Genomic DNA, 230,686 nt, shown 5'->3' on the forward strand with positions numbered 1-230,686 from the left:
TACCTGTAGCAAAAAAGCACCCAAGATGCTCTCAGGTATTTTGATAGCTGGTTTGACTGAATAGTCATGGATATCAATGACGGTAATCTCTCGATCTTTTGGATCATAAGCCCCGATTGTATTTCTGGCTCCGATGACGCCATATACATAATTTCCCCCCGGGCGTACATCTAAGTGACCTAACCTTCGACCAACATTGATTCGTTGAACCTCGGTCATGGTTTCCACATCAACCACAGCCACAGAGTTCCCCGCATTCAGATAGGCGTAAGGCGCTGCATTGGCCGTATTGATTACCAGCAACAGTAGCAGGCTGCAGTATCCAAAGAAGATATTTTTCATGTTAAGTTCCATCTCGCGTAATGGCGGTACGATACCAAAAGCCGTAAAACCAAGCGTCCACTGAGCGCTACACATGTTCAAAAGTGCAGCGCTCTAGGAAGGGGGGCGCGCGCGGTGATGATCCTCAGGTGTTGTGCATCCACCGCACTTTGCTCAATGCCAGCAGGCCAATGATCCCTGCCAGCAGCAGCATGGCCCATTGGGACAGCGTGGGGATCGGGGCGAGATCCGTTGCCAACAAGGCCGGGCCGCCCGGATCGTCGATAATGCCGTTGACGCTCAGGTCGCTGTCGCCTGCGCCGCCATCGGTCAGGGTCAGGGTGATGGTGTTGCCACTGATCACGGCCCCATCGTAGGGGTACCAGTGGTCGGCGGGGTTATCCGCCGTTGGGCCGTATTTGTAGTAGCGCGTCCCGGCGGGCAGCTCTTCCGGGTAGGTCAGTACAACAGTGGCGGTGCTGCCCGGCGTGCCATCGGTCAGACGCAAACTTACGGCACCGTGCGGCAGGGTCACCCCCGGTGGCAAGGCGGCTCCCAGGCTGGCAGCGGTCAAGGTTTGCGCTGCATCCAGGTTCCATTCGCTGTCTGTGACAGACAAATTCATCGTTTCGCCGCTGTCAGGGCCTTCGGGCAGTTGCAGTGATAGATCGGTTACTCGGGAAAGCGCGGTAAAACTGGCGCTGGTTTCCTGCAGGGCGGTGGCTTCATTGCCGCCATTGCTTGCATTGTCTCTGGTGCCGGTGGTCTGGCCGCTACGCAGGGTGAAGGTAACGGTACGGCTACCGGAGTCCGGGGCGTTGAAACGCACGGTGATCTGGTCGCCGCTTTTGACAATGGCTTGTTGTACCCAGTCGCCGGTGCCGTTGAGCTGGAATTCGGGGTTGCCATCACCACTGATGCGCGCACCGCCCCAGGCCTGGCCAGCGGGCACGCTGGGCGCAAGGGTGAAAGCGGGGAAGGTGGCGGAGTCTCCGGCGCTGACGGTCTGCGCGCTGGGGGACGTCAGAGCGGCAAAAGACTGTCCGCCGCGCACGAGACGAACGCGCTGGTTGTTGCTTCGGTTGGAGGTGCCGATGCCAAAACCGCCGAAGGACACCCGAAACGCGCTGTTCGAATTGATGGCACTGGGAGACCCAGACCAGAAATACGAAGACGGGGTATCGGGAAATACCCTGCGGTTGACTCTGGGGTTGGTGCCGCAGTTTTCGGTAATCTTGTGCAACTCGTTCATGTACGCCATGCGCCAGCCGCCGCTCTCCAGCAGGTTCTGGCTGAGGCCGGCCCCGATGCCCCAGTTGGTTTGATTCGCGAAGGATTTGGGCAGCAGGCGGTCCGCTTCGGCCCAGTTGTTCCAGTCTTTCGTCTGTGCAGTGCCGGTACATTGGCCGCTCTCGAACGTCTGGCCCTCGCTGCAGCGCTTCCACACCAGCCCGGTGGGCCAGTGCATGGCGCTGGCGGTGCCATCGGCCTCGCCCAGAATGTATTGATCGTCCGTGTTATCGCCCGTGGGGCAGTTCTGCGCCTGTGCCAGCAGGGGTGCGGCGCAGGCGCCCAACAGGGTAAGCCAACGCGCCAGCGAGAGAGCTCTGTGGCTGAAAAGTCGGCTTTTGGTCGTCAGGGTTCTGTACTCGGGGGCTGGCATGTTGTTGTCTCCGCTTTGATCTGGCGAAGACTAACAAAAGCCGTCAATCCAGGCGTCCACTGAGCGCTACACATGTTCAAAAGTGCAGCGCTCAAGGAAGGGGGCGGTGCTGATGCTCAGGTGTTGGGCATCCACCGCATTCTTTGCATGGCCAGCAGGCCCATGATCCCCGCCAGCAGCAGCATGGCCCATTGGGACAGCGTGGGGATTGGAGCGAGATCCGCTGCCAGCAACACCGGGCCGCCCGGATCGTCGATGATGCCGTTGACGTTCAGGTCGCTGTCGCCGGCGCCGCCATCGGTCAGGGTCAGGGTGATGGTGTTGCCACTGATCACGGCGCCATCGTAGGGGTACCAGTGGTCGGCGGGGTTATCCGCTGTAGGGCCATATTTGTAGTAGCGCGTCCCGGCAGGTAGATCAAACGGGTAGGTCAGTACTATCGTGGAGCTACTGCCCGGCGTACCCTCGGTCAGGCGCAGGCTCAGGGCGCCGTGCGGCAGCATCACACCCTGTGGCAAGGCAGCTCCCAGGCTGGCAGCGGTCAAGGTCTGCGCTGCATCCAGGTTCCATTCGCTGTCTGTGACCGCCAGGTGCAGCATTTTGCCGCTGTGTGGCCCCTCGGACAGTGGCAGTTCCATCTCGGTGCGTCGCGGAGGCACTTCAACGCCCTGCCCCTGGAGAGTGAAGCTGAACAGGTCGCCACTTGCCCCGGAACAGCTGAGCGTATCGGTATATTCGCCTGGCGTGACCGGGTTGAAGGTTACGGTCAAAGAGGCACTGCTGTTGGCAGGGATCGTCATTGGCATGGCATTGATCGAAAAGACACTGCCATCATTCAAACTGCAGCTCAGTGACTCATCAGCCGGTGCGTGGTTCTGGAAGCTGATGGTGGCGTTTGTTGCCCGCGTCAACTCTTCACCGGCCGGGGCTGAAGTGGCCTCTGGGTCGATAGTGACATCCGGCAGGTTGATTGTGCTGCCGCTGCGGGGCGATGACGTTAGCGCGTAGAACGTGGAAGCGTTGAGGGTGTATTCGATTTGCTCAACCAGTCCTTCGCCAATGTCATTTTGCAGTACATAACAGGTCAGTGCGGTGCTGAAGTTACCCGCAGTGCTGCTGTTAAACTCGACACTGAAGCTTTTCTCTTCCCCGGTGGGAAGTGTGTGAAATCCGTCCAGGTTTTTAATGACAAAAGAGGGTGTTGATGGGCTCATTTGGCAGTAAAAGAACAATCCCTCGATCAGATTCTCAGGATTCCTGAATGTAAAGGTGGCTGCCGTTGGTGCAGTACCCACGCGCTGCGGCGGCAGTATGATGTCGCTGTTCTTGGCCGGTGTGGCGTTGATCGGCATCAGCGCACTGGCACGAAAGTTATGGGACCACTGCTGACCTGTCTCGTCCTCACAGTCCAGCCGAGCAAGGGTTTCGAGGGCCGGCGCATCGGATCGGTAGGTGACCGTGACATCGACCATGCCGCCGGCTGCAACCTGGCCTGGAACAGGCTCAAGCATAAAGCCACTGTCGTCCGATGTCAGTTGGCAACTGAATCCTAGCGGGCTGGCGTTTGCATTCTCGAATGACAGGGTTCTCTGCAGCTCGGATTGCAGCGGATAGATGTACCCCATTTCAAGCGCTCCCCTGGAAGGGAGGGGCCAAATGGGCTGAGCCACCAGGGGCGTGATGGTCTCGCCCGAGAGGTCATAGACATATGAGCCGCCAACATCGCTGGAGCAGCTCAGGGTGCCATTAAAGGTGCCGCTATTGGCTGAATCCAGGTTTACCCTCAGGTTGGCATTGCCGCTGGCGGGCACGGTCAGATTACTGGCGACGGAAAGCTCTCCGGTACTGCCGCTGATGCTGCAAGACACATTGGCCGGCGTCAGGTTCGGGTTCTGGAAGTTGATGGTCTGAGAAGTGGCACCGGTGGCAGGCCACTGGGTTGGCAGCACAATGGTCGATCCGCTGGCGGGTGTCGCGGTGACGGGGGCGACATAATTGCCCTCCAGGGAATAAATGAACTCACCGTTATTGCTGTCGCTGCAGCGCAATGTATCGGTGTATTGCCCAGCTACAGCGGAAGAGAAATTCACTGTGACTTCAATCGTTTCATCCGGTTGCAGGCTGACATTGACATCACCACCGCTGAGAGAAAACGCCTGCCCGTTATCCAGGCTGCACTGAAGTGCGACCGGTTTTTGATTCAAACGGTTATGGAAGCTGAATACCTTTTGACTGGATGGCGTGAGCGGCAAGTAAGGAAATCTTACTGCACCGGTTTGGATGGATGCGGTCAGCGGCATGGGCCCGCCGACAAATTGGCCTGTGGCAATGCCACCACCGCTGATATGAATAAAATCCCGCGTAGGCGTCAGTGGGTCAGAACGCTCATAAGTCAATCTGTACAGATCCGCTTTACCCGTGTAGAGAAACAGCTCATCCCTGCCAGGATGGGCATCAAGATTTATGGGTTGCGTATCGTTGATAGGAACAACATAACTTCCAACTGCCCCAGGGGCGTTCGCCGTCGCGACATGGATGCGAGCAAGCGTCGTAAAGTTATCCCCACCGGCAAACTCACTGATAAAGGCAAGCTCTCCATCGTACGAAAATGTGAGGCTGGTATAAAAACTGTTGCCCGGTGTTGTAAAAAAAGCATACGCCCTACTATCCAAGTATTCGTAATTCCCGGAATAGTATTCGTTCGTTTCTTCAGAGTAAGGGAGCGAGCTCAGGATGCAACTAGGGTATAGATAAGAGCCCGGAAAGAGATCTAATCTACCACAGGCCCGAAAGAGGTGGCCGTGCAGCCCATCGGCGGCAGTACGACGGGGATAAGGGTTTGCGCGAATATTTCTGAAAGATATGCTGCCATCTATAAGCGGTCGGACTTGACCTATAGAAGCGTAAGTTTGTGCATCATAAAACCGGTAGCCAGCCCGGGAGCCAGTGCGGCCCACGGAAAGCATGATGTGCTTGCTGTCATGCGAAACATCAATATCCTCAACATCGCTGCTAATCACTGGAGTGAAGGGATCATCATGCTCTATTATTTCAAGGGAATGTAAAAGCTCGTGCGTTTCGGCATCGATGAAGTACAGATAGTTATGGTGATCAACGGCATAAATTCGTTTGCCATCGGGGCTTGAGGTGACGAATTTCAGGCCTGCTCGTGTAGCCACCTCGAAATGTGTTGCCACAGTATGGCTGGTGGTATCGATAACGGTAATATAGTCCTGATATGGATGATAAAGCTGTGAGGACGAAACGCCGTAGAGATACTTTCCACCGGGGCGTACATGAAGATAGCCCAGGTTTCTGCCAACATCGATCCGTTGAATCTCGGTCATGGTTTCCACATCAACCACAGCCACGGAGTTTCCCGCATTCAGATAGGCGAAGGGCGCTGCATTGGCCGTATTGATTACCAGCAACAGTAGCAGGCTGCAGTATCCAAAGAAGATATTTTTCATGTTAAGTTCCATCTCGCGTAATGGCGGTACGATACCAAAAGCCTTCAATCCAGGCGTCCACTGAGCGCTACACATGTTCAAAAGTGCAGCGCTCGCGGAAGGGGGGGCGGTGCTGATGCTCAGGTGTTGGGCATCCACCGCACTCTGTTCAATGCCAGCAGGCCAATGATCCCTGCCAGCAACATCATGGCCCATTGAGACAGCGTGGGGATCGGGGCGAGATCCGCTGCTAATAACGCCGGGCCGCCCGGATCGTCGATGATGCCGTTGACACTCAGGTCGCTGTCGCCGGCGCCGCCATCGGTGAGGGTCAGGGTGATGGTATTGCCACTGATCACGGCGCCATCGTAGGGGTACCAGTGGTCAGCGGGGTTATCCGCCGTAGGGCCGTATTTGTAGTAGCGCGTCCCGGCAGGTAGATCAAACGGGTACGTCAGCTCAACAGTCGCATTGCTGCCCGGCGTGCCATCGGTCAGACGCAGGCTCAGGGCGCCATGTGGCAGGGTCACCCCCGGTGGCAAGGCGGTAGCCAGGCTGGCCGCTGTCAGGCTCTGCGCTGAATCCAGGTGCCACTCGCTGCCTGCAACGGCCAGATCCAGCGCTTCGCCACTATGCGGGCCTTCGGCCAGGGGTATGGCGATTGCCGTACGTGCGGCAAAGTTTGCTGTGACCGTGCAGGACGCCATGATTGCGCCTGTGGTGTAACTGCTACCACTCCAGCTTCCGGCCGGGCAGGTACCGCTGATGGCGGGGCTGTAGTTGGCTGGCGGCGTGACCATGAAGCTTGTCGTCTGACCTGCTGTGATCAGCTGCATGCTGGACGGTGCGATGCTGCCATTGGCCCCGGCTGACGGCGTCACCTCATATTGGCGAGGGGCACTGCATTGCCCCGAATCGGCACCACCATACTGACCCTGGCAAGCCCAGATGAAGGCGTCCACTGCGCTGCCATCCACCGCGCTGGCCGTACCGGTGCTACACAGGTTGGCACTGGGTGCGGCCAGCGTGGCCACCCCGTTTGCCGTGCCGCAAACACCCGCTACGGGGATAAAGGCGTTCACGGTAAAGCTGGCGCTGGTTTCCTGCAGGGCTGTGGCTTCATTGCCGCCATTGCTGGCATTGGCGCTGGTGAAGGTGGTCTGGCCGCTGCGCAGGGTGAAGGTGGCCGTATGACTGTCGCCCACCGTGCCTGGGGCCGTGAGTCGCACAGTGATTTGATCGCCACTTTTGACGATGGCTTCCTGCACCCAGTCGCCGGCACCGTTGAGCTGGAATTCGGGGTTGCCGTCGCCACTGATGCGCGCACCGCCCCAGGATTGACCATCAGGCAGGCTAGTCGAGATGGGAGATGTCGGAGTCGATAGGGTAAATGCCGGAAAGGATGCGGTGTTGCCTGGCGCGGCATCCTGCGCAGGGGGAGTGGTCAAAGGGTCAAAAGACTCTCCGCCGCGAACGAGCCGAACGTGATAGTTGTAGCTGCGGCCGAAGTAGCTGGCGTAGCCATGGTAGGGGTCCACGAAGAACGCGAAGTCATAATCGCTAAAATGCGGCGAACCCGACCAGATAGGCCAAGACGGTGTGTCAGGAAAAACGATGCGGTTGACCTTGGGGGCGATGGTGTCGCAGGGTTCGGTGATCTTCCGCAATTCGTATCGATACGCCATACGCCAGCCACCGCTCTCCAGCAGGTTCTGGCGGAAGCCGGCCCCGATGCCCCAGTTGGTTTGATTGTTGAAGGATCTGGGCAGCAGGCGGTCGGCTTCGGCCCAGGTGTTCCAGTCTTTCGTCTGTGCAGTGCCAGTACATTGGCCGTTCTCGAACGTTTGGCCTTCACTGCAGCGCTTCCACACTAAGCCGGTGGGCCAGTGCATGGCGCTGGCGGTGCCATCGGCCTCGCCCAGTATGTATTGATCGTCCGTGTTATCGCCCGAGGGGCAGCTCTGCGCCTGAGCCAGCAGGGGTGCGACGCAGGCGCCCAACAGGGTAAGCCAACGCGTCAGCGAGAGAGCTCTGTGGCTGAAAAGTCGGCTTTTTTTGATGGGGGTTCCGTACTCGGGGGCTGGCATGTTGTTGTCTCCGCTTTGATCTGGCGAAGACTAACAAAAAGTGGGAGACATCAGCGTCCACTGAGCGCTACAACACTCGGATATGGCTGCTACAACGGCAGCATTTACGGGTGCTTGGCTGCTCTGTATCAGATATTACTGGCTCTGATATCAGATGGATTGAGTTCATAAAATCGTTTGAATGCGCGGTAAAACCAAGACAGGTTGTTAAAGCCCGCATCGTAGGCAATGTTGGCGATGGTACAGCTGTAGTAGGCGGGGTTGTTCAATCGGGCAAATACGCGTTGCAGCCGTTGTTCAAGCAAAAAGTCCGAAAAGCTTTGTCCGTTGCGTTCAAACATGGCACGCACATAACTGGGCGATACGCCATGGCGCCTGGCTATCCAGCCAAGGTTGAGGTCACCACGCCATGCGTACGCCCGAATATCGGCTTTGATTGCTCTAAGGCGTGCAAGGGCAAGGCCTCTTTGGCTTGCCTGTATGGCGCAATCACCCCGTGCACCGGTTGCGAGGGTAGCGAGATCGAGCAGGTAATTGGTTTCATCAACGGGGTTGTTCGCCAGTGTAGCGTCAGTTCGAGTGAGTTCGAGCGCGCGTCTTACCAGATGCCTCAAGGGGTCATGGACCAGACGGGAAGGGGTTTTGGCGCTTTCCAGGTCGAATACCAGCTGGCCCAGCAATGCTCGGGAAAAGGTGAGATTGAGCATATGTGTGGTTGTGGAAGGGAAAATGATTTTCCCCGGTCGGTCATTGAATGCAAAGCAACCTGTACCGGGGTCACCCTTTAACTCGCCCACGCGGGGCAGGTCAGATATCCAGTGAGAATGGCTTGCCGGATTTATTAACAGAGAAAAGTCATCGTTTCCGTCCTGAATCTCTGGCTTGCGCCGGTGCACGATCAGGGAGGATGTTTTCACCAGTGCAATGGACACGCCCGGCAGTAGCCGAATACGTGTTTCAATTGAGGGTATTTGGTCCTTTGCTATATCAACGTCGATGTTGGCCATCGCGGCATACACATCTTTTGAGGCTTCAAGGCGCTCATGCTCGGCGTAATCGTTTGAGGAAAATGTGATTAATGCCATTGACTTATCCGTGTGCTCAAGCTTTAAACGAGCTATTTTAGCGTTTTTGCACTGGGGATGGTACAGCTCTATTCATGTGATCAAGTTTGAATTCAGTCGAGCACTCAGTTTGTGCACAATTCCCTTGGTTATTTGTTGCAACAGCCCTTTGGGTTGATTCAGTTCGGGGGGAGGATGGCGAGTTTGCCGGCAGTAAGCTCTGTGCGTACTGCGGAAAGGCCTGCGCCTTGGCGCTCACATTTCTCGCCCTGTAGTGCAGAACACGCTGGCCTCGGTCACGACAAGCTGAGCCAAGATAATCCGTTTGTCCGACGTATCCAAAGGCACCCAATTTTCCTCCGGCAGCGACAGCGATTCAGGATCGAGGGTTTCGGGATCGCCAGCTATCTCTGCGCGAAGCTCAGACTGTGTCTTGATGCAGTTTTCCACGTTTTCAGTGATGTTCGTCGCTTCTTTCATTCCCACCAGGAAATGGTCCAGCTCGGCGCGGGTAAGCTTGCCGTCTGCATCAAAGGGTGAGTCAGTGAACAGTTGATCACAGGCACTGATGAATAATGCAAAAGACGTTAGCAAGAGAGCACGCCTAAATCTCAAATCTTTTTTCATCTTTTTGGGTCCCATGTAGGTGATGACAACTTTCTCGGCCAGCGCCAAAGCTTCCTTACGGAACTCAGGCGAGTAATGCTTCCGGGTGGCTTTCCGGGGTAGGGGGTGTGCTTTTGCTGCGGGCTAAACATAATCAGGCCGGCTATTGAGCCGGCCTGATGGGTCGTGCATCTATGTGCTGGTTACTTGGGGTTGTAACCGAACATGGATTTGATTTCGAGGAAGTCTTCGAAGCCGTGGTGGCCCCATTCGCGGCCGTTGCCGGATTCCTTGTAACCACCAAAGGGTGCCTTGTTGTCGCCGGCAGCGCCGTTGATGTGAATCATGCCGGTGCGCATGCGGCGGGCAACTTTCCGCGCGCGATCAAGGTCACCGGATGAGACGTAACCGGAGAGGCCGTAGCGGGTATCGTTGGCAATGCGTACTGCATCGTCTTCATCGGCGTAACCGATGATCGACAGTACCGGCCCGAAGATTTCTTCGCGGGCGATGGTCATGTCATTGGTAACGTGAGTGAACACGGTCGGCTTGACGTAGAAACCGGTCTCCAGGCCTTCCGGCTTGCCCGGGCCGCCAGCCAACAGCTTCGCGCCTTCATCGATACCGGCCTGAATCAGGTCCTGAATCTTGCTCCACTGCGCTTTGGAGGCGACCGGGCCCATGACGGTGTCTTCCGCTTTTGGATGACCGGGTTTGACCTTGGCGCACACCTTGGCGGCCATGTCGGCAACCGCATCCATCTGGTCATTGGGGACCAGCAGGCGTGTTGGTGCGTTACAGGATTGCCCGGTGTTGTTCATGCAGCTGAACACGGCGTGTTTGACGGATTTTTCGAAATCGACGTCATCCAGCAGGATGTTGGCTGATTTGCCACCCAGCTCAAGCGCAACACGCTTGATGGTGTCGGCACCGGACTTCATGACCAGACGGCCGGCAGCGGTGGAACCGGTGAACGACATCATGTCGATATCCGGATGGGCCGACATGGCAGCGCCGACGGTGGGGCCGTCGCCATTGACCATGTTGAACACGCCTGCGGGAACGCCGGCTTCATCGAGAATTTCGGCCAGCACCAGGGCAGACAGCGGGGCCACTTCGGACGGTTTCAGTACCATGGTGCAGCCGGTGGCCAGGGCGGGGGCGACCTTGCAGGTCAACTGGTTCATCGGCCAGTTCCACGGGGTGATCAGGCCGCAGACGCCGATCGGCTCCTTGGTGACCAGCGTGGTGCCGATTTCTTCGTCGAATTCGTATTCCTTGAGGACTTCCAGAGCGGTGGCAAAATGCCCGAGGCCGGAGGCTGCCTGGGCTACTTTGGCCAGCTTGCTGGGCGCGCCCATTTCGGTGGAGATGGCTTCAGCAACGTCGTTCATGCGTTTCTTGAAGACTTCGATGATGCGTTCCAGCAGGGCGATGCGTTCCTCGCGGCTGGCTTGCGAGTAACTGTCGAAAGCCTCTCTGGCAGCAGCTACAGCCAGATCAACGTCTTCATGATTGCCCAGAGCGATAGTTGCGGCGACGCTTTCGTCAGCCGGGTTGATCACGTCCAGGGTCTTGTCGCCCTTGGGCGAAACCCACTGACCGTTGATATAGAACTGCTTCTCGTGACTCATCGCTTGGTGACTCCTTAATGGTCTATTTCTCAAAGTGGTTCACACAATAGCATTTGCCGGCTGTTTGCATCACCCCCCCCCGAAAGGGGCTTTGCAGCAACTGTGGCCTGCGGCAGAAAGGCTCTCATACGGCGCATACAGCCTTGTCAGCGGTGCCGATACACGCCGGGTGCCAGCTCAGTTCTCGTCGGTTGGGCGCGCCTTTTTACTGCTTCGCTCAAGTACCCCAAGCAGAAAATGCAGAATGAACAGCGCCAAAAGGGTTGCCAGTACCGCTGTTGCTTCATGGCCAAGCCCTACGGCTACGCCGATGGCGGCGGTCAACCAGATGCCGGCTGCTGTTGTCAGCCCTCTGACTTCGGTGAGGTTGTCGGCTTTCAGGATAGTGCCGGCACATAGAAAGCCTACGCCGGCAACAACCCCTTGAATAACCCGGCTCATGGCGTCATCCATGGCGCCTGCCTGATCAGGCGCAAGAACAAACAGGGCGGCACCCAGGCAGACCAGCATGTGCGTGCGCACCCCGGCAGCCTTGCCGAGGGATTCGCGTTCATAGCCCAGAACACCACCGAGAAATGCCGCCAGCACCAGGCGCAGCGTTACTCGCGTGGCTTGTTCGACATCGGATAAATCGGAAAATTCATTGGTCAGGGTGGCGAGAATCACTTCCCATGTGGACATGCTTTGGCTCCCATGAACAGCCGCTCTGAGTGGTCTGTCCGGAGCATAAAGGGTTTTTGCTGCAACCACCAAATACCCATAGAATACCCATGGCTTTGAGTGGGCAGGGTTAATAGTTGACTGTTTTGGTTGGATATTGCATCATAAACCCTGAAATCAATAGCTTGGATTATCCTATGCGCTTGACAACCAAAGGTCGTTACGCCGTCACCGCCATGCTGGATCTGGCGCTGCACGAGAGTCAGGGACCGATAACGCTGGCAGACATCTCCCAACGTCAGGGCGTGTCCATTTCCTATCTGGAACAACTGTTTGCCAAGCTGCGGCGTAACCAGCTGGTCGAGAGTGTTCGCGGGCCGGGCGGTGGTTACCGGCTGTCCGGCGGTGCCGCCAATATCAGCGTGGCGCAGATCGTGGAGGCGGTAAACGATTCCATGGATGCTACGCGCTGTCGCGGCAAGGGTGACTGTCAGAGCGGGGATGTCTGCCTGACGCACCACCTGTGGAGTGATCTGAGCGACCGTTTGCGCGAGTTTCTGGATGACATCAGCCTGGCCGAGCTGGTCGCCCGCAAGGAAATTCGTCGTGTCAGTGACCGTCAGGACCAACTTGGCTGCAGCCGTTCGGTTCCGATCGAGCCGCTGGAACGCATAATCTGAGATAATGCGTGACTGGTGCATGACGTCGCTGCGCGTAACCCTTTCCAAGTGGCCGACAGAGCCACGCCACGGCAGCCTGAGCTGCCAGCCTGATACGAAGTAGCGGTGCCCCCGGGGTGCCGCGCAATTGAGGTGATACCGTGACTGATCAAGTCGAAAGCCTTATCCGCAAGGACTACGCGGCCGGGTTCCATTCCGCTATTGAGTCGGACACCCTGCCACCTGGTCTGAACGAAGATGTGGTGCGTTTTATTTCTGCCAAGAAAGAAGAGCCGGAATGGATGCTCGAGTGGCGTCTGAAGGCGTTTCGTGCCTGGCAGGAAATGGACGAACCCACCTGGGCCCATGTGCATTACCCGGACATCGATTTTCAGGCGGCGTCCTACTATTCTGCGCCGAAAAGCATGGCGGACAAGCCGCAAAGCCTGGATGAAGTCGATCCGGAGCTGCTGGCAACCTATGAAAAGCTGGGTATTCCGCTGCATGAGCAGGAAATGCTCGCCGGGGTAGCGGTGGACGCGGTATTCGACTCGGTCTCGGTCGTGACCACCTTCCGCAAGAAGCTGCATGAGGCGGGCGTGATCTTCTGCCCGATCAGTGAGGCGATCAAGGATTACCCGGATCTGGTCCAGAAGTATCTGGGCAGTGTGGTGCCGCAAAAAGACAACTACTACGCCGCGCTCAACTCGGCGGTGTTTTCCGATGGTTCGTTCGTCTACATTCCCAAAGGCGTGCGCTGCCCGATGGAGCTGTCGACCTATTTCCGCATCAATGAAATGAACACCGGGCAGTTCGAACGCACGCTGATCATTGCCGAGGAAGGCAGCCACGTCAGTTATCTGGAAGGCTGCACGGCGCCGATGCGTGATGAAAACCAGCTGCACGCCGCAGTGGTTGAGCTGGTTGCGCTGGACAACGCCAATATCAAGTATTCCACGGTACAGAACTGGTATCCGGGTGACGCGGAAGGCAAGGGCGGTATCTACAACTTCGTGACCAAGCGCGGCATTTGCCATACCAACGCGAAGATTTCCTGGACCCAGGTCGAAACCGGTTCAGCGGTCACCTGGAAGTACCCCAGCTGCATCCTCAAAGGCGACAACAGTGTGGGTGAGTTCTATTCGGTGGCGCTGACCAACAATTATCAGCAGGCCGATACCGGCACCAAGATGATTCACCTGGGCAAGAACACCCGCTCAACCATTATCGCCAAGGGGATTTCCGCCGGGCACAGCAACAGCTCCTACCGGGGGCTGGTGCGCATCAACCCGGGTGCGGAAGGCGCGCGCAACTTTACCCAGTGCGACTCACTGTTGATTGGTGACCAGTGCGGGGCGCATACCTTCCCCTATATCGAAAGCAAGAACCCGAGCGCCGTCGTGGAGCACGAGGCGACGACGTCCAAGGTCAGCGATGATCAGTTGTTCCTGTGTCAGCAACGCGGGCTGGACGCCGAAAAGGCGATCTCGATGATCGTCAACGGCTTCTGCCGTGAGGTATTCAAAGAGCTGCCGATGGAGTTTGCAGTGGAAGCCGGCAAGTTGCTCGAAGTCAGTCTGGAAGGTTCGGTCGGTTGATCCGACGCTTTTCAGAGCTACGACCAATACAGAATTCAGGTAAAAAGATGCTTAATATCAAGGGTTTGTTCGCCAACGTTGAAGAGAAAGAGATCATCACCGGGCTGGATCTGGAGATCAAGCCGGGTGAGGTGCATGCCATCATGGGCCCCAATGGCGCCGGCAAGAGCACACTGGGTAACGTGCTGGCTGCACGCCCAGGCTATGAAGCCACTGCCGGGTCCATCCAGTTCAAGGGCAAAGACCTGTTGGAGATGGACACCGAAGAGCGTGCCCGCGAAGGCCTGTTCCTGGCGTTTCAGTACCCGGTGGAAATTCCCGGTGTCAGCAATATGGAGTTTCTCAAGGCGTCGGTGGATGCCAAGCGCAAACACCACGGCCAGCCCGAGTTGTCCGCTGTCGAGTTCATGAAGCTGGCACGGGAAACCAGCAAGAAGGTGGATCTGGATGCGGCTTTTCTCAAGCGCGGCGTTAACGAAGGTTTCTCCGGTGGTGAAAAGAAGCGCAACGAGCTGATGCAGATGATGCTGCTGGAGCCTGAACTGTGCATCCTTGATGAAACCGATTCCGGCCTGGATATTGATGCCTTGCAGGTGGTCGCCGATGGCGTCAACGCCATGCGTGATGGCAACCGCAGCTTTATTGTCGTTACCCATTATCAGCGCCTGCTGGACTATATCGTGCCGGATTACGTTCATGTGTTGGCCAACGGCCGTATCGTCAAGTCGGGCGACAAGAGCCTGGCACTTGAGCTGGAAGCCAAGGGCTACGGCTGGCTGGAAGAAGAGGTAGCCTGAGACCATGAGTGACTTTCAACAGATTGCCCTGAAACTGGCTGCCGATCAGCAGGGGCTCGCCTGGCTGGGCGCTTTGCGTCAGCAGGGTGAGCAAGCCTGGTCCGCTGCGGCCTGGCCGGGGCGCAAGACCGAGCTGTGGAAATATACCCCCTTGGCCCCCCTGCAGCAGGATGCCCCCAGCCAGTGGGCGACAAGCGAACTGAGCAATTGGCAGCAAGAGGTTGAGGCGATCGAATTCGATGCCACCCGCCTGGTGTTCATCAACGGCCGCTTTTCGGCGGCTGATTCGTCACCCTTGCCTGCCGGCGTGGTGCAGTTTGCCGATGCCGATGCACAAGAGCAGATTCTGATTCAGCAGCACCTGGGCAAGGTGGTCGATACGGATCGGCACCTGTTTGCTGCGCTGAGCAATGCCTGGCTGGCCGATGGCTTGCTGGTGCATGTGCCGCGCAACCAGACCCTGGAAAAGCCGGTTTACGTGTTGAATATTTCCACCCCCGAAGCCACCCCGAGCGTGGCCCAGCAACGGTTGCTGGTGGTGCTGGAAGATAACGCTGAAGCGGAAGTGATTGAGCACTACGTGTCGGATAGCGCTGAGCAGAATGGTTTCGTCAATAGCCTGACCGAGGTGGTGGTTGGTGCCAACGCCCAGTTGCAGCACTACCGCATCAACCTGGAGCAGGAAGGCCTGCTGCATGTGGGTGGTGTGCATGTAAACCTGCTGCGTGATGCGCGCTTCCTCGGTTTTACCCTGGCCCAGGGCAGCCGCCTCAAGCGCATTGACTACCAGTGCAATATGCGCGGTGAAGGGGCCCATATGGCGCTGAACGGCGTGTATTTGCCGCGCAACAAGCAGTTGATCGATTACCACACCAATGTCGAGCATTGCGTACCCCATTGCACCAGCAATGAGGTGTTTCGCGGCATCATTGGTGATTCCGCCAAGGCGGTATTCAACGGGCGTATCCATATTCACCCGCAGGCGCAGAAGACCCTGGCAGAGCTGAGCAACAAGAATCTGCTGACGTCACCCAGGGCGGAAGTGAATACCAAGCCGGAGCTGGAAATTTACGCCGACGACGTGAAATGTGCCCATGGTGCAACCATTGCGCAGCTGGACAAGACGTCCATGTTCTATCTGATGAGCCGGGGCGTCAGCGAATCCGATGCACGCACCATGTTGAGTTTCGGCTTTATCAACGAGCTGATCAATCAGGTGCCGGAGCCGGCTATCCGCGATTATTTGCGCCCGCGTCTGACTGCGCTCTTTGGTGAGGCCAGCGAGCAAGTGGGGCAATTGAGCTATGAATGACATGGCGACCGTAAGCCCGGTCGGCTTTGATGCCGAGCGCGTACGTGCCGATTTTCCGATTCTGCAGCAGCAGGTCAATGGTCATCCGCTGGTCTATCTGGACAACGCGGCGACCACGCAAAAGCCTGAGGTTGTGATTCAGGCAATTGTCGACTATTACCGTGAAGACAACAGCAATGTGCACCGTGGTGCGCATACGCTGGCTGACCGTGCGACGGCCAAGTTCGAAGCGGCGCGCGGCAAGGTGCGTGATCTGATTCATGCCGCTCACGCGCACGAAATCATCTGGACTCGCGGCACCACGGAAAGCATCAACCTGGTCGCCAACAGCTGGGGCCGCGGTAATCTGCAACCGGGGGATCGCGTCCTGGTGTCGGCGATGGAGCATCACGCCAATATCGTGCCCTGGCAGATGGTTGCGGCCGATTGCGGGGCCAGTGTCGAGCCCATCCCTGTTGATGAATCGGGCACGCTGGATATGCAGGCGCTGCGCTTCATGCTGGACGATGGCCGGGTGAAAATGGTTGCCTGCGGGCATGTGTCCAATGCCTTGGGCAGCATCAATCCAGTCGAAGAAATTGTGCAACTGGCGCATGCCGCCGGTGCTCTGTGTTTGCTGGATGGTGCCCAGGCCATTGGCCACTTCAATGTCGATATGCAGGCGTTGGATTGCGATTTTTACGTGTTTTCCGCACACAAGCTGTTTGGCCCTACCGGGGTTGGCGTGCTCTATGGCAAGTCGGCCCTGCTGGAAGCCATGCAGCCCTGGGTGGGTGGTGGCGAGATGATTGAAACCGTCAGCTTTGCCGGCAGCACCTGGAATCAGTTGCCGTGGAAATTTGAAGCCGGTACGCCGGATATTGCCGGGGTCATCGGTTTTGGTGCGGCGATCGATTATGTGCAGGGCCTTGATCGTGTTGCGGCCGAGGCGCATGAGCTGGAGTTGTTACACTATGCGGAAAGCCGTGCCCGTGAGGTGCCGGGTATGCGCTTGATCGGCACTGCAGCCAACAAGATTGCCGTCATGAGTTTTCTGCTCGAGGGCGCGCATCCGGCGGATGTCGGGACCTTGCTTGATCAGCAGGGTGTTGCCGTACGTACCGGGCACCACTGTGCCCAGCCGATCATGGATCAGTACGCAATACCCGGCACCGTGCGTGCCAGTTTCAGTATCTACAATACGCGGGCAGATGTTGATCGGCTGTTCGTCGCACTGGAAAAAGTGCGTCAGTTTCTCTAGGAGGCCAGCATGAACGTTGAATCTTTTGATCCGCAAGCTCAGGCCGTCTCGGTAACCCCGGCGGCGAAGGCGCACTTTCAGCGCCAGCTGGCCAGTCAGCCAGGCCGCGCCGTGCGCGTCAGCGTGAAGAAAAGCGGCTGCACGGGCTTTATGTACGTGATCGATATGGTCGAGCAGGGCGAAGCGGATGATCTGGAATACACGATCGACCCGGATATTCGCCTGCTGATCGCCCGGGACAGCCTGGGGGTACTCAACGGTGCCCAGATCGACCTGGTGCGCGAAGGCATCAACCAGCAGATAAAATTTATCAACCCCAACGTGACCGATGAGTGCGGTTGCGGTGAAAGCTTCAGCGTGAATTGAGCCGATAATGGAAAGACGTATGGTAGTAGCGCAGGCCGATTGCCCTGCGCGTCGGGTTCCGGACGGCACACCGCTGACCATCCCCAAGGATACTTTTGTCACCATCACCCAGGCCCTCGGGGGCAATTACACCCTGACTTATAACGGTCAGATGGTGCGAGTGGATGGTACTGATGCCGACAAGCTCGGTCTGGAAGCGGAAATTCTCGAATTTCCCGAACCCAGTGATGACCAGATCAGTGAAGAGCAGGTCTGGACGGCACTGAAGACTGTCTTTGATCCGGAAATTCCGGTGGATCTGGTCAATCTCGGCCTGATCTACGCGGTTGAGATTGATCAGGCGGCCAAGCGGGTGGATATCCAGATGACCCTGACGGCGCCCGCCTGCGGCATGGGGCCAGTATTGGTCGGTGATGTCGAGTACCGCGTGCGGCTGGTACCCAATGTCGAGACGGTGGTGGTGGATCTGGTGTTTGATCCTCCGTGGAACCGCGAGATGATGAGTGAAGAGGCGCAGCTTGAAACCGGTATGTTCTTTTAGAAGCCTCTGAAAAACGACCTGCGTTGCCTCGGCTGCGCTTTCAGAGGCTTCCTGGGCCTTTTTTGCATTAAGGATTTGTATGAGCCAGTTCGGTACCGAAATCACAACTGACGATATTGTCGATACCCTCAGCTTTTTCGACAGCTGGGAAGATCGCTACAAATACATCATTGATTTGGGGCGCGAGCTGCCCGAGCTGGATGCTGCCTCGCGCACCGAGCACAACCTGGTGCGTGGCTGCCAGAGTCAGGTGTGGCTGGTCAGCCGGGAAGAGGGCAACAAGCTGTTTTTTGATGCTGACAGCGATGCTTTTATCGTCAAGGGACTGTTGGCGGTGGTATTGGCGGCCTATAACGGCAAAACCCGGGAAGAGATCCTGGAGTTCCCGATTGAGGACTATTTCGAGCAGCTCAACCTGCTCAAGCACCTGAGCCCGACCCGGGGTAACGGCCTCAAGGCCATGGTGTCACGCATTCAGGCCACTGCTGCCTGAGGTTGCGGCTGCCTCGCCCGGGTCTTTCAGCGGCTATCGGGTGGATGTATTGTGGTTTGATCGGATGAGTGGTGGCCATTTGACACCTCTTGTCGCTTGTCAGTGACCAGAAGTAGGCGTACAGTTCCAGTATTGACTTGAAGCGCCAATGTGGTGCTCTGCAAGGACAAAAACAATACATTGAGACTGTGAATGGCTGAGTTCTGGAATCGCCTGAAACACGACTTTCAGCTATCGATCGTTATGCTGGTAGGCCTGTGCGCCTTCATCGGCATCACGCCCTATGCCATTTATCGTTTGCTCGAGGGCAATTACCTGGTCGGAATCGTGGATTCGGTTCTGGTCATCTGTACGCTGGGCGCCGTGCGTTGGGCCTGGGTAACCGGTGACACCATTCGCCCGGGGCAGTTTCTGGCGGTGATCTTTTCAGTCGGCACGGTCATGGTGGCCAACAATCTGGGCGTGAATGGACTGTTCTGGTTCTATACCCTGATTCTGTTCAACTTCTTTGTAGTACCTCCCCGGCAAAGCATAGTGGCGACCAGCCTCGCGCTGGTGGCGATCTGTGTGCTCGGTTTGCAGCCGGGGGCTCAGGTGTTCGAAAGTTACTACCAGATGATGTCCTTTATCGTCACCAGCAGCATTGCCAGCTTTTTCGCCTTTGTTTTCGCCTTTCGTGGCCGTCGGCAGCGTGAACAGCTGAATACGCTGGCCACTCTGGACCCGCTGACCTCTACCGGCAACCGCCGTACCATGGAGCGTGAGTTGACCATAGCCATGGCAGAGCATCGGCGCTACGGCAAAGAGTACGGTTTGTTGATGCTGGATCTGGATCATTTCAAGCGGGTCAATGATCTCTATGGGCACAAAGCCGGTGATCAGGTACTGGTGGCCGTTGCCGATTTGCTGGAAAGCGCCAGTCGCGAGTCAGACCGCCTGTTTCGGCTCGGTGGCGAAGAATTTGTGCTGCTGTTGCCGCTGGTGGATATGCTGGGACTGGAGCGAGCAGCGCAGCACTTGTGCACAGCGGTGGCTGAGCAGGTTCGCAGCCCGGGTGGGCCGGTGACCGTGTCCATTGGCGGGGCAGCCCTGGGGCGACAGGAAAACTGGCAGGCCTGGTTGCATGAAGCGGATGAGTGTTTGTACCGGGCCAAACATGCGGGGCGCAATGGCTACATGATAAGCGGGCTGGATTCTCCAGCCCGGGTGCTGACGGTGGTCAGTGGTACTGATTGACCACTCGGGTGCTGCCGTCGGCTTCGAGTCCGATGACCTCGTACGAGTCCTTGCGGTCTCCCATTTCCATCCCCGGAGAGCCAATCGGCATCCGCGGAACGGCCAGGCCGAGCAGGTCAGACTGGTCCTGCAAACCCAGGATATCCCTTGCCGGGACATGCCCTTCAATGAACTGGCCATTGATCACGCCGGTATGGCAGGACGACAACTCTGGAGGAACACCCTGTTCAATTTTTACCGCCGTCATGTCATCGACAACATGGTCATTCACTGTGAAGCCATTGTCCTTCAGGTGATCAACCCAGGCCACGCAGCAACCGCAATTGGCATCCCGGTAGACGTCAATCAGGCGTTCATCGGCAAGCAAGCCGGCGCTCTGGCCGAGAGCCAGAACCAGGGTGGGGGCAAGCACGAGGCGTTGGAATAATGTACGCATGAAAAATCTCCATCACGGGTATTTACCCCATTAGAACAGATTGCCCGGCAGCGAGGAAATAGTCTGCGGCGCTGGGTCACAGGGAGGCTTTGTAATCGGTATACTCCGTGGCAATTCATGGCTGTTGAGTCTTGCGAGGTCGCTTTTGTTGCATCGTTTGCTTGTATTGCTGGGTTGTTTGCTGGCGTTGCCGTTATCGGCCGCGCCGAGTGTCGTCTTCATCAATCCGGGAAAGGCGGATGAGCCCTTCTGGCGTGATGCCGCTGATGCCATGCAACTGGCCGCAGACAGTCTCGGCATGCAACTGGAAGTGCTGTATGCCGAGCGAGACTATCTGGCGCAAATCAGCCTGACCCGGGAGGTAGCTGAGCGTGCGGCCGAGCTGCAGCCGGACTATATGGTGATCGCCGCCGACAAGCGCACCTTGCCGCAACAGCTGAGCCTGATTCAGGCGGCGGGCATCAAGACGCTGTCTGCGTACAATGCGGTACAGGGCGATGAGCGACCACTGGTTGGCTATCCGCGTGAGCATTTCACCCACTGGCTTGGCAGCGTGGTGCCGCGGGCCGAGGATGCCGGCGTGCTGACCGCGCGGGCATTGATGGCTGAGGCGGAGCAGCGTGGCTGGTTATCGGCCGAGCAAACCCTGGACGTCATCGCGATTTCCGGTGACCGTTCCACCGACAGCTCGGTTCGACGCAATCAGGGAATGCTGGATGCCTTTGCAGCCCGGCCCCAGGTCAGGGTCCGCCAGGTGGTGCATGGTGACTGGCAACGCGACAAGGCGGCACAGCAGGCGTTGCATCTGTTCCGGCGCTATCCGGATGTTCGCGCGATCTGGACCGGCAGTGACCTGATGGCCTTTGGCGCCATGCAGGCGTTGCGCGAGCAGGGTGTCGAGCCGGGCAGGGATATGCTCTATTCGGCCGTCAATGCATCCGAGCAGGGCATGCAAAAGGTGATCGACGGGCAACTCACGGCCCTGGCGGGTGGTCACCATATGGCGGGCGCATGGGCGCTGGTCATGCTCTATGACTATCACCACGGCGTAGATTTTGCGGACAGTGAAGGCACCGAACTGGTGCAGCCGATGTTTACCCTGTTTACCCCGCAGTTGGCCCAGCGCTATATCGCGTTACTGCAACCGGGGGCGGCGCCGACTGATTTCTGTACTTTCAGCAAAGCCTGCAATCCTCAGCGTGATGACTACGACTTCACCATTGGTACCTGGCTGGAGTTGGGCTATGAATGATAACCACAAGGTATTTGCACCGCTGAGCAAGCGTTTGCTGCAGCGGCTGGCATTGCTCGCCGTGCTGAGCATTCTGTTCGGCTCGCTGGTACACAGTTTGTTGATCTATCGCGCAGAGCAGCAGCAATTCAGCCGTCTGGTTGACCAACTGACGGCGAACCATCTGCCCTTGCTGCAGGTGGCGTTGTGGGATATCGAGGTGGATGCGCTGCGGCAGCAGGTGACCATGATCGCCGATCGTGAAGAGGTGGCGACAGTCATTCTCAGCTCGCCCACCGGCTTGCACCTGCAGGCCGGTGCCGCGGTTGCGGATGACTATCAAGCGGATGCGCGAGTTGCCATTTCGCCCCCCAATGGCGGTGCCCATGCGCTGGGCGAGCTGCAGATTTATTACCAGCGGGAGCGACTGAACAAGGCCATTGTGGCGGCCGTAGCCATGCGATTTTTCGAGTTGTCACTGTTCACCTTGCTGGTTTGCCTGGTGATTTTCCGTTTCCTGCGGCGGGATCTGGTGCGGCCGTTGAACAGTATCAATCGGTACGTCGCCGAATTGTTGCCGCAACGCCACCCGCCACGCCTGAAGCTCGATCGTCCGCCACGGCCGTGGGAGGATGAAATCGACCGGGTTGCGGCGGGTTTCGATACCCTGCGCGAGGGTATCCGGCATTATGCCGAGCAGCATGAAAACGCGTTGCAGGCGCTGGAAACCGAACGCGACAGTCTGGATAGTCGCGTTGCTGCACGTACGCGGGAACTGGCCTTCGTCAATGGCTACCAGGAGCTGACGTCGCGCTCGATTCAGGGCTTTATGCAGGCTCGGCCTGCCGAGTATCCGGATTATTTGCGCCGGGTGTTGCAGGACCTGGCCGAATACCTGGGGCTTGATGCCTGTGCCTTGCTGGATCGTCGTCACAGCCGCCCCTGGGTAACGCGGGTGGCCTGGTTTGTTCACGATGATTGGCCGTGGCTTGAGCGCGTCCTGACCCATGGCTGTGAGGTCAGTGTGGAAGAGGGGTGGAGTCAGTATTTTCTGACGGGCGCGCCGAACACGCTGCTGGTGCGCTTTTCCGGTCGCGAGCAAAGTTTTGTGCTTGCCGTGCGAACCAGCGAGGAGGCTGCCGGCCCGTTGCAGCAGGATATGCTGGAAAGCAGCGGCAAGTGGCTGCTCAGTCTGTTGCAACGCTGGGATCACATGGCCGATCTCGACAGTGCGCGCCAGGAACTGCTGGAGATGTCACGCAGTGACCACCTGACAGGCCTGGCCAATCGCCGACACTTTGATGCCTACAAGATAGATGAGGCGAGGCGGGCGTTGCGAATGGGTGCGCCGGTGGCTTTGTTGATGATCGATGTTGACCATTTCAAGGACTTCAATGATCTGTATGGGCATAGCCGCGGGGACCAGTGCCTGGTGGCGCTTGCCGAACAGATGCAGTGGCGTTTCAAACGGGCAGCGGACTTGCCGGCCCGGCTGGGTGGCGAAGAGTTTGCGATTCTGCTGCCCGGCTACAACAGTTTGCAGGCGCAGGAAGCGGCAGAGGGTTTGCGACAATCGATTTTTGATCTGGCGATTACCCATCGCGGTTCGCCGTTCGGCTTTGTCAGCGTCAGCATCGGTTGTGTCTGGTGGCCAGGGCAACATGGCCAGGCCAACCCGGTCGAATTGATGAATGATCTGGTCAATCAAGCGGATGCGGCCCTCTATCAGGCTAAAGGAGAAGGCCGCAACCGGGTGGTGTATGCCGAGTTCAGTGATTTGAACTCGCCCGCTCAGAACTCATAGGTGGCTGACAACCACAGGCGGCGACCTTCTTCCAGGGTGCCGTCGGTGGAGCGGCCAGACTGAATGTAATCGGATGTCCAGCTGTCGTTGCCTGCAGCATCAAGGTAGTCAGTGCCCTTGGTGAAGTCCTTGTCCATCAGGTTATACACCACTGCACTCAGGCTCAGGTTGTCACTGGCGCGGTAGTTGGCGCCAAGATGAAAGACCTCATAGGCCTTGAGGTTGCCGGCAGCATCCAGTAGCGCCTGGTTGTTGCCGTTGAGGTTCTCGTAACGGTCAGTAAAGCGCTCGCGCTCGCTACGGTATTCGCCGCGCAGCCACAGGTTCAGTGTCGGCGTCGCCGCCCAGTTGAGCCGCGCAAACAGCAGGTGTTCAGGGGTGTTGGTCAAGGGGGCGCCCTTGTTGGAACCACTGCGCTGCTCACTGTCCGACCAGGTGTAGTGGGTATGCAGACTCCAGGCTGGGGCAACATCCCAGCGACTGCCCAGCTCGATGCCACGGGTCATGGCCCGGCCAATATTGGTGCTTTGGGCAAAACTGTCCTGCGTGAAGCCGCTGCCAAAGCTGATGCAACCGGGCTGGTTCGGGTTGCTTGCAGCAAAACAGTTGGGCAGCGCTGTGCCGCCGTCAATCTTGTCCTTGAACTGATTGTAGAACAGGGTGATGTTGGCGCTGAAGTCGCTGAGGTTGTCGAAGTACACGCCAAATTCAGTGTTGGTGGTGATTTCCGGATCCAGGCCTGGCGTACCAATGGTCAGGGTCGATCCTTGCCCGGTAATGCCGCTGATGCCGCCATGCAGGTCATTCAGGCTGGGGGTTTTGTAGCCACGGCTGACGCCGCCTTTCAGCGTCCACTGATCGGTGGTATTCCAGACCAGGTAGGCGCGCGGGCTGATATGTCCGCCAAAGGCATCATGCCGCTCATAGCGGCCGCCCAGGGTCAGGGCCAGGTCGGGGCGCATGCGCCATTCATTCTCGGCAAAGAGTGCCCAGCTGGTTTGTTCAAACTGTTCGCTGGCAATGCCATCGCTGACCTTGGCATCCCACCATTGGCCACCGACGGTGGTGATATGGTTGTCGCCCAGGGGCATGACCAGCTTGCTGTCGGCAATCAGGTCAGTGGATTTCAGCGTGCGGTCGGCGCCGATGACAATAGCCGGAAAACCGGTATAGGAGTCGCCAATCGGGTTGCCGGGAATGGTCCGGCCCATGGTTTCGGTAACGTTGCGGCTGATGCTGTTGGACCAGCGACCGATTGTCAGGGCGGCATCATGGGTCACCGCCACCTGCGTGCGCTCGAAGCGCAATTCATCCTGGTAGCCGTTGGCGCGCAAAGGGGCGTCAGTGCTGCAGCCACTGGCAGCGTTGCCGCCGGACTTGCCATCCAGATTGCCCAGTTGGCAATCATCGTTGTTGTAGTTCTGTACGCTGCGGTCCAGCTCTAGACCCAGATCGTGCTGGTCATTGATGCGTAGATTCAAGGCTGTACCAAGGCTGTAGACCCGGCCTTCAACGGGGGCGGCACCACGGCGACTGACGGTGCTGCCGTCACTGAAACTGAGGTCGGATGCGTCGCGGTCATACAGGCTGCCGCGCAGACTGAGCCCGAGGCGATCGGCAATCAGCGGGCCGCTGGCGTAAACATTCGTGCGGCTGGCGTTGCCGTAATCGGTATTCTCCTGGAGGGTGTGATCCAGCGTTACCGAGGCACCCCATTCGTTGCTGATCTTTTTGGTAATGATATTGACCACGCCGCCCATGGCGTCAGAGCCATAGAGGGTGGACATTGGGCCGCGAATGACTTCGATGCGTTCAATGGCCGACATGGGCGGGATGAAGCTGGTGCTGATTTCATTGAAGCCATTGGGTGTGACATTTCCCGCGCTGTTCTGGCGCCGACCATCAATCAGGATCAACGTGTATTGGCTGGGCAGGCCGCGAATGCTGATATTCAGTCCGCCGGTTTTGCCGGTGCCCTGACGGATATCCAGCCCTTCCACGCCATCCAGCGCCTGAGCCAGGTTTGCATAGCTGTTCTGGCGCAATTGCTCGTTGCCGATAACGGTAATACTGGCGGGGGCTTCAGTGATTTTTTGTTCAAAACCCGAGGCGGTGATCACAGTATCAGCCAGTCGAACCTGCTCCTGTGCGGTGGCAACCTGGACAGCCAGTAATGACAGGGAAAACAGACCAAGACCGGATAGCCGGCAAGACAGCGATGGACCCATGCAATACTCCACTTGATAATAAGAATAATTAACAGGTGCGAATAGTGGAGGTTTGCGTGGGTGTGCGAAAGACCAAAGTGTGGAACAATGCGTTCCCGTAAATGATAATTGTTTTTATTTGAGCCGGCGTTCGATACCCATTTCGACCAGAATCTTGGCGGAAATCTCTTCCACGGAGAAGTGCGTGGAGTTGATGTAGGGAATGTTGAGCTTGCGATACAGTTTTTCCACCTCGCGCACTTCGAAGTCGCACTGGGGGAAGCTGGCATAGCGGCTGTTCGGCCGACGCTCATGGCGAATGCTGGCCAGGCGGTCCGGCTCAATGGTCAGGCCGAACAGCTTGCCTTTGTGCGGCAGCAGGGCCTTGGGCAGACGCAGGCCTTCCATGTCTTCATCTGTCAGTGGGTAGTTGGCTGCGCGAATGCCGTATTGCAGGGCCATGTACAGGCAAGTCGGGGTTTTACCGCAGCGCGATACGCCAACCAGAATGATGTCGGCGGTTTCGTAGTGATGGGTACGTGCGCCATCATCGTTGTCCATGGCATAGTGCACGGCATCGATACGGTCCTTGTAATGACCGTTGTGGCTGATCGAGTGGGATTTGCCCACCGAGTAGGACGAACCATCGCCCAGTTCCTGCTCCAGTGGCGACAGGAAGGTGGAAAAGATATCCACCATGTAGCCATTGCAGGTTGCCAGCTCGGCGCGGATTTCAGCGTTCACGACCGTATCAAAAATAATCGGCCGCTGACCGTCTCGCTCGGCAGCTGCATTGATTTGTTGTACCATGTCTCGCGCTTTTTCAACTGTGTCTACATAGGGACGCAGCAGCTTGGTGAAGCGGATGTTCTCGAACTGCGAGAGCAGACTCTGCCCCAGCGTTTCTGCTGTGATACCAGTTCCATCAGAAATGAAAAAAGCAGTGCGGTTCATGCGCGTGGCCTTGCTTGAATGTGTAGGGCGATTTCGTCGGGGCACAACCTCGGGTTATGCTTGCGGCATTGTGGCGTATTTATAGCGGTCATGCCATACGGGTTGTGGCCGTAACCGATTCACAGATTGACGGAGAGATCACCTTGGTAGAGTACGTAGTGTCCTTCGAGCACCTGGGCGTGGATGATGTTGAGCGGGTAGGCGGCAAGAACGCTTCGCTTGGCGAGATGATCTCCAACCTGGCCCATGCTGGCGTGTCCGTGCCCGGTGGCTTTGCCACCACTGCGCAGGCCTATCGTGATTTTCTCGAGCAGAGCGGGCTGAATGAGCGCATTCACGCGGCGCTTGATGCACTGGATGTGGACGATGTGACCGCACTGGCGGAAACCGGTGCGCAGATTCGCCAGTGGGTCATGGATGCACCCTTTCCCGCCGAGCTGGATCAGGCCATCCGAGTCGCCTTTGCCGAGCTCTCTGCCGGTAATGACAATCTGGCGGTAGCCGTGCGCTCTTCGGCCACCGCGGAAGACCTCCCGGATGCCTCGTTTGCCGGTCAGCAGGAAACCTTCCTGAATATACGCGGTGTGGACAACGTCATTCTGGCGGCGAAAGAGGTGTTTGCCTCCCTGTTCAATGATCGCGCCATTGCCTACCGGGTACACCAGGGCTTCGATCACAAACTGGTCGCTCTGTCTGCCGGTGTGCAGCGTATGGTGCGCTCCGAAACCGGCACTGCCGGGGTCATGTTTACGCTGGATACCGAATCCGGTTTTCGCGACGTGGTTTTCATTACCGGCGCCTATGGTCTGGGCGAGACGGTGGTGCAGGGTGCGGTCAACCCGGATGAGTTTTACGTGCACAAGCCCACCCTGGAAGCCGGGCGTCCCGCGATTCTGCGTCGCAATCTGGGCAGCAAGGCCATCAAGATGGTTTATGGCGAGGAAGCTGCTGCCGGCCGTTCGGTGAAAACCGTTGACGTTGAAGCGGCTGAGCGCAGCCGTTTCTGTATTACTGATGACGAGGTCAGCAACCTGTCCCGTCAGGCATTGATCATTGAAAAACACTATGGCCGCCCGATGGATATCGAGTGGGCCAAAGACGGTGATGACGGGCAGCTGTATATCGTTCAGGCGCGTCCCGAAACCGTTAAAAGCCGCAGTAGCGCCAATGTCATGGAGCGTTACTTGCTCAAGGAAAAAGGGCAGGTTCTGGTGGAAGGCCGCGCTATCGGGCAGCGCATCGGTGCTGGCCCGGTCAAGGTGATTCACGATGTATCCGAAATGAGCAAGGTTCAGCCTGGCGACGTTCTGGTGTCTGACATGACTGATCCGGACTGGGAGCCGGTGATGAAGCGTGCCAGCGCCATCGTTACCAACCGTGGCGGACGTACCTGTCACGCGGCGATCATTGCGCGCGAGCTGGGTATCCCGGCGGTAGTCGGTTGTGGCAACGCGACCGACCTGCTGAGCGACGGACAGGAAGTCACGGTTTCCTGTGCCGAAGGTGACACCGGGATGATTTATGCCGGTCAGCTATCCTTCGATGTGCGCACCAATAGTGTCGATGCCATGCCGCCCTTGCCGTTCAAGATCATGATGAACGTGGGTAATCCGGACCGGGCGTTCGATTTTGCCAATCTGCCCAATGAAGGGGTAGGTCTGGCGCGACTGGAGTTCATCATCAACCGCATGATCGGTGTTCACCCCAAGGCGCTGCTGAACTTCGACAGCCTGCCTGCGGATGTGAAAGACAGTGTGGAAAAACGCATTGCCGGCTATACCGATCCGGTTGGTTTCTATGTCGACAAGCTGGTAGAAGGCGTGAGTACCCTGGCCGCGGCTTTCTGGCCGAAAAAGGTCATTGTGCGCCTCTCCGATTTCAAGTCGAACGAATACGCGAACCTGATCGGTGGCCGCCTGTACGAGCCGGAAGAAGAAAATCCGATGCTGGGTTTCCGCGGTGCATCGCGTTACATCAGCGATTCCTTCCGCGACTGCTTTGAGCTTGAATGCCGGGCCATGAAGCGCGTGCGTGACGAAATGGGCCTGACCAATGTGGAAATCATGGTGCCTTTCGTGCGTACCGTGGGCGAAGCTCAGCAGGTGGTCGAGCTGTTGGCGGAAAACGGCCTGAAACGTGGTGAGAATGACCTGCGCCTGATCATGATGTGCGAGCTGCCGGCCAACGCCTTGCTGGCCGAAGAGTTCCTCGAGCATTTTGACGGTTTCTCGATAGGCTCCAATGACCTGACTCAGCTCACCCTGGGCCTGGATCGTGATTCCGGCATCATCGCTCATCTGTTTGACGAGCGTAACGCCGCGGTCAAGAAGCTGCTGTCCTATGCCATTCAGGCCTGTCGCAAGGCTGACAAGTACATCGGTATTTGCGGTCAGGGGCCGTCTGATCATCCGGACCTGGCCAAGTGGCTGATGGAGCAGGGCATTGAAAGTGTATCCCTGAATCCGGATTCGGTGATGGATACCTGGTTCTTCCTGGCGGAAGTGCAGCCCGAGTAGCGCGTTTTACCAGCAAGTTTACGGATAACCCGAGGGAGAAGCCCATGCAGCATTATGTTACGCCGGATCTGTGTGACAAGTACCCGGACGTCGCCGTCGTTGAGCCGATGTTCAGCAACTTTGGCGGTCACGATTCCTTTGGCGGTCAGATCGTCACCATCAAATGCTTCGAGGACAACTCGATCGTCAAGGAGCAGGTGGATCAGGATGGCCGAGGCAAGGTCATGGTAGTCGATGGTGGTGGTTCGCTGCGTCGCGCGATGCTGGGCGACATGCTGGCGGAAAAGGCGGCGAAGAACGGCTGGGAAGGGATCATCATCTATGGCTGTGTTCGCGATGTCGATGTGTTGATACAGACGCCGCTGGGCATTCAGGCGCTGGCCAGTCACCCGATGAAGACCGACAAGCGTGGCGTCGGTGATCTGAACGTACCGGTCACCTTTGCTGGCGTTACATTTCGCCCCGGTGAATACGTGTATGCCGACAACAATGGCATTATCGTGTCGCCAACAGCGCTGAGCATGCCGGAGTAAGTGTTGCCATAACCGACAAGGCGGCTTCCCGCGGGGGCCGCCTTTTGTCTGTCTGAAGCCCGGGCGTGACACAGGCCCACTGGCTGTCGTCAATACGGATAAACTGGCAGATCAGGAGGCCCCATGAGTGATCCCCTTGAACAACGCTTGAAAGCCTTGATGCAACAGGCGGGTGAAGAGAATGACGCCCATGAGGATGAACGCCTCGACCGTGTGCTGCATCAGGCACACCTGCGCGGCGGCATATTTGATCTGTTGAACCTGTTTGCCCGTTGGGGCTGGGTGGTTTCCGAAGGGGGCGCGCGCGGATTGCGCCATGCCCGCCCGGTAAGCCGTGCCAACCCTGATTCCTCCGGGACTTCCGACCCCTCTGCAGAGTGAGCTTGAACATGGAACTTGAAACCTGGAGTCAGAGTTTTCTCACCGCCCTGACGGGTTTGTGGCAAACCGTGGCATCTTTTATTCCTGACCTGGTAGCGGCTCTGGTCATTGTGCTGCTGGGCTTTGTCGTCGCCAAAATTGTCGATGCCGTGCTGAGCAAGGGCCTGGCCAAGCTGGGCCTGGATCGCTTGATGCAGGGTGCCGGTGTGCCCAAGTTGCTCAACCGTATTGGTGTGCGCAAGCCGGTATCAACGCTGGTCGGCAAGATTATCTACTGGTTTGTGGTGCTGACTTTCATTGTGTCGGCAGCCGAGACCTTGGGCCTGGCGCGGGTGTCATCGACACTGGATGCCTTTGCCCTCTATTTGCCCAAGGTGTTTGGTGCCGCGTTGATCCTGCTTGCCGGCCTGCTGTTGTCGCACCTGGTCAATGGGGTGGTTCGCGGCGCAGCGGAAAGTGTCGGCATCGATTATGCCAGCGGCCTGGGGCGCTTTGTTCAGGGGCTGCTGGTGATCATCACGGTGTCCCTGGCAATCGGTCAGTTGCAGATCGAAACGGCGCTGCTGAACACGGTCATCGCTATTGTGCTGGTCAGTTTTGGCGCTGCAGCCGCCCTGGCGCTGGGGTTGGGCAGCCGGCAACTGGTCAGCGAGATCATCGCCGGTATCTATGTGCGTGAGCTTTATCATATCGGCGATGACATTGTTCTCGGCGATATCGCCGGCACGATCGAAGAAATCGGCACGGTCAAGACAGTGATTCTGGACGAAACACAAACGTTGATTTCCGTCGCCAACCGCCAACTGCTGGAGCAACGGGTGGATCGGCGTGTTTAAGTCGACTACCTGTTGACGGACGCGTGCCTTTGACCACCTCGGCTCCGCCATACTCGCGCTATGTTCCTGCTGACCTCAGTGATGAGGCGCTGGTCGACCGTGCACGGGTGGAACTTTTGCATTCCACGGTGGCGTATGAAGAGTTGATGCGTCGTTATCAGCGGACGGTATTCAATGTATGCGCCCGGTATCTCGGTAATGAACGTGACGCCGATGATGTGTGCCAGGAAGTTATGTTGAAAGTTTTACACGGTCTCAAGCAATTTGAGGGTAAAGCCAAGTTCAAGACCTGGCTGTACAGTATTACTTACAATGAATGCATTACCCAGTACCGCAAGGATAAACGTCGACGACGACTCTATGATGCGCTCAGCCTCGACCCGCAGGAAGAGGCGGTGCCTGACCCGGCGCCACTGGACCCCGGGCACGCCAGTCTTGATCGCGTCCTGATTCACGTTAACCCGGTTGACCGCGAAATACTTGTATTGCGTTTTGTTGCTGAACTGGAGTTTCAGGAAATTGCCCAGATTATGCACCTGGGTTTGAGTGCAACGAAAATGCGCTATAAACGCGCGCTGGAAAAGCTGCGCAATCAGTTGGACAACCCCTTCTAGTTAAATACTGGCACTTTGGCAGTTGCCGCATTACTGCGCAGGCATGCAACTTTGTTCTATATCCCTGTAGGTTTTATATAGGCATGCTATAATTCTTGCGACGTCTGCTATCAACCTAAACGTCCTAATGGAATACATGGGGATTCAAAGATGAAATTGAAAAATACTGTCGGTATCCTGGTAAGCGCTGCTCTGGCTGTGTCTGCTGCACCAGCCATGGCTCAATATGCAGGTTCTGTCGAAGCATCTGCTTTTGCCAAGCGTTACGACGGCTCCAGCTCGCGTGATCTGGATCACGGCGGTCTGATCGGCGGTTCGCTGGGTTACTACGTTAACGACAACGTTCTGCTGAACCTGGGTCTGGGTACTTACAACAACCTGACTCATTCACCCTCCGGTTTTACGCCTGATGACGCTGATGGCCGTCTGGCACAGATCGAAGCGGTTTATCACTTCGGTCAAAGCAACATTCGCCCCTACCTGTCTGGTGGCTTTGCTCATCAAGAGCTCGATCAGGCCAGCAGCAGCTCCCGTGATCGTACTACCTACGCCATGATTGGCGGTGGTGTGAAAAACTACCTGAACGAGAACTTCTTCGTCAGCGCTGGTGTTGATCTGATGCACGGTATCGACCATGGTCATACCGAGTGGATGGCAGGTGTTGGTCTTGGTTTGAACTTTGGTGCCAAGTCCGCTCCTGTTGCTGAAGCTGCTCCGGCTCCAGCTCCGGCGCCAGCTCCGGCTCCGGAACCCGCTCCGGACATGCAATCTGTCCGTGTCGAGCTGGACGTCAAGTTTGACTTTGACCGCGACAGCATCCGTCCTGAGTTCCGTGATGACATCCGTAGCCTGGCTGAGTTCATGAAAACCTATCCTTCGGTAACAACTACCGTCGAAGGTCATACTGACTCCATCGGCAGTGAGTCTTACAACAAGGGTCTGTCAGAGCGTCGTGCCAGCTCTGTGCGTCAGGCACTGGTTGATGAAGGCGTCGAAGGTTCACGCATCCGTTCTGCGGGATATGGCGAAGAGCGTCCGATTGCTGACAACAGCACCAACGAAGGTCGCGCCATGAACCGTCGTGTTGAAGCTGAAGTTGAAGCGCAGGTTGAAGCTCGCTAAACCGCGTTGCAGCATAAAAAAACCCGGCTTCGGCCGGGTTTTTTTGTGTCCGTCAGTTCATCAGCGAGACGGGCAGACCTGCGTCAATCGATGCTGTTGACGCCGGGGAAACGAATGCGAAAGTCATCCGGCATCGGCACGACAGTCTTGCTGCGGAAGTGATAAAAGACAAAACCGGATTTCGCCAGTGCCACCAGCTCACCGCCAACGGCCTTGGTGATGCGGAAGGTGATGTCGCCACCGTATTTGTTCAGATCCATCAGGCCCACTTCAAACACCAGGCGATCACGGGCAAAGGCTTCGCGCTTATAGGTGGTCGCCAGGTCGGTCACGATAATTCCCGTGTCATTTTCACTGACTTCCTCAATACCGAACTGGTACAGGAAGCGTGCTCTGGCTTCGGAAATCATCGAAATCATCGAATCATTGGCCAGGTGACGACCGGAGTTGATGTCAGTAATACGCACGGTCAGTTGGGTAGTGAAATAAAACTGGTTCTCGGGAAAATCGAGTTGCAGACGAGCCATGGTGAAAGAAAACCTGCTTGCTGGGCTGTGGGTAAAATAGCCCGGTGAGGGGGAGGGCGACGAAACTGCGGCGCATTTTACGCCAAATGGGGGATGGAAAAAAGCAAAAAGGCCACCCGTGGGTGGCCTTTTCGACACCAACCGGACCGAAGGTCCGGTGAGTCAGTCAGCTATTAACCGAACTGGTTCATGGTGTTGTCTTTGCCGCCAGCCTTCAGAGCAGCTTCGCCAGCGAAGTACTCTTTGTGGTTGTCGCCAATGTCGGAGCCAGCCATGTTCTGGTGCTTGACGCAGGCGATGCCCTGACGGATTTCTTCACGCTGAACACCTTTCACGTAAGCCAGCATGCCTTGCTCGGCAAAGTAGCCCTTGGCCAGGTTGTCGGTAGACAGGGCCGCAGTGTGGTAGGTGGGCAGAGTGATCAGGTGGTGGAAGATACCCGCTTCACGTGCAGCGTCTTTCTGGAAGGTACGGATCTTCTCGTCAGCGATCTGAGCCAGCTCGGTTTCGTCATACTCGACGCTCATCAGCTTGGCGCGGTCGTAGGCAGATACGTCTTTGCCTTCTTCCTGCATGGCATCAAACACTTGCTGACGGAAGTTCAGAGTCCAGTTGAAGGACGGGCTGTTGTTGTAGACCAGCTTGGCGTTCGGTACCACTTCACGGATACGGTTAACCATGGCAGCGATCTGACCAACGTGCGGCTTCTCGGTTTCAATCCACAGCAGGTCGGCACCGTTCTGCAGCGAGGTGATGCAGTCCAGAACAACGCGATCTTCGCCAGTGCCCTTGCGGAATTCAAACAGGCCGGAAGCCAGACGCTTGGGACGCAGCAGCTTGCCATTGGCCTTGACCACAACGTCACCGTTGTTGATGTCGGCAGCGCTGTCGATGTATTCGCCATCGAGGAAGCTGTTGTACTGGTCGCCCAGGTCGCCCGGCTCGTTGGTAACGGCGATCTGCTTGGTCAGGCCGGCGCCCAGGGAGTCGGTACGGGCAACGATAACACCGTTGTCTACGCCCAGCTCGAGGAAGGCGTAACGTACGGCGCGGATCTTGGCCAGGAACTCTTCATGGGGAACAGTTACCTTGCCGTCCTGGTGACCGCACTGCTTCTCGTCAGACACCTGGTTTTCGATCTGGATGCAGCAAGCACCGGCTTCGATCATCTGCTTGGCCAGCAGGTAGGTGGCTTCAGCATTACCGAAACCGGCGTCGATGTCGGCGATGATCGGCACAACGTGAGTTTCGTAGTTGTCGATCTGAGACTGGATGTCGGCAGCCTTGGCGTTGTCGCCAGCGTTGCGGGCGTCGTCCAGTGCTACAAACAGCAGGTCCAGTTCACGGGCATCAGCCTGGCGCAGGAAGGTGTACAGCTCTTCGATCAGGCCGGAAACCGAGGTCTTCTCGTGCATGGACTGGTCAGGCAGCGGACCGAAATCGGAGCGCAGGGCGGCAACCATCCAGCCGGACAGGTAGAGGTAACGCTTGTTGGTGGTTTTCAGGTGCTTCTTGATCGAAATCAGCTTCTGCTGACCGATGAAACCATGCCAGCAACCCAGAGACTGGGTGTATGCGGAGGTATCAGCATCGTACTCAGCCATATCTTTGCGCATGATGTCGGCGGTGTACTTGGCGATGTCCAGACCGGTTTTGAAACGGTTTTGCGCACGCATGCGAGCGGCGTATTCCGGGTTGATGGCGTTCCAGGGGCTGCCATTGGTCTCTTTCAGAGCGGCAACGGCCTTGATGTCGTTTTCGTAAGCTGACATGGTCAATCCTTCAAAGTTTGCGTTTGGTTGAGCGCGATAGTTCGACCCTGCTCACGCAGTAGCCGGCTCATGCCCGGGGCGGAAACGTCAAAGGGGGAGACAGGAAAGAAAAGGATGGTCCAAAAAACGGAGAGGTGAACGAACAGGATGTATGACTGTGCCGTTGGCGTTGTGTGCCGCAAGCTGGACCCGTCATGCAGGCTGATACGTTTGAATCGCTTCCCCGTCCCTCAGGACAACTTTCGTTCCAGTCGCCACCTTGTCGAACGGCCTGTTGGGCTGTTGAGACACGCCCCGGTCCTTTGGTGTCGGAACCGGGCCGGGTACCATGTTTCAGGCACCTGGCTAGCGGGAGCGGGGCAATGATGCGCCCTTCATGGGCTTAAGTCAATTAAAATGTAGTGAAGATCTCGACCGACTACACAGCAGCAACGCCTCAGGGTAGCCGCTCTACCATCAGGCGGATCTGATTGTTGCTGCTGTCGCGGGTACTCAGCCGGCTGGCGGTACCTCGATCCTGGCGCGAGTCGCTGTCACTCAAGTCGCCAATGGTGACCCATTCTCCAAGGGGCACGCTGACCTGGGTATCCGTCTGCTGGACATCAATCAGGCCGCTATCCGGGCGGTACTCATCCTGATGGTTGCTGATGCTGATCAGTGCGTTATCCCCACTCAACCGAACGGTGGCATAGAACCCCTGGGTGGCTGAGTGGTATCGGGTGCTCTGCTGGATTTGTCCATAGGGGCCGATGGTCGTGTCGGTGATCGGCACGTTCTGGCCACGTTCAATGAGCACCGGATAACCTTCTATGGCGCTGATCTGGCGCAGGCTGTCGCGCTCGGAGCGGGTCTGGCGATCAATGATTCTGGCTTGTGCGCCACCGCCGGGCGGTGGTTGACCAATAACCACTTCACCGTACTGCTGGCGAATGCGAGCACCAGCCTGTATGCCGCGCTGACTGTCGTTGTCAGCCCCGTCATTGGCGACCGTGATACGCAAGCGATTGGGTTGGCGATCCAGTTGCCGAATCAGGTCGCGCAGTTCCTCGACCCGGGCCGGGCTGGCGCGCAATATCAGTTGGTTGCCATAGGCTGCTACGCGCTCGTCTTCCTGCAGCATGGGTTGCAGCGCGGGTAGCAGGGCGTCTGCGGTGCTGTGTTGCAGATCTACGACTTCACTGCTGGCCGCCTGGCTGACGGGCGCGAACAGCAAGAGCAGGCTGAACAGCACAGACAGCAGCCTGGCTGATGGTGAGACTTTCATAGCTGAAACCTCCGCAGTTCTGATGGCGTGTGTCCGGATTCCCAGAGCTCCTGGAAGCGTCCTTGCCAACGCTTGACCTGGTCTCGGCTGTAGTATCGTATGAACCCCTGTTTTTTCTGCGGCTGCGGCAACATCATCAATCCGGTGCTGTCGGCCAGGCAATAGGCTTGCGGGTCGGATGCCAGTTCCGGATGTTGTTGCCGGATACTGACGCGACTGGGGAAGCGATGCATTAACTGTGCAAGGCTGTGGCCCTGCAGGAAGTTGCCCGGTAGTTGATCCAGCAATACCTGCAGGGCGAAACGTGGTTCGCTGGCAATGCGTTGTTCCAGGCAGTCAATCACTCTCTGGCGGTGGCACAGCCAGAGCATCAGGTCGGCGTGATACACGCGCAGGCTGTGGCGGGTCTGCAAAATCAGGTGGCACAGGTGGTCGCCTGCATTGTCTTCATCCAGCTCGACCAGTTCACTGTCAGTACCCAGCTGCTGAGGCAATTCACTGGTATAGCGGGCGCGTGTCGCCACGGGCGGATTGTGGACTTCAAAGCGTCCGGGGGAGGTGAAGTCGATCGGGGGCAGCTCTTTTTCTGCTGCCGGCCAACGCATTTCCCGGTGCGGTATGCCGGCTTCCATGTATTCTTCCGAACTGATGGCGAAGCCGAGCTTTGCGTAGAAAGGCAGTGCGTGCACCTGGGCTGAAAGAACCAATGGCGAAAGGCCCTGTGCCTCGGCATGGGCCATGATGTGCAGCATCAGACGTTCGCCAAGCCCTTGCCCGCGCCAGGGGGGCAGTATGGCCACCCGGCCGATATGTCCATCAGCCAGTAAACGGGCGGTTCCCGCCGGTTCATCGTCGACGAACAGTAAAAAGTGCGTTGCCTCGGCATCGTCGGCATCCCATTCGAGTTCTGCCGGTACCTGTTGCTCATCAACAAAGACCTGGTGGCGAATGCTTTTCAGCGCTTCGTTGCCGTCCCAGGCCACCTGGTTGATGCGAATGTCAGTCATCGTCCTCCTCCAGCAGGAGATCTCCCTTGCTCACCAGTTGTACCAGTAGCTGCCAGCCTTCGGTATCCGTCAGCCAGGGCAGCAAGGCTTCAGCGCTCAGGTAGTCTTCATTGCAGACTAGTTGAACCAGGGGCAATAGAGAAGCCGGAAGCACACAGTGTTCACCACTGGCAAAGAGCTTGATCTCCGTATCGCTCAGGCGATAGGCCAGGCGCGCGCCGGCGTTGCGCTGCAGGCCATATCCGGTTTGCACGGCATCCTGCAACTCGTTGTCGGCGATCTCTTCAGCGTTCAGCATCTCCGGGTAGCGAGGTTCGGTCATGAAACGGCCGAACCAGGTTGCCAGAGCCTCCTTGTTTTGGACATGCGTCAGCAGGATTTGTTGCAAGCGTTCAATGCTGGCGTCATCAATGGCTGCCGGCTGCTCGCTGGGGGTGATGCCCGAATCGTGGTAGCGCTGGTCATCATGTAGCTGTTGAGCCAGGTAATCGGTGAAATGCAGCAGGATGTCCTGGTAGCTGGGGGCGCGAAAGCCGATGGACCAGGTAATGCAGTCATCCTCGGCGATGCCGTAGTGGGCGACGCCGGGTGGCAGGTAAAGCATGTCGCCGGGAGCCAGCAGGTGCTCTTCCTGCTGCTCAAAGTCACGCAGAATGCGCAGGTCGTCATGGGGCAGCAGGGGGCTGTCGGCGGAGCACTGCTGGCCGATTTTCCAGTGTCTGTGGCCCTGAACCTGAAGCAGGAATACGTCGTAGTTGTCGTAGTGTGGTCCAACACTGCCGCCGGGAGCGGCAAAGCTGATCATGATGTCATCCAGGCGCCAGCTGGGCAGAAAACGGAAAAGATGCAGCAACTCGCGCACTTCCGGGATGAACTGATCGACCGCCTGCACCAGCAGGGTCCAGTCCCGCGCCGGCAATTGCTGAAAATCGGATTCGCTGAAGGGGCCGCGTCGCAACTCCCAGGGAGTATGGCCGTGTTCGAGAATCAGCCGAGACTCGATGTCGTCTTCCAGCGCCAGGCCGGCCAACTCATCACCACTCAAGGGGTTGTCGAAATCGGGCAGCGCCTGGCGGATCAGGCGTGGTTTCTGTTGCCAGTAGTCGCGCAGAAAGTCAGCGGGATCGAGTCCGCCGAGCAGTTGATTGGGGGTGGTCATTAATTGCCTGCCTGATTGGGTGGTGTGCCGAGGCGGGCATGATAGCAGGCAAAAGCCGTTTGCTTTAACTGGCAAGCCCGGCCGCTGGACAATAAAAGCCAGCGGCCGGGTGGATGCCAGTGAGCCACTGAATAACGCCTTGCATGCTCAGGCTTTCAGGCTGGCTCGTAATCAAGGCGGTGTTCAGACGCTCCCTAGATGCGGCGTGCCTGTTCGGCTGCATTGCCGATGTAGTTGGCCGGTGTCAGGGCCTTGAGCTCGTCGCGTGCGGCCTGGGGAATCTCCAGGGTATCGACGAAGGCCTGCAGGGCATCCGGGGTGATGCCTTTGCCGCGGGTCAGTTCTTTCAGTTTCTCGTAGGCTTCCGGTACTGCGTAGCGGCGCATCACCGTCTGGATCGGCTCGGCGAGCACTTCCCAGGTCGCATTCAAGTCATCAGAAATTCGTTGAGCATTAAGCTCCAACTTGCTGATTCCCTTGAGGGTTGATTCGTAGGCAATCACGCTGTGGGCAAAACCTACGCCCAGATTGCGCAGTACCGTGGAGTCGGTCAGATCGCGCTGCCAGCGCGAGATCGGCAGCTTGCTGGCCAGGTGCTGCATGATCGCATTGGCGATACCCAGGTTGCCTTCAGAGTTCTCGAAGTCGATCGGGTTGACCTTGTGCGGCATGGTTGAGGAGCCGATTTCCCCGGCAATGGTTTTCTGCTTGAAATAGCCGAGGGAAATATAGCCCCAGATATCGCGATCAAAGTCGATCAGGATGGTATTGAAGCGGGCAACGGCATCGAAGAGTTCGGCGATGTAGTCATGGGGTTCAATCTGCGTGGTGTAGGGATTGAAGTCCAGCCCCAGGATCTCTTCGATAAAGTCCTTGGCGTTGGCTTCCCAGTCAATCGACGGGTAGGCCGACAGGTGGGCGTTGTAGTTGCCTACCGCGCCATTGATCTTGCCCAGCAGCGGGATGGCTTCGATTTGCTGGATCTGGCGTTCCAGGCGGTAGACCACGTTGGCCATTTCCTTGCCCAGGGTGCTCGGCGAAGCCGGCTGACCATGGGTGCGCGAGAGCAGGGGAACGGCGGCATGCTCATGCGCCAGGCTGCGGATGCCGTCGGCAATCTTGCGCATCAGCGGCAGTACCACCTGATCACGGCCCTCGCGCAGCATAAGTGCGTGAGACAAGTTATTAATGTCTTCAGAAGTGCAGGCGAAGTGAATGAATTCATTCACTTTTTTCAGCTCAGGCAGGCTGTCCACCTGCTTCTTCAGCAGGTACTCAACAGCTTTGACGTCGTGGTTGGTGGTGCGCTCGATCTCTTTGACCTGCTCGGCATACTCCGGCTTGAAGTCATCGACCAGCTGATCCAGCAGGGCATTGGCTTCAGCGGAGAAAGGGCCGATCTCCGGAATCTGCTTGTGAGCAGCGAGACATTGCAGCCAGCGAACTTCGACCTGGACGCGGAAACGGATCAGTCCGTATTCGCTGAAAATAGGGCGCAGACTGGCGGTCTTGCTGCCATAACGGCCATCAACGGGTGAAACGGCGGTCAGGGAAGATAGTTGCATAGTCATTCTCGTCAAAGGTCGGATGCCGCCCGTTGGACGTCAGCGGGTGGCCGGCGGAAAAGAGGCGCATGATACACCAGCCGGGCGAGGGCGTCATGAGTCAGCGTTTATGGTTTGACCGCTGGGGCTCTGCCCGGCATCAGCACGCTGAGCATGGTTGAACCAAAAATCAGTGCGGCACCGAAGAAGGAGGCAAGTCCGGGTATTTCACCCCAGAGGAACCAGGCAAAAACACCGGAAAACACGATAGCCAGATAGCTCAGCGGTCCGATCTTGCCAGGGGGCGCCAGGGTATAGGCCTTGGACATGACGAACTGGCTGGTGGTCGCCAGCAAGCCAATGCTGACCAGTAGAATGATTTGCTGCTGATCCAGCGGCTGCCAGGCCCAGAGCATGGGGATCGCTGAAATCAGCGTGGAAAACGTGGTGAAATAGAACACCATCCGAATCGCCGGTTCGGTATTGCTCATGGCGCGGATCGAGACAAAGGCGCAGGCCGCCAGCAGGCTGGCCGCCACACCGGCCAGCGCCTTGACCTCGAAAATCGCGCCACTCGGCTTGGCCACCAGCAAGACGCCGACAAAGCCGATCAATACGGTAAACATGATGCGCGGGGTCAGCGATTCGCGCAGCCACCACCAGGCCAGCAGCGGGGTGAAAACCGGGGCAGAGTAGGTGAACAGCATGGCATCGGCCAGCGGCAGGTGGGCGATGGCATAAAAGAAGCAATACATGGCCGCCAGGCCATAAAAGGTGCGCATGAAATGACTGCCGATGCGTCGGGTCTTGAAGGGTGTCAGGCCTTTGAGCAGAAACAGCGGAAGAAAGAAGAAAATACCCACAAAGTTGCGAAAGAACACCACGGTTTCGTTGTTCACGCCGACCGAGACCTCGCGGATCATCACCCCCATGATGGCGAACAACAGGGCGGACAGGCCCAGCAAGAGCGCGCCTTGGCGCGGCTGATCCAGCCGGGTGATTTCAACCATGCCGGTCAGACATGTTTGACCGACCTGACGGCTTCCAGCAAGCGCTTGCGATAGACCAGCAAGTGCCAGCGGTGGCCACCCAGTTGACGCCACAGGCGTGCAGCACGAATGCCTGCCAGCAACAGGCCGCGAATGCGATTGGCCGTATCGGCCTGTTGCAGGTAACGCATGTCGCCCTGCACCTGAATGCGCATGCGCAAGGTACTCAGGGTGTCCTGGTAAAGACTGCCAAGGCTGGCCCAGACATTGTCATGGTTGGCGCCGAAATGCTCGACCTGGTTGTCGATTTGTGCCATTCGCTGCCCGAGCACTTGCAGCATATCGTCACGCTTGGACATTTGCCGTTCCAGCGCAATCAGGTTCATTGTGTAGCGCAGAGCATCGCGTTGCAGGGCAGCGCCGTCACGCGCGAGCATGGCTTCCAGCGCGTCCAGCCCCTGGCGAATGTACTGGGTGTTGCCACCATAGGTGTCCAGCACGGTTTCCGGGTTGCGGTTGAGAATGCTGCGTACCATGCAACTGGCAGGGCCGTCGTTCAGCGTACCGTTGCGCGCAAGCTGGTCGACCAGCAGGCAAGCCTCGAAGATGGCGGCGAGGGCGACAGTTTGCTCTTCATAGCGAGTCATGCAGCATCCTCTGCAAAGGCGGGTTCTGCGGTTTCAATAACGCCGCCACCGAGGCAAACATCAGCGTCATAGAAGACTACTGACTGACCAGGCGTTACTGCACGCTGGGGCTCATCGAAGCTGACACGATAACCCGTGGCGGTCTTTTCCAACAGGCAATGCTGATCTGGTTGGCGATAACGTACCTTGGCCGTCAACCGTCTTGGCTGGCTCAGGTCAATCGGGTTGACCCAATAGATTTCACCGCAGGTCAGGGCGGATGAAAACAGCCAGGGATGATCGTTACCCTGACCGACAATGAGTACATTGCGGGTCAGATCCTTGCGCAGCACGTACCAGGGGTCGTCGCTGGCCCCGGCCAGACCGCCAATACCCAGGCCCTGGCGCTGGCCGATGGTGTGATACATCAGGCCGTGGTGACGGCCAATGACCTCGCCGGCAGTGGTTTCAATGTCGCCCGGCTGGGCCGGCAGGTATTGCTTGAGGAAGTCACTGAAGCGACGCTCGCCGATAAAACAGATGCCGGTGGAATCCTTTTTGCGAGCGGTGGCCAGGTCGTATTTCTCGGCGATACGCCGGACCTCCGGTTTCTCCAGTTCACCCACCGGAAACAGGGTGCGAGCAAGCTGCTCACCGCCGACTGCGTGGAGGAAGTAGCTTTGGTCCTTGTTGTTGTCGAGCCCACGCAGAAGCATGGTCTGCCCTTCACGATCGCCGCGTCGGCAATAATGCCCGGTCGCGATCAAGTCGGCGCCCAGCGCCAGGGCATAATCGAGAAAGGCCTTGAACTTGATTTCACGGTTACACAGGATGTCAGGGTTGGGTGTGCGTCCGGCTTTGTATTCATGCAAAAAGTGTTCGAACACATTGTCCCAGTACTCGGCGGCGAAATTGGCCGTGTGCAGGGTGATCCCGAGACGATCTGCCACCGCCTGGGCGTCGGCCAGGTCTTCCTTGGCTGTGCAGTACTCGGTGCCGTCGTCTTCATCCCAGTTCTTCATGAACAAGCCTTCCACCCGATACCCCTGTTCAAGCAACAGGGCAGCCGAGACGGAAGAATCGACACCACCGGACATGCCGACGATCACGCGAGTTTCAGCGGGGCTTGTGGGTAAGGTGTTCATATCAGCGAATCACTTCCAGTGGGTAATGCGGTTTGTGGCGATAGTCATGCAGGCAGTCGAGTACCAGGTAACTGCGCAGTTCATTGCGTCGACGTTCCAGCTCGTCCAGGGTCAGCCAACTGGCGCGAACGATACCCTCGTCCAGGCTGAGCTCCGGATGATGCTCAACGGTTTTTGCGGTAAAACAGACGCGCTGGTAGGTCTCGCCATTGGCCGCCTTGAACAGATAGATTCCGGTCAGGGCTGTGGGTTGAACGGTCCAGCCGGTTTCTTCCAGGGTTTCCCGGACGGCGGCTTCGATGAGACTTTCGTCGGCTTCCAGATGCCCCGCCGGTTGGTTTATAACCAGACGCTGGCCCTGCATTTCTTCGACCATGAGAAAACGGCCGTCATGCTCGACGATAGTCGCTACGGTAAGGTGTGGATTGAATCCCATGCCTGCCTCCTGAGGTGGCCTGACAGGGTAGCGTATTTACCCTGTTCGGGTGAACAGTGGATGGGCTTGTTGCTGCCTTTTGAGCGACTGGCAATGTGGGCAAAAGTGACTAGGCTGGAGCACAAAGTATTTGCAGAGGGCGGGAGGGCGATATGTAGTTGAACTACATATGCTTATGTTTCCCGGTTATGCCGGCCGGTAAACAGCAATAATGTTGCAGAAAATTACACCTTGCATGGCGTTTCACACGAAAATGCGTGACTTTTTGTAGGAAAACTACAACAATATGCGCCAGCAAAACACCAGCTTTTAACAGGACGCCTAATTATCCATTCGGCGTCCAGTGACAACGACACAACAACGGAGTCAAACATGGGATACCAAAAGATCCAGGTGCCGGCCAGCGGCGACAAAATTACCGTCAACGCCGATATGTCTCTCAACGTACCCGATAACCCGATTATTCCTTATATTGAAGGCGACGGTATCGGTGTCGATATTTCTCCGGTGATGATCGACGTTGTCGATGCCGCCGTCGAGAAAGCCTACAGTGGCAAGCGCAAGATCTCCTGGATGGAAGTCTATGCCGGTGAGAAAGCCACTCAGGTATACGACCAGGACACCTGGCTGCCGGAAGAAACGCTGGAAGCAGTCAAGGATTATGTCGTTTCCATCAAAGGGCCGCTGACCACGCCGGTAGGCGGTGGCATTCGCTCGCTGAACGTGGCTCTGCGTCAGCAGCTCGACCTGTATGTCTGCCAGCGTCCGGTACGCTGGTTCGAAGGCGTGCCCAGCCCGGTGAAGAAGCCCGGAGACGTCGACATGGTGATCTTCCGTGAAAACTCCGAAGACATCTATGCCGGTATCGAATTCAAGGCCGGCACGCCGGAAGCGGAAAAAGTCATCAAGTTCCTGATTGAAGAAATGGGCGCTACCAAGATCCGTTTCACCGATATGTGCGGTATCGGTATCAAGCCCGTGTCCGAAGCCGGTACCAAGCGACTGGTGCGTCAGGCGCTGCAGTACGCTGTCGACAATGACCGTGACTCGGTGACCATTGTGCACAAAGGCAACATCATGAAGTTCACTGAAGGTGCCTTCAAGGACTGGGGTTACCAGATCGCGGCTGACGAATTCGGTGCCGAGCTGCTCGACGGCGGCCCCTGGATGCAGTTCAAGAATCCGAAGACCGGCAAGACTATCGTGGTCAAGGATGTCATCGCGGATGCCATGCTGCAGCAAATCCTGTTGCGCCCGGCTGACTATGACGTGATCGCCACCCTGAACCTGAACGGTGATTACCTGTCCGACGCCCTGGCTGCAGAAGTCGGTGGTATCGGTATTGCTCCGGGCGCCAACCTGTCTGACAGCGTTGCCATGTTCGAAGCAACCCACGGTACTGCGCCCAAGTATGCAGGTCAGGACAAGGTCAATCCGGGTTCTCTGATCCTGTCAGCCGAGATGATGCTGCGTCACATGGGCTGGGTCGAAGCCGCTGACCTGATCATCAAGGGTGTCAACGGCTCTATCGCCAGCAAGACCGTGACCTATGATTTCGAGCGTCTGATGGAGGGAGCTACCCTGCGCAAGTGCTCGGAGTTCGGTCAGGACATCATCGCCAGCATGTAAGGTGGTTTGATGCACAAAAAAGCCGGCTCGATGCCGGCTTTTTTGTATCTGCTGTCAAGCCAAGGCCTGACGCTCAACCGTACTGGCTGGCCAGCTCCGGTGTTTCAGCCGCCTCGTCAGTGGCAGCGATTTCTTGCTGGTTCTGAATGTTGACTGCGTGCAGCCCCTTGGGGCCCTGAATGATCTCGAAAGCGACAGGTTGGCCTGCCTTGAGCGTTTTGTAACCGTCCATTTGAATGGCTGAGTAATGCGCAAAGAGATCTTCGTCATGTCCATCAGCTACGATAAAGCCGTAACCTTTGGCATTATTGAACCATTTGACCTTACCATTTTTCATACTGCTTCCCTCTGTTTGCCCTGTACTGCGCAGGTGACCGCTAAACAAATTGAGCGCAAAACTGCAAAATTTACGCACATCCTGTGAGATAATCGGTTCAGAGCTTGTGGCGAGAGTGGCCGAAAATGACACTCGTGGGCACAAGATGACCCTTGAGTCGTACTCATTTACACTTTTTAACACTGAACTTCGGTAAGTCAAGCAGGCCTCTGGCAAGCTGTGAACTAGTGCACACTTTTAGTCCAAAGCCTGGCGTTACTGACGACTTTCCGCTCAGAGACAACGGAATTCATGCCTTTATTCATCAACGACAACCCCGTACTGCACAATGGCCCTGACGAACCGGACTATGCTGATGATCACGGCATGGCGGTTGAGACCAGCAAGCCGGAACTGCAACCACCATCGCGATACCAGGTGGTCATGATGAACGATGACTACACACCAATGGATTTTGTCGTCGAGGTGCTGGAACATTTTTTCCATCACACGCGGGAATCGGCTACACAAATCATGCTCAAGGTCCATACTGAGGGTAAGGCAGTTTGCGGTACCTACAGTCGGGACATTGCAGAAAGCAAGGCGGCGCAAGTCAATGACTATGCCAGGGAGTGCCAGCATCCGCTGATTTGCGAAATTCAGCGGGAAGCGTAATAAAAGCGATTCGATCGCAAGAGAGTGAGGTGGCATCATGCTCAACAGAGATCTGGAGATCACCCTGAATCTGGCATTCAAGGATGCTCGAAACAAACGCCACGAATTCATGACCGTCGAGCACTTGCTGCTGGCCCTGCTCGACAACCATTCGGCGTTGGCCGTATTGCGCGCCTGCGCTGCCGACCTGGAACGCCTGCGCCGTGAACTGACGGAGTTCATTGATTCCACAACACCGCTGATCCCGCGCCACGACAGTGAGCGGGAAACTCAGCCGACCCTGGGCTTTCAGCGTGTATTGCAACGTGCCGTATTTCACGTGCAAAGCTCCGGCAAGGGTGAAGTCAGTGGCGCCAATGTACTGGTAGCCATTTTCAGCGAGCAGGAAAGCCAGGCGGTGTTCTTGCTCAAGCAGCAGCAGATTGCCCGCATTGATGTGGTCAACTTCATTTCCCATGGCATTTCCAAAGTGGCTGAAGACAGCGAGCAGGCTGCGCCGGGAGACGCCGAAGGTCTGGATGACGAAGCCGATAGTGGCGGCACGTCAACCAACCCGCTGGATGCCTACGCCAGCAATCTGAACGAGCAGGCCCGCCAGGGCCGGATTGATCCACTGGTTGGCCGCGCAAGTGAAGTGGAGCGGGTTGCGCAGATTCTGATGCGCCGTCGCAAGAACAATCCCTTGCTGGTGGGTGAGGCCGGGGTGGGTAAAACCGCGATTGCAGAAGGGCTGGCCAAACGTATTGTCGATGGCGAGGTGCCGGATATTCTGACCGAGGCGGTCGTTTACTCACTGGACCTCGGCGCCTTGCTGGCCGGCACCAAATACCGGGGCGACTTCGAGAAGCGCTTCAAGGCGCTGCTCAAGGCATTGCGTAAAAAGCCCCAGGCGATCCTGTTTATCGACGAGATTCACACCATTATCGGCGCCGGTGCGGCTTCGGGTGGCGTTATGGATGCCTCCAACCTGCTCAAGCCGTTGCTTTCCTCCGGGGAGATCCGTTGTGTCGGGTCGACGACGTTCCAGGAGTTCCGCGGCATCTTCGAGAAAGACCGCGCCCTGGCGCGCCGCTTCCAGAAGGTAGATATCGTTGAGCCGTCGGTGAGTGACACCGTGCAGATTCTCAAGGGGCTGAAGAGCCGTTTCGAGGAGCACCACGGTATCGGTTATACCGATGAAGCCCTGCGCGTCGCTGCCGAATTGGCGTCACGTTACATCAATGATCGGCATATGCCCGACAAAGCCATTGATGTGATTGACGAGGCGGGTGCCTATCAGCGCCTGAAGCCGGTGGAAGAGCGTGCCGAACGTATTGATGTGGCGGAAGTGGAAGCCATTGTCGCCAAGATTGCACGCATCCCGCCAAAACACGTCAGTTCCAGCGACAAGGAGCTGCTGCAGAATCTGGATCGCGACCTCAAGCTGGTGGTGTTCGGCCAGGACGAGGCCATTGGTGCACTGTCGACGGCGATCAAGTTGTCCCGTGCCGGTCTCAAGGCCAGTGACAAGCCGGTGGGTTCTTTCCTGTTTTCCGGTCCGACCGGGGTGGGCAAGACCGAGGTTACCCGTCAGTTGGCCAAGAGCCTGGGTATCGAACTGGTGCGCTTTGACATGTCCGAGTATATGGAGCGGCACACGGTATCGCGCCTGATCGGTGCTCCACCTGGTTATGTCGGTTTCGATCAGGGTGGTTTGCTGACCGAGGCGGTCACCAAAAGCCCGCATTGCGTGCTCTTGCTTGATGAAATCGAGAAGGCGCACCCGGAAGTCTTCAACCTGCTGCTGCAGGTGATGGACCATGGCACCCTGACCGACAACAACGGGCGCAAGGCGGATTTCCGCAATGTGGTACTGGTAATGACCACCAATGCCGGGGCGGAAACGATGAACCGGGCATCCATTGGCTTCACGCAACAGGACCACAGTACCGATGGTATGGAGGTGATCAAGAAAACCTTCACGCCGGAATTCCGCAACCGTCTGGATGCGATCATTCCCTTTGGCCGCCTGAACCACGACAGCATCAAGTTTGTGGTCGACAAGTTCCTGACCGAACTCCAGGCGCAACTGGAAGACAAGCATGTCCTGCTGGATGTTGACGAGCCAGCCCGCGACTGGCTGGCCGAACATGGCTATGACCCGCAGATGGGCGCGCGCCCGATGGCGCGTCTGATTCAGGACAAGATCAAGCGGCCGCTGGCTGAGCAGATCCTGTTCGGAGAGTTGGCAGAGCAGGGCGGTACTGTGCACGTCAGTCTGCGCGATGGAGAGCTGGTGCTGGATGTGCCGGAAGCAGAGCTGGCCTGAGCCGCTCTGCTGCCTGGTTCCGGTTTACGGGTCACTTCACAGCGTGAAGCTGGCCCAGACCGGTGCGTGGTCTGACGGCTTTTCCATGCCGCGAATCGCATAATCGATGCCTGCTTCCTTGCAGTGCTCGATCAGGCTGTTGCTGGCCAGCACCACATCTATTCGCAGGCCGCGTTTGGGTGTGTCGGCAAAGCCCTTGCTGCGGTAATCAAACCAGCTGAAACGATCATCCACCTCCGGGTACAGATGCCGAAAGGTGTCATGCAGCCCCCAGTCCTTCAACCGTTGCAACCACGCGCGCTCTTCCGGCAAAAAGCTGCACTTGCCGGTTCGCAACCAGCGCTTGGCATTCTCGGCACCAATGCCGATGTCGCAATCCTGCGGCGAAATATTGATGTCGCCCATGATCACCAGGCGTTGTTCCGGCTGGTGATGCTGCTCAAGGTGTGACTGCAGGTCGGCATAAAAGCGCTCCTTGGCCGGAAACTTGATCGGGTGATCGCGGCTTTCACCCTGAGGGAAATAGCCATTGAAAATGATCAGTGGTTCGCCATCGGCACAGGGAATGGCGGCGCTGATCAGGCGTTTCTGGGCATCTTCGGCATCCGTCGGCAGCCCTTTGTTGACCCATACCGGTGTGTGGCGGGTGAGCAGGGCAACCCCGTAATGACCTTTCTGACCGTGGTAGTAGACCTGATAGCCCAGCGCTTCAACCGCCGCCAGTGGAAAGGCTGGATCGTCAACTTTGGTTTCCTGCAGTCCGATCACATCCGGTTGATGGCTGTCGATAAGCTCAGAAAGTTGATGCAGTCGTGCTCTTATTCCATTGATATTGAAAGATATTATCTTCATTCTTTGCCCTGTTTATGGCGCTTCGTTCAGCCTTTGGTCGGTCTGATAGTAGTCTGTTGCAACGATTTTCACGGACATTTTTGCCGGTAACCGGCGACACGCATGGTAGCATTCTATGCTGTTATATCCCGTCCCAAAGCTGAGTCAATTCATGCTGCGTGTTGTCATTGCCACTTCCTTGTTATTCGTTGCTGGTGCGGCCTGGGCGCAACTCGATGTGCGGGTTGAACCATCCAACAGCGAAGTCAGGGCCAATATCGAAGCTTTTATTGGCGAGCTCAAGGCCGAATCGCGACGTGACATGTGGCGTCTTGCCCGCCACAGCCGTGAGCAGGCGGAAAACGCTGCCCAGGCGCTGGGCTATTACAATGCCCGCATTCGTCCGCAGGTCGAGGGGCCGGATGATGCTCCCGTGCTGATCCTGCATGTCCAGCTTGGCGAGCCGGTTCGCTATGATCGGGTCAATATTCGTGTCGTCGGTCCCGGTGAAGGTACCCGCGAGTTTGCTCTGCCGTCGAGCGATCGTCTGCGCTCGGGAGAAACGCTGCACCATGGTCATTACGAAAGCCTCAAGTCGCTGATCCGTAATCAGGCACTGCGTTACGGCTACTTTTCCGGAGGTTTCAGCCAGCAGCGAATACGGGTCAATCCTCTGGCCAATCAAGCCGACCTGGACCTGGTCTACCGCACCGGTGAGCGTTATCGACTCGGCGAGGTCACTTTTACTGAAACGCCTTTCAATGAAGACCTGTTGCAACGCATGGTCAGCTTCGAGCCGGGAACGCCCTATGATGCCGATCTGATTGCCAGCCTGAATCGTGATCTGTTGTCGGCGGGTTACTTCGAGAGTGTGCAAGTGTCCGCGCCGAATGCCCAGGCAGTGGATGGCGTGATTCCCGTCCAGGCCGATGTGCAGGCACGCAAGCCCCATTCGTTGGGCTTTGGTGGTGGTTTTTCTACCGACGTCGGCCCGCGCGCGCGGGCCAATTGGACCCAGCACTGGTTGAATGCCCGCGGGCATTCCCGGGGTGCCGAGATGGAGTTGGCCGGGCCTCGGCAAAACCTGAGTGGCTACTATCAGATCCCCCTGACGCCGCCGATGAGCAACACGCTGCGGTTTGTTACCGGTTACCAGCGTGAAGACATCGATGATGTGGAAAGCCAGAACCTGACGGTGGGTGCCCAATGGCAACGCCGGCTGGACAGTGGTTGGGAGCGGGTGGTCGGTCTGCGACTGGAACAGGAAAAATTCTCTGTGGGGAATGATCGCGGCAACAGTACCTTGTTGATTCCCAGCCTGTCTTTCCAGCGAGTGCGCTCATCCGGGGAGATCGATCCGACCCATGGATGGAGCGTGCAATTTGATCTGCAGGGTGCAAAAGAGGGGGTGGTGTCGGATATTGACTTTGTCCGCGTCAATTCCACGGTCAAAGGCCTGTATACGCTGGCGGACAAGCATCGTTTCCTTGGCCGCGTTCAGGGCGGCGCTATCGCCAGCAACAGTTTTTCTCGTGTGCCACCCTCATTGCGTTTCTTTGCTGGCGGCGATCAGAGCGTACGCGGTTATGCCTATCGCAACCTCTCGCCACGCGATGAAAGTGGAGACCGCATCGGGGCGCGTTATCTGGCCACCGGTACGCTGGAATACCAGTACGAATTCCGTTCCGGCTGGCGAGCGGCGACCTTTGTCGATCACGGTAACGCGGTTGACAGCTGGGATGACCCGCTGAAAACCAGCGTGGGTGTCGGTATTCGCTGGGTCTCGCCGGTCGGTCCGATCCGCTTTGATGTGGCGCGTTCAGTGAGCGACCCGGATGAAGGTTTCCGACTGCATTTTTCCATGGGGCCTGATCTGTGATTGTTTTTCTGTTCAAGACGCTGGTGCGCGGAATTTTTCTGCTGGCGATGTTGCCGCTGCTGGTGGCGTTGCTGCTGACCAGTGAAAGCGTCAATCGCTGGCTGTTTGAACAAGCCCAGCGGTTTGAACCGCGCTTGCAGATTGAAACCGTTTCCGGACAGTTCTGGAAGGGGTGGCAGTTATCAGGCGTCAGCTGGGAAGATGATAACCTCAGCGCCGAGGTTGATAGCCTGGAGCTGGGCTGGTCGGCCAATTGTCTGTTCGGCTTGCGCCTGTGTATTGATCAACTGGCGATCGGCAACGTGGTGCTTGATATCAGTCCGGGCGAGGAAGCGTCAGAACCACGCCCGGAACGAATCGATCTGCCCACCGTGGACTTGCCGCTCAGCATACAGATTGATCAGCTCTCGCTGGCCAGCTTGCGTCTGAACAGTGATGACGCCTTGTTGCAGAATGTGCAGTTGATGGTCTCGGCCAGGGGCGATGTGGTGCAGGTACACCATTTCAGTGGCTCGGCAATGGATATCGGCTGGCAGCTGAATGCCGAGCTGCAAACCAGTGGTGATTGGCCGGTAATGCTGCGCAGCGATGTTCGCTTGCCGGACATCGATAATCAGCCGATGACGGCGGCTATACGCCTGGACGGTAGTCTGGCCGAGCTGGATGTAGACGTGCGGACTCGCGGCTATGTGCCTGGCAGGCTTCAGGGGCAGGTGTCACCCTTGCAAGCCAGTCTGCCGCTCGACATGCGCTGGCAGGGCGATCGTTTTCTTGCGCTCAGTGAATTGCCCGCCTCGCTGACCATGGAACAGTGGGCGCTGAAGATTGCCGGCAATCTGGATGAGGGGTTTGCGGTTACGGGGGATGCCGATTTTCCGGGGCAGGGCGAGGGCGATGCGGTACGCGCCGAATGGCAGACCCGCGTCACTCTGGAGCGGGCAGAAGAGCTGCAATTGCGGCTGTATGCCGCTGAGGACCCGGAGCGGCAGCTGACCTTGACCGGCAATGCCGACTGGTCAGGCAGCGAGCCACGGGCTGATGTGCAACTGAAGTTGCGTGATTTTCCCTGGCAACGGCTGTACCCGCAGGATCTGGGCGATATCAGCCTGCATGCACTCGACATGAATGCCGAGGTCGTCGGTATGGCGGTGCAGGGCGACCTGGCTGCCGACCTCAGGGGCGTCGCCAACCAGGAAGTCAGCCTGAGCCTGCGCGCAGATGCCAGCCCGGAGCATGCGGCCATTCGTGACCTGTTGGTAACCACTCCCGCCGGCGTGGCTACCGGCAAGGTAGACCTTCAGTTGCAGCCGGCACTGAACTGGCAGGCCGAGCTGCTGCTGGATGGTATCGATCCTGGCGTTTTTGTGGCCCAGCTGCCCGGCCAGCTGAGTGGCCCACTGACCAGCCAGGGCAGCTTCGAGCAAACCCTGGCGTTGCAGGCCAACTGGGCCCTGGAAGGGCAGCTGCGTTCACAACCTTTGAGCCTGAGCGGTACCGTCGATCTGGATGACGGAGCCTGGGAGGTACCCGAGTTTGAATTGGTGCAGGGCCAGAATCGCATCAATGCCCAGGGCTATTGGCGTGATCAGGTGAGCGCTGCGATCAATCTCGAACTGCCCGATATGCATACGCTCTGGACCGGCCTCAGTGGAGAAATGGCGGGCGAGGTGACCTTGAGTGGTCCGGCTGATGCCGTAGAGGTCGTCAGTAACCTGAATGCGCGGCGCCTGGGGTACAACGATGTTCACCTCGTGGGTCTTGAACTTGAATCCGCGCTTACGTTGAGTGATGAACTGCCCATGCAGCTGGATCTCAGCGCCAGTCATTTACGCCAGGCGGATACCCGTATTGGCAACCTGGCGTTGTCTCTGCAAGGAAACAAGGCCAGTCACGAATTGAACCTGGGCGTGGACCGCGGACCGCTGGACGTTGATCTGCTGGTCAGCGGCGGGCTGGATGACAACGCCTGGCGTGGCCGGATTGCTCGGGGCGAACTGGCCAGTGAAGAAATGATCTGGACGCTGCAGGATTCCGCTGCACTGGATTATCAGTTGGCCAGCGGCAGTCTGACGCTGGGTCAGCACTGCTGGCAACAAGACCGTGCCGCACTGTGCTTTGACGGGGAGCAGGCCCTGTTGCCAGAGCAGCGTATCGATCTGACGCTGCGCGATTTCGCTTTGGCCTCGTTGCAACACCTGATGCCGGATGATATTGACTGGAATGCCACGCTGAACGCTGATATTGCCTTCACTCAGCGTAGCGGCCAGCAACCCGTCGCCGAGGTTGATGTGCGCAGTCAGGGCGGGGTAATAACCCTGCAGAACCCGGAGCAAAGCCTGGAGTTCGCCTATGACGAGATCAGCCTCCGGGGTGATCTGATGGCCGAGCAGGCGAACACCCGAATCCGTATTATCAGCGAAGGTATTGGCGAGCTGCTGGTGGATGCCGAGATTGCTGATCCGGTTGGTGCCCAGACGCTGTCGGGGCGTTATGAGGTGCGTGGGCTCAGACTGGACATCCTGCGACCATTCCTGCCGCAGGTCGAGAGCTTGCGCGGCCAGATCAATGGCAGTGGCGAACTGGCCGGCACGCTGACCGAAGCCGATATCAGCGGCAATCTGGTATTGGCAGATGGTCATGTCAGTGGTCGTGAACTGCCGATCAATATGGATGATCTGCATGTGGATATCCGGATTGATGGCCAGCGCGCCGATATTGATGGTCGTTGGCGCAGCGGTAGTGAAGGGCAGGCAACGCTGGATGGACATGTTGCCTGGGCGCCGGAACTTGATTTGTTGCTCACCCTCAAGGGCGCGGATTTGCCGGTGGTGATCGACCCCTATGCCGATTTGCGTGTGAGTCCGGATCTGCGCGTTGAACTGGCGGATAACCGCCTTGATGTCACCGGCCAGATAGCCGTGCCGGATGGCGATATCGTAGTGCGTGAACTGCCTGAACAGGCCGTTCGCCAATCATCGGATGTGGTTATCGTTGGCGTTGATGACGCCGAAGAGGAGGAGGGGCCATTACCCCTGGATATCAATGCCACGGTGCGCTTGTTGATTGGTGATCAGCTGCGCTTTGAAGGCTTCGGCCTCACCGGGCGTCTCAGCGGCCAGTTGCAAGTGCAGGAAAACCTCAATGCAACGGGCGATCTGAATATTCTTGATGGACGCTACCGGGGTTACGGCCAGCGGCTGAATCTGCGCCGCGCCCAGATCCTGTTTGCCGGACCCATTTCGCAACCCTTCCTGAATATCGAAGCGATCCGCAAAGTCGATGATGTCACGGCCGGGTTGCGTCTTACCGGCCGCGCTGATGCACCGCAATCAGAAGTGTTCTCGGAGCCTGCGATGGCTCAGGAACAGGCTCTGTCCTACCTGATCCTGGGCCGCCCGCTGGGCGGCGATGGCAACGGCGACAACAACATGCTCGGCCAGGCGGCCCTGGCACTGGGCATGGCCGGCAGTGCCCCCTTGGCACAAAACATTGCCGGCACCCTGGGCATTGACAACTTCCAGATCGAAACCGAAGGCAGTGGCCTGACCACGCAGGTTGTAGCAGCTGGCTACCTGACCGAACGCCTGAGTCTGCGGTACGGCGTGGGTGTGTTTGAACCCGCCAACCAGATTGCCTTGCGCTATGACCTGACCAAGCGGTTGTACCTTGAAGCCGTCGGTGGCCTGGCCAACTCGCTGGATTTCTTCTACCGGATTGATTTTGGCGATACCGAGTAGCTGTCTCGGGAGTTGTCAGCTGATTTCCAGTTGCCCTGATTCCGGCAGGCGGGTGACCAGATCGGCCCCAACCAGCTTCGAGGGTGTGTAGGCTCCGCCAGCAGGCTGGCTATGCATCAAATGGTCTACCACGGCCAGAGAACCGGTGACCGTCAGGCTGTAGCCATTGGCCGTGCGAATGCGGGCTGTTTTCTTTTCACCCCGATCATTGACCGCTTCGCCCCAGACAAAACTGGGCATTTGCGCCCGTTTTTGTTCGTCCGGGCCTTTCACCGTTTTGGCAATACGCGCCTTGATCAGCGTCTGTACCAGGGATAGCCCCAATAGCGGGCGAATGTAATTTGCCCGCTGCGCGCTCTTGATCAACTGCGGCGTGCCGGGAATATAGACCTCTATGTTGGGAATGCCGGTGGAATGATAGGCCGTGGAGACATCGCCCCAGGGAATGGTCATGGCGTCTTTTTCACCGTCACCAAAGTCTATCCGGCGGACCTGGTAGGCCAGCGGGACTGACACAATCTTGCCATCGCGGCGCACTTTGCCTCCTTCGGCCAATCCCTCAACCGACGTCTTGGCGGTGCCCGGGGAAAAACCGGAGCGTGAATCGAAGCCCAGCGCCAGATGGGTTGCATCGGGCAAAGCCGCTTTCAGTGCAGCAGCAACGCAATCGGTCGGGATGACATCAAAACCGACACCGGGGCACAGCACTATGCCGGCTGTATGTGCCTGATCGTGCAGCGACTGAGCCAGTTCAAAGACAGAAATTTCGCCGGTGATATCGAGATAATGCACGCCCGCAGACAGGCAGGCCTGCATCATGGGCCTGGCAGTGGATGAAAACGGTCCCGCACAGTTCAGCACCACAGCAACATCCTTGAGCGCTTGCGCAACGTGCTCAGGATCGTCGAGATCAAAGGCTGTTGCTGGCAGACCCAGTTCACTGGCCAGCGGCTGTATCTTCTGTTGGCTGCGACCGGCGAGAACGGGCGTGAGTCCACGTTTGACGGCCTCGCGCGCAATCAATTCACCGGTGTAGCCATTGGCGCCATAGATCATCCAGGGCTTGTGTGCTTGCTGATCGTTTTGATTGTTCATCGGGTGCTCCTGATCGATTGCCTGCCAAGAGGTCAGGCTTGATGTTGTGGAGATTAGCATGGCACCGGGCATACAGCTAACTTCGTATAATGTATATTATGTTAAATAGGATAACAGGTAGTAAAAGCTATCACGCTGGCACTGCCTCTATTCCTCTATTTGAATTCGAGTTCAGCCTACGGGTAAGCAATATACTCATCTTCATCAGCCGGCACTTTGGCGAACCGCCCTGACTGCCAATCGGCTTTCGCTTGCTCGATCAGTTCCTTGCGGCTGGCGACAAAGTTCCATTCGATAAAGCGTTTGCCCAGAGGCTGACCACCGATCAAGGCGATCTGCGTGTTCTCATTGGCCTGAATCTCAAGCTGCTGCATATTGCTCAGAATTGCCATGCTGCCTTGTTCCAGCACGCTGCCGGCCAGCTTTACGGCACCCTTGACCACATAGAGTCCACGCTCGTCGGCATCGGGTAATTCAAGACGTTGCCCGGTTTGCAGCGACGCTTCCAAATACAGGGTCGGAGAAAACACCGGCACCGGCGAGCTGACGCCATAGGCCGAGCCCATCAGTACGCGCACGGTGACGCCGTTGATCTCTAAAGTTGGAATGCTCTCAGCCCCGACATGATGAAATGTCGGCTCGATGGTTTCCTGTTCGGCCGGCAATGCCAGCCAGAGCTGCAAGCCGTGCTGATCGTGCTCGCGATTACGCACGGCATCCGTTTCACGCTCGGAATGCACGATGCCGCGCCCGGCGACCATCAGGTTGATGTCGCCGGGGCGGATAGCCTGCTGAGTGCCCAGCGAATCGCGGTGCAGCATTTCGCCAGCAAACAGATAGGTTACGGTAGCCAGGCCGATATGCGGATGTGGCCGCACATTGACGCCCTGCCCGGCTGGAAACCGTGCCGGTCCCATCTCATCAAAAAAGATCCAGGGCCCGACCATTTTCTTCTTCGCTGTCGGTAGCAAGCGGCGCACGCTGAAGCCACCCAGATCGGCTGTGCGCGGCTGCAAAACCAGTTCGATGGCGCTGCAGGCGCCCTCTTCAGCCAGGCAATGACCATCCATTCCGTTCAGTAAATTGCTCATGCTGGTAGCTCGTTTATGGGCACTGACAACCAGTATGGTTTGTCGCTGCCCAACCGGCAACTGCCCGCGTTGAATCCTATACCCCCGGGCACATACTTGCTCTTACCCGGTTGCCAACGGGTTGCTGATCAATAATTGCCGGGGTATATGGCAATAAGGGGTGTGATGCACTAGCATGAAGCACATCGTCAAGACTGCGCTACAGGAAGCACACCGTGTCTACAACTATCCCCCTGCGTCGTGTGGCTGAGCCACACTGCAACGAGTGCTCTTTGGTTTCGCTATGTCTACCCACCGAATTGACCGATAACGAACTGATCCAGGTTGACCAGATCATTACCCATGGTCGTACCCTGCAACCGGGCGATGTGCTTTTTCGCCAGGGTGAACCGGCCTTGTCGGTATTTGCTCTGCGCTCAGGCTCCTTGAAAAGCGTTGCGGTAACGGAAAAAGGCCAGGAACAAATCACAGCCTTTTATTTGCCGGGGGAAATGGTCGGTTTGTCTGCTTCCGAAGGTGAAGAATATCCGGTCACCACAACGGCCCTGGATACCAGTGCGGTATGTGAAGTCTCATTTGCTCGCCTGGATAACCTGAGTTCTCACCTGCCTACCCTGCGGCGGCATTTCCTGAAGTTGATGAGCCGTGAAATTCGTGACAGTCAGCAAATGATGTTGTTGTTGTCGAAAAAAACCGCCGAACAACGCCTGGCTACCTTTCTGCTCGATCTGTCAGCGCGCCATCGAACCCGTGGGTATTCCGCCACCAGTTTCCGTCTGGCCATGTCACGGCATGATATTGCTGACTATCTGGGGCTGGCGGTGGAAACGGTTTCGCGGGTGCTGACCCGTTTTTCCCAGGCTGACCTGCTGGTGGTGGACGGCAAACAGATCGATTTCAACATCGCCCCTGGCGATTTCTATGCACGGGTCGAAGAATTGTTCTGATGATCGCTCTGCCGATACGGCAGCACTTCGCGCGCTTCTTGATGATAACGTTGCACGCCTGCGCGCTCGCGTAGGAGAAAATCGGCTACTGCCTCATGCAGCCCCGATTGCAACTTGTGCCATGATTGCGTCAGCACGGGTTCAAAACCACGAATCAGTTTGTGCTCACCCTGAGCGCCGGCATCAAAACGTTGCAGGTTCAGTTCGATGCAGCGTTGCATGCCTTGGTAGAAACAGGTTTCGAAGTGCAGGCGGTCATACTCCTCCAGGCAGCCCCAGTAGCGGCCATAGAGTGTATCGCTGTCACTGAGAAATAGCGCACCTGCAACCTCCCTGCCCTGATGGCAGGCAAACAGCAGGTGAATCTGTTCCGGCATCGCGGCTGTCAGGGCAGTAAAAAAGGCGGGAGTCAGATAGGGTTGCTGACCGCGCTTGTAATAGGTGGCCGCATAAAATGGGTAGAACATTTCCCAGTGGCCGGCGTCCAGCTCGGCTCCGGAACGCCAATAGAACTCAATGCCCTGCTCTGCTACAGCCTGCCGTTCCTTGCGGAAGTTCTTGCGCTTGCGGGAATTGCACTGGGCCAGAAAATCGTCGAACTCGGCGTAACCGCGATTGAACCAGTGGAACTGACAGCCGAGTCGCTGCAACCAGCCCGCTGCTTCAAGCTGCGCGTTCTCGTTGCCGGTATTGAACAGCAAATGCAGGCTGGATACCTGATCGTTTTGCAGGCAGTTTTCCAGGGTAGCCAGCAACAGGTGCTGGGCTGCAGCATCGGTGCCTAGCAGTCGTGGGCCCTGTACCGGTGAAAAAGGTACAGCCGACAGCAGTTTCGGATAATACGGCCGCCCTGCCCGCTCCCAGGCTTCAGCCCATTGCCAGTCGAATACGTACTCACCGTAGGAATGCTGTTTGGCGTACAACGGCAATGCAGCCAGCAACTCACCGTCAGTCGACTCGACGACGCAATGCGCTGGCTGCCAGCCAGTGGCAGCCGCTACTGAGCCACTGCTCTCCAGGGCTTGCAAGAAGCCGTGTTGCAAAAAAGGATAATCGCTGTCCAGCAAGGCATTCCAGGCACCCGGGGTGATTTGCGAGAGGCTGTCTAACTGGCGTATTTTCATCGCTCAAGCATGCCAGCAGCGCCGCCCTGCCGGCAAGCGGCTCAAGCGGCAAGCTTATGACAAGGCGTTGCCGCGTCTGGGCTTTTTTTCAGTGGTTCCCTGGCCTTTTGGGCGCGAAAACAAAGCTGAGTGTCTGCATTACTATTGCAGTACAACCAACTGATTTTATTGATAATCAGTTGGTTATCCATGTCCTGGTCTCAAGCCTTCAGCTGTCCGCTATCTTACTGCGCCCAGTCGAGGAATTGCTGACGGCTTTCCGGTGTGAGGAGCAGCCAGAGCTGCTGCAGGGTGGTCAAGGTCGCATCGGTGGCTGGCAGTGTTGCTGCCGGCTGGGCCTGGGTCGAAGGCTGGCTGACCGCTGGACGTGCAACCGGGGTATTCGGTTGAGTGTTGGCTTGCAGTGGCATAACCACGTTGTCCGCATCATCGGATGAGCTTTCCATACCGATCAATTGTGCCAGAGCCGACGTTGGGCGGTCCCCTGATCGGCTGGCGACACGTTCGCCGTCACGCTGATTGATGGCAGTTACTTCAAAGCGGCTACGCAGCTCGCGCGCCTGTTCCAGTGATTCAGGTTGCGTGTACTGCAGCATCCAGGCATCACCGGCGCTTCCGCTGAGGTTGATGATCGCCTGCCGCGAACGGATAACTTCATGGCTGATGCCACCGCCAATATCAAAGACACGCTTGTACATCAGTACGATCTCGTAGTCGCCGGGGAGCAGTTCGAGAGCTTGCTGGCCGCCAATCAGCCTGTTTGCGGCAGGGACACGCTGTCCATTGATGCTGGTCACTTCCAGGTCTTGCGGTATTTTGACTGTCAGCAGGTTACTACTGGCCTGTTCATTACCGGGGTACAGGCGCACGTTCGATTGTTGGGCGCAGGCAGTCAGAAATACAGCAAGAAAAATACAGAACAGGGCACGCATGAGAAGTCCTCAATCCGGGTGAGTACGATAAGCGACACCCTTTGGTGACCGCCTGGAGACGAGTTTAAGGCGATTTGATGACATTCAGATGACAAAAAACCGGGTTGATGCAGCGCTTGCGCACTGCCCCAACCCGGTTATCAATCCCTCGTCACGGAGCACACGCGAGGGTCAAACGGGGTGTTGCTCAGAAGTCGTAACGCAGACCGGCGGACAGACCTTTGGCGCTGTCGCCAGCAGAACCGTTCGGTGAAGCGCTACGAGCCTGGGACCAGGGAGTGACAGCAACGTTGTCGTCATTCTTGGTCCAGGCGTAGTTGGCGTAGACGCGCAGGGCGCTGTCCAGGCGATGTTCAACGCCGAAGGCATACAGGTCAGACTGGGTATCGTCAGCATCGGAGTCGCGCTGCATCCACATGCCGCGGATGTAGGTGCTCGGAGCGATCTTGAAGTCTGCACCCAGACCCCAGGTGTCAGAGGTCAGCGCATCGTTAACCGCCGGAGTGTCACCTTCATAGTCAACAGTCTGGAAGAAACCAACCACTTTGACTGCGTCGACGACCTTGTAGCCGATGGCGAAGCGAACCGCATCACGCTCGCCGCGTGAGGTGTCAGCTTCAAACTTTTCGTAGGCCAGTGCCGTGTCGACCGGGCCTTGCTTGTACGTCAGCGAGGTGCTCAGAGCATCGCCATCCGCACCGTCGATGGCTTCTTTGCCTTCATGTACCGAATAGGCGATGTTGACGCCAAAACCGCCCATGTCAGGTGTCGCGTAGTGGAAGGTGTTCGGCGTGCGCTCGTCGAAACGGGCATTGCCAAAACGGGTCAGGTTACGCATGTCACCGACCTGATCACCGAACAGGTTGGCCGGACCACGTGCCTTTTTGAAGGGGGTGTCGAACTGACCCAGGCGAACGCTGCCAAAACCACCGCGCAGACCGGCGAAAGTATCGCGACCGGCAAAGCTGGAGGTGCCTTCGTTGAAGTCAATTTGCTGTTCGATCTGGAAGAAAGCAGTGATATCGCCAACCTCACGGCTGCCACGGAAGCCCAGGCGCGATGAGTTGCTGGAAACGTTGACTTCCTTGTAGTCGTTACCATTGTCGAGATGATCCAACGACATGTGAACACGACCGTAAATGGATACATCAGCCGATGCCATCATTGGCATTGCAGCGGCAGCCCCAATAACAACCGCAAGCAGCTTCTTCTTCATCATAACTCTCCTTCAGTGTGAAATAGCGTCAGCCTTGGCCGGCGCCGTGTCGTTATTCGACTGAGGGTGAGTATGGAAACGCTGGATGACAGGGGGGTTACTGGATTATGAAGTTTTGATGTCAGCGGAACTTTTAGCGTTCAAGCAGGACCTGCACTATCAAGCGCAAGGCTAGGCCAATCAAGATCAACCCGGCAAAGCGGTTGAACCAGTGTCCGCGGCGCTCTAGCCAGGGCAGAAAGCGTGCATGGGAAAATACCACTGCGACCACCAGATACCAGCCGGCATCAATCAGCATGACAGTCAGAATGATCAGCAAGTGCCCGTGCCAATCCAGTTCCGGTGAAACAAACTGACTGAACAGGGCGAGAAAAAACAGAATCAGTTTGGGATTGCCAAGACCGACGAGGAAGCCGTCGCGCCATGCCTTGCGCTGCTGATCGGGGTTGAACTCGTCGGGTTTGATTGCCGTGGGCCGGGTTTGCAACGCCTGAAAACCGATCCAGAACAGGTAGGCACCACCGAGCAGGGTAACGGTCTTGAACAGCCAGGGCTGACCCAGCAACAAGGCCCCTAGCCCGAGTACTGTCAGCAGCGCATAGACACCCACGCTGAGGGCGTGGGCCAGGGCGGCGGCAATGCCGCTGGACCGCCCGCCCTGCAAGGTATGCCGCAACACCAGAGCCAGGCTTGGCCCCGGAGTTGCGGCGCCCAGGGCGCAGACGGCAACCAGTGTCAGCCAGAGGCTGAAGCTCATGACAGGATCACTCTGCTTTATTGGATCTCGGGCAAGATTTCGGTAATGCTGATCTCCGCCTGAGAGCGCTCGCCATCCAGATCGGTCAGCCAGATGAAGTAATCACCGCTATCCGGCGTCTCGAAGATAACGCGTGGATCCAGTTCATACATCGAGCGGTCGTCATTGCAATACACATTGCCATCCGGCGCCATGATGACCAGTGCTGTATCGGTCGGTGCGCTGGCTTCAATGATCAGTGGAAATGCGTCTGCCTGATAACTCAGCTCAACGTTCGCCGCAGACATATCGGTATAGCCGACACAGCCCTCGCCATAGGCTTCATCGACCATGTTATCACCACCCGATACGGCGCTGATCACGAAAGGATCAGGACTGAATCCTGCTGACAGCTCAATCGGGCCCTCTAGCGTGGCAGCCTGATTGCCTGCACTGCCTTGCGGCATAAAGGCCTGGCCCATAGCCATCAAGGTTGCCAGATCCATGATCGGCTCGTCGTGGGCAGTAAGCATGCGGTCACGCAGCGCAAAGGCGAACTCGTAACCATCGTCAGTCGGGCGTGCAAAGGGATTGTTCTGCATTTGCTGGGTAAACTGCGTTTTCAGCATTTCCTTCATCATGACCTGATCATCAGCACCGAGTTCAGCATTTTGTTGCTCAACCACCAGCTCGATCATGTTATTGATGGCGCTTTCAGTCAGACGCCCCTGCCCGGCTATGTTCAGATCATCCCAGACGGTCTCGGCAAAGCTGGCATCAAGTTTACCGTCCCCAAAGTAATCCATGTTGAGGCTGGCGGTGGCATTGAAGGGCTCGCCCAGGCTGATGCTGAATTCATCTATCGCCATTTTCGGCTGCGCAGCGAGAATACGCTCCAGTTGCGGGCGCAGGCCGGGCCAATACTGTTCAAGGTCTTCCGGGTCATTGATCTGATTCAGGCTGTGCATCAGGTCGGCATAGCCCTGTGTATCCAGACCAAGAACCGAATAACGCAGACGGGTCTCACCCAGGCGCATATCATCTACAGTGATCGGGCCCAGGCTCAGTTCAGCCGTGGAGTCCAGCTTGTCGCCGTTCTGCACGGTATCCGTTGCGAGTCGCAATGCTTCCATGCCCAGCTGATTTTCATCGGACGTGATACTGAAATTATCCAGCGTCAGGCTGGCATCGCCCAACCAGACATAAGGCTGCAGGCGAGAAGAATCACCGTCCAACCGCAGACCATCCAGTTCAAGGCTTACTGATTCCTCGGGGATATTCAGATGCAACGCATCCAGCTTTGCCATCAACGTCAGCTGCTGCTCGATGGGATGCATGCGAGCACTGAAGAAAGCGCCTGTGTGTTCCCAGAGGGCCTCTTTATCTCCCTCGGGATCTTTTATTGAGCCTTTATAATTAATTGCTTCCAGCGTAAAGCTCAAAGTATTGTCAATATGGCTTTCACCGCGATAACTGATCATCGGTGCTTGTTCCGGATACTCCGTCAACCAGGGGCGAAGCATCTGCGGCAGGGGTATTGTCCCCTGCAGTTGTGCCAGGCCAAAGCCATGGCCGGGCAGCCAGGGGCCATGATCAACGTCGGCGCTACCCTGCCAGTTCAGCTCTGCTACTGGTAGCAGCTCATCCAGCACCTGATGCCAGGGATTGCCCGGCGCCGGGCGATAGACCAGATCATAATGCAGCTCGCCACTACCCCAGCCTTTGGAATACTCGAGCTTATTGACGATTACTTCGTCGTGCGCCACCAACTGTTGATTGATCAGTTGCACCTGTTTTTCTACCTGGTAACCGACGTAAGCCTGTGTTCCCAGATAACCGACAGCTACGACGGCTGCCGCAGTTACCAATCCGATAACGGGTTTATTCATAGATGTATGGCGCAACCGATGTGCGCACGCTCCTTGTGATGGTTGTTGGGCAGCTCGCTAGAATACACGTAAATAACCTGACAGCCCAAGCTGGCGCGGACACATTTGTCATCAAGGCCGTCAGAGCATGAACATGGCTTTGGCACAAAAAACCAGTAGCATGGCGTGCAACAGCAGGCTGACATTCAGCCGGTACATGCCGCGCTCTGCGATAGATTGACGGCGGCGCAACAGGATCAAGGCCAGGTAGTGCACAATAATCAATACGGCCAGTAATAATTTGAGGCTGAGTAATAATGCAAAGGTGCTGGCCAGGGGTGATTCAAGCAGGTGCCGATAAGGCCAGGCCAAGGCGATACCTGTGCCATAGAGCACCAGGGCGACCCAGTGAATTACCTGCCGGGCTCGTTGACTCAAGCGTTGACTCAATTGCTGGCGTCCGTCTGTTTGCAAGCCTTGCAGCGCCGGCCAGAGGATCATTACCTGAAAGAACAGGGTTCCGATAAACGCCATTGCCATCAGCAAGTGTGCAGTCTTCAGCAGCAAGTAGGTCATTGCGACATCTCTGTATAACGTGTCCTTTCAGCTTACTGCATTCATGCTCCTGGCCCAGATGTCTCATGGAGTACCTCTTAATAAGTATTGCTCTCTGTCTGCGCCTTGCCGACTATGGCGGCATACCAGGGAGATACCTTATGGCTTTATTGCAGCTCGGCTTCAGGCTTTTTTTTCTTGCCGGCAGTGCCTACGCCGTTATAGCGGCCCCCTTGTGGGTTGCCGCCCTCTTCGGCCTGGTGGACCATCAGCCCTATGCCGACTGGCTCAGCTGGCATCGTCACGAAATGATGTTCGGTTTTGTCATGGCCATTGTGGCCGGTTTTTTGCTGACTGCTGTCCAGAACTGGACTGGCCGTCGCGGCCTCTCTGGCTGGCCCCTGGGTGGCCTGGTTTTGTTTTGGCTTGCCGCTCGCCTGGCCTGGTTGTTTAATGCGCCGGCCTGGTTGCTGCCAGCTGTTGATGTCTGCTTTGCCCTGGCGCTGGCCGGCATAATGCTGCGATTTTTGTTGCCCGTACGGCAGAGCCGCAACTATCCCATTGTGGTGGTACTGGTTCTGCTGGGGCTGGCCAATCTGGTCAGTCACCTCGGCCTTCTTCAGAACGATTACGCCCTGCACCGGCAGGGCGTGTTGGCGGCAATCTGGCTGGTTATTGCGCTTGTGACCTTGATAGCAGGACGGGTTATCCCCTTTTTTACCGCCAACGGCCTCGGCTCAAAACAGGCAGCAAAGCCCCTGCCCTGGCTGGACAATGGCCTGTTGCTGGGTACGGTGTTTCTCGCCGTGCTGCACCTGCCGGGCATTGGTCTGGTGGCCACTCCATGGCTGAGCGCGGTGTTTGTGCTGTTGGCAGCCGGACATCTCACGCGCTTGATCAACTGGTATCAGCCGGGCATCTGGCAGGTACCTTTGCTCTGGTCACTGCACCTGGCTTATGCCTGGCTGGTCCTGGGCATGCTGACACTGGCTGCCTGGCATCTGGGCTGGGCCAACAGCTTCAGCCAGGGGCTGCATCTGATGACGATTGGTACCATGGCCGGTCTGATTCTGGCCATGATTGCGCGGGTCAGTCTCGGTCATACCGGCCGGCCTTTGCAGCCGCCGGCAACCATGACCTGGGGCTTTGTTCTGCTGAATCTGGCCGTGCCTTTGCGTGTCGGTCTGGGCAGCTTTTACCCGCACTATGGTTTCTGGCTGGCCAGCCTGTGCTGGAGTGCTGCCTTTGTTCTGTTTCTTTACCACTACGGCCCCATGCTGTGTCGACCTCGCACGGACGGCAAGCCCGGTTAGCGGCAAGACCGGGCAAGCTGCTGAGTACCTCGACAGAGGCATGGTTAAATCTGCCCGGTAAAATTATCCTGCATTAAATGCTCACCGGAATACTCTGATGTCCCTGAGTCAAGAACAACGCCAGCGAGTGGTGCACCATCCTTTGCTGGCTCACTTCAGCCCGGACCACCAGCAAGCCTTGCTGGCCGACTCACAGTTTCGTGAGTATCCCGCCCACACAGTTGTTATCCGTCAGGGTGAACAGGCCGAGCGCTTTTTTATGCTGCTGGTTGGCAGTGTCAAACTATTCCGGACTTCCGCCGACGGTAAAGAAAAGGTGGTTGAGATCATTGCTGCCGGTCACACCTTTGCGGAAGCTGTCATGTTCATGAAAAACAGCGTTTACCCGGTCTGTGCCGAAACGCTGGAACCCGTTCATCTGGTCAGTTTTTCCAATCGCCTCATGCTGGAGTTGCTGGAAACTCACCCCAAAACGTGCCTGCATCTGCTGGGGCATCTGAGCATCCGCTTGCATCAGCGTCTCGATGAGCTGGAAAACCTCAGTTTGCAGAACGCAACCCAGCGACTGACGCTCTATCTGGTCAGTCAGGTAAGGCAGCAAAAAGATGACAGTGCCGACATTGATCTGGTGTTGCCCAAAGGCCTGATCGCTTCCCGTCTGTCCATCAAACCGGAAACCCTTTCCCGTGCCATGGCCACCTTGCGCGCCCGTGGACTCATTGCCGGCCGGGCTCGACATATTTCCATTCCCAGCCTCTCCCGGTTGCTTGCCGAGTTTGCCTGACCCTGTTCAGGCATGTTGTGCCATGCCGTCAATACATCGTGCCGGGCAAGGGGCATGGAAGCATGTGCTCAACCGCCGCTGGCATTCATGAAACGCAGAATCTGAACCTGATCAACGTCAAACTCATGGCGGGCCGGCTTGTGCTGCAGGGCGCGATCAAGGGCTTGATGCAGCGGGGTGTCGGTGGTGGGATGGCGGCGTGCCAGGCTACGCAGATCAACGTTGTTTTCATGGCCGAGACACAGCAGAAGGCGACCTTCCGCCGTCAGGCGCACGCGGTTGCAACTGTCGCAGAAGTTGTGCGAGTGCGGCGAGATAAAGCCGATGCGACTGTCCGGAAAACCCTCCACACGCACGTAGCGAGCCGGCCCGCCAGAGTTCTCGGTACTTTCGAACAGCCGATAACGTCGGGAAATGATTTCACGCACCGTATCGCTGGAGCAAAAAGATTCACCGCGTGAGCGACCAACATGACCCAGCGGCATTTCCTCGATAAAGGTCACATCCAGATCGTGTGCCAGGGCGTAATCAACCAGTGCCGGCACCTCTTCTTCATTGCGCCCTTTCATTACGACCACATTGAGCTTGGTACGCTGAAAACCAGCCTGCCGCGTGGCCTCTATGCCGTCCAGTACCTGCCGCAGGTCCCCGGTGCGGGTGATCGCCCTGAACTTGTCCGGGTCCAGACTATCCAGGCTGATATTCAATCGCTTGACCCCTGCGTCCGCCAATGGCTGAGCGAGTTTGACCAGTTGCGAGCCGTTGGTGGTCATCACCAGTTCACGCAGGCCCGGCAGCGCGGCGATCTTTGCGCACAGCTCGACGATGCCGCGGCGAACCAGTGGCTCGCCCCCGGTAAGACGAATTTTCTTTACCCCGCGCCGAACAAACAACGCCGCTAGGCGCTGCAATTCTTCGAGACTGAGAACCCGTTGCCGTGGCAGAAACGTCATGTCCTCGGACATGCAGTAGACGCAGCGAAAATCGCAACGGTCTGTGACTGACATGCGCACATAGTCGATACGCCTGCCCAGCCCGTCTATCAGGCCCTGCTGTTCATCTGCTTGCGACACAAGAGCCCCCTACTGCAGCAAAGGTGATGCTGCTGCACGTAATGCGATGCCTTCAATCCGGGACTGTCCGATCAACGTCTCCAGATACTGCACGACGGCTTTGCTCCAGACCCGCTCGTCGAGCTCTTCGCGAATCGATTCACGCACCGCCGCAAATGGCAGCTGCCGCCCTTCAATTCGCTGCTGCACCTCCACTACATGGAAACCGTATCGACTTTCCAGTGGCTGCCCTGCCAGCCCTGTGGGCAAGCGCAGCAACTGGCGTTCAAACTCCGGCACGGTTTGCCCGAGGCTGAGCTGCCCAAGATCGCCGCCCTGCTCTCGGGATGGACAGGCCGAAAGATCCCTTGCCCGTTCGGCAAAGCGGGTCGGATTGCTTTTGAGTTCGGCGATCAGCGCAATCGCCTCGTCACGCAGGCGGCTGCGCCCGACAGTGTCATCCGGCGCTACGGCCAGCAAGATATGCCGGGCCTGCACCAGAGGCGCACTGCAAAAGCGTGACAGATTGCTCTGATAGACCTGCTCCAGGCTTTGCGGGTCGCTGTCCGGCACCTGCACTTCGCGCTCCAGCAATACCCGGATCAGAGCTTCTTCCTCGCTTTCATCCGCAGCAGGTAATGCCTGCAGTTCCAGTTGCTCTGCCCGCTGGCGCAACAGCATGCGTATCACCAGTGCCTGCGCAGCGAGGAACATGGCTTCATCCTGTGACTCGGCCGGGTGGTACTGCATTTCCATGCCGAGCACATCCTGATCCAGCTCGACGCCGTTTACCTTGATCAATGGCCAGGCCGGTTTGGCGCTGGACGCTATGACGGTACTGTTGTTCATCGCATTGTCCTCATTGAATGTCTGGCTCGAGATGATTGGCGCAGGCAATCAAGCCTTGCGTCGCACGATTTGATAACGGCGCCCCAGATACCAGATCGGTGCACTGGCCACATGCACCAGGCGGGTAAAGGGAACCAGTACGAACAAGGTGATCCCGAGGAAGACATGCAGCTTGTAGGCAAGGCCAACGGGGGCGATGCTTGCCGCTGCCTGCAGCGGGCGGAAGGTCACGATCTGCTGCGCCCAGTTGGCCAGCAGTACCATCTGCGAACCGTCGAGGTGTGCGGTTGATACGTAGATAGTGAACAGCCCGAGCAACAACTGCACCAGCAGCACCCAGAGAATCATGATGTCGGAGATGCTGGACTGCGCCCGTACCCTGGGGTCGGTCATCCGCCGCCAGATCAGCATCACCAGGCCCACCAGACAGATCAGTCCGAAGAAGCCACCAATAACCATGGCCATCAGCTGCTTGTTCTCATTGCTCAACCAGCGTGCGTAGACCACTGAAGGCGTCAACAGCCCGACAAAGTGCCCCGCCAGCACGGCAATGATGCCGATATGGAACAGGTTGCTGGCCAGGCGCATGTGCTTATCGCGCATGAACTGGCTTGAGCCTGCTTTCCAGGTGTACTGCGACAGGTCGAAACGTGCCCAGCAGCCGATGATGAGTACCGCCAGCGCCACATAGGGATAAATTCCGAAAAACAGTAGGTTGATATTGTTCATGCTGATCTCCTAGGCTCTGCCAGCCGGCACGGCCTTGTCATTGAAATCCACCCAGTGCACCGGTACGGCAATCTCTTCCTTCGCCTGCACATTGGCCGGACGGGTGCCGCAGGCTGCGACACTGTCGCCATTGAGGAAGGTGACCTGCTCTTCCTCCCACTCCTTGTCGAGTGCTTCCAGGCTGTTGTCCGGCGCTTCTTCCAGCACCTGCTCGCGAATGGCCGCCATGGCCAGCTCGGGCACCGTGCCGGCAATCTGCAGCAGCGCACGGAAGCAGGCCGCGTAGTCCGAGCCACGCTCTTCCAGTCGGCTGGCCAGCAAGGCCAGCAGATGTTCTACTTCGCCCAGCCCGAACCGTGCTTCCTCATTGTCCTGAGTTGCCAGGAACTCAAGGTACAGCGGGATATAGTCAGGCAACTCCTTGACGCCGATAGCGAAGCCGGCATTTTCATATTCGGCCAGCAGGTCGACCATGGCCTGACCGCGGTCACGCGACTCCCCGTGCACGTGCTCGAACAGCAGCAGCGACAGGTAGCGGCCACGCTCGAACAACTCGGTATAGGCCTCCTGCACGTCCAGCAGTTCGCTATCTGCCAGACGTGTCAGCAGAGTCAACAGGTCCTCGCGCTGCTGCGGGCTGATCTCACGGGCGTCACTGATTGCCGTCTCGATCTCGGCCCTGGCCTCCATCAGCAGCTCGGTCGGATAATCCATCAGCAGGGATATCACCTTGAGAATTTTCACCGTCATTCCTCCCAGATCTGCACGGTTTTCAGAACATCCCGACGGGTCGCTTTCTTGCCGCCGAACATGTTCACCTCCGACTCGCCACTGCAGCCACTGCCAAAGCTGAACCCGCAACCATTGCGCTCGGCAAAGACTTCACTCATGGCCTCTTCACGGTGGGCACTGGGAATCACAAAGCGGTCCTCGTAATTGGCAATCGCCAGATAGCGGTACATATCTTCCGCCAGCGCTTTGGTCAGGCCGACGTCTTCCAGTACGGCCAGATTTTCTACCCCATCGACCTGCTGCGAGCGCTTGTACACGCGCATGGCCAGCAACCGCTTGAGCGCCAGCTTGACCGGCTGCTCGTCACCAGCGGTGAGCAGATTGGCCAGATAGCGCAAGGGGATGCGCAGGCTGTCCACGTCCGGCAGGATGCCGTTCATGCCAACCTTGCCCGCCTCCGCGGCATTCTGGATTGGTGATAGCGGTGGCACGTACCAGACCATGGGCAGGGTGCGGTATTCCGGGTGCAGCGGCAGCGCCAGACGCCAGTCGACTGCCATCTTGTACACCGGCGACTGCTGGGCAGCCTCGATCACCGACATGGATACGCCGTCGGCCAACGCCTGTTCGATCACGGCAGGATCATTGGGATCGAGGAACAGGCTGAGTTGCCCTTCATACAGATCCTGCTCGCTGGGCATGCTCGCCACTTCGTGAATACGGTCAGCGTCGTACAGCAGCACACCCAGGTAGCGAATGCGACCGACGCAGGTTTCCGAGCAAACGGTCGGCATGCCGGCTTCGATACGCGGATAGCAGAATATGCACTTCTCCGACTTGCCGCTCTTCCAGTTGAAGTAGATCTTCTTGTACGGGCAGCCGCTGATGCACATGCGCCAGCCGCGACACTTTTCCTGGTCGATCAGTACAATGCCGTCTTCTTCGCGCTTGTAGATCGCGCCGCTCGGGCAGGCGGCCGCGCAGGTCGGGTTCAGGCAGTGCTCGCACAGCCGTGGCAGATACATCATGAAGGTGTTTTCGTATTCGCCGTAAATGTCCGCCTGGATCTGGTCGAAGTTCTGATCCTTGCGTCGTTTGGCAAACTCGGTACCGAGAATTTCCTCCCAGTTGGGACCCCACTCGATCTTTTCCATCCGCTGGCCACTGATCGCCGAACGTGGCCGCGCAGTCGGCTGGTGCCTGGATGACGGCGCGGTGTGCAGGTGCTGATAGTCGAAATCGAAGGGCTCGTAATAGTCGTCGATGGTCGGCATGTCCGGGTTGGCGAAAATGTTCGCCAGCACTCGGAACTTGCCGCCAATACGCGGATTGATCGACCCATCGGCGTTGCGCTTCCAGCCGCCCTTCCACTTGCTCTGGTTTTCCCATTCCTTCGGGTAGCCGATGCCGGGCTTGGTCTCGACATTGTTGAACCAGGCATACTCCATGCCCTCGCGACTGGTCCAGACGTTTTTACAGGTGACCGAACAGGTGTGGCAGCCGATGCACTTGTCCAGATTCAGTACCATTCCTACTTGTGAACGTATTTTCATGGCCGGTTCCTCACTCGATATCCTGTGGCAGGGGTTGTGGCAGCGCGTCGCCGCCAAGACCACCCAGCTCGACGTCATCCAGCCAGTCGATCTTGTCCATCTTGCGCACCACAACGAATTCGTCGCGGTTGCAGCCGACAGTGCCGTAATAATTGAAGCCCCATGACTGCTGGGCGTAGCCGCCGATCATGTGGGTCGGTTTGAGCACCACCCGGGTGACCGAGTTGTGATGGCCACCGCGGGTACCGGTCATTTCACTGCCGGGCATGTTCACGATGCGTTCCTGGGCGTGATACATCATCACCATCCCTTCCATCACCCGCTGACTGACCACCGCCCGGGCGACCAGGGCGCCGTTGGCGTTGAAACACTCGACCCAGTCGTTGTCCTCGATGCCGGCCTTGGCCGCATCGACCTCGGACAGCCAGATGATCGGGCCACCACGGCTCAGAGTGAGCATGATCAGGTTGTCCGAGTAGGTGCTGTGGATGCCCCACTTCTGGTGCGGGGTGATCCAGTTAAGCACTATCTCGTTGTTGCCATTGGGCTTCTTGCCCATGACATAGCCGGTGGTACGGGTGTTGACCGGCGGCCGATAGCTCATCAGTTGCTCGCCGAAGGCTTGCATCCAGGGGTGATCCTGGAAGAACTGCTGGCGGCCGGTAATGGTGCGCCAGGGAATGTACTCGTGAACGTTGGTGTAGCAGGCGTTGTAGCTCACGTGTTCGTCTTCCAGGCCAGACCAGGTCGGGCTGGAGATGATCTTGCGCGGCTGCGCCTGGATATCGCGGAAGCGGATGGCCTCATGCTGCTTGCCGACCGCCAGGTGGCTATGGTCACGGCCAGTGAACGTCGACAGCGCCTCCCAGGCCTTGACCGCGACATGGCCATTGGTCTCGGGGGCCAGGGACAGAATCACTTCACAGGCGTCGATGGCCGTGTTGATCTGCGGACGCCCCTGGCTGATGCCCTCCTCCAGTACCTCATGATTCAACTGACCGAGAAACTCGACCTCGTGATCGGTATTCCAGCTGATACCCTTGCCGCCGTTGCCGAGCTTCTGCAGTAGCGGACCGAGGGAGCTGAATTTCTTGAAGGTGTTGGGGTAGTCGCGCTCCACCACCACCATGTTCGGGCAGTTCTTGCCTGGTACCGGCACTTCACCGGCGGTTTTCCAATCGGTCCCGCCAAAGGGCTGAGCCAATTCGCCGGGGCTGTCATGCAGCATGGGGATGGTGACCAGATCCTGCTCGACCCCCAGTTCTCCTGCGGAGATCTCCGAAAACTTCCTGGCGATGGACTTGTAGATATCCCAATCGGAGCGAGACTCCCAGGCTGGATCGATGGCCGCAGACAGCGGGTGAATGAAGGGGTGCATGTCCGAGGTGTTCATGTCGTCCTTCTCGTACCAGGTCGCGGTCGGCAGCACGATATCGGAGTACACGCAGGTCGAGGACATGCGGAAGTCCAGAGTGGTCACCAGATCGATCTTGCCGATGGCGCCCTCTTCTACCCAGTCGGCTTCGGTCGGCTTGACGCCGTCACGCTTGCCCAGATCCTCGTTCATGACCCCGTGCTTTGGTGTGCCCAGCAGGTACTTGAGCATGTACTCATGGCCCTTGCCCGAACTGCCCAGCAGGTTGGAGCGCCAGATAAACATATTGCGCGGGAAGTTATCGCTGTTGTCCGGCTGCTCACAGGCGAAGCGCAGGCTGCCATCCTGCAGGCTCTGTAGCGCATAGGCCTTGGGGTCCATCCCCAGGGCGGCCGCCTCACGGCAAATGGCCAGCGGGTTGCGGTTGAACTGCGGCGCACTCGGCAGCCAGCCACCCCGCTCGGCGCGGATGTTGTAGTCGAGCATGTGCTCGGGAAACTGCGACTTGTCGGCCAGCGGCGAGAGGATCTCGTGCACGCTCATCTTCTCGTGGCGCCACTGCGAGCTGTGGTTGTAGAAGAAGCTGGTGCCGTTCATCTGCCGTGGTGGACGGTTCCAGTCCAGACCGAAGGCCAGCGGCAGCCAGCCGGTCTGCGGGCGCAGTTTTTCCTGTCCTACATAGTGCGCCCAGCCACCACCGGACTGTCCCACACAGCCACACAACATCAGCATGTTGATCAGGCCACGGTAGTTCATGTCCATGTGGTACCAGTGGTTCATCGCCGCGCCGACGATGATCATCGAGCGGCCCTGGGTCTTGTCGGCGTTGTCGGCAAACTCGCGGGCCACGCGGATAACTTTCTCGCGGCTGACCCCGGTAATCTGCTCCTGCCACGCCGGTGTACCGGGTACGCTGGCGTCGTCATAGCTGCTGGCAACATTGGCACCACCCAGGCCACGGTCGATGCCCAGTCCGGCCGCCTGGATGTCGAACACGGTAGCGACGCGCAGTTGCTTGCCGTCCGCCAGGGTAAGCACGCGACTGGGCAGGTGGCGGTACTGGATCTCTTCGCCATCGGCCTGCTGGAAGTGATCGTGCAACTGGCCGCCGAAGTACGGAAAGGCGACATTGACCACTTCGCCGTTGTCGATCTGACTGAGCTGCAGCACTACCTCACGGCCCTCGCCACCCTCGCGGGCTTCGATGTTCCACTTGCCCGACTCGCCCCAGCGATAGCCGATCGAACCGAGGGGCGAGACCAACTGGTCGGTGGTGCTGTCGACCGCGATGGTTTTCCACTCGGGGTTGTTGTCCTGACCAAGCTGATCGTCCAGATCCGAGGCGCGCAGGAAGCGCGTTGGCTTGTAGCCCTTCTCGGCTTCCTCCAGCAGTACCAGCATCGGCAGGTCTGTATAACGCCGCACGTAATCGGTGAAATAGGCGCTGGGCTTTTCCAGGTGAAATTCCTTGAAGATCACATGATTGAACGCCTGGGAAAGTGCCGCATCCGTGCCCTGCTTGGGGTTCAGCCAGAGGTCGGTGAGCTTGGCGACCTCGGAATAGTCCGGGGTGATGGCAACCGTCTTGGTGCCCTTGTAACGCACCTCGGTAAAGAAGTGCGCATCTGGCGTACGGGTTTGTGGGACATTCGATCCCCAGGCAATGATGTAATTGGAGTTGTACCAGTCGGCCGATTCCGGCACGTCGGTCTGCTCGCCCCAGGTCATCGGCGAGGCCGGTGGCAGGTCGCAGTACCAGTCGTAGAAGCTCAGGCACACGCCACCGATCAGCGACAGGTAGCGGCTGCCTGCGGCGTAGCTGACCATCGACATGGCCGGAATCGGCGAGAAGCCGACCACGCGATCCGGGCCGTACTGCTTGACGGTATAGACGTTGGCCGCAGCAATGATCTCGGTGACCTCGTTCCAGCTGGAGCGGATAAAACCGCCCAGCCCGCGTTCAGCCTTGTAGGACGTCGCCTTGGCCGGATCTTCGACAATGCTGCGCCAGGCATCCACCGGCGCCATGGTGGTGCGGGCTTCGCGCCACAGCTTCAGTAGCGCCTTGCGCACCTTGGGGTATTTCAGGCGGTTGGCGCTGTAGATGTACCAGCTGTAGCTGGCACCGCGCGGGCAGCCCCGTGGCTCGTGGTTGGGCAGGTCCGGTCGGGTCCGCGGGTAGTCGGTCTGCTGGGTCTCCCAGGTGATCAGGCCATTCTTGACGTAAATCTTCCAGGAACAGGAACCGGTGCAGTTCACCCCGTGGGTCGAGCGCACGATCTTGTCGTACTGCCAGCGGGCCCGGTAGAAATTTTCCCAGTCGCGAGACTCGATACGGGTCTCGCCGTGGCCGTCAGCAAACTCATCCTGTTTGCGCTTGAAGAAGCGAAGCTGATCGAGTAAGTGGCTCATGCTGTTTCTCCTCGTTCCAGGCAAACTTCAGCCGGCTGGCCGGCATTGGAGTAATGGGTCATATTCATTTTGCGATCACCTCACGTGCACGCTGATCAGCCAGTTCACGGTCCACCGAAGAGACGTAATACTCTTCGGAAAACGCGCCTTCTGGCTCTTTCAACAAGAAGAAACAGATGATGAAACTGACGAATGCTCCGCCAGCAATAATGAAGAAGAACTGCGAAGGGGTTACAAAGGTGAACAGGGTCAGGTAACAGACAGCCCCGACATTGCCGTAGGCCCCCGCCATGCCGGAAATCTGGCCGGTGATTCGCCGCTTGATCGAAGGAATGATGCCGAATGTGGCGCCCTCCGCGCCCTGGACAAATACCGAACAGGCTACTGTCACGGCAATTGCAATCAGTAGCGGCCATTTCTCGTTGAGCAGTCCCATGAAGACAAAGCCCACACAGATACCGAGCATATAGGCCAGCATCACAAAGCGGCGGTTGCCCAAACGGTCGGAAACCAGCCCCCCCATGGGGCGAGCCACCAGGTTGACGAAGGCAAAGGACGCAGCGATCAGGCCGGCTGTGGTTGGCGTCAGTCCCCAGGTCAGTTCGAAGAACATCGGCAACATGGAAACCACCGCCAACTCAGCGCCGAAGTTGGCAAAGTAGGTCGAGTTCAGGGCAACGACGCTGTTGAAAGGATACTTGTCGTCCTCTGGAACCCCCTTCTTCAACAGCGGCACATTGACGCGCAGGATTTGCACAATCTGGTACAGCACTACCAGCACGATCGCCCCATAGCAGATGGCAGCACCGGTTGCAGAGAGATAGCCCAGATCCTCAATACGCCAGACCAGAATTCCGAGCACCCCGATCATGGGGATGGTCCAGATGATCAGCTTGATCATATCGGCCCAGGTGCTGACCTCCATGGCGCTGGCTTTTTTGGGCTTGTGTTGCACGGTGCCGACCGGGCCGTCCGTTATGGCGAACCAGTAATAGATACCGTAGGCAGCCATGATCATGGCCGAACTGGCAATTGCCCAGCGCCAGCCTTCCGGGCCACCGAAAATGTGAATGGCGATAGCCGGCAAGGTCATCGCTGCGGCAGCCGACCCAAAATTGCCCCAACCGGCATAGAAGCCTTCGGCAAAGCCGATGTCCCTGGGTTTGAACCACATGGCTGTCATGTGGATACCCACCACGAAGCTGGCGCCAATCGAGCTGAGAATCAGGCGGGCAACCAGCAATTGGGTGCGTGTATCGCCAAAGGCAAAGAACAGTGCCGGCAAGGCCATCACCACCAGCAATACCGAGAAAACCCGACGTGGCCCCCAACGGTCCAGCGCCATGCCGACAACCACGCGTGCCGGAATGGTCAATGCAACGTTGGCAATGGCAAACAGTTTCAGGTCATCGGGGGTCAGCCAGTTGACGCTTTTCAACATGCTGGATGCCAGTGGTGCCATCCCGAACCAGACAAAAAAACTGATGTAAAACGCTATCCAGGTGAGGTGCAGGGCCCGGATCTCGGGGTTTTTCCATTTGAAGACATCTGCGACTTTCATGGCGCAATACTCCTTGTCATTCAGGGGCAGGCCTGGATAAGGACCGGACAGGGTGCGCGACGCGCCAGAAATGCGCTGACACTGCCAAAGGTCATGTAATCGAGCTCATCGACCAACAAATTGAGCGAGCGAGAAATAAAGCCGCCATCAGGCTCATTGCTGTGGCGAGCAATGACCAAGAGGTCGGGCTTTTTGTGTTCGGCAGCCTTGAGGATCATTTTGCGGGCATCGCCTTCAGCCAGAATGACCTCGGCGTTCAGGCCGGCCTGGCTGACCCGGTCAGCCGCCAGGCGCAGGAATCCCTGAAACTCGGCCTTTTGCTGGTTGAACAGCTCGGAGCTGCCATCGCTGGTATCCAGCGCGCCCTCGACTACCCCGATCAGAATGATCACGGGCTTGAGTGGCGCGAACATATTCAGCGTTGCTTCGAGTGCCTTGTGAGCGTTACGCGAGTTGTCGTAAGCAATCATGATGCGCATGTTGTTTCTCCACTGATCAGGGGTTCTTGATGTAGGCATTTGGGCGCAGATAGAACCACCAGTTGAGTACCAGGCAGAGCGCGTAGAACACGGCAAAACCATACATGGCCACCTCCGGGCTACCGGCTCTGACCTGTTCACCGATCACGATCGGCGCGACGAAGGCACCATAGGCAGCAACCGCAGAGGTCCAGCCGAGTACCGGACCGGCCTTTTCACGGTCGTAGATCACGCCGATGGTGCGGAAGGTCGAACCGTTGCCGATGCCGGATGCCGCGAATATCACCAGGAACAGCACCAGGAACAGGAAGAAGAATTCTTCAGGCTGTTGCGCGCCATAGGCTTGTTGCATGACATAGCCGGCAGCGACAGAGGCCAGGACCATGACCACTGAAATAACCTGGGTAACGATCGAGCCACCGACCTTGTCCGAAATCCAGCCGCCAAGCGGGCGAATCAGGGCGCCGATAAAGGGGCCTATCCAGGCATAGGTCAAGGCACTGGGTGCATTCGGGTTGGCTATACGGCTTACCGTGCCATCGGCTCCCACCTCATTCATGAATCCGAAAATCACCGTAATGGACAATGGCAGGGCCATTGAGAAGCCAATGAAAGAGCCGAAGGTAAGGATGTACAGAATGCTCATCGACCAGGTGTGTTTGTCGCGGAAAATGGCAAACTGTCGCTTGATATTGGGCTTGATGCTGCCCGGCAACAGCCGCAGCATGCCCAGCGTGCCGCCCATGATCAGGACCATGGCTACCCACATATTGAGGACACCCAGCCCGACGGGCTCCGGCAGGTAGAGGTACAAGCCGACCCCGGCAGTCAGGAAGCCGACACCGTATAACCCCAATATCTTGCCGAAAGCACTGATCGGGTTGCCCGGGTTGGGAGTGATGGGCAGCAGGTTGTTCATGCCGAACCAGCCGGCAAAGGCCAGAGGCACCAGAAACAGTAGCCAGACGAAGCCGGCATTCTGTATCCAGGTTTCGGTACCGGCGGGAATTTTTCCGATCAATGTGCCGCTATCCTGCGTCAACACCATCGAGCCCCCGGCGAAGGCACCAAATACCCCCGCAGTCATCACCAGTGGTATCAGAATCTGCATGGTGGTGACCCCGAAGTTACCCAGCCCGGCATTCAGGCCCAGGGCCAGGCCCTGCTGGTTCTTCGGGAAAAAAGTGCTGATATTGCTCATGGAGCAGGCAAAGTTGCCGCCGCCAATGCCGGAGAGAAAGGCCAGTAACTGGAACACCCAGAGCGGTGTGTTCGGGTTCTGCAACGCCATGCCCGCCCCGGCTGCAGGTATCATCAACAAGGCCGTGGTGAGGAAAATGGTATTGCGACCGCCGGCGATCCGAATCATGAACGAAGCCGGTATCCTCAGGGTGGCGCCCGTCAGGCCGGCAATGGCGGTCAGAGTAAACAGCTCTCCCGGAGCAAAGGGAAAACCAAGGTTGATCATTTGTACCGTGACAATGCCCCACATCAACCAGACGGCAAAACCCATCAGCAGGCTGGGAATGGAGATCCACAAGTTGCGGTTGGCAATCCGCTTGCCGGTTGTCTCCCAGAAAACCGGGTCTTCAACATCCCACTTTTCGATATTGCTCATGGTGCTTCCTCGCACTTGAATCAGTCGGGACCGACCAAACAAATCGGCTTTACGGCTTGCACGCTAAGCTGATGCAAGCGGATAAAAATTGATCTGAATCAAGTCGGGAACCGGGCTGGCAGAGCAGCAAGGTGGCATGTACCTCTTTCTGGTTACCTCGAAATAAGCTGTCAATATCAATAAATTCAATGAGTTGAAATTGAGGTGGCTTGATCCTCTGGTGACGGGACAGCGATGCGAGTTATTGGAGATACCTACCCGTAGCCATTGCAAAAACCTCTGGCTGGCGCACAATCGAGACCAACCCATTGGATGTTCGCGAGCACTTATGCTGAATACACCGTCCGACTCTTTGACGCCTCGCCATTCGGTGGTTTTTCACACCCTGCTGGCCTTTGTGGTCATCATTGCCGTGTCGGTGCTGAGTCTCCTGGGTAACCTGTACATGGCGGAAGCTTTGGGTGGCGATGCCGCAGCCATCAACCAGGCCGGCAGCTTGCGCATGCAGTCCTATCGGCTGGCGTTGACTGCCAGTCAGAATGATCCGCAGCTGTTGCAGGCGCACTTGAATCAACTGGACGAAACACTGACCTCGTCGGCTTTACGCTCGACTGTTCGGCGACACCCTGACAGTTCTTTGCCCGCGCATTACGCGGAGATACTCGAGCATTGGTCTCAGGTCATGCGCCCCAGATTGGCGACTCAGCCCCCTCGACTGGAGCTCTACCGTAACGAGCTGGATAGCTTTACTTCAGAGCTGGATCGTTTTGTCAGCAATCTGCAGCTAGCCTCCGAACGCAAACTGGGAGTGATTCGTGTGCTGCAGGTAGGCACGCTGTTCATCATCGTGCTGATTGCGTTTCTGCTGATTTACCGTTTGCACAACAACCTGGCCAGCCCACTGCGGGCGTTGACCGCGATGGCCCGACAGATTGGCGGTGGCAATTTCAACAGCCGCGTCCAGGTTGCTGGCGACACCGAGCTCAGCCTGTTGGCTCGCACCCTGAATCAGATGAGCCAGGAACTGGCTGAACTCTATGCCGAAATGGAACAGAAGGTCAGTGACAAAACTGCCGAACTGCGGCGCAGCAATGCCAGCCTGCATCTGTTGTTCAACGGTGCGCGCATGTTGTACAGCAAGCCGGAGGACCCGGCGCAAATGATGGGGCAGCTACTTGAGAAAGTGCAGCAGACGCTCGGCAGTGGCCCTGTCAGCCTGTGCCTGAACCGGCCGGGCGAGGTCGGCAGCCATACCGCGATGAGTTCACTGGACCTTCTACCGCCCTACTACTGCAATCTTCCGCAATGCGACAACTGCCCCGCTCATTCCAATCAGGGGCTGCTGGCGAATGGCAATCGTCTGATCGGTTTCGAGTTGCGTTCAGGAAACAGTGAGCTGGGTGCCCTGCGGGTCGAGCATCCAGCCGAGCAGGCACTGGAGCCCTGGCAGGAGCAGCTGATGACTACCCTGGCCGACCTGTTTGCAGCTTCATTGAGTCTGGCCAGCCAGAGTGATCAGCAGGCTCGCCTGGCGCTGATGGAAGAACGCGCCGTTATTGCCCGCGAGCTGCATGATTCCCTTGCGCAGGCCCTTTCCGCGCAAAAGTTGCAGGTGGCCAGATTCAAGCGACTGGCGGCCAGAGGTGCTGATACGGATACCCTGAACGCCACTGCGGGGGAAATCGAGCAGGGTCTGAATGCGGCTTATCGACAACTGCGCGAGCTGCTGACCACCTTCCGCATCAAGGTCAACGCCCCGGGTTTGAAACCTGCGCTACTGGCTACCGTGGACGAATTCAGCAGCAATTCCGGGCTGCTGATTCACTTCCATTACCAGCTGGATCACTGCCCTCTCTCGCCCAACGAAGAAATCCATTGTTTGCAGGTGATACGTGAAGCTCTGAGCAACGTGCTCAAGCATGCCAAGGCCAGTCAGTGTTGGCTGAATCTGTACCAGGACCGCAGTGGCACAATTCAGATCCAGATCGAAGACAACGGTATCGGTATTGATACCGACGTCAGCCCCAGCGGTCACTACGGCTTGACCATTTTGCGTGAGCGCGCAGAGGGTTTGCACGGCAGTGTCAGCATCGACACCGGCGATAAGGGTGGCGCGCGTATCTGGCTGAGTTTTCCACCCGCTTATCGCCGTATCCCATTGAAACAGGAGTCAAACAATAATGAGTGATGAAGAAACCACCCGCATTCTCCTGGTTGATGATCACCCGATGATGCGCCGCGGGCTACGGGATTTGCTGGCGCTGGAAGATGATCTGCAACCGGTGGGCGAAGCCGGCAGTGGCCCGGAAGCCCTGCTGCTGGCAGCGCAGGAAGAACCGGACCTGATCCTGATGGACCTCAACATGCCGGGCATGGATGGTCTGGAAACCGTGCGGCAACTGCGTGATGCAGGCTGCGATGCGCGCATTGTCATGTTTACCGTGTCAGATGATCATGCCCACGTGCTTGAAGCTCTGCGCGAAGGCGCAGACGGTTACCTGCTCAAGGATATGGATGCCGACCAGTTGGTGGATGAAATCCGCAAGGCAGCACATGGGCAAATGGCTTTGAGTGCAGAGCTTACCCGGGTACTGGCGCAGGCTATTCGCGAGCGACCGGCCAAGGGGCAGCAAAACGCGGCTGCATCATTGACCAAACGGGAAAAGGATGTGCTCAAGTTGATTGCCAAAGGTCAAAGCAACAAGATGATTGGCCGGAAGCTGGATATCACCGAAGGGACGGTCAAGGTTCATGTGAAAAGAGTGTTGAATAAACTGGGCATGCGCTCCCGCACCGAAGCAGCGGTGTGGGTCGTTGAAAACCAGCTGAACTGACTGCCCGGGGAAGCTCCCTCAGTCACTTTTTTTCAGTGCCCAGGCACGTTCTACCAGCATGTCTTCCAGAAACAGTGTCTGCTCTTCCGAGCAATCTTCGCCATAACGCTTGCGCAAGCCAAGATCACTGAGCACCACATGCTCATCCGGAGTAACCTGGTAACGTGCCAGACAAGCCTTGACGCAGTGCAAGCGACAACCATCAATGGCGATGATCTTTCGCCCCGAACAGGCTTGCTTGACGAGTGCCGGCACCCCGCCGCCTACCCCGGCAATACAGGACATGTCAGCGATGCCCGCGCGATCAAGACGAACCGCCAGGCTGTTTGCCAACTGGGCGACATTCGAGCAACCAGAACAGGAATAAATCAAGGGTTGAGCCTGATTGGCCATTATCGTTTGCCTCCGTATCGGTGCTTCAGTTCAATAATTGGGTGAATGACCAGTACCGCACCAGTTCACCCTGCGCAAAGGTCCGGTGTGGCTCTATCTCCACCAGACCATCCGCCCAGCATGCTGTACTCAGCATGGCCGAGCCCTGGTTGGCCAGTAGCTTGATTTTCTCTCCAGCATCATCAACCACCTTTTTGGCCCGCAGGAACTGGCGTCGCGGGCGTGCAACCTGCCAGTGAAAATCGGCTGGTATCCGGTCCGCGCTGATACTGTCGTGCAGCAAGCCTTGCGCCTGCATAAGCCAGGGTCGAGCCACCATCAAGGCGGTTACCAGGACAGCCACCGGATTGCCTGGCAAGCCCATCCAGGGTTTGCCTGCGACACGGCCGAAGGCCAGCGGCTTGCCTGGCTGAATGGCCAGACGCCAGAGTTGCAGCGTGCCCAACTCGCGCACCGCCTGCTTCAGGTGATCTTCTTCACCTACCGACACGCCGCCTGAGCTGATCAGAACATCGGCCGTTTGAGCCAGCTCCGCCAGGCGCTCGCGCGTCGCAACAAGATCGTCGGCCATGCATCCGGCATCAATGGCTTCAATTCCCCATCCCTGCAGCAAGGCCTGCAAGGTATAGCGATTGGCATCGTATATCTGCCCACCTGTCAGCCGTTGCCCGGGCTCACGCAGTTCATCGCCGCTACTCAGTATTGCTACCCGCAGGCGCTTGTAGACCGGTATTTGCTGCATACCCTGGCTGGCGAGCAAGCCAATATCCTGAGCTCGCAGGCGATGTCCCTTGCCGAGCAACGGGTCACCCCGGCGCAGTTCTTCGCCCTTCAGACGAACATGCCGGCCACGAAGAGGAGCAGGCAAGAGGACTTGATTGCCCTCAAGATGACAGTCCTCCTGCGCCATGACCGTATCGGCCCCTATGGGCAAGGGTGCACCGGTAAAAATACGCATGGCGGTACCGGGTGGCAGCACAGTAGCCGGATTGCCGGCTACTACCCGCCCATGCATGGGCAGATAGCCACCCGTCGTACCCAGGTCAGTCGCGCACAGCGCATAGCCATCCATCGCGCTGTTGTCCCAGGCGGGTACATCAAAGCGGGCAAACTGATCCTGCGCCAGAATGCGCCCTGTTCCCTGACTCAAAGGCACACATTCACCACCGGGCATGGGTGGTCGTTCAGCCAACAATTGCGCCAGCGCAGTTTCCAAAGGCATCAGTGGTTGAGCATCGCTGCAGTCACACTGGCTCATGACCGGCTCCCGCAACAGGACGTCGAGACCTGACTGTTCGCCGGGTAGAGATGAGCTACAGCGTTGCAAGGCCGCGTGGTGCTATTCAGCTGTCTATGCAGAATGCCGTCCCACGCGGTGCGGCAGGCTCCCGGTGAGCCTGGCAGGCAACACACCAGTGAACCATTGGCAAAACCCGCCAGGGCACGGGACTGAATGGTTGAAGTGCCGATTTCCTGATATGACAGTTGCCGGAAGAGCTCGCCAAAGCCATCCATCACCTTGTCCAGCAACGGGCCAATGGCCTGCGGGGTATTGTCCCGGTCGGTAAATCCGGTACCACCGGTAATCAGGATTACCTGTACGGCCGGATCGGCGATCCACTGTGACACCTGGGCACGCAACCGGTAGATATCATCCGGTACCAGTTGCCGGTCGATCAGACGATGCCCGGCCGATTGCACACATTCACTGAGCGTGCGGCCTGAATCATCCGTTTCCAGTACGCGGGTATCGCTGACCGTGAGAATGGCTACCTGCAAGGGGACAAAAACCGATGCTGCCAAGTGCGCCATGAGTCGGACCTCCAGATAAGTCAGACTTCAGCATGGCGACTATTGTGGCTGGCTGGTATTGCCCGATGGAGGTACCGGCCCGGCGCATTGGAGATAACCCGTCAGCAGTTACTGCCAGCGTTTCAGCGCCTGATCATCACTCTCGCGCGCGTCCACCCAGCGTGCGCCGTCGGCGGTATCTTCTTTTTTCCAGAAAGGCGCGCGGGTCTTCAGGTAATCCATGACGAAGTTGCAGGCCTCAAAGGCGGCCTGGCGGTGGGCGGAGCTGACGCCAACGAAAACGATGGGGTCACCGGGCTCCAGGCGCCCTACCCGATGCAGAACATCCACATTCAGCAGTGGCCAACGGTCTTCAGCTTCGGCGACAATCTTGCCCAAAGCCTTTTCCGTCATACCCGGATAATGTTCCAGCAGCATGCCCGCGACTTCCTGACCATCATTGAAATCGCGCACATAGCCGACAAAGCCGACGACTGCCCCTGCGCCGAGTTGATCGGCGTGCAATTGGTTGAGCAACTGACCGGGATCAAAGCACTCGGTCTGCACCTGAATAGCCATATCAGCCCCCGGTGACCGGCGGGAAGAAAGCGATCTCGTCACCATCGGCAATGGGGGTATCCAGCTTGCACATATCCTGATTGCGCGCACACATGACTTTGGGCTCGGCCAGAACGTGCCAGGCATCGCCACGGGTCAGCAAATGGTCGCGCAGATCAGCGATCGTAGCCCATTCAGCCGAGCAGGCCAGTTGTTCTTCCCCGACCCCCAGAGCCTCACGGTAACGGGCAAAGTAATTCAGCGTCAGCATGCGTCAGTCTCTCTCAGGTAGTCACCACTCTTGCCGCCCTGCTTGCTGAGCAGGCAAGTCGACTCGATCACCATGCCTTTGTCGACGGCCTTGCACATGTCGTAGAGCGTCAGGGCGGCGATGCTGGCGGCAGTCAACGCCTCCATTTCCACCCCGGTCTGCCCGGCGAGCTTGCAGCGTGCTTCAATGCGAACGGCGTCGGGTTGTTCCGGAAACAGGTCGACCTTGACGCTCGACAGCATCAGCGGGTGACACAGGGGAATCAGTTCGTGAGTACGTTTGGCGGCCTGAATGCCGGCAATGCGCGCAACGGCAAACACATCGCCCTTGGGATGGCCGCCGCTCTGAATCAGATCCAGCGTTTCCGGGCGCATGCGAACACGGCTGGTGGCCACGGCTTCACGGGCTGTCACTGCCTTGGCGGTGACATCCACCATGTTGGCGCGACCTTGACTATCGAGATGGGTCAGCATAGGGAGTCCTGTCTATCGGTCTGCTGCCCTACTTTACCGCATCAAGGGTGCGATAATCTGCATTTCATAGCGTATTTTGCGCCTCAACACGGGCGCAGCGGATCGGTTCGCTGCGCCCGGGATGCGATGTTACTCGACAACAGTGCGAGTAACGTCCAGGTAGACCTGGCCACGTGCCTTGACTGTGGCGGGGTCAGACTTTTCAGACGCGATATGAACTTCTTCAAGAACGTCGGCAACGTCAGCGAGTTCAGTGTGAATTTTCGCCAGTGCTTCTTCCAGGGTGTAGCTCAGCTGATGAACGTTGTTCAGGTCGTCGCCGCTCAGCTCGTCCTTGGCCAGAATTTCTGCCAGTTTGCTGTTGTATTCACTCAGATTCTCAACCGCTTGCTCCAGGGTTTCGGACGCTTTTGGCTGGTAATGGTCGACGCGTTCGTGGTCGTGGGCCCAGCTCATGGCGCTCAGGCTCAGGATCAGCATACCGGCGAATACGCGAATGGGTGCTTGCATGGATAATTCTCCTTTGATGGTTGATTACTGCATACCTTCAGCAGCCGTCATGGCTGCAGAACAGGTTCTTTTGTCACCGCAATAGCAGGCCAACAAGCCCCATACCCAGTGACAACAAAGCAAAACGGGCAGCCATCAGTGGCGCAAAGGCTACCTGTAGAATCAGAATCAGTGCCGCGAGACTGAACAAGCCGAACCAGAGGGGCAGCCCCTCTCCGATACCAGCCCCGTGGATGCATACGGCAACCGAAGCCAGCAAGCCTGCCCAGCCGCTCAGACGGATCAGTCGGCAAGCCGGTGCGGACAGCTGACGTCTCGGCAATAATTGCTTGCGGTGTTTGAGCATAGCCAGGGCCAGACAGCTCAGCCCCGCGTGTGCCAGCAACAAAGCTGCGACAAGGCTCCAGATCATGATTGCCCCTCAAGCAAAACTGCGGGCTGTTCGGGTTGGTGACGGGCGTCAACCTGCATCGTTCGAGTGACATTTCGGCGATACAGGTAGCACGCGGTTATGCCCAGGGCACCGCCGATGGCCAGAACACTCAGCTCAAAACCGACAAAGACCCAGTCAGCAGCCATCAGGCTGCTCAGCAGATGTCGCTCGGTCGTCAGCGCGTTCAACAGGGGGAGAAGTGCGAAACCCAGGGCAGCAGCCGTCAGTTGCTCGACCCAGGCGCGTGCAGTCGGGCGCAGGGCTGCGTGCAGGAACAAGCCAGCCCAGACAGCAAACATGCAATGGGCTTCCCAGTCGCCCCGCCCTTCCCAGCTCACCGGCAGCAGTCGGTTGGCCCAGAAATAAGCAGCTATCGCCACAGGTAGTCCGGCAATGGTGGCAATGTTCAGTTTTTCGACCAGCAGCAGGCCAGCATGCCGCGCACCGGTTCGCTCGGCGCGCTGACGGCGTTTGCTGGTCCATAAAATCAGCCCGGTCGCCAGCATGCCGGCCCCGAGCAATCCGGAAAAGAAGTACAGCCAGCGCAGGGATACACCGGCAAACAGGCCTTCATGCAGGCCCACCAGCAACTCACGACTGTAGCGCCCTGCCCCGTCTGCTGCCGGTCGATGTTCGATCAGTTCACCACTGACGCCGTCAAATACCAGGGCACTGCGACTGCGTGCGGGGCCGTCAGCGTTGCTGGTGGCCAGGATCACCCGGGCGTTGGCGTCACCCGGATGGCGAATATCCACATACCCCAGGGTCGCCTGTGGCCAGAGCGTGGCGGCATGCTCAAGCATGGGTTCCATGTTCGCCAGCACGGCGGGCTGGCCTGCCGGCTCGGGCAGCGCAGGCGTCACGAAGGCCTCCTGCTGAAACCTGGCGCGGCTGTCGGCATCGGCGCCGTAGAAGGCCACCACGGTCAACGGCATGTACAGGAACATCATGAAGATCAGGCCCGAGTAGGTGATCATCAACTGAAACGGCAGGCTGATAACGCTGACAACATTGTGCGCATCCAGCCATGAGCGCTGGCCTTTTCCCCGGCGAAAGGTAAAGAAGTCCTTGAAGATTTTCTTGTGCACAATGATGCCGGTCACCAGAGCCAGCAACATGAACAGGGTGGCAAAACCGATGATCCAGTCGGAAACCGATCGGGGCAAATAATGCAGACGCCAGTGCATCTGATACAGCAACTGACCGCCGCCAGTATCCCGTGCCTGCGGGGGCGCCGCCGTGTTCGGGTCCAGTTGCTCGTTGCCACTGCCCTCCGCACCCTGCCAGAACAGGCTCGGATAGGGGTTGTTTCTGTCGCCGCTCAGGGTAATGAACCAGCGGGTGGCCTGTGGCGCGACCAGTGCCAATCGCTGCAAGCCTGCGGCTACGGTTTCTGCGGCGGGCACCTGTGGGCTGGCGACAGGCAACTCCGGCTGCATCCAGCGGTCTATTTCGGTATCCCAATAGCCCGCCGAACCGGTCACGAACATGAAAAACAGGATCCAGCCCAGCAGCAGACCTACCCAGGTATGCAGCCAGGCCATGGATTGACGAAAAGCATCCTTCATAGCTTCATATCCTTGATCAGCAGCCAGACCAGCGGCAGGCACACCAGGGCCGCCAGCAGCAAACCGATGAAGGCTCGCCCGGCACTGCGCGCGGCAAACACCCAAATGATGGCGCCGGTGTACACCGCAAAGCTGAGCTGTATCGCAATCAGAGCAGCATCGACCCGGGCCAGCGGCATCAGGGTAGCCAGTGCAACCGCACCCAGATTGGCAACCAGGTAACCGCCGACCAGGGCGATCAACACCCTGAGCAAGACATCCACTCGCAGCCGACTCATGTCCGGGTTTTCCGGGATGCGTTGGTGCTGTTCAAGTCTGTTTTTTTCGCTACTGCAGTCATGGTTGAAGTCCGTAACAACGAAGTATTCAACTCAATGCCGAACCAACCCTGCTCACCCCGTAAAAAATAAATGAAAAAGATGCTCAGAAGTCGTATTGCAGTTTCAGCTCGGCACTTCTTGGTGCACCGTAGAAACCTCCGTTATAGATAAAGGTGGTGTAATAAGTACGGTCCAGCAGGTTGTTGACATGCAGACTGGCCGTCAGCGCAGAGGTCAGTTGATGGCGTGCCATCAGATCCACCACGGCATAGCTGCCCTGCCTTGCCTTTTCACCATTGGGCCCGGAGTTTTCCTTGTAGATGTCGCCCTGCCAGCGAACCGCGCCACCCACCACCGATCTCTCCAACCCCGCCGACAGATCGTAGGTGCCGGACACGCGGAGCATGTCTTCGGGCTCGTAGGTCAATGCGGCCCTGCCCTGCGCATCTTCTGCCTTGCGGTGGGTATAGCCCGCGTACAGCCGCGCGCCGGGAGCCACTTCCCCGGAGACTTCAGCTTCGAACCCCTTGGACACAACGCCGTTGCGTGCGCGATAGCGCTGCTCGCCGTCAATCATGCGGTCCGGCTCGGCAACGTTGTCCTGCTCGATACGGAACACCGACAGCGAGGCATTCAGGCGGTCATTGAAGTATGCAGCCTTGATGCCCGCGTCGTAGCTGGTGCCTTCAACCGGAGCCAGCACCTGATTGCTGACATCACGGTTGGACTGGGGATTGAAGATGCTGCTGTAACCGACATACAGGGAATAGGTCGGATTGATGTCCAGGATCAGCCCACCATAAGGGCTGACTTCATCGGTATGCTGGTATTCATCCGTCTTTTGCCGGTTGACCCACTCCTGTCGCTTCCAGTCACTGATCCGCACGCCGGCGACCAGAGACAGGGTTTCGGTCAGGCTCAGGCGCGTTGCTGCGTAATAGCCGGACTGATCGGTCGTCGATTTGCGAAAGCGGGATGCTTCATCGCGAAACACCGGGCGGGGGTAATTCCAGTCGAAAAAGCTGCCCGGGGCGGGTGTGGTCAGCGGGTCATACCATTCACGGTCATTGGTTTCCCGTGCGCGATTCCAGCCGAGGATGAGTTCATGCTCGCGCCCCAGCAATTCGAATGGACCATTGACGAACAGGTTGATGCCGGTCTGGCTGCGATCCACGCTGAAACTGTTGAGCGAGGTATTGAAACCGGTGCCGGTGTCCTGGTCCATGTATCCCGAGAGATACTGCATTCGCCCGAAATAGTCACCCTGCAGGTGGCTGGCCGACAGCTTGGCGGTCCAGCCGTTACCGAATTGGTGCACCAGGTCGGCAAAGTAGATGCTGCGTTCCTTGTCCCAGACCGTCCAGTCGGTGCCGGTGGTGGTCGAACGAGAGAAGTCGGTACGTTGGCCATTGGAAAAGAACAGTGGAACCGGCTCGCCATAGGTCGTGCCATCGGAAATCTGGTGTTGGTAATCAAATCCCACGGACAGCATGGTGTCATCGGTCAGGTCCAGCTCGCCGACCCCGTAGAGCACCTTGCGCTGCTGATCAAGAAAATCGAGATTGGATTTGTTGTCCTGGTAGGCCGCCACCAAACGTCCACGCAAACGGCCATTGTCGGTCAAGGCACCGGACACATCGGTCTCGAAGCGGTATTTGTCCCAACTGCCGGCGCTGAGTGCAGTGCTGCCCTGAAACGCATGGGTGGGTCGCTTGCGCACCAGGTTGATGGCCGCTGACGGGTTGCCGGCCCCGCTCAAGAGCCCGGCGGCACCGCGTACAATCTCCACCCGGTCATAAATCGCCGTGTCTGCGAGAAAATCGCCTTCAACGCTGCTCTGTGCTGCCACCGGGGTGCCGTCAAACTGCACATGGGTGATGGCAAAGCCCCGGGCCGATGGGAATACCCGGTCGCTTTCGGCCTGATTGACGCTGATGCCGGTGGTGTGACTCAAGGCTGCGGATACATCGCCGAGGGCGAAATCGTCCATTTGCTGACGGGTGATAACTGCCACGGACTGGGGCGTCTCCCGAGGTGACAACCCCAGGCCGGTAGCCGAGCGCATAGTGCTGCTGGTGTAGGCGCCGGTGCCTTCGGTGGTGCCGTCGGATGAGCGACTCTCTGCAGTGACTGTCATGGGCGACAGTGCTTTTGCCTCGCCTTGATGGTTGTGCTCGGATGTTTCTTCTGCCTGCGCAGCTGAAACCGTCATGCCAGCGACGGCGAGGCCGACGCAGACAGCCAATCTTTTACATTGCCACATGGGATATCTCCATAATCCATGAATATCTGCGCCGCCTTGCTGCAGCGCAGAAAAAGTGATGTTCAGAAGCTGTACTTGACGGTCAGATTGCCGTGTCGCGGTGCGCCAAAGGCATGCTGGCTGTAGAAACCGATCTGGCTGTAGTACTTCTTGTCCAGCAGGTTGTTGATATTCAGCTGAGCGCTGAGTGCTTCATTGACTTGATAGCGAGCCATAACGTTGACCAGGACGTAGGCGTCCTGCTCGAGCTTTTCCGCCTGACCCAAAGGATTGTTGGCACGGGTAAAATTGCTGTCTTCCCAATTCAATCCGCCACCCAGGGTCAAGCGATCGAATTGGTAAGTGGTGAACAGATTTGCCGTACGTCTCGGGAAGCGCGTATTGACGTAGTCACCTTCGGCATCCTTGGCGCTGAACTGAGCCCAGCCCATCAAGAGGTTCCAGTTCTCGGTCAGGGCGCCAGACAGTTCGATCTCGTAGCCGTCGCTGGTAGTGCCCTGGGCCGGATAATAGGCTTGGGCGACGCCGCCAGGTACCACCTGCCCCACATCCGGCTGAGCCAGGTTGTCCTGTTCGATCCGGAATACTGCGAGCGATGCATTCAGTCGGCCATCGAGATACTCGGCCTTGAGTCCGGCTTCATAGTTCTTGCCCTCCAGCGGGTCCAGGTAATCCCCGCTGCTATCCTGATAATCCTGTGGATTGAAAATATCCGAGTAGCTGATGTAGGCCGAATACTGTTCATTGATGTCATAGATCAGCCCGGCATAGGGCGTCAGTACCTGGTTATGTTTGAAACTGTACTGCGAGCCGTCCCATTTCATGCCGCTGGTTTTCCAGTTGCTGATACGGCTGCCGATAATCAGCTGCAATGGATCAGCCAGGCTCAGGCGTGCGACGGCGTAGCCACCCAGTTGTTCGGTGTCCTGCGTGGTATAGGTCGTTGATGGCCCCCACTCAGGTTCGGGATAAGAGCCATCCCAGGCATGAAAATCACCTACAGCCGGAACGCTCAGGCGAGCGCGGCGGTCGTTGACCAGTTCCTGCTTGCTATGCATGAGTCCAACGGTCACTTCGTGGTCTCGCCCACCCGCGCTGAACGGCAAGCTGGCATAGATATCCAGGTTGTCCTGCTCTCGCTCGACGTCATACCACGTAGGGCTGGCATTCATGCCCAGTCCGGTGTTCCGGTCGGGCGCACCGGACAGATACAGCAAGCGCAAGTCACCCTCGTTGAGGCTCTTGCTGTATGCCGCATAGAGACGCGCACCGCTATCGAACTGGTGTTCGACATTGACAAAATAGGTGGTGTGTCTGGAGCTCCATTCCGTCCAGTCGGCAGCAGTAGTGCTGGAGCGGCTCCAGTCGGTTCGCGTGCCATCGCTGTACCAGGTCGGCAGGCCACCCCACATGGAGCCCTCAGGGTTGTTTTCCTGGTAACTGGCACCAATATTCAGTAGCGTACTGTGGCTCAGGTCGAAGCCAAGCGTGCCGTAGAGTACGGACTTCTGCTTTTTTTCCAGATCAATATAGGAATCGTCCTGTTGCAGATAGCTGGCAACCAGCCGGCCACGCACAGTACCGCTTTCATTCAATGCATTGGACATGTCCAGCGAGCCCTGATAGCGATCCCATGTGCCGGCGCTACCACTGACAAAACCGCGGAACTCTCTGCTGTCCGCACGTTTTCTGACCAGATTGATCGCCGCCGAGGGATTGCCGGCACCGGAAATCAGTCCGCTGGCGCCTCGAACGATTTCAATGCGGTCGTAGATCAGGGTGTCCATTTCGGTTTCACCCGCGGCCCAGCCACTGCTCCAGGTTGTTGGCACGCCGTCGATCTGCAGATTGGTAATATCAAAACCCCGCGCCGAGAATCCACTGCGCGAGCTGTCGATGGTCTTGGATGAAACGCCGGTCGTCATGTTGACCACATCAGTAATGGATTCCAGCGCCATGTCATCCATCATTTGCCGGGTGACTACCGAGACGGATTGTGGCGTGTGGCGAACCGAAAGGTCGAGTCGGGTGGCGGTATTCATTGCACCGGTGGTATAGGATTCGGTGCCTTCGGTAGTTGCCCGGTCAGCCGCCTCGCCGGTAACGGTCAGCGCATCCAGGGCAATGGAATCGTCACCCTGCCCTGTTGTCTTGTCCTGCGCCCAGGTTGGAGTTGCGCCGGCAATTGCCAGGCCGATGCTCAGCGACAGCAGGGAATAACGGGCAACGGAACCAGTGGAAAGCAATACCTGTGACATGAATTCAACCCTCGGCATAGAAGTGATGTACCTCTATGCCGAGCGAGCGGAACAAACCCGTAAAAAATCAGAACGACAGGTTGAGAGAAGCCACTATCCGACGCGGCTCGCCCTGATCGATCCGACTGTTGCGGCCGTAGGTAGCCGGGTGATAAACCTCATCGGTCAGGTTGTTTACATTCAACTGGGCTTTTGCCGTCATATCACGCAGCGGAAATTCGTAGGCGACCATCATGTCCACCAGCGTGTAGGCATCCATGGTGTAGGGATACAGCGCAGGTTGGTTGCCTTGCTGCACGCCAAGCCGCTCGCTGCGATATGTCAGGCCTGCGCCAACCTCCCAACCGCTGGAGCCGAAAGCATAGGTGTTCCACAGGCTGGCGCCGTGCCGCGGAATGCTGTGCAGGCGCTCACCCTGAAACTGGTCCGAGCGAGTATAGCGCACATCCGTGTAGGCATAGGCGGCCACCATCTTCCAGTTGGGTGTCAGCTGCCCGGTCAGATCAAGCTCCAGCCCCTTGCTTGTGGCTTCGCCAGCCAGGATGGTGCGTGTAATGTCATTGGGATCGGCCATGGTCAGGTTGTCCTTGACCAGTTCAAAGGCCGCAACCGTGAGATTCAGTTCCGGTGTCAGCTGCAGCTTGGTACCCACTTCATATTGATGCGAGGTCTGCGGGTCAAAGATTTCACCGCTGCCCCAGCTGAAATTCGATTTGCCAAAGCCTTCGACATAGCTGGCATAGACCGCCACCGCCGGGTTGAGTTGATACAGCACGCCGCCGCGCCAGGTCAGTTCGCTGTCGGTGGGATTGAAGCCGTTGCCGCCGTAGTGATAGGTGTAATCAGCCGAGTCATAGCGTGCGCCGATCAACACATGCAGACGGTCATCCAGCAAGGCCATCTGGTTTTGCAGGTACGCCCCCATGTTGCGATTGTCATACCAATAATCGCTTATGTTGTAATCCTGATCATAGGGCGCATCGTGATTGTTCGGATTATGGATATTCGATGGCTGCGGTGTGCCGCCAGAGGCCCAGCCACCGGAGTCGTACTCTTCGTCGAAGTAATCGACGCCAGCCAGCAAGGTATGCTCAATCGAACCGGTAGCAAATTCACCGATCAGGTCGATATTGGTCGAGGCAATGGTTGTCTGCTCGTCTTCCCAGCCCCAGTAAGTGCGGGTGTAGTTGCCATCCTGATCGGCAGCGCTGAGCGATGAGCCCTCGGCCTTGCTGCTGCGATCGACATAAGTCAGGCGCTGCTGAATGCGCCAGTGATCATTCAGTGCATGCTGCCAGCTCAGTTGCCAGGTGAGACTGTCGTCCTGGTAATAATCGTCCTTGTCATGCAGATTGGTGCTGGTGGATATGTCCACCGGACCATTGGCGTCCCCGATGGTGCCATAGGTTGAAGCCCAGGAGCGCTCATTGCTCTGATATTCGAAACCGGTTCTTACCTGGGTGCGCTCATTGACTTGCCAACTGGCCTGCGGGGCCAGGTAAACCCGCTGGTTGTCGGTATGATCCTTGTAGCCATCGGCATTCTCCACCGCCAGGTTGACCCGATACAACCAGCGATGGTCATCGGTAAAGGCGCCGTTGGTGTCGACCGTGGTTCGCAACAGGTTGTTGCTGCCGACTTGCTGTTGCAGGCGGGTGAAATGGCCTGCCTGTGGTTGCTTGCTGACCCGGTTGATCATGCCGCCGGGCTCGATGCGTCCGTACATGATCGCTGCCGGCCCCTTGAGGACCTCTACCCGTTCGAGCCCGGCGGTTTCCTTGGGCGAGCGGGAAAAATCCTTGACCCCGTCAAGGTAAGTCGCCCCATACGCATCAAGCTGAAAACCACGAATATTGAAAGCATCCATGGTGTTGCCATCCGGGCCCTGCATGACATACACCCCGCTGACGTTTTTCAGCGCGTCATCCATGCTCAGCGCCTGTTGATCATCCATCAGATCGCGACTGATCACCTGAACCGATACCGGCGTCTGCAGCAATTCCGTGTCGGTACGGGTTCCGGTTGCACTGCGCTTGGCGCGATAGCCCTGAACCGGACCACCGGCTACTTCTGTATCGGCAGCTCCGGTAACCACCATGGTATCCAGTGCCAGCGCGTCATTGTCCGTCTCGACACTGGTGGCCGGGGTGGCGGTATCGGCGGTGGCGCGGTCCTGCGCCATGATTGACCCGGGGGTGGCCGCGGCGATGGCAAGACACAGGGGCAACAAGGAAAATCGGGGACTGAAAGGGAGATATGACATGGGAGAGCTCTCGTGGCAAATGTGATTGTTCTCCAGCATGCCGAACGAGGTCTGATCAACCCGTAAAAATGAATGCCTAGCTGCCCCGGCGGGTGTCGATGGACCGATGCGAACAGCGGTGACACTGCAGCGAATGGCGGCGCAGAGCCATAATGGGGTTGTCATCCAGCCAGAACAGGCCGGTAACGGACAAGTGTGGCATTGGCGCCATCATTAGCCGATCCGGAGCGACCCGGGAGCAGAGTATCAATGGCATGGCCAGCAGCAGACCCAGCAGCAGAACGCCGGCTACACCGATGCTGTGGTCGGCACGAGGCTGTCGTGACAAGGGGTGTTTTTGGCTGTTGCTCGACTTGGTTAACCGTGGGTGCACGGCGCTGAACTCGCGCTCGATCATCTGCAGTCGTTGCCAGGCGATGCCATGTAGTGGGTGAGCCTGCAGCCACTCGTCAAAGGCCTCTCTGCTGGCCTCATCCACGCTACTGTCACCCATGATTACCGCCCAGCCAATTGCCTGATCAAGCACCCTTTCAGGTATGTCCTGATGTTCGCGTACGGCACTCACCGGGCTAGCCCATCAATACGTGGTAGCAATGCCGCAGGGCCTGGGCCATGTCTTTTTCCACGGTACTGAGGGATACGTCGAGCTGCCGGGCAATTGCCGGATAGCTGAGGCCTTCCAGCCGTGACAACAGAAACACACGGCTGACCCTGGGTTTGAGTCCATCGAGCAAGGCGTCGATACGTGCCAGCGACTCGACAATCTGCATATGTTCTTCCGGAGACGGCATTTCGTCTTCCGGCAACATCGACAGCCTTTCCAGCCAGGCGCGCTCCAGTGCTTGCCGGCGCTGGTAGTCAACCATCAAGCCGTGGGCGATCCGTGCCAGGTAAGCCCGCGGCTCGTCCATTGCGGGTATGCTGTCCTTGCACAGCAGACGGATGAAGACATCCTGCACCAGATCCGCTGCGGTTTCCGTACAGCCCACCCGGCGATACACCACAGCCTTCAACCAATGATTGTGGCTGCTGTAGAGTCGATCCAGACTGGGTTCCGCGGCTAACTGCATGACCTTGGCTCGGGTTGATGAATGGGTTGAGCCTGGTGATGATACTGCTAACGATAATGATTCGCAATACAGATATATGAATGGGTACTCACCCCAACCGCGAAGACTGTGTTAAAGCCTGATGCTGCGGACTTGACAGATATTCCACGCTCGGCGAATCTTGCCGTAGCGCCGACAGGCGTCCCCGTCCGCGGAAAGGGCTGCGCCCACATCAACTGCTACATACTCATGCGAATCCCGGCCTGCCGGGCGGACACAGGCTTGTCAGGGGAATCGTATGTCCGCACACCAGAGCATCAATCACGGCCGTTTCAATCTCGAGCAGCAACGCAAGCGCGCGAAAGAGTTGCTGAAAGCGATCCGCAACCACGAACCCTCGGCTATTGATCGCGTATTGCAGCATTTACCACCCCGCCCACAGGCATTGAAGCTGAGCGACACCCAACTGGTAGTCGCCCGTGAATGTGGTTTTGCCAGTTGGCCAAAGCTCAAAGCGCATATCGATACACTGGACTTTGCCAGCCGGCACGCGGGGCTGCACGGTGACCAGGATGCCCATACCCTGCATATCCGTTGCGGCTCGGATATTCGACACAGTCTGACAGTCGCTGGATTTCAGGGCGATTTTCTCGAATTTTCCGATCCCTTCTGCATCGGCCCGGTGCCTGCCGACGATAATCAGAGGCTGCTGCACACCCGTGCCGAATTCCTCGCGGGTGCATTCGATATGTCGTTGGCCGATTCATTGGCACGACTCAGTCAGAGCTATTCGGCACTCGACCGGCTGGATGACTATGAACGTCTGGTCCTGTGGTTCGAGCATGACAGTTACGACCAATTGATCCTGGCTTACCTGCTCCACCGACTGCATCAACAACGGCCGAAAGCGCATATCGAGCTGATCGCCGTCGAGTCGATTCCGGGTGTTGAGCGCTTCATTGGCATTGGTCAACTGGCACCGGACCTGCTGGCCTGGCTTTGGCCGCAGCGGCAAAGGGTGAATGAACAATTACTGCAATTGGGCAGTCAGGCCTGGGCCGCGATCACAGCTGATCGGCCAGACGCTCTGGTGGCGTTGATCGGCACCGGCACCCCGGCTTTGCCCATGATGGCACGCGCACTGGATCGGCATTTGCGTGAACTGCCAGCCTGCGAAACCGGGCTCGGGTTGAGCGAAACCCTGACTCTGGAGATTGTGCGTGATCATGGCCCGCTCCCGGTCGGCAAAGTCTTCTCCCATCTTATGCGAACCCGTGAGCCGCTGCCCTACCTGGGCGACCTTATGTTCTGGTGGATGCTGCAGCCGCTACTGACCGCCGCCGACCCACTGCTGGAAATAGTCGCCGAACAGGCAGCACAATGGCCGCAGCGGGAGCTTGCCTTGACCCGAACCGGACAAGCCGTTCTGGCGGGTGACCGTCACTGGCTGCGCATATCCCACACGCAACGCTGGGTTGGCGGCATGCGTATTGTTGCCGACCAACCCGCCTGGTGCCTGAAGCAAACCAGTGACATACCCGTCAGGTTCGTGCCCTGACACAATCCGGGTCTGTGCAGACCTGCCTAGTGGCGCAGCACATCCGGCGGGGTCAGATAATCACTGCTGGAGCCGCGCCGCTCGGTACTGGCACCGATTTCCAGCCGGGCGATGCTGCGCAGGTGTACTTCATCCGGACCGTCGGCGATACGCAAAGCCCTGGCACCGGTCCACAGGTCGGCGAGCGGCGTATCCGGGGTCAGCCCCATGGCGCCGAACACTTGCATGGCGCGATCCACCACACCATCCAGCATCGCCGGAACCACTGCCTTGATCAATGCAATCTCGCGTCGTGCTTCGCGCGCACCGACCTGGTCAATCATCCAGGCCGTCTTGAGCACCAACAGGCGCGCCTGTTCGATCTCCATGCGTGAACGGGCAATCCATTCGCCGATACTGCCGTGCTGGTGCAGGTAGCGGCCAAAGGTCTTGCGTTCCTGAGCCCGGTCGACCATCAATTCCAGTGCCAACTCGGCCATGCCGATAGCACGCATGCAGTGATGCACCCGGCCTGGTCCCAAACGCGCCTGAGCCATCATGAAACCGTCGCCCTCATTGCCCAGCAGATTGCTGGCCGGAACCCGCACATTGCGCAGCACCAGTTCACAGTGCCCTTCCGGGGCAATATGGTTCATCACCGGAATATTGCGCACCAATTCCAGACCGGGCGCATCCATCGGCACAATGATCATGCTTTGCTGGCGATGACGGTCGGCATCGGTATCGGTTTTGCCCATGACAATCAGGAAGGCACAATCCGGGTGTGATGCATTGGTGATAAACCACTTGCGACCATTGATCACGTAATCGTCACCATCACGCTGGATCAAGGTCTGGATGTTGCTGGCATCGGATGAAGCCACATCCGGCTCGGTCATGGCAAAAGCCGAACGAATCTCGCCATTGAGCAAGGGTAACAGCCACTGCTGGTATTGCTCGGGCGTGGCAAACAGGTGCAGCAGCTCCATATTGCCGGTATCCGGAGCATTGCAGTTGAAGATTTCCGACGCCCAGTGCACCCGGCCCATGATCTCGGCCAGCGGCGCATACTCCAGATTGGTCAGCCGGGTACCGGGTTCATGGTCATGCAGACCGGGCAAAAACAGGTTCCACAGCCCCTCCTCTTTGGCGAGGGCTTTGAGGTCACTGACAAAAGCCGGCGGGTACTCGCCGGCAGCCACCGCGCGGTGCCAGTCCGGTATGCGCGGCACAATGTAACGGTCCATAAAACCGCGGACCTGATTGATCAACGCCAGGGTTTGTTCGCTATAGGCAAAGTGCATGGGGCAGCTCCTCGTTGGGTATCCATGCCATCAGCTTAGGAGAACCCCGAGCGAGAAAACTTGACCAACATCAACAACCGGACTGCGACGGATTGGCTGAATGTCTTGTCATAGCGACAGATAATGGCGGAAGGACATGGGAGTCGAACCCACCAGACGCGCGTTGCGCATCTCACCGGAGTTGAAGTCCGGGCGCCCCACCGGGGACGATGTCCTTCCATTTGATCCTTTCCACCAACAGCGGACACCGCGCAAAGGGAGCTGTAGCCCCTCAAACAATGTCGGACTGAAGTATTTCGTTGACCTTTGTCGGCGAGCTCGATTGTAATCCACTTCAATGTACCGTGGAATTAACCTTTCCCTGGTTTGATGGCCATGCGTGTCATTAATCGGGTGCCAGCAGCTCACACCTGTACATGCAAAAAAACCGTGAACTGCATCGCATTTCCGACAACCCACTGACACCTTTTCTACGGCTTGTTGCTATGATTCTGGCGCCCACGAGGTCGGCGGTAGCCTGCCCGGGTATATCTGATCCATATAGTAGCCACCTGAACAAGGAAATGTTCATGTCAGAGTCCAGCGGGATGCCGGCTGGCCATGTCGGCCAGCAAGTCAAAGGCGGCGCCATTGTCACCGGTTCGCCTAATGTCTATATCGGTTGCAGCGCCCTCGGCAAGGCCGATTGTGCTTCAGGCCTTTTCCCGCAGGTAGGCGATCCGGTCAACCCGCTGCTCGGCGCCAAGCTGCTGCCTGATGAAGTCGACTTTGCCTTGCCTGCACCACGCGCGTTTGCCTTCAGCCGCAGCTACCTGTCCCGTGATGTACGTGTAGGCCCGCTGGGGTCTTTGCTCCGTGGGGGCCGAACGTGGGCTGTACTACAACCGGCATCGTTACTATGACCCAGCACTGGGGCGATATGTGAATCAGGACCCTATTGGGCTAGCTGAGGGGATTAATTTTTACAGCTACGCCAATGGCAATCCTTTAATGAACTTTGATTCATATGGTTTAAAGGCAGAATCAGATGGAAACCCTTGGGAATTCCCTCCGAGCCGCTGGAGTCTCCCTCATAAATGCGAGACAGAGACTGAATGCTGGGAAAAGGCAAAAGAGAATATATTGAAATGCAGGGTCAATAGAGCTTGTCAAAGCTACTGGAGATGGTATCAAACTTACTGCCCAGGAAAAATGCCTGCCGCGTCCTGCTCATCGGTCACCTCAACTTGCAACAATACCCACTACAACCTTGCATAAGGAAATCATATGAAAAAACTGATAATAGTCCTATTGCTAGGTTTGTTTTTCTTCAGCCTGTTTTTCGGCGTAAAAAAATACATTAACTACAAAGTGAATGAAGAATACTATTTCAACATGGCTTTGCAGATAAAATGGAACCTGATCACATTACAAGCTTTGGAAGCTGGCGAATACAATAAAGCGCGGATTTATTCAGAGGAGCAGCTCGACATACTTTTGGAGCCTTTTCTTGAATACAGTAACTCTTATTCTGGTGCATATGAGAAACAGTTCCGAGAAGTGAACTCCCGTATTGAAGTGCATGAAAAATCAAAATAAACGTTAACCGGAGCCAAGGATAACCGGGCCGCGCCGGAAGACTGGGCCGCCACCGTCGCCGCCAACCTGCACAACCCCGACTTCAACCTGCTGGGTGAAGAAAACGTTGTTAGTTCTCTGTGGTGTGCTGTTCGCAGCGCTTTTTGGTTTTTTTGCGATCTTACTCGGCGCGTGCCTTTCCAGCTACGAAGCAAGTAGTCGTGATGGAACCCTTGTTTTCGCCCTTGTTGGCGTGACAGTTACAGGCACGCTTTGGTTCGGTATTTTGAAAGTTACTTTTCGGGTAAGGAGTCGTGACCTCGCTTCGCTGTCTTGGTTCCCTCTTGCGTGCGGAGCTATCGGACTCGCATATGACCGTGTACTTGTGCCGGAAGGGTTCAAGCTTCTTGGGGTGGCCTTGCTCTTGCTTATTGTTGGATGGTTATCTGCACGACGCGTTGCGCGACGGCTCGACCAACCTAGCCGATAGGTAAGGCCCCTGAAATTCTGGCGAACAGTACGCATGACGAAGTCAATAAAATAGAGCAGATTTTTAACCAATCAGTACAAGAAATGACAGACAAAGGAATGAGATTGAACACCTCGTCATTCATTGGCGGAGTTCTAAACAACAATGTTTCAGAAACAAACGGCTATAGAATGCTCCGGCAATTAACAGGAAAGAACACTCTTATTTGTGGCGAACAATGGGATGTTGTTTATAGTAAGCTTGCTGATGCACAGGCAAGAGGGGAGTTCGAAGATAAATGGGAGTTTAGTGATGCCCATAGCTTTGGTCACCTTAAAGGTGTTGCAGTATCTGGCAACCCGTCCGACCCACAGATTAGTTTAGATCCTTGGGTTAATGAGTTCAAAGTTACTCACCCTTCCAATTAGCGTTAATGAGAAGAGTGCTTATCATTTTGTGTGAAGCGGGAGTTTATTCGTGGCATTAAGAAGCCGAAACATAAATAATTTTATCTATTCAAGAACGTGGGCTCTTGTGCTTCAAGCTCTATCTCTATTGTTGATCTTCCTGCTATTGATTACACGTAGAAATAGCGATGATATATATGTGATTGCAGCATTGATTGCTGCATTCTTAAACTATTTTTCACTGTCTGTCTATTTTAAAAGGTATATTTCATCGATCGTTTTTTTATTGATCATTCTATAATGACTCCTGCTTACAATAGCCACAACCGGTATGTAGAGGCAATAAAATCAGGATTTAGTGTTGAACATTTTGCTGCGGAGAATGCCGCCAATAAATCATACTTTTTGGTTTCTTTAGGGCACGAGGATATTTTAATAATTAAAATTCATGGCAGTTCAAAAGTAACGTGCCTGGGTGTAGTCGAAATTAATAAAAGACATTGTCAACATATATACAATCGAACCGTGGAAAGAACAAATTATCAAGGGCATTAAAGGGTTCAACGGGCAGAAAGAAAGCGAGCATCTGGGGTCGGGTGAAGATCCTGTAGCTCTTATGGCCCTTGACCGTGTTTTTTCAGAAGTAGATGCGGCGAACATGTCATCGTTTGCAGATATTATGACGGCTACCTTATCGCTGCATGGGGCCTATAAAGGTGTTTTATTTCGCTCAAGCCATAGTTTGAATGCGGGCTCTCTAGGTGTGGGAGGTTCTGATGTGATTTCCACTATTCACACAACTGGCGAACTCAATAGGACTTTGGAAGGGCATAAAAAATGAAAGTCCGGATTTCTCTATTAGGAGTCATATGGGCGGCATGGGCAATCGACCTCTTTATATTGTTAAATTATGATGTAAAGGAAGCCTCTATTGAGCAGCATTTTGGGGTGGTAGAAAAGGCTGCCTGCATCACATCAAGGTCTGTGAATGGTCTTAAGCTTTTAATATCATATGACATCAATAGCAGCGCTGAAGAGTTTTTTAACCTACCTGGAAGGTATCAATGTGAAGACTTGTTGATAGAGAGCTTTCCTGGCAAACAGGTTGCTTTTTCAAAATACAAAAATCGATATGTAAGCTTAATTATTGGCGATATTGAGATTCTGGAGGTTGGCGATGGAATAAAGAGGGCGAATAATACTCGCAGATCTATATTTTTCTCTTTGTCATTGGCACTACTTGCATCTGCAGTAATAATCATAAAAAAACGTAATATCAATCCCCGAAAGAATTTGTAGCGACCAACTGATGCAGAATAATGTTTTAAGGTCTGAATTCATACAATAAGGGAGGGCGGCCTCAGGATACAAGCTCGAGGGTGTTCAAAACTCTGTGTCACCGACAGCAGCGTCACAGACTGATGTATTCGTCCAGGCGCTCGGGGAAGTGGATGGCCATCTGCGACAGCGTCAGGTTCCAACTCTGCGGCGTAGTTTATCGCTAAACAGGGTATCCATCATTGGCCGGCAGGATCAGTGTTTCTGTTCACGCTGCCATGCCGGTTGCAGAAAGCGCCGCTGCTTGCGATACCAGGTCACGCCGACGCGGTCGAGGTATTCCAGCACCTGAATGGTCAGGTTGCGGCCGATGCCTGACTGATCGCGGTACTCCGCTGCAACAAAGCCGCCATCGGGCGACTGGTTGCACAGTTCCACGGCCACGGCAGCCAGTTCATCCAGCTGTTCGGGCAAATAAAAGCGATTGTGTGCCACGCCCAGCACATAGCCCCATTGCTGCATGCGTTGCATAAAGGCCAGCATCTCTTCCCGGCTATGCCCGAGGCTTTCGGCCATTTCGCCGACAATGGGCGGGCGCAGCTTGGACTTGTTCAACTCGGCGGCGACTTTTTCCCACAGCAGCAGATCGCTGGTCGGCAATTGAGGCTGATGGTTCGGCAAGGCGTAGATGCCGCCCTGTTGCTGTAACTGCTGGTGGCTGACCATCCGCTTGAGCAGCAGCCCACTGCTGGGCGGTGACAGGCCAATGGCAGCCGCTCGCAACAGTGCATGCTGTGGCAGGCCGCGCTGTTCGGGTTGCTCGGTATGTGCCTGTTGCAGGCGCTGGACGATGCTGTGTTCGGCCTGGGCAACACGCTCGGGATGCAGCGCCTGCCCCCCTAAATGCACCAGCGGCTCAGCCGCTAGCAAGGCAGCCAGTTCGTTTGGCGTCAGATTCCAGCGCCGGGCAAAGGCCGCTATATCCACTTCCTTTTGCTGCGCCAGTTCGACGCCCAGCGCGATGTCTGGCGAATCAACAGGTTGCAGGGCTCGCAAGCGAGACAAGGCTTCCGGTTTGCTGCGACCGCGCTGGCGGCCAAGCGGATCAATCACCCGGCCACCGCCCAACGTCTGGTTGGCTGCCGGTTCACGCACAATCACGGGGTCGCCCTGAATGGCATGCAGGCCATGATCCAGCAGCACCTGGGCCAGGCCGGCAGACTCGTCCAGCCAGACTACCCGGCCACTGCTGGCGGCAGCGCCGGCAAGCACCTGTAAAGTACCGCGATGCAGCTTGGCATCCGGTAACAGGCGCAAGGAAATATCCAGGCGATCGGTCAGTTGGTGCATCTCGGGGGCCAGCAACCAGTCACCGCGTTGCGGATGGTCCGCGTCCAGATCGCCAGCCAGATTCAGCGCGGCGCGCTGACCGGCTTTCAGCGCAGTGATCGCTTGCCCGTCCCTTTGCATGCCGCGAATTCTCACGCTTCCGGCAACAGGTGTCAGGCATAGATGGCTGTCGGTATGCAGCTCGCCATTCAACAAGGTACCGGTGACCACACAACCACTACCGGTCACACTGAAACGCCGGTCCACCAGAAAGCGCGGATTACCTGTGCAGTGCCGTGCCGGAATCGACTGTGCCAATTCCGTGATGGCCACCTGCAGGTCATCGATGCCCTGCCCCGTTATGGCCGACACTTCCAGCAGTGGGCTGTTGGCGAGCGTTGTGCCTTGCAGCAGCTCAATCGCGGCCTGCCGTGTCGCTGCCCGTTGTTTGCTGCTGGCCCGGTCAATCGCCGTGAGTACCACCAGGCCCTGCGCAATGCCCAACAGGTCCAGCAGCGCCAGATGCTCACGGGTTTGCGGCATCGGGCCTTCATCGGCGGCAATCACCAATAACGCTGCATCCGCACCGGCCAGCCCGGCGAGCATGGTACGAATAAAACGTGAATGTCCCGGCACATCGACAAAGGCAATGGCGCCGGCGTGCGGGTCATGCCGCCAGGCAAAGCCCAGGTCGATGGTCAGCCCGCGGCGTTGCTCGTCAGCCAACCGGTCGGTGTTTTTACCCGTCAGCGCCTGGATCAGGGTGGTTTTGCCATGATCGACATGGCCGGCGGTGGCGATAATCATGCTTGGGGTTGCGCACAGTCAGCGTGGAACTGCGCAATCAGGTCATCGGCAGATTCCAGACAACGGCAATCCAGTAGCAGGCTGTCGTCGGCAATGCGGCCAATCACCGGCTGCGCTAACCGGCGCAAACGTTCGGCCAGCTCACGCAACTGCCGGCTGCGGAGACGCTTGTTGTTGCTGTTGCTGTGCAGGCGCACGGCTGCGCTGGGCAGCAGCTCCAGCGGCAGTGAGCCGGAACCGATCTGGCTGTGAACCGGGTGGATGTCGGCACTGAAATCATTCCCAGCCCAGGCCTGCAAGGCCGGCAGCAGCACTGTGGCGGTTTGTTCGATCTCCGATTGTGTGCGGGTCAGCAAGCGCAGTGTCGGCACGCGAGCAACCAGAGTATCCGGGTTGCTGTACAGCCGCAGCACGGCTTCCAATGCAGCCAGTGTCAGCTTGTCACAGCGCAGCGCGCGTTTCAGCGGGCTCTTGCGGATGCGGGCAATCAAGTCGGCGCGACCGGCAATAATCCCGGCCTGCGGGCCGCCCAGCAGCTTGTCGCCACTGAAGGTCACCACATCCACACCCTGAGCCAGAATCTGCCCGACCACGGGCTCTGCCGGCAAACCCAGTGCCTGCATATCAATCAGCGAACCGCTGCCCAGGTCAACCATCAGGGGCACCTGATGCTCGGCAGCGATGGCCGCCAACTGGGCTTCCGTCACGCTCTTGGTGAAGCCGGCTACAGCGTAATTGCTGGTATGCACCTTGAGCAGCAAGCCGGTACGCGCATTGATGCCCTCGGCATAATCCCTGACATGGGTGCGGTTGGTGGTGCCGACTTCATGCAGCTTGCAGTTGGCGCGGGTCATGATGTCGGGCAAACGGAAGGAGCCGCCAATTTCAATCAGCTCGCCGCGCGAAACGATCACCTCACGGCGCTGTGCCAGCGCATTCAACACCAGGAGCACGGCGGCAGCGTTGTTGTTGACCACCGTTGCTGCTTCTGCGCCGGTCAGGCGGCAAATCCAGTCTTCCACATGGGCATCACGATCACCGCGTTTGCCACTGGGCAGATCGTATTCCAGGTTGCTCGCGCCGGCAGCCACGGCGGTCATCGCTTCGATGGCTTCGGGTGGCAGCGGTGCGCGGCCCAGGTTGGTGTGCAACACGGTACCGGTCAGATTGAACACCGGGCGCATGGAGGGCGTCAGCAAGCGCTCGATGTGCTGCTGAACAAAGGTTACCAGCGCAGAGTCATCGGCTATCTCTCCAGCACGCCAATGATTCAGACCGCTGCGCAAAGAATCCAGCACCAGGGTGCGGCCGTGGGTATCGATCAGGGCTTGCATGCCCGGCCAGCGAAGTACGGTGTCTACCGCTGGCGGGCGTGGCATGTGCGTCGGGGCTGCGTCGGTCATCAGGCAGCCCCTCGGATGGCTGACTCAGGTGTCGTCGCTGTCAGCGTCGGCGCGCAACAGGCGCAAAATCTCGTCCAGGGCATTGTCTGCCAGGGCGTGCATTTCTGCGTCGGTTCGGTCCTGAATCGGGTGCGGCACAAAGACCATGGCCGGATCGAAACCCAGCGCTCTGGACTGCAGAGCCGCAGCTTCAACAAATTCACTGGAGGCAACCCCTACTCCCGGGATCTGACGTGACTCCAGATCGGCGATGTCATGCATACAGCACGACGTGCACGATCCTCAGTCGGCCAGACCTTCAACCAGCAGGTCAACCTCAGCAGCCATCTGCTGCTTGAGTTCGGTCGGCGCAATACGGGTAAAGGTCGGTTTGGCGTAACGCTTTACCTCGATACCCATGGCGCTCAACTGTTCCTCGATCCGATCGAGAAACACGTTGCCGCGTGGCTTGGAAATATCCAGCAGGCCAACGACCTTGCCCTCCAGGCTTTCTGGCCGGGCCAGGCGCTCGCGCTGGGCCGGTGCCAGCTCGGCCGTAGGGTCGAGCAGTATGCTGTCGTTCATAATTTCACCTCACAGGTTACCGGTGATGAGCCCACCGGGCCGGATGCGGCCCAGCCGGCGATAATTGCAGAAAACAGGCCGGCAGTACCGCCAACCCGAACAATCAACAGGCCACCCGGGCGGAACTTGGGCACCTGTTGATCCTTGAATTTTGCGGGAATGCCCTCGGCAATCCCGCCAGCACCGGCTATCAAATCCTTGCCCGGTGCCAGCAGCAACTGTTCCAGCTCTTCGCGCAGACGCTGCTTGGACCAGCCCGCCTCGATAAATACCCGTGCATGCTCGGGTGAAACCACCAACACGGCATCACCAGCCATCGCCAGTTTGGCATGATCGACCGTGCGCAGCGACATGGCAAAGGATTTGGCCAGGGATTCCGGGTCGCGGGATTTCTGATCAACAATGCCCTGCACCCCTTCCCCGGGAAACAGGGTTACCGCCGAGCGGCCGGAGTCGACACCTCGCTCCTGCGCCAGTGGCAGCCAGTCGGCGTCTTCCGCTTCGGCAAAACAGAAACTGTATTTGCCGGGCGTGCCCATGGTGGCGCGGTCGATTTCACCGGGGCGGCCGCCGCCCACATTGCGTACGATCAATTGCAGCGCACGGCCAATGGTGGCATTGGCACGGTTGCCCTGCCCCAGCGCGTTGACGCCCGAGTTCATGCCGATGGCCTTGGTGATCGGGCCGTTGACCACAATCATCGGGCTGCCAAACATGGTGGTACAGGTCAGGCCGTGCAGGCCGAATTCATCGGTCAGGGCTGCCTCGACGGCTGCCAGCAACACCGGCATGTATTCCGGCTTGCAGCCGGCCATTACGGCATTGACCGCGACTTTTTCCACCGTGCAGGGCACCAGGTCCGGCGGCATCAGGCCCAGCACTTCATCTCCCGCTCGGTCAGTGCCCTTGAGCATGCGCAACACGCGCACCGGGGTCGGCGGCACCACCGGCAAACCATCCGTCCAGCCGCGCTCATAGCAGGTTTCCATGGCGTCATCGGCGCCGGCAATATCGATTTCCCGCGACTGCAGGCGCACATCGCCAAAAGCCAGCTCCAGCTCTTCGGCAATGCCCGGGTCCAGGGTTTTCGAACCGCAGCCGGGGCGCATGACCGGCAAGTCCTCACCCAGCGTGGCCACACCGGACAGCGCCTGCCAGTCGGCTTTGTGCCAGCCATAGGTGCGTTCGACTTCCTTGCCCTGTTCGACCCGGATCAACGTGGGTACAAACTCGATGCCCAAACGAAAAGACTGCTCCAGCGTCTGGTCATACTGAGTGCCGGGCAACGCGGCGGCGTAGTCGTCGGAATCCTGTACCAACACCGTCAGCGCACCTGCCTGGTCCAGCTCTGTCAGGAGCGGCTCAACCAGGCGGCAGGTCGGGCAATCGGCTTTGGCCACTACAATCAGGCCATCGGGCAAGGATAAGGTCATGTCAGACTCTTGTGGCTGCTTGGGTGTGTCTCATCTATTGGACAGCATAGGCACGCGGGGCCCTGCTGCCAAGCAAGCGGACGGGATCATGCGTGGGGTGATTGGGGCGGTATCAATGATGCAGAAATGTGCAGGCGGATTATTTCAGCCGCTGATCAAAGTTGAACGCAATCTCTTTGGCCGCAGCAATGCAAGCGCCAAAGGCAGGATGCCGGGGGTTGAGGATCAGGTTGTATTCCAGCGGTACCACGGTACTGGGAACCAGCATGGCCATGCCCTCCCCCGAGCGCAACCACTCATCACCAATGGCGGCGGTTTCACTGGGCGCCGGGTCATCGCGCCAGTTGGCAGGCAACTCGGACTCGTCCAGCTCACGCAGGTGCCTGTGCGGAATCTCCAGCGTAAACAGGGCGTAGGCCTGCAGCAGATCAGTTGATTGCAGATGCACCAGCATTTCCAGGGCCGCCAATGAAATGCTGGATGACAGATAGACGCAAGGCACACCCTTGCTGTTCCAGCGCCCACCAAAGCGCCTTGCCCCTTCCCCATCAAAGGCGCTGGACACCCATTTGCGTTTGACGATGCGATAGCCGGTTCGGCTTGCCACTGCCCTGCTCACGCCACAATGCCATGCTCAAGGCGACCGATCAGGTCCAGCACGGCTTCGGCCTCAACGCTGGTCGCCAGCATATCGACCGGCGGTTTGTTACCCAGCCCCTTCACAGGTGCCTGCATCCAGCTGCGCGCCTGGACACGGTCACCCTCGAAAAGTTTGACTGCAGCAGCCAGCGCCTGGGCAAAGCGGATAATGCGATCGCTTTCATGCGGCGAAAAACGCCCGGCCTTGGCGCGGCGGTGCGCAGTGGTTGGGGAAATGTCCAGAATCTCCGCCAGCAGCTTGCTGTCCGTGCCAGCCAGCTCGGCAATCTGGCAAAAGGTGCTGTAGCGCAAACCATCGCGCACCACGCGATACAAAGCCTCACCCCGGCTCGGCAAGCCGATTTCATCCCAGAGCGAATCATCAGTTCGGCGCGACGGTGTAAAGCGCTTGATAACGGCAGATGCCATAACTATATTCCAAATGAAATAAAACTGGTTTCATATGGATTATGGTCGGGGTTTGCGGCGGGGTCAAATCAACCCTGGGCCAAGGTTTGGTCAGTGTGGTTGGGCAATTCTCTTGTCACATTTATCGCCCGTCAATGTGGTCGCCAGTGGCGTCACCATTAAGCGGCTTGTTTGCAGCTTCTGCCTGAAGACGCTCCACCAGCCACACCTTGATGATCGATTGACGGGTAACACCAATGCGCGCAGCTTCACGATCCAACGACTCCACAACCCAAGTCGGGAAATCGACATTGATTCGTTTTTGTTCCTGATTAACACGACGAGCAGAGGACAGATCCAGGTCATCAACAATATCTTCCTGACCTCCCTCAAATTTCTTGTCGAAGTCTTTAGCTTTCATAGAGTTCTACCTCTTTCTTGCGGGAACGTCTGACCGAAATCAGACGAATACGAGCATCCCTGAATGTAACAACAGCCGACCAATGCTTTTCACCAATCTTGCCTATCAGTAAAAACCTCTGCTCATCCTCTGATTTTGCGCGGACCTCGAGCAGGTCTGGGTCTTTCCATAGTCCTTGTGCAGCAATGAAATCGATACCGTGCTTATCCAGGTTGGCCTGGCTTTTGGCTTCGTCGAATTCAAATTCATCCATGAGTATAAATTATTCCTTTTTTACTCAATTCGCAATATTTGGAAGGATGCTATGGCTGCTAACCCGGAGCTTTGCGGCATTATTGGCGCTGCATAGCGTTGGAAAGAGGCGGAGTGGCTCCACTTGATATTCACCGGAGACATGCGTCGTAAAAGCCTTACACTCTGATTTCAACCTGACCCTGTAACTCTTCTGAACTCAACACCTCACACGATTCTCATATCAGACTACTGACTACCCTGGTGTATGTTTCGGTCTTGCAGAAACGCGTGCTTTTGTTCCAAGTAGCGAGCGCCCTTCTCGAATCCCAGACGACTATGGTTCTCATGCAAAATCTGCTTGAGCATGGGGTCATAGCAGTCCTCTGGGTTCAGTACCCAGGCATCGTTGAAGAATTGCTTGTTTGCCCTGAGGATAACGGTATCGCAGCGGGAATAACCGGCCTCTGAGAAAGTTTTTGCCCATATGGGGTTGACCAACTGGTTGCCAAATACGACGAGTGCAATCCCAAGAAACATGATCCATGCTGCTATCTTCTGAACTTGGGCCAGTAATGCTGGTACGGGTTTTTTCAAAAGCCGAACGAAAGCGATCTCTATGTTTACAATGATCACAATGCTTGGGATCGCTACCCAGACAAACAGCAGTGCGGTTTGTTGTCGCTGAAAGACCAGCAATGATCTTTGCGAATGTACAATATCCAGCAGATAGGAAGAGTAGCTGTTATAGCTCCATGTTGACCCAACCCCGAGTAGTATAAAGACCACATTAATAAATAAAGCGCCAACCAAAAAATCAGCACGTGAGATTGGATTTTTTTTGAGCACGGTAGCGCTACCTGATGTTCGTTGGAGGCAAGTGTCGTAAAAAGCCAGAAACTCTGGCTTCGATCTCTCTCTGCACTGCTGTAATCACCACAGAGCCAGCTGCATCCAAAGTGCAATATGCAAAGTCACCCATTTTCCGTTTCTGTGCGGAAATAAAATTTGAAGGATTGGATATAGATTCGACGGCACTTTTGTGAGCGCGTGCGGCGAGCACGATCATTCATGCAGGAAGATATCATCACATAATCCTTGTGTAGTAGATAATCCTTAAAAGGCCTGAACAGTTTAAAAAAGTTCTCACGCAGACTCAAGCTAAGCCGGCGACTGTGCTCTCTGAACATCGAAGAGTGGTTTTTCCGGTTTGGGCATGCAAACAACTCTGCTCAAGAGGTGACGTTCAGTTTTTTTACAGGTCAGACCCAAGCGATCAAATAGGAGCCAGGGCACAGCATCGTTTGTACGCCCTCCCGGCCCTGCTTTGCTGCAAGGTTTTGTCAGCCATTCAGCCAACCGGCTTGTCGTAAACTCTCGCGATAGGTTCTCCCCACCGGCACTTGGCGTTTGTCGATCAACGTCAGCACTAGCCGTTGACCTTGCCGCTTCGCACCTGCAACCGCGGCACTGGCTACCCACCAGGAACGATGGACACGCAGACCCAGGTCGTCGAGCTCCCTGGCGGCGTCTTCCATTCGGCACAGGATCAATTGCTTGCCCTCAGTCGTGTGTACCGCCAGATAGTGATCGTGCATTTCAAGGCACAGCAGATCACCTGTTGGGGGGACGGGCAGCCTTTCCCGGAATCGGGCCCAACTACCGGGTTCTTGTCGATTGGCTTCTGCTTCCGATTTGGCAGAAGTCGTCCGGGGTTTTTCCGCCAGTTCCTGCAAGTCCAGCAGGGTATAAACCAGGGTTGAGATAACCGCCAGCAGAAAAACCACCTGGCTGTAGAGGCGCAGTAATTGGTCTGGCCAACCGAGACCGAACAGGCCGTTGGCTACCGCGACAATGGCAGTGGCGGGGACGGCGGCCAGTGCTGCCCCTATCAGTGGGGCCAGCAGTCGGCGCAGAGGGGTTGCATCAGGTAAATGCGTATCGACCTGTCGAATCACTACATCTACCAAGGCGCCATTCAAGGTGGCCACCAGTACCCAGTAGGCCAGTCTTGCCGGCAGCGGCAGCAATTCGTAGGTGCCAAATGGACCGATCAGCGCCAACACAATGCCGATGGCCAATAGCCCAGCGAGGCTTGCAGTCAGGTGTTTGATTTGTTCACGCATCGTGAATATAGCGTAGCAAGCCGTTAACGAAGGCAACAATGCTTTGACGTATTTTTCCTGTTCTGCCGGTTTGCGTCGCGGCTATTCTGCTGCCCAATCATCCGCAACCCGGGAGCGCGTCATGACACTACTGGTTTTGTCACTTCACATCACGGCCGGCTTTGTCGCTCTGGCAATGGCTGGCCTCGCCCTGGCCTCCCCCAAGGGTAAAACATGGCACCGGCGGTCAGGTAGCCTGTATGTCGCGGCGATGTTTACCGTGTCACTGTCGACCCTATGGCTGGTTGTTGTGCGCCCGAACCCTTTTCTGCTCGCGGTCGGCGTGTTCAGTTTCTTTCTTGTTTTTACCGGCTGGCGCGCCGCCAGGATCCGCGATGGCCGGCCACGCTGGATCGATCATCTGGTTGGTAGCCTGATGGCAGGAGCAGGCCTGACGATGCTGATCACAGCCGTTGTGGGGTTTATCCATAACGGTGGTGCACAACCCTGGATACTGCTGGTGTTTGGCAGTATCGGCCTCTCCCTTGCGCTGTCTGATTGGCGCGATTGGCGCCAAGGCCCGATTGTCGGCAAGCAACGCATTGCGCGGCATTTGGGCCGCATGCTGGCGGGTACCATCGCCACGCTGACGGCGGCGCTTGTGGTCAACGCCACCTGGTTGCCAGACCTGGTCACCTGGCTGGCCCCAACGGTTTTGATTACACCGGTTATTGTCTGGTGGAACGCCCGAGTATTAAACGGGGGAACCGAGCAGCAAGCAAAGAAAGCCTGAGTGCCGAGCACGAACTGTCAGCGATGAGCTGACACCTCGTGCCTGGCGCGCTGGCAACAGACTCAAAGCATTCAACTCTCGGGAAACATCGTAAAAGTAGCAAAGCCTTTCACACGAACGCTCAAGTGCCACAATGTTGTTGTTTTTTCTGCGCAGATGATTTTGTCAGGAGCGGTAATCCGAGCAATGCGGGTTGTTATTTCTGTCGTATTGCATAGCGCAAGGTATTATACTTCCGCGCTTTACGGCGGTCTCAGGGATGAGGCGATATCTTCAACCTTCCGCCTTGAGCATTAATCAACGATAAGGACTAGTCATGATTTTTTTTGGGACGCGTGGGAGAAGTGTGTCTGGGCAAGTGCTGGAAGGTATCCAGTGTCCCAGCTGTGACAATCAGCAGTTTGTCAGCTTTGGTGTTATTCGACATTTCCATATTTACTGGATACCAATGTTTGCAACATCGAAAAAGGCCGGCATTGAATGCACTCATTGCAAAAAGACACTAATCGGTAATGAAATCTCGGCAGATCTGGCCAAAGACATCAAATCCAGTGTGTTCACCAAAAGGAACACCCTCCCCTCCTTTGCGGGATTGATTCTCTTCGCTTGCTTGATGTTATTTGCGTTTTATGTGGTTGTAGAGGGCGACATCAGAGAAGCTGGCTATATCAAGCAGCCCGCAGTCAACGACCTTTATCTGGTCGATGTCACAAAAATATTCCCGAACTCAGATCCGGAATACAGATACGGTCTGCTGCGCGTCAACCGGGTTTTACCGGACCAGGTTGAATTCAGTGTCAGTAACCTCGTATACAATGAACTATCTGGCGTTCGCAAAGATATCCGCGAAGGAAAAGCAGCTGCAGACGACTACTATGACAGCGAACCGTTATACCGGGATACCAGTGACATCAAACGCATGAAGGGGTCTGGTGCCATCCGCTCCATCAGGCGCAGCAATTGAAGTTGAATTAATAATGGCCTAGGGTGAAGCGGTGATCATTACATGAGGCTTTAGTTCGCATGACTTCACGACTTCGCGCAATCACTACCAGCACGCTTCTCGGTGTACTGATCGCGCCCCTCGCCTGGGCAGACGTAGCCGATATTCCCCAAGCCATTGCCGATATTCTTGATCATAAGGTCGAGGCATGGAATGCAGGCGACGCCCAGGGTTGGGGAGCCGATTACGCGGATGACAGTGTGGTAATCAACCTGGCCGGAATGCGCCTGGAAGGCAATGAAGAAAACATTGCGCGTCATGCTGAAGTCTTCGCCGGTCCGCTGGGCAATACAACCCTGATGATTGATGTGATCAGCATCCAACAGCTCACCGCGGACACGGCGCTGGTTGAAACGCACCTGACAGTCGGGGATATCACGAACGAGACAGGAGCGCTGCCGCTAACGGAGTCTGGCGAGCTTCACACCCGAATGAGCTTTCTGATGAGCAACGCCAACGCTGGCGACTGGCACATTCAGTTTGCCCAGAATACGGCCATTGAAGACCCGGCCGCCGAGGTTCAACCCTAGGGAAGAGTCAGTGCGGGCAAGGAAGGATGCCAACACCGGCTGCGAGCGCATTGTTCACCAGCATCACGGTCCATGTGAAAACCGCAGCTCAGGCATTCGTTCTGTATTCCTCCTCTACGCAAAAGAAACATTCCTATGCCCGACATAGCACTGAAATACCGCACTGCCGTTCTGACATTGGCATTAACCATGATTCCTTTCACTGTATCTGCCGATATGGAACTCCTGTGCACCGTCACCGTAGATCAATTCCCTGGATTCGATGATCACATGGTCAAGAGCAAGACGGTTCAATTAAATGGAATGCAAGGTGAAGCCGGTGGCGAAGCCACCATCTACGAAAACTCGGCCTTCCGATTCCGTGCTATTACTGGACGCTCGCTGATTCAGGACGGAGCAGCGACGCTAATGGACTTTTACGTAGAAGCTCAAGACCTGGAAAATGGCCGGAGTATCCGCTCCGCAAGCGCATCCTACGTTGGAGGCCCCCATCATGCACGATTAGAGCTGGTGACTTATGGGCAGGAAACGCCCTGGCACGAGGGGATTGTCATATTTACCTGTGTTAAGCCTTTCTGAAGAAAATCCAGGCAGCCGCTGGGCATCGAGGTGTGGTTTTTCGGTTTAGGCAGGCACACGATTCCGCTCAAGCGGTGACCTTCCGTTCTGAGGTCGACGAGGTAAATTGGCAGAGGCGATGTGGCAGAAAAAATCCGTGACCTTTTGGCAAGCAGGTAAACTGGCCACATGTGATTCATTGGCAAGGGAGTCGGTTAATCCCCTTTGCCTGCAAAACGGATGATTGTGATGCTTGTATATTTTCTGGTCGCCTGTGACCGCCTGGAAGAAAAGCGGGAAAAGAAACTGCGGCAGAACCTGCCAGAACTGCAGGCTGCCTTGCAGACCTATGCAGGTGCCAACGCGGCCAACAGTGTCACCCTGATCAATGCCTGTGACAGTGAAGATTGCGCCGAGTGGGAGCTGGGCATCAGCCAGCCGGTGAAGAAAAACATTCACCTGAATTTTCCGGTGAATCTGTTTAATGACCTGGCCAGGCAATATGGAATTGATTGTGAAGTGGGTTATATCGAGGATGACGAACGCGAGCCGGTGACTTTTTTCGGCAAGCAGGAGGGCCTTGGTGAGGCCTTTTTGATCGCGGAGTATCTGGGGCTATAGCTGGCGCTACTGTTTTGCCGAGGGTGCGCCGGGCTCAACGACTGTAAGGGATGCTCAGGCTGTTTGGCGCGCCCTACTCGGCAAACCCTGCCAATTCGCGAATCAGCGCCCGTTCTTCCGGCAGTTCCAGCGTGCTTTCGGCGCGCACCAGGGCGATGCGGGCATGTTGTTTGGCGGCAGCGGCCATGGCGGAATTGTCTGCTCTGGACAGGGCGTGAAACGCCTTTTGCAACCGCACCATGACTTCGATGGCGTTGGCGCCGTCACGGGCAATGGCGGTAAAGGCGTCGTCAAACATGTCCTTCACGCAAAGCTCGGGGGCCTCTACACGCTCGCAAGCGGGTTTGGGCTCTTCGTCCAGCGGCTCTGCCCAGTCGCTGAGCAGCCTGACCAGTACGCCGATGACGGTGATTGCGGAGCCCGGGTCGTTAACCCCGGGAGACAGCGCCCGGCCGGCTATCTCCGAGAGCACCACCAGGCCAAAGCGTGGGTCATTATCGTACAGACGCTCACGACCAACTTCGAAGGCGTCGATCACCTCATCGAACTTGCCATCATGCCCCCTGTCGTCATCAAAGCGAACATAGGCCAGAGGGCGGTCGCCGGCGATAAAGGTGCCTGGCAGCGCGGCAACCTGCACACGGGCCTTGGTTTTCACGGCCCATTCCTGCAATGCGTCGATAGCGATGTGCTGTACATAGCCAATCTGTCGGGTGCACACGGGGTGGCCGTCGGTGTTGATAGCCTTGACGGGTACGGCGCCCATGGCCGGACGCTTGCGCCGCTGAAGCAAGGCTGCCCGGGTCGCCATTTCGACCTTTTCAACGGTGTTATCCAACCGGCCAAGACGGGCAATGCGGTCAACCCAGCGCACAAAGGTCAGGATGACCAGGGCAAAGACCAGGGCCGTCAGCGCGAAAAGCGCCGTCAGGCCGACAGGCTGAAACAGCGCGTTCTTGGTTGCGGTCAAGCCGACAATGCTGAAAATGAAAGCCGCAACAAATACCGACAAGGCGTTCTGCGACAGGTCATCCGCCACAATCAGGGTGAATGATCGCGGTGTTGCGGTATTGCTGGCGGAGGCATAGGCCGACACCATGGAGGCAACGGCAAAGGTAGCGATAACCAGCATGCTGGCGGCCATGACCGACAACAGGGCCTCTACCGAGTCGCTGCTGATACGCGGAATGCTGTCGCTCAGCTCAAGCTGATCCGCCATGTTGGCGAGCCATACGCCGCCGATTGACAGCAAGCAGGCTGCCAGTGGTTTGATCCACAAGCGTTCGCCTAGACGCCGGACGAGGAACTGGAGCTTTTCATGCAGCATTGTTCGCACCTTGTCGTCCTTGTTGCTGCGCACCTTGATGCCGGTCCGCAATGCCTAGCATAACCGGCAGCCAGTTGCGCCAGATAGTGCAGCGTAAAAGCACCCGCTTTTTCAATAACAATCAAGGTACCAGAGCGGTAAAACAAAAGCTCTGCACATAAAGCCCCTCGGTATCATCGTAACCATTGGCGTAAGCGAAGTTCGCTCTGAAGCCATTGACCGTCGTCTCTCGCGTGTCGGGAAAGGCCGGATAATATTTACCGGTATCCGGGAATATCGGCGAGTTCATATTGGAGAGCATGACCACCGGAACGCTAGCCAGGGGCGAATTGAAGTTGACCCGGTAGTAACGATAATCCTCAGTCGAGGTCGAACAATCGCCTCCCAGGCACTGAGCAGTCCAGTCGCCTGAGCCCGCATTCATGATGCTGCCATCAAAGTTGACGCAGCCATGGACGATTCGAGATACCCCTTGCGCTCCACCAGCAGGACCTGGCTCCCCCTGAATACCCTGTGGACCGGGTTCACCTTGTGGTCCAGGCACCCCTTGGTCCCCCTGAGCCCCTGCCGGACCCGGTTCACCTTGCGGGCCTTGTATGCCGGTTTCACCTTGCGGGCCTTGCGGGCCTTGAGGTCCTTCAGGGCCTTCTGGTCCAGCAGGTCCGATCAGGCTGACGCCAGCCGGCCAGCTTCCGGCAGTCTTCGGACCATAGAGCATGCTGACTGATTGATCATAGAAGAGATCACCATCATTTCCCTGTGTATCCACGGGTGCACCGGTACCGGACAGAATGGTTCGGCCGTTCTCACCCTGAAGCCCCTGAGGCCCGGGCGGCCCTGGAAGTCCAGGCACCCCTTGGTCCCCCTGAGCCCCTGCCGGGCCGATGTCACCTGCTGGTCCCTGAGGACCCTCAGGTCCGGCTGGTCCCGCTGGACCTTCGGGCCCAACGGCGACACCTGTGGCACAAGGGCCGAGTTGACCGTTGGCAGCGTCGTGACACAGCACCGTATCGGTGTCAGGGGACCCCGTGATTCCTGGCAGCCGTACGATGCCGGCATCATCCACACGCAAATAGGTAGTGCCACCGTCGTCCTTGATCACAAAGGCGCCCCCTGATGGCAGGGTTGCGATGATTTCATTGGCCATCAAGGGTGCTGAAGCTATCAGCCCTGCCACAACCAGCATGAAACAAGGAGTTTTATGGGCATTATCCCTTATCAACATGACTGCTCTCTCAAATAGTGGATCACTGGGTTAATGGCGGTGCGGATTCAGCATTATGCCTAAAAAGAGTAACGTGCGGATAACCAGAAACGTGGATCTTTCTGTTCATCCTCGGACGCCGCGTCGCCGCTGGTTTGTGCTGCCATGGCTGCATCAAGTGACCAGCCCGCCTGAGTGTAGCGTACACCAATACCTGCGCCAGCTATAGACTCACTGGTTTCATCCGCATAGCTCTGGCGTGCAGCATGATCATAAAAGGCATAGGGCACAATCGACGCCGTGGCCTGGTAGCGGACTTCCGTCTGGGTCAACCACACCCGACAGCCACTTGCCTCGCCAAGCGGATACGCCCTGACACCCCGCGGGCCGCCAAGGCTTTTGGTTTGCGATGAATCCAGCTGGGTGTCAGCCCACTGAATATCACCCCGGGCCATTAACGAAAAGCCATAACGGTTATTCTGCGCGAAGCTCGCTACGACTGCAAATCGCCACTATCAACATGACTGAGCGCCCTTACAATTGGGCCAGAGTTTGCTCCAGCCGTGCACGTTCCCAGACGCTCAACAACTCCAGTGGATCCGTCCCCCGACCGGCCCAGGCACGGCTATCCAGTTGTTGGCCATCAGGCAGCAGGCAACCTGCGCAATAATCCAGCGCACCCGCTTCCTTGTTCAGGGTGACGATCCAGCCATCGATCTCGACAGCCACCAGCCCGGAGTGAACGTCACGCCAACGCTGGTGGTCATGCAGGTGCGCGACGACAACACCCAGGGACGCGTCCTTGAGGCGTTGATAGACGTCGCGCGCAGAGGCCACTAGTTCATCCGGTGCAACGCACAGATCTTGTTGCCGGCCGGGTCGCGCAGATAAGCGAGATACAGCTTGATGCCATTGCCTTCACGCACACCTGGCGGGTCTTCACAGGTGACACCGCCATTGGCCAGGCCAGCCGCATGCCAGGCATCGGCCTGCTCCGGGCTGTCAACGGCAAAACCGATGGTGCTGCCATTGCCGTGAGAGGCTGGCTCACCATCGATGGGCTTGCTCAAGGCAAAAGTGCCGGTCTTGGTGAAGTAGAAACAACGGCCCTTGGGGTCGATAACCCCGGGTTTGCAGCCAATAACGCCGAGCACTTCATCGTAAAACGCCTTGGATGTCGCGATATCATTGGCACCGAGCATGACGTGACTGAACATGAATTTTCCTTGTGTACACAATTTTTCTGGCACCAGGATACTACCGAGGTTGCCCTGCCTCGTACAGTTCAGCAGGCGAATGATTGCATTCAGCGCCTGATGCCGGAGTCCCTGGCCCAGCGGTACAACCAGGCAAAGAATCCTGACCCCAGAACCATCGCCAGCCCGAGTGCAAACACCAGCAATGAACCATAGGCAAGACTGCCGGACGCCGTATAGGTGCCCATCAGAACCCCGGCATGCTGCACCAGCAGATACACCCCAATCAGAAAGAGGCCTGCCCGCACGAGTTCATCCTCCTTGACCACCACTCCCGGCTCGCTCTCTCCGTGAATCCGGTTGGCCAGAGCACCGGCAAAAAACCACAGTAAAATACCCGCCACGATGGGCAGCAGAATCATCGCCAGCAACATGGGAAACAACTCGTTTTGCCACATGTCACGAGCATCTGCATTGAACAGGATGGGCGCGACCGACAGCAGGTTTTGCAGGGCCAGGTAGAGTCCCAGGACTTTAATCAGCAATATCGAAAAGGGTTTCATGCGTTGATCCATCAAGCAGTGGAGTGGCGTGGTTATCGGTTCGCTGGGTATGTCATCGCAATAGCTTCAAACCGTCAACAAAAGATCATTGGCAGGTCACACAGCTCGCCCAAGCTGACGCTCTCAGGATTCCCACGCAATGAGAGGATAGTTCATGCGATCTGTATTCCTAGGCAGCGCCCTGATTCTGTGCACCCTGCCCCTGGCTGGTTGCCTCAGTTCAAGCTCCAGCTCCGACGACGCCACTGACGATTCAGCCAGTGCCTTTTCCCTGCAACTGCTGCACTTTGCCGATGTCGATGGCGGCGGTACGGCAGCCATGTTCAATGTTGACCAGTTCTCCGCACTGGTTGATCACTTCCGCAGCGAAATGCCTGACAACACCCTGCTGCTCAGCTCGGGCGACAATTACATTCCCGGCCCTATTTTCCAGGCCAGCGGTGACCCACGCATGAATGCGGTTGTCGGCGTCGCCGGTGATGGCCGTGGTGAAACCCAGATCCAGAACCAGATGGGCTTGCAGGCGTCCGCCGTGGGTAATCACGACCTGGATACCGGACCAGCAGGTTTTGCCGGTATCATCAAACCCGATGGCGACTACTCGGGCGCGCTATACCCATACCTGTCAGCCAATATTGACTTCAGTACCGACAGCGCAATCGCTGACCTGATGGTCGACGGCGGCCAGGAAGCCAGCAGCATCGCCGGCAAGGTCGCCCCCTCTGCAGTCATTACCGTCAACGGAGAACGCATCGGCCTGGTCGGCGCGGTGACGCCTACCCTGCCGTCGATCACGTCGGTGGGCAATCTCACCATCCTGCCGCAAGACTTTGCCATCAATGATGAAAGCAGCCTGGACAACCTGGCCGCCGTCATCCAGGAAGAAGTCAATGCGCTGCGTGATGATGACATCAACAAGATCATCCTGCTGTCGCACATGCAGGTTCTGAGTGTGGAAAAAGGCCTGGCAACGCGGCTGGAAGGCGTCGACATCATTGTGGGCGGTGGTTCAAATACCCTCCTGGCCAACAATGGCGACCTGCTGCGCGAAGGTGATAGCGCCGCCGATGACTACCCGCTCATGTATACCAGCCCTGCCAATGAGCCGGTACTTCTGGTGAACACCGATGCCGACTACAAATACCTCGGCCGCCTGCTGGTGGATTTCGATGACGAAGGTGTCATCATCCTCGACAGCATCAACAACAACGAAAGCGGTGCCTGGGCCAGCCTCGACAGCGTGGTGGATACGCTGCAAGGTAGCCCGATATCCGATGTCACTGAAGTGGCCGATGTCATTCGCCAGATTCTGGGTGAACTGGACGGCACCGCCTACGGCGTAACCGATGTATTCCTGGATGGCCGTCGCGCCTTTGTGCGCAGCCGTGAAACCAACCTGGGCAACCTCTCGGCCGACGCCAATCTCTGGTATGCCCGCGAGATGTTGCCAGGCAACCCACCGTTGGTATCAGTGAAAAACGGTGGCGGTATTCGCGCACCCATCGGTCGCATTGTCAGCCCGGCAGGTTCCACCTCGGTAGATGACCTGCAACTGCTCCCTCCGGCCGGCAATGACTTCGGCAAACCCGAAGGCGGTGTCTCGCAACTGGATATCCAAACCGCCTTTGCCTTCAACAACGGCCTGGCACTGATCACCATGACCGCCGCCGAACTGCACGACCTGACCGAAGAAATGATCAAGGGCAACTTCACCCATACCGCCGGCTTGCGTCTTAGCTTCAACCCCAACGCACAGGCACGCTCCGAAGGTGATACCAACCTGGGCCTGCTCACTGACGGGGAACGGGTGATTGATCTTGATGTGCTGGTTGATCCGAACGCAGTCAATGAAGCAGACCGCTGGGATCGCATTGTCGAGAATGGTGCCGTGGTCGGTGATCCCAATCGCACCTTCCGGGTCGTCGCGCTGGACTTTCTGGCCAATTGCGCAGCCCCGCCCGGCTCGGAATTCGCTACCGCCAACTGCGGCAGCGCATGGCCGTTCAAAGGCTTGAACAATGCCGAGCACAAGTCGCTGCTGGAAGTGGACGTAGCCGCCAACGACCCCGGTCAAGTGGACTTTTCCAGCACCGGCGGCGAGCAGGATGCACTGGCCGAATTCCTGCTGCAATTCCACCCAGACAGCAACAGCGCCTACGCCGTCCCCTTCGACGTTAACGAGCGCTTGATTCCAGTAACGCCATAACGCACAACAATCACCGATTTCCTCCTTCAGACCCCGGCTTGCCGGGGTTCTTTTTGATCGGTGGTCTCAGCTTGAAACTTTGCTTTCAATATTTTTATAGATATCAATACACTCGATGTAAGCAGGGCTAGATGCTTGTGCATTTTTCAGTGCCGCTATCGAATCGCGAATATGGCGTAGCTCGATATCAATGGATTCTTCTATATAAGGAACGGTACAGATATCAGAAACGGAAAAATATTCTGGTATAAGCGTCATGACGGGTTCAGGATTTTTGGGTAATGCCCTGGATAACGCGTATTTCAACGACTGTGATTTGGACGCATCAGCATACTGACTGAGTACCGACGCGGCTCTTATCGAGTGCTCATCTCCGCTCTCTATTTTCCCAAGAAGACTTTCGTACTGACTGGTAGCGACCAGATGCTCGAAATAAGGCTGTCCCTTGGTTGCCAGCTGCTCGATGATATTGTTTGAGTCAGTATTGCTATGAGCGGAGCAGCCGGCAAGGAGGGCAATCACAAAAATCGTGGTATATGATTTCATTTTTATCGCCTTCATTAGCCTACTACCATAAGTTTTCTGACGCCGCTTGATATGGAGTCACCAGGCATTCAACTGGTACGTTTTGCCGAGCCGGCGATCTTCTTGTAAACGACAAAGGGGATATAAGCGACCAACAACATCAAGCAGAAAAACAGGTAAGCCCCCGAAAGGCTACTGAACCAGGTGTATGCAATCACCGAATCCAGAAACCGTGGTGAGAATACCGCCGGCCCTTTGAGGAAAACCCCGAGCAGGTAGTACAGACACAGGGGCACAATACATACATGATGGAAAATCCGGTACCCGATATGCAGCCGGTTGAAGACGACAAAAGACAAGCCCATGTAGATCGCCGGCAGCAACATCGCCACTGGATACGAAAGCCCGACAAGCCCTGCACACAGATCCAGAACGAGGGCAGATATCCAGATTACTTTCAGGCAGTGTCGCTTTATAAATTGCATATCCTGGTCAGCCCCCAGGGCTGAAGCCCTATAATTGGCGAGTAATCTGCATACTACGCGATCAAGCGTATGACGGTTTTGCTGAACAACTCAATAAAGACGTAAGCACCCAAATCCGAGACTAGACGAGGGCACTGTCAAAGGCACTTCACTGATGCATATCGGCATTCGATAGCACAGTCAAGGCATCTGTATGCTCAGTATCATAAGCCATATCAATCATCGCAGCCGCCACGCGTTGCGTGGAAACAGGGCGTACGGACCTGGGCAAAAATGACGCGACAGGTCCAAGCAAGCCTTCAGCCACCTTTTCAGCCAAGCGACCATCATCAGGACGGTCCAAGAGTAACGAAGGTCGCGCAAAAATCACTCTCGGCAGCCCCAGGGCTTGAATATCGCTCTCTATCTCGCCTTTGACACGACTATAAAAACTGACAGCACGCGAATCGGCCCCATGCGCAGTGACAACACAAAGCCTGCCGACTTCGGCAGATTTACATGCCCGGGCAAACGCAAGCACCAAACCGTGATCGATCTGGCGAAAAGCTGTTTTACTACCTGCCCGCTTTTGCGTTGTACCCAGCGTAACAAATGCAACCGAATGTGCAGGAAGCAGGCGCTCTGCCTGCTGTTCAAGCTGCTCAAAATCAACAACATGGTTGTTGATTTTCGATGTGATGGCATCCGGAAAATCGAGCAACAGATCCAACGAACGACGAGAAATCAGGATGATACTCGCCACATCATCTCGCTGGCTCAACTGAGTGACCAGCTGCTTCCCTACGGCACCCGTTGCGCCTAACACAATGGCTGTGCCACCCATCAAGAGTTACCTCCGGCAAATATCTTTGTCTGTACAGGCAAGGCTCAGGAAGACTCCAAGAGCCGGCTGATTTCACGCTCTTCCTGCGTTGCCGGCTCGAATTCACGCTCCATGACGTCAAACATGGTCGGGGTTACCTCAAAGGAAAAGGTTGCTCCCTTCTCTTCGTTGCGCGCCAAGACGCGTTGACGGCGCAGCGCATGGGGAGCGGTAACGTAATGCATTTCGACCGCAAAACCTTCGGCTTCGGCACGGGCACGCACTGCATCGCGACTGGCAACTTTGGTAAAGCCGAGATCAAGTATCGCCACACCGCCATTGTGAGCAGCCTGGGATGCAATTGCCCAGATCTGTCGTTCAACCCGGCCTACGCGTTCCATTATCCAGTCCAGCCGTATTGGGTTTGGCAGGTCCGGGCCGTATAGCTCGTACATCCACTCATCAATCGAGAAACGCAACCCGCCCAGCGACTTGGCCAGCGCATGCGCGTGCGTCGACTTGCCCGCCCCTTGCGGTCCGAAAATCAGATGCAGCGTCATGTTTCTATCCTTGTTGTTATTTATCGGGCAATCCAGCCATTAAATCATCGGTAGAATCCCGTCGCCAGCGAATGATGCGTGGGCTGTCCGGTGTGGTGTTATCGACGATAACTGTGGCTTGATCGGTTGGCGTGCATTCCCGCAGGTACAACTCCTGGCCTTCGATATAGCGGCGGTTCAGGGGTGCCTGTGCATCCGTCGGCCCGCCATCGCGTTGCCCGAGGCGTTTTATCGAGGTTTCGAATGGCACCTCAAGAAAGACTGACAGATCCCAATAGCCGCGAAGTTCGGGGCGGTGAGCAAAAATCCCATCGAAGAGCAGAATGTCGCCAACGCGCCCCTGCCCTTCCCTCAGGGAAACGGGTGAATCGCTCGGGTGATCGAACACGGCCGGTACGAACTTGCCGGTGCCGCCGGGCGACAGAGGATCAAGCAACGCTTGCTTCAGCCGGGCATAATCGAAGGAATCACGGTAAAAGCCTTCCGCTGAATAACGGCCGCGCCGATAGCGGACCGCACGCGGATGATGAAAGCCATCCACCGACGCGCGGATGACGCTGGCCCCGGACGAGCGCAATACCCGGCCCAGTGCATCCGCGAACATCGTCTTCCCTGCGCCATCGACGCCATCAACGGCCACTCGTGTCACGAAAGGGCTTTCAAGCCGCAAAATAGCGCTTGCGATGTCTTCTGTAACCACGGAATCCTTGCCTGTTCTGTTCTGAGCGCCCTGCCCGCCAGGTAAAAGCCGACTAGCCCTGAACCTTGCGTCGGCGCAGGCCAAACAGTCCGCCACCCAGCAGCAGTGAAACGAGAGCCACTATGGCGGCCGTCCCGACCGTTGGGATGGGTGAAATGCTGGCCGGCGTTTCACTGGCCGTCGAGCAGCCACCAATAGTGTTGCCGCCATCGCCGGCCATGGTCACTGCCCCGGTTGGCCCGGTGCCAGCGATCGCCCGACCGGTGATGTTCGAACCATCACCCACGGTCACGCCGCCATCGGCAATGACGTTACCGAGGAAGCTGATACTGTTCAATGTCGCGGTGCTGCCGACCCGCCAGAACACGCTGCAGGGGTCGGCGGTGCCGACGGTATTCGAGAGAATATTCGTGGTCAACGCGCTGTCGACCTGAAAGATGAAAACCCCCGGCCCGTTGAGGGTCAAACTGCCACCGGCTGCCAGATCGGCGGCACCGCCAGAAAAGGAGTAAATGCCGGACGTTAGTACCTGGCTGTCAAGCTGGGCCGGGAGCACTGTGCCAGGCCCCTGCGCGGCAATGAAACCAGCGGCGGCAATGGCATCGGTACGTGCTTGCTGTACCTGTGCATTGTTGGTCAGATGCAGCGTGAACGGTGGCGCAACCGTCGAGGGCGGGAAGTTGCTGATCGAGGCTGTTGGCGAAGAGCCGACGTCACCGGAAACCTGAGTCCCCAGCAAGGTGGATCCAGTCACTCCCGAGTTGCCGAGTACGGCGAAACTGTCAGCCGTGCCGAGCGGCGGTGCGACCTGGGCAATGGCTGCAAGGGGTGTGAACATCAAGCTGGTGCAAGCAATCAGGCTGGCAAACTGTGATCGATTCATGGTGTGAGCTCCATTGGGCACATGCCAGTCAAGTCAGCCCCAGTGCAGGCACGCAACGGATCAGCATATTCGGGTTAGGAGCCCCATCATGACACGCCTTGCAGGCCAGGTATCCCAATATTTCAGGACCGCCTATTCAGGGCCTCTGGCCCGCTCGACGCGGTTTCTTCCGGCGGTCTTGGCGGCATAGAGAGCCTGGTCCGCGCGGCGTATAAAGTCGCTCTTGCTTTCCTTGGGCGTCAGCTCTGCGACCCCGAAACTCGCGGTCACCTGGCCGACGAAGGAATAGTGCTGTTCGGCGAGCATCCGGCACAGGCGGTTGGCCAGTTGCTCGGCCTCGATCAGCGGGGTTTCCGGGGCCAGAATCACAAACTCTTCACCGCCCCAGCGGCTGACAATATCGCTGTCGCGCACCGCAGCGCACAGGTCGCGGGCCACCGCGCACAAAACGTCGTCACCTACCGTATGGCCATAGCGGTCATTGATGCTTTTGAAGTGGTCGAGATCCAGAAAGATCAGCGCCAACGGGCGCTCATAGCGTCGGGCCGTGGCAAAGGCCAGCTCCAGCTGGTCATCGAAGCCACGCCGATTGAGCGTATCGGTCAGCGGGTCGCGCTCGGCCCGTTTGCGGTCACTGACATCGCGCACCATGGCATAGAAGCCCTGGACCTCGCCCTGGTTCCCGCGCAGTGGAGTGTAGTCCACCGCTACCGGGATAATGCGACCGCTCGGGTGCGGAAACAGACTCTCGAATGCGACGTGCTGGCCTGACAGAGCCGCCAGCATGTAGGGCTCGATGTTGGCAAACGCCGCCTCGCCCATGATGTCGGCCACCGGCCTGCCGATAATCTGGTCAGCCGGAAGATCGTACCAGCGGGTGTAGGTAGCGTTGATTTCGCGATAGCGCAGCTGCGGGTCGATAAAGGCAATCAGAATGGGCAGTGAGTCTACCAGCAGACGGCGCCGGTCCCGCTCGCCCTTGAAGCGCCGGGCATTGGCCAGTGAAGACGCCAGCACCTGGCTTGCCATACTGAGCACCTCCATGTCGCTCGCGCTGAAAGCGTCGATGCGCCCGGCATAGACCTTGAACACACCAAAACACTCATCCGCATAGATGAGCGGCACCAAGAGGCCGGAACGAAACCCCACGCGGTCGGCCGCCTCACGGGCGACGCGGGGTTCGATATGGGTGTCACGGCAATGAATGGGTTCACGGGCGCGATAGCAGGCCCCCGAGAGGCTGCCGGCTATCGGCAAGCGCATACCTACCGAGCTTTCAGCACCACCTGCCGCAGCGGTATACACCATCTCACCGTCTATCGCTTCTTCCACGGCAGCACCGTCGGCACCGGTCACCACCAGCCCGATCTCCGCTATCTGTTCGCGCAGGCTTTGCAAATCGAGACCCGCGTTGCCTACCTGGGTCTGGATATCAACCAGCCGCTGCAACTGCCGGCGATGCTGTTCAAGATCGCGCAGCGAGCTGACGTCACGCTGTACCGCAATGTAATACTCGGGCTCGGCGTCGGAGGGATAGGGTCGAATCGACCACTGCATGCGAAAGGCAGTGCCATCCTTGCGGTAATTGACCGTCTCTCCATTGAACGTCTGAGCGGACCGAAGTTGACTTTTCATCGTCCGCAGCAGCTCACGATCAGTCTCCGGACCCTGAAGTATCCGGGGTGTACAGCCCTCGAGTTCAGACGGGGTATAACCGGTCAGTTGGCAAAAAGCATGATTGGCGTAGACGATAAAGGGACCGGGGTGATCCAGCTGGGCGTCTGTAATCAGCACCGCATCCGAGATGGCCTCGATCGAGGCTTCAAGCAAGTCATTGTCAGCAAAGGGCGCGCTCAAGAGTGATCCCACCATCGTAAAGAGACACAGAATGTAGCGACATTAGCGGATTCTGTTCTGATTCGATTATAGACGACTTGAGTCAATCCTCACATTCACCGAGGCAACAGGCAGAACCGCCCCCCATTGACGTGCCGGGGCGGTTATCAAATTTGCAAGCTGGAGAGCCTGGCTCAGCGCAGCTGCGTAATCACCAGGTGAGCCGATACTGGACTGGTTCCGCCTGCCAAGGGCGTCACGGTCAGCGCGGTGGGGCTTCCGGGGGGATTGCGCACAGTCAGTACGGAATTAGCCGAGGATGTATTAACCAGCGCCATGCCGGTGAGCTGGCTTGTTCCCGTCGCACGGCCGACTACGGTATAGGCAAGATCCACCCCATCCAGCGTAAGCACGAGCTGGGCGGGTTCACTCACGCTGACCTGAAACATGACCTGATAGGTGCCGATAGCGGCCAGGTTGAATGAGTCGACGCCGAGACGAGTAATGCCACCACCCGAATTGGGTCCATCCTGGGGAAAGTCAACGTCCCCACCAGACGCAACCGTCGCGGCGTTGTCAGGCGGCATCAACGCATAAAAATTGGCGAAATCAAGGTCGCCGCCACCCGCAGCCGCCGCACAGGGCCCAAGCTGGCCGGTGGTGCTGTCGAAGCAGGTGGCAGTATCTGCATCAGCAGCCCCGGGTAGCCCCGGGATTGTAACGTCACCGCCCTCATCTACCCGGAACCGGTCAATCGTGCCGGTGCTGTCGGTGACAGTGAAACCGCCGCCGCTCGGCGGAGTGGACGTGACATCGGCGGCAATGGCCGTGGGTGCGATGAACGCACACGACAGCCACAAGGCTGCAAAGATACGTCTGACGCAGAAGGAATGGCACATGCTTGAGGTACTCCGTTCAATGATTGTAAGGGAAGCGCCCGAATGAATCGCTGCGCGGGCGAGTCAAGGCGTTTCCACAGTCCTTGCGCATTTTTTATTGGGGCCACATCGTCTGCCCAGTGTAACCAAAAACGGCTCGGCCCATTCAGGTCAATTCACCTCTCCCTTCAGAGCACGATTGCGCCAGTCTAATATCAACGGCAGGATGACCACAGTAAGGGAACAATCACTTGTTAGCGAGCACTATCCCAGGTTTTTTGCGGCCGGCGGTTCTGGTAAATCTCCTGCCTGGATTCGCCAGAAAAACGCTTCAGAATCCACAATGTCTCCTTGCTTGTCTCGCTAACGGCGACGCTCAGCTGCGCAGCTCTGCTGCGTCGGCTGCAGCGACTTGTTGTGCAGATTGCATACTAAAATATTACTGATCATCACCCACCACCTAGAAGATTTCCGAATCGTTCATTTTCTTTCGCACTCGTTCAGTCAGCGTGAAATAGCGAGGTGGCAGATCATCCAGGATTTCGCTCATTCTGGTATGCTCATTCGCGGTAAACTTGCCGCCCTTGTCCAACTTCTCAATGATAAACTTCAACAGTTCTGGGACTTCACTCTCGACAGTCTTGTAATAATTCCCTAGAAGATTGAGCGCGGACGTTAGTGCCATGTTATCGCTGGCATTTGATCGCATTTCTTCTTTTGCCCGCGCTAACTCCAGCTGTAACACGCGATCCCCAATTCGCTTTATCCGTTCGTCTACTTCCTTGAATCGCGCCTCTACTTTATTTTCAACAGATTGGTATATTTGTTCTTTTAATTCACCATATGCCTTCTGTATATCGTCGTGCAACTCCTTGGCATTGGCCTTTGCTGCGGCGTCCATCTCTTCCTTTAAGGACTGCTTGTCGCGCTCGTATACCTTGAAGTTTCCGAACCACCCAAAGCCTACAAGAAGGCTCACAAGGAAAAATACACCCCCCAATGCCCAGTACACTGTTTGCAGCAAGTCCGTTTGGTGCTCGCGCCGAACCTCGAGCTGCGCCCTCAGCAGCTCTATTTCACGCTCTCGGTCTATCGAGGATGCATCTGTGGCGGCTACGGATTCAACTTCCGACGCGCTATCGGTTGCGGCGATTACCCCCGAAGGCACTATGCCCCAAGCAAGTGCCAGAACAAGCGTCAACGTCCTAAGTTTCTTCATAAATCCTCAATTCTTGTTCTGCACAACGCCCGTCATAAGCGGCCGAGTGAAACGAGGTCCGGTGTACGAAATGCGCGAACTTAATGGCTTGGTTATGTTTCTTTGACAGCGATAGCATTAATTACCGCCCTAGGTACGCCTTCAATTTCAGGAATAAACTGCTCGTTAAAAATGTAGCTCAGTGGTTTATCGCCCTCCCCGAAAGCCCAAAGAAACAGTTCCGCCCCTAGTGCAGATGGATGGCATACAACTCCATCATGTTCCGCTTTTGGCGCTTGCTTGATCATGTGCTCTTTAGGGCCATACTGGAAGTTGCTTTCGATGAGTCCGTCATTCGAAAGCCCAAAAAATGTATGTCTAAGCAGTGTCTCGGCCTTTGCATTTTCCTCTGCAGAAAATCCCATCGCTTGAGCATAAAAGGGATAAGGTAAGAAAATTTTCATTTTACTCCGGTCGTCCATATTGAATTGGAAGCCTTTGTTCCCGAAAATACTCTTAATAGTTGAATATACTAAAAAGTGAGTTCTAAGCTGGTAGGTAGAAAGCTCATCAATGAGCCTCGCCATTCTTGCGCCGCGATCATCCCGGCCTTGTTCAGATTTTGATGATGCCAGAACACCACCAAAGTACTCCACTGCGATAGAGTCATCGTTGTAAGAACCATCGTTAATTATGGTCTTAAGCACCTTCGGGGGAACACTTCCACCAATATTTATCTTGTCCCCAAGCTTGGCTTCGGCGTTGTGAAATATTCGACCAACGTTCTCTACTCTTTTTTGAGTGAAATCTCTGAAACCTTCTCCAAGATAGTCTGCAGTGGGCCCCAACAGTTTTTGGATCCCATCTTTTCCTAAGTATGCAGCTATCGCCCCCAGCCCGACTGTAGTTATTGGGTCTGGCATATTACTCTCCTTGAAACATAACGATCAAGCTCACTTGCCGCAAGGGGACTCAGCGTTTACGATAAGCCCCGTAAACACCACAAGGAGCAACAGGCAATAAGCCCTCGCCCCTTGCGGTCAATGTGCAGCGCCTGGTTGGGCTAATTTTTATATTTTTCAGCACGTTAGCAATAATTCCCAAACTCGCATGATTGCAACCAACCACACCTCTTAAAATGGGATAGTTAAATCTTGGGGCAGAAGAAACCAAACTGGATGACCGAATGTTTTGGGATACCCAGGAGATTCGTCACCATTCCAGCGCATGGCCAGATGTAACTCACCATCTTCCCATTCACCCCATGCAATTGAGAAGTCTCCATCATTATATACAACTGATTCCACCTTGAAATTGCGGGGATTAACTTCTTCCGGTTTTGGCATAAATATCACTTATTTTTTCTTGGCAGCTTCAGAAATAGTGGCAGTAAGTTGGTAGAACATATTAATTACTTGCATCCCAGACATGTCTTGGTTGTTGACCAAAATTCTGTCTAAAAATGCCTTACCGCTTTTTTGGTTAATAACGATGGTGATCTCATTCCCAGTTAATTTATCGTTGAGGATAATGGACCATGATTCACTCCCGTTTTTCTTCCATGATTTTTCTACATTCGGATTACTAAAACCAAAATTAAATAAGTCACCTACGGTAACATCGCCAGATGATTCTGAATTATTGTACATTACATAGAGTGGAAGGTTTGTAAACTCACTGGACGGTGCCGAAGAACCGCACCCTGTGAGAGCAACAATTAGCCCCATTATGGCAATAGCCATAAGCCAACAACAATGATTCCCGGTCTTTCGATCAGCCAACAGTTTGATTTTATGAAACATTTCCTTCCTCCTCAATGGGTTTATTACGCCTCTCTTTAATTTTTAAAAGTCGGGTGCCCCTGAGGCATTTTTGGTCAGCCCAACATCTAAGCATTTGAACGGCGTGCGCAGCATGCCGCTCAAATGTCTGTTGGACTAAGCCGCCACACCGATCGAGCAGCATCTATTGGGTTTTGTATTCAGAGCGAAGATTGGTGACAGCCTGCAGGCGGCCATTGGTCACGAGAATTGTCTGTGATTGTGCGATGAAGGTGTCCATGTACGTGCTCTTTGATCCCTTGATGTAACAAAACTAGCGCGATTTCTTTGACTTTACCAGCACAAGGCCGGCACTGCCCGTGCCTCGCGCATTCAGGCAGTCATATCCCCCCTGGCTAACTCGACTTCAACGTTGTCAGCAACGTCGTCGCAAGCGCTCAGCTGCGTGCTCTGCATGCGGTGCAATGATCCCAATGCACTGCATGTTCGGACACTTGCATTGGCTGCATAACGGCGGCGCTGCGTTTGTATGGGTACCTGTTGCCTCGTCTGTCTGCGCAGCGCGCCAAACCTGCAGTGCTGCATTGATCTGCCCGAGCCTGGCTCGTCGGCAGCGGTTGGCAAGAAAGCCGTAATGCCTCACGCGCATCAAGCCTTTCGGCAAGATGTGCAATAAGAAACGCCGAACGAATTCTTCGCCACTCAAGACCATCTGCCTGTTCCGCGCTGCCTGCCGGTAATCCTTGTAACTGAGGGTCACCGTCTGTTCGTCGACCTGCTGCAGGCGTGCATTGCTGATGGCAATACGACGGGTATAACGGGCCAGATAGTCGATTACGCTGTTGGTGTGTTGCAGGCAGTGCTTGCTGTAGACCACCCAGTCAGTAGCCATCAGGTCATTCAGAAGTTGGTCGATTTCTCCTGCATGTGTCACACGGTGAAGCTGCTGTTGAGTGGCGGCCTGGCGCAAAGCGCTGACCATCAGTCCACGGTAGCGTCTGGACAGTGCCCGCACCGGAAACAAGTAATTGCTACGTGCCGCGTGCCAGTGGCCATCTTGGCCAAGCGCCCCTGCCGGTACCAAACAATGAACATGGACATGTTGGTTGAGGGTTTGCCCCCATGTATGCAGCACGGCATTCATGCCCAGTTGGCCATTCAGTCGTTTAGGGTCACGTCCAAAACGCTCCAGCGTGCCCCACACGCATTGAAATAACAGTCGGTAGATCAGTTCCGGATGCAGCTGAACCCAGCCGTTGAGCTGGTGCGGCAAGGTAAACACCACATGGTGATAGGGCACCGGCAACACAGCTGACCGTTGCCGCTCTGCCCAGGCCTGGATCGCGCGCCACTGACATTGCGGGCAATGACGATCTCGGCAACTGAAGTACTGCACTTGCTCATGATCGCAGGCGTTGCAGTGCAACTGCCGACCGCCCATCGCGGCTGTACGGCACTGCATCAAGTGTCGGCATACTCGCTGACGTTGAACATCCAGTCGCTCTGGCTGTAGCAAGAACTGGCTCAGCACTTGCTGAACGCTAGCCCCGCTAGCCATGGCCCACCTCCAACCGTGCCAACAGATCGGTGTCCGGCGAACTACTCTCCGCTACGCCTGGCAGCCAGTGCACGTAACGCAGTGTCGTACGGATATCACTGTGGCCCAGCAGGTGCTGCAGTTGGTGAACCGGTAGGCCCGCTTCCAGCAAGTGGGTGGCGTAAGCATGTCTTAGCCCGTGAATGCCGCCATGTCGGCGCACCCCGGCACGGACCTTGGCCTGGCCATACAACCTTCTGAATGCTGGTTGGGTGGATGGCTCTGTCGGGCAGCAAGCTGCTCGGAAACAACCAGTCTGCCGGTCGGCACTGCTGCCAGTAAGCGCGCAGATGCTGTAACAAGGTATCCGTGAGAATAACTGCACGGTCTTTAGCACCCTTGCCTTGGGTTACCCGCAACAGGCGGCGCTGACCATCAATGTTGCTGACCTTGAGGTGACACAGCTCGCTCACCCTCAGGCCGCAGCCGTAGCAAACTTCCAGCATCATGTGATGCTTGCGGTTGGCACAGGCGGCAAGTATCCGCGCAACCTCGATTCTGGTGAGCAGCTCGGGTATACGTTGCGGCTGCTTGGGTACCGGGAAAGGCACATCCAGCTCATCCCGCTGAAGCACTTGCACAAATAAAAAGCGAATTGCATGGAGCGCCTGACGGCAGCTCGATGCGGAGAGTTGCCGCTCACAAGCCAGGTACTCTAGGTAAGCGCTTATCTGGTCCTGATCAAGTCGGTCTGGCGATTGTCGGTAGTACCTGGCCAGCCCGCGAATCGCATACAGGTAGGACTGGTGGGTGCGCGGGGAAAAGCCACGCATCTGCATGGCCGTAATCATCTGTTGCCGAAGGGGTGTCATCTTTTGTCTCCTCACAACGTGGGTGGAAACAAAAGTCTGGCTTGGAAACTCGGAAATGGCCTTGACCGCTTAGCCCCGCGAAGCGGTTTAGTTCAACAGTGATTAGACTGCTGCTCGACTAATACGCAGCACGAACAATCACCCCCGCAATGTTTATTCAAATTGATCAAAAGCATACCCCACAAACCTGGACCAATCCCTGCACACCAAACCGCACACGGTATAGCGCCATTTTCGCCGCAGGCAGCGAAAACACAGGCCCTGTCAGGAGGGCAAACGGAGGGGGGTTAACCAGGCGTCCGTGCCTCAAGAAGGGGCTGCGAAATCGCAGTTGATTTGATAATGGTACAAAAAGGCCACTATTGCCAGTCCGTCTGGCGAACTTGTGTCAGTTGCCGGGTGAGGCTTTGACCAGGCGAACAATGGTCCAGATCAGGCCGGCGATGACAAAGCACCAGGCGGCTACGCCAAAGCCGGTGCCTACGGCTTCAACTTGCGGCAGAGCGCGGAAGCGGGCTGCGATAAAGAACAGCACCAGGCCGATGCCGAGGATGACCAATGGCGGGGTCAGCCATTGCATGCGTTGTTTCCAGCCTGTGGGGTGCTCTGCCATCTGTCTGCTCCAAAAAGCTGCAATATACCAAAGTGGGCGGTGTTGGTCAGACTGACATGCTGTCGCAGCATTGTACTGAGAACGATTATTATTTACTATCTGACAACCACGGACCTGTGTCATTAGTAGTGGATGCCTTATGCCCGCAACCCAACCCCCTTCCCGGCACGATATTGGCGAGCTGTATGCCCGGCATCGCGGCTGGCTGCTGCGTTGGCTGACGGGTAAAACCCAGTGCGGTGAGCGGGCGTCGGATTTGCTGCAGGATACCTTTGTGCGTTTGCTGCGCAACGGGCAGCAGCGCGAGGCGCGTGAGCCGCAGGCGTTGTTGATGGCCATCGCCAAGCGGGTGTTGATCGATCACTGGCGGCGACAGTCGATTGAACAAGCCTACCTGCAGGCCCTGGCACAGGTGCCGGAAGCCGAGGCGCCCTCCCCTGAGCAACAATACCTGTTGCTGGAAACCCTGCTGGAAGTCGATCAGCTGTTGGCGGGCTTGCCGCTGCTGGCCCGGCGTGCCTTTCTGCTCGCGCAACTGGATGGTTTGAAGCAGGCGGACATTGCGCTGACGCTGGATATTTCGGTCAGTTCGGTGAAACGCTACCTGACCCAGGCCTATACCCACTGTTATTTCCTGCGGGCTGCCACTCGGGAGGCCTGCGGTGTCTGAGCAGAAACAGCGGCGGCTGGACGCGATTCCGGACGCGGTACGTGCCGATGCAGTGGCCTGGCTGCTGGACCTGCAAGAAGCGGATGACCCCGAGCAGGTTGAGCGGCAAATCAGTACCTGGCGCAGCCTGGATGCGGCGCATGAATTGGCCTGGCAACAGATTGAAGCGGTCAATGCCCGTTTGCGCCCGCTGGCCAGCGGGCGCAAACGGCAAGTGGCCGAGGCGGTACTGCACACCGACAACCTGAACCGTCGGCAGTTTCTCAAGGGCTCTCTGGGTGTCGTGTTGCTGGCCGGCGTAGGCAGCCTGATCGGCACCCAGCAGCCCTGGCTGGACTGGCCGGCGGATGTGTTTACCGGCAGTGGCGAGCAGCAACGCCTGGAGCTGGATAACGGCACGGTGATTACGCTGGGTGGGCAAACCGCCCTTCGCCACCGGCTGATAGGCAACACCTATCAACTGCACTTGCTGGCTGGCGAGATTCTGGTGCGCAGTGCGCCGGCCGATGCCGAACAGCGCCTGCCTGGTTACCGCACCCAGCGGCTGGAAGTGCTGACCAATGAAGTCCGCGTGACGCCCATCGGTACGCGCTTCAGTGTGCGGCAACAGGCGGATGCCACACGGGTGGCGGTCTATCAGGGGCGGGTTGCAACCCAGGTGCATGACGGCCTTGATGCTGCCGAGCTGGCGGCGGGTGAAGGTGCGGTGTTTGCCCGCAACGGGTTGCTGCGCAGTGATCCCCCGCTCAGGGGTGAAGCGTCCTGGGCGCGCGGGTTGGTGATTGCCCATGACATGCCGCTGCATGAGCTGCTGGGTATTTTCAACCGGCACCATGAGCAACAGATTGACTGGGCCGCTTCGGTGGCTGCGTTGCGCGTATCGGGTACCTACCCCTTGGCCAGTCAAGCCGATGTGCTCTCGGCACTGACGGCGATTCTGCCGATTCAGGTGGTTTCCCGGCCTGCCGGTGGCTTGCTGATTCAGCCCGGCGAGTAGGCGGAGACTTTTTTCATATTTATTGAGCTGATTATCATTCTCATTCGATAAGCAAGGTAACAGTCGATCAATCTGAGGATATTGCATGTCGATCATTACCTGCCAGCGCACTGGCCTGCGCCTGAATGCCCGCAAGCTGGTGCTGTTGAGTCTGATCAGCCTGGCCGCCGCGCCAGCAATGGCAAACCCGTCGGAACCAAACCCGTCAGCGGCGGCCAATGTCAGCGCGATACAAACCCTGGACATTCCGCCTGGCGACCTGACCAGTGCGTTGAATCTGCTGGGTGAGCAAGCCGGTATTCTGCTGTCTTACCCGGCCAGCCTGACGGCGGATTTGCACACCGACGGCTTGTACGGCAGCTACAGCGTGCAGCAGGCGCTGCAGTTGTTGCTGGTGGATACCGGGCTGGAGGTGGTGCAGCAATCGGCGCAGGCCTGGCGCATTCAGCCACTGCGCTCGGGGGCGGAGCGCGAGAACGCCACTGAGCTGCCGCATACCCTGGTGATTGGCCAGCGCCCCTACCAGGACAGCAAGATACTGCCGGGCGAAGAGCTGCGCAGCGGTATGCGCAATGATCTGGCCGAATCACTCAGCCTGTTGCCCTCGGTACGGGTCGACAACACCGCCAGTTCCAGTTTGCAGCAAGGCGACCTGCGCCCGGCGGAGCTCTCCATTCGCGGGGCGGCCACTTACCAGAACAAGCTGGTGCTGGATGGCGCCCCTATCGACAACCTGCTCGACCCTGGCATGAAAGAGAGCAACGGCAACTACGCCCGGGTTGCCGGGCATTCGCAGGGGGTGTTTGTTGACCCGGCGTTTCTTGGCCAGATCGAGGTGATCGACGTCAATGCGTCGGCGGCTGAAGGCGGCTTTACCGGTGGCGTGGTGCGTGCGGAAACGCGGGCCTATGACGGCAGCAACCGTTTTGAAATCAGCCATCGCCGCAGCAGTGATGACTGGACAAATTTTCATATCGACGATTCGCAGGAAGGTGAGTTCGGCGATGGTGCCGCGCAGTTGCCCACCGGGGTACCGGGTGACTTTCAACCTGATTTCCGCAAGAGCCAGACCAGTATCAACGGTGCCACACGGGTGGGCGATGTGGGTATTTTTGCCGGCTTCAGCGAGAAGCGTTCGACCATTTCGCAGAAGCAGATCGTCGTATCGGACCTGGAGTATTTCTTCGAGACCGGACGCATTTTCCGCCCCTCTGACGAGCGCAGCCTGAGTAGCCACTCGCGTACCGGTGTGGTGCGGATGGATTTGCTGGGGCGAGATTACCTGCTCAACGCATCGCTCAGTCTGAGTGATTTCAGTGAAGACAGTTTTCTGATCAATTACCGTGATTCGGAGTTTGAGAGTCAGCACAAGGGCGTCAACCTGAGCGTGAACTTTGCCCGCCGCTTTGGCCAGACAACGCTGGACCTGAATGTGAACGCCGGCTTCACTGCTGACCAGCGCGATTACCAGGAGAATGTGCTGGATCAGTACAAATACACCAGCGTGTTCGACGGCGCCCTCTTTGGTGGCCTGGGTGAGTTGCAGAACAATCAGCGCACGCTGGGCACCACGCTGAAACTGTCACGTGACCTGTCCGATGCCATCAGCCTCAACTATGGCGGTGAACTGCGCTGGGTTGGTTACCGGCAGGACCGGGGCAACAACTTCTACTTCAATGAATACACGCTGGATCAGAGCCAACCATTGCCGCCACCGATCAACCCCGGCTCCTGGGCCCCGGAAGATCAGTTTCTGCAACGCCGGGTGACGTATCAGGCGGGTGAGACCCGTTTCAATAATCTGAATGGTGCCGTCTTCGGCGAGTTGGCCGGTGAGCATCAGCGCTGGTTCTGGCGCACCGGTATGCGCGCCGAACGTGATGGCTGGCTGAAAAACACCAATATTGCGCCGCGCCTGGTGGCTGGCCTGCATCTGGATCAGGCCCGCCGCTATCGGCTGACAGCCGGTGCCAACCGTTACTACGGTAAATCTTTCCTTGCCTATCGGCTGCGCGAGAAAGAAAAGGACCGGGTGATCGTGTTTGAACGCCCGACGCCGGATGCCGAGTTCGAGCGGGTGGATAACAGCCATGACTGGCTACTGCGCGAGCTGGATACGCCCTACGATGACGAAATCAGCCTGAGCCTCAGCGGCCCGCTGTGGCGTGGCCAGGCCGGCTTGACCCTGGTGCAGCGCCATGGCGAGGATCAGGTACGTACCCGGTATGATAGTGACCTTGAGCAGTACCGGTTCGAGAATGCCGGCTCGAGCAAAACCGATCAGATTGATCTGTACTGGCACTCGAATCCGATGTACTGGCTGAATACCCGCTGGACTTTGCTGGGTACCGCCTCGTGGATGGACAAGAAAACCGACTCCACCTACCTCAATGGGTCCGGGGGCTATCTGGCCACTGCCGGGGCGGATGATCAGGTGCTTTTCGAGGGCCGCGAGATCAGCCGCTATGAACTGCCCGGCAGTGATCTGGCTACGCCGGTCAGCATCAACCTGGATCTGATCAGCGTAGCGCTGCAGGACCGGCTTGAAGTGCGCAATACGCTGGCCATTACTGATCGCTATGAGGCCCTGCGCACGCGCGGTCGCGATGCCGAGTCCGGCCTGCAGCGCTATGAAGTGGAACGCCAGGGCAGCACCCTGCGCTGGGACCTGAGCATGGAATACCAGCTGCTGCGCAGTGATGCATCGCCCTATGTGCGGGTGGATGTGATCAATGTCACCGACAATGACAATGTGGTGCGTTCCGAGGCAGGCGTGCAGCTCTTCGGCGTCGGCCGGCAGTACTGGCTTGAGCTGGGGTATCGATTCTGATGCGCTGGTTGGCTTTGCTGTGCGGATTCTGGGTATGGACTGCCAGCGCCGAGGTGGCGCTAGTGGAGCAGTACCGTGCCGGCACAGACCACTGGCCAGCGGCCGAGACGGACCCGTCAGTCCAGGCCGCGCCCTTGGCCCGACTGCCGGCCGAACCGCCCTACCCGGCTGACAACCCTTACTCCACGGCCAAGCGGGCGCTGGGCAAGCAGCTGTTCTTTGACCGGCGCCTGTCCGGTTCGCAGCAATTGGCCTGCGCCAGTTGCCATGATCCGGATCTGGGCTGGGCGGATGGCCGGCGCTTCTCGATTGGTCACAACCGGCAAGTGGGTGAAACCAATGCCCCCAGCATCATCAATACCGGTTACCAGACCCGGTTGTTCTGGGATGGCCGCGCGGCTTCGCTGGAACAGCAAACCCGGGCCAGCTGGACCAACCCGATCGAAATGGCTGCAGACCCGGACACCGTCGTCGCGCGTTTGCGGCACATACCGGGCTATGCCCCGCTGTTTACCGAGGCTTTTGGTGATAGCGCGGTAGACGAGCAGCGCATTATTCAGGCGATCGCCACTTTCAGCCGCTCGTTGACCAGCCAGAGCACGGCCTTTGATCGCTTTCTGGATGGCGAATCCGAGGCCCTGTCGGATGCCCAGGTACGCGGCTTGCACCTGTTTCGCACCAAGGCGCGCTGCATGAACTGCCACCACGGCGCCCTGCTCAGTGACGAGCAGTTTCACCACCTGGGTACCTCCTTCCATCTGGTGGGCAACTTCGAGGGCCGTTATCGCCAGACCGGCAAGCCGGAGCACGTGGGGGCCTTCCGCACGCCTGGGCTGCGCGGTATCGGCGCTACGGCGCCCTATCTGCATACCGGTATGGCCGGTGATCTGGACACCCTGCTCGCACTCTACAACATTGGCTGGTGGCAGAACGCCGAACTCAAGGACAAACCGGATGACATTCCCACCGCGCAATTGTCACCCTTGATCAAGCCCCTTGAGCTGAAGGCGGATGAACTGGCCGACCTGAAAGCCTTTTTGCACAGCCTGACCGGGGATATGCGTTATATGCTGATGCCCGAAGAGCTGCCGGCACTGGAATGAACAGTCAGTTTTTGCTGTAACCCCGTGCGGGTGGCTGTTCAGTCAGTAGGGTTTTCGGTTAATCTGTGGTACGAAATTGTCGAGTGGCCATTATGGACCAATGGCCAGTGTTGTCTCTCTAGAACGCCTGTCAGGGAAGTGTATCCACGTGCCAAAATCAATGACCCCGCTGAAAAAATTGCTCGCCAAGCCGGAGTCTTTGCGCGCCCAACCGATTGACGCCTTCAAGCTGGCCCGTAAAAAGTGGCTGAGCGGCGAACGAATCAATCTGGCTGAAATGAGTGATGAACTCGGGGTGGGCCGTGCCACCTTGTCACGCTGGGTCGGCAGCAAGGATCAGTTGCTGGCTGAAGTGCTCTGGTCCTTGTATGAGCCCATCTTCGAACAGGCCAGAAACGCCGCAACGGGCTCCGGCGCGCACTATATTGCCGAAGTCTATCGCCGGACCATGCAATCCATTCTGGATGCCAGGCCGCTGAAGGAGTTTGTTGCCCAGGACAGTCACTATGCCCTGGGCGTGATGACCGCCAGCAAGATTGTCCAGCAGCGCCGGCTGGCCGCGTGCAAGGCCCTGCTGCAGGAACAGATCGATCAGGGGCAGCTTGACCTGCCACTGGATCTGGACACCACCGCCTTTGTGATCACCCGGCTGAACGAGTCTTTTGTGCACAGCGAGGCACTGGTGGGCAAGATACCGTCGATTGACAAGGCGGTAGAGACCATTCTGGTATTGACCGGCGGTGCCGAGGCAAAAAGCCAGCCTTGACGCCACTCCGGCAATTGCGCAGTCTGCCTGAAAGCCACTTCCTGATGACTGCCGCATGGACAGTGCCTATGCACAGATAGAACGCTGCTATCGCCAACACGCTCGCCAGGTCCTGGCGACTCTGATTCGCCTGTTGGGTGATTTTTCCCTGGCTGAAGAAGCCCTGCAGGATGCTTTTGCTGCGGCTCTGCAGCAGTGGCCTGATCAAGGCCTGCCGGATGATCCCGTGGCCTGGTTGATTACTGCGGGGCATCGCAAGGGGATTGACCAGATTCGGCGTCAACAAACCCGCCGACGCAACAGCGAACATCTGCTGCTGTCAGCTGAAGAACTGACGGCAGCCACGGCGCTGGATGCACACGCCATTGCCGACGATCAATTGCGCCTGCTGTTCACCTGTTGCCACCCCAGCCTGGCTCTGGATGCGCGCGTAGCACTGACCCTGCGCGAGATGTGTGGGTTGACCACCGAACAGGTTGCCCATGCCCTGCTGATCAAACCCTCCAGCCTGGCCCAGCGCATCGTGCGCGCCAAACGCAAAATCCGGCAGGCCGGCATCCCCTATCAGATACCCGATACCGATGCCCTGCCCGAGCGTTTGCCTGGCGTTCTGCAGGTTATTTATCTGGTATTCAACGAAGGCTATTCAGCCAGCGCTGGCGACCAATTGACCGATGTTGATCTGGCGACCAATGCCCTGCAACTCAACAGCGAGCTGTTGAGTTTGTTGCCGCAAGGCGACGTTTTCGGGTTGCATGCCTTGATGTGCCTGCAGCATTCACGCCGTCACGCACGGTTGGACAATGCCGGTGACCTGGTACGTCTGGCTGACCAGGATCGCCGACGATGGGACCGGGACGAGATTGCCCGGGGTATGGACTGCCTGACTCACGCGCTGGCCTTGAGCCCTACCGGCTATTACACCTTGCAAGCCTGTATTGCCGCCGAACATGCCCAGGCCGATGGCGCCGAAAAAACCGATTGGCCCCGTATCGTGCGCCTGTACGACGCTCTGCTACGGCACCAGGCATCCCCCGTTATCGCCCTGAACCGGGCAGTTGCCGTGGCCATGTGCGAAGGCCCGCAGGCCGGGCTGGCCCTGTTAGCCGAGCTGTCGGCACAGCCGGCACTCGTCGAGTATCACTTGTTTCATGCCGCAGTGGCTGAATTGCAGAGCCAGGCTGGCGACCGCCCGGCGGCGATTCGTGCCTATCAGCAAGCTCTGGCATTGGCCCGGCAAGCGCCGGAGCAGCGCTTTTTGCAACGGCAGTTGAATGCCTTGCAGAACGCTGGCTGAAAAAAGTTTTCCTGCCCTGTCGATTTACCTGTCGTTGTCACGACTTATTGATATCTCCAAACCAACAAGGAGTTATTCAATGCAATTTATGTTGATGCGCAAGGCCGACCAGCAAACTGAACAGGTTCCCGCATTTGCCGACAACCCCGACACAGGAGAGCAGCAATGAAATACGTCGCCCTGGTGTATTACCAGGAAAGCCTTATCAACGCCATGAGCGAGCAGCAATGGCATGACCTCAACCAGGAGTGCATTGCCTGCGTCGAACGCTTGACCGCGCAAGGGCACTACCTGGCCGGCCAGGCGCTGCATCCCTCGGACAGCGCCACCACACTGCGCCGCCGGGATGACGAGATTCTGATTTCCGACGGCCCCTTCGCCGAGACCAAGGAACAGCTGGCCGGGTTTTACTTGCTGGAAGCCCGCGATCTGGATGAAGCCCTGCAGCTGGCCAGCAAAATCCCCCCTGCCCGCCTGGGCAGTATTGAAGTACGACCAGCGCGCGAGTTACCGCCCAAAGATGAATAAGGAGCACGTTATGAGGTATGTCGATGGATTTGTAGCGGCCGTACCCACGGCCAACAAGCAGCGTTATATCGAACACGCCAGAGCCGCTGCGGCGGTGTTCAAGGAGCATGGCGTACTGTCTATGGTCGAGTGCTGGGGCGATGACGTGCCGGAAGGAGAAGTCACCTCCTTCCCCATGGCGGTCAAGTGCCAGCCCGATGAGACCGTGGTGTTCTCCTGGTTTACCTGGCCCAGCAAGGCAGTGCGTGATGAAGCGATGCCGAAAATCTTTGCCGACTCGCGTCTTCATCCAGACGTGAACCCGATGCCCTTCGATGGCAAACGACTTATTTATGGTGGTTTTGAAGTCATTGTCGATTAGGTAGCTCACAGCGTTGGCGCCTGGCTGGCCCGGTAAAAGGCCAGCCAGGCCCGAGCCTGGGCCTCAGCGTATGGCCTCAAAGTAGCGCGGCCCTATCTGCCCTTTTTCGCCACCGTCGACAATGAAGTCATCGATGTAATAATGCGATTGCATGGTCGGCCCCCAGTTCCACGAGTTGGCATTGTTGCCCCCGAAAAAGAACTGATCCCAGACGCCGCCCTGTGCGTCTTCATTAATCGGGAATACCTGTTCGAACATGACATGGGACGCGTAGCCCTCCTTGTCGTATACCCAGATATCCATCATGTACTCGGTATCATTGCTGATGTTCCGAATGTGAAACTCCACGCCCCACCACTGACCCATCGAGCTGTTCAGCGTGGTATGCCCATCATCAATCGCCCGCCCATTGAAACCGGGTGCGGGGCCGCCACGATTGGCATTGACGATGATCAGGCCATTGGGTGTGTAGTTGTATTGCTTGATTTGCGGCACGGTGTGGTGCAAACCGTAGGTGTCGTTGACCAGTGAACAGTTCACGGTTTCACATTGCATATTGAAGGTATTGAACTTCCACGAAGCGAAATACTGGTAAGGCTCGCCCTCGGTGTAGGTACCAATCGGGCCGCCACCGGAACAACGGCCTTCGGTGCCCTCGCACGAGGTCGGGTACATGTTGGCAGGGATCCAGACCATGTAGAACACTCGGAAGTCACGGTAGCCGCCATTGGCAAAATAGAGCCCCAGCCGGCTCGGCCCCCGGTTGCTTTTGCCAATATCAATGGTGGCCGACTTGGTGCCACGCCAGACCTGCCGGTCCCCACTCGCCGGGCCGATCCAGGGCTCTGCCGAGGCATTCGTATTCCAGACCGAAAAGTAGCCCCAGGGCCCTTTGCCGCCATCGGCCAGTTGGGGCATCAGCTCGGGAAAGCGATCGTCGTAACGATTGCCGCACTGGTTGTGATACCAGATACATTCGCTCTGATCCCAGTCCTCCAGGCCATCAAACTCTTCAACGAAATCAAAGCCCCACAGCTCAGCCTTGTTGGAAGACTGCTGCACATTCCAGCTGCTTGACGGCTCAGGGGTGGGCGACGTCGGCGGCGGTGCGGGATCTGGTATGGGCTCAGGCTCACCACCGCCACCACCGCCTCCACCGCCTCCACCACCCAGACAGGAGGACAACAGCAGCGTTGGGAGTAACACGGCCCCCGTCGTAAAAACTCGAGGTATCGTTTTTCCGGTGTAGTCAGTCATTTTATTGTCCCTGCAAACTGAATGTGTCGAACGCATCACCCCTCTTGCACAACGGATGCGACAACACTATCCAGCACAGGGCAGACACAACGATAAAGATCTCATTCAACCTTTGCAGCAAGGGTTAGCTGTTACCAGGACCAGCGGTTGCCATTGCCTGACCAGACGCGATGTGTGGCGCAATGCCATAAAACATCTCTGAACCAGTATTGTTATTTGGTTGATTTTCTTTGTCGCGTTTCTTTACCGCGAACCACTTGAAACGATAATGATTATCGTTTAGTGTTTTTTCAGGATCACCAGCACGTCATTCACCCCTAACCCAGCACATCATAGAGAGAAGCCCATGCACATTTACCGCGTCCCCGCCTTTTTGCTCTATGCAAGCCTGGCGGCTTCAACCAGCCTGATGGCCGATAACCGCGTTGAGCACTTCAAGGGGTCGAAGGCAGAGAATACGGAGAATGACAGCGCAGCCCGCCCCGGGGCTGCACATGATGAGAACGGTGAAGGGCTGTCAGAATCGCTTGAATCACACTGACAAAAAAGCCGATGAATGGCCCAGCACCATAGGGCTCCAATTGCCCAAGGCGGGACCGAAACATCGGCTGTAAAGAAAGATACTTCGAACGGGTGATGCGCTCAATGACCAGAATAGGGATTCCGATATTCGGTCAGACAGGCAGCCGGGTTCTCACCCGGAAACTCAGCCGATAACGCAAAAAGCCCAGCAAGGTTCCGGTGAAGTGCGGGCTGAAATACGACAGGGATTATTCGGCGCCTACGGCGCCTCACCCCTATGGGGTCGCCGTCGCTGCGCTCCGGCGCTCCTCCGCCAGCGTTGCTGGCTCCGGTCGAACGAGGGTTCTCACCCGGAAACTTAGCCGATAACGCAAAAAGCCCAGCAAGGTTCCGGTGAAGTGCGGGGCTGAAATACGACAGGGATTATTCGGCGCCTGCGGCGCCTCACCCCTACGGGGCCGCCGTCGCTGCGCTCCGGCGTTCCTCCGCCAGCGTTGCTGGCTCCGGTCGAACGAGGGTTCTCACCCGGAAACTCAACCGATAACGCAAAAAGCCCAGCTTTGGGCTGGGCTTTTTGCGTTATATGGCGGAGAGACAGGGATTCGAACCCTGGGTAGGCTATTAACCTACGCCGGTTTTCAAGACCGGTGCATTCAACCGCTCTGCCATCTCTCCACGGGGCGCCATAGTACCGGAAACTTCAGGCTAGTCAATGGTCTATAGACTCAGGCAGGCATTTTTCTCTGCCTGGTTGCCTTTACTTACAGTTCAGGCTGCCGCTGGTGAGCTGCGAGCCTTGATTCTAGCCTGTTTACCGGTATGATCATGGCAAGTTGTATTTTTAATCTGGTTTCGACCTTTTAGGGGAGTGTTCTCACATGAATGTGCAAGATAGTCAGCAAACGCTGCAACACAGCGCTGTCAACGAGGCTGAAGTCAGCAAGCTGTTCCGCAATACCTACGCGCTGCTGGCCATGACGCTGGCATTCAGTGCCATCGTGGCGATGGCTTCCATGGCTTTGAACCTGCCACGTCCCAATATCATCATCATGCTGGTCGGCTTTTACGGTCTGCTGTTTGCCATCACCAAGTTCCGTAATTCCGGTCTTGGCCTGGTACTGACCTTCGCGCTGACCGGTTTTATGGGTTACACGCTGGGGCCGATTCTCTCCTACTACCTGACACTGCCCAATGGCGGTCAGTTGGTGAGCATGGCGCTGGGTATGACGGCGATGGTGTTCTTTGGTCTGTCGGCCTTTGCCATCCTGACCCGCAAGGATTTCAGCTTCCTGTCCGGCTTTATCATGGCGGGCTGTATCGTTCTGCTGTGCGCGATGGTGGCCAGCTTCTTCCTGCAGATTACCGGCCTGTCACTGGCTATCTCGGCTGGTTTTGTGCTGTTTTCTTCTGCGGTCATTCTGTATCAGACCAGCTCCATCATTCATGGTGGTGAAGACAACTACATCATGGCGACGGTGACCCTGTTCGTATCCATCTACAATCTGTTCCTCAGCCTGCTGCACTTGCTGGGGATTTTCAGCAGCGACTGAAGTTGCCTTTTCAGGGCATCTGATCCCTGAGGTATACTTCCAAGGCCCGCTTTCTGCGGGCCTTCTTGTTTGAGGCGAGACTGGATGAAATTTGCGATTGCCCTGCTGGCTGGCGCGCAGGACCCTGCCGCTCGCTCGGCGCTGGAATTTTCCCGCGCTGTGCTGGCCTCTGGTCACAGCATCAGTCGGTTGTTTTTCTATCGTGATGCAGTGCACCTGGCATCGTCATTGGGCGTGCAACCTCAGGACGAGTCCGATCTGGCTGCCGAATGGCGTGACTTTATCCAGCACTATGAACTGGATGCCGTGGTGTGTATCGCCGCTGCCCTGCGCCGCGGTGTGCTGGATGACGCCGAGGCGAAGCGTTGGGAACGCGCCAACAGCAATACGGCAGAACCCTGGGTACTCTCTGGGCTTGGCCAGTGGGTAGAGGCAATGCAACGGGCAGATCGGGCGGTGACCTTTGGCAACTGAGATGCAAAGCCTGCTGATTATCAGTCAGCATGCACCTTTTCAGCATGCGGCACGCGAGGCTCTGGATCTGGCGCTGGCGTCAGCGGCCTTCGGCGTGCCCGTGGGCATGCTGTTCATGAATGACGGGGTGCTGCAATTGCTCAAGGGGCAGGATGCGGCACAGGCGCAGCAGAAGTCGCTGGCGGCCAATTTGCAGGCGCTGCCGCTGTTTGGCGTAGAAGATCTGATGATTTGTCAGCATTCACTGACCGAACGCGGTTTGCAGGTGCGCCAGTGCCAACTGGACGTACGGCCCCTGTCGGGGGCGGAAATCACCTCGTTGCTGGAACACTATGACCAGGTCGTCAACCTGTGAGGAGCCAAGGGTGATTTTGCACATTCTGCGGCATTCGCCGGTCAATCATCCCAGCTTTGCCAGCTGCCTGCGTTCCCTGGGCAGCCGCCAGGGGGTGCTGTTGATCGAAGATGCGGTATACGCGCTGCTGCCGGGTACTGCGTTCAATCAATCCCTGCGGCTGTTGCCGACTTCCGTGAGCATTCATGTGCTGGAGAGTGATCTGGTGGCACGCGGTATCGCGCTGGATGATTTGCCCGATCGGGTCGGTCAGGTCAATTACCTGGACATGGTGACGCTGTGCACTCAGCATGACAAGGTGGTGAGCTGGTGAGTACCGATCTGCTGGTCGGTGAGCGCAGGATTGCCGTGGATGACGATGGCTTTCTGCGCAACCGGGCTGACTGGGATAATGAGGTTGCCGCCGCCCTGGCCGCCCGGGAAGGTATTGAACTGACACCGGCGCACCTGGAAATCATAGTGTTGTTGCGACAGTTCCATGCCGAATTCCAGCTGTCGCCGGCCATGCGCCCACTGGTCAAGTATGTGGGTCTGCACCTGGGGGCAGACAAGGGCAAAAGTATCTACCTGCTGCAACTGTTCCCCGGCAGCCCGGCCAAACTGGCCAGCAAGCTGGCCGGGCTGCCGAAACCGGATAACTGTCTCTAGAGGTCTGCGCTCATGTGGGACAACCTGCAGGATATTTTCGGGGTTGCGCTGGTCATTCTCTACTGGTTGTTCACGGCGTTGGTGACCTTGCGGGTGATCACCAAGCGGCGCGCCGTGAGTGCCAGCCTGGCCTGGCTGCTGGTGATTTACATTCTGCCGGTGTTTGGCGCCATGCTGTATCTGATGCTTGGCGAGCTGAGTCTCGGCAAGCAGCGCTCTACCCGTGCCGAGAGCATGGTTGAACCTTATCTCGACAACCTGAAGAACGGCTATTCCAGTCAGGATATTCCGATGCCCGGTGGCCAACAGTCGCTGGCCATTCACCAGTTGCTGGCCCATCGCGTCGGTATTGGCGCCCTCGCCTACAAGCATTTGCAGGTGCTGGATACCCCGGCGGATATATTTGCCCATCTGCAGGCTGACATTGCTGCAGCGCGTGAAAGCATTCGCATCGAGACCTATATCTGGTTTTGCGGTGGCCGCGTGAATGACATTGCCGAGGCCTTGATTGCGGCCAGTGAACGCGGCGTCAAGGTGACCATTCTGGCCGACCATGCCGGCAGCCGACGCTTCTTCCGTTCACGCTGGCGCAAGCGTCTGGTCAAGGCCGGTGTCGCGGTGGTCCCGGCCCTTCCGGTGCGGCTGTGGCGCGCGCTGGTCAACCGGATCGATGTGCGCCTGCACCGCAAACTGGTCGTGATTGATGATCGGCTGGCGTTCACGGGCTCGATGAATATGGCCGACCCGGACTGCTTCAAACGGGGTGCGCGGGTTGGGCCCTGGATCGATACCATGCTGCGTATTGAGGGACAGGCGGCGGCCGGGCTGGCCAAGGTGTTTGCCTGGGACTGGGAAGTGGAAACCGGTCAGCGCAGTTTGCCCGTGTTGCCGCCGGCGGGCGATCATCCGGATCACTGGCTGTCGATCATTCCCTCCGGCCCGGGTATCGGTGACGACCTTATCGGGCAGTCGGTGCTGGCCGGTATTTACCGGGCCAACCACAGCATCACCATTGCTACGCCCTACTTCGTGCCATCGGAAGCCATTTTTGATGCGCTTTGCCACGCGGCAAAACGCGGGGTAAAGGTGCGGCTGCTGGTTCCCAGATACAATGATTCGCTGATGGTCGGTTGGGCCAGCCGTTCCTACTACGAGCCGCTGTTGCTCGCAGGGGCGGAAATCCTCCGGTTTGAGGGCGGGCTTCTGCATACCAAAGCGATGCTGATGGATGACGAGTTGGCTCTGGTGGGCAGTGTGAATCTGGATATCCGCAGCCTGCAGCTGAATTTCGAACTGACGGTGGCGCTGTTCAACCCGGTCAGCTGTGCGGAAATCGGTCAGTTGCTGGAGCGTTACAGTGCTCGCTGTCAGCCCTTGTCTTTGATCGAGTGGCAGCAACGCGGGCGCGGGTCACGCACCCTTGAACGCCTAATGTATTTTATGAGCCCTATTCTCTAAGCTGCTGTTAAAGCTGACTTTCAATGGGCAGCCAGCCGATCATCCAGGTGATGAGGCGCCGCGCAACGCCAGTACCGGGTTCGCGCTGCCAGGCTACGTCGTCTGCCAGCCACTGCAGATCGCCCTGCTCGTCCAGCACGACCTGCCAGGCATAATCATTGTCCGTCCAGCGCTCGAACAAACTCCCCATGTACTCGGCCATGCCAGGATGCTCGATGAGTACGCCAGCCTCGGTATTCAGGCTGACCGAACGCGGATCCAGGTTCAATGAACCGATAAATACCGTGTGCCGATCAAAAATGAATTTTTTCGCGTGCAGGCTGGCCAGCGAGTCACTGACAAAGGCGTTGACGCGTTCATTTTGCGCTGCCAGAGGGCGCAGCTCCCATAGCTCCATCCCCGCTGCCAGCAGTGGTTTGCGATAAGGGGCATAGCCGCTGTGCACTGCCAGCACATCGGTACTGGCCAATGAGTTGGTCAGCACGGCAACCCGTACTCCGCGATCCAGCAGGTGGGTCAAGGCGACCTGCCCGCGTTCACCGGGCACCAGATAGGCACTCATGATCAAGAGCTCATGCTCTATCTCACCGGTGTGCCGGGCAAGGCTGCGGCTGAGGAAGGGCTCGCCGGCCAAGTCACTGTGTGCATCGGCTTTGGCTGGCGGATCGTACAACCAGGTAGCCGGACCGTTGTACCAGGCCAGGCGACCATCCTGAAAAGCCTGGATGAAACTGGAGCCGGCTACCGCTTCCATCAGCGTGCCCTGAGCAGCTTCGCGACGCGCTGCCAGCAGTTGTTCCCGCAGTGCAGCCAAGGCCTGATCATTACTGCGTGGCAGTATCTTGCTCACTGGCTGAGCCAGATCATGGTTCCAGAACAGGTCGAAACTGGCCCCGGCTTCCTGGGCAATCGGCCCCAGACCAATGATGTCGATATCCTGAAAGTCCATCGGGCTGAGCGCATAGTATTCATCACCCACATTGCGCCCGCCGGTAATCATGGCCACGCCATCTACCAGCAACAACTTGTTGTGCATGCGGTAGTTGATGCGTCCGAATTCAAACACCTTGCTGAGCATGCGCAAATGGCGCAGCTGCAAAGGATTGAACAGACGCACGTCGATATTGGGATGCCAGTCCAGGCTGCCGAGATCTGTATCGCTCAGGCTATTGCCGATGTCATCGATCAGCAAGCGTACCCGTACACCGCGGTCCGCCGCCTGCAACAGGTGGGCAGCAACCAGTTTGCCGGTGGTGTCATCAGCGTAGATATAGGTTTGCAGGTCGATGCCGTAGCGCGCCTGGTCAATCAGGTACAGGCGAGCGGCCAGCGCGTCATTGCCTTCATACAGGGGGTTGAATGCCGACCAGTCATTCGGGTCGACCAAGCGGTCATTGACGTAGCGAACCAGTGGAGAGGATTCATCGGCTGGCAGGACGTGGCTTGAGGGCAATTCATGTTGCGGTAAATGCGTAGCGCAGCCGGCGAACAGGCTGGAAAGCAAGGCCAGACATAATACGCGCGTGATGGACAACCCGAATCTCCCTTTCATCCGGGATCGATACGATCCCGACGGACCCAGTCTAGCAGACCCGCCGGGGTATCGGCATCAGCTTGACCTCAGCGCTCGGTTACTACCAGCTGGTACTCGCTGGTATTGCCGCCGCGATGGGTCACCACATAACCCTGGTGGGTGGGGACAAACCCCTGGGTCAGTGCTGCGCTGTAGAGTTGTCGCCAGGCCACTTCAACCGACTGTTCGGTTGGATTGAAGACCAGTCTCAAGACTTGCTGCTCCGGCATCTTGTGCAGGTTGAAGCCCGGGGCGTTACCGATTTCATTGATGATCGGGAAACCGGCTTCAAACACCAGTTTGTCTTCTCTATTGGCGCGCAAATCAGGGAAATAGATCTGGAACTGGCCATCGGTACGCGCGCTCAAGCGCGACGTGAGAATACGGACCAGGGTTGTTGCGTGGCCGGTCATGGATCGCCGCATGCGCCGGGGAGACATTTCCAGAGAACGGGTAAACAGCGTCATCGGCTCGCGGGTACGCAAGGTGATTGCATAGTCCACACCGTCTTCCCGAACCACCAGCTCTTCCCCGGCATGCAGGTTGGCTGCGGCCTGACGGGTGATCGGCAGTGGCTCGAAACTTTGCGCACAAAGTCCGGATTTAAGCTCGCTGCGCTGCTGGCTGTCCAGGCGCTGATTGCCGTCCAGCGTCTGACACACTTGCCGACTGTAGCCGCTCCAGGCCTGTTTCGCTGCATCGGCATCCAACAGCAAGCGAATGACCTCCTGGTCGGCTTGTTGGGCTGCCAGCAGCAAAGCGGTTTGTCGGCCGGTGTAGGCCTGTTCACGCTCGGGACCACCGACTCCGGCATCGGCAACCTGCCGGGTTTGCGCATGCACATCCGCACCTGCCTGCAGCAATCGACGCACTGATTCCGGCTGATTGGCGGCCGCTGCATTCATCAATGCGGTGCGCCCCCAGCGGTTGCCGTGATTGACCGGAAAGCCGCGACGCAGCAGCAGATCGAGTGTTTCCGGCTGATAGACGGCAGCCATCAGGGCGCTGTCATCTTCAGCCGCCAGGCCACGACGTTCACGCCCGTAGGTATCGGTTTCGTAGTCGATAAAGTCGTTGACCACGTTCAGCGGCGCCTGGTTGAGTACCACGCTGTGCAGCGTGGCAAAGTTGCGTCCTTGCTCCAGGCTACCCGCAGCCGGTGCCATGGCAAAGCGCGGTCGATAATTGCCAAAGGGTGGCAACGGCGCTTCCGGCAGCGATTCCGGAGCTTGCAGGTTTTCCAGGGCGCGGGCAAAGGTTTCATGGAACAGCAAGTCAGCAGCGCGCTCCGCTTCGCTGGCGCCCATGCCCTGATCGGCAAACATCACTTTCAGCTCCTGGTGCGCCGGCTGCAACATGGGCATCAGGCGGCGATAGAATGCCTTGTTGTTGATGTTGCGTTCCGACCATTGGAACAAGGCTTCCAGCGCAGCATCCTGGCGCTGTCGGATGGCCGCTTCCCGGCCATAACGCTGCCAGTCATCAGCCCCCAGCAAGGGCAGATTGAGCAGGGTCCATTGGTGTTCTTGCCACAGCTGGTGATTATCGCGCCGCTCGTGCTGGGCAAAGGCGCCCAGCGGCTGACCGCGCAACTCATCCAGCGCCGTTTGCAGCTCGGTATAGACCGGCAGACCGTCAAGGGTGTTGTAACGCGGAGGGGTCAGGTAGGTGCGCATCAGGCATTGCGGCACAAGGTCACGCCCCTGCAGGCGATAGACACCGGCAAAAGCCGACTCCCCCCGTGCTGCCGGCGAGTAAAAGCCCCAGGTTTCGTTGACCAGAAGCAGCGTTTGCCCTTGCCACTCGAAGAGCTCGAGGCGGCCGTAATCGCCGGTTTGCGATGAGGACGCATGGGCCCGGCCACCGTAATTGGGCAAGGTTGCTACCCAGCTCGGCAGGTCGCTGTCATCAAAAATCAGTATGTCATTCAACGTCAGCCCACGGCTGCGGACCTGGTAACCTGCCATCAACCCCGGGGTGTAGCGGTCGACCTCATAGTAGCGCCCTTCCCGTTCAAGTCGCTGAACCGGGCCATCGCTGGACGCCAGCAAGCGCGCACCGGGAATCTGCTCGGCATCGGGCATGCCCTGCTCGCGCAATTGCTGGTTGAGATTCTTTTGCAGTGGTTCGCACAGGGCATCGTCCCGGCTCTCTGCCATGCGGTATTCGGCATAACTGGCCATGGCATGTTGTGTCTGCCCGCCTTTTGCCTGGGCTTCAGGCCAGCCCTGCAATTGCCCCAACCGGCGCTGATACTGCATGCTGAGGCAGGCTTGCGCTTGTGGATCACCGCTGATGCGCGTGTCGGTTTCCTGAGCAATCGAGCAGACGTTGCCGAGGCTGGTACTCCATAGCCGCTGATTGCTGTCCAGCAACAAACGGCCAGGCACGTCCAGCGCCAGGCGCAGGTCACGATAGCGTTCCGTGACCTGGCGCTCCAGTTGCGACAGGCTGTCACTGGCGCAGATCTGTCGATGTACCGCCGGCAAAGCCCCGGTACAGGCAAAACTGGCCCGGGTCGAAGGCCTGTCCTGCAGTACTCGCGGGCCCGGCTCTGTGGGCGGCAGCTGAGGTGGCGGCGATGCCGCGCATGCGCTCAGCAGCATGGCGCTGGCCAGCAGGGTCAGGTGATGTCGGTTGGCAGCAAACATGGCGTACCTCTGTAGTGAGCTGAGAATCATTTGATGAAAATGGCCGTGCCATAAATGACGTAACTTTGCGCGCCCTGATTCGGTGGTGGCGGGAACGGAGCGGCCTGCAGGATGGCGCGTTCAGCGGCAGCATCGAGCAAGTCGTCACCACACCGGTTGATCTCGTAGGACACAATCCCGCCATTGGCATCCACGGTGATCTCGTAGGGGATATAGCACTGCCGCTTGAAATCATTCGGATCGCCGTCATACCCCGGCGGCGGCTTGTACACTGAGCCTTCCGGACGTTCCAGGCGCGCAATGACCCGACTGGTCACGGTATCGGCATAGCCGGATGGCGCCATCCGTGCACGTTGCGACGTCTGCTGCGTATCACTGGGTGGCGGCGGTGCCCAATCCTGGTTGGCGCCGAACGCATGCGTCGGCGGACCACTCCGGGAAGCGGGTTCAGGCGCAGGTGCCGGGCGTGGCGGTGGCTCCACCGCTGGCTCGGGCTCGGGTTCAGGCTCCGCTTCAACAATCTCGGGCTCAGGTTCCGGTTCGGGCTCAGGCTCAGGCTCTGGTTCCGGCTCGGGCTCGGGCTCGGGTTCAGGCTCCGGTTCGGGAATAACCATCTCCACGGCCACCACGCTGACCGGGGGCTCGATCGGCTGGCTGAAACGACCACTCATCAACCAGCCTACCAGTGCAGCATGCAGGGCCAGAGATACCCCAATCACGATCACGCGTGGCAACCATTGGCGTTCGTCGGCGGTAGCCATCAGAACTCCTGATCTTCCGTGGCAACCAGACTGATCCGGGTATAACCCGCCCGTTGCAAGGTATTCATTACCCGCATCAGGGTGCCGTAATCAATCGCCTGGTCGCCACGCAAGTACATGCGGGTTTCCGGGTTGCCGTTGGTGAATGCGTGTACGCGGTTGGTCAGTGCAGCCAACTCGACCGGGTCTTCCTGAACGAACAATTGCCCGTCTGCCTGTACGCTGATATATACCGGATCAGTCGGCGGCGGCGAAGTGGTGGCGCTGTTGCTGGGCAAATCAACCGGGATGTCGACTGTGGCCAGTGGTGCTGCCACCATGAAAATGATCAGCAGCACCAGCATTACATCAACGAAAGGCGTGATGTTCATCTCCGCATTCTGCTGGTAATTGTGCCGCTTGACCGAGGGGCCTGAATTGAACTGGATACCCATGTTCAGCGTGCCTCGTCGATTTGCCGCGAGACATTGGCGATCATCTCGGCGGTAAAGTTGTCCAGTGCGCCGACGAAGCCATTGATGTCACGGGCGAACTTGTTGAAGATCATTACCGCCGGAATGGCCGCAAACAGACCCAGGGCGGTAGCCAGCAAGGCTTCGGCAATCCCCGGCGCAACAACCGCCAGGCTGGCTGATTGCATGGTGGCAATGTTGGCGAAGCTGTTCATGATGCCCCAGACGGTACCGAACAGGCCGATAAAGGGTGCGGTCGCACCAATGGTGGCCAGCACACCCATCATGCTGCCCAACCGGGCCAGATCCCGTTCCTGCACGATACTCGCGCTCAGTGACATGCGCTGCAGCAAGCGGTTGACCTTGTCACCATCCTGCAGGTCACCCTGGTGGCGGCGGTAATGCGACAGTTCAGACTGAGATACCTGCCACATCCGTCCCATGGCGCTTTTAGTGGCCTGGCTGTCCAGGTCATCATCGGATGCTCTGAACGCCTTGAGAAAAACTTGGTTGGCCCGTTTAGCCCGGGCAAACAACCAGAGCTTTTCAAACAGGATTGCCCAGGTCAGTAGCGAGCAGAAAACCAGGAATATCATTACTGACTTCACTACCAGATCAGCCTGGGTATACATTTCGCGTACCCCGAACCGCTCGTGCGCCTCGGCCATATTGGCCTCGGCCGCCACCGGTTCTTGCTGAGGCAGCGGTGTATTCAGGCTGGGCGCAGCCTGATCGAGCGCTTCGGTATCGGCCAGGACCAGGCCGGTGGAAAGCCCGGCCATAGACAGCAGCAAGACCAGGGCCAGCAAGCGCAAGCGCGCCAGACGACGCAGAAATACAGACGACAAGGGGCTGATAAACATGTACAGGACTCCAGGGTTATTGGCTGCCGGACTCATCCAGTGAATCCAGTTCGCTGACGTTCAACAGGGAATGTAAACAGGTAACGTAGTTGGCAAAGGCAGTTCGACCACGGCCACTCAGGCAAACCCGGGTGCGCGGCTTCTTGCCCACGAAATCTTTTTTCACCCGCACATAATCCGCCCCTTCCAGGGTGCTCAGATGTGCGCCGAGGTTGCCGTCGGTGGTTTTCACGATGGCTTTCAGGGCAACGAATTCAAGCCATTGGCCGGTTGGCATAGTATTCAGCGCGGCCATGATTTTCAGCCGCACCGGTTGGTGGATAATCTCGTTGGGCGTTTGCATAGTCAGTAGCGCCGCAACCAGAGGCCAAACAGCATCAGCCCGCCGCCGAAGGCCAGTGACATCCACCACCAGAACCAGGCTTGCAGCAACAGATGAGCAATCAGGCAGACCAGAATAAGCGTGGCACCAAGAAAGATATAACGAGGGCGGACCTGGGCACCGCGGATAAGATACAGGCAACCGATAAACAGAGGCCCTGCAAGCGCGCCTTGAGTCGGCGGCAAGGGAAAATAGAAGAAGTGGATCAGACACACGAACAAAAGAATGCTGCCAATCACCAGCAAATATCGCCAGACGATGCCGGGGATGACATCCTTGCTGCCCCGTGCCAGCCAGAGGCCTGTCAGGATGCCGAAGGTAAGCACACCGAGCCAGGACAGCAGAATATACTCAGGTACAAGCGCGCTCAGCGCGTAGCCAATGACATGGACAAATCCCCATAACACCAGTTGATGCGACTCTGCCTGATAGTCCTGAAAGCCGGCTACACGCTCTTTGATCAGCTCGATTTCACGCAGTGCTCTGGCTGCTTCTTCCGCATGTTCTGTCATGGCTTTACCTTTGTTGTTATAGCAAAGCACTCTATGTGACAGAGTTTAATGATGCAACCCACCGAGCGGGCTTTTTTACTAACCCGAATGGGTGATGCTTGATAGATTCGCTGAATATGTTACTGACCTGCGCAGCCAGGCATTGCTATGCGATAATCAGGCAAATACGCTTTCCAGGAGTTTTCATGTCGTCTGCCAAAGGGCGTCAGCGGCGCATTCCTACCGCTGTCAAATTGGGCTTTATGGGCTTGCTGATAACCATGGTACTGGTTGTTGGCTGGCAAAACCTGCCTCGCGGAGTGGTATCCACGGATCTGGAAGTAATCGGTCAGGGCAAGCCGGTTCTGGTGCTGACGCGCGACGTGAATTTTGTCGGTGGTGGCGAGGTTATGGAACTCATGGGGCATCTGAGTACCGAAGAACGTGAGCAGGTTGAAATGCGTGTCGCTCACCTGGGCCAACCGAAAGGCCAGGCATTTGCCCGGCAGTTTTCCACCCGGGATGCTGACCTGGTACTGCTGGATGGTCAGGGGGAGATGCTCGGTCGGGTTGACCACCCGGAAACGCTGGAACACATTCGTCATTTGCTGCAGCAGCACCTGTAACTGAATCGGACAATCAATGACTCAAGCCTCTGTAACTGCCGGAATGGACTGTCAGCGCCTGGCGCGCATCACGGATTTTCTGCAGCGCGATTATATTGCTCCGGGCCGTCTGCCCGGTACCCTGACCCTGGTCGCCCGTCGAGGCGAGGTCTGCTATCTGGAGGCTCAAGGGCTGCGCGATATCGAACGGCAACAGCCGATGACCCGGGATACCCTGTTCCGCATCTATTCGATGACCAAGCCAATCACCTCGATTGCGCTGATGCAGCTGTATGAGCAAGGGCGCTTTCTGCTGGATGATCCGGTACACAAGTACATACCGGCCTGGCGCAACCTTCAGGTGTACAAGGCGGGTGTCTACCCCGCCTTTATGACCACCCCCTGCCAGCGGCCGATGACCATTCGCGACCTGATGACCCATCAGTCCGGCCTGACTTACGGATTCATGAACCGTACCAATGTGGATGCGGCATATCGGGAGTTACGTCTGGATGGCAACGCCAACCTGACGCTGGATACCCTGGTCGACGAGCTGTCCCGCTTGCCGCTGGAGTTCAGCCCCGGCACGGCCTGGAATTATTCGGTATCTACCGATGTGTGCGGTTATCTGGTGCAGCTGTTCAGCGGTATGTCGCTTGACGCGTATTTTCAACAGCATATTTTTGCACCGCTGGGCATGCACAGCACCTGGTTCCAGGTGCCACAAGATCAACTGCATCGTTTTGCCGCCTGCTATGAATACCAACCAGGCGACGGCATGCGGCTGCAGGATGACCCGGCCGACTCGCCCTTTGTTCGCGGTCATGGTTACCTGTCGGGTGGCGGCGGGCTGGTGTCATGCATTGATGATTATTATCGCTTTGCCCAGGCACTGGCCAATGGCGGTGAACTGGACGGCGCGCGCATCATTGGGCGCAAAACGCTGGAGTTCATGCGCCTCAATCACTTGCCCGGGCAATGCGACCTGCCCGGCTACAGTGTCGGTGCTTTCAGTGAAACACCCTATGAAGGCACGGGCTTTGGCCTCGGCTTCTCGGTCAAGCAGGATGTGGCCAAATCCCAGACCATCGGTTCTACGGGTGAATACGGCTGGGGCGGTATGGCCAGTACCAATTTCTTCATTGACCCGGAAGAAGACCTGCTGATGATTTTCATGACCCAGCTGATTCCCTCGTCCAGCTACCCGATCCGGCAAAATCTGCGAGCAATCATCAACGCGGCTCTGGTGGACTGACCATGTCCAGCCAGCCCTGCATTCTGGTAACCGGTGGTGCCGGCTATATTGGCACACACACCTGCATTCAACTGATCGCGGCCGGCTACCGGGTAGTAGTGCTGGATAATTTCAGCAACAGCTCACCGGAAGCCGTGCGCCGTGTTGAAGGTATTTGCGGTCAGTCGATCGCCCTGGTGGAAGGTGACATCAACGATCGCGCCCTCCTCGACCGCTGCTTTGCCGAGCATACGATTGACACGGTGATTCATTTTGCCGGTCTGAAAGCGGTCGGAGAATCTGTCGCCCAGCCGCTGCGCTACTACCACAACAACGTCAGCGGCACCCTGGTGCTGTGTGAAGCCATGCAGGCTGCCGGCGTGTTCCAGATGGTGTTCAGCTCATCGGCCACGGTGTATGGCGACCCTGACAGCCTGCCGATTCGTGAAGACAGCCCGACCCGGGCCACCAACCCCTACGGGCAGACCAAGCTGACCATTGAACAGATCCTGCGTGACCTCGGCCATGCAGACAGCCGCTGGAAGGTTGCGCTGCTGCGCTATTTCAACCCGGTTGGTGCCCACAGCAGTGGCTTGATCGGCGAAGATCCGGCGGACATCCCCAATAATCTGATGCCCTTTATCGCCCAGGTAGCTGTTGGCCGCCGCGAAGCCCTGCAGGTTTTTGGCAGTGATTACCCAACCCATGACGGTACCGGTGTGCGCGACTACATTCATGTCATGGATCTGGCTGACGGCCATGTAAAGGCCCTGCAATGGTTGGCGCACAACAGCGGTGTGGAAGCCTTCAATCTGGGTACCGGGCAAGGTTATTCGGTACTCGATATGCTGCATGCCTTTGAACGCGCGTGCGGCAAGCCCCTGCCCTATTGCCTCAGCAAGCGCCGCCCCGGGGATATCGCCAGTTGCTATGCCGACCCGGGCCGCGCTCGCGAACAACTGGGTTGGCAAGCCACCCGTGGCATTGATGATATGTGTGCCGATACCTGGCGCTGGCAGGACAACAATCCGCATGGGTATCGTCAGAGCAGTTGATTGGATTGCCACCTTGCTGTGCTCCTCGCAATGAGGGGGTGGCCCTCATCGCGAGCCCATAGGGCCTAGCGATCCAGTATGCTCTGACACTGACAGGCGCCGGCAGCAGGTGCGGCACTATTGAATTCCGGATATCGAGGCTTTTATGACCCTCCCCCGACAGGTTCGTCTGGTTGAAGTTGGCCCCCGTGATGGCCTGCAGAACGAGCAACAGCCAATCAGCGTGGCCGACAAGATCGCTCTGGTGGATGCCCTCAGTGCCGCTGGAGTAAGCAGCATCGAAGTCGGCAGCTTTGTATCACCACGCTGGGTCCCTCAGATGGCTGGCAGTGCCGAGGTGTTCGCCGGCATTGAACGTCACGCCGGGGTGCGTTACACGGCACTGACGCCGAACATGCAGGGGTTCGATGCGGCAGCCAGTGCCGGAGCGGATGAGGTAGCGGTATTCGCAGCCGCGTCGGAAGCGTTTTCTCAACGCAACATCAACTGCTCGATAAGCGAGAGTCTCAAACGCTTTGAGCCCATCATGACGGCGGCCAAAACGGCCGGATTGCCGGTGCGCGGCTATATCAGCTGCGTACTTGGCTGCCCCTATGAGGGCACGGTCAGCCCGGCGCAAGTGGCTGCGGTGGCTGCCGAGCTGCACGCCATGGGTTGCTACGAAGTGTCCCTGGGCGACACCATCGGCACCGGCACCGCTGGTGATACCCGTCATTTGATCGAGCAGGTCTCCCGGCAGGTTCCACGAGACCGGTTGGCCGGTCATTTCCACGACACCTATGGTCAGGCGATTGCCAATATTTACGCCAGCTTGCTGGAAGGTGTCAGTGTATTCGACAGCTCGATTGCAGGCCTGGGTGGTTGCCCCTATGCCAAAGGCGCCAGTGGCAATGTCGCCAGTGAGGATGTGCTTTACCTGCTGCACGGGCTGGGCATCAGTACCGGCATCGACCTGCCTGCCCTCGCGGCCGCCGGGGGACACATCAGCGAGGTATTGCAGCGTCCGAATGGCTCACGGGTCGGCCGGGCTTTGCTGAATAAACTGGCTTGACCAACGCTCGCCATATTCGGCGATCAATTGCTCCATGACACCCTCCCGGTTGAAACGGGCAAGGGTATCTTCCAGCGCCGCACGCAACTCCGGAGTATTGCACTCCGAGCGCTTGGAAAAAGTAAAATACAAGGCCTCGTTGATCACCGAGCCGGGCAGGATCTCCAGCTGGTCGGCAATGCCGATCTGCTCTGCCAGAGCCATGCCCTGATAGCGCTCGTAAATCACGTAATCGACGCGATTCAACAGCAAGGTTTCAAAGGACTGACGCACTGATGGAAAGGCGCTTATGTCGAGAAATTCTCTGGCGAAGACATCGAAAGCATTGCCAAAACTGTTGTTGACCAGGGTACTGCCACGCTTGTCGCGCAAATCATCCCACCCGTTGTACTCGAAACCATGACCCTTGCGCACAAATATGACGCTGGGTACGTAGGTATAAGCCGGATGCAGATAGTCCATCCAGGTTTGTCGCTCATCCGTCTTGAAGGCCCCGAGCAGCATGTCGATGCGGCCGTTTCGTGCGTCATTCTGCGCCCGCGCCCAGGGTCCGACGTTGCGTGCCTCCAGCGTTATGCCGTGCTCTGCCAGTAGCTGACTGAGCAATGCGGCTCCTGCTCCGCGCAAGGCATGGGTATCGGCGGGATCGACCCAGAGCAAAGGGGGATACTGGTTGTTGCCACTGGCAACCAGACGATTGCAGTGCTCTGCCGACTGAGCCGCGCCGACAAACAGAAGACTGCCACACACGATGGCGGTTAGCCGACTAACCCACCAGCGGGCCTGCACGCATAATCGGTATAACGAGACTGGCATGATCCTCATCCCTGCTGTGCTTCATGCGGGTACTGCCCCGCTGTGAAAACGAAAGACCTGATCATCAGCATGCACTGCAGCCTGTTCCGCGGCTGCAAATGTCTGGATGCGGGGAGTGATGTCCTCATCAGCATACTGACGGGCAAGATTCAGGTAATCCTGATAATGCCTTGCTTCCGACTTTAGCAAAGAAAAATAGAAATCGGCCAGCTCTACATCCAGTTGTGGAGCCAGACGGGCAAAACGTTCGCAGGAGCGAGCTTCGATAAAGGCCCCGACAATCAGCGTATCAATCAGCTTGCCGGGCTCCGAGGTGCGTACTTCCGAGCGCAGGCGCTGCGCATAATGACTGGCTGACAGCCCTCTGTAGATCACGCCGCGCTTGGCCATCAATGCCGTGACCTGTTCAAAATGGCGCAGCTCTTCACGTGCCAGGCGTGACATTTTTTGCAGCAAATCCGGTTTGTCGATGTAGCGAAACATCAGGTTCAGCGCAGTGGCTGCCGCTTTCTTTTCACAGTTGGCATGATCTATCAGCAGCTCTTCGGGGTGTTGCAACGCTTGTTCGAGCCAGCGTTCAGGAGTCGGGCAAGGAAGAAAGGCCAGGAGGTGATCAGGCAGGGTCATTTTGAACTAATCTACAATGTAATTAAGTATTGAGATCGATTATACGTAGATATCAGCTGTAGTGCAGGTTTGATCCAAATCAAGCGCAACATGGAAAAAACCAGCTAAATTGCATCCAAGATACTGAAACAGCGCCTTTGCTGACATATAGGGAGAAAGCCATGCAGGCCATCAAACGTATTCTGGTCGTAATCGACCCCTCGCTTAACGATCAGTTGGCGCTCAAGCGCGCTCGCCTGATTGCCGGGGTGATTGAGGCAGAGTTACACCTTCTGGTATGTGAAGACCGCCAGGATCACATGCCGACACTGGAAAAACTGGTTGCCGAACTCAAGGCCGAAGGCGTCAAAGCCAGCTGCAGTCAGTCCTGGCACAAGAACCTGACCGATACCATTGTCAAGGCAGTGCAGTCTCAGGGCAGCGGCCTGGTCGTCAAGCAGCACCTACCGGACAACGCGGTGAAAAAAGCGCTATTGACGCCGGATGACTGGAAGTTGCTGCGCTATTGCCCGACGCCGGTACTGCTGGTGAAAACCGAAGGCAGCTGGATGAAAGGCGCCGTACTGGCCGCCGTCGACCTGGGCAACCATGACGACCAGCATCATGTACTGCATGACACTATTGTCAGCCATGCTGCGGACCTTACCGAGATGATCAATGGCGACCTGCATCTGGTCAGCGCTCATCCGGCGCCCATGCTGTCGGCTTCCGACCCGACCTATCAATTGCGCGAGAACATCCATGCTCGCTATATTGAGGAAGCGGACAAGTACATGACCCACTACAGCCTGGAAGCTGACCGGCTGCACATCGATGAAGGCCCTGCCGACAGCCTGATTCCGGCAGTCGCCAAAAAAACCGGAGCCTGTGTCACCGTGATTGGCACCGTCGCGCGCAAGGGCATTTCCGGTGCGTTGATCGGCAATACCGCCGAAGTCATTCTGGATACGCTGGACAGCGATATTGTGGTGCTCAAGCCTCAAGACATGATTGCCCATCTCGAGGACTTGCTCGAGAAGTAAGCACGACGTCAACAGGCCGGCATATTCCTTGACGGGGTATGCCGGTTTTTTATTGCCTGTCGGCAAGCAACCTCCTCCGCTGCGCCACTTGTCTCATACCAAAGTCACAGCGACTTAACTTTAGTGGTGGCTTACTGTAGAATCACCGCGCCGTAAGGGCTGTGTCTCAGGCGTTTGCTCGCAATCCACGTTTATCTGACTACACCGATTACCCGGGTTGCCCCGCATGCATCTTGCCAGCGTTTGAACCACCCTTGAACCCGGTTTCCAGGTCCATGTGAATGACCGTCCGCCACAAGCGGATCAGACTGATGAGGGTAATTATTGTGCTTGAAGCCTATCGCAAACACGTAGAAGAGCGCGCCGCAGAAGGCGTGCCGCCGCAGCCGTTGAATGCCGAACAGACTGCTGGTCTGATCGAGCTGCTGAAAAACCCGCCGGCCGGTGAAGAAGAGTTTCTGCTCGACCTGCTGGTCAACCGCGTCCCCCCGGGCGTTGACGAGGCTGCCTACGTCAAGGCTGGCTTCCTTTCCGCCATTGCCAAAGGTGAAGCCACTTCACCGCTGCTGGAGAAGCAGCGCGCCGTTGAACTGCTCGGCACCATGCAGGGCGGCTACAACATTGCCACCATGGTTGAACTGCTGGACAACGAAGAGCTGGCTGCCGCTGCCGCCAAAGAGCTCAAGCATACCCTGCTGATGTTCGATGCCTTCCACGATGTTGCTGACCGTGCCAAGAAAGGCAACAGCCAGGCCCAGGCCGTGCTGGAGTCATGGGCTGCCGGCGAGTGGTTCACCAACAAGCCGGAAGTACCCACCAAGCTGAGCCTGGCCGTGTTCAAGGTGCCGGGCGAAACCAACACTGACGACCTGTCACCGGCCCCTGACGCCTGGTCACGCCCGGACATTCCACTGCACGCCCGCGCTATGCTGAAAATGGAACGCGACGGCATCCACCCGGAAGAACCCGGTGTGGTCGGCCCGCTCAAGCAGATCGAAGAAGTCAAGGCCAAGGGCTTCCCGGTTGCCTACGTGGGTGACGTGGTCGGTACCGGTTCTTCACGCAAATCCGCTACCAACTCGGTGCTGTGGTTCTTCGGTGACGATATCCCCAACGTGCCGAACAAGCGCGCTGGTGGTTTCTGCTTCGGCAACAAGATTGCCCCCATCTTCTACAACACCATGGAAGATGCCGGCGCCCTGCCGATCGAATTCGATGTCAATGAACTCAACACTGGCGACGTGATCGACGTTTATGTCTATGAAGGCAAGGTCTGCAAGCACGGCACCGATGACGTCATCACCACCTTTGAACTGAAAACTCAGGTACTGCTCGACGAAGTACGCGCCGGTGGCCGTATTCCGCTGATCATCGGTCGCGGTCTGACCGACAAGGCACGCACCGAGCTGGGCCTGGAGCCTGCCGATCTGTTCCGCAAGCCGGAAGTACCGGCTGCCAGCACCAAGGGCTTCACCCTGGCGCAGAAGATGGTTGGCAAGGCCTGTGGCGTTGAAGGCATCCGCCCCGGCACCTACTGCGAGCCGAAGATGACGACCGTTGGTTCCCAGGACACCACTGGCCCGATGACCCGTGACGAGCTGAAAGATCTGGCTTGCCTGGGCTTCTCGGCCGACCTGGTGATGCAGTCCTTCTGTCACACTGCGGCATACCCCAAGCCGATTGACGTGACCACGCACCACACGCTGCCTGACTTCATCCACAACCGTGGTGGTGTTGCCCTGCGTCCGGGCGACGGCATCATCCACAGCTGGCTGAACCGCATGCTGCTGCCCGACACCGTCGGCACCGGTGGCGACTCGCACACCCGTTTCCCCATGGGCATCTCCTTCCCGGCCGGTTCCGGTCTGGTCGCTTTTGCTGCAGCCACTGGCGTTATGCCGCTGGATATGCCGGAATCGGTACTGGTTCGCTTCAAGGGCGAAATGCAGCCCGGTATCACCCTGCGTGATCTGGTCCATGCCATCCCTTACTACGCGATCCAGGAAGGTCACCTGACCGTCGAGAAGAAAGGCAAGAAGAACCTGTTCTCTGGCCGCATTCTCGAAATCGAAGGTCTGGATCACCTGACTGCCGAGCAGGCGTTCGAACTGTCTGATGCCTCTGCCGAGCGTTCCGCTGCCGGCTGTACCATCAAGCTGAGCGAAGAGTCGGTTGCCGAGTACCTGAAATCCAACATCGTCCTGCTGCGCTGGATGATTGCCAATGGTTATCAGGATGCCCGTACCCTGGAGCGTCGTGCCCAGGCGATGGAAGCCTGGCTGGCTGATCCCAAGCTGATGCAGGCGGATGCCGATGCCGAATACGCTGCCGTGATCGAAATCGATCTGGCTGACGTAAAAGAGCCGGTTCTGTGTGCACCGAACGATCCGGATGATGCCCGTCTGCTGTCTGACGTTGCTGGTCGCAAGATCGATGAAGTCTTCATCGGCTCGTGCATGACCAACATCGGTCACTTCCGTGCCGCCGGCAAGCTGCTGGAGAAAAACAAGGGTGCCCTGCCGACCCGCCTGTGGCTGGCTCCGCCGACCAAGATGGATCAGTTCCAGCTTACCGAAGAAGGTTACTACGGCATCTACGGCAAAGCGGGTGCGCGCATGGAAATGCCCGGCTGCTCGCTGTGCATGGGTAACCAGGCCCGCGTAGCGGCGAAGTCGACCGTGGTTTCTACCTCCACGCGCAACTTCCCCAACCGTCTGGGTGATGGTGCTGACGTCTTCCTGGCGTCGGCCGAGCTGGCATCGGTGGCATCCATCCTGGGTCGTCTGCCGAGCGTTGAGGAATACATGAGCTACGCTGCCGACATCAACAGCATGTCCAGCGAGATTTACCGCTACATGAACTTCAACGAGATCGAGTCTTACCAGAAAGCTGCAGCGTCCATTCCGGTCACTGAAGTCTGATAGCGACCTGAACTGAAAAAACCGCCAACGGGGCAACCTGTTGGCGGTTTTTTTATGTAGGATGAATGAGCATTCTACAATGACAACAACGTCTCTCCATCCAAGGCCCAACCCATGTGCGTGCCTGCCCGTTTTCTAGCTGCCGTGCTGATGTATTGCTCCCTCTGTGCGGGCTTGCTGCTGCCTGCAGCGCATGCGCAAGACACGACGGTGAGTGTCGGTGTTTACAACAATCCACCGAAAATCATGCTCGACGCTGATGGCCAACCCAGCGGCATCTTTGGTGAGCTTCTGCAGGCGATTGCCGAGGAAGAAAACTGGCAGCTGATCGCCGTGCCCTGCCAATGGCTGGCCTGCCTGGACATGCTGGACAGCGGTGACATCGACCTGATGCCGGATATGGCCTGGAGCGAAAGGCGAGGCGAGCATTATGCTTTCCATCAAACACCGGCTTTGCGCAGCTGGTCGCAACTGTACCAAAGCGCGGATCAGAACATTCACAGCCTGCTGGATCTCGATGGCAAGCGCATTGCAGTTCTGTCGGGGTCGATTCAGCAGCAATATCTGCAAGAACTCGCCAGCAGCTTTGCCCTGCGCGTCGAATGGGTACTGGTGGACAGCTTTGTCGAAGGCTTTGATGCCGTCAATGCCGGGGTGGCCGATGTGGTGGTTGCCAACCAGTTGTTTGGCGACCAGGAATCGTCACAACGCAATATGGAGGCTACCCCTCTGGTGTTTCAGCCTGCCCGGCTGTTCTTTGTCAGCCATCCTGACAGTGCAATCAATCAGCAGCGCCTGGGCCGCATCGATCACTATCTGGATCAATGGATAGCTGACAAGGCTTCACCGTACCATCGCATTCTAGGCCGCTGGGCGGGTGGTCTCGAACCGCAGACGGTTATCCCCGGCTGGCTGCTGTTTGCACTGGCAGTATTGCTGGTCATGGTGGTGGCTGTCTTGCTGACAAGCCTCTGGCTGCGGCGCATGGTCGCCCTGCGTACGCGCAAGCTCAGAGCGAGTGAAGAACGCCTGAATACCATTCTCGACAGTGTTGAAGCCTTTATCTTTATCAAGGACAAAGATCTGCGCTACCAGTATGCAAACCAGAAAGTCTGCGACCTTTTTGGCCTGAAACGCAAAGAGCTGATTGGTCGCAGCGATGAGGACTTTTTTGACGCTGCAACCTGCGTAAAGCTCAGACTCAATGACTTGCGGGTCCTTGAGCAAGGTGAGCGGGTCGTTGACGAGGAAATCAATCGCCTGGCCGACAACACCCTTTTGCATACCTTTCTCTCGGTCAAAATTCCGCTGCACAACCCGGACGGCTCGATTTACGCGCTCTGTGGGATATCTACCGATATAACCGAGCATCGGCAGATTCAGGAACAGCTGCATCATCTGGCCTTTTATGACCCGCTGACGGAGCTGCCAAACCGTCGCCTGTTGCTCGATCGCATGACCCGTGCACTGGCCAATCAGGCCCGCACCGGGTATGCCGGAGCTCTGTTGATGATTGACCTGGACAACTTCAAGGACATCAACGATACCCGCAGTCACGAGGCCGGGGATGTGCTGCTGCAGCAAGTGGCTGCACGTCTGGGTACTCATTTGCGGGCGACGGATACACTCGCCCGCATTGGCGGTGATGAGTTCGTTCTCATGCTGGAAGACTTGAGTTGTGACCACGACGAGGCCTTTCAGCAGGTGGGCAGTCTGGCAAACAGCGTGTTGCAGCGCATGGACAAAGCCTTTCGCATTCATGGCCAGGACCATGTGTGCAGTGCCAGTATCGGTATTGCCATGTTTGCCGATGCCGTGAACCATGAAGACCTGCTCAAGGCTGCGGACATGGCCTTGTTTGCGGCCAAATCGACCGGGCGCAACACGGCGCGCTTCTTCAATACCGAGATGCAGGCAGCCGTCAATCAACGCAGTGCTCTGGAAGCGGCCCTGCGGGAAGCGCTGGAAGCCGGTCGCAAGCAACTGCAATTATTCGTGCAGCCCCAGGTCGACAGCCGCGGCAAGGTCATTGGCAAAGAGGCCTTGCTCCGTTGGCAACATCCGGAAAAAGGGGCGATCTCCCCGGCCGAATTCATTCCGGTGGCTGAAAGCACCGGGCTGATTATTCCGCTGGGCGAATGGGTTATCAACGAGGCGTGCCGGATACTGTCTGCCTGGCAACAGCTTCCGGACCATCGCGAGTTGCCACTGGCGGTCAATATCAGTCCGCGTCAGTTTCGGCACCCTGGTTTTGTCGAGCATTTGCTGGGCTGCCTGGAGGCCTGGCAGGTCGATCCCGGGCTGATGGAACTGGAGGTGACAGAAAGCCTGTTGATCGATGACCTCGACCAGACCATCGAGCGCATGTGCCTTCTGCGCGACAAGAGCATGCGGCTGTCGCTGGATGATTTTGGCACTGGATACGCGTCGCTGGGATATTTGAAGCGCCTGCCGCTGTTTCAGTTGAAGATCGACCAAAGCTTTGTCTGTGACCTGCTGACCGACCCGAACGATGCGGCTATCGTACAGGCGATCATAGCCCTGGGTAACAGCCTTGACCTGCAGGTCATTGCTGAAGGGGTGGAAACCGAAGAGCAACGACAGCGGCTACTGCAATTGGGTTGCCGGTATTTTCAGGGCTATCTGTTCGGTCGTCCGGCATCGGTTGAACACTGAACCGGACCGGTGACCGGCATACAGGCTGGCATGGCAGCCTGTGCACCGCTAGAATAGCGCGCTTTGCATCCGGCGCCTGACGCGCCCATCCAAGAGGTACAGCATGTCGGCCACCCCCAAAGTCGGTTTCGTCAGCCTGGGCTGCCCCAAGGCCCTGGTAGATTCCGAGCGCATCCTTACCCAGCTTCGTACCGAAGGCTACGAGGTGGTATCCAGCTACGACAATGCCGATGTGGTGGTGGTCAACACCTGCGGTTTTATCGACAGCGCCAAGGCGGAATCTCTGGACGCCATCGGCGAGGCCATTGCCGAGAACGGCCGTGTGATCGTCACTGGCTGCATGGGCGTGGAAGAAAACGCGATTCGCGACGTGCATCCCAGCGTGCTGGCCGTCACCGGCCCACAGCAATACGAGCAGGTGGTCAGCGCCGTGCATAACGTCGTACCGCCCCGAGCCGACCACAATCCGCACATTGATCTGGTGCCGCCGCAAGGCATCAAGCTGACACCACGGCATTATGCCTATCTGAAAATATCCGAGGGCTGCAATCACAGTTGCAGCTTCTGCATCATACCCTCCATGCGCGGCAAGCTGGTCAGCCGCCCGGTGGGCGAGGTGCTGGGCGAAGCCGAGCGCCTGGCCAAGGCCGGCGTGCGCGAACTGCTGGTCATCTCCCAGGACACCAGCGCCTACGGTGTGGATATCAAATACCGTACCGGGTTCTGGAATGGTCGCCCGGTGAAATCACGCATGACCGAGTTGTGTGAAGCACTGAGCGAACTGGGCATCTGGGTGCGCCTGCACTACGTCTACCCCTACCCGCACGTTGATGAACTGATTCCCTTGATGGCCGAAGGCAAGATCCTGCCCTATCTGGATATTCCCTTCCAGCACGCCAGCCCGACAGTGCTCAAGGCCATGAAACGTCCGGCGTTTGAAGACAAGACGTTGGCACGCATCAAGCGCTGGCGCGAGATCTGTCCCGAGCTGACCATCCGCTCGACCTTTATTGTCGGCTTCCCGGGGGAAACCGAAGAAGACTTCCAGTACCTGCTGGACTGGCTGACCGAAGCCCAGCTCGACCGTGTCGGCTGCTTCCAGTACTCGGCGGTAGAGGGTGCGCCAGCCAACGATCTGAACCTGGAAACGGTACCGGACGAGATCAAGCAAGAGCGCTGGGAGCGCTTTATGGCCCACCAGCAAGCCATCAGTGTGCAGCGACTGGAACAGAAAATCGGTCGTACCCTGCAGGTCATCATTGATGAAGTCGACGAAGAAGGCCCGATTGGTCGCAGCATGGCTGATGCCCCGGAAATCGACGGCAATGTCTATATTAATACCGATCTCGACCTGCAACCGGGCGATATGGTCAACGTGGTGGTCACCGATGCTGACGAGTATGACCTGTGGGCGGACCTGGCCTGACTATGGCTCTGCAGATTCGCGCCGCGCGGGAGGCTGATTTTCCGGCCATCTGGCCGATCTTTCAGCAAGTGGCCGCCGCCGGTGATACCTATGCCTATCCGCAGGATATCGACTACGCTACCGCTGAACGCCTGTGGATGCAGCAGCCCCGCTGCACCTGGGTAGCTGAACGTGATGGTGAGATTCTCGGCACCTATTACCTGAAGACCAATCAGCCAGGCCCGGGGGCACATGTCTGCAATTGTGGCTATATGGTTGCCGAGTCTGCCCGGGGCCAGGGGCTGGCCCGTGCCATGTGCGAGCATTCACAAAAGATTGCCGTAGAGCTGGGTTACCTGGCGATGCAGTTCAACTTTGTCGCTGCCAGCAATACAGTGGCGGTGGCGCTGTGGCAAAAGCTGGGCTTCAGCATTGTTGGTCGCTTGCCCAGCGCATTCAGGCATCCACAAACGGGCTATGTGGACGCTCTGGTGATGTATAAATGGCTGGAATGATCCATGATGTCCTGCCCGTGCGGTAGCTCACTACCCCGCATCACCAATAGTCATCAAGCGGTTATCATCCTCCAGAAAGAGGATGCGGCCCAGGTAACCTTTTGCAAAGACTCTATCCGTAGACAGGCCCATGTCACTCACCCATCTCCCCGCCCCCGAACTTTTCAACCACCCGGCCCTGAGACATTTGATATGGATGCTGGACGCACCCCAGTTGCTGCCTGCGGAAAAGACGTTTGCGCCGCTAGACAACCTTGCGCCCGCACTCATACCGCGCTTGCAAGCACTGGCTGATCAACCGGCAGCGTTGCCTGACAACCTGACGCAGGCGATCAGACCGCGCCTGGGGTTGTATTTCGAGGATCTGTATGAGTACTTGCTCTGTGAGCTGCTGGGCTGGGAGCTGCTGGCAAGAAACCTGCCGGTGCGTGACGCTGGGCGTACCCTGGGTGAGCTGGATTTTTTGTTGCGCAATCCGCATAACGGCGCGGTTGAACACCATGAAATTGCGATCAAGTTTTATCTCGGTTATCCCGAGAATGGCCATTGCCTCTGGTACGGCCCCAATGCCAGCGACCGGCTGGACCTGAAAAGCAAACGATTGCTCGAGCACCAGTGTGGCCTGTCCGGCCTGGAGACGACCCGGGATACACTTGAGAAAGCCGACTTGCCTTTGCCCGAAACAACACGGGTATTCATGCCGGGTTACCTGTTTTACCCTGCCGGGAGCCAGCTGCAGGCTCCGGCCCAGGTGGCGGACAATCATCTGCGTGGTGACTGGCACCGCCTTGCTCACCTGCAGGATACGGATACCCGGGACTGGGTGCCACTGAAGAAGCCGCACTGGCTGGGGCCATGGCAACAAGCCGCCGGGCCAGAGCCGGATGCGGTCACTGCCGGGCTCAGGGCTGTTGCCGAACGGCATAGCCCGCGCTTGTTTGCCGCCATGTCGTTCGATGCGGGCAGCGGCCTCTGGCATGAGACAAGCCGGCACTTTGTTGTACCGTCAACCTGGCCCGACGGCTGACCCTTTATTCAGGAGCTCACTATGCTGGTTCACAGAATCATCGCCGCCTGCTTTGCGCTGGGCATGCTGGTCGCCTGTACTGAAACGGCCAATAACGAGCCAATAACTGTCGACCTGCCGCACCTGGTAGCAGAACATCAAGCGTATGATGGGCGGCTGGTCACTGTGTCAGGGCGTGTGGCCGGTTTCGATGATCCCGAACACTACTGGCTGGAAGACGATGAATATAACCGCGTTGGCCTGCTGCCCGATGACCTGATCAGCGACCGAGTGGGTCAACGCGTTCAAGTGACCGGGCGCTTCAGCACAAGCCGTGACCAGGGGCGACGTATCCAGCTGAGCGCTGTTCAAGCGCTGAATGCTGCTGATTGAGTTGAAGCGCTCTGCCGGACAAGTCTGCCTGTCCTGCTCATCCGAGCCGGTTTCGCAAGGCCGTCGATCTGGCTGGGTAGCGCGTCCATGTGGCAAAATTCCCTGTCCGCTGGCATGATACGGCGCCCTGTCCGGAGACCTCAGCATGAGTTCATTGCCACCCTGCCCTGCCTGCAACTCACCCTTTACCTATGAAGACGGTATCCAGTTCGTTTGCCCGGAGTGTGCGCACGAATGGACTGCAGCAGAAACTGCAGAACAAGCCCAGGCCGATCGTATTTGCGATGCCAACGGCAATCCTCTGGCTGATGGCGACAGCGTCACGGTGATCAAGGATCTCAAGGTGAAAGGCTCTTCCCTGGTGGTCAAAGTGGGTACCAAGGTGAAAAATATCCGGCTGGTCGATGGCGATCATGATATCGACTGCCGAATCGATGGTATCGGCGCGATGAAGCTCAAGTCCGGCTTTGTGAAAAAAAGCTGAGAGGACGTGCAGCGTACAACAGCAAAAAACCGGCATGGTGCCGGTTTTTTGTCTCTTTTCAGCGCATTATTAACGCGGCATAATGAAAATTGTCGGATATGAACACGTTGTCTGAATAACAATACAAGCTTGGGCTGGCTGTTTCAGTTAAAGCGCGTCTGCTTGCCATCGCTGGCCTGCCGATCGCTACTGGAGAGCCCGAAAAAGGACTTGACCATGTCTCGCTGGCTATTGCTGTGCTGCTTGCTGACCTTGCCCCTTCAGGCCTCGGAACTTGCTCGCCTGAATTTCATCACCGAAGAATACCCACCCTACAATTACATATCCGGCCAACAGCTCAAGGGCAGTTCGGTCGATATTCTGGACGCTATTCTGCAACACAATGGCCAGCAACTGGACCGTGCCGCTGTTCGCGTACTGCCCTGGGCCAGAGGGTATGACACCACGCTTGAATACCCGAATACCGTACTCTTTTCCACCACCCGAACCCGTACCCGTGACGGCATGTTCGAGTGGGTAGGCCCCTTGGCAGCCGGCCGCGTAGTACTGCTGGCCCGCAAGGATAAAGATTTGCAGCTGAACTCGCTTGCCGACCTGAAAGCCAGTGATTACAGCGTTGTCGCCCTGCGCGAGGATATCGGCGCCCAGGTGTTGCTGGAGGGCGGCATACCGGAGAGCCAGCTGCGTATAGCCGTCAGCAATGTCAGTGCAATGAACATGCTGGTGATGGACCGTGTTGATCTCTGGGCTTATGGCGAAGACGTCGCCCAGTGGCTGCTGAAGGAAAACGGCCATGACCTGGCGCAGTTCGAGTCTGTCTTGTTGCTGACTGAAGATCCGCTCTATTTCGCCATTAACCGGGATACCGATGCAGAACTGATTCAAGTGATGCAGGACACCCTCGATCAGCTGCGAACCGAGGGTACCTTGCCGCAGATTGACTAGGAGTTGCTCATGTTTTGTCGCCTGACCCTGGCCACCTTGATGCTTGTGCTCTTGCCCTGGTTAACCGCCCAGGCACAACCCTCGAACGATGATGCGCTTGTTTTCAATACGGAAGAATACCCACCGTTCAATTTCATCAATGCCCGGGGTGATATAGACGGCACGTCCACCCGACTCCTGCAGCATGCGCTCGCCCGACTGGATGTCGATGTCGAATTTCGGCTGTTGCCCTGGGCCCGGGCCTACACGGAAGCACGTTTGCGAGATGCCAACTGCGTGTACTCAACCAACCGTACCCGCGAGCGAAGCCCTCTGTTTCAATGGGTCGGTCCACTGGAACAGAGTGACTGGAGCGCGTTTGCGCTGCGCGAACGTGATCTGCAACTGGCCACCCTGAATGAACTCAGGCATTTCAAGGTAGGCAGTGCGCATGAAGATGCAGTCGGCATCTACGTCAGCGAACAAGGGGTTCCGGTCATCAATGCTTCCAGGGATGGAGAGAACATCAACCGCCTCAAGGCCGGCATCATCGATGTCTGGGTCACCAGCTCCCCTCTGGCACCCCACATGGCGGCCAAACAGGGTGTGCAACTGGACAACCTGTTCACCTTCAACCAGACCCAGCTCTACCTTGCCTGCCACCCTTCGGTTGACGCTGATTTCCTCACCCGTCTGCAAGAGGCCGTTGACCAGGTGCGTGACAGCGATGAATTTGCCGCCGAGCGCGCGCTGATTCTGGAGCCGGTCGAATGATATCGGTCGTCAACAAGGATGTGCCCCGCTGGCGCAGTATTACCACCAGACAGGCGGTGGTCACCTTTGTCATCGCCCTCACCCTCAGTATTGTTGCCGGGCTGATCGAGCTGGCTGAAGATGCACGGGTACTGCGTGAAGAAACCCGGGAACAAACCTTGCGCCTGATCAGCCTGGTCGAAGGCTCGGCAGCCGAGGCCGCCTTCCAGCTCAATCCTGACCTGGCCAATCAGGTGGCCAGCGGGCTTTATGGCGGCGGTAATATTCGCTACCTGGCGCTCAAGGATGATTTCGGCAGGATCATGGTCGAACAGGGAACCCTTGAAGCCGAGCCGGCGAGCGGCCTGTTGCAACGGCTGTTCGGCGACATAACCGATTACCACCAGCCTTTGCTGTACAACCCCGGGGCGGGTGGCGAACCTCAGCAGGTGGGTGAAATCATCATTACCCTGTCGATAGCCAGCATCGGTCAGTCATACATTGAACGCAGCCTGCTGGTGTTTGTTCTCGGCATGATCAAGGCAATGGGGATCGCTCTACTGGTTGTATTGGCGTTCCATTTCTTCATTACTCGCCCACTGCTGAGAGTCTACAATGCGATCGCCGAAGTGAATCCCCGGCAGCCGGGTGACTGGGAAAAACCGGAATTCCCGATCCACCGCAATGATGAGCTGGGGCGTTTGGTCAGCGGGCTGGACAACCTGATGCAGGCATTTCAGCAGGGGCTTGATCAGCGTGATGAGCTGCATCAGATATCAACACTGGATGGGCTGACCGGCATTCCCAATCGCCGGCGCTTCGACGAGTTCATGGAGCATCAATGGCAGCACGCTCAACGCACCCGGGAACCCCTGGCGGTCATTTTTATCGATATCGATTATTTCAAACCGTACAACGACAATTATGGTCATGCCACCGGTGACGACACCTTGCGCGCGGTGGCGCGTTCACTGGCCGACGCCATGCCCCGAGCCACGGACCTGGTTGCCCGTTATGGTGGAGAGGAGTTTGTTTGCGTATTGCCACATACGGACAGTGATGGGGCTCTGGAGGTGGCAGAGAAGCTGCGCCAACGCATTCAGGCATTGAATATTCCGCATGCTTTTTCCCGGGTTGCCTCCCAGATCACCATCAGTATGGGGGTTGCCAGCACCACGCCGGGTCGGCACGACAACCTGGCGGCAGTCAGTGACCTGTTGTGTCTGGCTGACAGCCGTCTCTACCTGGCCAAAGAGCAAGGGCGCAACCGCGCCGTTGCCAGTGACCGCAGTCCCGAACATGCTGATTGAGTTGCTGGATGAGGTGCGCAACTGCTCGCTGTGTGCCGAGCACTTGCCACTGGGCCCACGCCCGGTGCTGCAAGCCAGCAACAGCGCCCGGATTCTGATTGCCGGCCAGGCTCCCGGACGCAAAGTTCACGCAGCAGGCATTCCCTTTGCCGACGCCAGTGGTGACCGCTTGCGGGAATGGCTGGGGATTGATCAGGCCACGTTCTATGACCCCGACCGTGTTGCCATCATCCCCATGGGTTTCTGCTATCCGGGCACTGGCAAGAGCGGTGACCTGCCACCCCGTCCGGAATGCGCCGATACCTGGCGACAACGCTTGCTGGACCAACTGCCGGCCGTGCAATTGACTCTGGCTATCGGCCAATATGCCCAGACCTGGCACCTGCCGGACGCACCGCGTCAGGTGACGGCTACCGTGCGGCAGTGGCAGCGTTGGTGGCCGCATACACTGCCACTGCCACACCCAAGCCCGCGCAACAACCTCTGGCTGCGCCGCAACCCCTGGTTTGAAGCGGAAGTCATTCCTGTATTACAGGAAAGCGTGCAGCGCATTCTCAATCGTGCTCAACCATGATCAACTCATCGACGGCGAAGCCGAGCGCTTTCGCACGCGTGACAAAATGTTCGATTACCGCCTCGTCAACCTCAGGGCTTCTGGCCAGCAACCACAGGTAGTCGCTGGATGGGCCGCTGACGAACGCGTACTGGTAATCTGAATCCAGTTCAAAAATGCCGTAAGCACCATAGAAAGGCCCGAAGAAAGATACCCGCAAAAAGCCGACGTCAGAGTCTTCGACAAAATAGGCTTTGCCCTCTGCTTCTGACCACTCGCCTTTGGCAGCATCGTAACCGCGATTGAGTACGCGAACACCACCGTCATCACGTTGGCTGTATTCGGCCGTTACCTGGCTCAATCCACGCTCGAACGAGTGATCCAGTCGGGCAATCTCATACCAGGTGCCCAGATAGCGCTCAAGCTGGAAGTTGTCCACCGGAGTGACCTGCGCGGGCAGGCGCACACAGCCACTCAATACCAGCCCGGTCATGAGCATGAGCAGCCAGGTGCGAAAGTTCAATAATCCTGTCATTGCGGCTTTACCTGATCGGTTGGCGGGTTCAGCGAAGCTTGTCGCGCCCATGCGGCCGCTGCAAATCCATACCCTCGCCGAGCGGCACTATTCGCGGCGGGTTGATCATGTCGTGGCTGTAATAGTAGTGCTGTTTGATGTGATGAAAATCGACCGTGTCGGCTACGCCGGGCCACTGAAACAGCTCGCGGGTATATCCGGCCAGATTGGGATAATCCTCGATACGGCGGATATTGCACTTGAAATGACCGTGATAGACGGGATCGAAGCGCACCAGCGTGGTAAACAGTCGCCAATCGGCTTCGGTAATCCGTTTGCCGGCCAGATACCGGCGCTCTCCGAGCAGCTCTTCCAGCCAGTCAAGTGCAGCAAACAAGGTGCTGCAGGCTTTTTCATAAGCCTTCTGACTGGTAGCAAACCCGGATTTGTAAACGCCGTTATTGACCTCGTCATAGACGCGGGCATTGATCCGGTCGATGTCCTCACGAAAATCCGAGGGGTAGTAATCATCCGTATTGCCGGTCAACTCATTGAAGGCACTGTTGAAAATCCGCAGGATATCCGCTGATTCGTTGTTGACTATGGTCGCGTCCTGTTTGTCCCAGAGCACCGGCACGGTTACCCGACCGGTGTAATCGGGCTTCGCCTTGACATACAGCTGATAATGCCGGGTAAAGCCATACAGCGGTTCTGGCTGATCATACTCCCACCCCTGATCCAGCATGTGCGGATGCACCACACTGACCGCAATATGTTCATCGAGTCCTTTCAGTTTGCGCATGATCAGAGTGCGGTGTGCCCAGGGGCATGCCAGCGAGACATACAGATGATAACGTCCTGATTCCGGAGCAAAGCGTCCATTCGGCTCTACCCACTCGCGAAAGCCGGCATCTTCACGAACAAAAGCGCCATCATTGCTATCCGTGTCATACCACTCATCACGCCAGATCCCTTCGACCAAACGTCCCATTGGGTTCTCCTGATAACTTGATAATCAATATTTCACCCGCTTACTCTGGCAGCTGACCCCGGGTTTAGCCAGCCACCGAAAAACCTTGCGGCAATTTCCGTCGATTGCGCGTATACTATGCAGTCTTCTTATCCCCAAGGTTTACTTCTCGTATGTCCGATACCGCTCCGGCGGCACCGCAATTCGCCGATCTCGGCTTGCCTGCACCGCTCCTCGAGGCCCTTAACAGCCTCGGCTATGAAACACCCACGCCTATCCAGGCGGAAGCTATTCCAACACTGCTGAATGGCCACGATCTGCTGGGCCTGGCGCAAACCGGCACCGGTAAAACGGCTGCGTTCGCGCTGCCTTTGCTGGCATCGATTGATGTCAGCCAGCGAGTAACCCAGGCACTGGTCATCACCCCGACCCGTGAACTGGCTCTGCAAGTCGCCGAAGCCCTGCAACGCTACGCGCAAAAAATGCGCGGCTTTTCCGTGCTCGCCATGTATGGCGGATCCCCTTTTGGACCGCAATTCAAGGCGTTGGAGCGCGGAGCTCATGTAGTTGTTGCAACCCCTGGCCGGCTGACCGACCACCTGCGTCGTGGCACCCTGAAGCTGCAGGAGCTGAAGTATCTGGTTCTCGATGAAGCCGATGAAATGCTCAAGATGGGCTTTGCCGATGATCTCGAGCTGGTCTTCCAGGAAGCACCGGACAACTGCCAGAAGGCCCTGTTTTCGGCGACCATGCCCGCCGGGGTGCGCAATGTAGCGCGCAATCACCTGCGCGAGCCGAAAGAAATTCGTCTGCACAGCGGTTCCAAGACCAGCCTCGACACCATCACCCAGAAAGTCTGGGAAGTGGCCAACCATCACAAGCTGGATGCCATTACCCGCTTGCTGGAAGTCGAACCGGTTGAGGCCATGATTGTGTTTGTGCGGACCAAGACGGCCAGCCTGGAACTGGCTGAACGTCTGGAAGCGCGCGGCTTTGCCGCCGCCGCACTGAACGGCGACCTGAGCCAGCAGCTGCGTGAGCAAGTGGTCGATCGCCTCAAGCGGGGCCTGCTGGACATTGTCGTCGCCACCGACGTGGCGGCCCGTGGTCTGGATGTGGAGCGCATTACCCACGTACTCAACTACGACCTGCCACATGACAGCGAATCCTATGTACACCGCATTGGCCGGACTGGTCGTGCTGGTCGTCAAGGCACGGCGATCCTTTTTGCTACACCGCGTGAGCGCCGTCTGCTGCATGCACTGGAAAAGGCGACCGGACAAAAGATTGAAGCCCAGGCCCTGCCCAGTGCCGACGCCGTGCAAAGTGGCCGTCTGGCCAAATTGGCGACCCGCTTGAACACTGCCAGCGAGCAAAGCACGGCAACCCGTGACAAGCTGGTTGCCGAGCTGATTGAGCTGACCAACATGGAAGCCACTGAACTGGCGTCTGCCCTGTTGGCCCTGTTGCCCAGTGCCAAGACCCTGCTGGAACCGGTCAAGGACCTGCCCCAGGCACCGGCCCGGCAAGACCAGCGCCACGCCGATGGCGACAGTGGCCTGGTGCGTTACAAGGTTCAGGGTGGCCGCAGCAATGGCCTGATGCCGAAGCCGCTGGTTGATGCCCTGGTGCGTCACGCTGGCGTGCAGCGCTCGCAGATCGGCCATATCAAGCTGTTCAGTGAGCATTCAGGTGTTTACTTGCCGCAGCTGGACGACGCCACCCTGGCCCGTGTTGCCGGTGTTGAAGTCAACGGCGTGGCATTGCAGATTCGCCCCTGGCCGCTGCCACCGGGCGAGGTTGATCGCAACCTGAAGCCGCGTCCCAAGCGTGACTTCAAGGGCAAACCCCGCACTGGCGGCAAGCCACGCAGCTGAGGTTGGCATGCAGTGGATCGATATCGGCGTCAACCTGACCGACAAGGCCTTTGCCAAGGATCGCGAAGCCGTGTTGCAACGGGGTTGGGACGCCGGTATCAGCCACATGCTGCTGACTGCGACCAGCCTCGAACAAGCCCCTGATGTTCTGCAACTCTGCCATGGCGACCCGCAGCGCCTGTTTGCCACAGCAGGCGTGCACCCCCACGCAGCGCGCGACTGGCATTCAGGCAGCCAGGCAGAACTGCGTCAGCTCGCCGCTGATCCAGGTGTCCGAGCGATCGGTGAATGCGGGCTTGACTTCAACCGGGACTTCTCACCAAGACCCAAGCAAATCAATGCGTTGGAAGACCAACTTGAACTGGCGGTTGAACTTCAGCTGCCGGTTTTCCTGCATGAGCGCGACGCTGCAGAGACCCTGATCGGAGTGCTGCGTGACTACCGTGATCGTCTGCCTGCTGCCGTAGTGCATTGCTTTACCGCCGGGCGTGAAGCGCTTTACGCTTACCTGGATCTGGACCTGCATATCGGGATTACTGGCTGGATCTGTGATGAACGACGCGGTCAGCATCTGCATACCCTGGTCGGGGATATTCCCCGTGGCCGCCTGATGATAGAAACTGATGCGCCCTGGCTACTCCCCCGCACCCTGGATCCGAAACCGAAGAACCGCCGCAACGAGCCTGCCTTCATTGCTGAAGTCGGTCGCGTGCTGGCTGAGTGTCGCAATGAGTCTGTCGCCGAGCTGGCCTCTCACACCTCGGCGACCGCAAGGGACTTTTTCCGCCTCTGAGTGCGGGTTTCTGCGCCATATCCGGCGGCGTCATTATCGTCATGTCGCACTACCGTTTCCTGGTCTATAGTCAATCAGACTGCTGATGAATGACGCGCAGCAATACTGACGACCCTGAATCGGACCAATCCCTGCATGGCCCACGAGTCCCACCACCATCGCCAACCACCTGCCGGCATTTCTTTATGGCCTCTGATGTTGCTGACAGCCTTTATTGTGCTATTGAGCGGGATCAGCCTGGCGGCCCTGCAATACCATCAGCACAGCCGCAGCATTCTGGCCTCCGGTGACAGCCTGTTCGGGCATATCAGCGAACGCGTACAGAGCAAACTCAACCGCACCTTTTTACCACCCCGTCAGGCGCTCAACTTCCTGGCGCTGGATCCGGTTATCGAAACCCGCAACCTCGAACAACGCCTGCCGCATTTGCCGCGCATTGCCCGGGTACTGATAGACAATCCGCAGCTCAACTCGCTGTATATTGGCTGGGATTCCGGTGACTATCTGATGCTGCGACCGCTGCGCAGCAACGAATTGCGCGAACGCTTCCAGGCCCCGGGCAGCGCTCAATGGATGGTCTGGCATATCGCTGCCGACCAGTTGCCACCCAGGGTTGATCATCTGTTCCTGGATCCGGATCTGGCGATTCTGACCACCAGTCAACCCTTGTTTGACGGCTTTGACCCGCGCCAACGGCCCTGGTATCAACAGGCAAAGAATAGTGACGAACAGATCATCACCACCCCATATGTATTTTTTTCGACCAATGAATTCGGCACTACGCTGGCCAGGCAGGCCGGCAAACAGGCCGTGCTGGGCGCCGATCTGACCTTGAGTCAGCTATCGAGCAATCTGTCCGACATTGAGCTGACACCCTCCAGCGAACGCTTGCTGTATTCGGCCGAGGGCACCGTCATTGCTTATCACAACCCCCAGCGATTGCTTGGTTCACGGCAGGGCGATCCTGGGCATTTGCGAACGTTTTCCGAGTTGGGCAGCACCCTGCTGGCCGCCCTGGCCAGTGACGGTTATCGGATTGAACGACAAACCAGCTTGCGCCTGGAAGGCCGCGAGTGGCGGGTCCTGCAACAGCAGCTCAATGTCTCCGGTGCCCCGGAGACCTATCTGGCACTGGTCGTTCCCGAAGACGAGCTGCTGGCGGATGCCTACCGCATTCGCCGCGAAAGTGTGCTGATCATCCTGTTATTCAGTGTACTGGTCTTGCCGCTGAGCTTCTTGTTGATGCGTTCGCGAATTCGTCATAGCCAGGCGTAAACGCCTCAGCTATAGTCGGATGTACAAGTGCTGCATTGGAGCCGCCTGGCATGCCTGTTTCCCGAACCCTGTTGCGTTGTTTACTGCCCATTACCGGCCTGCTGCTGTTGGCGCCCTGCGTGTCGGCGGACAATAGCGCGCTGCAACTGCCTGAGGCTGTAAACCAGGCCTTGAGTAATGCCCAGGTGCCGGCCAACGCCCTGTCACTGGCGGTTATTCCGCTTGAGGGCCAGGGCTTGGCGCAATTCGTCAATGCCGAGCAGGTTGTGAACCCGGCATCGACGATGAAACTGCTGACCACCTTTGCCGCGCTTGAGCTGCTGGGGCCGGATTACCAATGGCACACCGAGCTGCTGAGTAATGCAGAGATCAGGAATGGCATCCTGCATGGTGACCTGATCTTCCGTAGCAGCGGTGACCCGAAGCTGACCCAGGAACGTGTGTGGTTACTGCTGCGCGAACTGCGTGCAGCCGGTGTAGTGGAAGTCCGTGGTGACCTGGTATTGCAACCAGCGGACTTGCGGATGCCGGCAGATGCCGTGCCTTTCCGTGATGATGGCAATGATCAGAGCCGCCCCTTCCTGGTCGAACCCGATCCGCTGCTGAGCAACCTCAAACTGTTCAATCTGAGTACCCATGCCGAGTCCTCCGGCATTCGAACCCACCTGGAACCGGCGTTACCGGAAATCCATATCGACAACCAGGTACGCAAGCTGCCCCCCGTCAGCAACTGCCCCTGGCCGAACATTGCCTACAACCTGGACGACCAGAACAGTCGCGCCACCTTGACGCTGACTGGCAGCCTGCATCAGGGTTGCAGCGCCCAACGCTACTTCTCCGCACTGGATGCGGCAACCTATACCGCCAGCCTGTTGCGCGTCACCTGGCATGAACTGGGCGGCAAAATCACCGGCAACAACCGCATTGGCAGCCAGCCCGCCGGCGCGCGTCGCCTGGCCAGCAACAGCTCCCCCGACCTGGTCAGTGTCGTGCGTGATATCAACAAGTTCAGCAACAACACCATGGCGCGTCAGCTGTTGCTGACCATAGGCCGGGAGAACCGGACCGCAGCGGATGCAGACGACCACAAGGCTGCGGTCAGAGCCATCGAAGCCTGGTTGGCCAGCAAGAATATCCAGCCAAAGGGCCTGGTGATCGACAATGGTTCCGGCCTGTCGCGCATCGAGCGAATCACGGCACGGGATATGGCACTTCTGCTGGAAGCCGCCTGGAAAAGTCCTTTTGCCGCCGAGTTCATTTCGTCCATGCCGCTGGCAGCGATGGACGGCACCATGCGCCGGCGACTGCACAATACCCCGCTGGTCGGTGAAGCGCATGTAAAGACCGGCTCACTGCGCAATGTGCGGGCCATCGCCGGCATTACCCGCGATGGCAACGGCAAAAGCTGGGCGGTCAGTGCGATAGTCAATCATGGTGCCGCCGGAAGCAGTCGGCGGGCGCTGGATCTGGTCTTGCAGGATGTGCATCGGCGCACGGCAACGGACGTTGCGATCCAGTAAGCCGGGGATCGGCTGATCACTGACCGCTGATCACTGACCGAATGCCAGCCCCCCGTCCCTGTCCGGGCTGGGAATCACGTCCACGGCAACGCTGAGTTCGTGTTCCCCGCCGCCGGTCATAACCCCCTTCAACGGGGTTACATCCGCGTAATCCCTGCCCCAGCCGAGAATGATATAGCGCTCATCGGGCAAGCAGCCATTGGTCGGATCAATCTCCAGCCATCCCCAGCCGGGCACATAGACTGACAACCACGCATGGGTGGCATCGGCGCCGAGCAGTTTTTCCTGTCCCGGTGGTGGCAGGGTTTCCATGTAACCACTGACATAGCGCGCGGCCAGCCCCATTGAACGCATACAGCCAATGGCCAGATGGGCAAAGTCCTGACAGACACCGCGACGGTTGGCCAACACCTCCTCTACCGGCGTGGCGACGGTGGTGAAATCCGGATCGTAGGTGAAATCCGTGAATATCTGCTGGTTGAGGGAGGCTATGGCGTCTACCAGGTTACATCCCGGCGTAAAGCTCTGTCGGGCATAATTTGCCAGGCGGTCGTGCTGCTGCACAAACGCTGAATCCAGAGCAAACAGGCGTGCTTCCAGGGTATCGGCATTGCTGTAGGCCAGATCCTGGCGCAAGGCCTGCACCGCATCCTCCCAGGGGATACTGGAGAAAATGTCCTGTGCAGGACGGGGACGGGTTTCCAGGCTGCAGGTAAGGGTTACCTGCAGGTTGCTGTGCAGTTGCTCAAGGGAAAAATACACCACACGATTGCCGAAGAAATCCGTGCGTTCACGCTGACGTATGGGTGCCGGGTTGATATGGATACGGGTCTCGCCAACCCATTGCCAGGGTAGCTCACGCGGCAGCATACGCGCCTCGTTATGACTCAGGCTGACCTGACCGCTGTATTCATAACTGGTGGTATGGCGCAGTTGATATTTCATGCTCAGTTACCGTATTGCATGGTGACCAGCTGACGCGGCAGCTCGACATGACTGAAATGGCTGTGGGATACCGCATTGGACAGCTCGGCCATCGGCCTGATCAATCGATCAAGGAGATCGGTCAGGGCTGCACGGGCCTCAGCCGAGTGCTCGAGATCCCCGAGGGTGTCGATATCAACCAGGTGCAGAGTGCTGCTGGCTTCGATGATCAGGCGGGTTTCCAGATTACGGTAGGGTGAGCTGCCGGGGCTGGGCAAGCGCTCGATTTGCCGTCCCAGCCGCTTCAGCATATAGCCAACCGAGCGCGGGTTGGTTTCATCAAACAACAGCAGATCAAGAATCGCGGACGGGTGCAGCTGCGAGCGATAACGACGACGGTACACGGTAAAGTTGTCGGTGGTTGCCAACACCACCTCCCACAGGGGTATACCCGGCTGATTCGCTGTCAGCAAGGCCAGCTTGAGCAGCTCAAGGCTGCTCAGGGCGCGCTCGACAAAGCGGCCGATATCGAGAAACCGCCAGCCGTAATGATGCGGCATGGTCTCGTTGCACAAGCCAAAGAACGCAGCCAGATCCAGCACCATGGCTTCCAGGTGCCGCTGGCCGACTACGATACCCCGGGTACGCGACAGGTTGTTGAAGCGTTGGCGCATGCCGTTAATCGCCCGCCAGGTATCGTCCCCCAGATGATCGCGCACCGAGCGGCTGTTGCGTACAAAGTGGCCGAACAACTCGGGCAGGCCATCGGGCTGGTCATCGTTGAAGAGCTGCAGCAAACGATCACGAAAAGCGATGTAATCCCTCGAAAAATGGGTATTACTGATCGGCAACTCGTCTTCATCCAGATCTGCAGGCAAGCCACTGTCGGCATCGATCGGAATTTCCAGAGCGGTCAGCAGGTCCGGAAGGATATGTGCCCCGGCCTCCAGACGGTCGTCCTGCAGCAAGCGCGCCAGGGATTCACGCAACAGCCGGGCACGGGTATCCAGGCGTTCACCATAGCGGCCCATCCAGAACAGACTTTCCGCTACCCGGCAGGGCAAGTCCTTGCCGTCGCGGGTAACCACGATCGGGCCCTGTGCCTGGCGCAGCATGCTGATGTGTGGCTGGGGTACCGGTGCCAACACCCAGACATCCTTGACCGTGCGGCTTTGCATCAGTGGTGAACCCGGCTCGCCAACCCAGGCCAGCCCGCCGGGCATGACCCGATAGTTGCGCTGACCCACCGGCTTGCCGATGTCGCCCGGTTCAACCAGGGTAAAGCAGCGCAGGGTCGTATGTTGCTCTTCCAGGCGCCGGGTATGTGGGTTGAATCCGGCGGTGACTGCCGTTTCCACGGGGCGTTGAGCCGTGAACAGGTGCCCTCGCCGCTCCAGATCCAGCCGCAGGCACTGCACTGCCTGCGAGTCCAGCTGCGATGGATGCAAGGTCACACCGGGCTGAGTCACATCACGCAGCAGCCAGGCGTCCAGATCGAGGAGGACTTCACTGCGGGCCAGCGCATCACCGCACCAGCGCGTTTCACGGCAAGGCAACAACAGGGTTTCACCCAGCAGACGCTGACACAGTGCAGGCAGAAAAGCTGCCAAGGCTGGATGTTCCAGTACACCGGTACCCAATGCGTTGGCGATCCGTACTTCACCGTTGCGCACTGCCTGCAACAGCCCCGGCACCCCCAGCAGTGAATCCGGGCGCAGTTCCAGAGGGTCGCACCAGGGGTCATTGATCATGCGCACGATCACGTCAACCTGAGTCAGACCACCCAGGGTTCGCATCTGTACCTGACCGCCACGCACGACCAGATCCGCGCCTTCAACCAGCGAGAAATTCATGTAGTTGGCCAACCAGGCATGCTCGAAGTAGCCCGGGCTGCCCGGCCCCGGTGACAACAGAACAATACTGGGGTTTTCTTTCTGCCCATTGGCCAGGCTGGCCAGGCAGCGGTGTTCGGCCTGCAGGAAGCCAGCCAGGCGCTTGATCGGCGCATCCCGGTAAACACCCGGCAGGGCCCGGGCCAGGGTAATGCGGTTTTCCAGTGCATAGCCGGCACCCGCCGGCGATTGGGTCCAGTCACCGAGAATCTGCCACTGCCCATTGGCATCGCGAGTCAGATCAACACCATGCCGGATCAGTAACGGTCGCTCCTGCTGTGGCGGATCGTCGGCGGCAGAAAACAGGAAGCCCGGGTGGGTATACACCAGTTCCGGCGGTAGCAGGCCCTCACGAATGACCCGGCGTTCGCCGTACAGGTCATCGACCAGGTGTTCAAGCAAACGGCTGCGCTGGGTCAGGCCCGCCTCGAGACTTTCCCATTCCTGGGTACTGATGACAAACGGCAGGCAATCCAGCTGCCAGGATCGCAGCTGCCCCGGGTGATCTTCATAGGGATTGAAGGTAACGCCATTTTCATGCAGCAGGTTCTGGGCTTCTTCCGAGCGCAGGGCCAGGGTTTCCGGACCCAACTGGGCAAACTCGTCGAGCAACTTTTGCCAATGGGCACGCAATTGCCCGCGACTGTCCTGCACCTCGCTGAATTGCGTGGCGGCGGGCAAGCCGTCAAGCAAGGACTGAATGGCCGTTGGAGCGACACTGCTGGGCTGCATAGCGGTTACCTGCAAGCACCCGCGAGGTGCTCGCCAAATGATGACAAAAGAGCATTATAAACCAGTTGGTGGCACCCCGGCGCGACGTAAATCCAGTGTATGCGGGTATTCCTGCCCCGCTGCCTGGGCAATGCGCTGCATCGGCCCCTGGGTATGGCCGTAGGCCCAGAAACGCGCCATGCGTCGGGACTCGGCCTCATTGGCATTGATCGGAAAGTGCTCGAAGTTGCGCCCGGCCGGATGCACGACATGGTAGGTGCAGCCACCCAGGGAACGCTCATTCCAGCGGTCAACCAGATCAAACACCAGCGGAGCCTGCACCGGAATCATCGGATGCAGGGCCGATGAGGGCTGCCAGGCACGGTAACGCACCCCGGCAACGGCCTCTCCCGGTACTCCGGTGGCCTGCAACGGCACTTTAAAGCCGTTGCAGGTCAGGATATGCCGCGACGGATTGAAATCCTGCACCTTTACCTGCAGGCGCTCAACCGAGGAGTCGACATAGCGCGCGGTGCCACCCCCACTGCTCTCTTCACCCAACACATGCCAGGGTTCAATCGCCTGTTGCAGGTTGATGGTCACGCCCTCGTACTGCACTTCACCCAGCTGCGGGAAGCGGAATTCCAGATGCGGGCGGAACCATTCCGCGGAAAAGCCAAAGCCATGGCTGCGCAGATCCTCGACCACCTCGACCAGATCACGCCAGAGAAAGTGCGGCAGCATCCAGCGATCATGCAGCGCGGTGCCCCAGCGAGTCAGTGGCTGGCGATAGGGCTTGGCCCAGAAGCGGGCTACCAGTGCGCGGATGAGCAATTGCTGCATCAGGCTCATTTCCGCGTGTGGCGGCATCTCGAAGCCACGCAACTCCAGCAGCCCCAGGCGCCCGGTGGCGGTATCCGGGGAATACAGCTTGTCGATACAGAATTCGGCGCGGTGGGTATTGCCGGTAATATCGGTGAGCAAATGCCGCAACAGACGATCCACCAGCCAGGGCTGGGGTACATCGCCAGTGGGCATCTGCGCCAGGGCTATTTCCAGTTCATACAGCGCCTCGTTGCGCGCTTCATCAACCCGCGGCGCCTGACTGGTCGGGCCCACAAACAAACCGGAAAATACGTAGGACAGGCTTGGGTGATGCTGCCAATAGGTCAGCAAACTGGCGAGCAGGTCCGGGCGACGCAAGAAGGGTGAATCAGCTGGCGTCGGCCCACCCAGGGTGACGTGATTGCCGCCGCCGGTGCCGGTGTGTCGGCCATCGAGCATGAATTTTTCAGTCCCCAGGCGGGTTTGCCGCGCTTCTTCGTAGAGAATCCGGGTATTGCGTTCCAGGTCGCGCCAGGTTCGGGCCGGCATGACATTGACTTCAATGACGCCCGGGTCCGGGGTAATCATGAATTTCTCCAGGCGCGGATCACTCGGCGGCGGATAGCCTTCCACACACACCGGCATTGTCAGCGCAGCGGCGCTTTGCTCCACTGCCGCAATCAGCTCGAGAAATTCTTCCAGTTTGCCGGTCGGCGGCAAGAACACGAAGAGCTTGCCATCCCGGGGCTCGACACAAAGGGCGGTGGCAATCACCTCGGGCGGCGTTATATCCGGCTTCTGCTCTTGCCACTCCTGCCCTTTCGCCAGGACATGCAAGCCTCGACCGCTCAGGCCGGGCGCAGGAGTCAGGCTGTAACGGCTGGCAACTTCACCGTGTACATCGGGCAGTGCCGGCGGGGTATCGAACAGGGAGCGTGGCTGCGGCTCTTCCCGGCGTTTCAGCGGCAAGGCCGAAAGCGGCAGGCGCAGGCCCATGGGTGAATCGCCGGGCACCAGATACAGGTGATCACGACGCAAGGGCCATTCACCGGTCTGCCAGCCATCTTCGTCATCATTGCGTGCCAACGGCAGTACCAGACCCACTTCCCGGTCGAGCCCACGCTCAAGCAGCCGGGCCAGACGATTGCGGTTGGCATCATCCCCCAGGTCTTCGCCCTTGAGGTCAACATCCACCGGCTCGTTGCGCTCTTGCCAGAGGTAGTAATAACCATCTTCGTAGCAGGGAATCAGGTAGCGATCAGACAACCCGAGACGCTTGACCAGTTCGGCGGCAAAGCGCCGGGCCTCGGCTTCCTTGAAGCCGTAATCACGCTCGATATCGGCCAGCCATTGATCGTCATGCCAGACCGGCTCGCCGTCATGGCGCCAGTAGCAGGCCAGTGCCCAGCGCGGCAAGGGCTCGCCCGGGTACCACTTGCCCTGTTGATAGTGAATCAGTGATCCCGGCGCATAATGTGGCCGCAAACGCTGCAATAGCTGTTCCGACAGCTTGCGCTTGGTGGGGCCCTGCGCATCAATGTTCCATTCCGGTGCATCCATGTCGTCAATGGCCACAAAAGTGGGCTCGCCACCCATGGTCAGACGAACATCCAGCGCCTCCAGCTGGGCATCAATCTTGTCGCCCAGCTGATCAATCTGCTGCCACTGGTCACGGCTGTAAGGCAAGGTGACGCGCGGATCTTCATGTACCCGTTCGACCGACATGTGCACATCGAACTCGACCTCGCAGGGTTCGGTCGCACCGGTAATGGGCGCAGCGCTGCTCGGTTCGGGAGTGGCAGCCAGCGGCAGGTGCCCTTCCCCGGCGAACAGACCGGAAGTGGGGTCCAGCCCGATCCAGCCCGCACCGGGTATGAAGACCTCGGTCCAGGCATGCAGGTCGGTAAAATCCACCTCGGTGCCCGACGGGCCATCCAGAGCTTTGACATCTGCGGTCAACTGAACCAGATAGCCCGACACAAAACGGGCTGCAAGGCCCAGATGACGGAAGATTTGCACCAGCAACCAGGCGGAGTCGCGGCAGCTGCCCTGGGCCAGACCAAGGGTTTCTTCGGCGCTCTGTACCCCCGGCTCCATCCGGATCAGGTACTTGATATCGTTTTCCAGACGTTGATTCAATTCGACCAGAAAGGTGGCAATGGCTTGCGGCTCACGCTTGACCTGTTTCAGCCATTTTGTCAGCAATGGCCCGGATTCAGTGACTTCCAGATAGGGGTGGAGTTCTTTCTTCAATGCCTCGGGGTAGCTGAAAGGAAATTGCTCAGCGTACTCCTCGACAAAGAAATCGAAGGGATTGACCACCGTCATGGGGGCAATCAATTCCACATCGATATGCAAGTGGTCGAGCTTCTCCGGAAACACCAGGCGCGCGACATGATTGCCGAAGGGATCCTGCTGCCAGTTGATGAAATACTCGCCACCACTGACGTTGAGACTGTAAGCCTCGACCGGGGTACGGCAATGTGGCGCCGGGCGCAAACGCACCAGGTGCGGCGACACCGAAACTGGCCGATCAAAACGGTAATGCGTGCGATGCCTGAGTGCTACACGAATGGTCATGATGCGAAATCCCTGAAAAGTAACCGATCAGTCGGTGGTTACAGCAATGCGTGTGCCAAGCCGGGCCACAACGCTCAACATAGCACGCCACAGAGTTTGACGGCGTCATTAGCGAGTAAAGAATAATTGTTTGACTGTGTCGACAAGGTGACATACTCAAGACAGCTAGACACAAGCGCATTCCTTGGCTAAGGATTAATGGTACGGCAATTGCTTCATCTCAATCGACGCGCGCTGACCAGCAAAATCGGCCGCGCTGCCGATAAAGACACCCAAGGTAGTTGAGAGCCTGCATGAGCAAAGTGAACTGGAAGGACTATGACCCCAAGCGCTTTTTCGACGAACTCATCGCTGCGCCCGGCCAACCGCGCCCGGAAGCGCGCATGTTGTGCGAATACCTGGCCAGCCTTGACCCGCGCGAACTGAATGCGCACAAGACTGCCGCCGAGGTAGCCATTCAACTGATGGGGATTACCTTCACCGTGTATACCGAAGGCAGCATGATCGATCGTGCCTGGCCCTTCGACATCGTGCCGCGCATCATCCCGCTCGCCGAATGGGAAAAGACCGATGCCGGTCTGAAGCAGCGGGTACAGGCGCTGAATCTGTTCATCGACGACCTCTATCACGACCAGAAGATCATCAAGGACAAGGTATTCCCGGCTGAAATTCTTGCCCAGTCGGTCAACTTTCGCCCGCAGTGTGTCGGGGTGAACACGGCGCACAATGTATGGGCACATATCTGTGGCTCTGATCTGGTACGCGACAACGACGGTACGCTGTATGTGCTGGAAGACAATTTGCGGGTGCCCTCCGGCGTGTCCTACATGCTGGAAAACCGCAACGTCACCAAGCGGGTCCTGCCGGATCTCTTTGCCTCCGGCTGGATTCAACCGGTCGATGACTATACTTCGCAGCTCTATGACACCCTCGCATCACTCTCGCCCCGCCCCGGGGACGATCCTGTGATCGTGATTCTGACCCCCGGCATCTACAATTCGGCCTATTACGAACATTCCTACCTGGCGCAGCAGATGGGCGTACAGCTGGTGGAAGGATCCGACCTGGTGGTCGGCGATGATGACTGTGTCTACATGCGCCTGGTCGATGGCCTGCAGCGGGTCGATGTGATCTATCGCCGGGTGGATGACATGTTCCTGGACCCGGAAGTCTTCGAGCCTGAATCCATGCTCGGCGTCAAAGGGCTGATGCGTGCCTGGCGCGGCGGCAATGTCGCGCTGGCCAACGCACCCGGTGCCGGTGTCGCCGATGACAAGGTGGTTTATGCCTTTGTACCCGAGATCATCAAATACTATCTGGGTGAAGAACCGTTGCTGCCGAATGTACCCAGCTACCTGTGCATGTTTGAAGATGACCGCAACTACGTACTCGACAACCTGGACAAGCTGGTGGTCAAACCCGCCAACGAATCCGGGGGCTACGGCATGCTGATCGGGCCGCATTCCACCAAACAGGAACGGGCAAAATTTGCCGAGCTGATCAAGGCCGACCCGCGCAACTATATGGCGCAGCCAACCCTGAGCCTGTCCACCTCCCCTACCTTGTGTGACAACACCATGGAACCTCGCCACGTCGACTTGCGCCCTTTCATTCTCTCCGGTGAATCCACCTGGGTGACCACTGGCGGTCTGACCCGGGTCGCCCTGAACAAGGGCTCGCTGGTCGTGAATTCTTCCCAGGGTGGTGGCAGCAAAGACACCTGGATTGTCGATATTTCCGAGCTTTGAGCAGGGGACCCAACATGCTTTCTCGTGTCGCTGAAAACATCTACTGGCTGGCTCGCTACCTGGAACGGGCGGAAGACACCGCCCGCCTGCTCGGCGTGACCAGCAACCTGTTACTCGACCTGCCCCGCTCAACCAAATTGGGCTGGGAAGAAATCATTGCAATCACCGGCAATGACGAGCTCTTTGACGAGCATTATGAAAGCCGCGATGAAGCCAGTGTGCTGGCTTTCATGTGCGGTGATACCCGCTACAGCGGGTCCATCCTCAGCTCGTTGGCTTCTGCGCGGGAAAACCTGCGCACCACCCGCGACGTCATTCCACGGGAAATCTGGGAAGAAGTGAACCAGCTGTATCTCAGCGTCAAGGAGCAGGTTGAAAGCGGCATCACTCCGCGTCGGCGGGATGCCTTTCTCAGTCGCGTGATCCGCAGCTGCCAGACCGTCAACGGCATCATCGAAGGCACCCTGAGCTACACTCAGTCACGTACCTTCCTGATGCTGGGCCGCCAGCTGGAGCGCGCGGACATGATCACTCGCATAATCGATGTGCGCTCGGCCAATCTGCTGCCGCGCAGCGCCGAAGACCTGAAACCCTTTGAAAACCTGCAATGGATGAGCGTGCTGAAATCACTCAGCGGTTATCAGATGTATCGCCAACATGTGCGACTGCGTATTCGTGGCCCGGATGTACTGCGCTTTCTGTTGCAGGACATGCGCTATCCGCGGGCCGTGGCATGCAGTCTGGAACGCTTCTCCTTTGCCCTGAAAAACCTGGGCAACCATGCCGAAGCGTTGAAAGCAGTCGAAGCATGCCGTCAGCGCATTGCCGGTGCCGACATAGTCAAGCTGGCTGGTGAGCCCGATCTGCTGCATGCCTTTGTCGACGAAATCCAGCTCGACTTTACCGCCGTGCACGACGCCGTCAGTCGCAGCTGGTTCGAGCGCGGGGAGCTTAGCACCCAGGCTCAATCCGCATGAGCTACTTCACCCAGCTGCTGCGCAATCAGGAACCCGGCCAACTGTTCCGCTACCACCCCAATGGCCATGTTCAGCGCTGCGGCTGTGGCCAGGCCATCTTTTTTCATAACACTCGCTGCCTCGCTTGCGGCAGCGAACTGGGCTATCACCCCCAGCTGGGGTTGTTACTCAACCTGACCGCGCAAAGTGATGACCAACACTGGCTGATCCGCCCGACCGAGAACAGCGAACCGCAACCGGTCAAGCGCTGCAGCAATCTCCATGGGCCCTTGCAGTGCAACTGGCTGGTCAGCGATCCGGAACACGGCGATCTCTGTCAGGCATGCGCTCTCAATCTGCTGATCCCCAACCTTGAGCAACCCGGCAGTCCCGAGCTCTGGCGCGAAACCGAAGAAGCCAAACGGCGCCTGGTTGCACAATTGATCATGCTCGGACTTCCGGTACTCAATCGCGAGCAGGACCCCCAACGCGGCCTGGGCTTCAAGTTGATGCGCCAGCAGGCCGGCGATGAACCGGTGATGACTGGTCACATGAATGGGGTAATCACCATCAACGTCGCTGAAGCTGATCCGGCCTACCGCGAGCAGGTACGGCAGAATATGGCCGAACACTATCGCACTCTGCTCGGCCACTTTCGCCATGAATCCGGACACTACTACTGGGATCGCCTGGTACGGGACAGTGACTGGTTGCAGCCTTACCGCGACCTGTTTGGCGACGAACGCAGGGATTACCAGCAGGCGCTGAGCAATCATTACCAATACGGCCCGTCACTGGACTGGCAAAGCAACTTTATCAGTCATTACGCAGCCTCCCACCCGTGGGAAGACTGGGCAGAAACCTGGGCGCACTATCTGCACATGACCGACACCCTGAACGTAGCGCTGGACTTCGGTATTCAGGTTGATCGGCTGGAGCTGGCATTAACGCCCTTTACCCATGCAGACCTGAACTGCTCTGCAGACAATGCCGAAGCCGAGCGTTTTCTGGCCTTCGTCAATCGCTGGGTCATGCTCAGCAGCGTGCTCAATGTGCTGGCCCGCACCATGGGCCAGGCCGACATTTACCCTTTTGTGCTGACACCCGGCAGTTTGCGCAAGATGTATTTTGTGCACCGGGTGATTGCCCACTACTGATAACGACGTATTGCGGTACAGCGGACTATGTATCCCGGCAGCGCAGCCGCGCTGCCGGGACAGTCAGGAACAACTCACCCCGCTACCGCCAGCCCCAGCCCGACCAGGCCGATCAGCGCACCCATCACCCGTGGAACCAGGGACCAGGACTGGCGCTGCAGCCAGCCACCCGCCAGCAAGCCGACCAGATGCAATCCCGCTGTCGCCACGACAAAGCCCAGCGCGTATGTCATGGCACTGGCCTGCAGCGGCATTTCGGTGCCGTGGGCAACACCGTGGAACAGGGCAAAGGTCGAAACCAGCGCACCACTGACCAGTAGCGGGACCTGGCGCGCCCAGAGCAGAAACAGGCCGAGCACCACGACCGAGGCGATAATACCTGGCTCCACAGCCGGCACCGATACGCCGACCATGGCCAGCGCACCCCCCGCCAGCATGACGCCAACAAAGAGCAGCGGCAGCAGCCAGCGTGCACGGCCGCCCAATTGCGCCCCCCACAGACCCACAGCCAGCATGGCCAGCAAATGGTCCAACCCGAACAGTGGATGCCCCAGACCGCTGAGCAGCCCATCCATGCTTTCGTGACCCGGATGGGCGTGGGCCAAGGTCGGGATGGTCAGTGCACCGACCAGCAATGGCAAACGACGTGAATAGAATTGCATGTTCAGACTCCTTGCGCCTGTTGGGTGTTCTCGGGCAAGGGTTTGAGCATGCCCTGGCGAACGATAAAGGCAATGATGTCATCGACACCTTTGCCGCTTTTCAGGTTGGAAAATACAAACGGCCGCTCGCCGCGCATCTTTGCTGCATCACGATCCATCACATCCAGATCAGCCCCCACCAAGGGCGCCAGGTCGGTCTTGTTGATAATCAGCAGGTCCGAACGGGTAATCCCCGGGCCACCCTTGCGCGGAATCTTGTCGCCGGCGGACACGTCGATCACATACAGGGTCAGGTCGGACAGTTCCGGGCTGAAGGTAGCCGCCAGGTTGTCGCCACCACTTTCAACAAACACCAGCTCAATCGCCGGAAAACGCTCCTGCAGCTCGGCAATGGCGGCCAGGTTCATCGATGCGTCTTCACGAATGGCGGTGTGCGGGCAACCACCGGTTTCCACCCCCAGAATGCGGTCAGCTGGCAGTGCCTGATGGCGCAGCAGAAAGTCCGCATCCTCGCGGGTATAGATATCGTTGGTAATCACCGCCAGGTCATAGTGTGGATACAGGCGCTCACAGAGTATGCGCACCAGCGCGGTCTTGCCTGAGCCGACCGGGCCGCCGATACCGACGCGCAGGGCTGGTTTGGATTGCATTGGGGTGTACTCCTTATGATCGAAACAATCGGGTGTATTGGTGTTCGTGTCGGGCACTGGCAAAGGCCAGCCCCGGCAAGCCGGCGCCAAGCTCATCATCCGGCAGCTCTGCAGCCCGCTCGACAATCGGTGGCAGGCTGGGCAACAACCGATCCAGTAACCGCTGGGCATCGGTCTGGCCCAGCGGTATCAACTTGGTCGCAGCGCCGGTCTGATTTTCCAGCCAGCTCCAGAGCACGCCCAGTGCCAACACCCGGGAGCCGGTGTGCCAGTGCTGGCCGGCCATGGCAAAGGCGCTGACCAGCGCCAGGGGCTCGCTGGTCGGCCAGTCCAGGGCTGCCGGTATCATCAGTGACTTCATCAGGCGCAGCAGCGCTCCACCCTGCTGACTGTCTTCCAGATACAGCTCGGCAGTTTCGCGACTGGCCAGCAGCCAGTCATTCCAGCTGGCAAAATTGCCGTCATTCTGCTGTTCCAGCGCGGTGTACTGGCGTAGCAGCACGGGAATATCCAGCCGCCCGAGCGAACGCGCGGCCAGTTCCGACAACCAGGCAGCAGCCGAGTCCAGATCCGTCACCCAGTCCTGCTCGATGGCATACTCCAGCCCCTGCGAGTAGGCATAGCCACCAATCGGCAGCGCCGGACTGGCCAGCTGCAGTACTCTGAGCAGTGCCGCATCAGCGATGTCAGGCATGCTCATGACCGCCAAGACGCAGAAAGGGTGCCGCTTGCGCCGGGCCGGCAGGTGTCGCCACGCTGTGACCATGGCTGTGATAGGCGCCGGGTTCCGGATTGAAAGGCGCGAAGATCGCCTCGATCTCCAGACCAAACCCGCGCAGCATGCTGTCCAGCACATGATCGCGCAGGTAACGCAGTTGCCCGGCATGTATTTCCAGCGGTACGTGGCGATTACCCATGTGATAGGCCGCCCGCGAGAGCAACAGGGCATCATCGCAAAATACCCGTGACAGCGATTCGGGCTCGGCATGGATGACCACCACACTCCCGTCATCACCCTGTAGCCGGTCGCCCTGCATCAGCACACGCCCGCGCGGCAGAAACAGGCCGACGTCCAGCCCGTCGACAGTCTGCGCTCGCAAGCGGCTGCGGGTGCGCTTCTCGTAACTCAATTCGAGCACGTGGTCGGCCGGTCCCGTGTTGTCCAGCCATTGATGGCATTCGATCATTGGCGTCTCCCTAGAACAAATAGTAGCGCTGGGCCAAGGGCAGCGATTCGGCAGGGTCGCACAGCAACTCGACACCATCCGCCTTGACCACGTAGGTCTGTGAATCGACGCTGATCACCGGTTGATAGTCATTCAGCTTCATATCGCGCTTGCTGATGGTGCGCGTATTGCGCACGGCTTCCAGCCGCCGATTCAGACCCAGGGTGCCGGCAATATCTGCATCCAGTGCCGCCTGGCTGACAAAAGTGACGCAGGTACTGTGCATGGCACTGCCAAAGGCGCCGAACATCGGTCGGTAATGCACTGGTTGCGGCGTCGGAATCGACGCATTGGGGTCGCCCATAGGCGCTGCGACAATAGCCCCGCCCTTGATGATCAGACTGGGTTTGGCACCGAAAAAGGCCGGTTTCCACAGCACCAGATCGGCCAGCTTGCCGACTTCGATCGACCCCACTACATCGGCAATACCCATGGTGATGGCGGCATTGATGGTGTACTTGGCGATATAGCGCCGGGCACGATAGTTGTCCGACCAGTCGTCATCTTCCGGCAAGGGCCCGCGCTGGACCTTCATCTTGTGCGCGGTTTGCCAGGTGCGGGTAATCACTTCACCGACCCGCCCCATGGCCTGGGAATCCGAGGAAATCATGCAGAAGGCGCCGAGATCGTGAAGAATATCCTCGGCAGCAATGGTCTCGCGGCGGATGCGCGAATCGGCAAAGGCCACATCCTCGGCAATCGCCGGGTCCAGGTGGTGGCAGACCATGAGCATGTCCAGATGCTCATCCACGGTATTGATGGTGTAGGGCCGGGTCGGATTGGTCGAGGATGGCAGCACATTGGGCTCGCCACAGGCCTTGATGATATCCGGCGCATGGCCGCCACCCGCACCTTCGGTGTGGTAGGTATGGATTACCCGACCCTTGATCGCCGCCAGGGTATCCTCCACAAAGCCGGACTCGTTCAGGGTATCGGTATGAATGGCCACCTGCACGTCGTAGGCATCAGCCACACTCAGACAGCAGTCAATCGCCGCCGGTGTGGTGCCCCAGTCCTCGTGCAATTTGAGCCCCATGGCGCCGGCTTGCAGTTGCTCTTCCAGTGCCTGCGGCAGGCTGGCGTTGCCCTTGCCGAGAAAACCCAGATTCATCGGAAAGGATTCGGCCGACTGCAGCATCTTGCCGATATGCCAGGCACCCGGCGTACAGGTGGTGGCATTGGTGCCGGTGGCCGGGCCGGTACCGCCACCCAGCATGGTGGTGACGCCGGACATCAGCGCCTCTTCGATCTGCTGCGGACAGATAAAGTGAATATGCGCATCGATGCCGCCAGCCGTAAGGATCATGCCCTCCCCGGCAATCACCTCGGTACCGGGGCCGACGATGATGTCCACATCCGGTTGAATGTCCGGGTTGCCGGCCTTGCCGATGGCGGCAATCTGGCCATTCTTGATCGCCACATCGGCCTTGATGATGCCCCACCAGTCGAGGATCAGCGCATTGGTAATCAGGGTATCCGGCGTCTCGGCGCGCACCCGCTGGCTTTGCCCCATGCCGTCACGGATAACCTTGCCGCCCCCGAACTTGACCTCTTCACCGTAGTGGGTCATATCCTTCTCGACGCTGATCCACAGCTCGGTATCACCCAGACGCACGCGATCTCCGGTGGTCGGGCCGTACATTTCGGCATAAGCCTGTCTATTGATATCCATTCAGTACTCCTTGTTCACAGGCTGCCCATTACCAGGCCACGAAAACCGTAGACCTTGCGGTCACCGGCCAGCGCGACCAGTTCCACCTCGCGGCTCTGGCCCGGCTCGAAACGCACGGCAGTACCGGCGGCGATATTGAGGCGGAAACCCCGGGCGGCATCGCGATCGAACTGCAATGCACCGTTGGTTTCGGCAAAGTGATAGTGCGACCCCACCTGAATCGGCCGGTCACCGCTATTGGCAACACTCAGGGTCAGCGTCTCACGGCCTGCATTCAGCGTCAGGCTACCGGCAAGGGTTTCAATTTCTCCGGGAATCATCGGGCAGCTCCTGTCAGGGAATCGGGTTGTGAACGGTGACCAGCTTGGTACCGTCCGGGAAGGTCGCCTCGACCTGAACCTCGGCGACCATGTCCGCTACGCCGGGCATAACCTGGTCACGCGTCAGCAGCGTGCGTCCAAAGCTCATCATCTCCGCCACACTGCACCCATCCCGTGCACCTTCCATAATCGCTGCACTGATATAGGCCACTGCTTCCGGATAATTGAGCAGCACTCCGCGGGCCAGTCGCCGCTCGGCCACCAGAGCGGCGGTAAACAACAGCAACTTGTCTTTTTCACGCGGGGTCAATTCCATGAATGCTCTCCTGTCAGGTATTCCAGATACGCGGCAGACAGGCTGCCCGACCATTGATCTGCGGGCGCAAGTGTTGCCACAGACGCATAAAAGTGTGTCGTGCATGCTCGGCATGCTGGCCCAGATAGCGTGCTATGAGCAGGCCATGACGTTGGGTAAAAGCCAGTTCCGGGGCGCTGAACTGCTCGCGCAGCTGATCGAGTTGTTCCCGATCCAGGGTCAGCGTCGCCAGCCAGGTACCACTGACACCCGCGCCGCCAAGCCCCCAGCGCGCTGACAGCAGTGGATCGCCGCCCTCGAAGCGATTGCGCTCGATATACAGCGGGCGGCCTTCGCGCCAGATATCCAGGTGTTGGTCTACCCGGCCGTTAGTGAACCCCTCGCCCGCAGCCGGGCGCCCCAGGCAAAGCAGATCCCAGAGACAGAAACGGGCATCGGCGGCCATATCCAGGCGGGTAATCATCCGTGCATTGCAGCCCTCAAAGGCAATCGTGTCCTGGGGCAGATACTCCAGGCTGGCGCCGGTTTGCAGACTGAAACGGTTGTGCTGGACCTGCAGCGTCCCATTGTCACGAGCCCGGTAGAACTTGCCCGACGAGGGCGTGGTCAACAGCGCTGTGGCGCCAGCATCCATATCAACCTGCAGTCGCAGGTTGTCACCACTGACCAGACCACCGGGGGGATGCAAAATGTACAAATGCGGGCACTGTGCACCTTCAGGGTGCAGCGGGCGCTGAATGCGCAGCGGTCCCCGGTGGCTCAAGCGCTCGAGCACCGTCCGGCCACCCTTGCTGGCAAAGCCCATATTCAGGCCTGCCTGCCAGTTAATGGCGCTGTCATGCTGTTGTAGATGCCACGCGGCTGTCATGCTCGGCTATCCTTGAGCCCGTTGTTGTGTTCAACACTCAGCAAAGTACATGCCACAATGAGGAGCCAGCAAACATTGCTTGTGCTGCAGCGTGGTGCAAGCTGACCGTCATGCACCCGGTGATTGCTCAATCTGGAAAAGCTGATTATGTTGTCGGGGCCCATTTCCGGTCAGGACCACATCCATGTCTGCAGCAGCCCGCCATCGCCAGAATATCGTACTGGCCGCCGCCAAACTGTTTCGCCAACAGGGGTACGCCAGCACCGGCCTGAAAGATATTCTGCAGGAAAGCAAGGCCCCCAAGGGCTCGCTGTACCATTACTTTCCCCAAGGCAAGGAACAGTTGGGGCAAGAGGCGCTGACGTATTCGGCCAATCAGGCGCTGACGACACTTGAACTGCTGGCCAAAGAACACACCACGTCTGCTGACCTGTTGCTCGCATTTTCTGCACGGCTGGCCAGCTGGATGGAAGCCTCGGCCTTCCAGGATGGATGCCCAATGGCAACAACCATTCTGGAAACCGTGCCGCAATCAACTCTGTTGCGCGATGCAGCGGTTGCCGGTCTGCAGGCCTGGCAAGCCGTTTTTCAGCGAATGTTGCTGGCTGAAGGTGCCACGCCTGACTCTGCCGCTCGCTTGTCCAGCCTGACCATCGCAGTGCTTGAAGGTGCGCTGATTCAGGCCCGGGTTGAAATGAGCGCCCGTCCCTTGACCGATGCGACCGAGGAAGTGGCCAACTGGATGCGCAGGGCTTCGCGCGCATCCTGATATCCGTCTGATTGATTGCCTGGTATGCAGCGGCCACATGAACGTCAAATTATATTGACTGGTCTACATGATATTGCTGTTATGCATCCATATGGCGATCAGGAGACAAGACCATGTCAGCAGATGCTGAAATACCTGAAGGATTTACCCGGCATAACCGCCCCAGCGGATTGACCCAACCCTGGGAGCCGATCTATGCCGCCCGGAGAGAGGAAGCTTTCAGCCTCGGGCTATACGCAGCGCAGGCGCACGTCAACAGCCGGGGGTTTGTCCACGGCGGATTGCTCTGCGCCCTCGCGGATAACGCAATGGGGCTGAGTTGCGCCTATCAGATAGAGGGCTGCAGTGGACTGCTGACGGTGAATATAAGCATGGATTATCTGGGCAGCGGCCAGTTGGGAGACTGGATTGAGGTACGGGCACAGCCCAGACAGCTCGGCAAATCACTCTGCTTCGCCGAGGCCAGCGTATATGCCGACAACCACCTCTGCGCCACGGCCCGCGCCGTATTCAAACTATTACCGATACCGGCTGACAAAGGAGCAAAGACATGAGCCATTCCGACCTGCACGAGCGCATTGCAACCGTCTCACGCATGGCCGCCTTCAATAACTGGCTAGGACTGGAGATTGACGAGGTGAGCGCAGGATCAGTGCAGTTGTCACTGCCCTGGCGGAGCGACTTTGGGCAATATGCCGGCTTCATGCATGCGGGCATTCAGGGGGCTCTGATTGATACCGCCTGTGGCTTTGCGGCGGCAACCCTGAGCGGCAAGGTACTGGCCTCGCAATACACGGTGCGCTGTTTACGACCCGCAGTGGGTGAGCATTTCCGCGTGGTGGCACAGGTTGTGAAACCCGGACGGCAGCAAATATTTGCCTCTGCAGAGCTCTATGCCATCAAGGATGGCGTAGAAAAACTGGTCGCCACCGGTGATGCCCTGCTGGTGCCTCAGGCCGAATAAGCCAGTGGGTATGTATTGCACGGCGCAGGCTATTTGCCTAATCTTTGCCGGACAATTACCGTCAGTCGGACATTGATTGGCGCCACAGGATTCGGCAAGGAGAGCTCGTGTGCTGAAGAAACCATGCCCCTGGTGCAACCAGAAAGTATCGAACTTTCAGGTGGGTAATCGCCCGCGGCAGGGCAAGCCGCGCTGGTATCAACTGAGCAATATTCAGGTCTGCCCTTTCTGTAGCCAGCCGATCAGGAAAACCGGCAAGGGATGGTTGGGCCTGCTGGGATTCATGCCCGCGTTTGTCGGTCTGACGGCCCAGGCACATCTCGGTAAAGACGTAGTCAATGTATCGCCCTGGATGCCGCTGTTGTATGCCTGCATGTTTGCCGGTTTTCTGGTGGTTGTGGGCTTTACCCGCTGGGGCAAGGCGTCCGATTGAATATTGTCAGAACGCCTGTTGCAGCAACCAAATGGCCTGATAGAATCAGGCGGAGACTATCTATCACGCCTGCATCCATTACCGGCGCCTGGCCGGGCACACCTCACCGACTGCAACCTTGAGCAGTCCGCATACGCTTTGTCACCCTTGATATATTCAGGACTATGGAAACACACATCATGCTGAACTTGCTGTTCCTGCTTGTCGGTGTTCTCTTGCTCACCAGTGGTGGTGAAGCATTGATCAGAGGTTCTCTGGCTGCGGCACAGCGGATGGGCATTTCACCGCTCCTCAGCGGCTTGCTCATCGTCGGATTCGGTACCTCTGCACCTGAATTGGTGGTGTCGGTTGACGCTGCTCTGAGCAACCGCCCCGACATTGCTGTTGGCAATGTGGTCGGCAGCAACATCAGCAATGTCCTGCTGATCCTCGGACTCTGCGCATTGATTTCACCCCTTGCCGTCAGACCTTTGGTATTGCGACGTGATGCCGTTACCGTTGTGGCAGCAAGCATCCTGTTTCTCGTGCTGGTTGGTGGCAGTGCATTGGGCAGGCCGGATGCCGCCGTCTTCCTTGCAGCATTGGCGGCGTATCTGATCTGGGCGTATCGGACCGAGCGTTTTGGTACTGCCCCATCGGCAGAATTGCATCAGGCAGAAGGGCAAGAAGTGGTCGCATTGCCACGCACCGCCCTGTGGATCGTCACCGCAATTGTGCTGGGTTTGGCCCTGTTGATTGCCGGGTCTCAAATTCTGTTGAAAGGCGCCGTGGGCATAGCCGAATCATTCGGCATATCCGAAGCTGTCATTGGTCTTACCCTGGTGGCTGTTGGTACTTCGCTGCCAGAACTGTCGATCTCTCTTATCGCCGCATTTCGCCGGCATGCGGATGTCGCTATTGGCAACATTCTTGGCAGCAATATTTTCAACCTGCTGGGCATCCTTGGCATATCTGCTCTGCTGCAGCCGCTTCCGGTTCATGCACGTATTCTGCAGTTCGACCAATGGGTGTTGTTGGGAACCTCACTGCTATTGCTGTTGTTTCTGTATACAGGCAGACGACTCAGTCGACTTGAAGGTGGTGCCCTGTTACTTGGGTACGCTGCCTATGTGGCGCTGAGTTTCACCGTATTCGGAGGCTGAGCTGAAGCCGAAAGCCCGGCTGCCTGGCTGTACCAACAACAAGGCCCCGCTCTGCGGGGCCTTGTGCTTTCCGGGCGCTTGTCGCTAGTGGCTGATCATCCAGGGCCGGGCTGAAGGAAACATCTTCTCGCCGTTGGCGGTCCAGAACAGTTTTGACTTGCCAATTTTCTGGTGGTTGCAGCCGCAGCCTTTGCCGTGTTTGTGCTCATGCCTCGCCTGCTCTTCTTCCCGGTAATCCGGCGTGGAGAGGATCGGACTGTGGATGGCCTTTTCGTTGCGATCGCGCGCCTTGCGCTCGGTATCATCTACCTTGAACACGTTGGTTGGCAGCATGATCACCTTGCCCGAGAGTTCACCGCACTCCGGGCAGGGCTGCGGCTGGTCGAACTCATCCATGGTAGCCAGGGCATAGAACAGACCGTGATCGCGGCATTTGTAGTCATACACTGGCATGGCGTTTACTCCTTATCCTTTGACAGGGGCACATCCATACCACCGCTGACTTTCTTCTCTGGTCCGTTGGCATTCGGGTTGATGTCGAAGTCGAAGATACCGGTTGGCAGCCACAGCGTCGCGCAGGCATTGGGTACGTCGACCACCCCACTGATATGCCCTTCTACGGGTGCACAGCCCAGAATCGCGTAGGCCTGTGCCTTGGTGTAACCAAACTTGGTCATGTATTCGATGGCATTCAGGCAAGCCTGACGGTAGGCAATGTGAACATCCAGGTAATGCTGCTTGCCCTGCTCGTCAACCGAGATGCCTTCGAAAATCACGTAGTCGTCATACCGCGGCTTGATCGGGCTGGGTTTGAAGATCGGGTTCTTGATGCCGTACTTGCTCATGCCATCCTTGATCAGGTTGACGCGCAAATGAATCCAGCCAGCCATTTCGATCGCACCGCAGAAGGTGATTTCGCCGTCGCCCTGGCTGAAGTGCAAATCACCTACCGACAGGCCGCCGCCATTGACATAGACCGGGAAATAAACCTTGGAGCCGCGGGACAGATCCTTGATGTCACAGTTGCCGCCATGCTCACGGGGCGGAACGGTGCGTGCACCTTCGGCGGCGGCCTTGGTCTTGTCATCACCGGTCATACGGCCCATGTGCGCGGTATCACCAAAGGGCAGATTGGCCAGACCGGGCACCCGGTCAGGGTCTGTGTTGTACAGTTCTTCCTCGCGCTTGTTCCACTCTTCAAGCATTTCCTTCGATGGCAGACAACCAATCAACCCCGGGTGAATCAGGCCGGCAAATTCAACATTGGGAATATGCCGTGACTTGGTGAACATGCCGTTGAAATCCCAGATCGACTTCTGCGCATCCGGGAAGTGCTCGGTCAGAAAGCCGCCGCCATTGGTTTTGGCGAAGAAGCCATTGAAGCCCCACTGGCTATCATCAAAGGTACCGATATCGAGAATATCGACTTCCAGCAAATCACCCGGCTCGCACCCTTCCACGCCAATCGGGCCGGACAGAAAGTGCACCTGGGTCAGGTCGACGTCACGCACGTCGTCGGCGCTGTCATCGTTCTTGATCTGGCCGCCGGTCCAGTCACAGCACTCAACAATGAAGTCGTCCCCCGGCTTCACTGTAGCGACCATGGGAATATCGGGATGCCAGCGATTGTGGATCTTGTCGTTTTCGTAGGGAGACTTGTTCAGGTCAATCTTGATAATGGTGTCAGCCATAATCGCCACTCCTCAGCGGATCGTTTGGTCGGTTGAAAAACTACGCGACCACTATTGAGGAATCCGCCGCGGCGAACCATTCGTGAAATAACACCCCTGCCTACGTCAATTGACGTAGGCAGGGTCATCAAGCGCAATCAAGGGCGACCAACGGGCTGCCCGATACGGTCTGCGCCGTCGAGCATCGCTGTGACAGCAATGGAGTGGTCAGGCTGTATGGTCGGTGCTGTCGGCCGCACTGACGCGCAGACGTCCAGCTCGGCAATCGGCGCTAAACAGGTTGTTCTCGGGCTGCTTCAACAGCGCGCTGGCGAGCAACGGCGACAACTCGTGCCTGACCCGCCGCGCCAGGTCACGAGCGCCGTAGCGTTGATCGTAGTCGCGGCACAGGTAGTCACGGGCTGCCGGGGTCAGCGTCAGGCTGGCCTGCTGCCTGGCCAGGCGCCGGGCCAGTTTATCCAGCTCCAGATCCAGCAGTTGTTCTGCTTCACTGGCAGGCAGGCGCTGGTAATGCAGGATATGGTCAATACGGTTGATGAATTCGGGATCGAAGCGTGTGTTCAGTGCCTGCTCGAGGATGTCCGATTCGGCCGCCTGGCTGGGTTGCAAGAGTTTGCGCCAGCCGCGTTGAAAGCGGCTTTGGTATTGGGCAAGTTCAGCAGCACCGAGGTTGCTGGTGAGGAAGATCAGGCTGTTGCGAAAGTCGATTGTCTTGTTGCCGGCAGGCAAGGTCAGCAGGCCGCTATCCAGCACGTTCAGTAGTGTACGGATGACTTCGCTGCTGGCTTTTTCCAGTTCATCGAACAGCACAATGCCGGGTTTGCTGTAACTGCCCTGGATTTTATCGGCATCGAACAAGGTGTGGCCTTCCTTGCTGCCAACATAACCCGGCGGTGCGCCGGTCAGGGCCGAGGCATAGTGCTCCTGGCTGAGGGTGTTCATGTCGATACGACACAGGGCGTCGCTGGTGCCGTGCAAGAGTTCAGCGAGCACGCGTACGGTTTCGGTTTTACCGACGCCGGTGGGCCCCATCAGCAGGCAGACACCAAGAGGCCGATATTCAGGGCTGATATCGGCGCGGACGATATGCAGCAATCCGCCGATTTTCTCCAGAGCATCGTGTTGGCCGATGATACGGGTTTGCAGTTGTTGCAGGACCTGGTCGGGGTCGAAGGTGAAACGGGTTTGCCGCAGACCGGTTTTGACCGGACGTTCGGCGAGCTTGGCCTGGTTGGCGGCGATGCGGTCGTTGGCGTAGGGCATGGTATGGTCTTTTGGTTGGGTGGGTGGTTTTTTTTGGGAGGGGTCCCCCTCTCCCCCGCCCCTCTCCCACGGAGGGGCGAGGGGTGACTCGTTGCTGATTATTGTGCATGCCTGAAATTGCGCATAAAGGCTCAACCTACGCAGATCTAGCCCCTCTCCCCTGGCGGGAGAGGGGTTGGGGCGGTCCGACGTATCGGGAGGGGGGAAAAGGTCAGGAAACAACCTGACCCTACTCCCCCGCTCCCTTCTCTTTCCCATCCACCGGCAAATCCCCTACCGGACATTCCGCCACACCGATCGTCGAACGCGTCATCGCTTCGACCTGATCGCGCGCCTTCTCGGCATCCATGACCCAGGTGCGGTAGAAATCGAACGGACAGTCAGCCACGCCGCGGTCGCCGTCACCCGAGTTGTGCATGCCGGTATAGCCACGGTGCAGCAGTTTGAACAGGTGATTCTGTGACTGGTCATTGGCCCGTGCATCGCGGATCTGGCTGACGGAGAGCTGGGCGTACTGAATGCCCATGTCTTCTTCACCACATTCCCCCAGGGTGCGGCCGTCAAAGCCGATAATGGCGGAGTGGCCGAAGTAGGAATACACGCCGTCAAACCCGCTGGCGTTGGCAACGGCGACGTAGCAGTTGTTGGCCCAGGCCATGCACTTGGACATGAGCACCTGCTGTTCCTTGGCCGGGTACATATAGCCCTGGCAACGCACGATCAGTTCGGCGCCTTTCATCGCGCAATCACGCCAGATTTCCGGGTAGTTGCCGTCATCACAGATGATCAGGCTGATTTTCATGCCCTTGGGGCCTTCGCTGACGTAGGTGGTATCGCCGGGGTACCAGCCTTCAATCGGGCACCAGGGAATGCACTTGCGGTATTTCTGCACGATCTCGCCATCGCTGTTGATCAGGATGAGCGTGTTGTAGGGCGCCTTGTTCGGGTGGTCTTCGTGTTGCTCACCAGTCAGGGAGAAGATGCCCCAGGTGTTGGCGTCCTTGCAGGCCTGGCTGAAGATGGCGGTTTCGTCGCCCGGAATGGTAGCGGCGGTGGCCATCATTTCATCGTTGTCGTACATGATGCCCATGGTGCTGTATTCCGGGAACACCACCAGATCCATGCCTGGCAGGCCCTGTTTCATGCCGCGAATCATGTCGGCAATGTTGCGGGCGTTATCGAGTACCTGTTCACGGGTATGCAGGCGCGGCATCTTGTAGTTGACGACGGCGACGCCGACGGTGTCGTTGCTACTGGAAATATCGCCATGACGCATAGTGTTGTCCTCGTGTTGGGTTGGCGGTCAGACCGCGAGATAGGAGGCGACTTTGGCCTCATCGACGGTGGCGCGCAGTTCTTCGTGCACAATTTCGCCCTTCTCGATCACCAGGATGCGATCGGCGATGTCGAGGGCGAATTTGAGTACTTGCTCGGAGACGATGATCGACAGCCCGCGTTGATCACGGATCATTTTCAGGGTGCGGGCCATGTCACTGATGATCGACGGCTGGATGCCCTCAGTGGGCTCGTCGAGCAGCAGCAGTTTGGGATCGCTGGCCAGCGCACGGGCAATGGCCAGTTGTTGCTGTTGACCACCGGACAGGTTGCCGCCGCGCCGCGAGCGCATTTCCAGCAGCACCGGGAACAGGTCATACAGGTCACTGGGGACGGTACGCCGGCCCGTGGTGGTCAGGCCGGTTTCGATGTTCTCTTTCACGGTCATGGTGGAAAAGATCATCCGCCCCTGGGGCACAAACCCCATACCGGCCTTGACCCGCTCGTGACTTTTCAGCGTGCTCATTTCCTGCCCATCCAGCTGCACCTGCCCGGCCTTGCTCGGAATCACGCCCATCAGGGACTTCATCAGCGTGGTCTTGCCCATGCCGTTGCGCCCCATGATGGCGACGATCTCGTTCTTGCCGACGCTGAAATTCATCTTGCGCAGAATTTCGCTCTGGCCGTAGGCCACGGAGTAATCCGATACTTTCAACATAGTTGTACCCTCTACAGGGATCTGCCCCGGCCTAGTGGCCGAGGTAGACCTCAATGACCTTGGGATCGTTCTTGACCTTCTCGGGCGAGCCTTCAGCGAGAATCTTGCCCTGGTGCAGCACCGTGACCTTGTCGGCGATTTCGGCGACGAACTGCATGTCGTGCTCGATCACGATCATGGTGTGTTCCTTGGCGATCTCGCGCAGCAGAATCGCGGTTTGCTGGCGTTCGGTCACCGACATGCCGGCAACCGGTTCATCCAGCATCAACAGCTCGGGTTTCTGGATCAGCAACATGCCGATCTCCAGCCACTGCTTTTGCCCGTGACTGAGCAGATCAGCCTGGGTATGCAGCTGCTCGGTCAGAAAGATCCGCTCGGCGGTTTGTTCGATCGCTTCGATCACGCTCGGATCGCGCTTGAACACCAGGCTGCCGAGTACGCTCCGTCCGCTGGGATAGGAGATTTCCAGGTTCTCGAACACGGTCAGATCGGTATAGATCGACGGATTCTGGAACTTGCGCCCTACCCCGGCTTTGACGATGGCGTGTTCCTTCAGCCTGGTCAGTTCCTTGTTGCGGAAGCGGATCGAGCCTTCGGTGGCTTTGGTACGGCCGCAGATCAGGTCGAGCACCGTGGTTTTACCCGCCCCGTTGGGGCCGATAACCACACGAATTTCGTTCTTGTCGACGTAGAAGCTGAGGTCATCCACCGCCTTGAAGCCATCAAAGGAAACCGTCAGGTTTTCCACCGCAAGGATGAAGTCGGTATTCGATCCGGTGCTCATGAGCTGGCTCCTTGTGCTGTGGTCTCAAGATTCATTTCTTCGATATTTTTCTCTTTGCCCAACAGCCGATCCATCAACCGATCAACATGCGGCGCAAGCCAGCGGTTGTAGAGACCGGCTACCCCATCAGGCAGGCCGAGTACCACACCGATAAAGATCAAGCCCATGGCGAACAGCCAGAGTTCCGGAAAGGTTTCCCCGAAGGTGGTTTTCGCCACATTGACCAGCAGCGCGCCATAGACCGCGCCCACCAGCGACAGACGCCCACCTACCGCACAGAAGATCACCATCTCGATCGAAGGTACGACGCCGACGAAGCTGGGCGACATGAAGCCTTCCTGAATGGTGAACATCGCCCCGCCGATACCGGCAAAGGCAGCACCCACCATGAATACGAAGATCTTGAAGTTGGCAATGTCGTAGCCCGAGAAGCGCACTCGGTCTTCCTGCCCGCGCATGGCAACCAGGATCCGACCGGTCTTCGATTTGCGGATGAACTGAGCGATGAACAGGCAGGTAAAAAGGAGTACCACGCAGGCAAAATAGAACACGTAGCGCGCAAAATCGGTGTGAATATCCCACCCATTGAGCGTACGCAGGTCGGTAATGCCGTTGACCCCACCGGTAAAGCCCTGCTGGCCGATGATCAGAATGGTCAGAATGGCGGCAATTGACTGGGTGATGATGGCGAAATACACCCCGCCGACCCGGCGCTTGAACATGGCCACACCGACCAGATAAGCCACAATCGAGGGCACCACAACCACCGCAATCAAAGTGAAGATCAGGCTATTGAAGGGTTCCCAGAACCAGGGCAGTTCGGTGATTCGGTTCCAGTCCATAAAATCCGGGATACCCGGTGTGGTCTGAATACTGGTGTTCTCCGGACTGGAGGCTTCCAGCTTGAGGTACATTGCCAGCGCGTACCCCCCGAGGCCATAGAATACGCCCTGCCCCAGGCTGAGAATGCCACCATAGCCCCAGCACAGCACCAGGCCGACGGCGACAAAGGCATAGCTGAGGTATTTGCCGATCTGGCTGAGCCGCATGATATCCAGCGACAGCGGCAGCACCAGCAGTAGCAATAGCGCCAACACCGCGAAAGCGAGGATATCCTGGCGCGTCATGTATTCCTTGAAGTTGTTGAAAGGCATGGCCATTTCCTCCTAGCGGCGAACTTTCAGGGTGAACAGGCCTTGTGGCCGGAACATCAGGATGATCACCACAACCAACAGGGTAAGTACCTTGGCCATGGAACCGCCGATGAAGAATTCGAGCAGTGACTGGGACTGCGAAATACTGAAGGCAGAGGCCACCGTACCCAGCAGGCTGCCGGCACCCCCAAAGACGACAACCAGGAAGGTATCGACAATGTAGGCCTGACCAGCGGTCGGGCCGGTCGAACCGATCATGGTGAAAGCGCTACCCGCCACCCCGGCGATACCGCAACCCAGCGCGAAGGTCATGCGATCGACCTTGGCACTGTTGATACCCACGGCACCGGCCATGTCGCGGTTCTGCACCACGGCACGCACCTGCTTGCCCCACCGTGAGCGGTACATCAGAATGCCGATGAAAATTGTCGCGAAGATCGCCAGGCCCATCACGAAGATGCCGTTGATCGGCACTTCGATCAGATCCGTGACCCGGTACGAGCCACGCAACCAGTCGGGAATGACCACGCCGACTTCGCGCGCACCGAAGATCGAGCGGTAGGTCTGCTGCAAGATCAGGCTCAGGCCCCAGGTGGCCAGCAAGGTGTCCAGTGGTCGGTGATACAGAAAGCGAATCATCCCCCACTCGACCAGTGCGCCAAGCAAGGCCGCGGCAAAGAAGGCAAAGATGATGGCAAAGAAAAAGTAGGAGCCGAAATAATCCGGGAAATGGTTGGCAAAGAGGTTGGACGTCATGAAGGTCACGTAGGCACCGAGGATCATGAATTCCCCGTGGGCCATATTGATCACTCCCATCTGCCCGAAAATGATGGCCAGCCCCAGCGCCATCAGAACGAAGACCGCAAACAGAATCAGGCCGGCAAACCCTTGCATGGCAAAGATGGCGCCCAACTCAGCGGCAGTGAAGTCAGAGAACATGGTCCTTCCTCCGGCAAATCAACAGGAATTGGTACCCGCAGGTACCCAGAGCCCGCCCCCGAACGGGGGCGGGTTAGTCAGCGCTTACTGGTAACCTTCCGGGAAGGGGTTCGGTTCCATCAGGTCATCGGTTTCGTAGATGACCTTGAACTGACCATCGCTCTGGGCTTCGCCGATACGCGCGCGCGACCAGAGGTGATGGTTTTCGTGGATCCGCACATAACCTTCTGGCGCGGTATCCAGCTCAACACCCGGTGACGTCTCGCGTACCTTGTCGACATCAAAGGAACCAGCTGCTTCTACAGCCGCTTTCCACAGCCAGGGGCCGAGGTAGGCAGCCTGAGTCACGTCACCAATCACGGAATCTTCACCCCAGCGCGCCTTGAACGCTTTGACGAAGGCTTCGTTGTTGGGGTTGTCCAGGCTCTGGAAGTACTTCATCGAGGCCAGCGCACCTTCAATGTTGTCACCGCCGATACCGAGGATTTCGTCTTCGGTGACCGAGATGGTCAACAGGTTGAAGTCATCACTGCGCATATCCAGACCGGCCGCTTTCAACTGACGATAGAAGGCCACGTTGGAACCACCGACGACCGAGGCGAAGACCACGTCAGGCTTGCGCAGACGGATACGGTTGATGACCGAGTTGAAGCTGGTGTGACCAAGCGGGAAGTAATCTTCACCAACAACGGTGCCACCCAGATGCTCTTCGATATGGATGCGCGCGATCTTGTTGGAGGTACGCGGCCAGATGTAATCGGAACCAATCAGGTAGAAACTCTTGGCACCCTGCTCTTCAGCAATCCAGTCGAGACTGGCGAGAATCTGCTGGGTGGCTTCCTGGCCGGTGTAGATTACGTTGGGCGACTCTTCCAGGCCTTCGTAGAAGGTCGGGTAATAGAGCATGCCGTTTTCCCGCTCGAAGATCGGCAGTACCGCCTTGCGTGACGCAGAGGTCCAGCAGCCGAAAACAGCAGCCACCTTGTCCTGACGCAGCAGCTTGCGTGAGCGGTCAGCGAAAGTCGGCCAGTCACTGGCACCGTCTTCCTGGATGTACTCGATCTGCCGGCCGAGTACACCGCCCATTTCGTTGATTTGCTCGATAGCCAGGATTTCAGCCTGTACCGAGCCTTCCTCACTGATCGCCATGGTGCCGGTGATCGAGTGCAGAATGCCGACGGTGACCGTGTCATCGGTAACCGCCAGGCCGGTGGTGTTGACCGCATCAGTCGCTGGCTTCTCGGCCATGGCGGTCATCGGCATCGACAGCATGACTGCTGTACTGATGGTCGCCACCGTACTGGCGAGAAAGCCCCGCCGATTGAGCTTGAAGCCCTTTGTGTCGTCGTTGGAATGATCCATGGTAAATCCTCGTTATGGTTGAACCCGGAGGCAGGTCCCTGGCCGGTTGGCAGTACCGACCACGCCCTGCATTACCCACGCCTCGCATTCTGCGCACACCCCGCCCAGCTCACCATTCGACAAATACCCCAGCGCACTACGTCATTTGACGCATTGGTGTAACACGCGTTAGCCGGTAGAACAGGTGCGTGCGAAATGATGTTGCATCGCCACCGGCTGCGCCTTCGCGATGACGCAGGATGACCTTGCGCAAACAGCTCAATCCGTCATTGCGAGGAGCCGGGGCCGGCAATCCAGACGAAGGTGCGGGCCGACACCCATGGCCGAAACAATTTATACATACACACTGGCATGGCAATTGATTGCAGGAGTTCATGTGGCGGCAAACAGGCATGCAATGGCGGCTTTGGCCACCCTGGACGCAAACCCGCGCACCAGGCAGAGGCAGCAGGATGCACGGCGCCTCATTGATGGGCAGCCGAGGGGAGTGGAATGAGCGCCAGGCAACATATTTTTCGTGTCAGACGCAATTACAATCAGTGGGTAGCCAACGAAACGCTGGAAGATTACGCCCTGCGTTTCACCGCGAAAAAAGCCCGCCGCTGGTCACCGGTGCGCGTGGCGAGCACCGCGCTGGGTGCGATTTCCTTTCTCGCGCTGGAAGCCATTGGTGGTGCCATAACCCTGCATTACGGATTCACCAATGCCCTGTACGCCATTCTGGTGGTCAGCCTGGTCATTCTGTTGACTGCCATACCCATCAGCTATTACGCCGCCAAATACGGTGTGGACAGTGATCTGCTGACCCGCGGCGCGGGCTTTGGCTATATCGGCTCGACCATCACCTCGCTGATCTACGCCACCTTCACCTTTATCTTCTTCGCCCTGGAAGCGGTCATCATGGCGATGGCGCTGGAGTTGCTGTTCGGCATTCCACTGGCCTGGGGATATGTGATCTGTGCGATCGTGATCATTCCGCTGGTCACCCACGGCATCACCCTGATCAGTCGTTTTCAGTTGTGGACGCAACCCTTCTGGATCGTGCTGCAGCTGGTGCCCTTCGTGTTCATCATCTGGATGGACGTGCAATCAGTCGACAACTGGACCAGTTTCGCCGGCGTAGAACCCGGTGCCAGCGGCGACTTCAATTTGTTGATGTTTGGCGCTGCAGCCGCCGTCATGTTTGCACTGATTGCCCAGATTGGTGAGCAGGTCGACTTCCTGCGCTTTGTACCGGAACAGAAGCGCAGCGGCAAACGCGCCTGGTGGACGGCGATCATGGCCGGAGGGCCGGGCTGGATCATTATTGGTGCAATCAAGTTGCTGGCCGGCTCCTTTCTTGCCGTGCTGGCACTGAGTCATGGTGTGCCGGAGGACGAAGCGGCCGACCCGACACGCATGTACATGATCGCCTTCGGCTATCTGACCAGCTCGCCGCAGGTGGCGCTGGCAGCGGCAGGAATCTTCGTCATTCTCTGCCAGGTCAAGATCAACGTCACCAATGCCTATGCCGGCTCGATCGCCTGGTCCAATTTCTTTTCCCGCCTGACCCACAGCCATCCGGGGCGCGTGGTCTGGCTGGTGTTCAACGTCAGTATTGCCTTGCTGGTCATGGAGCTGGGTGTCTACCGTGCACTGGAAGAAACACTCGGCTATTACGGTGTTATCGCCATTGCCTGGGCTGGCGCACTGGTGGCTGATCTGGTGATCAACAAGCCACTGGGCTTTTCGCCCCCGCACATCGAATTCAAGCGCGCGCACCTCTATGACATCAACCCTGTCGGTGTCGGCGCCATGCTCACCGCCACCCTGGTCGGCATGCTGTGCTTTACCGGCCTGTTCGGCCCGGTACCCCAGGCACTGGCACACTTCATCACGCTGGCAACCGCACTGGTGATCGCCCCCTTGATCGCCTGGCTGACTCAGGGCCGATATTATCTGGCGCGGCCGGTGGCCATTATTGCTGCGGACAGTGACCAGGATGTCGAGTGCTGCATTTGCGAAAACCACTTCGAGCCCGAAGACATGACCAGCTGCCCCGCCTACGGGGGCACGATCTGTTCATTGTGCTGTTCGCTGGATGCTCGCTGCGACGATTTCTGCAAACCCGGTGGCGGCTATGCCGAGCAGATTCGCAATACCCTGAGCGCGGTTATTCCGGCGCGCTGGATGCCGCCCAGCGGTTCCCGTGTTGGGCACTTCTTCGCCCTGTTGCTGTTGATCAATGGCATTACCGCGCTGATGTTGTCATTGATCTATCAACAAACCGCCGCGCCGGATGCCGCAACCCAACAGCTCCTGGCGGCCACTCTGCTCAAGGTATTCTTTATTCTGCTGATCATCACCGGCGTGATCAGCTGGCTGTTTGTGCTGGCACATGAGAGCCGCCGGGTAGCACAGGAAGAATCCAACCGGCAGAACCGTCTGCTGATGGAAGAAATTGAAGCCCACGAACAGACCGATCAGGCCCTGCAGCAGGCCAAGGAGCAAGCGGAAGCAGCCAATCTGGCGAAAAGCCGTTACCTGACCGGCATCAGTCACGAACTGCGCTCACCCCTGAATGCGGTCATGGGGTATGCCCAGCTACTGCAACAGGATCCGAATATGCCGGCGGAGCGGCAGAGTGCGCTGACGGTGATACGTCGCAGCAGCGAGTACCTGGCGGATCTGATCGAGGGCCTGCTGGACATCTCCAAGATCGAAGCCGGGCGGTTGGACCTGCAACAGGACAGCGTACGGCTGGATTTGCTGCTCGACCAGCTGGTCAACATGTTCCGCTTGCAGGCCGAGGAGAAGGGCCTGCGCTTTCGTTTCAATTGCCCTACCCCGCTACCACAGCAGGTCAAGGCCGATGAGAAACGCCTGCGGCAGATTCTGATCAATCTGCTGTCGAATGCGATCAAGTACACAGAACAGGGCGACGTCAGCCTGACTGTCCGCTACCGTAGCGGCGTGGCCGAGTTCAAGGTGCAAGACAGCGGCGAAGGCATCAGTACAGACAACCTGGAGCGCATTTTCATGCCCTTTGAACGAGTGCGGCTGCCCGGCTCGACTGCCACGGGAACCGGCCTGGGGCTGACCATCAGCAAACTGCTCTGCGAGATCATGGGCGGCGATATCAGCGTCACCAGTGTGCCTGGCGAAGGCAGCACTTTCCGCGTGTCGTTGCTGCTGTCGAGCATTCAACAGGTGGTAGCGCCCAGCGGCACAGTCACGGATACCCGAATCGCCGGTTTCAGCGGGAAGACGCGACATATCCTGATCATTGATGACGACGTGGTGCACCGCCAGCTTATGCGCAGCCTGCTGCAGCCCCTCGGTTTTACCATCAGCGAGTTGGGCAACCCGCTGCTCGCAATCGACAAGCTCAATGAAACGCCAATCGACCTGATTCTGCTCGACCTGTCGATGCCGGGCCTGAGCGGCTGGACGCTGTTGCAGCAGATTCGTGCACATGGCCACCAGACGCCGGTGGTTATCGTCTCGGCCAATGCCGGTGATGGCAAAGACCCACACCTGGCGGACCAGCCGGCACAGCACAATGCCTACATCACCAAACCGGTACAACTGGCCCAGTTGCTTGATCGCATTGGCAGCCTGCTGGCACTGGACTGGCAACAGCAAAGCCTGTTCCCGGCGCAGGTGACTGAACCGGCAGCAGCATCATCCAGCGGCCCGCTGGCAACCAGCATTCATGCACAACTGATGCAACTGGCTACCATTGGCCACCGCAAAGGTTTGCTTGAAGCCCTCTACAACCTGAAACAGAGCGACAGCGATAACTCCACCCTCTATCAACAACTGATTCTGTTGAGTGAGAACTTCCAATTCGACGCTATCAAGCAAACCCTGCAGGAAGCTACTGATGAATGTCCCTGAGAAGCACGCTACTACTGTCCTGGTCGTCGACGACTCGCTGGACAGCATTCGCATGCTGAATGATGTCCTGGAACATGCCGGCATGACCGTTCTGGTCGCACTGGAAGGTGCACAAGCACTGACCATCACCCAGAACATAACCCCTGACCTGATCCTGCTCGACGGCCTGATGCCGAATATGGACGGCTTTGAAACCTGCCACCAGCTCAAGCAAAACCCGGCACTGGCCGATGTGCCGATCATTTTCATGACCGGCCTCAGTGATACCGAGCATGTGGTCATGGGCCTGCATGCCGGCGCGGTGGATTATGTGACCAAACCAATCAATGCCGATGAGTTGCTGGCCCGCATGCAAGTGCACCTGGCCAATGCACGCATGGCCCAGAGCGCCCGTATGGCACTGGACCAGGCCGGCCAGTACCTGTTCGCCATTGATAGCCAGGGGCACCTGCTCTGGGCCACACCCCAGGTGCAACGCCGGTTGGCCCAATGCGGCTTCGCCCAGGCCGATGACCTGCAACGACTGGAAGACAAACTCGCCACCTGGCTTGGCCACAGCCCCCAGGCTGGTCACCACATGAGCCTGACCAATGATGGCAGTGGCCCCGGCATCGAGTTTCTTGCCAGCGTATCGCCCCGGGAAAACCTGCTGCGCCTGGTCGATGTCAGCAGCAGCGACGATGCGACCGAACGATTGCGACAGAAGTTTGCCGTGACCGGGCGGGAGGCGGATGTGTTGTTGTGGATCGCCAACGGCAAAACCAACCGCGAGATCGGGCTGATTCTGGAAATGAGTCCAAGGACCGTGAACAAACACCTGGAGCAGGTGTTTCGCAAGCTGGGGGTAGAGAACCGGACTGCCGCCGCAGCGGCGGCAATCAGATGTCTGGCGCGGGTCTAGCGACTCACCAGCCAGCGCCTCTGGGGCCTCATACAGGACTGACCGGGATTACCGATTTACAGCTCGGCGTTGTGGTATACGTTCTGCACGTCGTCCAGGTCATTCAACATATCGAGAAACTTCTCGAACAGCGGCATCTCGTCTTCCACTATCTCGGTACTGGTCTGCGGCAGGAACTGGATCTCGTCGACCTGGAAATCAATCTCGCCCAAGGCATCAACCAGCGCCTGTTTGGCTTTGAAGTGTTCGGTATGCGGGGCGAACACGGTGATCATGCCATTTTCATTCTCGATATCGGTGACATCGACATCCGCCATCATCAAGGCTTCCAGCACCGCCTCTTCATCGTCAGCAGCAAAAGACAGAATCGCACAATGATCAAACATGTGACTGACGCTGCCCGCATTGCCGATCTTGGCTTTGGTCTTGGTAAAACACTGGCGCACATCGGCAAAGGTCCGGTTGGGATTGTCGGTCAGGCAATCAACAATCACCATGCAGTTGCCCGGACCAAACCCTTCGTAACGGGCCACGGCAAAGTCTTCACCACCCGCTCCACGGGCTTTTTCCAGTGCCTTGTCGATCACATGCGTCGGCACCTGGCCTTTTTTCGCTCGCTCGATCAGTCCACGCAATGCCAGATTGGCGTCGGGGTCAGGGCTTCCAGATTTGGCGGTCACATAGATTTCACGGGCAAACTTGCTGTACAGCTTGGTTTTCGCGTCTGCCGTTTTGGCCATGGATTCTTTGCGGTTCTGATAAGCGCGACCCATTGTTTTCATCCTGTATGAGTAGGTAAAAACCGCGATTCTACCCAGAGAGCGCCAGAGACGGTAGCATTGGCAGCGATTTTCTCCGCTTACCGACAGGATACCGCTGCGTGGCCCACCCCGAGCATTACGATGTGATCATTCTAGGCGCTGGTGCCAGCGGCCTGTTCTGCGCCTTTACTGCGGCCCAACGCGGACGCCGGGTGTTGGTGCTGGAAAAAGCCAACAAGGTCGGCAAGAAAATTCTGATGTCCGGTGGCGGGCGTTGCAATTTCACCAATTACTTTGTCACTGCCGACAATTTCATTTCCACCAACCCGCATTTCTGCAAGTCGGCGCTGAAGCGTTATACCCAATGGGATTTTATCGCCCTGGTGGAAAAACACGGGATTGCCTACGAAGAACGCAAGCACGGTCAGCTGTTCTGTCTGGATTCCGCCAGGGACATTCTCAACCTGTTGCTGGATGAGTGCGCCGAGGCCGGCGCCGAGGTTCGCAATCCCTGTGAAGTGAGCGACGTGCAGACAAGGCCGGGCGGAGGTTATCAGCTGAACCTGGCGCAAAACGGCAACAAGCAGACGCTGCATTGTGACGCCCTGGTGGTGGCGACCGGCGCGCTATCGATTCCGACCCTGGGCGGCAGCGGTATCGGCTATGAACTGGCGCAGCAGTTCGGCCTGCCGCTGCTGCCCCGCCAGGCCGGCCTGGTGCCTTTCATGTTCAGCGACGAGCTGAAAGGTCTGTGTGAGCGCCTCTCCGGCCTGGCGCTGGACGTTGACGTCAGTTGCAACAACCGCAGCTTTCGGGAAAACATGCTGTTTACCCATCGCGGCATGAGTGGCCCCTGCATGCTGCAGATTTCCAATTACTGGCACCCGGGCGACCGGCTGAGCATCAATCTGCTGCCGGACTTGGATGCCAGTGATGCCCTGCTGACGGCCAAGCAACAGAGTAAAGCGCAGCTGAAAACCTGGCTCGGCAAAACCCTGCCAAAAGCCCTGGCACAAGAGCTGCTCGATCGCTACTGGCCCGATCAGGGCGACAAACCCCTGGCTGAGTGCCCGGACAAGCTGCTGCGCGAGATCGGCTCGCGGCTGAATGCCTGGGAGGTCAAACCCTCAGGTACCGAAGGTTATCGCACGGCTGAAGTGACCCTGGGCGGTGTGGATACCCAGGCAATCAGCTCCAAGACCATGGAGGCGCGGGAACACCCCGGACTGTACTTTATTGGCGAAGTGCTGGATGTCACCGGCCACCTGGGTGGCTTCAACTTTCAGTGGGCCTGGTCATCCGGTTATTGCGCCGGGCTCTACGTCTGATCCTGAACGCATCAGTCAAAGTGCTCCGCACGCATAACGCGGATCGATAAGCCTTGTTCACCCGGCTACCCAGCGCCAGAATAACCAGACAACAAGCTGACAATCGAGGCATCCCCAATGAGCTCAGTAATGCAGGCATGGCACCGTATCGTGGAACAACAGGATGGGAGCGGGCTGGACGACCTGCTGGACGATGATGTGGTTTTTCACTCACCGGTAGTCCACACCCCGCAGCGCGGCAAGGCCATTACCCGCCTCTACCTGACCGCAGCCATGCAGACCCTGAACGCCCCCGGACACTTTCAGTACCTGCGCGAACTGGTTGACGGCAACCATGCCGTATTGGAATTCCAGACCGAAATCGAGGGTGTGCTGATCAATGGGGTCGATATGATCGAGTGGAACGATGAAGGGAAAATCATTGATTTCAAGGTCATGGTGCGACCGTTGAAAGCAGTCAACGCCATTCACCAGGCCATGGGTCAGATGCTGGAAAGAATGAAATAAAATTCACAATCTGAACACCCTTCTTGAATCCGTTTCATGAAACTGGCCTCATGGCGGATTTATGAACCCTTCATCTGGCCAGACTTGACGTGATCCGGCCCCGGGTGGTTAATACCTGAGACAGACACTGGAAAACCCGGGACTGGGTTCATATCATGCTTCGATTCTTCCGCAGGATGCGGTCAAAATGATTGCCCACACACCGACCATTTTTGCCTCGGTGGCCTGGGTTGCGCTGATCATGGCTTTCTGTCTGCTGGTGGTCGGCCGTTTCAATCAACGCGACGGCCTGCTCACCGCTGGCGCAGGCCTGCTGGCCCATGCCCTCGCCTACGTTTGCTTCATGTATTACGGCCACGCTCCGATGTGGCTGACTTACAGCGTGCCCAATACATTGCTGGCCGTTGCACTGGCATTCTATTCCGCGAGTATTTTCCGCATCAATCAGCAAGCGGTGCCCTGGCTGCCGGTATTTGGCCCGCCGATCATCCTCGGCCTGTTGATGATTCTGCTGATGGATACCAGCGAACCACGCCGGCTGGCGGCTTCCGGTGTACTGATGGTGCAATGCCTGCTGCTTATCCTCTGGGCTCAGAACAATCAACAACCTGATGGTCGGGCCCACCTGCTTCTGATTGGCGGTGCGGTGGCGAGCCTGATCGGCATCCTTATCCGGGTCATCGCCATTGTGACCGGACTCTCTGATGAAATGCGCTACGACATCAGCAATTTGCGCCAGTCTATCTCCGTGAGTATCGGCACTGTGACGGTAATGATGCTGTCACTGGGCCTGGTACTGCTGTCCAAAGAGCGTATCGAAGGTGTGCTCAAGCATATGGCCCTGCGCGATCCACTGACCGACCTGCCCAACCGCCGTGCCGTCATGGAGCAAATGGACAGTGAAATCGAACGCGCTCGTCGTAACGGCAGCACCCTGGCCGTCGCCATCATCGATATTGATCACTTCAAGAACATCAATGATGTTTACGGGCATCTTGCGGGTGATGCCGTACTCAAGCACTGCGCCACCCTGATGAAACAACGGCTTCGCCAGTCCGATGGATTGGGTCGCTATGGTGGCGAGGAGTTTTTACTGCTGCTGCCGGAAACGTCGCGGGAAGGAGCAGCCATTGCACTGGATGATTTACGCGCCCACGTCGCCAATACACCGACAAAATTCGGCGATCTGAACATTCCCCAGCATTTCAGTGTCGGCGTCTGGTGCGGAATACCCAGCACTCAGGATTGCGGCACCACCCTCCTCGGCAAGGCTGATACAGCGCTGTATCAGGCCAAGCATGCCGGGCGAAATACCCTCAAGCTCGCTGAAGACATCACTATTTCAGCCCTGGTCTGAAGCACGCGGCATCAACCGGACTTGCGCCCCAACAACAGTGTCGGACTGTCCATGTCGGTACCCGTCAGGCGGGCCATTTGCGCTTTTTTCGCCTTTTCCATGTGGGCGCGGGTCAATTCGGAGTACTCAGTGCTCTCAAGGTATTCACGATAAGACGCCTTCATGCAGTCAACATAGACATCAATATCCGGCACCACCTTGCGATCGGCCAGAATGCCGATATTCATGCTGTCATAAATACCCAACATGCCATGGGTAACCGCTACCCCGTCATACACCGGTACCATTGGTGAAATGGAGCATACTTTGGCCCCGGCAAAGTATTTCGGCTGCATGCCGGAGATCCCCGGCACATTGGTGGTGATGGTGTTGAACAGTGGTGTACGCCCGGTCATGCTGGCCCGGTTCTGCAAATGCACACCCATGGCACGCATATAGGATGGCAGCATTTCGCCGGCTGAATTGGTCAGGTCAAACAATACTTCGCGGGCCAACGGGATATTCCACTGGGTATGGCGATGCACCGCAGCCAAGCGGTCAACCGGATCATCCAGATCAGTCCCGATCGCTATATACATAGCCGACAGCAGGTTGCCAACATCTCCCTTGACCTCTTCCGGGCGCAAGGACACGGGGCACATCGACACCAGAGATTCCGCTGGCAGCTGGTTATGCAGCTTCAGGTAACGCCGCATGCCCCCGGCAATAATTGCCACCAGGACATCATTCAGGCTGGCCCCCGGCACCAGAGAGCGCATGCGTTTGAGCTCAGGCATCTTGAACGACACCGAGCCATAGGAGCGATGCGGTGTGACCGGAACATTGAATATGGTCTTCGGCGTCTTGTGCTGCGCTGGCCGGGAGTCTTTCCGCAAGCGAATCGCCAACTCGGCACTTTTGCGCGCAAAAGTCATCCCCGCTCGCAAGGATCGCCAGGGCTGCGACATCAATTGCGGTGTTGTGCGCGCCCACATTTCCAACCGGGTCGGCCTCCGCTCAGCGACTTCAACCCGATCACGACGACCGTACTCATGGGTCGGCGAGTCTTCCCACAACGCGGTGGTCAGCTCAAAACTGGCCTTGCCATCGACATAGGCATGATGAAACCTGATCAGCACGGCAAAACTGTCTTCCGGCAGACCCTCGACATTGTTCACCCCTTCGATGATGTAGATTTCCCAGGGTGGTCGTTCCATGTCGACGCTGCGTGACATGGTGCGCGCAGTGAAGATGCACAGCTGGCGCCAGTCACCGGGCTGCGGCAACCCGACATGCCGGATGTGATACTCCAGATCAAAATTCTCGTCATCCAGCCAGTAGGGATCATCCAGGTTGAGCGGCGACTGCTCGAGCCGGCGACGAAAATACGAGGTCAGATTAAGACGGTCGCCAATGTACTGCAGAATGTCCCTGTAACGTGGCCGCCCGCCTGGCGCAGTGGATGAGTCACACAACCAGAGACTGCCGATCATCATTGGCTGATTGGGGCTCTCGAAATAAAAGAAATGCGAATCGATCGGTTTTAACTGTTTCATCCGGATAAACCTCGCTGACCCGTGACTGGAAAGCATGTTTACTGATGATCATGCAGCACAGTTACCATTGCATGACCCAAAAGAGACATTTACTGGTTATGCAATAAGACAGCCAAATTCATATTTTGCTCAAAAAGAAACAATTCACCTATATGTATCCATGAAAATCAAGCACTTCGACACCTTGGCGAGACACGCTTGCAGTCAGTCGGGTGACCCTGCCGCCCCAAACTGATGCAGTGAACGCCTCACCGTCAATTCGCGGTGCGCATCATCAGGCTCAGATGCGCACTGTCACCCGGTTCCAGGCTCTGAGCGTCGTCCAGCGCATTGGCCGTCTCCACGCAGAGCATGCGGGTCCAGGCCGCTGGCAAGAAATCGCTCAGCCGCTGGGCCTTTTCCGGCCCCGGATTCCATACCACGGTCGAATGACTGCCACTGGCTTCAAGCTGCACAGCGCAGGTCTCGGCGTGGTAAATACCCAGTGGCTGCTGCGGATTGCTGTAGTAGATGCGGTCCGTCTCACCGCTGAAGCGCACTGGCCCTCGTTGCTCGAATTCCTGCCATTCTTGCAGGGTGTCAATGTAACGACAGCCGGCCAACCCGTGCACGCGGGTATTGTGTATATCCGGCGTAGGCAGGTAAGTATGCAGGGCCTGGGTAATATGCAGTGGGGAAGCACCCAGATTTGTCGTGACCAGTTCCAGCGAGCACGACACGGCGGTGAAAGTCAGCAGCAATTCAGCCCTCGCCTCGCCTGACCACTGGGGTGCTTGCAGATCAGCAGCAGACAAGGCCAGGCGCACACTCACCGCATCCGCAGACTCCGCAACCCCCGCCAAAGACCACAAGGCCGTCCGCGCAAAACCGTGGGCAGCATCAGTGCGCAATTGATCACGAACGGCAGGCGGGTTTTTCTCCGGAACGCCGAACCACGGCCAACAAATCGGCACCCCGCCGCGAATGGATCGACCAGGCAGGAACTGCACCTGCTCGCTCAACCACAACCAGTTGTCCTGCCCAGTCGGCGCAAAATGCACCAGATGCGCACCCTGCAGGCATACCCGGGCAATAAATGCCGGATGCCTCACTTCCACTGCATCCAGTTCGCCGAGGCGAATCATGTGGGTATATTGCCAGTTGGTCATGCAAGCTCCTTGTGCGGCAAGCACTGATAAAAACCGCTAGTTTAGAGAGAAGCGTCAGGCGATCACAGCTGGAATGTTGCGACGCGGTTATCGGCAGTTTTGACGGAGAATACAACAGGCCTCAGTAGACATCGAGAAGCGACACCATGCATTGGTGCATCCGGTGACCTGAGAGTAGACTTCCGACTTCTGACCATGGACGCGTCAAGAGGCAGACCTGCTGAAGGAGCTAACCCGATGAAATATTATGCGCAATTATCCTTTGTCCTTTGCCTGATTATTACTCCTTTCTCATTGGCCGCGCAGGACGTTGTCCACTACAACAATCCACAGGTTTTGGATTTCGCCGAGCGGCGTTGCTACCACCTTGAAATGGACCGGGAACGGTTAGTCTTTGAGGATGGAAGTGTCGTACACAACTGTATCGATTACACACGGAAAGCCGCATATTCTCTGCCTGCTGAAGACTTTGCGAACCGAACCAACCTGCAAGCCTACCTGGTGTGTGACACCCTCACTGCACTTCCCGGGAATGCTGAATACATTCAGTCGGAGGATATTGCAGCTGAGACTGAACATTTATTTCAACATCTGGATATTCAGAGCTTTGCATCCTCGTTGCGTCCGCAGCTTGAGGATGAACGCACTCTGGAAGATTTGGCCTCCATATGGCAAACAGCCGTTGAGGGCGGGTCGATCACTCTCCAGGCGCCCGATTGGCGTTTCGAATTGCGGCTAGTCGCGGTTCTATCTGAAGCCGCAAACGATCAGAAGCAATGGCTACTCTGGTTGCTGGATGAAGCCAAAGACGGAACCTATCGCGATTACGCCGTGCTGCTTGCCAGACCCGGCGAGACTGATGACCGCCTCATTGCCAGACGCCTCCCCGACAGGTTGCAAGACAACAGTCAGTAGACCTCGCAGCAGCAGTTGCTCCTGGTCTTGGCCAGGATGCTGTTGTGCTGGATTTACGAAGTCTGATCCAGCTACACCTGCAAATCATCCCAAGGACAAAAATGGGGGTATTTCTGCGGGTTTGAGATTCACCCAGACCTGAATTCAACACATAAGTGCAACGCTCACCCCAGCATATGCTTGCCAGTCCTTCAGTTCTATTGATCAGTCTTTCAAGCTCATACTGTGTCACCGCCGGAGTAATACTGACCCACCAACGTCGACTTAAAATTGACCCACCTGAAGCAAAATGGCCGCCTAATCAAATGACCAGAGCGGCGGCCGATGTTGACTCAGGAGAGACTCGTGGAAATTCATGTATTACATGGCCAAGGCAACAGCATTCGCGCCATCGCAAAGCAGCTCGGAGTGTCGCGCAATACGGTGCGGAGGTATCTGCGGGATCTGACGGTTGTACCTAGCTATCCGGACCGGGCTGCTCGCCCAGCAAAGCTAGAGCCCTACAAAACCTATCTGTTAGCACGGATCGAGGCGGCCAAACCGCACTGGATACCGGCAACGGTTCTGTTCAGCGAGATTCAGGATCGTGGCTATGCTGGCGGAATCACTCAGCTCAAGAACTATCTCGCCGAGTTCAAGACGGCCGTGCCTGATCCGGTAGTTCGTTTCGAGACACCTCCAGGCAAGCAAATGCAGGTCGATTTCACGACCATCTCTCGCCACCGGCGCACGATCAAAGCTTTCGTCGCCACGCTGGGATATAGCCGCGCTACCTACGTCCGGTTTTCCGAGCATGAGCGTCAGGATGACTGGCTGCGCGGGATCGAGGAGGCATGCCATTACTTCGGCGGGGTACCCCAGGAGATCCTGTTCGACAACGCCAAGACCATCATGATCGAGCGTGATGCTTACGGCGAAGGCCAGCATCGTTGGAATGCGCAACTGCTGGCGACTGCGCGTGATTATGGCTTTATCGCCCGCGCTTGCCGACCCTACAGAGCTCGCACCAAGGGCAAGGTCGAGCGCTTCAATGGTTACTTGAAAAACAGCTTCATCACGCCCCTGGCAGCCACTCTGAATCAGGCTGGGCTTCGGCTGGATGTGGCCACGGCCAATGCCCATATAGGTCCCTGGCTCGAGCGTGTGGCGCACCAGCGTATCCATGGCACCACCGGCATCAAGCCTCAGATATTGCTGGATCAGGAGCGCTTCCAGCTCAGGCCATTGCCACGGCGGGCAAAACGGGGCTTAGAGCACATACCCGCCGCCGCACGGCCTGTGCCCAGGGAGAGCTTCCAGCATCCGCTGAGCACCTATGATCGGCTGCTGGAGGCACGTCCATGAACCTGCAACATCAGCGTATCCAACACGCCTGCGCGAACCTAAAGCTCGACACGTTAGCCAGCGAATGGTCAGCCATGGCCGACCGTTGCGCCTCGCAAGAAGACACCTTGGCCGACTTCCTTGAGCAGCTATTGCGCTTGGAACTGGACGCACGGTCCCTGCGCTCCCGTGAGACCTTACTCAAGTTTGCCGGCTTCCCTGGGCGCAAGCTCTTCGAGGACTATGACTTTAAATTCGCCAGCGGAGCGCCGCGCAAACAGCTGAACGAACTGACAAGCTTGGCCTTCGTAGAGCGAGCAGAGAATGTCGTACTCCTCGGCCCCAGTGGCGTTGGCAAGAGTCATCTCGCCATCAGCCTAGGTCACAAAGCCGTCGCTCAAGGCATCAAGACACGCTTCATCGCCGCAGCCGATCTGATGCTGCAACTGGCAACAGCCCGCAAACAGGAACGCCTAGAGCAATACTTGAAGCGCAGCGTGCTAGCTCCGCGGCTGCTGATCATCGACGAGATCGGCTATCTGCCGTTTGGCCGCGAAGAAGCCAATCTGTTCTTCAATGTCATCGCCAAGCGGTACGAGCAAGGCAGTGTCATCGTAACCAGTAACCTGCCGTTCTCGCAGTGGTCCCATGCCTTCGCCGATGACACAACCTTGACGGCAGCGCTGTTAGACCGGTTGTTACACCATGCGCATATCGTGCAGATCCGTGGCGAAAGCTACCGCTTGAAGGACAAGAACGCTGCGGGTATCGCGCCGGTCTCGGGCAGCAGCCAAGGTCTATTAACCAACAATTAATCGCCAAGGGTGGGTCAGTTTTAAACCGACGATATCGCCGATAAGTGGGTCAGTTTTGAACCGTCGTTGACAGATGGGCTATTACAACGAGCAACGACCCCATACGTTCAACGGTGGTGTATCGCCGGTAGCGGCGGAAGAAAAACTTAAAATACTGTCCGGTATCAGTTGACCACTACAAAGCAGCTGCTCAGCAGAACAATTGAAATTCGGTTTAGCACGCCTATCTCCAGCATGAGGACATCTAAATTATCGCTCGTTGCGAAAACATCCGCCCAACTGTTAGCAAAACGAGGGAAAGATAACCCGGCGTCCTTGCCTCAAGAAGGGACTGCGATACTGCAGTAAGTTTGATGATGATACAAAAAAGCCACTATTGCCAGTACGGCTACAGAACTTTTAACCAGTGAGGCGAGCGGTATATTGCCTTTACACAGCGAAATTGGTTATCCGGGTGTGATCCACTGGGGATAAACCCTCCAACCCGGCATGCCCGCTGCATGTTCCATTCGCAACCCGGCAGCATCGCTAAAAACCTCAAGCATCAAGCATCAAGCATCTGGTTTTTAGCCCCCTGCCTCAACGCCAGATCATCCACCTGCAGCAGTAGCTCCGGAAGCAAAGACTGATCCAGTTTTTGGGCTTCTTTCTGCCCCAGCACGCTCACAACAGCCAGCATAAAAACGGGTTCACTATCCTCTGGTGCTAATTGCTGCAAGGTGTTCAGGTCATTAATGACCGAAACAGCCATATTGTCAGTAGCCGGGTCACATAGCTGAATCGAATGTAGCTGAGCTTACTGTTTGCAGGCCCAATAGCTTCGACCTAAAGACGGGATGAGTAAAAATCACGGTAGGGGTATTTTTTACAGCGAGGGTTTTCACTCAGGCACAAAAAAATCCAGACCACGCTAGGTGACTGGATTTCTTTGACGTTGTTTGGTCGGGACGGAGTGATTCGAACACTCGACCCCTTGCACCCCATGCAAGTGCGCTACCAGGCTGCGCTACGCCCCGACGATACTTCTGGGCCTTGGCCTTGAAGTGAGCGAGATCATACATTAAGTCCATGAAATGCGAAAGTTTTTTTTGCCTTTCAGAGCAACTGTCCTGAGCAATGGCCAATACCACTCATGGACGTTCAGCACAGGTTCAGCACAGGTAAATCTTGGTAAAGATCGCTTTACAAAGCCCCGACCGGTGAGCTTTTGCGCCAGACTGAGCAGTATCAGCCGATTGCCTCTGCATCGACGCCAGCTCACAGAGCGAGATTACAGATGAAAACACCATTACAACGGGTCTTGTTGGGATTGGGTGCCGTAGTGCTCAGCGGTTGCGCGGGTGATTACTATATCAACGACAGCGCCTACAGCACCCCGAGGGTATATTCTTCGACCACTGTCTATTCGGGCAGCAGCTACGCACGGCCCGATTATCGCAGCCATCGCAGTCCTCGCACCCGGGTTTACATCACCTCACCACGACCGGTTTACCAGACCATTATCAACCGCCCACCCCGTATCAATCGTTATTCGCCGCCGCATCAGCGACCTGCATGGCAACATCAGCGTCCAGGCTACTCCCGCCATCCTGGACGGTCTTACGAAAGACCGCACCGCCATGCGCCGAAACATCCGCATCAGGGCCGTGACCGATTCCATCGTCCGCCGCACGACCATCGGGCCGGGCAACGCTCTCCAAGACAGCAGCGGCCATCAGGCCATAACCGGCATAATCGTGGAAACTCACGCTCTGGCAGCTGGTCGGGTCAGTACGGCACATTACGCTGATCCCGAACGTAAAAAAGCTGGCATCCGCCAGCTTTTTTATTCGTTACCACCATCGCACTCAGTTGGTTTTCAATACATTCAGTACTTCTTCCAGTTCCGCAATGGTCTGCCGGATCAGTTGCTTGTAATGAGTGACATCTTCCTTGGCCTCTTCACCGGACAGCCGCTGGCGCGCACCGCCGATGGTAAACCCCTGATCGTACAGCAATGAGCGGATCTGACGAATCATCAGAACATCCTGACGCTGATAATAGCGACGGTTACCACGCCGTTTCACTGGCGATAATTGAGGAAACTCTTGCTCCCAGTAACGCAGCACGTGCGGCTTGACCGCACAGAGCTCACTGACTTCACCAATGGTGAAATAGCGTTTTCCCGGAATGGCCGGCAATTCGTGGTTATGGCTGGGTTCCAGCATATGCTTCTACTCGTGCCTTGAGTTTTTGTCCGGGCCGGAAGGTCACAACCCGTCTGGCCGTAATGGGGATTTCTTCACCAGTCTTGGGATTGCGACCGGGACGCTGGCGCTTGTCGCGCAGGTCAAAATTGCCGAAACCGGACAGTTTGACCTGCTCGTTATGCTCAAGTGCATTGCGAATCTCTTCAAAAAACAGTTCAACGAGCTCTTTGGCTTCGCGCTTGTTGAAGCCGAGCTCTTCGTACAGGCGTTCGGCCATTTCTGCTTTTGTCAGAGCCCCCATATCCTTATTTCCTTAGCGTGGCATTGAACCCTTGCTCCAGGGACGTGAGTACCTTGTCCATGACAGCATTCACCTCTTCATCAGTAAGAGTGCGCGAGGAATGCTGCAAGGTCAAGCCAATTGCCAGACTTTTTCTATGCGGATCAATACCTTTGCCTGCATAAACGTCAAACAACCTGAGATTTTTCAGGTGTTCTCCCGCCTGTTGGCGAATATTGACCAACAAATCCTCGGCCAATACTGTCTGATCAACAACCAATGCAATGTCCCGCCGCACCTCGGGGAAACGCGACAATTCGGCAAACGCAGGCAAGCGACCCTGCTTGATCACGTTCAAACTCAGCTCGAACGCAAACACCGGGCCGTGCAGGTCCAGCGCCGTAACCAGCTGTGGATGCAGCGCCCCCAGCCAGCCAACCAGGGTATCGCCACGCATAACACGCGCGCTCTGGCCGGGATGCAGTGCTGGATGCTCTGCGGGTTCAAAACGGTAGCTGGTCAGCGCACCACCCTGCCCCAGTATTGCTTCGACGTCGCCCTTGAGATCAAAGAAATCCAGTTTGTCGCCACTGTTGGCCCAGCCTTCCGGCAAGCGAGCACCACAGGCTATGCCTGCCAGCATTGGTTCCTGCAGCAAATCACCAGCGGCCTGGGGTACAAAGCGCAGCCCACTTTCAAACAGACGAACACGGGCCTGTTGACGGTTCTGATTGTGCAGCAGTGCCTTGCTCAGGCCGGGCAACAGGCTGGTCCGCATCACCGCCATGTCGGCGGAAATCGGGTTGGCCAGCGCCAAAGGCTCATGCTCAGGATCAAACTGCTTGCTCAACTCCGGCTCGATAAAGCTGTAGGTGATGGCTTCCTGGTAACCGCGGGCAACCAGCAGGCGGCGCAATACCGGCAATTCACCACGGGCTTCAGGCTGTGCTTGCAGATTCAGAGCCGCCGTCGGCGCACTGACCGGCAAGCGGTTGTAACCGTACAGCCGGGCCAGCTCTTCGATCAGATCGATTTCCAGGCTGATATCAAAGCGGTGACTGGGCACCTCAACCTGCCACTCACCATCGATAGCCTTGGCCACGCCAAGCCCCAGATGATGCAGATAGCTTTCCACGTCGGACGCCGGGATCGCCATGCCGAGCATCTGCTGGATGCGCGCGTCACGCAGGGTAATGTGCGCCACTTGCGGCAGGTGTTCGTTGGCTACCTGTTCGATCACCGGACCCGGCTCACCACCAACGGTCTCGAGAATCAGTGCGGTTGCCCGCTCCATGGCTTCGCGCTGCAATTGCCAATCCACACCACGCTCGAAACGGTGCGAAGAATCCGTGTGCAAGCCATAAGCGCGCGCCTTGCCGGCAATCGCAATGGTGTCGAAAAAAGCACTTTCCAGGAACAGGTCGGTGGTATCGCTGGCAACACCGCTGTGCTCGCCACCCATAACGCCGGCCATGGCCAGGGCGCGTTCATGGTCGGCAATCACCAGATTGTCACTGTGCAGCGTGAGCTCCTGGCCATCAAGCAGAGTCAGCTTTTCGCCCTCCTCGGCCATACGCACACGAATGCCACCCTGGATCTGCTTGAGGTCAAAGGCATGCATCGGCTGACCGAGTTCCAGCATGACGTAGTTGGTGATATCCACCACCGGGTCGATGCTGCGAATATCACTGCGGCGCAGGCGTTCAACCATCCACAACGGCGTTGGCCGCGACAGGTCAACATTGCGCACAATCCGGCCGACATAGCGCGGGCAAGCCTGCGGGGCCAGCAACTCGACCGGACGGGTCTCTTCGTTGACCGCCGGTACCGGATCAATCGTCGGGCGACAGACGTTCTCTGCATAATTGGCAGCAACTTCACGGGCCAAACCTGCGATCGACAGGCAGTCACCCCGGTTGGGCGTCAGGTCGACATCGATAATGGTATCGTCGAGGCCGAGGTATTCGCGCAGGCATGTGCCAGTGGGTGCGTCGGCAGCCAACTCGAACAGACCGTCGCTGTCGTCAGACAGTTGCAGTTCCGAGGCGGCACAGAGCATGCCGAAAGATTCCACGCCGCGCAGCTTGGCCTTTTTGATCTTGAAGTCTTCACCCAATACGGCGCCCACGGTGGCAAAGGGTACCTTGATGCCGGGGCGTGCATTGGGGGCACCGCAGACCACCTGGAACTGCTCGCTGCCGTTGCTGACCTGGCAAACGCGCAGCTTGTCGGCATCCGGGTGCTGTTCGGTACTGACGATCTCACCGACAATTACGCCACTGAAGGCGCCGGCAGCGGGCTCTACGCCATCAACTTCCAGCCCGGTCATGGACAAGCGGGCAACCAGCTCATCGCCTGTCACCTGCGGATTTACCCAGGTCCGCAGCCACTGTTCACTGAATTTCATTATTGGTTCCTGCTCTCAAAGGAATGGCGGATGCGACGCTCAGCGAAACTGCTCGAGAAAACGCAGATCGTTATCAAAGAAGATACGCAGATCACCCACGCCGTAGCGCAGCATGGTCAGGCGCTCGACGCCCATGCCGAAGGCAAAACCCTGATATTTTTCCGGATCGATGCCAGACATGCGCAATACATCCGGATGCACCATGCCGCAGCCCAACACTTCCAGCCAGTCGGCCTTCTCTTCACCGTTCTTGACCACGGTACGGCGGATATCCACCTCT

The 230,686-nt window shown here is 57.6% G+C and carries 218 protein-coding genes, 3 tRNA genes and 1 pseudogene (2 of these 222 cut by a window edge); 91 read left to right on the forward strand and 131 right to left on the reverse strand.

Annotated features, from left to right (window positions below):
- The 8 genes from BLU07_RS06350 to BLU07_RS06385 form a co-directional block, all read right to left on the reverse strand.
- Window positions 1-342 carry the 5' portion of an IPTL-CTERM sorting domain-containing protein gene (locus tag BLU07_RS06350; RefSeq protein WP_157719101.1) on the reverse strand. Its footprint begins 2,973 nt before the window's first position, so the window shows 342 of its 3,315 coding nt (coding positions 1-342); it begins with the start codon at window positions 340-342; its stop codon lies off the left edge, out of view.
- 124 nt (window positions 343-466) lie between these two features.
- Window positions 467-1,984 carry an Lcl C-terminal domain-containing protein gene (locus BLU07_RS06355; RefSeq protein WP_092389637.1) on the reverse strand — a complete coding sequence of 506 codons (1,518 nt, stop codon included), beginning with the start codon at window positions 1,982-1,984 and terminating at the stop codon, window positions 467-469.
- 116 nt (window positions 1,985-2,100) lie between these two features.
- Window positions 2,101-5,454 carry an IPTL-CTERM sorting domain-containing protein gene (locus BLU07_RS06360; RefSeq protein ID WP_157719102.1) on the reverse strand — a complete coding sequence of 1,118 codons (3,354 nt, stop codon included), beginning with the start codon at window positions 5,452-5,454 and terminating at the stop codon, window positions 2,101-2,103.
- 119 nt (window positions 5,455-5,573) lie between these two features.
- On the reverse strand, window positions 5,574-7,520 hold the full coding sequence (locus BLU07_RS06365; RefSeq protein WP_092389639.1) for an IPTL-CTERM sorting domain-containing protein: 1,947 nt from the start codon (window positions 7,518-7,520) through the stop codon (window positions 5,574-5,576).
- 128 nt (window positions 7,521-7,648) lie between these two features.
- Complete coding sequence (locus BLU07_RS06370; RefSeq protein WP_092385246.1) at window positions 7,649-8,605, reverse strand: helix-turn-helix domain-containing protein; 957 nt, start codon at window positions 8,603-8,605, stop codon at window positions 7,649-7,651.
- Between the two features lie 234 nt (window positions 8,606-8,839).
- Entirely contained in the window at window positions 8,840-9,259 is a 420-nt protein-coding gene (locus BLU07_RS06375) for a hypothetical protein (RefSeq protein ID WP_092385248.1), read from the reverse strand.
- Between the two features lie 134 nt (window positions 9,260-9,393).
- Window positions 9,394-10,824 (reverse strand): aldehyde dehydrogenase family protein, encoded by a 1,431-nt coding sequence (locus tag BLU07_RS06380; protein ID WP_092385250.1) that lies wholly within the window; start codon window positions 10,822-10,824, stop codon window positions 9,394-9,396.
- 177 nt (window positions 10,825-11,001) lie between these two features.
- Complete coding sequence (locus BLU07_RS06385) at window positions 11,002-11,505, reverse strand: MgtC/SapB family protein (RefSeq protein WP_092385252.1); 504 nt, start codon at window positions 11,503-11,505, stop codon at window positions 11,002-11,004.
- 176 nt (window positions 11,506-11,681) lie between these two features.
- On the opposite strand from BLU07_RS06385, the gene iscR reads away from it, so the two are divergent.
- The 9 genes from iscR to BLU07_RS06430 all read left to right on the forward strand — a co-directional run bounded on the left by iscR (window position 11,682) and on the right by BLU07_RS06430 (window position 19,726).
- Complete coding sequence (gene iscR / locus BLU07_RS06390; protein ID WP_092385254.1) at window positions 11,682-12,164, forward strand: Fe-S cluster assembly transcriptional regulator IscR; 483 nt, start codon at window positions 11,682-11,684, stop codon at window positions 12,162-12,164.
- Window positions 12,165-12,304: 140 nt separating this feature from the next.
- On the forward strand, window positions 12,305-13,741 hold the full coding sequence (gene sufB, locus BLU07_RS06395) for a Fe-S cluster assembly protein SufB (protein ID WP_092385256.1): 1,437 nt from the start codon (window positions 12,305-12,307) through the stop codon (window positions 13,739-13,741).
- A 47-nt stretch (window positions 13,742-13,788) separates the two neighbouring features.
- A complete protein-coding gene (gene sufC / locus BLU07_RS06400) occupies window positions 13,789-14,538 on the forward strand; it encodes a Fe-S cluster assembly ATPase SufC (RefSeq protein ID WP_092385258.1) in 750 nt (249 codons plus the stop codon).
- A 4-nt stretch (window positions 14,539-14,542) separates the two neighbouring features.
- Entirely contained in the window at window positions 14,543-15,850 is a 1,308-nt protein-coding gene (sufD, locus tag BLU07_RS06405; RefSeq protein ID WP_092385260.1) for a Fe-S cluster assembly protein SufD, read from the forward strand.
- Between the two features lies 1 nt (window position 15,851).
- A complete protein-coding gene (locus BLU07_RS06410; protein ID WP_197675074.1) occupies window positions 15,852-17,090 on the forward strand; it encodes an aminotransferase class V-fold PLP-dependent enzyme in 1,239 nt (412 codons plus the stop codon).
- Window positions 17,091-17,099: 9 nt separating this feature from the next.
- Window positions 17,100-17,456, forward strand: coding sequence for a HesB/IscA family protein (locus BLU07_RS06415; protein WP_092385264.1), 357 nt, complete (start codon window positions 17,100-17,102; stop codon window positions 17,454-17,456).
- Between the two features lie 7 nt (window positions 17,457-17,463).
- Window positions 17,464-17,997, forward strand: a complete 534-nt coding sequence (gene sufT / locus BLU07_RS06420; protein WP_197675075.1) for a putative Fe-S cluster assembly protein SufT — start codon at window positions 17,464-17,466, stop codon at window positions 17,995-17,997.
- A 79-nt stretch (window positions 17,998-18,076) separates the two neighbouring features.
- A complete protein-coding gene (locus BLU07_RS06425) occupies window positions 18,077-18,490 on the forward strand; it encodes a SufE family protein (protein ID WP_092385268.1) in 414 nt (137 codons plus the stop codon).
- A gap of 192 nt (window positions 18,491-18,682) precedes the next feature.
- Window positions 18,683-19,726, forward strand: a complete 1,044-nt coding sequence (locus BLU07_RS06430; protein ID WP_092385270.1) for a GGDEF domain-containing protein — start codon at window positions 18,683-18,685, stop codon at window positions 19,724-19,726.
- On the opposite strand, the gene BLU07_RS06435 is transcribed toward BLU07_RS06430, so the two are convergent.
- A complete protein-coding gene (locus tag BLU07_RS06435) occupies window positions 19,710-20,162 on the reverse strand; it encodes a DUF411 domain-containing protein (RefSeq protein WP_092385272.1) in 453 nt (150 codons plus the stop codon). The genes BLU07_RS06430 and BLU07_RS06435 overlap by 17 nt on opposite strands.
- Window positions 20,163-20,310: 148 nt before the next feature.
- Here BLU07_RS06435 and BLU07_RS06440 point away from each other — a divergent pair, with 148 nt between their 5' ends.
- Complete coding sequence (locus BLU07_RS06440) at window positions 20,311-21,414, forward strand: ABC transporter substrate-binding protein (RefSeq protein WP_157719103.1); 1,104 nt, start codon at window positions 20,311-20,313, stop codon at window positions 21,412-21,414.
- Window positions 21,407-23,197 carry a GGDEF domain-containing protein gene (locus tag BLU07_RS06445; RefSeq protein ID WP_172830097.1) on the forward strand — a complete coding sequence of 597 codons (1,791 nt, stop codon included), beginning with the start codon at window positions 21,407-21,409 and terminating at the stop codon, window positions 23,195-23,197. Before BLU07_RS06440 ends, BLU07_RS06445 begins: the two co-directional genes overlap by 8 nt.
- Here BLU07_RS06445 and BLU07_RS06450 read toward each other — a convergent pair.
- Together BLU07_RS06450 and ppsR are read right to left on the reverse strand one after the other, a co-directional pair.
- Complete coding sequence (locus BLU07_RS06450; RefSeq protein ID WP_092385278.1) at window positions 23,185-25,425, reverse strand: TonB-dependent receptor domain-containing protein; 2,241 nt, start codon at window positions 25,423-25,425, stop codon at window positions 23,185-23,187. The two genes, BLU07_RS06445 and BLU07_RS06450, sit on opposite strands and share 13 nt — an antisense overlap.
- Before the next feature lie 114 nt (window positions 25,426-25,539).
- Entirely contained in the window at window positions 25,540-26,358 is an 819-nt protein-coding gene (gene ppsR, locus BLU07_RS06455; RefSeq protein ID WP_092385280.1) for a posphoenolpyruvate synthetase regulatory kinase/phosphorylase PpsR, read from the reverse strand.
- Window positions 26,359-26,501: 143 nt separating this feature from the next.
- Between ppsR and ppsA the strand changes: the two genes are divergently transcribed.
- The 6 genes from ppsA to BLU07_RS06485 all read left to right on the forward strand — a co-directional run bounded on the left by ppsA (window position 26,502) and on the right by BLU07_RS06485 (window position 32,360).
- Window positions 26,502-28,874 carry a phosphoenolpyruvate synthase gene (ppsA, locus tag BLU07_RS06460; RefSeq protein ID WP_092389641.1) on the forward strand — a complete coding sequence of 791 codons (2,373 nt, stop codon included), beginning with the start codon at window positions 26,502-26,504 and terminating at the stop codon, window positions 28,872-28,874.
- Between the two features lie 44 nt (window positions 28,875-28,918).
- Complete coding sequence (gene rraA / locus BLU07_RS06465) at window positions 28,919-29,407, forward strand: ribonuclease E activity regulator RraA (protein ID WP_092385282.1); 489 nt, start codon at window positions 28,919-28,921, stop codon at window positions 29,405-29,407.
- A 123-nt stretch (window positions 29,408-29,530) separates the two neighbouring features.
- On the forward strand, window positions 29,531-29,788 hold the full coding sequence (locus BLU07_RS06470; protein ID WP_092385284.1) for a hypothetical protein: 258 nt from the start codon (window positions 29,531-29,533) through the stop codon (window positions 29,786-29,788).
- Window positions 29,789-29,796: 8 nt separating this feature from the next.
- Window positions 29,797-30,624 (forward strand): mechanosensitive ion channel family protein, encoded by an 828-nt coding sequence (locus BLU07_RS06475; protein ID WP_092385286.1) that lies wholly within the window; start codon window positions 29,797-29,799, stop codon window positions 30,622-30,624.
- 29 nt (window positions 30,625-30,653) lie between these two features.
- Entirely contained in the window at window positions 30,654-31,238 is a 585-nt protein-coding gene (sigX, locus tag BLU07_RS06480) for an RNA polymerase sigma factor SigX (RefSeq protein WP_092385288.1), read from the forward strand.
- Between the two features lie 150 nt (window positions 31,239-31,388).
- Window positions 31,389-32,360 carry an OmpA family protein gene (locus tag BLU07_RS06485; protein WP_092385290.1) on the forward strand — a complete coding sequence of 324 codons (972 nt, stop codon included), beginning with the start codon at window positions 31,389-31,391 and terminating at the stop codon, window positions 32,358-32,360.
- An 83-nt stretch (window positions 32,361-32,443) separates the two neighbouring features.
- Here the strand turns inward: BLU07_RS06485 and BLU07_RS06490 are convergent, their stop codons facing one another.
- The 10 genes from BLU07_RS06490 to BLU07_RS06535 all read right to left on the reverse strand — a co-directional run bounded on the left by BLU07_RS06490 (window position 32,444) and on the right by BLU07_RS06535 (window position 42,829).
- Entirely contained in the window at window positions 32,444-32,887 is a 444-nt protein-coding gene (locus tag BLU07_RS06490; RefSeq protein WP_092385292.1) for an acyl-CoA thioesterase, read from the reverse strand.
- Window positions 32,888-33,060: 173 nt separating this feature from the next.
- A complete protein-coding gene (locus tag BLU07_RS06495) occupies window positions 33,061-34,659 on the reverse strand; it encodes an isocitrate lyase (RefSeq protein ID WP_092385294.1) in 1,599 nt (532 codons plus the stop codon).
- Window positions 34,660-35,095: 436 nt separating this feature from the next.
- Window positions 35,096-35,923 (reverse strand): secretin N-terminal domain-containing protein, encoded by an 828-nt coding sequence (locus tag BLU07_RS06500; RefSeq protein WP_092385296.1) that lies wholly within the window; start codon window positions 35,921-35,923, stop codon window positions 35,096-35,098.
- Window positions 35,920-36,930, reverse strand: a complete 1,011-nt coding sequence (locus BLU07_RS06505; protein WP_092385298.1) for a GNAT family N-acetyltransferase — start codon at window positions 36,928-36,930, stop codon at window positions 35,920-35,922. Before BLU07_RS06505 ends, BLU07_RS06500 begins: the two co-directional genes overlap by 4 nt.
- Window positions 36,923-38,089: a ribosomal protein uL16 3-hydroxylase gene (locus BLU07_RS06510; protein WP_092385300.1), complete on the reverse strand. Its 1,167-nt coding sequence runs from the start codon at window positions 38,087-38,089 to the stop codon at window positions 36,923-36,925. Before BLU07_RS06510 ends, BLU07_RS06505 begins: the two co-directional genes overlap by 8 nt.
- Window positions 38,090-38,283: 194 nt before the next feature.
- On the reverse strand, window positions 38,284-39,654 hold the full coding sequence (purB, locus tag BLU07_RS06515; RefSeq protein ID WP_092385303.1) for an adenylosuccinate lyase: 1,371 nt from the start codon (window positions 39,652-39,654) through the stop codon (window positions 38,284-38,286).
- A gap of 107 nt (window positions 39,655-39,761) precedes the next feature.
- A complete protein-coding gene (locus BLU07_RS06520; RefSeq protein WP_092385305.1) occupies window positions 39,762-40,643 on the reverse strand; it encodes a DMT family transporter in 882 nt (293 codons plus the stop codon).
- A gap of 5 nt (window positions 40,644-40,648) precedes the next feature.
- Entirely contained in the window at window positions 40,649-41,269 is a 621-nt protein-coding gene (hflD, locus tag BLU07_RS06525; protein ID WP_092385307.1) for a high frequency lysogenization protein HflD, read from the reverse strand.
- A complete protein-coding gene (mnmA, locus tag BLU07_RS06530; RefSeq protein ID WP_092385309.1) occupies window positions 41,266-42,393 on the reverse strand; it encodes a tRNA 2-thiouridine(34) synthase MnmA in 1,128 nt (375 codons plus the stop codon). Before mnmA ends, hflD begins: the two co-directional genes overlap by 4 nt.
- Before the next feature lies 1 nt (window position 42,394).
- Entirely contained in the window at window positions 42,395-42,829 is a 435-nt protein-coding gene (locus BLU07_RS06535) for an NUDIX hydrolase (RefSeq protein WP_092385311.1), read from the reverse strand.
- Between the two features lie 372 nt (window positions 42,830-43,201).
- On the opposite strand from BLU07_RS06535, the gene icd reads away from it, so the two are divergent.
- Window positions 43,202-44,458: an NADP-dependent isocitrate dehydrogenase gene (gene icd, locus BLU07_RS06540; RefSeq protein ID WP_092385313.1), complete on the forward strand. Its 1,257-nt coding sequence runs from the start codon at window positions 43,202-43,204 to the stop codon at window positions 44,456-44,458.
- A 73-nt stretch (window positions 44,459-44,531) separates the two neighbouring features.
- On the opposite strand, the gene cspD is transcribed toward icd, so the two are convergent.
- Entirely contained in the window at window positions 44,532-44,795 is a 264-nt protein-coding gene (cspD, locus tag BLU07_RS06545) for a cold shock domain-containing protein CspD (RefSeq protein WP_092385315.1), read from the reverse strand.
- A gap of 291 nt (window positions 44,796-45,086) precedes the next feature.
- Between cspD and clpS the strand changes: the two genes are divergently transcribed.
- On the forward strand, window positions 45,087-45,449 hold the full coding sequence (gene clpS, locus BLU07_RS06550; protein WP_092385317.1) for an ATP-dependent Clp protease adapter ClpS: 363 nt from the start codon (window positions 45,087-45,089) through the stop codon (window positions 45,447-45,449).
- A 37-nt stretch (window positions 45,450-45,486) separates the two neighbouring features.
- A complete protein-coding gene (clpA, locus tag BLU07_RS06555; RefSeq protein ID WP_092385319.1) occupies window positions 45,487-47,757 on the forward strand; it encodes an ATP-dependent Clp protease ATP-binding subunit ClpA in 2,271 nt (756 codons plus the stop codon).
- Window positions 47,758-47,793: 36 nt separating this feature from the next.
- Here the strand turns inward: clpA and xthA are convergent, their stop codons facing one another.
- Window positions 47,794-48,609: an exodeoxyribonuclease III gene (gene xthA, locus BLU07_RS06560; RefSeq protein WP_092385321.1), complete on the reverse strand. Its 816-nt coding sequence runs from the start codon at window positions 48,607-48,609 to the stop codon at window positions 47,794-47,796.
- A 151-nt stretch (window positions 48,610-48,760) separates the two neighbouring features.
- Here xthA and BLU07_RS06565 point away from each other — a divergent pair, with 151 nt between their 5' ends.
- Both BLU07_RS06565 and BLU07_RS06570 read left to right on the forward strand, forming a co-directional pair.
- Window positions 48,761-50,467 carry an autotransporter assembly complex protein TamA gene (locus BLU07_RS06565; protein ID WP_092389643.1) on the forward strand — a complete coding sequence of 569 codons (1,707 nt, stop codon included), beginning with the start codon at window positions 48,761-48,763 and terminating at the stop codon, window positions 50,465-50,467.
- Window positions 50,464-54,204: a translocation/assembly module TamB domain-containing protein gene (locus tag BLU07_RS06570; RefSeq protein ID WP_092385323.1), complete on the forward strand. Its 3,741-nt coding sequence runs from the start codon at window positions 50,464-50,466 to the stop codon at window positions 54,202-54,204. The genes BLU07_RS06565 and BLU07_RS06570 overlap by 4 nt, the downstream gene beginning before the upstream one ends.
- A 15-nt stretch (window positions 54,205-54,219) precedes the next feature.
- On the opposite strand, the gene BLU07_RS06575 is transcribed toward BLU07_RS06570, so the two are convergent.
- Complete coding sequence (locus BLU07_RS06575; protein ID WP_197675076.1) at window positions 54,220-55,299, reverse strand: saccharopine dehydrogenase family protein; 1,080 nt, start codon at window positions 55,297-55,299, stop codon at window positions 54,220-54,222.
- 176 nt (window positions 55,300-55,475) lie between these two features.
- Window positions 55,476-56,390 (reverse strand): pirin family protein, encoded by a 915-nt coding sequence (locus tag BLU07_RS06580; RefSeq protein WP_092385325.1) that lies wholly within the window; start codon window positions 56,388-56,390, stop codon window positions 55,476-55,478.
- A 215-nt stretch (window positions 56,391-56,605) separates the two neighbouring features.
- Here BLU07_RS06580 and fnr point away from each other — a divergent pair, with 215 nt between their 5' ends.
- Window positions 56,606-57,337: a fumarate/nitrate reduction transcriptional regulator Fnr gene (gene fnr / locus BLU07_RS06585; RefSeq protein WP_092385327.1), complete on the forward strand. Its 732-nt coding sequence runs from the start codon at window positions 56,606-56,608 to the stop codon at window positions 57,335-57,337.
- Here the strand turns inward: fnr and BLU07_RS06590 are convergent.
- The 6 genes from BLU07_RS06590 to BLU07_RS06615 all read right to left on the reverse strand — a co-directional run bounded on the left by BLU07_RS06590 (window position 57,310) and on the right by BLU07_RS06615 (window position 63,789).
- Window positions 57,310-58,461 carry a GNAT family N-acetyltransferase gene (locus BLU07_RS06590; RefSeq protein ID WP_092385329.1) on the reverse strand — a complete coding sequence of 384 codons (1,152 nt, stop codon included), beginning with the start codon at window positions 58,459-58,461 and terminating at the stop codon, window positions 57,310-57,312. The genes fnr and BLU07_RS06590 overlap by 28 nt on opposite strands.
- 224 nt (window positions 58,462-58,685) lie before the next feature.
- Window positions 58,686-59,393: a DUF2057 family protein gene (locus tag BLU07_RS06595; protein WP_092385331.1), complete on the reverse strand. Its 708-nt coding sequence runs from the start codon at window positions 59,391-59,393 to the stop codon at window positions 58,686-58,688.
- A 187-nt stretch (window positions 59,394-59,580) separates the two neighbouring features.
- Entirely contained in the window at window positions 59,581-60,612 is a 1,032-nt protein-coding gene (locus tag BLU07_RS06600; protein WP_231701701.1) for a porin, read from the reverse strand.
- A 130-nt stretch (window positions 60,613-60,742) separates the two neighbouring features.
- A complete protein-coding gene (locus BLU07_RS06605; protein ID WP_092385335.1) occupies window positions 60,743-61,366 on the reverse strand; it encodes a LysE family translocator in 624 nt (207 codons plus the stop codon).
- A 17-nt stretch (window positions 61,367-61,383) separates the two neighbouring features.
- Window positions 61,384-63,234, reverse strand: coding sequence for a DUF945 family protein (locus BLU07_RS06610; protein WP_092385337.1), 1,851 nt, complete (start codon window positions 63,232-63,234; stop codon window positions 61,384-61,386).
- Window positions 63,235-63,354: 120 nt separating this feature from the next.
- Window positions 63,355-63,789 (reverse strand): hypothetical protein, encoded by a 435-nt coding sequence (locus BLU07_RS06615; protein ID WP_092385339.1) that lies wholly within the window; start codon window positions 63,787-63,789, stop codon window positions 63,355-63,357.
- Window positions 63,790-63,929: 140 nt separating this feature from the next.
- On the opposite strand from BLU07_RS06615, the gene BLU07_RS06620 reads away from it, so the two are divergent.
- Together BLU07_RS06620 and BLU07_RS06625 are read left to right on the forward strand one after the other, a co-directional pair.
- Window positions 63,930-65,081, forward strand: coding sequence for an NnrS family protein (locus BLU07_RS06620; protein WP_092385341.1), 1,152 nt, complete (start codon window positions 63,930-63,932; stop codon window positions 65,079-65,081).
- Window positions 65,082-65,178: 97 nt separating this feature from the next.
- The gene (locus tag BLU07_RS06625) at window positions 65,179-65,865 is read left to right on the forward strand and encodes a Crp/Fnr family transcriptional regulator (protein ID WP_092385343.1); all 687 of its coding nucleotides are present in this window, start codon (window positions 65,179-65,181) and stop codon (window positions 65,863-65,865) included.
- Window positions 65,866-65,933: 68 nt separating this feature from the next.
- Here BLU07_RS06625 and moaA read toward each other — a convergent pair whose 3' ends face one another.
- The 9 genes from moaA to BLU07_RS06670 all read right to left on the reverse strand — a co-directional run bounded on the left by moaA (window position 65,934) and on the right by BLU07_RS06670 (window position 78,225).
- Window positions 65,934-66,938, reverse strand: coding sequence for a GTP 3',8-cyclase MoaA (gene moaA, locus BLU07_RS06630; protein WP_407920097.1), 1,005 nt, complete (start codon window positions 66,936-66,938; stop codon window positions 65,934-65,936).
- A 9-nt stretch (window positions 66,939-66,947) separates the two neighbouring features.
- Window positions 66,948-67,766 carry a peptidylprolyl isomerase gene (locus tag BLU07_RS06635; protein ID WP_092385345.1) on the reverse strand — a complete coding sequence of 273 codons (819 nt, stop codon included), beginning with the start codon at window positions 67,764-67,766 and terminating at the stop codon, window positions 66,948-66,950.
- A 48-nt stretch (window positions 67,767-67,814) separates the two neighbouring features.
- Window positions 67,815-68,495 (reverse strand): respiratory nitrate reductase subunit gamma, encoded by a 681-nt coding sequence (gene narI, locus BLU07_RS06640; RefSeq protein ID WP_092385347.1) that lies wholly within the window; start codon window positions 68,493-68,495, stop codon window positions 67,815-67,817.
- A gap of 9 nt (window positions 68,496-68,504) precedes the next feature.
- Complete coding sequence (gene narJ / locus BLU07_RS06645) at window positions 68,505-69,239, reverse strand: nitrate reductase molybdenum cofactor assembly chaperone (protein WP_092385349.1); 735 nt, start codon at window positions 69,237-69,239, stop codon at window positions 68,505-68,507.
- Window positions 69,240-69,241: 2 nt separating this feature from the next.
- On the reverse strand, window positions 69,242-70,780 hold the full coding sequence (gene narH, locus BLU07_RS06650) for a nitrate reductase subunit beta (RefSeq protein WP_092385351.1): 1,539 nt from the start codon (window positions 70,778-70,780) through the stop codon (window positions 69,242-69,244).
- A 10-nt stretch (window positions 70,781-70,790) separates the two neighbouring features.
- On the reverse strand, window positions 70,791-74,567 hold the full coding sequence (locus tag BLU07_RS06655; protein ID WP_092385353.1) for a nitrate reductase subunit alpha: 3,777 nt from the start codon (window positions 74,565-74,567) through the stop codon (window positions 70,791-70,793).
- Window positions 74,568-74,631: 64 nt separating this feature from the next.
- Window positions 74,632-76,128, reverse strand: a complete 1,497-nt coding sequence (locus tag BLU07_RS06660; RefSeq protein WP_092385355.1) for an MFS transporter — start codon at window positions 76,126-76,128, stop codon at window positions 74,632-74,634.
- 20 nt (window positions 76,129-76,148) lie between these two features.
- The gene (locus tag BLU07_RS06665) at window positions 76,149-76,607 is read right to left on the reverse strand and encodes a universal stress protein (protein ID WP_092385357.1); all 459 of its coding nucleotides are present in this window, start codon (window positions 76,605-76,607) and stop codon (window positions 76,149-76,151) included.
- 16 nt (window positions 76,608-76,623) lie between these two features.
- Entirely contained in the window at window positions 76,624-78,225 is a 1,602-nt protein-coding gene (locus BLU07_RS06670; protein ID WP_092385359.1) for an MFS transporter, read from the reverse strand.
- Between the two features lie 328 nt (window positions 78,226-78,553).
- Between BLU07_RS06670 and BLU07_RS06675 the strand changes: the two genes are divergently transcribed.
- On the forward strand, window positions 78,554-80,413 hold the full coding sequence (locus BLU07_RS06675; protein WP_092385361.1) for a type IV pili methyl-accepting chemotaxis transducer N-terminal domain-containing protein: 1,860 nt from the start codon (window positions 78,554-78,556) through the stop codon (window positions 80,411-80,413).
- On the forward strand, window positions 80,406-81,059 hold the full coding sequence (narL, locus tag BLU07_RS06680) for a two-component system response regulator NarL (RefSeq protein WP_092385363.1): 654 nt from the start codon (window positions 80,406-80,408) through the stop codon (window positions 81,057-81,059). The genes BLU07_RS06675 and narL overlap by 8 nt, the downstream gene beginning before the upstream one ends.
- Window positions 81,060-81,077: 18 nt before the next feature.
- Here the strand turns inward: narL and BLU07_RS06685 are convergent, their stop codons facing one another.
- The 15 genes from BLU07_RS06685 to BLU07_RS06755 all read right to left on the reverse strand — a co-directional run bounded on the left by BLU07_RS06685 (window position 81,078) and on the right by BLU07_RS06755 (window position 95,230).
- On the reverse strand, window positions 81,078-81,452 hold the full coding sequence (locus tag BLU07_RS06685) for a putative zinc-binding protein (protein WP_092385365.1): 375 nt from the start codon (window positions 81,450-81,452) through the stop codon (window positions 81,078-81,080).
- A 25-nt stretch (window positions 81,453-81,477) separates the two neighbouring features.
- Window positions 81,478-82,710, reverse strand: a complete 1,233-nt coding sequence (locus BLU07_RS06690; protein ID WP_092385367.1) for a molybdopterin molybdotransferase MoeA — start codon at window positions 82,708-82,710, stop codon at window positions 81,478-81,480.
- Window positions 82,707-83,264, reverse strand: coding sequence for a molybdenum cofactor biosynthesis protein B (gene moaB / locus BLU07_RS06695; protein ID WP_092385369.1), 558 nt, complete (start codon window positions 83,262-83,264; stop codon window positions 82,707-82,709). Before moaB ends, BLU07_RS06690 begins: the two co-directional genes overlap by 4 nt.
- Window positions 83,265-83,372: 108 nt before the next feature.
- Window positions 83,373-83,822 (reverse strand): molybdopterin synthase catalytic subunit MoaE, encoded by a 450-nt coding sequence (moaE, locus tag BLU07_RS06700; protein WP_092385371.1) that lies wholly within the window; start codon window positions 83,820-83,822, stop codon window positions 83,373-83,375.
- 1 nt (window position 83,823) lies between these two features.
- Window positions 83,824-84,072, reverse strand: a complete 249-nt coding sequence (gene moaD, locus BLU07_RS06705; RefSeq protein ID WP_092385373.1) for a molybdopterin converting factor subunit 1 — start codon at window positions 84,070-84,072, stop codon at window positions 83,824-83,826.
- Window positions 84,066-84,545, reverse strand: coding sequence for a cyclic pyranopterin monophosphate synthase MoaC (gene moaC / locus BLU07_RS06710; protein ID WP_092385375.1), 480 nt, complete (start codon window positions 84,543-84,545; stop codon window positions 84,066-84,068). Before moaC ends, moaD begins: the two co-directional genes overlap by 7 nt.
- A 129-nt stretch (window positions 84,546-84,674) precedes the next feature.
- Window positions 84,675-85,055, reverse strand: coding sequence for a DUF6746 family protein (locus BLU07_RS06715; protein ID WP_092385377.1), 381 nt, complete (start codon window positions 85,053-85,055; stop codon window positions 84,675-84,677).
- 73 nt (window positions 85,056-85,128) lie between these two features.
- The gene (locus tag BLU07_RS06720) at window positions 85,129-85,467 is read right to left on the reverse strand and encodes a DUF3325 domain-containing protein (protein WP_092385379.1); all 339 of its coding nucleotides are present in this window, start codon (window positions 85,465-85,467) and stop codon (window positions 85,129-85,131) included.
- Window positions 85,464-87,056: a PepSY-associated TM helix domain-containing protein gene (locus BLU07_RS06725; RefSeq protein ID WP_092385381.1), complete on the reverse strand. Its 1,593-nt coding sequence runs from the start codon at window positions 87,054-87,056 to the stop codon at window positions 85,464-85,466. Before BLU07_RS06725 ends, BLU07_RS06720 begins: the two co-directional genes overlap by 4 nt.
- On the reverse strand, window positions 87,053-87,334 hold the full coding sequence (locus tag BLU07_RS06730) for a DUF3649 domain-containing protein (protein WP_092385383.1): 282 nt from the start codon (window positions 87,332-87,334) through the stop codon (window positions 87,053-87,055). The genes BLU07_RS06725 and BLU07_RS06730 overlap by 4 nt, the downstream gene beginning before the upstream one ends.
- A gap of 145 nt (window positions 87,335-87,479) precedes the next feature.
- The gene (locus BLU07_RS06735) at window positions 87,480-89,513 is read right to left on the reverse strand and encodes a TonB-dependent siderophore receptor (RefSeq protein WP_157719104.1); all 2,034 of its coding nucleotides are present in this window, start codon (window positions 89,511-89,513) and stop codon (window positions 87,480-87,482) included.
- A gap of 188 nt (window positions 89,514-89,701) precedes the next feature.
- Entirely contained in the window at window positions 89,702-91,897 is a 2,196-nt protein-coding gene (locus tag BLU07_RS06740; RefSeq protein ID WP_092385387.1) for a TonB-dependent siderophore receptor, read from the reverse strand.
- 67 nt (window positions 91,898-91,964) lie between these two features.
- Window positions 91,965-94,160 carry a TonB-dependent siderophore receptor gene (locus BLU07_RS06745; RefSeq protein ID WP_157719105.1) on the reverse strand — a complete coding sequence of 732 codons (2,196 nt, stop codon included), beginning with the start codon at window positions 94,158-94,160 and terminating at the stop codon, window positions 91,965-91,967.
- Between the two features lie 76 nt (window positions 94,161-94,236).
- Window positions 94,237-94,725: a FecR/PupR family sigma factor regulator gene (locus BLU07_RS06750; RefSeq protein WP_092385391.1), complete on the reverse strand. Its 489-nt coding sequence runs from the start codon at window positions 94,723-94,725 to the stop codon at window positions 94,237-94,239.
- A gap of 4 nt (window positions 94,726-94,729) precedes the next feature.
- A complete protein-coding gene (locus tag BLU07_RS06755) occupies window positions 94,730-95,230 on the reverse strand; it encodes a sigma-70 family RNA polymerase sigma factor (RefSeq protein ID WP_092385393.1) in 501 nt (166 codons plus the stop codon).
- Between the two features lie 277 nt (window positions 95,231-95,507).
- Between BLU07_RS06755 and BLU07_RS06760 the strand changes: the two genes are divergently transcribed.
- Window positions 95,508-96,767: a DUF1835 domain-containing protein gene (locus BLU07_RS06760; protein WP_092385395.1), complete on the forward strand. Its 1,260-nt coding sequence runs from the start codon at window positions 95,508-95,510 to the stop codon at window positions 96,765-96,767.
- Between the two features lie 26 nt (window positions 96,768-96,793).
- Here BLU07_RS06760 and BLU07_RS06765 read toward each other — a convergent pair whose 3' ends face one another.
- Together BLU07_RS06765 and BLU07_RS17530 are read right to left on the reverse strand one after the other, a co-directional pair.
- Window positions 96,794-98,050, reverse strand: coding sequence for an acyl-CoA dehydrogenase family protein (locus tag BLU07_RS06765; protein WP_092385397.1), 1,257 nt, complete (start codon window positions 98,048-98,050; stop codon window positions 96,794-96,796).
- A gap of 124 nt (window positions 98,051-98,174) precedes the next feature.
- Window positions 98,175-98,269: transfer RNA gene (locus BLU07_RS17530), tRNA-Sec, on the reverse strand.
- A 350-nt stretch (window positions 98,270-98,619) separates the two neighbouring features.
- Between BLU07_RS17530 and BLU07_RS06770 the strand changes: the two genes are divergently transcribed.
- The 6 genes from BLU07_RS06770 (at window position 98,620) to BLU07_RS06785 (ending at window position 101,782) form a co-directional block, all read left to right on the forward strand.
- A complete protein-coding gene (locus BLU07_RS06770; protein ID WP_092385399.1) occupies window positions 98,620-98,952 on the forward strand; it encodes a DUF6531 domain-containing protein in 333 nt (110 codons plus the stop codon).
- Between the two features lie 19 nt (window positions 98,953-98,971).
- The gene (locus tag BLU07_RS17730) at window positions 98,972-99,307 is read left to right on the forward strand and encodes a hypothetical protein (protein WP_231701702.1); all 336 of its coding nucleotides are present in this window, start codon (window positions 98,972-98,974) and stop codon (window positions 99,305-99,307) included.
- 9 nt (window positions 99,308-99,316) lie between these two features.
- Complete coding sequence (locus BLU07_RS06780) at window positions 99,317-99,628, forward strand: hypothetical protein (protein WP_092385403.1); 312 nt, start codon at window positions 99,317-99,319, stop codon at window positions 99,626-99,628.
- A gap of 573 nt (window positions 99,629-100,201) precedes the next feature.
- The gene (locus BLU07_RS17535) at window positions 100,202-100,504 is read left to right on the forward strand and encodes a hypothetical protein (RefSeq protein WP_157719106.1); all 303 of its coding nucleotides are present in this window, start codon (window positions 100,202-100,204) and stop codon (window positions 100,502-100,504) included.
- 595 nt (window positions 100,505-101,099) lie between these two features.
- Window positions 101,100-101,324: a hypothetical protein gene (locus BLU07_RS17540; RefSeq protein ID WP_157719107.1), complete on the forward strand. Its 225-nt coding sequence runs from the start codon at window positions 101,100-101,102 to the stop codon at window positions 101,322-101,324.
- Window positions 101,321-101,782: a hypothetical protein gene (locus tag BLU07_RS06785; protein ID WP_092385405.1), complete on the forward strand. Its 462-nt coding sequence runs from the start codon at window positions 101,321-101,323 to the stop codon at window positions 101,780-101,782. Before BLU07_RS17540 ends, BLU07_RS06785 begins: the two co-directional genes overlap by 4 nt.
- Window positions 101,783-102,016: 234 nt before the next feature.
- On the opposite strand, the gene selB is transcribed toward BLU07_RS06785, so the two are convergent.
- The 10 genes from selB to BLU07_RS06840 form a co-directional block, all read right to left on the reverse strand.
- Window positions 102,017-103,897 (reverse strand): selenocysteine-specific translation elongation factor, encoded by a 1,881-nt coding sequence (gene selB, locus BLU07_RS06790; RefSeq protein WP_092385407.1) that lies wholly within the window; start codon window positions 103,895-103,897, stop codon window positions 102,017-102,019.
- Window positions 103,894-105,300 (reverse strand): L-seryl-tRNA(Sec) selenium transferase, encoded by a 1,407-nt coding sequence (selA, locus tag BLU07_RS06795; RefSeq protein WP_092385409.1) that lies wholly within the window; start codon window positions 105,298-105,300, stop codon window positions 103,894-103,896. Before selA ends, selB begins: the two co-directional genes overlap by 4 nt.
- A 24-nt stretch (window positions 105,301-105,324) precedes the next feature.
- Window positions 105,325-105,864, reverse strand: a complete 540-nt coding sequence (locus BLU07_RS18015; protein WP_331457077.1) for a UGSC family (seleno)protein — start codon at window positions 105,862-105,864, stop codon at window positions 105,325-105,327.
- Complete coding sequence (locus BLU07_RS06810) at window positions 105,861-107,297, reverse strand: thioredoxin family protein (protein WP_092385415.1); 1,437 nt, start codon at window positions 107,295-107,297, stop codon at window positions 105,861-105,863. The genes BLU07_RS18015 and BLU07_RS06810 overlap by 4 nt, the downstream gene beginning before the upstream one ends.
- Window positions 107,298-107,436: 139 nt before the next feature.
- Entirely contained in the window at window positions 107,437-107,904 is a 468-nt protein-coding gene (locus BLU07_RS06815; protein WP_092389649.1) for an RES family NAD+ phosphorylase, read from the reverse strand.
- An 8-nt stretch (window positions 107,905-107,912) separates the two neighbouring features.
- The gene (parS, locus tag BLU07_RS06820; protein WP_092385417.1) at window positions 107,913-108,365 is read right to left on the reverse strand and encodes a type II RES/Xre toxin-antitoxin system antitoxin; all 453 of its coding nucleotides are present in this window, start codon (window positions 108,363-108,365) and stop codon (window positions 107,913-107,915) included.
- A 121-nt stretch (window positions 108,366-108,486) separates the two neighbouring features.
- A complete protein-coding gene (brnA, locus tag BLU07_RS06825; RefSeq protein WP_092385419.1) occupies window positions 108,487-108,765 on the reverse strand; it encodes a type II toxin-antitoxin system BrnA family antitoxin in 279 nt (92 codons plus the stop codon).
- Entirely contained in the window at window positions 108,755-109,018 is a 264-nt protein-coding gene (locus BLU07_RS06830; RefSeq protein ID WP_092385421.1) for a BrnT family toxin, read from the reverse strand. Before BLU07_RS06830 ends, brnA begins: the two co-directional genes overlap by 11 nt.
- A gap of 227 nt (window positions 109,019-109,245) precedes the next feature.
- Window positions 109,246-109,845 (reverse strand): hypothetical protein, encoded by a 600-nt coding sequence (locus tag BLU07_RS06835; RefSeq protein WP_092385423.1) that lies wholly within the window; start codon window positions 109,843-109,845, stop codon window positions 109,246-109,248.
- 494 nt (window positions 109,846-110,339) lie between these two features.
- The gene (locus tag BLU07_RS06840; RefSeq protein ID WP_092385425.1) at window positions 110,340-111,122 is read right to left on the reverse strand and encodes a LytTR family DNA-binding domain-containing protein; all 783 of its coding nucleotides are present in this window, start codon (window positions 111,120-111,122) and stop codon (window positions 110,340-110,342) included.
- 121 nt (window positions 111,123-111,243) lie between these two features.
- Between BLU07_RS06840 and BLU07_RS06845 the strand changes: the two genes are divergently transcribed.
- From BLU07_RS06845 to BLU07_RS06865, 5 genes are all read left to right on the forward strand, one after another.
- Window positions 111,244-111,894 carry a DUF2306 domain-containing protein gene (locus tag BLU07_RS06845; RefSeq protein ID WP_092385427.1) on the forward strand — a complete coding sequence of 217 codons (651 nt, stop codon included), beginning with the start codon at window positions 111,244-111,246 and terminating at the stop codon, window positions 111,892-111,894.
- A 316-nt stretch (window positions 111,895-112,210) separates the two neighbouring features.
- Window positions 112,211-112,858: a hypothetical protein gene (locus BLU07_RS06850; protein WP_092385429.1), complete on the forward strand. Its 648-nt coding sequence runs from the start codon at window positions 112,211-112,213 to the stop codon at window positions 112,856-112,858.
- Between the two features lie 59 nt (window positions 112,859-112,917).
- Window positions 112,918-113,427 (forward strand): SgcJ/EcaC family oxidoreductase, encoded by a 510-nt coding sequence (locus BLU07_RS06855; RefSeq protein WP_092385431.1) that lies wholly within the window; start codon window positions 112,918-112,920, stop codon window positions 113,425-113,427.
- Window positions 113,428-113,562: 135 nt separating this feature from the next.
- Entirely contained in the window at window positions 113,563-114,006 is a 444-nt protein-coding gene (locus BLU07_RS06860; RefSeq protein ID WP_092385433.1) for a hypothetical protein, read from the forward strand.
- A 228-nt stretch (window positions 114,007-114,234) separates the two neighbouring features.
- Window positions 114,235-114,606 carry a hypothetical protein gene (locus tag BLU07_RS06865; protein WP_092389651.1) on the forward strand — a complete coding sequence of 124 codons (372 nt, stop codon included), beginning with the start codon at window positions 114,235-114,237 and terminating at the stop codon, window positions 114,604-114,606.
- A gap of 73 nt (window positions 114,607-114,679) precedes the next feature.
- On the opposite strand, the gene BLU07_RS06870 is transcribed toward BLU07_RS06865, so the two are convergent.
- The 6 genes from BLU07_RS06870 to BLU07_RS06895 all read right to left on the reverse strand — a co-directional run bounded on the left by BLU07_RS06870 (window position 114,680) and on the right by BLU07_RS06895 (window position 118,896).
- Window positions 114,680-115,933 (reverse strand): DUF2254 domain-containing protein, encoded by a 1,254-nt coding sequence (locus BLU07_RS06870; protein ID WP_092385435.1) that lies wholly within the window; start codon window positions 115,931-115,933, stop codon window positions 114,680-114,682.
- Window positions 115,934-116,054: 121 nt separating this feature from the next.
- Window positions 116,055-117,080 carry a collagen-like domain-containing protein gene (locus tag BLU07_RS06875; RefSeq protein WP_197675077.1) on the reverse strand — a complete coding sequence of 342 codons (1,026 nt, stop codon included), beginning with the start codon at window positions 117,078-117,080 and terminating at the stop codon, window positions 116,055-116,057.
- A gap of 137 nt (window positions 117,081-117,217) precedes the next feature.
- On the reverse strand, window positions 117,218-117,592 hold the full coding sequence (locus BLU07_RS06880; protein ID WP_092385439.1) for a ShlB/FhaC/HecB family hemolysin secretion/activation protein: 375 nt from the start codon (window positions 117,590-117,592) through the stop codon (window positions 117,218-117,220).
- Between the two features lie 79 nt (window positions 117,593-117,671).
- Complete coding sequence (locus BLU07_RS06885) at window positions 117,672-117,974, reverse strand: DUF7693 family protein (protein WP_092385441.1); 303 nt, start codon at window positions 117,972-117,974, stop codon at window positions 117,672-117,674.
- Complete coding sequence (locus BLU07_RS06890) at window positions 117,974-118,354, reverse strand: VOC family protein (protein WP_092385443.1); 381 nt, start codon at window positions 118,352-118,354, stop codon at window positions 117,974-117,976. The genes BLU07_RS06885 and BLU07_RS06890 overlap by 1 nt, the downstream gene beginning before the upstream one ends.
- 89 nt (window positions 118,355-118,443) lie before the next feature.
- Window positions 118,444-118,896 (reverse strand): hypothetical protein, encoded by a 453-nt coding sequence (locus BLU07_RS06895; protein WP_092385445.1) that lies wholly within the window; start codon window positions 118,894-118,896, stop codon window positions 118,444-118,446.
- A gap of 154 nt (window positions 118,897-119,050) precedes the next feature.
- Between BLU07_RS06895 and BLU07_RS06900 the strand changes: the two genes are divergently transcribed.
- On the forward strand, window positions 119,051-121,102 hold the full coding sequence (locus BLU07_RS06900; RefSeq protein ID WP_092385447.1) for a bifunctional metallophosphatase/5'-nucleotidase: 2,052 nt from the start codon (window positions 119,051-119,053) through the stop codon (window positions 121,100-121,102).
- 66 nt (window positions 121,103-121,168) lie between these two features.
- Here BLU07_RS06900 and BLU07_RS06905 read toward each other — a convergent pair whose 3' ends face one another.
- The 15 genes and pseudogenes from BLU07_RS06905 to BLU07_RS06970 all read right to left on the reverse strand — a co-directional run bounded on the left by BLU07_RS06905 (window position 121,169) and on the right by BLU07_RS06970 (window position 133,739).
- Window positions 121,169-121,648 (reverse strand): hypothetical protein, encoded by a 480-nt coding sequence (locus BLU07_RS06905; protein WP_157719108.1) that lies wholly within the window; start codon window positions 121,646-121,648, stop codon window positions 121,169-121,171.
- 68 nt (window positions 121,649-121,716) lie between these two features.
- Window positions 121,717-122,019: a hypothetical protein gene (locus tag BLU07_RS06910; protein ID WP_157719109.1), complete on the reverse strand. Its 303-nt coding sequence runs from the start codon at window positions 122,017-122,019 to the stop codon at window positions 121,717-121,719.
- Window positions 122,020-122,260: 241 nt separating this feature from the next.
- Window positions 122,261-122,935: an NAD(P)H-binding protein gene (locus BLU07_RS06915; protein ID WP_092385453.1), complete on the reverse strand. Its 675-nt coding sequence runs from the start codon at window positions 122,933-122,935 to the stop codon at window positions 122,261-122,263.
- A gap of 44 nt (window positions 122,936-122,979) precedes the next feature.
- Window positions 122,980-123,474 (reverse strand): AAA family ATPase, encoded by a 495-nt coding sequence (locus tag BLU07_RS06920; protein WP_092385455.1) that lies wholly within the window; start codon window positions 123,472-123,474, stop codon window positions 122,980-122,982.
- A 16-nt stretch (window positions 123,475-123,490) separates the two neighbouring features.
- A complete protein-coding gene (locus BLU07_RS06925; protein WP_197675078.1) occupies window positions 123,491-124,123 on the reverse strand; it encodes a nucleoside/nucleotide kinase family protein in 633 nt (210 codons plus the stop codon).
- A gap of 103 nt (window positions 124,124-124,226) precedes the next feature.
- Entirely contained in the window at window positions 124,227-125,057 is an 831-nt protein-coding gene (locus tag BLU07_RS06930) for an ice-binding family protein (protein ID WP_092385459.1), read from the reverse strand.
- 132 nt (window positions 125,058-125,189) lie between these two features.
- Window positions 125,190-126,914 (reverse strand): sensor domain-containing diguanylate cyclase, encoded by a 1,725-nt coding sequence (locus BLU07_RS06935; RefSeq protein WP_172830098.1) that lies wholly within the window; start codon window positions 126,912-126,914, stop codon window positions 125,190-125,192.
- A gap of 173 nt (window positions 126,915-127,087) precedes the next feature.
- Window positions 127,088-127,792, reverse strand: a complete 705-nt coding sequence (locus BLU07_RS17735) for a hypothetical protein (protein WP_197675079.1) — start codon at window positions 127,790-127,792, stop codon at window positions 127,088-127,090.
- Window positions 127,793-128,231: 439 nt separating this feature from the next.
- Window positions 128,232-128,990, reverse strand: coding sequence for a hypothetical protein (locus tag BLU07_RS06945; RefSeq protein ID WP_092385463.1), 759 nt, complete (start codon window positions 128,988-128,990; stop codon window positions 128,232-128,234).
- A 92-nt stretch (window positions 128,991-129,082) separates the two neighbouring features.
- Window positions 129,083-129,892: a hypothetical protein gene (locus tag BLU07_RS06950; protein WP_092385465.1), complete on the reverse strand. Its 810-nt coding sequence runs from the start codon at window positions 129,890-129,892 to the stop codon at window positions 129,083-129,085.
- Between the two features lie 210 nt (window positions 129,893-130,102).
- Complete coding sequence (locus tag BLU07_RS17545; protein WP_157719110.1) at window positions 130,103-130,315, reverse strand: hypothetical protein; 213 nt, start codon at window positions 130,313-130,315, stop codon at window positions 130,103-130,105.
- A 9-nt stretch (window positions 130,316-130,324) separates the two neighbouring features.
- Entirely contained in the window at window positions 130,325-130,771 is a 447-nt protein-coding gene (locus tag BLU07_RS06955; RefSeq protein ID WP_092385467.1) for a hypothetical protein, read from the reverse strand.
- A gap of 394 nt (window positions 130,772-131,165) precedes the next feature.
- Complete coding sequence (locus BLU07_RS06960; protein WP_092385469.1) at window positions 131,166-132,308, reverse strand: IS91 family transposase; 1,143 nt, start codon at window positions 132,306-132,308, stop codon at window positions 131,166-131,168.
- Window positions 132,301-133,159, reverse strand: a pseudogene (locus tag BLU07_RS06965) (tyrosine-type recombinase/integrase). Before BLU07_RS06965 ends, BLU07_RS06960 begins: the two are co-directional and overlap by 8 nt.
- A 388-nt stretch (window positions 133,160-133,547) precedes the next feature.
- Window positions 133,548-133,739 (reverse strand): hypothetical protein, encoded by a 192-nt coding sequence (locus BLU07_RS06970; RefSeq protein ID WP_092385471.1) that lies wholly within the window; start codon window positions 133,737-133,739, stop codon window positions 133,548-133,550.
- Between the two features lie 172 nt (window positions 133,740-133,911).
- Here BLU07_RS06970 and BLU07_RS06975 point away from each other — a divergent pair, with 172 nt between their 5' ends.
- From BLU07_RS06975 to BLU07_RS07010, 8 genes are all read left to right on the forward strand, one after another.
- Window positions 133,912-134,442 (forward strand): sigma-70 family RNA polymerase sigma factor, encoded by a 531-nt coding sequence (locus BLU07_RS06975; protein ID WP_092385473.1) that lies wholly within the window; start codon window positions 133,912-133,914, stop codon window positions 134,440-134,442.
- Complete coding sequence (locus tag BLU07_RS06980; RefSeq protein ID WP_157719111.1) at window positions 134,435-135,439, forward strand: FecR family protein; 1,005 nt, start codon at window positions 134,435-134,437, stop codon at window positions 135,437-135,439. Before BLU07_RS06975 ends, BLU07_RS06980 begins: the two co-directional genes overlap by 8 nt.
- An 85-nt stretch (window positions 135,440-135,524) precedes the next feature.
- Window positions 135,525-138,269, forward strand: coding sequence for a TonB-dependent receptor (locus BLU07_RS06985; protein ID WP_092385477.1), 2,745 nt, complete (start codon window positions 135,525-135,527; stop codon window positions 138,267-138,269).
- Window positions 138,269-139,372 carry a cytochrome-c peroxidase gene (locus tag BLU07_RS06990; protein WP_092385479.1) on the forward strand — a complete coding sequence of 368 codons (1,104 nt, stop codon included), beginning with the start codon at window positions 138,269-138,271 and terminating at the stop codon, window positions 139,370-139,372. The genes BLU07_RS06985 and BLU07_RS06990 overlap by 1 nt, the downstream gene beginning before the upstream one ends.
- Window positions 139,373-139,520: 148 nt before the next feature.
- Window positions 139,521-140,138, forward strand: coding sequence for a QsdR family transcriptional regulator (locus BLU07_RS06995; protein WP_157719112.1), 618 nt, complete (start codon window positions 139,521-139,523; stop codon window positions 140,136-140,138).
- 55 nt (window positions 140,139-140,193) lie between these two features.
- Window positions 140,194-141,435 carry an RNA polymerase sigma factor gene (locus tag BLU07_RS07000; RefSeq protein ID WP_092385483.1) on the forward strand — a complete coding sequence of 414 codons (1,242 nt, stop codon included), beginning with the start codon at window positions 140,194-140,196 and terminating at the stop codon, window positions 141,433-141,435.
- Between the two features lie 165 nt (window positions 141,436-141,600).
- Entirely contained in the window at window positions 141,601-141,963 is a 363-nt protein-coding gene (locus tag BLU07_RS07005) for a YciI family protein (protein ID WP_092385485.1), read from the forward strand.
- Between the two features lie 10 nt (window positions 141,964-141,973).
- The gene (locus BLU07_RS07010) at window positions 141,974-142,324 is read left to right on the forward strand and encodes a DUF1428 domain-containing protein (protein WP_092385487.1); all 351 of its coding nucleotides are present in this window, start codon (window positions 141,974-141,976) and stop codon (window positions 142,322-142,324) included.
- Window positions 142,325-142,387: 63 nt separating this feature from the next.
- Here BLU07_RS07010 and BLU07_RS07015 read toward each other — a convergent pair whose 3' ends face one another.
- A complete protein-coding gene (locus BLU07_RS07015; protein WP_092385489.1) occupies window positions 142,388-143,386 on the reverse strand; it encodes a hypothetical protein in 999 nt (332 codons plus the stop codon).
- A 541-nt stretch (window positions 143,387-143,927) separates the two neighbouring features.
- On the opposite strand from BLU07_RS07015, the gene BLU07_RS07020 reads away from it, so the two are divergent.
- Complete coding sequence (locus BLU07_RS07020) at window positions 143,928-144,122, forward strand: hypothetical protein (protein ID WP_092385491.1); 195 nt, start codon at window positions 143,928-143,930, stop codon at window positions 144,120-144,122.
- 565 nt (window positions 144,123-144,687) lie between these two features.
- On the opposite strand, the gene BLU07_RS07025 is transcribed toward BLU07_RS07020, so the two are convergent.
- Window positions 144,688-144,778 (reverse strand) — tRNA-Ser (locus tag BLU07_RS07025).
- Window positions 144,779-144,981: 203 nt separating this feature from the next.
- Here BLU07_RS07025 and BLU07_RS07030 point away from each other — a divergent pair.
- The 6 genes from BLU07_RS07030 (at window position 144,982) to cls (ending at window position 148,588) form a co-directional block, all read left to right on the forward strand.
- Window positions 144,982-145,653: a Bax inhibitor-1/YccA family protein gene (locus BLU07_RS07030; RefSeq protein ID WP_092385493.1), complete on the forward strand. Its 672-nt coding sequence runs from the start codon at window positions 144,982-144,984 to the stop codon at window positions 145,651-145,653.
- A gap of 84 nt (window positions 145,654-145,737) precedes the next feature.
- Window positions 145,738-146,127: a sulfurtransferase complex subunit TusD gene (gene tusD / locus BLU07_RS07035; RefSeq protein ID WP_092385495.1), complete on the forward strand. Its 390-nt coding sequence runs from the start codon at window positions 145,738-145,740 to the stop codon at window positions 146,125-146,127.
- Between the two features lies 1 nt (window position 146,128).
- On the forward strand, window positions 146,129-146,482 hold the full coding sequence (gene tusC / locus BLU07_RS07040; protein ID WP_092385497.1) for a sulfurtransferase complex subunit TusC: 354 nt from the start codon (window positions 146,129-146,131) through the stop codon (window positions 146,480-146,482).
- 10 nt (window positions 146,483-146,492) lie between these two features.
- Window positions 146,493-146,795, forward strand: a complete 303-nt coding sequence (tusB, locus tag BLU07_RS07045; protein ID WP_231701703.1) for a sulfurtransferase complex subunit TusB — start codon at window positions 146,493-146,495, stop codon at window positions 146,793-146,795.
- Entirely contained in the window at window positions 146,792-147,130 is a 339-nt protein-coding gene (locus BLU07_RS07050; RefSeq protein WP_092385501.1) for a TusE/DsrC/DsvC family sulfur relay protein, read from the forward strand. Before tusB ends, BLU07_RS07050 begins: the two co-directional genes overlap by 4 nt.
- A gap of 12 nt (window positions 147,131-147,142) precedes the next feature.
- Entirely contained in the window at window positions 147,143-148,588 is a 1,446-nt protein-coding gene (gene cls, locus BLU07_RS07055; protein ID WP_092385503.1) for a cardiolipin synthase, read from the forward strand.
- A gap of 7 nt (window positions 148,589-148,595) precedes the next feature.
- Here cls and BLU07_RS07060 read toward each other — a convergent pair whose 3' ends face one another.
- From BLU07_RS07060 to BLU07_RS07095, 7 genes are all read right to left on the reverse strand, one after another.
- Complete coding sequence (locus BLU07_RS07060) at window positions 148,596-150,122, reverse strand: phospholipase D family protein (protein WP_172830099.1); 1,527 nt, start codon at window positions 150,120-150,122, stop codon at window positions 148,596-148,598.
- A gap of 86 nt (window positions 150,123-150,208) precedes the next feature.
- On the reverse strand, window positions 150,209-152,812 hold the full coding sequence (locus BLU07_RS07065; RefSeq protein ID WP_157719113.1) for an ankyrin repeat domain-containing protein: 2,604 nt from the start codon (window positions 152,810-152,812) through the stop codon (window positions 150,209-150,211).
- Between the two features lie 26 nt (window positions 152,813-152,838).
- The gene (locus BLU07_RS17550; protein WP_157719114.1) at window positions 152,839-153,573 is read right to left on the reverse strand and encodes a TonB C-terminal domain-containing protein; all 735 of its coding nucleotides are present in this window, start codon (window positions 153,571-153,573) and stop codon (window positions 152,839-152,841) included.
- Window positions 153,573-154,007 (reverse strand): TonB system transport protein ExbD, encoded by a 435-nt coding sequence (gene exbD / locus BLU07_RS07080; protein ID WP_092385511.1) that lies wholly within the window; start codon window positions 154,005-154,007, stop codon window positions 153,573-153,575. Before exbD ends, BLU07_RS17550 begins: the two co-directional genes overlap by 1 nt.
- A gap of 2 nt (window positions 154,008-154,009) precedes the next feature.
- A complete protein-coding gene (locus BLU07_RS07085; protein WP_157719115.1) occupies window positions 154,010-154,888 on the reverse strand; it encodes a MotA/TolQ/ExbB proton channel family protein in 879 nt (292 codons plus the stop codon).
- A 16-nt stretch (window positions 154,889-154,904) separates the two neighbouring features.
- Window positions 154,905-155,231, reverse strand: coding sequence for a winged helix-turn-helix domain-containing protein (locus BLU07_RS07090; protein ID WP_092385515.1), 327 nt, complete (start codon window positions 155,229-155,231; stop codon window positions 154,905-154,907).
- 2 nt (window positions 155,232-155,233) lie between these two features.
- The gene (locus BLU07_RS07095; protein ID WP_092385517.1) at window positions 155,234-155,782 is read right to left on the reverse strand and encodes a hypothetical protein; all 549 of its coding nucleotides are present in this window, start codon (window positions 155,780-155,782) and stop codon (window positions 155,234-155,236) included.
- Between the two features lie 185 nt (window positions 155,783-155,967).
- On the opposite strand from BLU07_RS07095, the gene BLU07_RS07100 reads away from it, so the two are divergent.
- The 4 genes from BLU07_RS07100 (at window position 155,968) to BLU07_RS07115 (ending at window position 159,706) form a co-directional block, all read left to right on the forward strand.
- Window positions 155,968-156,387 (forward strand): hypothetical protein, encoded by a 420-nt coding sequence (locus BLU07_RS07100; protein WP_092385519.1) that lies wholly within the window; start codon window positions 155,968-155,970, stop codon window positions 156,385-156,387.
- 16 nt (window positions 156,388-156,403) lie between these two features.
- The gene (locus BLU07_RS07105; RefSeq protein ID WP_092385521.1) at window positions 156,404-157,621 is read left to right on the forward strand and encodes a serine hydrolase domain-containing protein; all 1,218 of its coding nucleotides are present in this window, start codon (window positions 156,404-156,406) and stop codon (window positions 157,619-157,621) included.
- A 2-nt stretch (window positions 157,622-157,623) separates the two neighbouring features.
- Entirely contained in the window at window positions 157,624-158,655 is a 1,032-nt protein-coding gene (gene galE / locus BLU07_RS07110; protein ID WP_092385523.1) for a UDP-glucose 4-epimerase GalE, read from the forward strand.
- A 145-nt stretch (window positions 158,656-158,800) separates the two neighbouring features.
- Window positions 158,801-159,706 (forward strand): hydroxymethylglutaryl-CoA lyase, encoded by a 906-nt coding sequence (locus BLU07_RS07115; protein WP_092385525.1) that lies wholly within the window; start codon window positions 158,801-158,803, stop codon window positions 159,704-159,706.
- Here the strand turns inward: BLU07_RS07115 and BLU07_RS07120 are convergent.
- Window positions 159,668-160,522: a substrate-binding periplasmic protein gene (locus BLU07_RS07120; protein ID WP_157719116.1), complete on the reverse strand. Its 855-nt coding sequence runs from the start codon at window positions 160,520-160,522 to the stop codon at window positions 159,668-159,670. The genes BLU07_RS07115 and BLU07_RS07120 overlap by 39 nt on opposite strands.
- A gap of 21 nt (window positions 160,523-160,543) precedes the next feature.
- Window positions 160,544-161,149, reverse strand: a complete 606-nt coding sequence (miaE, locus tag BLU07_RS07125; RefSeq protein ID WP_092385529.1) for a tRNA-(ms[2]io[6]A)-hydroxylase — start codon at window positions 161,147-161,149, stop codon at window positions 160,544-160,546.
- A gap of 161 nt (window positions 161,150-161,310) precedes the next feature.
- On the opposite strand from miaE, the gene BLU07_RS07130 reads away from it, so the two are divergent.
- The 12 genes from BLU07_RS07130 (at window position 161,311) to BLU07_RS07185 (ending at window position 175,132) form a co-directional block, all read left to right on the forward strand.
- The gene (locus BLU07_RS07130; RefSeq protein WP_092385531.1) at window positions 161,311-162,171 is read left to right on the forward strand and encodes a universal stress protein; all 861 of its coding nucleotides are present in this window, start codon (window positions 161,311-161,313) and stop codon (window positions 162,169-162,171) included.
- Between the two features lie 326 nt (window positions 162,172-162,497).
- Complete coding sequence (gene acnB / locus BLU07_RS07135; protein ID WP_092389653.1) at window positions 162,498-165,092, forward strand: bifunctional aconitate hydratase 2/2-methylisocitrate dehydratase; 2,595 nt, start codon at window positions 162,498-162,500, stop codon at window positions 165,090-165,092.
- Between the two features lie 114 nt (window positions 165,093-165,206).
- A complete protein-coding gene (locus tag BLU07_RS07140) occupies window positions 165,207-167,768 on the forward strand; it encodes an EAL domain-containing protein (protein WP_197675081.1) in 2,562 nt (853 codons plus the stop codon).
- A 103-nt stretch (window positions 167,769-167,871) separates the two neighbouring features.
- Entirely contained in the window at window positions 167,872-169,194 is a 1,323-nt protein-coding gene (rimO, locus tag BLU07_RS07145; protein ID WP_092385533.1) for a 30S ribosomal protein S12 methylthiotransferase RimO, read from the forward strand.
- Between the two features lie 2 nt (window positions 169,195-169,196).
- Entirely contained in the window at window positions 169,197-169,688 is a 492-nt protein-coding gene (locus BLU07_RS07150; RefSeq protein ID WP_172830100.1) for a GNAT family N-acetyltransferase, read from the forward strand.
- 130 nt (window positions 169,689-169,818) lie between these two features.
- On the forward strand, window positions 169,819-170,715 hold the full coding sequence (locus tag BLU07_RS07155; RefSeq protein WP_092385535.1) for a DUF1853 family protein: 897 nt from the start codon (window positions 169,819-169,821) through the stop codon (window positions 170,713-170,715).
- 21 nt (window positions 170,716-170,736) lie between these two features.
- The gene (locus BLU07_RS07160) at window positions 170,737-171,087 is read left to right on the forward strand and encodes a hypothetical protein (protein ID WP_092385537.1); all 351 of its coding nucleotides are present in this window, start codon (window positions 170,737-170,739) and stop codon (window positions 171,085-171,087) included.
- Window positions 171,088-171,232: 145 nt separating this feature from the next.
- Window positions 171,233-171,571, forward strand: a complete 339-nt coding sequence (locus tag BLU07_RS07165) for a zinc ribbon domain-containing protein YjdM (protein ID WP_092385539.1) — start codon at window positions 171,233-171,235, stop codon at window positions 171,569-171,571.
- Window positions 171,572-171,787: 216 nt separating this feature from the next.
- Entirely contained in the window at window positions 171,788-172,516 is a 729-nt protein-coding gene (locus BLU07_RS07170; RefSeq protein WP_092385541.1) for a substrate-binding periplasmic protein, read from the forward strand.
- Between the two features lie 9 nt (window positions 172,517-172,525).
- On the forward strand, window positions 172,526-173,269 hold the full coding sequence (locus BLU07_RS07175) for a substrate-binding periplasmic protein (RefSeq protein WP_197675082.1): 744 nt from the start codon (window positions 172,526-172,528) through the stop codon (window positions 173,267-173,269).
- Window positions 173,266-174,558: a GGDEF domain-containing protein gene (locus BLU07_RS07180; protein ID WP_092385543.1), complete on the forward strand. Its 1,293-nt coding sequence runs from the start codon at window positions 173,266-173,268 to the stop codon at window positions 174,556-174,558. Before BLU07_RS07175 ends, BLU07_RS07180 begins: the two co-directional genes overlap by 4 nt.
- Window positions 174,548-175,132 (forward strand): uracil-DNA glycosylase family protein, encoded by a 585-nt coding sequence (locus BLU07_RS07185; RefSeq protein ID WP_092385545.1) that lies wholly within the window; start codon window positions 174,548-174,550, stop codon window positions 175,130-175,132. The genes BLU07_RS07180 and BLU07_RS07185 overlap by 11 nt, the downstream gene beginning before the upstream one ends.
- Here BLU07_RS07185 and BLU07_RS07190 read toward each other — a convergent pair.
- Window positions 175,113-175,646, reverse strand: coding sequence for a lipocalin family protein (locus BLU07_RS07190; RefSeq protein ID WP_092385547.1), 534 nt, complete (start codon window positions 175,644-175,646; stop codon window positions 175,113-175,115). The genes BLU07_RS07185 and BLU07_RS07190 overlap by 20 nt on opposite strands.
- Window positions 175,647-175,674: 28 nt before the next feature.
- Window positions 175,675-176,616, reverse strand: a complete 942-nt coding sequence (locus tag BLU07_RS07195) for a glutathione S-transferase family protein (protein ID WP_092385549.1) — start codon at window positions 176,614-176,616, stop codon at window positions 175,675-175,677.
- Window positions 176,617-176,768: 152 nt separating this feature from the next.
- On the opposite strand from BLU07_RS07195, the gene BLU07_RS07200 reads away from it, so the two are divergent.
- The 4 genes from BLU07_RS07200 (at window position 176,769) to dacB (ending at window position 182,060) form a co-directional block, all read left to right on the forward strand.
- The gene (locus tag BLU07_RS07200; protein WP_092385551.1) at window positions 176,769-178,472 is read left to right on the forward strand and encodes a DEAD/DEAH box helicase; all 1,704 of its coding nucleotides are present in this window, start codon (window positions 176,769-176,771) and stop codon (window positions 178,470-178,472) included.
- Between the two features lie 7 nt (window positions 178,473-178,479).
- Window positions 178,480-179,265, forward strand: a complete 786-nt coding sequence (locus tag BLU07_RS07205; RefSeq protein WP_092385553.1) for a TatD family hydrolase — start codon at window positions 178,480-178,482, stop codon at window positions 179,263-179,265.
- A gap of 135 nt (window positions 179,266-179,400) precedes the next feature.
- Window positions 179,401-180,540: a PDC sensor domain-containing protein gene (locus BLU07_RS07210; RefSeq protein WP_092385555.1), complete on the forward strand. Its 1,140-nt coding sequence runs from the start codon at window positions 179,401-179,403 to the stop codon at window positions 180,538-180,540.
- A gap of 50 nt (window positions 180,541-180,590) precedes the next feature.
- Window positions 180,591-182,060, forward strand: a complete 1,470-nt coding sequence (gene dacB / locus BLU07_RS07215; protein ID WP_092385557.1) for a D-alanyl-D-alanine carboxypeptidase/D-alanyl-D-alanine endopeptidase — start codon at window positions 180,591-180,593, stop codon at window positions 182,058-182,060.
- A 30-nt stretch (window positions 182,061-182,090) separates the two neighbouring features.
- Here the strand turns inward: dacB and BLU07_RS07220 are convergent, their stop codons facing one another.
- Genes BLU07_RS07220 through BLU07_RS07230 form a run of 3 tightly spaced genes read right to left on the reverse strand, consistent with a single transcriptional unit; the run spans window position 182,091 to window position 188,992 of the window.
- Entirely contained in the window at window positions 182,091-183,005 is a 915-nt protein-coding gene (locus BLU07_RS07220; RefSeq protein ID WP_092385559.1) for a transglutaminase family protein, read from the reverse strand.
- Between the two features lie 2 nt (window positions 183,006-183,007).
- The gene (locus tag BLU07_RS07225; RefSeq protein ID WP_092385561.1) at window positions 183,008-185,608 is read right to left on the reverse strand and encodes a circularly permuted type 2 ATP-grasp protein; all 2,601 of its coding nucleotides are present in this window, start codon (window positions 185,606-185,608) and stop codon (window positions 183,008-183,010) included.
- 54 nt (window positions 185,609-185,662) lie between these two features.
- The gene (locus BLU07_RS07230) at window positions 185,663-188,992 is read right to left on the reverse strand and encodes a transglutaminase family protein (protein WP_092385563.1); all 3,330 of its coding nucleotides are present in this window, start codon (window positions 188,990-188,992) and stop codon (window positions 185,663-185,665) included.
- A gap of 293 nt (window positions 188,993-189,285) precedes the next feature.
- Between BLU07_RS07230 and BLU07_RS07235 the strand changes: the two genes are divergently transcribed.
- The 3 genes from BLU07_RS07235 to BLU07_RS07245 are packed head-to-tail and all read left to right on the forward strand — an operon-like array spanning window position 189,286 to window position 192,853.
- Window positions 189,286-190,740, forward strand: coding sequence for a circularly permuted type 2 ATP-grasp protein (locus BLU07_RS07235; protein WP_092385565.1), 1,455 nt, complete (start codon window positions 189,286-189,288; stop codon window positions 190,738-190,740).
- Window positions 190,741-190,754: 14 nt separating this feature from the next.
- Window positions 190,755-191,717: an alpha-E domain-containing protein gene (locus tag BLU07_RS07240; RefSeq protein WP_092385567.1), complete on the forward strand. Its 963-nt coding sequence runs from the start codon at window positions 190,755-190,757 to the stop codon at window positions 191,715-191,717.
- Window positions 191,714-192,853: a zinc-binding metallopeptidase family protein gene (locus BLU07_RS07245; RefSeq protein ID WP_092385569.1), complete on the forward strand. Its 1,140-nt coding sequence runs from the start codon at window positions 191,714-191,716 to the stop codon at window positions 192,851-192,853. Before BLU07_RS07240 ends, BLU07_RS07245 begins: the two co-directional genes overlap by 4 nt.
- Window positions 192,854-192,927: 74 nt before the next feature.
- On the opposite strand, the gene BLU07_RS07250 is transcribed toward BLU07_RS07245, so the two are convergent.
- From BLU07_RS07250 to BLU07_RS07285, 8 genes are read right to left on the reverse strand one after another with little or no spacing between them, the layout of a single operon-like run.
- Window positions 192,928-193,515, reverse strand: a complete 588-nt coding sequence (locus tag BLU07_RS07250; RefSeq protein ID WP_092385571.1) for a HupE/UreJ family protein — start codon at window positions 193,513-193,515, stop codon at window positions 192,928-192,930.
- Between the two features lie 2 nt (window positions 193,516-193,517).
- Window positions 193,518-194,165, reverse strand: coding sequence for an urease accessory protein UreG (gene ureG, locus BLU07_RS07255; RefSeq protein ID WP_092385573.1), 648 nt, complete (start codon window positions 194,163-194,165; stop codon window positions 193,518-193,520).
- A gap of 13 nt (window positions 194,166-194,178) precedes the next feature.
- Window positions 194,179-194,859 carry an urease accessory protein UreF gene (locus BLU07_RS07260; protein ID WP_092385575.1) on the reverse strand — a complete coding sequence of 227 codons (681 nt, stop codon included), beginning with the start codon at window positions 194,857-194,859 and terminating at the stop codon, window positions 194,179-194,181.
- Window positions 194,852-195,352 (reverse strand): urease accessory protein UreE, encoded by a 501-nt coding sequence (ureE, locus tag BLU07_RS07265; RefSeq protein WP_092385577.1) that lies wholly within the window; start codon window positions 195,350-195,352, stop codon window positions 194,852-194,854. The genes BLU07_RS07260 and ureE overlap by 8 nt, the downstream gene beginning before the upstream one ends.
- A gap of 10 nt (window positions 195,353-195,362) precedes the next feature.
- Window positions 195,363-197,063, reverse strand: a complete 1,701-nt coding sequence (gene ureC, locus BLU07_RS07270; RefSeq protein WP_092385579.1) for an urease subunit alpha — start codon at window positions 197,061-197,063, stop codon at window positions 195,363-195,365.
- A 14-nt stretch (window positions 197,064-197,077) separates the two neighbouring features.
- Window positions 197,078-197,383: an urease subunit beta gene (locus tag BLU07_RS07275; protein WP_092385581.1), complete on the reverse strand. Its 306-nt coding sequence runs from the start codon at window positions 197,381-197,383 to the stop codon at window positions 197,078-197,080.
- A gap of 13 nt (window positions 197,384-197,396) precedes the next feature.
- Complete coding sequence (gene ureA / locus BLU07_RS07280) at window positions 197,397-197,699, reverse strand: urease subunit gamma (protein ID WP_092385583.1); 303 nt, start codon at window positions 197,697-197,699, stop codon at window positions 197,397-197,399.
- Window positions 197,700-197,712: 13 nt separating this feature from the next.
- A complete protein-coding gene (locus BLU07_RS07285; protein WP_092385586.1) occupies window positions 197,713-198,567 on the reverse strand; it encodes an urease accessory protein UreD in 855 nt (284 codons plus the stop codon).
- Between the two features lie 184 nt (window positions 198,568-198,751).
- On the opposite strand from BLU07_RS07285, the gene BLU07_RS07290 reads away from it, so the two are divergent.
- The 5 genes from BLU07_RS07290 (at window position 198,752) to BLU07_RS07310 (ending at window position 201,875) form a co-directional block, all read left to right on the forward strand.
- Window positions 198,752-199,336, forward strand: coding sequence for a TetR/AcrR family transcriptional regulator (locus tag BLU07_RS07290; protein WP_092385588.1), 585 nt, complete (start codon window positions 198,752-198,754; stop codon window positions 199,334-199,336).
- A 113-nt stretch (window positions 199,337-199,449) separates the two neighbouring features.
- On the forward strand, window positions 199,450-199,890 hold the full coding sequence (locus BLU07_RS07295) for a PaaI family thioesterase (RefSeq protein WP_092385590.1): 441 nt from the start codon (window positions 199,450-199,452) through the stop codon (window positions 199,888-199,890).
- Window positions 199,887-200,300, forward strand: a complete 414-nt coding sequence (locus tag BLU07_RS07300) for a PaaI family thioesterase (RefSeq protein ID WP_092385592.1) — start codon at window positions 199,887-199,889, stop codon at window positions 200,298-200,300. The genes BLU07_RS07295 and BLU07_RS07300 overlap by 4 nt, the downstream gene beginning before the upstream one ends.
- A gap of 109 nt (window positions 200,301-200,409) precedes the next feature.
- Window positions 200,410-200,733 carry a hypothetical protein gene (locus BLU07_RS07305; protein WP_092385594.1) on the forward strand — a complete coding sequence of 108 codons (324 nt, stop codon included), beginning with the start codon at window positions 200,410-200,412 and terminating at the stop codon, window positions 200,731-200,733.
- A 179-nt stretch (window positions 200,734-200,912) separates the two neighbouring features.
- On the forward strand, window positions 200,913-201,875 hold the full coding sequence (locus BLU07_RS07310; protein WP_092385597.1) for a calcium/sodium antiporter: 963 nt from the start codon (window positions 200,913-200,915) through the stop codon (window positions 201,873-201,875).
- An 84-nt stretch (window positions 201,876-201,959) separates the two neighbouring features.
- On the opposite strand, the gene BLU07_RS07315 is transcribed toward BLU07_RS07310, so the two are convergent.
- The 9 genes from BLU07_RS07315 to urtA form a co-directional block, all read right to left on the reverse strand.
- The gene (locus tag BLU07_RS07315) at window positions 201,960-202,328 is read right to left on the reverse strand and encodes an FmdB family zinc ribbon protein (RefSeq protein ID WP_092385599.1); all 369 of its coding nucleotides are present in this window, start codon (window positions 202,326-202,328) and stop codon (window positions 201,960-201,962) included.
- 5 nt (window positions 202,329-202,333) lie between these two features.
- Window positions 202,334-203,566: a formamidase gene (fmdA, locus tag BLU07_RS07320; RefSeq protein ID WP_092385601.1), complete on the reverse strand. Its 1,233-nt coding sequence runs from the start codon at window positions 203,564-203,566 to the stop codon at window positions 202,334-202,336.
- A gap of 207 nt (window positions 203,567-203,773) precedes the next feature.
- Entirely contained in the window at window positions 203,774-204,829 is a 1,056-nt protein-coding gene (locus BLU07_RS07325) for an AAA family ATPase (RefSeq protein ID WP_092385603.1), read from the reverse strand.
- Window positions 204,830-205,058: 229 nt separating this feature from the next.
- Entirely contained in the window at window positions 205,059-206,105 is a 1,047-nt protein-coding gene (locus tag BLU07_RS07330) for an aliphatic amidase (RefSeq protein WP_092385605.1), read from the reverse strand.
- A 27-nt stretch (window positions 206,106-206,132) separates the two neighbouring features.
- Window positions 206,133-206,822, reverse strand: a complete 690-nt coding sequence (gene urtE, locus BLU07_RS07335; RefSeq protein WP_092385607.1) for an urea ABC transporter ATP-binding subunit UrtE — start codon at window positions 206,820-206,822, stop codon at window positions 206,133-206,135.
- A 31-nt stretch (window positions 206,823-206,853) separates the two neighbouring features.
- Window positions 206,854-207,606 (reverse strand): urea ABC transporter ATP-binding protein UrtD, encoded by a 753-nt coding sequence (gene urtD / locus BLU07_RS07340; RefSeq protein ID WP_092385609.1) that lies wholly within the window; start codon window positions 207,604-207,606, stop codon window positions 206,854-206,856.
- A complete protein-coding gene (gene urtC / locus BLU07_RS07345) occupies window positions 207,603-208,760 on the reverse strand; it encodes an urea ABC transporter permease subunit UrtC (protein ID WP_092385611.1) in 1,158 nt (385 codons plus the stop codon). The genes urtD and urtC overlap by 4 nt, the downstream gene beginning before the upstream one ends.
- Before the next feature lie 12 nt (window positions 208,761-208,772).
- Window positions 208,773-209,699: an urea ABC transporter permease subunit UrtB gene (gene urtB / locus BLU07_RS07350; protein ID WP_092385613.1), complete on the reverse strand. Its 927-nt coding sequence runs from the start codon at window positions 209,697-209,699 to the stop codon at window positions 208,773-208,775.
- An 84-nt stretch (window positions 209,700-209,783) separates the two neighbouring features.
- Entirely contained in the window at window positions 209,784-210,971 is a 1,188-nt protein-coding gene (urtA, locus tag BLU07_RS07355; RefSeq protein ID WP_197675110.1) for an urea ABC transporter substrate-binding protein, read from the reverse strand.
- A 582-nt stretch (window positions 210,972-211,553) separates the two neighbouring features.
- Here urtA and BLU07_RS07360 point away from each other — a divergent pair.
- A complete protein-coding gene (locus BLU07_RS07360; protein WP_092385617.1) occupies window positions 211,554-214,940 on the forward strand; it encodes a hybrid sensor histidine kinase/response regulator in 3,387 nt (1,128 codons plus the stop codon).
- Window positions 214,927-215,841: a response regulator transcription factor gene (locus BLU07_RS07365; protein WP_092385619.1), complete on the forward strand. Its 915-nt coding sequence runs from the start codon at window positions 214,927-214,929 to the stop codon at window positions 215,839-215,841. Before BLU07_RS07360 ends, BLU07_RS07365 begins: the two co-directional genes overlap by 14 nt.
- Before the next feature lie 56 nt (window positions 215,842-215,897).
- Here the strand turns inward: BLU07_RS07365 and BLU07_RS07370 are convergent, their stop codons facing one another.
- Window positions 215,898-216,614 (reverse strand): YebC/PmpR family DNA-binding transcriptional regulator, encoded by a 717-nt coding sequence (locus BLU07_RS07370; protein ID WP_092385621.1) that lies wholly within the window; start codon window positions 216,612-216,614, stop codon window positions 215,898-215,900.
- Between the two features lie 107 nt (window positions 216,615-216,721).
- On the opposite strand from BLU07_RS07370, the gene BLU07_RS07375 reads away from it, so the two are divergent.
- The 3 genes from BLU07_RS07375 (at window position 216,722) to BLU07_RS07385 (ending at window position 219,794) form a co-directional block, all read left to right on the forward strand.
- Entirely contained in the window at window positions 216,722-217,930 is a 1,209-nt protein-coding gene (locus BLU07_RS07375) for a BaiN/RdsA family NAD(P)/FAD-dependent oxidoreductase (protein ID WP_092385623.1), read from the forward strand.
- Between the two features lie 129 nt (window positions 217,931-218,059).
- On the forward strand, window positions 218,060-218,437 hold the full coding sequence (locus BLU07_RS07380) for a nuclear transport factor 2 family protein (RefSeq protein ID WP_231701704.1): 378 nt from the start codon (window positions 218,060-218,062) through the stop codon (window positions 218,435-218,437).
- 187 nt (window positions 218,438-218,624) lie between these two features.
- A complete protein-coding gene (locus BLU07_RS07385) occupies window positions 218,625-219,794 on the forward strand; it encodes a GGDEF domain-containing protein (protein ID WP_092385627.1) in 1,170 nt (389 codons plus the stop codon).
- An 11-nt stretch (window positions 219,795-219,805) separates the two neighbouring features.
- Here the strand turns inward: BLU07_RS07385 and BLU07_RS07390 are convergent, their stop codons facing one another.
- Both BLU07_RS07390 and BLU07_RS07395 read right to left on the reverse strand, forming a co-directional pair.
- Window positions 219,806-221,329, reverse strand: a complete 1,524-nt coding sequence (locus BLU07_RS07390) for a wax ester/triacylglycerol synthase family O-acyltransferase (protein WP_157719118.1) — start codon at window positions 221,327-221,329, stop codon at window positions 219,806-219,808.
- Between the two features lie 254 nt (window positions 221,330-221,583).
- Window positions 221,584-222,477, reverse strand: coding sequence for a D-hexose-6-phosphate mutarotase (locus tag BLU07_RS07395; protein WP_197675083.1), 894 nt, complete (start codon window positions 222,475-222,477; stop codon window positions 221,584-221,586).
- A 237-nt stretch (window positions 222,478-222,714) separates the two neighbouring features.
- Here BLU07_RS07395 and BLU07_RS07400 point away from each other — a divergent pair, with 237 nt between their 5' ends.
- The 3 genes from BLU07_RS07400 (at window position 222,715) to istB (ending at window position 225,530) form a co-directional block, all read left to right on the forward strand.
- A complete protein-coding gene (locus tag BLU07_RS07400; RefSeq protein WP_092385631.1) occupies window positions 222,715-223,392 on the forward strand; it encodes a hypothetical protein in 678 nt (225 codons plus the stop codon).
- Window positions 223,393-223,716: 324 nt separating this feature from the next.
- Complete coding sequence (gene istA, locus BLU07_RS07405) at window positions 223,717-224,736, forward strand: IS21 family transposase (RefSeq protein ID WP_092385633.1); 1,020 nt, start codon at window positions 223,717-223,719, stop codon at window positions 224,734-224,736.
- Window positions 224,733-225,530 (forward strand): IS21-like element helper ATPase IstB, encoded by a 798-nt coding sequence (gene istB, locus BLU07_RS07410; protein ID WP_092385635.1) that lies wholly within the window; start codon window positions 224,733-224,735, stop codon window positions 225,528-225,530. The genes istA and istB overlap by 4 nt, the downstream gene beginning before the upstream one ends.
- A 544-nt stretch (window positions 225,531-226,074) precedes the next feature.
- Here istB and BLU07_RS07415 read toward each other — a convergent pair.
- From BLU07_RS07415 to pheS, 7 genes are all read right to left on the reverse strand, one after another.
- The gene (locus BLU07_RS07415) at window positions 226,075-226,281 is read right to left on the reverse strand and encodes a hypothetical protein (RefSeq protein WP_092385637.1); all 207 of its coding nucleotides are present in this window, start codon (window positions 226,279-226,281) and stop codon (window positions 226,075-226,077) included.
- Between the two features lie 188 nt (window positions 226,282-226,469).
- Window positions 226,470-226,546: transfer RNA gene (locus BLU07_RS07420), tRNA-Pro, on the reverse strand.
- 504 nt (window positions 226,547-227,050) lie between these two features.
- Entirely contained in the window at window positions 227,051-227,311 is a 261-nt protein-coding gene (locus tag BLU07_RS07425) for a hypothetical protein (RefSeq protein ID WP_092385639.1), read from the reverse strand.
- A 66-nt stretch (window positions 227,312-227,377) separates the two neighbouring features.
- On the reverse strand, window positions 227,378-227,737 hold the full coding sequence (locus BLU07_RS07430; RefSeq protein ID WP_092385641.1) for a MerR family transcriptional regulator: 360 nt from the start codon (window positions 227,735-227,737) through the stop codon (window positions 227,378-227,380).
- A complete protein-coding gene (ihfA, locus tag BLU07_RS07435) occupies window positions 227,718-228,020 on the reverse strand; it encodes an integration host factor subunit alpha (protein WP_080050765.1) in 303 nt (100 codons plus the stop codon). The genes BLU07_RS07430 and ihfA overlap by 20 nt, the downstream gene beginning before the upstream one ends.
- 4 nt (window positions 228,021-228,024) lie before the next feature.
- The gene (gene pheT / locus BLU07_RS07440) at window positions 228,025-230,406 is read right to left on the reverse strand and encodes a phenylalanine--tRNA ligase subunit beta (protein WP_092385643.1); all 2,382 of its coding nucleotides are present in this window, start codon (window positions 230,404-230,406) and stop codon (window positions 228,025-228,027) included.
- 39 nt (window positions 230,407-230,445) lie between these two features.
- On the reverse strand, window positions 230,446-230,686 hold the 3' portion of the coding sequence (gene pheS, locus BLU07_RS07445; RefSeq protein ID WP_092385645.1) for a phenylalanine--tRNA ligase subunit alpha. Its footprint extends 764 nt past the window's final position; 241 of the gene's 1,005 nt are visible here — the last part of the coding sequence; the start codon falls outside the window, past its right edge; its stop codon occupies window positions 230,446-230,448.

Origin of the sequence: Halopseudomonas salegens (genome assembly GCF_900105655.1) — a bacterium.
Classification (GTDB): domain Bacteria; phylum Pseudomonadota; class Gammaproteobacteria; order Pseudomonadales; family Pseudomonadaceae; genus Halopseudomonas; species Halopseudomonas salegens.

Coding starts and splice junctions, on each gene's coding strand:
- BLU07_RS06355 (WP_092389637.1), bottom strand. CDS start 1,984: ATGCCAGCCCCCGAGTACAGAACCCTGACGACCAAAAGCCGACTTTTC.
- moaB (WP_092385369.1), bottom strand. CDS start 83,264: ATGGCGCACTTGGCAGCATCGGTTTTTGTCCCCTTGCAGGTAGCCATT.
- BLU07_RS17545 (WP_157719110.1), bottom strand. CDS start 130,315: ATGCCAAAACCGGAAGAAGTTAATCCCCGCAATTTCAAGGTGGAATCA.
- BLU07_RS07155 (WP_092385535.1), top strand. CDS start 169,819: ATGTCACTCACCCATCTCCCCGCCCCCGAACTTTTCAACCACCCGGCC.
- BLU07_RS07100 (WP_092385519.1), top strand. CDS start 155,968: ATGTCGTCTGCCAAAGGGCGTCAGCGGCGCATTCCTACCGCTGTCAAA.
- urtB (WP_092385613.1), bottom strand. CDS start 209,699: ATGTTCTCTGACTTCACTGCCGCTGAGTTGGGCGCCATCTTTGCCATG.
- narI (WP_092385347.1), bottom strand. CDS start 68,495: ATGAACAATATCAACCTACTGTTTTTCGGAATTTATCCCTATGTGGCG.
- BLU07_RS06580 (WP_092385325.1), bottom strand. CDS start 56,390: ATGAGCAATTTACTGAACGGAATGGATGGTCATTGCCTGGCTGAAGAG.
- BLU07_RS06565 (WP_092389643.1), top strand. CDS start 48,761: ATGCTGCGTGTTGTCATTGCCACTTCCTTGTTATTCGTTGCTGGTGCG.
- BLU07_RS06890 (WP_092385443.1), bottom strand. CDS start 118,354: ATGTTCAGTCACGTCATGCTCGGTGCCAATGATATCGCGACATCCAAG.
- miaE (WP_092385529.1), bottom strand. CDS start 161,149: ATGACCCTGCCTGATCACCTCCTGGCCTTTCTTCCTTGCCCGACTCCT.
- urtE (WP_092385607.1), bottom strand. CDS start 206,822: ATGTTGAAAGTATCGGATTACTCCGTGGCCTACGGCCAGAGCGAAATT.
- clpS (WP_092385317.1), top strand. CDS start 45,087: ATGCCTTTATTCATCAACGACAACCCCGTACTGCACAATGGCCCTGAC.
- BLU07_RS06600 (WP_231701701.1), bottom strand. CDS start 60,612: ATGATGAAGAAGAAGCTGCTTGCGGTTGTTATTGGGGCTGCCGCTGCA.
- BLU07_RS06665 (WP_092385357.1), bottom strand. CDS start 76,607: ATGCGCATCATGATTGCTTACGACAACTCGCGTAACGCTCACAAGGCA.
- BLU07_RS06370 (WP_092385246.1), bottom strand. CDS start 8,605: ATGGCATTAATCACATTTTCCTCAAACGATTACGCCGAGCATGAGCGC.
- BLU07_RS06595 (WP_092385331.1), bottom strand. CDS start 59,393: ATGCGTGCCCTGTTCTGTATTTTTCTTGCTGTATTTCTGACTGCCTGC.
- dacB (WP_092385557.1), top strand. CDS start 180,591: ATGCCTGTTTCCCGAACCCTGTTGCGTTGTTTACTGCCCATTACCGGC.
- BLU07_RS06870 (WP_092385435.1), bottom strand. CDS start 115,933: ATGCTGCATGAAAAGCTCCAGTTCCTCGTCCGGCGTCTAGGCGAACGC.
- galE (WP_092385523.1), top strand. CDS start 157,624: ATGTCCAGCCAGCCCTGCATTCTGGTAACCGGTGGTGCCGGCTATATT.
- BLU07_RS07220 (WP_092385559.1), bottom strand. CDS start 183,005: ATGAAATATCAACTGCGCCATACCACCAGTTATGAATACAGCGGTCAG.
- moaE (WP_092385371.1), bottom strand. CDS start 83,822: ATGGCTATTCAGGTGCAGACCGAGTGCTTTGATCCCGGTCAGTTGCTC.
- BLU07_RS06905 (WP_157719108.1), bottom strand. CDS start 121,648: ATGAAATCATATACCACGATTTTTGTGATTGCCCTCCTTGCCGGCTGC.
- BLU07_RS06380 (WP_092385250.1), bottom strand. CDS start 10,824: ATGAGTCACGAGAAGCAGTTCTATATCAACGGTCAGTGGGTTTCGCCC.
- rimO (WP_092385533.1), top strand. CDS start 167,872: ATGTCGGCCACCCCCAAAGTCGGTTTCGTCAGCCTGGGCTGCCCCAAG.
- BLU07_RS06625 (WP_092385343.1), top strand. CDS start 65,179: ATGTCCCTGAGTCAAGAACAACGCCAGCGAGTGGTGCACCATCCTTTG.
- BLU07_RS17735 (WP_197675079.1), bottom strand. CDS start 127,792: ATGTGCCATTCCTTCTGCGTCAGACGTATCTTTGCAGCCTTGTGGCTG.
- BLU07_RS06760 (WP_092385395.1), top strand. CDS start 95,508: ATGTCCGCACACCAGAGCATCAATCACGGCCGTTTCAATCTCGAGCAG.
- BLU07_RS07200 (WP_092385551.1), top strand. CDS start 176,769: ATGTCCGATACCGCTCCGGCGGCACCGCAATTCGCCGATCTCGGCTTG.
- BLU07_RS06845 (WP_092385427.1), top strand. CDS start 111,244: ATGACACTACTGGTTTTGTCACTTCACATCACGGCCGGCTTTGTCGCT.
- exbD (WP_092385511.1), bottom strand. CDS start 154,007: ATGGGTATCCAGTTCAATTCAGGCCCCTCGGTCAAGCGGCACAATTAC.
- BLU07_RS06865 (WP_092389651.1), top strand. CDS start 114,235: ATGCTTGTATATTTTCTGGTCGCCTGTGACCGCCTGGAAGAAAAGCGG.
- BLU07_RS07195 (WP_092385549.1), bottom strand. CDS start 176,616: ATGGGACGTTTGGTCGAAGGGATCTGGCGTGATGAGTGGTATGACACG.
- BLU07_RS06960 (WP_092385469.1), bottom strand. CDS start 132,308: ATGGCTAGCGGGGCTAGCGTTCAGCAAGTGCTGAGCCAGTTCTTGCTA.
- BLU07_RS06685 (WP_092385365.1), bottom strand. CDS start 81,452: ATGGCCAATCAGGCTCAACCCTTGATTTATTCCTGTTCTGGTTGCTCG.
- BLU07_RS06810 (WP_092385415.1), bottom strand. CDS start 107,297: ATGACCTTATCCTTGCCCGATGGCCTGATTGTAGTGGCCAAAGCCGAT.
- BLU07_RS07230 (WP_092385563.1), bottom strand. CDS start 188,992: ATGACCATTCGTGTAGCACTCAGGCATCGCACGCATTACCGTTTTGAT.
- BLU07_RS06930 (WP_092385459.1), bottom strand. CDS start 125,057: ATGAATCGATCACAGTTTGCCAGCCTGATTGCTTGCACCAGCTTGATG.
- BLU07_RS07140 (WP_197675081.1), top strand. CDS start 165,207: ATGTGCGTGCCTGCCCGTTTTCTAGCTGCCGTGCTGATGTATTGCTCC.
- BLU07_RS06590 (WP_092385329.1), bottom strand. CDS start 58,461: ATGAAAATACGCCAGTTAGACAGCCTCTCGCAAATCACCCCGGGTGCC.
- BLU07_RS06855 (WP_092385431.1), top strand. CDS start 112,918: ATGACTTCACGACTTCGCGCAATCACTACCAGCACGCTTCTCGGTGTA.
- urtD (WP_092385609.1), bottom strand. CDS start 207,606: ATGAGCACCGGATCGAATACCGACTTCATCCTTGCGGTGGAAAACCTG.
- BLU07_RS07150 (WP_172830100.1), top strand. CDS start 169,197: ATGGCTCTGCAGATTCGCGCCGCGCGGGAGGCTGATTTTCCGGCCATC.
- BLU07_RS07315 (WP_092385599.1), bottom strand. CDS start 202,328: ATGCCAGTGTATGACTACAAATGCCGCGATCACGGTCTGTTCTATGCC.
- BLU07_RS07430 (WP_092385641.1), bottom strand. CDS start 227,737: ATGCTGGAACCCAGCCATAACCACGAATTGCCGGCCATTCCGGGAAAA.
- BLU07_RS06485 (WP_092385290.1), top strand. CDS start 31,389: ATGAAATTGAAAAATACTGTCGGTATCCTGGTAAGCGCTGCTCTGGCT.
- parS (WP_092385417.1), bottom strand. CDS start 108,365: ATGGCATCTGCCGTTATCAAGCGCTTTACACCGTCGCGCCGAACTGAT.
- tusC (WP_092385497.1), top strand. CDS start 146,129: ATGCAAAGCCTGCTGATTATCAGTCAGCATGCACCTTTTCAGCATGCG.
- selB (WP_092385407.1), bottom strand. CDS start 103,897: ATGATTATCGCCACCGCCGGCCATGTCGATCATGGCAAAACCACCCTG.
- BLU07_RS07210 (WP_092385555.1), top strand. CDS start 179,401: ATGGCCCACGAGTCCCACCACCATCGCCAACCACCTGCCGGCATTTCT.
- BLU07_RS06735 (WP_157719104.1), bottom strand. CDS start 89,513: ATGACAGTCACTGCAGAGAGTCGCTCATCCGACGGCACCACCGAAGGC.
- BLU07_RS07425 (WP_092385639.1), bottom strand. CDS start 227,311: ATGTGCCGTACTGACCCGACCAGCTGCCAGAGCGTGAGTTTCCACGAT.
- BLU07_RS07000 (WP_092385483.1), top strand. CDS start 140,194: ATGGACAGTGCCTATGCACAGATAGAACGCTGCTATCGCCAACACGCT.
- BLU07_RS07295 (WP_092385590.1), top strand. CDS start 199,450: ATGTCAGCAGATGCTGAAATACCTGAAGGATTTACCCGGCATAACCGC.
- iscR (WP_092385254.1), top strand. CDS start 11,682: ATGCGCTTGACAACCAAAGGTCGTTACGCCGTCACCGCCATGCTGGAT.
- BLU07_RS07030 (WP_092385493.1), top strand. CDS start 144,982: ATGAATGTGCAAGATAGTCAGCAAACGCTGCAACACAGCGCTGTCAAC.
- BLU07_RS06360 (WP_157719102.1), bottom strand. CDS start 5,454: ATGAAAAATATCTTCTTTGGATACTGCAGCCTGCTACTGTTGCTGGTA.
- cspD (WP_092385315.1), bottom strand. CDS start 44,795: ATGAAAAATGGTAAGGTCAAATGGTTCAATAATGCCAAAGGTTACGGC.
- BLU07_RS07325 (WP_092385603.1), bottom strand. CDS start 204,829: ATGCCCTACGCCAACGACCGCATCGCCGCCAACCAGGCCAAGCTCGCC.
- BLU07_RS07225 (WP_092385561.1), bottom strand. CDS start 185,608: ATGCAGCCCAGCAGTGTCGCTCCAACGGCCATTCAGTCCTTGCTTGAC.
- BLU07_RS06575 (WP_197675076.1), bottom strand. CDS start 55,299: ATGAACAATCAAAACGATCAGCAAGCACACAAGCCCTGGATGATCTAT.
- hflD (WP_092385307.1), bottom strand. CDS start 41,269: ATGACTCGCTATGAAGAGCAAACTGTCGCCCTCGCCGCCATCTTCGAG.
- BLU07_RS06985 (WP_092385477.1), top strand. CDS start 135,525: ATGTCGATCATTACCTGCCAGCGCACTGGCCTGCGCCTGAATGCCCGC.
- BLU07_RS06505 (WP_092385298.1), bottom strand. CDS start 36,930: ATGACTGACATTCGCATCAACCAGGTGGCCTGGGACGGCAACGAAGCG.
- BLU07_RS06945 (WP_092385463.1), bottom strand. CDS start 128,990: ATGAAGAAACTTAGGACGTTGACGCTTGTTCTGGCACTTGCTTGGGGC.
- BLU07_RS06715 (WP_092385377.1), bottom strand. CDS start 85,055: ATGCAAGCACCCATTCGCGTATTCGCCGGTATGCTGATCCTGAGCCTG.
- BLU07_RS07400 (WP_092385631.1), top strand. CDS start 222,715: ATGAAATATTATGCGCAATTATCCTTTGTCCTTTGCCTGATTATTACT.
- BLU07_RS06415 (WP_092385264.1), top strand. CDS start 17,100: ATGAACGTTGAATCTTTTGATCCGCAAGCTCAGGCCGTCTCGGTAACC.
- ureG (WP_092385573.1), bottom strand. CDS start 194,165: ATGCAATCCAAACCAGCCCTGCGCGTCGGTATCGGCGGCCCGGTCGGC.
- BLU07_RS07300 (WP_092385592.1), top strand. CDS start 199,887: ATGAGCCATTCCGACCTGCACGAGCGCATTGCAACCGTCTCACGCATG.
- BLU07_RS06785 (WP_092385405.1), top strand. CDS start 101,321: ATGAAAGTCCGGATTTCTCTATTAGGAGTCATATGGGCGGCATGGGCA.
- BLU07_RS07310 (WP_092385597.1), top strand. CDS start 200,913: ATGCTGAACTTGCTGTTCCTGCTTGTCGGTGTTCTCTTGCTCACCAGT.
- BLU07_RS06720 (WP_092385379.1), bottom strand. CDS start 85,467: ATGATCTGGAGCCTTGTCGCAGCTTTGTTGCTGGCACACGCGGGGCTG.
- BLU07_RS06365 (WP_092389639.1), bottom strand. CDS start 7,520: ATGCCAGCCCCCGAGTACGGAACCCCCATCAAAAAAAGCCGACTTTTC.
- BLU07_RS07105 (WP_092385521.1), top strand. CDS start 156,404: ATGACTCAAGCCTCTGTAACTGCCGGAATGGACTGTCAGCGCCTGGCG.
- BLU07_RS07415 (WP_092385637.1), bottom strand. CDS start 226,281: ATGGCTGTTTCGGTCATTAATGACCTGAACACCTTGCAGCAATTAGCA.
- selA (WP_092385409.1), bottom strand. CDS start 105,300: ATGACCGACGCAGCCCCGACGCACATGCCACGCCCGCCAGCGGTAGAC.
- BLU07_RS07170 (WP_092385541.1), top strand. CDS start 171,788: ATGTCTCGCTGGCTATTGCTGTGCTGCTTGCTGACCTTGCCCCTTCAG.
- BLU07_RS06765 (WP_092385397.1), bottom strand. CDS start 98,050: ATGCACTTTGCCTATAGCGAACAAACCCTGGCGTTGATCAATCAGGTC.
- BLU07_RS07360 (WP_092385617.1), top strand. CDS start 211,554: ATGAGCGCCAGGCAACATATTTTTCGTGTCAGACGCAATTACAATCAG.
- rraA (WP_092385282.1), top strand. CDS start 28,919: ATGCAGCATTATGTTACGCCGGATCTGTGTGACAAGTACCCGGACGTC.
- BLU07_RS07085 (WP_157719115.1), bottom strand. CDS start 154,888: ATGTTTATCAGCCCCTTGTCGTCTGTATTTCTGCGTCGTCTGGCGCGC.
- icd (WP_092385313.1), top strand. CDS start 43,202: ATGGGATACCAAAAGATCCAGGTGCCGGCCAGCGGCGACAAAATTACC.
- BLU07_RS06470 (WP_092385284.1), top strand. CDS start 29,531: ATGAGTGATCCCCTTGAACAACGCTTGAAAGCCTTGATGCAACAGGCG.
- BLU07_RS06850 (WP_092385429.1), top strand. CDS start 112,211: ATGATTTTTTTTGGGACGCGTGGGAGAAGTGTGTCTGGGCAAGTGCTG.
- BLU07_RS17550 (WP_157719114.1), bottom strand. CDS start 153,573: ATGGCTACCGCCGACGAACGCCAATGGTTGCCACGCGTGATCGTGATT.
- BLU07_RS06450 (WP_092385278.1), bottom strand. CDS start 25,425: ATGGGTCCATCGCTGTCTTGCCGGCTATCCGGTCTTGGTCTGTTTTCC.
- BLU07_RS17540 (WP_157719107.1), top strand. CDS start 101,100: ATGGCCCTTGACCGTGTTTTTTCAGAAGTAGATGCGGCGAACATGTCA.
- BLU07_RS06385 (WP_092385252.1), bottom strand. CDS start 11,505: ATGTCCACATGGGAAGTGATTCTCGCCACCCTGACCAATGAATTTTCC.
- BLU07_RS06430 (WP_092385270.1), top strand. CDS start 18,683: ATGGCTGAGTTCTGGAATCGCCTGAAACACGACTTTCAGCTATCGATC.
- BLU07_RS07185 (WP_092385545.1), top strand. CDS start 174,548: ATGCTGATTGAGTTGCTGGATGAGGTGCGCAACTGCTCGCTGTGTGCC.
- BLU07_RS06410 (WP_197675074.1), top strand. CDS start 15,852: ATGGCGACCGTAAGCCCGGTCGGCTTTGATGCCGAGCGCGTACGTGCC.
- BLU07_RS07385 (WP_092385627.1), top strand. CDS start 218,625: ATGATTGCCCACACACCGACCATTTTTGCCTCGGTGGCCTGGGTTGCG.
- BLU07_RS06615 (WP_092385339.1), bottom strand. CDS start 63,789: ATGACCTACTTGCTGCTGAAGACTGCACACTTGCTGATGGCAATGGCG.
- BLU07_RS07010 (WP_092385487.1), top strand. CDS start 141,974: ATGAGGTATGTCGATGGATTTGTAGCGGCCGTACCCACGGCCAACAAG.
- BLU07_RS06830 (WP_092385421.1), bottom strand. CDS start 109,018: ATGGATGAATTTGAATTCGACGAAGCCAAAAGCCAGGCCAACCTGGAT.
- BLU07_RS06990 (WP_092385479.1), top strand. CDS start 138,269: ATGCGCTGGTTGGCTTTGCTGTGCGGATTCTGGGTATGGACTGCCAGC.
- BLU07_RS06490 (WP_092385292.1), bottom strand. CDS start 32,887: ATGGCTCGTCTGCAACTCGATTTTCCCGAGAACCAGTTTTATTTCACT.
- ureA (WP_092385583.1), bottom strand. CDS start 197,699: ATGGAATTGACCCCGCGTGAAAAAGACAAGTTGCTGTTGTTTACCGCC.
- BLU07_RS07090 (WP_092385515.1), bottom strand. CDS start 155,231: ATGCAAACGCCCAACGAGATTATCCACCAACCGGTGCGGCTGAAAATC.
- BLU07_RS06425 (WP_092385268.1), top strand. CDS start 18,077: ATGAGCCAGTTCGGTACCGAAATCACAACTGACGATATTGTCGATACC.
- BLU07_RS06445 (WP_172830097.1), top strand. CDS start 21,407: ATGAATGATAACCACAAGGTATTTGCACCGCTGAGCAAGCGTTTGCTG.
- narH (WP_092385351.1), bottom strand. CDS start 70,780: ATGAAAATACGTTCACAAGTAGGAATGGTACTGAATCTGGACAAGTGC.
- BLU07_RS07290 (WP_092385588.1), top strand. CDS start 198,752: ATGTCTGCAGCAGCCCGCCATCGCCAGAATATCGTACTGGCCGCCGCC.
- ureE (WP_092385577.1), bottom strand. CDS start 195,352: ATGATCGAATGCCATCAATGGCTGGACAACACGGGACCGGCCGACCAC.
- BLU07_RS06895 (WP_092385445.1), bottom strand. CDS start 118,896: ATGAAACCCTTTTCGATATTGCTGATTAAAGTCCTGGGACTCTACCTG.
- mnmA (WP_092385309.1), bottom strand. CDS start 42,393: ATGAACACCTTACCCACAAGCCCCGCTGAAACTCGCGTGATCGTCGGC.
- BLU07_RS07095 (WP_092385517.1), bottom strand. CDS start 155,782: ATGACAGAACATGCGGAAGAAGCAGCCAGAGCACTGCGTGAAATCGAG.
- BLU07_RS07370 (WP_092385621.1), bottom strand. CDS start 216,614: ATGGGTCGCGCTTATCAGAACCGCAAAGAATCCATGGCCAAAACGGCA.
- cls (WP_092385503.1), top strand. CDS start 147,143: ATGTGGGACAACCTGCAGGATATTTTCGGGGTTGCGCTGGTCATTCTC.
- BLU07_RS06635 (WP_092385345.1), bottom strand. CDS start 67,766: ATGAACAACAGTACCGTCATAGCGTCCAGCGCCAAACCGGCCTGGCCA.
- BLU07_RS06755 (WP_092385393.1), bottom strand. CDS start 95,230: ATGCAGTTAGCCGCGGAACCCAGTCTGGATCGACTCTACAGCAGCCAC.
- BLU07_RS06520 (WP_092385305.1), bottom strand. CDS start 40,643: ATGGTTGAAATCACCCGGCTGGATCAGCCGCGCCAAGGCGCGCTCTTG.
- BLU07_RS06840 (WP_092385425.1), bottom strand. CDS start 111,122: ATGCGTGAACAAATCAAACACCTGACTGCAAGCCTCGCTGGGCTATTG.
- BLU07_RS07285 (WP_092385586.1), bottom strand. CDS start 198,567: ATGACAGCCGCGTGGCATCTACAACAGCATGACAGCGCCATTAACTGG.
- BLU07_RS06900 (WP_092385447.1), top strand. CDS start 119,051: ATGCGATCTGTATTCCTAGGCAGCGCCCTGATTCTGTGCACCCTGCCC.
- BLU07_RS06880 (WP_092385439.1), bottom strand. CDS start 117,592: ATGGCCCGGGGTGATATTCAGTGGGCTGACACCCAGCTGGATTCATCG.
- BLU07_RS07020 (WP_092385491.1), top strand. CDS start 143,928: ATGCACATTTACCGCGTCCCCGCCTTTTTGCTCTATGCAAGCCTGGCG.
- BLU07_RS07395 (WP_197675083.1), bottom strand. CDS start 222,477: ATGACCAACTGGCAATATACCCACATGATTCGCCTCGGCGAACTGGAT.
- BLU07_RS07165 (WP_092385539.1), top strand. CDS start 171,233: ATGAGTTCATTGCCACCCTGCCCTGCCTGCAACTCACCCTTTACCTAT.
- BLU07_RS06780 (WP_092385403.1), top strand. CDS start 99,317: ATGAAAAAACTGATAATAGTCCTATTGCTAGGTTTGTTTTTCTTCAGC.
- sufT (WP_197675075.1), top strand. CDS start 17,464: ATGGAAAGACGTATGGTAGTAGCGCAGGCCGATTGCCCTGCGCGTCGG.
- BLU07_RS06770 (WP_092385399.1), top strand. CDS start 98,620: ATGTCAGAGTCCAGCGGGATGCCGGCTGGCCATGTCGGCCAGCAAGTC.
- BLU07_RS06660 (WP_092385355.1), bottom strand. CDS start 76,128: ATGAAAGTCGCAGATGTCTTCAAATGGAAAAACCCCGAGATCCGGGCC.
- BLU07_RS06915 (WP_092385453.1), bottom strand. CDS start 122,935: ATGGGTGGCACAGCCATTGTGTTAGGCGCAACGGGTGCCGTAGGGAAG.
- BLU07_RS06875 (WP_197675077.1), bottom strand. CDS start 117,080: ATGGCCAATGAAATCATCGCAACCCTGCCATCAGGGGGCGCCTTTGTG.
- BLU07_RS07190 (WP_092385547.1), bottom strand. CDS start 175,646: ATGACAGGATTATTGAACTTTCGCACCTGGCTGCTCATGCTCATGACC.
- clpA (WP_092385319.1), top strand. CDS start 45,487: ATGCTCAACAGAGATCTGGAGATCACCCTGAATCTGGCATTCAAGGAT.
- BLU07_RS06860 (WP_092385433.1), top strand. CDS start 113,563: ATGCCCGACATAGCACTGAAATACCGCACTGCCGTTCTGACATTGGCA.
- BLU07_RS06510 (WP_092385300.1), bottom strand. CDS start 38,089: ATGACCACCCCCAATCAACTGCTCGGCGGACTCGATCCCGCTGACTTT.
- BLU07_RS07365 (WP_092385619.1), top strand. CDS start 214,927: ATGAATGTCCCTGAGAAGCACGCTACTACTGTCCTGGTCGTCGACGAC.
- BLU07_RS06620 (WP_092385341.1), top strand. CDS start 63,930: ATGGCTTTATTGCAGCTCGGCTTCAGGCTTTTTTTTCTTGCCGGCAGT.
- BLU07_RS06475 (WP_092385286.1), top strand. CDS start 29,797: ATGGAACTTGAAACCTGGAGTCAGAGTTTTCTCACCGCCCTGACGGGT.
- BLU07_RS07205 (WP_092385553.1), top strand. CDS start 178,480: ATGCAGTGGATCGATATCGGCGTCAACCTGACCGACAAGGCCTTTGCC.
- BLU07_RS07240 (WP_092385567.1), top strand. CDS start 190,755: ATGCTTTCTCGTGTCGCTGAAAACATCTACTGGCTGGCTCGCTACCTG.
- pheT (WP_092385643.1), bottom strand. CDS start 230,406: ATGAAATTCAGTGAACAGTGGCTGCGGACCTGGGTAAATCCGCAGGTG.
- BLU07_RS06610 (WP_092385337.1), bottom strand. CDS start 63,234: ATGAATAAACCCGTTATCGGATTGGTAACTGCGGCAGCCGTCGTAGCT.
- urtA (WP_197675110.1), bottom strand. CDS start 210,971: ATGCTGTCGATGCCGATGACCGCCATGGCCGAGAAGCCAGCGACTGAT.
- brnA (WP_092385419.1), bottom strand. CDS start 108,765: ATGAAAGCTAAAGACTTCGACAAGAAATTTGAGGGAGGTCAGGAAGAT.
- BLU07_RS06745 (WP_157719105.1), bottom strand. CDS start 94,160: ATGTCATATCTCCCTTTCAGTCCCCGATTTTCCTTGTTGCCCCTGTGT.
- tusD (WP_092385495.1), top strand. CDS start 145,738: ATGAAATTTGCGATTGCCCTGCTGGCTGGCGCGCAGGACCCTGCCGCT.
- BLU07_RS07180 (WP_092385543.1), top strand. CDS start 173,266: ATGATATCGGTCGTCAACAAGGATGTGCCCCGCTGGCGCAGTATTACC.
- BLU07_RS06730 (WP_092385383.1), bottom strand. CDS start 87,334: ATGAGTCGGCTGCGAGTGGATGTCTTGCTCAGGGTGTTGATCGCCCTG.
- BLU07_RS06975 (WP_092385473.1), top strand. CDS start 133,912: ATGCCCGCAACCCAACCCCCTTCCCGGCACGATATTGGCGAGCTGTAT.
- BLU07_RS07065 (WP_157719113.1), bottom strand. CDS start 152,812: ATGTTTGCTGCCAACCGACATCACCTGACCCTGCTGGCCAGCGCCATG.
- BLU07_RS06435 (WP_092385272.1), bottom strand. CDS start 20,162: ATGCGTACATTATTCCAACGCCTCGTGCTTGCCCCCACCCTGGTTCTG.
- BLU07_RS06605 (WP_092385335.1), bottom strand. CDS start 61,366: ATGAGCTTCAGCCTCTGGCTGACACTGGTTGCCGTCTGCGCCCTGGGC.
- moaC (WP_092385375.1), bottom strand. CDS start 84,545: ATGCTGACCCATCTCGATAGTCAAGGTCGCGCCAACATGGTGGATGTC.
- BLU07_RS06950 (WP_092385465.1), bottom strand. CDS start 129,892: ATGCCAGACCCAATAACTACAGTCGGGCTGGGGGCGATAGCTGCATAC.
- BLU07_RS07235 (WP_092385565.1), top strand. CDS start 189,286: ATGAGCAAAGTGAACTGGAAGGACTATGACCCCAAGCGCTTTTTCGAC.
- ureC (WP_092385579.1), bottom strand. CDS start 197,063: ATGGATATCAATAGACAGGCTTATGCCGAAATGTACGGCCCGACCACC.
- BLU07_RS07160 (WP_092385537.1), top strand. CDS start 170,737: ATGCTGGTTCACAGAATCATCGCCGCCTGCTTTGCGCTGGGCATGCTG.
- BLU07_RS06740 (WP_092385387.1), bottom strand. CDS start 91,897: ATGTCACAGGTATTGCTTTCCACTGGTTCCGTTGCCCGTTATTCCCTG.
- ihfA (WP_080050765.1), bottom strand. CDS start 228,020: ATGGGGGCTCTGACAAAAGCAGAAATGGCCGAACGCCTGTACGAAGAG.
- BLU07_RS06955 (WP_092385467.1), bottom strand. CDS start 130,771: ATGTTTCATAAAATCAAACTGTTGGCTGATCGAAAGACCGGGAATCAT.
- BLU07_RS07120 (WP_157719116.1), bottom strand. CDS start 160,522: ATGCCAGTCTCGTTATACCGATTATGCGTGCAGGCCCGCTGGTGGGTT.
- BLU07_RS07245 (WP_092385569.1), top strand. CDS start 191,714: ATGAGCTACTTCACCCAGCTGCTGCGCAATCAGGAACCCGGCCAACTG.
- BLU07_RS06920 (WP_092385455.1), bottom strand. CDS start 123,474: ATGACGCTGCATCTGATTTTCGGACCGCAAGGGGCGGGCAAGTCGACG.
- BLU07_RS06970 (WP_092385471.1), bottom strand. CDS start 133,739: ATGCAATGGCTGACCCCGCCATTGGTCATCCTCGGCATCGGCCTGGTG.
- BLU07_RS07250 (WP_092385571.1), bottom strand. CDS start 193,515: ATGCAATTCTATTCACGTCGTTTGCCATTGCTGGTCGGTGCACTGACC.
- moaD (WP_092385373.1), bottom strand. CDS start 84,072: ATGCTGACGCTGAATTACTTTGCCCGTTACCGTGAGGCTCTGGGGGTC.
- istB (WP_092385635.1), top strand. CDS start 224,733: ATGAACCTGCAACATCAGCGTATCCAACACGCCTGCGCGAACCTAAAG.
- BLU07_RS07275 (WP_092385581.1), bottom strand. CDS start 197,383: ATGATTCCCGGAGAAATTGAAACCCTTGCCGGTAGCCTGACGCTGAAT.
- BLU07_RS06500 (WP_092385296.1), bottom strand. CDS start 35,923: ATGAAAGTCTCACCATCAGCCAGGCTGCTGTCTGTGCTGTTCAGCCTG.
- urtC (WP_092385611.1), bottom strand. CDS start 208,760: ATGCCTTTCAACAACTTCAAGGAATACATGACGCGCCAGGATATCCTC.
- narL (WP_092385363.1), top strand. CDS start 80,406: ATGAGTGATGAAGAAACCACCCGCATTCTCCTGGTTGATGATCACCCG.
- BLU07_RS07380 (WP_231701704.1), top strand. CDS start 218,060: ATGCAGGCATGGCACCGTATCGTGGAACAACAGGATGGGAGCGGGCTG.
- BLU07_RS07130 (WP_092385531.1), top strand. CDS start 161,311: ATGCAGGCCATCAAACGTATTCTGGTCGTAATCGACCCCTCGCTTAAC.
- BLU07_RS07330 (WP_092385605.1), bottom strand. CDS start 206,105: ATGCGTCATGGCGATATTTCCAGTAGCAACGACACCGTCGGCGTCGCC.
- ppsR (WP_092385280.1), bottom strand. CDS start 26,358: ATGAACCGCACTGCTTTTTTCATTTCTGATGGAACTGGTATCACAGCA.
- BLU07_RS06690 (WP_092385367.1), bottom strand. CDS start 82,710: ATGAGCCAGTGTGACTGCAGCGATGCTCAACCACTGATGCCTTTGGAA.
- BLU07_RS06655 (WP_092385353.1), bottom strand. CDS start 74,567: ATGAGCCACTTACTCGATCAGCTTCGCTTCTTCAAGCGCAAACAGGAT.
- BLU07_RS07175 (WP_197675082.1), top strand. CDS start 172,526: ATGTTTTGTCGCCTGACCCTGGCCACCTTGATGCTTGTGCTCTTGCCC.
- xthA (WP_092385321.1), bottom strand. CDS start 48,609: ATGAAGATAATATCTTTCAATATCAATGGAATAAGAGCACGACTGCAT.
- sufD (WP_092385260.1), top strand. CDS start 14,543: ATGAGTGACTTTCAACAGATTGCCCTGAAACTGGCTGCCGATCAGCAG.
- BLU07_RS06535 (WP_092385311.1), bottom strand. CDS start 42,829: ATGGGATTCAATCCACACCTTACCGTAGCGACTATCGTCGAGCATGAC.
- sufC (WP_092385258.1), top strand. CDS start 13,789: ATGCTTAATATCAAGGGTTTGTTCGCCAACGTTGAAGAGAAAGAGATC.
- BLU07_RS06670 (WP_092385359.1), bottom strand. CDS start 78,225: ATGAGCAATATCGAAAAGTGGGATGTTGAAGACCCGGTTTTCTGGGAG.
- purB (WP_092385303.1), bottom strand. CDS start 39,654: ATGCAACTATCTTCCCTGACCGCCGTTTCACCCGTTGATGGCCGTTAT.
- fmdA (WP_092385601.1), bottom strand. CDS start 203,566: ATGGCTGACACCATTATCAAGATTGACCTGAACAAGTCTCCCTACGAA.
- istA (WP_092385633.1), top strand. CDS start 223,717: ATGTTGACTCAGGAGAGACTCGTGGAAATTCATGTATTACATGGCCAA.
- BLU07_RS07005 (WP_092385485.1), top strand. CDS start 141,601: ATGAAATACGTCGCCCTGGTGTATTACCAGGAAAGCCTTATCAACGCC.
- BLU07_RS06725 (WP_092385381.1), bottom strand. CDS start 87,056: ATGAAGGATGCTTTTCGTCAATCCATGGCCTGGCTGCATACCTGGGTA.
- BLU07_RS06675 (WP_092385361.1), top strand. CDS start 78,554: ATGCTGAATACACCGTCCGACTCTTTGACGCCTCGCCATTCGGTGGTT.
- BLU07_RS07390 (WP_157719118.1), bottom strand. CDS start 221,329: ATGAAACAGTTAAAACCGATCGATTCGCATTTCTTTTATTTCGAGAGC.
- BLU07_RS06495 (WP_092385294.1), bottom strand. CDS start 34,659: ATGTCAGCTTACGAAAACGACATCAAGGCCGTTGCCGCTCTGAAAGAG.
- BLU07_RS07260 (WP_092385575.1), bottom strand. CDS start 194,859: ATGCCTGACATCGCTGATGCGGCACTGCTCAGAGTACTGCAGCTGGCC.
- BLU07_RS07115 (WP_092385525.1), top strand. CDS start 158,801: ATGACCCTCCCCCGACAGGTTCGTCTGGTTGAAGTTGGCCCCCGTGAT.